This is a genomic window from Nitratireductor sp. CH_MIT9313-5, from assembly GCF_037029545.1.
Classification (GTDB): Bacteria; Pseudomonadota; Alphaproteobacteria; order Rhizobiales; family Rhizobiaceae; genus Chelativorans.
The window spans coordinates 287,616-516,834 of record NZ_JAYMER010000011.1 but is presented as its reverse complement, the minus strand read 5'-3'; the positions used below and the strand labels follow the sequence as shown (position 1 = coordinate 516,834).

General features: G+C 60.3%; 207 protein-coding genes, 5 tRNA genes, 1 pseudogene and 1 riboswitch (1 of these 214 running past the window's edge). Of the genes and pseudogenes, 118 read left to right on the top strand and 95 right to left on the bottom strand.

Annotation, left to right across the window (positions count from 1 at the left end):
• Positions 1–240: 240 nt before the first annotated feature.
• Together WA367_RS06470 and WA367_RS06465 are read right to left on the bottom strand one after the other, a co-directional pair.
• Positions 241–1,407 (bottom strand): hypothetical protein, encoded by a 1,167-nt coding sequence (locus WA367_RS06470; protein WP_336055955.1) that lies wholly within the window; start codon positions 1,405–1,407, stop codon positions 241–243.
• Positions 1,404–2,672 carry a hypothetical protein gene (locus WA367_RS06465; RefSeq protein ID WP_336055954.1) on the bottom strand — a complete coding sequence of 423 codons (1,269 nt, stop codon included), beginning with the start codon at positions 2,670–2,672 and terminating at the stop codon, positions 1,404–1,406. The genes WA367_RS06470 and WA367_RS06465 overlap by 4 nt, the downstream gene beginning before the upstream one ends.
• A gap of 1,353 nt (positions 2,673–4,025) precedes the next feature.
• On the opposite strand from WA367_RS06465, the gene mutL reads away from it, so the two are divergent.
• Both mutL and WA367_RS06455 read left to right on the top strand, forming a co-directional pair.
• Positions 4,026–5,888 carry a DNA mismatch repair endonuclease MutL gene (gene mutL / locus WA367_RS06460; protein WP_336055953.1) on the top strand — a complete coding sequence of 621 codons (1,863 nt, stop codon included), beginning with the start codon at positions 4,026–4,028 and terminating at the stop codon, positions 5,886–5,888.
• Between the two features lie 61 nt (positions 5,889–5,949).
• Entirely contained in the window at positions 5,950–6,180 is a 231-nt protein-coding gene (locus WA367_RS06455; protein WP_336055952.1) for a DUF2093 domain-containing protein, read from the top strand.
• Between the two features lie 7 nt (positions 6,181–6,187).
• Here WA367_RS06455 and lpxK read toward each other — a convergent pair whose 3' ends face one another.
• The 6 genes from lpxK to WA367_RS06425 form a co-directional block, all read right to left on the bottom strand.
• A complete protein-coding gene (gene lpxK / locus WA367_RS06450) occupies positions 6,188–7,231 on the bottom strand; it encodes a tetraacyldisaccharide 4'-kinase (protein WP_336055951.1) in 1,044 nt (347 codons plus the stop codon).
• The gene (waaA, locus tag WA367_RS06445) at positions 7,228–8,553 is read right to left on the bottom strand and encodes a lipid IV(A) 3-deoxy-D-manno-octulosonic acid transferase (RefSeq protein WP_336055950.1); all 1,326 of its coding nucleotides are present in this window, start codon (positions 8,551–8,553) and stop codon (positions 7,228–7,230) included. The genes lpxK and waaA overlap by 4 nt, the downstream gene beginning before the upstream one ends.
• On the bottom strand, positions 8,550–9,335 hold the full coding sequence (locus WA367_RS06440; RefSeq protein ID WP_442935548.1) for a lysophospholipid acyltransferase family protein: 786 nt from the start codon (positions 9,333–9,335) through the stop codon (positions 8,550–8,552). The genes waaA and WA367_RS06440 overlap by 4 nt, the downstream gene beginning before the upstream one ends.
• A 6-nt stretch (positions 9,336–9,341) precedes the next feature.
• Positions 9,342–9,593 carry a DUF4170 domain-containing protein gene (locus WA367_RS06435; RefSeq protein WP_336055949.1) on the bottom strand — a complete coding sequence of 84 codons (252 nt, stop codon included), beginning with the start codon at positions 9,591–9,593 and terminating at the stop codon, positions 9,342–9,344.
• Positions 9,594–9,697: 104 nt separating this feature from the next.
• Positions 9,698–10,507 (bottom strand): 3'(2'),5'-bisphosphate nucleotidase CysQ, encoded by an 810-nt coding sequence (locus WA367_RS06430; protein ID WP_336055948.1) that lies wholly within the window; start codon positions 10,505–10,507, stop codon positions 9,698–9,700.
• A complete protein-coding gene (locus tag WA367_RS06425) occupies positions 10,500–11,843 on the bottom strand; it encodes a TldD/PmbA family protein (RefSeq protein WP_336055947.1) in 1,344 nt (447 codons plus the stop codon). The genes WA367_RS06430 and WA367_RS06425 overlap by 8 nt, the downstream gene beginning before the upstream one ends.
• Before the next feature lie 196 nt (positions 11,844–12,039).
• On the opposite strand from WA367_RS06425, the gene WA367_RS06420 reads away from it, so the two are divergent.
• Positions 12,040–13,857: a monovalent cation:proton antiporter-2 (CPA2) family protein gene (locus WA367_RS06420; protein ID WP_336055946.1), complete on the top strand. Its 1,818-nt coding sequence runs from the start codon at positions 12,040–12,042 to the stop codon at positions 13,855–13,857.
• Here the strand turns inward: WA367_RS06420 and WA367_RS06415 are convergent, their stop codons facing one another.
• From WA367_RS06415 to WA367_RS06405, 3 genes are all read right to left on the bottom strand, one after another.
• Positions 13,858–14,718, bottom strand: coding sequence for a patatin-like phospholipase family protein (locus WA367_RS06415; protein WP_336055945.1), 861 nt, complete (start codon positions 14,716–14,718; stop codon positions 13,858–13,860). It abuts the gene before it with no gap.
• An 81-nt stretch (positions 14,719–14,799) separates the two neighbouring features.
• Positions 14,800–15,354 (bottom strand): 16S rRNA (guanine(966)-N(2))-methyltransferase RsmD, encoded by a 555-nt coding sequence (gene rsmD, locus WA367_RS06410; RefSeq protein WP_336056055.1) that lies wholly within the window; start codon positions 15,352–15,354, stop codon positions 14,800–14,802.
• 22 nt (positions 15,355–15,376) lie between these two features.
• Positions 15,377–16,990 (bottom strand): pseudouridine synthase, encoded by a 1,614-nt coding sequence (locus WA367_RS06405; protein ID WP_336055944.1) that lies wholly within the window; start codon positions 16,988–16,990, stop codon positions 15,377–15,379.
• A gap of 68 nt (positions 16,991–17,058) precedes the next feature.
• Here WA367_RS06405 and WA367_RS06400 point away from each other — a divergent pair, with 68 nt between their 5' ends.
• A complete protein-coding gene (locus tag WA367_RS06400) occupies positions 17,059–17,520 on the top strand; it encodes a nucleoside deaminase (RefSeq protein ID WP_336055943.1) in 462 nt (153 codons plus the stop codon).
• A 19-nt stretch (positions 17,521–17,539) separates the two neighbouring features.
• Here the strand turns inward: WA367_RS06400 and WA367_RS06395 are convergent, their stop codons facing one another.
• The 4 genes from WA367_RS06395 to WA367_RS06380 all read right to left on the bottom strand — a co-directional run bounded on the left by WA367_RS06395 (position 17,540) and on the right by WA367_RS06380 (position 23,527).
• Positions 17,540–18,178, bottom strand: coding sequence for a hypothetical protein (locus WA367_RS06395; protein ID WP_336055942.1), 639 nt, complete (start codon positions 18,176–18,178; stop codon positions 17,540–17,542).
• A gap of 163 nt (positions 18,179–18,341) precedes the next feature.
• The gene (gene ileS, locus WA367_RS06390; RefSeq protein ID WP_336055941.1) at positions 18,342–21,443 is read right to left on the bottom strand and encodes an isoleucine--tRNA ligase; all 3,102 of its coding nucleotides are present in this window, start codon (positions 21,441–21,443) and stop codon (positions 18,342–18,344) included.
• A gap of 223 nt (positions 21,444–21,666) precedes the next feature.
• Complete coding sequence (locus WA367_RS06385) at positions 21,667–22,659, bottom strand: bifunctional riboflavin kinase/FAD synthetase (RefSeq protein ID WP_336055940.1); 993 nt, start codon at positions 22,657–22,659, stop codon at positions 21,667–21,669.
• A 7-nt stretch (positions 22,660–22,666) separates the two neighbouring features.
• Positions 22,667–23,527 carry a TIGR01459 family HAD-type hydrolase gene (locus WA367_RS06380; protein ID WP_336055939.1) on the bottom strand — a complete coding sequence of 287 codons (861 nt, stop codon included), beginning with the start codon at positions 23,525–23,527 and terminating at the stop codon, positions 22,667–22,669.
• Positions 23,528–23,751: 224 nt separating this feature from the next.
• Between WA367_RS06380 and WA367_RS06375 the strand changes: the two genes are divergently transcribed.
• From WA367_RS06375 to hisG, 4 genes are all read left to right on the top strand, one after another.
• Positions 23,752–25,566, top strand: a complete 1,815-nt coding sequence (locus tag WA367_RS06375; RefSeq protein WP_336055938.1) for a pilus assembly protein — start codon at positions 23,752–23,754, stop codon at positions 25,564–25,566.
• Between the two features lie 111 nt (positions 25,567–25,677).
• Entirely contained in the window at positions 25,678–27,153 is a 1,476-nt protein-coding gene (gene hisS, locus WA367_RS06370; RefSeq protein ID WP_336055937.1) for a histidine--tRNA ligase, read from the top strand.
• A 261-nt stretch (positions 27,154–27,414) separates the two neighbouring features.
• Positions 27,415–28,536: an ATP phosphoribosyltransferase regulatory subunit gene (locus WA367_RS06365; protein WP_336055936.1), complete on the top strand. Its 1,122-nt coding sequence runs from the start codon at positions 27,415–27,417 to the stop codon at positions 28,534–28,536.
• Complete coding sequence (gene hisG / locus WA367_RS06360) at positions 28,533–29,231, top strand: ATP phosphoribosyltransferase (RefSeq protein WP_336055935.1); 699 nt, start codon at positions 28,533–28,535, stop codon at positions 29,229–29,231. The genes WA367_RS06365 and hisG overlap by 4 nt, the downstream gene beginning before the upstream one ends.
• Here the strand turns inward: hisG and WA367_RS06355 are convergent.
• The 3 genes from WA367_RS06355 to WA367_RS06345 form a co-directional block, all read right to left on the bottom strand.
• Positions 29,221–30,990, bottom strand: a complete 1,770-nt coding sequence (locus WA367_RS06355; protein ID WP_336055934.1) for a TRAP transporter permease — start codon at positions 30,988–30,990, stop codon at positions 29,221–29,223. The two genes, hisG and WA367_RS06355, sit on opposite strands and share 11 nt — an antisense overlap.
• Before the next feature lie 80 nt (positions 30,991–31,070).
• Entirely contained in the window at positions 31,071–32,033 is a 963-nt protein-coding gene (locus WA367_RS06350; protein WP_336055933.1) for a TAXI family TRAP transporter solute-binding subunit, read from the bottom strand.
• A gap of 89 nt (positions 32,034–32,122) precedes the next feature.
• Positions 32,123–33,367: a DNA recombination protein RmuC gene (locus WA367_RS06345; protein WP_336055932.1), complete on the bottom strand. Its 1,245-nt coding sequence runs from the start codon at positions 33,365–33,367 to the stop codon at positions 32,123–32,125.
• Positions 33,368–33,467: 100 nt separating this feature from the next.
• Between WA367_RS06345 and def the strand changes: the two genes are divergently transcribed.
• The 4 genes from def to truA are packed head-to-tail and all read left to right on the top strand — an operon-like array spanning position 33,468 to position 36,207.
• Positions 33,468–33,998, top strand: coding sequence for a peptide deformylase (gene def, locus WA367_RS06340; protein ID WP_336055931.1), 531 nt, complete (start codon positions 33,468–33,470; stop codon positions 33,996–33,998).
• A gap of 27 nt (positions 33,999–34,025) precedes the next feature.
• A complete protein-coding gene (fmt, locus tag WA367_RS06335; protein ID WP_336055930.1) occupies positions 34,026–34,961 on the top strand; it encodes a methionyl-tRNA formyltransferase in 936 nt (311 codons plus the stop codon).
• Positions 34,958–35,461, top strand: coding sequence for a GNAT family N-acetyltransferase (locus WA367_RS06330; protein WP_336055929.1), 504 nt, complete (start codon positions 34,958–34,960; stop codon positions 35,459–35,461). The genes fmt and WA367_RS06330 overlap by 4 nt, the downstream gene beginning before the upstream one ends.
• Positions 35,462–35,463: 2 nt before the next feature.
• Positions 35,464–36,207 (top strand): tRNA pseudouridine(38-40) synthase TruA, encoded by a 744-nt coding sequence (gene truA, locus WA367_RS06325; RefSeq protein WP_336055928.1) that lies wholly within the window; start codon positions 35,464–35,466, stop codon positions 36,205–36,207.
• A 1-nt stretch (position 36,208) separates the two neighbouring features.
• On the opposite strand, the gene WA367_RS06320 is transcribed toward truA, so the two are convergent.
• The 4 genes from WA367_RS06320 to dapD form a co-directional block, all read right to left on the bottom strand.
• Positions 36,209–36,793 carry a transporter gene (locus WA367_RS06320; protein ID WP_336055927.1) on the bottom strand — a complete coding sequence of 195 codons (585 nt, stop codon included), beginning with the start codon at positions 36,791–36,793 and terminating at the stop codon, positions 36,209–36,211.
• Position 36,794: 1 nt separating this feature from the next.
• Positions 36,795–37,982: a succinyl-diaminopimelate desuccinylase gene (dapE, locus tag WA367_RS06315; protein WP_336055926.1), complete on the bottom strand. Its 1,188-nt coding sequence runs from the start codon at positions 37,980–37,982 to the stop codon at positions 36,795–36,797.
• Between the two features lie 78 nt (positions 37,983–38,060).
• Complete coding sequence (locus WA367_RS06310; RefSeq protein WP_336055925.1) at positions 38,061–38,429, bottom strand: DUF805 domain-containing protein; 369 nt, start codon at positions 38,427–38,429, stop codon at positions 38,061–38,063.
• Positions 38,430–38,459: 30 nt separating this feature from the next.
• Complete coding sequence (dapD, locus tag WA367_RS06305) at positions 38,460–39,314, bottom strand: 2,3,4,5-tetrahydropyridine-2,6-dicarboxylate N-succinyltransferase (RefSeq protein WP_336055924.1); 855 nt, start codon at positions 39,312–39,314, stop codon at positions 38,460–38,462.
• A 132-nt stretch (positions 39,315–39,446) separates the two neighbouring features.
• Here dapD and WA367_RS06300 point away from each other — a divergent pair, with 132 nt between their 5' ends.
• The 3 genes from WA367_RS06300 to WA367_RS06290 all read left to right on the top strand — a co-directional run bounded on the left by WA367_RS06300 (position 39,447) and on the right by WA367_RS06290 (position 42,121).
• Entirely contained in the window at positions 39,447–40,307 is an 861-nt protein-coding gene (locus tag WA367_RS06300; RefSeq protein WP_336055923.1) for an LOG family protein, read from the top strand.
• Positions 40,308–40,812: 505 nt separating this feature from the next.
• Positions 40,813–41,790, top strand: a complete 978-nt coding sequence (locus WA367_RS06295; protein ID WP_336055922.1) for a DUF1775 domain-containing protein — start codon at positions 40,813–40,815, stop codon at positions 41,788–41,790.
• A 91-nt stretch (positions 41,791–41,881) separates the two neighbouring features.
• Complete coding sequence (locus WA367_RS06290; protein ID WP_336055921.1) at positions 41,882–42,121, top strand: hypothetical protein; 240 nt, start codon at positions 41,882–41,884, stop codon at positions 42,119–42,121.
• 35 nt (positions 42,122–42,156) lie between these two features.
• On the opposite strand, the gene WA367_RS06285 is transcribed toward WA367_RS06290, so the two are convergent.
• A complete protein-coding gene (locus WA367_RS06285; RefSeq protein ID WP_336055920.1) occupies positions 42,157–42,879 on the bottom strand; it encodes a pyrimidine 5'-nucleotidase in 723 nt (240 codons plus the stop codon).
• Between the two features lie 107 nt (positions 42,880–42,986).
• On the opposite strand from WA367_RS06285, the gene WA367_RS06280 reads away from it, so the two are divergent.
• Entirely contained in the window at positions 42,987–43,745 is a 759-nt protein-coding gene (locus WA367_RS06280) for a GGDEF domain-containing protein (protein WP_336055919.1), read from the top strand.
• A gap of 100 nt (positions 43,746–43,845) precedes the next feature.
• On the top strand, positions 43,846–44,748 hold the full coding sequence (locus WA367_RS06275; protein WP_336055918.1) for a DMT family transporter: 903 nt from the start codon (positions 43,846–43,848) through the stop codon (positions 44,746–44,748).
• A 2-nt stretch (positions 44,749–44,750) separates the two neighbouring features.
• Here the strand turns inward: WA367_RS06275 and argB are convergent, their stop codons facing one another.
• Positions 44,751–45,644: an acetylglutamate kinase gene (argB, locus tag WA367_RS06270; RefSeq protein ID WP_036482381.1), complete on the bottom strand. Its 894-nt coding sequence runs from the start codon at positions 45,642–45,644 to the stop codon at positions 44,751–44,753.
• Between the two features lie 137 nt (positions 45,645–45,781).
• Between argB and WA367_RS06265 the strand changes: the two genes are divergently transcribed.
• The 4 genes from WA367_RS06265 to msrB all read left to right on the top strand — a co-directional run bounded on the left by WA367_RS06265 (position 45,782) and on the right by msrB (position 48,385).
• Positions 45,782–46,321 carry a sigma-70 family RNA polymerase sigma factor gene (locus WA367_RS06265; RefSeq protein ID WP_336056054.1) on the top strand — a complete coding sequence of 180 codons (540 nt, stop codon included), beginning with the start codon at positions 45,782–45,784 and terminating at the stop codon, positions 46,319–46,321.
• Positions 46,318–47,052 carry an anti-sigma factor gene (locus tag WA367_RS06260; protein ID WP_336055917.1) on the top strand — a complete coding sequence of 245 codons (735 nt, stop codon included), beginning with the start codon at positions 46,318–46,320 and terminating at the stop codon, positions 47,050–47,052. Before WA367_RS06265 ends, WA367_RS06260 begins: the two co-directional genes overlap by 4 nt.
• A gap of 142 nt (positions 47,053–47,194) precedes the next feature.
• Positions 47,195–47,755: a fasciclin domain-containing protein gene (locus tag WA367_RS06255; protein ID WP_336055916.1), complete on the top strand. Its 561-nt coding sequence runs from the start codon at positions 47,195–47,197 to the stop codon at positions 47,753–47,755.
• A 192-nt stretch (positions 47,756–47,947) separates the two neighbouring features.
• On the top strand, positions 47,948–48,385 hold the full coding sequence (gene msrB / locus WA367_RS06250) for a peptide-methionine (R)-S-oxide reductase MsrB (protein WP_336056053.1): 438 nt from the start codon (positions 47,948–47,950) through the stop codon (positions 48,383–48,385).
• A gap of 69 nt (positions 48,386–48,454) precedes the next feature.
• Here msrB and WA367_RS06245 read toward each other — a convergent pair whose 3' ends face one another.
• A complete protein-coding gene (locus WA367_RS06245) occupies positions 48,455–49,093 on the bottom strand; it encodes a CatB-related O-acetyltransferase (RefSeq protein WP_336055915.1) in 639 nt (212 codons plus the stop codon).
• 188 nt (positions 49,094–49,281) lie between these two features.
• Positions 49,282–49,929 (bottom strand): ribosome biogenesis GTP-binding protein YihA/YsxC, encoded by a 648-nt coding sequence (yihA, locus tag WA367_RS06240; RefSeq protein ID WP_336056052.1) that lies wholly within the window; start codon positions 49,927–49,929, stop codon positions 49,282–49,284.
• 334 nt (positions 49,930–50,263) lie between these two features.
• On the opposite strand from yihA, the gene WA367_RS06235 reads away from it, so the two are divergent.
• On the top strand, positions 50,264–50,986 hold the full coding sequence (locus WA367_RS06235) for a helix-turn-helix transcriptional regulator (protein ID WP_336055914.1): 723 nt from the start codon (positions 50,264–50,266) through the stop codon (positions 50,984–50,986).
• A 64-nt stretch (positions 50,987–51,050) separates the two neighbouring features.
• On the opposite strand, the gene yidC is transcribed toward WA367_RS06235, so the two are convergent.
• The 7 genes from yidC to WA367_RS06200 form a co-directional block, all read right to left on the bottom strand.
• A complete protein-coding gene (yidC, locus tag WA367_RS06230) occupies positions 51,051–52,883 on the bottom strand; it encodes a membrane protein insertase YidC (protein WP_336055913.1) in 1,833 nt (610 codons plus the stop codon).
• Positions 52,873–53,247, bottom strand: a complete 375-nt coding sequence (gene rnpA, locus WA367_RS06225; RefSeq protein ID WP_336055912.1) for a ribonuclease P protein component — start codon at positions 53,245–53,247, stop codon at positions 52,873–52,875. The genes yidC and rnpA overlap by 11 nt, the downstream gene beginning before the upstream one ends.
• 23 nt (positions 53,248–53,270) lie before the next feature.
• A complete protein-coding gene (gene rpmH, locus WA367_RS06220; protein WP_036482406.1) occupies positions 53,271–53,405 on the bottom strand; it encodes a 50S ribosomal protein L34 in 135 nt (44 codons plus the stop codon).
• Positions 53,406–53,585: 180 nt separating this feature from the next.
• Positions 53,586–54,218, bottom strand: coding sequence for an FMN-binding negative transcriptional regulator (locus WA367_RS06215; RefSeq protein ID WP_336056051.1), 633 nt, complete (start codon positions 54,216–54,218; stop codon positions 53,586–53,588).
• A gap of 111 nt (positions 54,219–54,329) precedes the next feature.
• A complete protein-coding gene (locus tag WA367_RS06210; RefSeq protein ID WP_336055911.1) occupies positions 54,330–55,292 on the bottom strand; it encodes a DUF937 domain-containing protein in 963 nt (320 codons plus the stop codon).
• 128 nt (positions 55,293–55,420) lie between these two features.
• Positions 55,421–56,794 carry a glutamate--cysteine ligase gene (locus WA367_RS06205; RefSeq protein WP_336055910.1) on the bottom strand — a complete coding sequence of 458 codons (1,374 nt, stop codon included), beginning with the start codon at positions 56,792–56,794 and terminating at the stop codon, positions 55,421–55,423.
• An 83-nt stretch (positions 56,795–56,877) separates the two neighbouring features.
• Entirely contained in the window at positions 56,878–57,618 is a 741-nt protein-coding gene (locus WA367_RS06200; RefSeq protein ID WP_336055909.1) for a 16S rRNA (uracil(1498)-N(3))-methyltransferase, read from the bottom strand.
• Between the two features lie 893 nt (positions 57,619–58,511).
• On the opposite strand from WA367_RS06200, the gene WA367_RS06195 reads away from it, so the two are divergent.
• Entirely contained in the window at positions 58,512–58,643 is a 132-nt protein-coding gene (locus tag WA367_RS06195) for a hypothetical protein (protein ID WP_336055908.1), read from the top strand.
• A 55-nt stretch (positions 58,644–58,698) separates the two neighbouring features.
• Here WA367_RS06195 and WA367_RS06190 read toward each other — a convergent pair whose 3' ends face one another.
• Genes WA367_RS06190 through WA367_RS06170 form a run of 5 tightly spaced genes read right to left on the bottom strand, consistent with a single transcriptional unit; the run spans position 58,699 to position 63,149 of the window.
• Positions 58,699–59,448 (bottom strand): metallophosphoesterase, encoded by a 750-nt coding sequence (locus WA367_RS06190; protein WP_336055907.1) that lies wholly within the window; start codon positions 59,446–59,448, stop codon positions 58,699–58,701.
• Entirely contained in the window at positions 59,438–60,112 is a 675-nt protein-coding gene (locus tag WA367_RS06185; RefSeq protein ID WP_336055906.1) for a LutC/YkgG family protein, read from the bottom strand. Before WA367_RS06185 ends, WA367_RS06190 begins: the two co-directional genes overlap by 11 nt.
• Positions 60,109–61,545, bottom strand: coding sequence for a LutB/LldF family L-lactate oxidation iron-sulfur protein (locus tag WA367_RS06180; protein ID WP_336055905.1), 1,437 nt, complete (start codon positions 61,543–61,545; stop codon positions 60,109–60,111). The genes WA367_RS06185 and WA367_RS06180 overlap by 4 nt, the downstream gene beginning before the upstream one ends.
• Positions 61,545–62,309, bottom strand: a complete 765-nt coding sequence (locus tag WA367_RS06175; protein WP_336056050.1) for a (Fe-S)-binding protein — start codon at positions 62,307–62,309, stop codon at positions 61,545–61,547. The genes WA367_RS06180 and WA367_RS06175 overlap by 1 nt, the downstream gene beginning before the upstream one ends.
• 24 nt (positions 62,310–62,333) lie before the next feature.
• Entirely contained in the window at positions 62,334–63,149 is an 816-nt protein-coding gene (locus tag WA367_RS06170; protein ID WP_336055904.1) for a FadR/GntR family transcriptional regulator, read from the bottom strand.
• A 168-nt stretch (positions 63,150–63,317) separates the two neighbouring features.
• Here WA367_RS06170 and WA367_RS06165 point away from each other — a divergent pair, with 168 nt between their 5' ends.
• From WA367_RS06165 to glcF, 6 genes are read left to right on the top strand one after another with little or no spacing between them, the layout of a single operon-like run.
• Positions 63,318–64,814 carry an FAD-linked oxidase C-terminal domain-containing protein gene (locus WA367_RS06165; protein WP_336055903.1) on the top strand — a complete coding sequence of 499 codons (1,497 nt, stop codon included), beginning with the start codon at positions 63,318–63,320 and terminating at the stop codon, positions 64,812–64,814.
• A gap of 60 nt (positions 64,815–64,874) precedes the next feature.
• Positions 64,875–65,126, top strand: coding sequence for an AbrB/MazE/SpoVT family DNA-binding domain-containing protein (locus tag WA367_RS06160; RefSeq protein ID WP_036482433.1), 252 nt, complete (start codon positions 64,875–64,877; stop codon positions 65,124–65,126).
• On the top strand, positions 65,123–65,530 hold the full coding sequence (locus WA367_RS06155; RefSeq protein WP_336055902.1) for a type II toxin-antitoxin system VapC family toxin: 408 nt from the start codon (positions 65,123–65,125) through the stop codon (positions 65,528–65,530). The genes WA367_RS06160 and WA367_RS06155 overlap by 4 nt, the downstream gene beginning before the upstream one ends.
• The gene (locus WA367_RS06150) at positions 65,527–66,780 is read left to right on the top strand and encodes an FAD-binding protein (protein ID WP_336055901.1); all 1,254 of its coding nucleotides are present in this window, start codon (positions 65,527–65,529) and stop codon (positions 66,778–66,780) included. Before WA367_RS06155 ends, WA367_RS06150 begins: the two co-directional genes overlap by 4 nt.
• Positions 66,777–67,172 (top strand): DUF4870 family protein, encoded by a 396-nt coding sequence (locus WA367_RS06145; protein WP_336055900.1) that lies wholly within the window; start codon positions 66,777–66,779, stop codon positions 67,170–67,172. The genes WA367_RS06150 and WA367_RS06145 overlap by 4 nt, the downstream gene beginning before the upstream one ends.
• A 5-nt stretch (positions 67,173–67,177) precedes the next feature.
• Complete coding sequence (gene glcF, locus WA367_RS06140; RefSeq protein ID WP_336055899.1) at positions 67,178–68,479, top strand: glycolate oxidase subunit GlcF; 1,302 nt, start codon at positions 67,178–67,180, stop codon at positions 68,477–68,479.
• Between the two features lie 94 nt (positions 68,480–68,573).
• Here glcF and WA367_RS06135 read toward each other — a convergent pair whose 3' ends face one another.
• Positions 68,574–69,356: a L,D-transpeptidase gene (locus tag WA367_RS06135; RefSeq protein WP_336055898.1), complete on the bottom strand. Its 783-nt coding sequence runs from the start codon at positions 69,354–69,356 to the stop codon at positions 68,574–68,576.
• A gap of 232 nt (positions 69,357–69,588) precedes the next feature.
• Here WA367_RS06135 and WA367_RS06130 point away from each other — a divergent pair, with 232 nt between their 5' ends.
• The 14 genes from WA367_RS06130 to WA367_RS06065 all read left to right on the top strand — a co-directional run bounded on the left by WA367_RS06130 (position 69,589) and on the right by WA367_RS06065 (position 82,940).
• Positions 69,589–70,227: a DNA-3-methyladenine glycosylase I gene (locus WA367_RS06130; protein WP_336055897.1), complete on the top strand. Its 639-nt coding sequence runs from the start codon at positions 69,589–69,591 to the stop codon at positions 70,225–70,227.
• A 1,628-nt stretch (positions 70,228–71,855) separates the two neighbouring features.
• On the top strand, positions 71,856–72,152 hold the full coding sequence (gene groES / locus WA367_RS06125; RefSeq protein ID WP_036482449.1) for a co-chaperone GroES: 297 nt from the start codon (positions 71,856–71,858) through the stop codon (positions 72,150–72,152).
• Between the two features lie 61 nt (positions 72,153–72,213).
• Positions 72,214–73,857, top strand: a complete 1,644-nt coding sequence (gene groL / locus WA367_RS06120; RefSeq protein WP_336055896.1) for a chaperonin GroEL — start codon at positions 72,214–72,216, stop codon at positions 73,855–73,857.
• Between the two features lie 470 nt (positions 73,858–74,327).
• Positions 74,328–74,585, top strand: coding sequence for a hypothetical protein (locus WA367_RS06115; RefSeq protein WP_336055895.1), 258 nt, complete (start codon positions 74,328–74,330; stop codon positions 74,583–74,585).
• A 103-nt stretch (positions 74,586–74,688) separates the two neighbouring features.
• A complete protein-coding gene (locus WA367_RS06110; RefSeq protein ID WP_336055894.1) occupies positions 74,689–74,934 on the top strand; it encodes a hypothetical protein in 246 nt (81 codons plus the stop codon).
• A gap of 242 nt (positions 74,935–75,176) precedes the next feature.
• Positions 75,177–76,568: a class II fumarate hydratase gene (gene fumC / locus WA367_RS06105; protein WP_336055893.1), complete on the top strand. Its 1,392-nt coding sequence runs from the start codon at positions 75,177–75,179 to the stop codon at positions 76,566–76,568.
• A gap of 326 nt (positions 76,569–76,894) precedes the next feature.
• A complete protein-coding gene (locus WA367_RS06100; RefSeq protein ID WP_336055892.1) occupies positions 76,895–77,272 on the top strand; it encodes a DoxX family protein in 378 nt (125 codons plus the stop codon).
• 203 nt (positions 77,273–77,475) lie between these two features.
• On the top strand, positions 77,476–78,231 hold the full coding sequence (locus WA367_RS06095; RefSeq protein WP_336055891.1) for a TVP38/TMEM64 family protein: 756 nt from the start codon (positions 77,476–77,478) through the stop codon (positions 78,229–78,231).
• Positions 78,228–79,658, top strand: coding sequence for a dihydrolipoyl dehydrogenase family protein (locus WA367_RS06090; protein WP_336055890.1), 1,431 nt, complete (start codon positions 78,228–78,230; stop codon positions 79,656–79,658). Before WA367_RS06095 ends, WA367_RS06090 begins: the two co-directional genes overlap by 4 nt.
• 48 nt (positions 79,659–79,706) lie before the next feature.
• Positions 79,707–81,191, top strand: coding sequence for a HAMP domain-containing sensor histidine kinase (locus WA367_RS06085; RefSeq protein ID WP_336055889.1), 1,485 nt, complete (start codon positions 79,707–79,709; stop codon positions 81,189–81,191).
• Between the two features lie 147 nt (positions 81,192–81,338).
• Positions 81,339–81,415: transfer RNA gene (locus tag WA367_RS06080), tRNA-Arg, on the top strand.
• A gap of 175 nt (positions 81,416–81,590) precedes the next feature.
• Entirely contained in the window at positions 81,591–82,010 is a 420-nt protein-coding gene (locus WA367_RS06075) for a DUF6884 domain-containing protein (RefSeq protein ID WP_336055888.1), read from the top strand.
• Positions 82,003–82,647 (top strand): hypothetical protein, encoded by a 645-nt coding sequence (locus WA367_RS06070; RefSeq protein ID WP_336055887.1) that lies wholly within the window; start codon positions 82,003–82,005, stop codon positions 82,645–82,647. Before WA367_RS06075 ends, WA367_RS06070 begins: the two co-directional genes overlap by 8 nt.
• A 38-nt stretch (positions 82,648–82,685) precedes the next feature.
• Positions 82,686–82,940 carry a hypothetical protein gene (locus WA367_RS06065; protein WP_336055886.1) on the top strand — a complete coding sequence of 85 codons (255 nt, stop codon included), beginning with the start codon at positions 82,686–82,688 and terminating at the stop codon, positions 82,938–82,940.
• A gap of 92 nt (positions 82,941–83,032) precedes the next feature.
• Here the strand turns inward: WA367_RS06065 and WA367_RS06060 are convergent, their stop codons facing one another.
• Genes WA367_RS06060 through WA367_RS06050 form a run of 3 tightly spaced genes read right to left on the bottom strand, consistent with a single transcriptional unit; the run spans position 83,033 to position 87,889 of the window.
• Positions 83,033–84,235, bottom strand: coding sequence for an HlyD family type I secretion periplasmic adaptor subunit (locus WA367_RS06060; RefSeq protein ID WP_336055885.1), 1,203 nt, complete (start codon positions 84,233–84,235; stop codon positions 83,033–83,035).
• Entirely contained in the window at positions 84,228–86,405 is a 2,178-nt protein-coding gene (locus tag WA367_RS06055; protein ID WP_336055884.1) for a type I secretion system permease/ATPase, read from the bottom strand. Before WA367_RS06055 ends, WA367_RS06060 begins: the two co-directional genes overlap by 8 nt.
• Complete coding sequence (locus WA367_RS06050) at positions 86,402–87,889, bottom strand: TolC family protein (RefSeq protein ID WP_336055883.1); 1,488 nt, start codon at positions 87,887–87,889, stop codon at positions 86,402–86,404. The genes WA367_RS06055 and WA367_RS06050 overlap by 4 nt, the downstream gene beginning before the upstream one ends.
• A gap of 906 nt (positions 87,890–88,795) precedes the next feature.
• Between WA367_RS06050 and WA367_RS06045 the strand changes: the two genes are divergently transcribed.
• Entirely contained in the window at positions 88,796–90,310 is a 1,515-nt protein-coding gene (locus tag WA367_RS06045; protein ID WP_336055882.1) for a sensor histidine kinase, read from the top strand.
• A gap of 36 nt (positions 90,311–90,346) precedes the next feature.
• On the opposite strand, the gene WA367_RS06040 is transcribed toward WA367_RS06045, so the two are convergent.
• Both WA367_RS06040 and WA367_RS06035 read right to left on the bottom strand, forming a co-directional pair.
• Positions 90,347–91,141, bottom strand: a complete 795-nt coding sequence (locus tag WA367_RS06040) for a glycosyltransferase family 2 protein (protein ID WP_336055881.1) — start codon at positions 91,139–91,141, stop codon at positions 90,347–90,349.
• A gap of 133 nt (positions 91,142–91,274) precedes the next feature.
• Positions 91,275–91,349: transfer RNA gene (locus WA367_RS06035), tRNA-Thr, on the bottom strand.
• A gap of 125 nt (positions 91,350–91,474) precedes the next feature.
• Between WA367_RS06035 and WA367_RS06030 the strand changes: the two genes are divergently transcribed.
• From WA367_RS06030 to WA367_RS05985, 10 genes are all read left to right on the top strand, one after another.
• Positions 91,475–91,681 carry a hypothetical protein gene (locus tag WA367_RS06030; RefSeq protein ID WP_336055880.1) on the top strand — a complete coding sequence of 69 codons (207 nt, stop codon included), beginning with the start codon at positions 91,475–91,477 and terminating at the stop codon, positions 91,679–91,681.
• A gap of 110 nt (positions 91,682–91,791) precedes the next feature.
• Positions 91,792–93,081, top strand: coding sequence for a UDP-N-acetylglucosamine 1-carboxyvinyltransferase (gene murA, locus WA367_RS06025; protein WP_336055879.1), 1,290 nt, complete (start codon positions 91,792–91,794; stop codon positions 93,079–93,081).
• 73 nt (positions 93,082–93,154) lie between these two features.
• Entirely contained in the window at positions 93,155–93,595 is a 441-nt protein-coding gene (locus WA367_RS06020; RefSeq protein ID WP_336055878.1) for a DUF2948 family protein, read from the top strand.
• Between the two features lie 4 nt (positions 93,596–93,599).
• Entirely contained in the window at positions 93,600–94,898 is a 1,299-nt protein-coding gene (gene hisD, locus WA367_RS06015; protein WP_336055877.1) for a histidinol dehydrogenase, read from the top strand.
• Positions 94,899–94,910: 12 nt separating this feature from the next.
• The gene (locus WA367_RS06010; RefSeq protein ID WP_336055876.1) at positions 94,911–95,396 is read left to right on the top strand and encodes a UPF0262 family protein; all 486 of its coding nucleotides are present in this window, start codon (positions 94,911–94,913) and stop codon (positions 95,394–95,396) included.
• A gap of 5 nt (positions 95,397–95,401) precedes the next feature.
• Complete coding sequence (locus WA367_RS06005) at positions 95,402–95,920, top strand: arsenate-mycothiol transferase ArsC (RefSeq protein ID WP_336055875.1); 519 nt, start codon at positions 95,402–95,404, stop codon at positions 95,918–95,920.
• Between the two features lie 134 nt (positions 95,921–96,054).
• Positions 96,055–96,273, top strand: coding sequence for a translation initiation factor IF-1 (gene infA / locus WA367_RS06000; protein WP_036482630.1), 219 nt, complete (start codon positions 96,055–96,057; stop codon positions 96,271–96,273).
• Positions 96,274–96,295: 22 nt separating this feature from the next.
• Positions 96,296–96,943 carry a Maf-like protein gene (locus WA367_RS05995; RefSeq protein ID WP_336055874.1) on the top strand — a complete coding sequence of 216 codons (648 nt, stop codon included), beginning with the start codon at positions 96,296–96,298 and terminating at the stop codon, positions 96,941–96,943.
• Between the two features lie 61 nt (positions 96,944–97,004).
• Positions 97,005–97,193 carry a DNA gyrase inhibitor YacG gene (gene yacG / locus WA367_RS05990; RefSeq protein ID WP_336055873.1) on the top strand — a complete coding sequence of 63 codons (189 nt, stop codon included), beginning with the start codon at positions 97,005–97,007 and terminating at the stop codon, positions 97,191–97,193.
• 227 nt (positions 97,194–97,420) lie between these two features.
• Positions 97,421–98,236 carry a hypothetical protein gene (locus WA367_RS05985; RefSeq protein WP_336055872.1) on the top strand — a complete coding sequence of 272 codons (816 nt, stop codon included), beginning with the start codon at positions 97,421–97,423 and terminating at the stop codon, positions 98,234–98,236.
• A gap of 112 nt (positions 98,237–98,348) precedes the next feature.
• Here WA367_RS05985 and WA367_RS05980 read toward each other — a convergent pair whose 3' ends face one another.
• A complete protein-coding gene (locus tag WA367_RS05980) occupies positions 98,349–98,621 on the bottom strand; it encodes a DUF1127 domain-containing protein (RefSeq protein ID WP_336055871.1) in 273 nt (90 codons plus the stop codon).
• Positions 98,622–98,767: 146 nt separating this feature from the next.
• On the opposite strand from WA367_RS05980, the gene WA367_RS05975 reads away from it, so the two are divergent.
• Both WA367_RS05975 and xseA read left to right on the top strand, forming a co-directional pair.
• Complete coding sequence (locus WA367_RS05975; RefSeq protein ID WP_336055870.1) at positions 98,768–99,727, top strand: LysR substrate-binding domain-containing protein; 960 nt, start codon at positions 98,768–98,770, stop codon at positions 99,725–99,727.
• Between the two features lie 45 nt (positions 99,728–99,772).
• A complete protein-coding gene (gene xseA / locus WA367_RS05970; protein ID WP_336055869.1) occupies positions 99,773–101,461 on the top strand; it encodes an exodeoxyribonuclease VII large subunit in 1,689 nt (562 codons plus the stop codon).
• A 7-nt stretch (positions 101,462–101,468) separates the two neighbouring features.
• On the opposite strand, the gene WA367_RS05965 is transcribed toward xseA, so the two are convergent.
• On the bottom strand, positions 101,469–102,017 hold the full coding sequence (locus WA367_RS05965) for a DUF421 domain-containing protein (RefSeq protein ID WP_336055868.1): 549 nt from the start codon (positions 102,015–102,017) through the stop codon (positions 101,469–101,471).
• A 284-nt stretch (positions 102,018–102,301) separates the two neighbouring features.
• Here WA367_RS05965 and WA367_RS05960 point away from each other — a divergent pair, with 284 nt between their 5' ends.
• Positions 102,302–103,471, top strand: coding sequence for an efflux RND transporter periplasmic adaptor subunit (locus WA367_RS05960; protein WP_336055867.1), 1,170 nt, complete (start codon positions 102,302–102,304; stop codon positions 103,469–103,471).
• Complete coding sequence (locus tag WA367_RS05955) at positions 103,468–106,596, top strand: efflux RND transporter permease subunit (protein WP_336055866.1); 3,129 nt, start codon at positions 103,468–103,470, stop codon at positions 106,594–106,596. Before WA367_RS05960 ends, WA367_RS05955 begins: the two co-directional genes overlap by 4 nt.
• Before the next feature lie 49 nt (positions 106,597–106,645).
• Here the strand turns inward: WA367_RS05955 and WA367_RS05950 are convergent.
• A tRNA-His gene (locus WA367_RS05950) sits at positions 106,646–106,722 on the bottom strand.
• A gap of 520 nt (positions 106,723–107,242) precedes the next feature.
• On the opposite strand from WA367_RS05950, the gene WA367_RS05945 reads away from it, so the two are divergent.
• The 3 genes from WA367_RS05945 to WA367_RS05935 all read left to right on the top strand — a co-directional run bounded on the left by WA367_RS05945 (position 107,243) and on the right by WA367_RS05935 (position 114,408).
• Positions 107,243–111,418: a PAS domain S-box protein gene (locus WA367_RS05945; protein WP_336055865.1), complete on the top strand. Its 4,176-nt coding sequence runs from the start codon at positions 107,243–107,245 to the stop codon at positions 111,416–111,418.
• Positions 111,419–111,624: 206 nt separating this feature from the next.
• Positions 111,625–112,641, top strand: a complete 1,017-nt coding sequence (locus WA367_RS05940; protein ID WP_336056049.1) for a Fe(3+) ABC transporter substrate-binding protein — start codon at positions 111,625–111,627, stop codon at positions 112,639–112,641.
• Between the two features lie 72 nt (positions 112,642–112,713).
• Entirely contained in the window at positions 112,714–114,408 is a 1,695-nt protein-coding gene (locus tag WA367_RS05935) for an ABC transporter permease (RefSeq protein WP_336055864.1), read from the top strand.
• Between the two features lie 233 nt (positions 114,409–114,641).
• On the opposite strand, the gene WA367_RS05930 is transcribed toward WA367_RS05935, so the two are convergent.
• The gene (locus WA367_RS05930) at positions 114,642–116,543 is read right to left on the bottom strand and encodes an acetoacetate--CoA ligase (RefSeq protein ID WP_442935551.1); all 1,902 of its coding nucleotides are present in this window, start codon (positions 116,541–116,543) and stop codon (positions 114,642–114,644) included.
• A 339-nt stretch (positions 116,544–116,882) separates the two neighbouring features.
• On the opposite strand from WA367_RS05930, the gene WA367_RS05925 reads away from it, so the two are divergent.
• Entirely contained in the window at positions 116,883–118,700 is a 1,818-nt protein-coding gene (locus WA367_RS05925) for an AsmA family protein (RefSeq protein WP_336055862.1), read from the top strand.
• A gap of 11 nt (positions 118,701–118,711) precedes the next feature.
• On the opposite strand, the gene WA367_RS05920 is transcribed toward WA367_RS05925, so the two are convergent.
• The 5 genes from WA367_RS05920 to WA367_RS05900 all read right to left on the bottom strand — a co-directional run bounded on the left by WA367_RS05920 (position 118,712) and on the right by WA367_RS05900 (position 124,214).
• Positions 118,712–119,524 carry an ABC transporter permease gene (locus WA367_RS05920; protein WP_336055861.1) on the bottom strand — a complete coding sequence of 271 codons (813 nt, stop codon included), beginning with the start codon at positions 119,522–119,524 and terminating at the stop codon, positions 118,712–118,714.
• Positions 119,525–119,526: 2 nt separating this feature from the next.
• On the bottom strand, positions 119,527–120,438 hold the full coding sequence (locus tag WA367_RS05915) for an ABC transporter permease subunit (RefSeq protein ID WP_336055860.1): 912 nt from the start codon (positions 120,436–120,438) through the stop codon (positions 119,527–119,529).
• 3 nt (positions 120,439–120,441) lie between these two features.
• Positions 120,442–121,578, bottom strand: a complete 1,137-nt coding sequence (locus WA367_RS05910; protein WP_336055859.1) for an ABC transporter ATP-binding protein — start codon at positions 121,576–121,578, stop codon at positions 120,442–120,444.
• 62 nt (positions 121,579–121,640) lie between these two features.
• Positions 121,641–122,735: a polyamine ABC transporter substrate-binding protein gene (locus tag WA367_RS05905; RefSeq protein WP_336055858.1), complete on the bottom strand. Its 1,095-nt coding sequence runs from the start codon at positions 122,733–122,735 to the stop codon at positions 121,641–121,643.
• 126 nt (positions 122,736–122,861) lie between these two features.
• Complete coding sequence (locus WA367_RS05900; RefSeq protein WP_336055857.1) at positions 122,862–124,214, bottom strand: glutamine synthetase family protein; 1,353 nt, start codon at positions 124,212–124,214, stop codon at positions 122,862–122,864.
• Positions 124,215–124,479: 265 nt separating this feature from the next.
• On the opposite strand from WA367_RS05900, the gene WA367_RS05895 reads away from it, so the two are divergent.
• A complete protein-coding gene (locus WA367_RS05895; RefSeq protein ID WP_336055856.1) occupies positions 124,480–125,457 on the top strand; it encodes an NADPH:quinone reductase in 978 nt (325 codons plus the stop codon).
• A gap of 4 nt (positions 125,458–125,461) precedes the next feature.
• Here the strand turns inward: WA367_RS05895 and WA367_RS05890 are convergent, their stop codons facing one another.
• Positions 125,462–126,889, bottom strand: coding sequence for a helix-turn-helix domain-containing protein (locus WA367_RS05890; RefSeq protein WP_336055855.1), 1,428 nt, complete (start codon positions 126,887–126,889; stop codon positions 125,462–125,464).
• Between the two features lie 215 nt (positions 126,890–127,104).
• Here WA367_RS05890 and aceA point away from each other — a divergent pair, with 215 nt between their 5' ends.
• The 5 genes from aceA (at position 127,105) to WA367_RS05865 (ending at position 132,217) form a co-directional block, all read left to right on the top strand.
• Positions 127,105–128,391 (top strand): isocitrate lyase, encoded by a 1,287-nt coding sequence (gene aceA, locus WA367_RS05885; RefSeq protein ID WP_336055854.1) that lies wholly within the window; start codon positions 127,105–127,107, stop codon positions 128,389–128,391.
• A 28-nt stretch (positions 128,392–128,419) separates the two neighbouring features.
• Positions 128,420–128,668, top strand: coding sequence for an SMc00767 family acetate metabolism repressor (locus tag WA367_RS05880; protein WP_336055853.1), 249 nt, complete (start codon positions 128,420–128,422; stop codon positions 128,666–128,668).
• Positions 128,669–128,856: 188 nt separating this feature from the next.
• Positions 128,857–129,300, top strand: coding sequence for a hypothetical protein (locus WA367_RS05875; RefSeq protein WP_336055852.1), 444 nt, complete (start codon positions 128,857–128,859; stop codon positions 129,298–129,300).
• Positions 129,301–129,366: 66 nt separating this feature from the next.
• Complete coding sequence (locus WA367_RS05870; RefSeq protein ID WP_336055851.1) at positions 129,367–130,800, top strand: glutamine synthetase family protein; 1,434 nt, start codon at positions 129,367–129,369, stop codon at positions 130,798–130,800.
• A 130-nt stretch (positions 130,801–130,930) separates the two neighbouring features.
• Complete coding sequence (locus tag WA367_RS05865) at positions 130,931–132,217, top strand: NAD(P)/FAD-dependent oxidoreductase (RefSeq protein ID WP_336055850.1); 1,287 nt, start codon at positions 130,931–130,933, stop codon at positions 132,215–132,217.
• A 10-nt stretch (positions 132,218–132,227) separates the two neighbouring features.
• On the opposite strand, the gene WA367_RS05860 is transcribed toward WA367_RS05865, so the two are convergent.
• From WA367_RS05860 to WA367_RS05850, 3 genes are read right to left on the bottom strand one after another with little or no spacing between them, the layout of a single operon-like run.
• Positions 132,228–134,000 (bottom strand): SLC13 family permease, encoded by a 1,773-nt coding sequence (locus WA367_RS05860; protein ID WP_336055849.1) that lies wholly within the window; start codon positions 133,998–134,000, stop codon positions 132,228–132,230.
• Between the two features lie 49 nt (positions 134,001–134,049).
• Positions 134,050–134,799, bottom strand: a complete 750-nt coding sequence (locus WA367_RS05855) for an SDR family oxidoreductase (protein ID WP_336055848.1) — start codon at positions 134,797–134,799, stop codon at positions 134,050–134,052.
• A 24-nt stretch (positions 134,800–134,823) separates the two neighbouring features.
• Positions 134,824–136,299 carry an aldehyde dehydrogenase family protein gene (locus WA367_RS05850; protein WP_336055847.1) on the bottom strand — a complete coding sequence of 492 codons (1,476 nt, stop codon included), beginning with the start codon at positions 136,297–136,299 and terminating at the stop codon, positions 134,824–134,826.
• A gap of 181 nt (positions 136,300–136,480) precedes the next feature.
• Between WA367_RS05850 and zwf the strand changes: the two genes are divergently transcribed.
• From zwf to WA367_RS05830, 4 genes are all read left to right on the top strand, one after another.
• Positions 136,481–137,953, top strand: a complete 1,473-nt coding sequence (gene zwf / locus WA367_RS05845) for a glucose-6-phosphate dehydrogenase (RefSeq protein WP_336055846.1) — start codon at positions 136,481–136,483, stop codon at positions 137,951–137,953.
• A 2-nt stretch (positions 137,954–137,955) separates the two neighbouring features.
• Positions 137,956–138,672, top strand: coding sequence for a 6-phosphogluconolactonase (gene pgl, locus WA367_RS05840; RefSeq protein WP_336055845.1), 717 nt, complete (start codon positions 137,956–137,958; stop codon positions 138,670–138,672).
• Complete coding sequence (gene edd, locus WA367_RS05835) at positions 138,669–140,483, top strand: phosphogluconate dehydratase (RefSeq protein ID WP_336055844.1); 1,815 nt, start codon at positions 138,669–138,671, stop codon at positions 140,481–140,483. Before pgl ends, edd begins: the two co-directional genes overlap by 4 nt.
• An 81-nt stretch (positions 140,484–140,564) precedes the next feature.
• On the top strand, positions 140,565–141,860 hold the full coding sequence (locus WA367_RS05830) for a DUF2254 domain-containing protein (RefSeq protein ID WP_336055843.1): 1,296 nt from the start codon (positions 140,565–140,567) through the stop codon (positions 141,858–141,860).
• Between the two features lie 21 nt (positions 141,861–141,881).
• Here WA367_RS05830 and WA367_RS05825 read toward each other — a convergent pair whose 3' ends face one another.
• From WA367_RS05825 to WA367_RS05815, 3 genes are all read right to left on the bottom strand, one after another.
• Positions 141,882–142,850: a GlxA family transcriptional regulator gene (locus tag WA367_RS05825; protein ID WP_336055842.1), complete on the bottom strand. Its 969-nt coding sequence runs from the start codon at positions 142,848–142,850 to the stop codon at positions 141,882–141,884.
• A gap of 38 nt (positions 142,851–142,888) precedes the next feature.
• Positions 142,889–143,785 (bottom strand): bifunctional methylenetetrahydrofolate dehydrogenase/methenyltetrahydrofolate cyclohydrolase FolD, encoded by an 897-nt coding sequence (folD, locus tag WA367_RS05820; RefSeq protein ID WP_336055841.1) that lies wholly within the window; start codon positions 143,783–143,785, stop codon positions 142,889–142,891.
• Positions 143,786–143,929: 144 nt separating this feature from the next.
• Positions 143,930–145,972 (bottom strand): GumC family protein, encoded by a 2,043-nt coding sequence (locus WA367_RS05815; protein ID WP_336055840.1) that lies wholly within the window; start codon positions 145,970–145,972, stop codon positions 143,930–143,932.
• 126 nt (positions 145,973–146,098) lie between these two features.
• Between WA367_RS05815 and WA367_RS05810 the strand changes: the two genes are divergently transcribed.
• Positions 146,099–147,397, top strand: a complete 1,299-nt coding sequence (locus WA367_RS05810; protein ID WP_442935547.1) for a lipopolysaccharide biosynthesis protein — start codon at positions 146,099–146,101, stop codon at positions 147,395–147,397.
• An 11-nt stretch (positions 147,398–147,408) separates the two neighbouring features.
• Here WA367_RS05810 and WA367_RS05805 read toward each other — a convergent pair whose 3' ends face one another.
• Genes WA367_RS05805 through WA367_RS05795 form a run of 3 tightly spaced genes read right to left on the bottom strand, consistent with a single transcriptional unit; the run spans position 147,409 to position 150,244 of the window.
• The gene (locus tag WA367_RS05805) at positions 147,409–148,287 is read right to left on the bottom strand and encodes a DUF6492 family protein (protein ID WP_336055839.1); all 879 of its coding nucleotides are present in this window, start codon (positions 148,285–148,287) and stop codon (positions 147,409–147,411) included.
• Positions 148,284–149,072, bottom strand: a complete 789-nt coding sequence (locus WA367_RS05800) for a WecB/TagA/CpsF family glycosyltransferase (RefSeq protein ID WP_336055838.1) — start codon at positions 149,070–149,072, stop codon at positions 148,284–148,286. Before WA367_RS05800 ends, WA367_RS05805 begins: the two co-directional genes overlap by 4 nt.
• A complete protein-coding gene (locus WA367_RS05795) occupies positions 149,069–150,244 on the bottom strand; it encodes a glycosyltransferase family 4 protein (protein ID WP_336055837.1) in 1,176 nt (391 codons plus the stop codon). The genes WA367_RS05800 and WA367_RS05795 overlap by 4 nt, the downstream gene beginning before the upstream one ends.
• Positions 150,245–150,418: 174 nt before the next feature.
• Between WA367_RS05795 and WA367_RS05790 the strand changes: the two genes are divergently transcribed.
• The 3 genes from WA367_RS05790 (at position 150,419) to proC (ending at position 153,548) form a co-directional block, all read left to right on the top strand.
• The gene (locus tag WA367_RS05790; protein WP_336055836.1) at positions 150,419–151,411 is read left to right on the top strand and encodes a glycosyltransferase family 2 protein; all 993 of its coding nucleotides are present in this window, start codon (positions 150,419–150,421) and stop codon (positions 151,409–151,411) included.
• Positions 151,380–152,681 carry an O-antigen ligase family protein gene (locus WA367_RS05785; protein WP_336055835.1) on the top strand — a complete coding sequence of 434 codons (1,302 nt, stop codon included), beginning with the start codon at positions 151,380–151,382 and terminating at the stop codon, positions 152,679–152,681. Before WA367_RS05790 ends, WA367_RS05785 begins: the two co-directional genes overlap by 32 nt.
• Before the next feature lie 66 nt (positions 152,682–152,747).
• Positions 152,748–153,548, top strand: coding sequence for a pyrroline-5-carboxylate reductase (gene proC / locus WA367_RS05780; protein WP_336055834.1), 801 nt, complete (start codon positions 152,748–152,750; stop codon positions 153,546–153,548).
• A 3-nt stretch (positions 153,549–153,551) separates the two neighbouring features.
• Here proC and WA367_RS05775 read toward each other — a convergent pair whose 3' ends face one another.
• Complete coding sequence (locus tag WA367_RS05775; protein WP_336055833.1) at positions 153,552–154,022, bottom strand: Lrp/AsnC family transcriptional regulator; 471 nt, start codon at positions 154,020–154,022, stop codon at positions 153,552–153,554.
• 132 nt (positions 154,023–154,154) lie between these two features.
• On the opposite strand from WA367_RS05775, the gene WA367_RS05770 reads away from it, so the two are divergent.
• The 5 genes from WA367_RS05770 to WA367_RS05750 all read left to right on the top strand — a co-directional run bounded on the left by WA367_RS05770 (position 154,155) and on the right by WA367_RS05750 (position 160,556).
• The gene (locus WA367_RS05770; RefSeq protein WP_336055832.1) at positions 154,155–157,583 is read left to right on the top strand and encodes an indolepyruvate ferredoxin oxidoreductase family protein; all 3,429 of its coding nucleotides are present in this window, start codon (positions 154,155–154,157) and stop codon (positions 157,581–157,583) included.
• Between the two features lie 100 nt (positions 157,584–157,683).
• Complete coding sequence (locus WA367_RS05765; protein ID WP_336055831.1) at positions 157,684–158,700, top strand: ABC transporter substrate-binding protein; 1,017 nt, start codon at positions 157,684–157,686, stop codon at positions 158,698–158,700.
• Between the two features lie 52 nt (positions 158,701–158,752).
• Positions 158,753–159,520 carry an ABC transporter ATP-binding protein gene (locus WA367_RS05760; protein WP_336055830.1) on the top strand — a complete coding sequence of 256 codons (768 nt, stop codon included), beginning with the start codon at positions 158,753–158,755 and terminating at the stop codon, positions 159,518–159,520.
• Positions 159,513–160,346: an ABC transporter permease gene (locus tag WA367_RS05755; RefSeq protein WP_336055829.1), complete on the top strand. Its 834-nt coding sequence runs from the start codon at positions 159,513–159,515 to the stop codon at positions 160,344–160,346. Before WA367_RS05760 ends, WA367_RS05755 begins: the two co-directional genes overlap by 8 nt.
• Positions 160,347–160,480: 134 nt before the next feature.
• Positions 160,481–160,556: transfer RNA gene (locus WA367_RS05750), tRNA-Phe, on the top strand.
• 58 nt (positions 160,557–160,614) lie between these two features.
• On the opposite strand, the gene WA367_RS05745 is transcribed toward WA367_RS05750, so the two are convergent.
• The 6 genes and pseudogenes from WA367_RS05745 to WA367_RS05720 form a co-directional block, all read right to left on the bottom strand.
• Positions 160,615–160,929, bottom strand: coding sequence for a HigA family addiction module antitoxin (locus WA367_RS05745; protein ID WP_336055828.1), 315 nt, complete (start codon positions 160,927–160,929; stop codon positions 160,615–160,617).
• Positions 160,901–161,175, bottom strand: a pseudogene (locus tag WA367_RS05740) (type II toxin-antitoxin system RelE/ParE family toxin). Before WA367_RS05740 ends, WA367_RS05745 begins: the two are co-directional and overlap by 29 nt.
• A 53-nt stretch (positions 161,176–161,228) precedes the next feature.
• Positions 161,229–162,332 carry a Gfo/Idh/MocA family protein gene (locus WA367_RS05735; RefSeq protein ID WP_336055827.1) on the bottom strand — a complete coding sequence of 368 codons (1,104 nt, stop codon included), beginning with the start codon at positions 162,330–162,332 and terminating at the stop codon, positions 161,229–161,231.
• The gene (locus WA367_RS05730) at positions 162,329–163,723 is read right to left on the bottom strand and encodes an L-fucose/L-arabinose isomerase family protein (RefSeq protein ID WP_336055826.1); all 1,395 of its coding nucleotides are present in this window, start codon (positions 163,721–163,723) and stop codon (positions 162,329–162,331) included. Before WA367_RS05730 ends, WA367_RS05735 begins: the two co-directional genes overlap by 4 nt.
• Positions 163,716–164,750 carry a tagatose 1,6-diphosphate aldolase gene (locus WA367_RS05725; protein ID WP_336055825.1) on the bottom strand — a complete coding sequence of 345 codons (1,035 nt, stop codon included), beginning with the start codon at positions 164,748–164,750 and terminating at the stop codon, positions 163,716–163,718. Before WA367_RS05725 ends, WA367_RS05730 begins: the two co-directional genes overlap by 8 nt.
• Positions 164,751–164,788: 38 nt before the next feature.
• Entirely contained in the window at positions 164,789–165,694 is a 906-nt protein-coding gene (locus WA367_RS05720; RefSeq protein WP_336055824.1) for a PfkB family carbohydrate kinase, read from the bottom strand.
• 176 nt (positions 165,695–165,870) lie between these two features.
• On the opposite strand from WA367_RS05720, the gene WA367_RS05715 reads away from it, so the two are divergent.
• From WA367_RS05715 to dctP, 6 genes are all read left to right on the top strand, one after another.
• Positions 165,871–166,638, top strand: a complete 768-nt coding sequence (locus tag WA367_RS05715) for a GntR family transcriptional regulator (RefSeq protein WP_336055823.1) — start codon at positions 165,871–165,873, stop codon at positions 166,636–166,638.
• An 89-nt stretch (positions 166,639–166,727) separates the two neighbouring features.
• The gene (locus WA367_RS05710; protein WP_336055822.1) at positions 166,728–167,579 is read left to right on the top strand and encodes a hypothetical protein; all 852 of its coding nucleotides are present in this window, start codon (positions 166,728–166,730) and stop codon (positions 167,577–167,579) included.
• Positions 167,580–168,437, top strand: coding sequence for a ChbG/HpnK family deacetylase (locus tag WA367_RS05705; protein ID WP_336055821.1), 858 nt, complete (start codon positions 167,580–167,582; stop codon positions 168,435–168,437).
• Positions 168,425–169,069, top strand: a complete 645-nt coding sequence (locus WA367_RS05700) for a TRAP transporter small permease (protein ID WP_336055820.1) — start codon at positions 168,425–168,427, stop codon at positions 169,067–169,069. Before WA367_RS05705 ends, WA367_RS05700 begins: the two co-directional genes overlap by 13 nt.
• Positions 169,070–169,072: 3 nt before the next feature.
• Positions 169,073–170,434 carry a TRAP transporter large permease gene (locus tag WA367_RS05695; RefSeq protein ID WP_336055819.1) on the top strand — a complete coding sequence of 454 codons (1,362 nt, stop codon included), beginning with the start codon at positions 169,073–169,075 and terminating at the stop codon, positions 170,432–170,434.
• Between the two features lie 68 nt (positions 170,435–170,502).
• A complete protein-coding gene (gene dctP, locus WA367_RS05690) occupies positions 170,503–171,564 on the top strand; it encodes a TRAP transporter substrate-binding protein DctP (protein WP_336055818.1) in 1,062 nt (353 codons plus the stop codon).
• 81 nt (positions 171,565–171,645) lie between these two features.
• On the opposite strand, the gene WA367_RS05685 is transcribed toward dctP, so the two are convergent.
• The 8 genes from WA367_RS05685 to WA367_RS05650 form a co-directional block, all read right to left on the bottom strand.
• Positions 171,646–172,644, bottom strand: a complete 999-nt coding sequence (locus WA367_RS05685) for a YeiH family protein (protein ID WP_336055817.1) — start codon at positions 172,642–172,644, stop codon at positions 171,646–171,648.
• Between the two features lie 11 nt (positions 172,645–172,655).
• On the bottom strand, positions 172,656–173,657 hold the full coding sequence (locus WA367_RS05680) for an Ldh family oxidoreductase (protein WP_336056047.1): 1,002 nt from the start codon (positions 173,655–173,657) through the stop codon (positions 172,656–172,658).
• A 5-nt stretch (positions 173,658–173,662) separates the two neighbouring features.
• The gene (locus tag WA367_RS05675) at positions 173,663–174,595 is read right to left on the bottom strand and encodes a hydroxyacid dehydrogenase (RefSeq protein ID WP_336055816.1); all 933 of its coding nucleotides are present in this window, start codon (positions 174,593–174,595) and stop codon (positions 173,663–173,665) included.
• Positions 174,596–174,616: 21 nt separating this feature from the next.
• A complete protein-coding gene (locus WA367_RS05670; protein ID WP_336055815.1) occupies positions 174,617–175,090 on the bottom strand; it encodes a tripartite tricarboxylate transporter TctB family protein in 474 nt (157 codons plus the stop codon).
• Positions 175,087–176,607 (bottom strand): tripartite tricarboxylate transporter permease, encoded by a 1,521-nt coding sequence (locus tag WA367_RS05665; protein ID WP_336055814.1) that lies wholly within the window; start codon positions 176,605–176,607, stop codon positions 175,087–175,089. The genes WA367_RS05670 and WA367_RS05665 overlap by 4 nt, the downstream gene beginning before the upstream one ends.
• A gap of 63 nt (positions 176,608–176,670) precedes the next feature.
• Positions 176,671–177,618: a tripartite tricarboxylate transporter substrate binding protein gene (locus WA367_RS05660; RefSeq protein ID WP_336055813.1), complete on the bottom strand. Its 948-nt coding sequence runs from the start codon at positions 177,616–177,618 to the stop codon at positions 176,671–176,673.
• Between the two features lie 100 nt (positions 177,619–177,718).
• Positions 177,719–178,900, bottom strand: coding sequence for a UxaA family hydrolase (locus WA367_RS05655; protein ID WP_336055812.1), 1,182 nt, complete (start codon positions 178,898–178,900; stop codon positions 177,719–177,721).
• 18 nt (positions 178,901–178,918) lie between these two features.
• On the bottom strand, positions 178,919–179,206 hold the full coding sequence (locus WA367_RS05650; RefSeq protein WP_336055811.1) for a UxaA family hydrolase: 288 nt from the start codon (positions 179,204–179,206) through the stop codon (positions 178,919–178,921).
• 149 nt (positions 179,207–179,355) lie between these two features.
• Here WA367_RS05650 and WA367_RS05645 point away from each other — a divergent pair, with 149 nt between their 5' ends.
• Entirely contained in the window at positions 179,356–180,063 is a 708-nt protein-coding gene (locus tag WA367_RS05645; RefSeq protein ID WP_336055810.1) for a GntR family transcriptional regulator, read from the top strand.
• A 3-nt stretch (positions 180,064–180,066) separates the two neighbouring features.
• On the opposite strand, the gene WA367_RS05640 is transcribed toward WA367_RS05645, so the two are convergent.
• Positions 180,067–180,531, bottom strand: coding sequence for an Lrp/AsnC family transcriptional regulator (locus WA367_RS05640; RefSeq protein WP_336055809.1), 465 nt, complete (start codon positions 180,529–180,531; stop codon positions 180,067–180,069).
• 109 nt (positions 180,532–180,640) lie between these two features.
• On the opposite strand from WA367_RS05640, the gene WA367_RS05635 reads away from it, so the two are divergent.
• From WA367_RS05635 to WA367_RS05590, 10 genes are all read left to right on the top strand, one after another.
• The gene (locus WA367_RS05635; protein ID WP_336055808.1) at positions 180,641–182,104 is read left to right on the top strand and encodes an aminotransferase class V-fold PLP-dependent enzyme; all 1,464 of its coding nucleotides are present in this window, start codon (positions 180,641–180,643) and stop codon (positions 182,102–182,104) included.
• 28 nt (positions 182,105–182,132) lie between these two features.
• Positions 182,133–183,485, top strand: a complete 1,353-nt coding sequence (locus tag WA367_RS05630; RefSeq protein ID WP_336055807.1) for an MFS transporter — start codon at positions 182,133–182,135, stop codon at positions 183,483–183,485.
• Positions 183,486–183,565: 80 nt separating this feature from the next.
• Positions 183,566–185,065, top strand: a complete 1,500-nt coding sequence (locus WA367_RS05625; protein ID WP_336055806.1) for an NAD(P)/FAD-dependent oxidoreductase — start codon at positions 183,566–183,568, stop codon at positions 185,063–185,065.
• Between the two features lies 1 nt (position 185,066).
• Complete coding sequence (locus WA367_RS05620; RefSeq protein WP_336055805.1) at positions 185,067–185,573, top strand: CMD domain-containing protein; 507 nt, start codon at positions 185,067–185,069, stop codon at positions 185,571–185,573.
• The gene (locus tag WA367_RS05615; RefSeq protein ID WP_336055804.1) at positions 185,570–186,151 is read left to right on the top strand and encodes a peroxidase-related enzyme; all 582 of its coding nucleotides are present in this window, start codon (positions 185,570–185,572) and stop codon (positions 186,149–186,151) included. Before WA367_RS05620 ends, WA367_RS05615 begins: the two co-directional genes overlap by 4 nt.
• Positions 186,152–186,175: 24 nt before the next feature.
• Positions 186,176–187,282, top strand: coding sequence for an NAD/NADP octopine/nopaline dehydrogenase family protein (locus WA367_RS05610; RefSeq protein WP_336055803.1), 1,107 nt, complete (start codon positions 186,176–186,178; stop codon positions 187,280–187,282).
• Positions 187,283–187,352: 70 nt separating this feature from the next.
• Positions 187,353–188,462 carry an ABC transporter substrate-binding protein gene (locus WA367_RS05605; RefSeq protein WP_336055802.1) on the top strand — a complete coding sequence of 370 codons (1,110 nt, stop codon included), beginning with the start codon at positions 187,353–187,355 and terminating at the stop codon, positions 188,460–188,462.
• A gap of 107 nt (positions 188,463–188,569) precedes the next feature.
• Entirely contained in the window at positions 188,570–189,556 is a 987-nt protein-coding gene (locus tag WA367_RS05600; protein ID WP_336055801.1) for an ABC transporter permease, read from the top strand.
• A complete protein-coding gene (locus tag WA367_RS05595) occupies positions 189,553–190,338 on the top strand; it encodes an ABC transporter permease (protein WP_336055800.1) in 786 nt (261 codons plus the stop codon). The genes WA367_RS05600 and WA367_RS05595 overlap by 4 nt, the downstream gene beginning before the upstream one ends.
• A 1-nt stretch (position 190,339) precedes the next feature.
• Positions 190,340–191,419, top strand: coding sequence for an ABC transporter ATP-binding protein (locus WA367_RS05590; RefSeq protein ID WP_336055799.1), 1,080 nt, complete (start codon positions 190,340–190,342; stop codon positions 191,417–191,419).
• Positions 191,420–191,465: 46 nt separating this feature from the next.
• Here WA367_RS05590 and WA367_RS05585 read toward each other — a convergent pair whose 3' ends face one another.
• Genes WA367_RS05585 through WA367_RS05575 form a run of 3 tightly spaced genes read right to left on the bottom strand, consistent with a single transcriptional unit; the run spans position 191,466 to position 196,228 of the window.
• Positions 191,466–192,638: an osmoprotectant NAGGN system M42 family peptidase gene (locus tag WA367_RS05585; RefSeq protein ID WP_336055798.1), complete on the bottom strand. Its 1,173-nt coding sequence runs from the start codon at positions 192,636–192,638 to the stop codon at positions 191,466–191,468.
• Positions 192,639–192,641: 3 nt separating this feature from the next.
• A complete protein-coding gene (gene ngg, locus WA367_RS05580; RefSeq protein WP_336055797.1) occupies positions 192,642–194,450 on the bottom strand; it encodes an N-acetylglutaminylglutamine synthetase in 1,809 nt (602 codons plus the stop codon).
• Positions 194,450–196,228: an N-acetylglutaminylglutamine amidotransferase gene (locus tag WA367_RS05575; RefSeq protein ID WP_336055796.1), complete on the bottom strand. Its 1,779-nt coding sequence runs from the start codon at positions 196,226–196,228 to the stop codon at positions 194,450–194,452. Before WA367_RS05575 ends, ngg begins: the two co-directional genes overlap by 1 nt.
• Positions 196,229–196,507: 279 nt before the next feature.
• Here WA367_RS05575 and hemA point away from each other — a divergent pair, with 279 nt between their 5' ends.
• The gene (gene hemA / locus WA367_RS05570; RefSeq protein WP_336055795.1) at positions 196,508–197,785 is read left to right on the top strand and encodes a 5-aminolevulinate synthase; all 1,278 of its coding nucleotides are present in this window, start codon (positions 196,508–196,510) and stop codon (positions 197,783–197,785) included.
• On the opposite strand, the gene WA367_RS05565 is transcribed toward hemA, so the two are convergent.
• Together WA367_RS05565 and mscL are read right to left on the bottom strand one after the other, a co-directional pair.
• The gene (locus WA367_RS05565) at positions 197,782–198,948 is read right to left on the bottom strand and encodes a pyridoxal phosphate-dependent aminotransferase (RefSeq protein WP_336055794.1); all 1,167 of its coding nucleotides are present in this window, start codon (positions 198,946–198,948) and stop codon (positions 197,782–197,784) included. The genes hemA and WA367_RS05565 overlap by 4 nt on opposite strands.
• A 15-nt stretch (positions 198,949–198,963) precedes the next feature.
• Positions 198,964–199,392, bottom strand: a complete 429-nt coding sequence (gene mscL, locus WA367_RS05560; RefSeq protein ID WP_336055793.1) for a large conductance mechanosensitive channel protein MscL — start codon at positions 199,390–199,392, stop codon at positions 198,964–198,966.
• 147 nt (positions 199,393–199,539) lie between these two features.
• Here mscL and WA367_RS05555 point away from each other — a divergent pair, with 147 nt between their 5' ends.
• Positions 199,540–203,022 (top strand): hybrid sensor histidine kinase/response regulator, encoded by a 3,483-nt coding sequence (locus WA367_RS05555; RefSeq protein ID WP_336055792.1) that lies wholly within the window; start codon positions 199,540–199,542, stop codon positions 203,020–203,022.
• 3 nt (positions 203,023–203,025) lie between these two features.
• Here WA367_RS05555 and WA367_RS05550 read toward each other — a convergent pair whose 3' ends face one another.
• Positions 203,026–203,682 (bottom strand): response regulator transcription factor, encoded by a 657-nt coding sequence (locus tag WA367_RS05550; protein WP_336055791.1) that lies wholly within the window; start codon positions 203,680–203,682, stop codon positions 203,026–203,028.
• Positions 203,683–203,882: 200 nt separating this feature from the next.
• Here WA367_RS05550 and WA367_RS05545 point away from each other — a divergent pair, with 200 nt between their 5' ends.
• Positions 203,883–204,716, top strand: a complete 834-nt coding sequence (locus tag WA367_RS05545; protein ID WP_336055790.1) for a thioesterase family protein — start codon at positions 203,883–203,885, stop codon at positions 204,714–204,716.
• A 10-nt stretch (positions 204,717–204,726) separates the two neighbouring features.
• Here WA367_RS05545 and WA367_RS05540 read toward each other — a convergent pair whose 3' ends face one another.
• Positions 204,727–205,179, bottom strand: a complete 453-nt coding sequence (locus tag WA367_RS05540; protein ID WP_336055789.1) for a hypothetical protein — start codon at positions 205,177–205,179, stop codon at positions 204,727–204,729.
• Between the two features lie 113 nt (positions 205,180–205,292).
• On the opposite strand from WA367_RS05540, the gene WA367_RS05535 reads away from it, so the two are divergent.
• Positions 205,293–205,640 (top strand): DUF952 domain-containing protein, encoded by a 348-nt coding sequence (locus WA367_RS05535; protein WP_336055788.1) that lies wholly within the window; start codon positions 205,293–205,295, stop codon positions 205,638–205,640.
• Positions 205,637–206,731, top strand: coding sequence for a quinone-dependent dihydroorotate dehydrogenase (locus tag WA367_RS05530; protein WP_336055787.1), 1,095 nt, complete (start codon positions 205,637–205,639; stop codon positions 206,729–206,731). The genes WA367_RS05535 and WA367_RS05530 overlap by 4 nt, the downstream gene beginning before the upstream one ends.
• 3 nt (positions 206,732–206,734) lie before the next feature.
• Here the strand turns inward: WA367_RS05530 and WA367_RS05525 are convergent, their stop codons facing one another.
• Together WA367_RS05525 and WA367_RS05520 are read right to left on the bottom strand one after the other, a co-directional pair.
• Positions 206,735–208,036, bottom strand: coding sequence for an MATE family efflux transporter (locus tag WA367_RS05525; RefSeq protein ID WP_336055786.1), 1,302 nt, complete (start codon positions 208,034–208,036; stop codon positions 206,735–206,737).
• Positions 208,037–208,161: 125 nt separating this feature from the next.
• On the bottom strand, positions 208,162–208,425 hold the full coding sequence (locus tag WA367_RS05520) for a DUF6460 domain-containing protein (RefSeq protein ID WP_336055785.1): 264 nt from the start codon (positions 208,423–208,425) through the stop codon (positions 208,162–208,164).
• Positions 208,426–208,629: 204 nt separating this feature from the next.
• Between WA367_RS05520 and WA367_RS05515 the strand changes: the two genes are divergently transcribed.
• The 3 genes from WA367_RS05515 (at position 208,630) to WA367_RS05505 (ending at position 210,583) form a co-directional block, all read left to right on the top strand.
• Complete coding sequence (locus WA367_RS05515) at positions 208,630–209,247, top strand: 2-hydroxychromene-2-carboxylate isomerase (RefSeq protein WP_336055784.1); 618 nt, start codon at positions 208,630–208,632, stop codon at positions 209,245–209,247.
• Positions 209,248–209,351: 104 nt separating this feature from the next.
• A complete protein-coding gene (locus WA367_RS05510) occupies positions 209,352–210,005 on the top strand; it encodes a S24 family peptidase (RefSeq protein ID WP_336055783.1) in 654 nt (217 codons plus the stop codon).
• On the top strand, positions 209,972–210,583 hold the full coding sequence (locus WA367_RS05505; RefSeq protein WP_336055782.1) for a thermonuclease family protein: 612 nt from the start codon (positions 209,972–209,974) through the stop codon (positions 210,581–210,583). The genes WA367_RS05510 and WA367_RS05505 overlap by 34 nt, the downstream gene beginning before the upstream one ends.
• A gap of 35 nt (positions 210,584–210,618) precedes the next feature.
• Here WA367_RS05505 and WA367_RS05500 read toward each other — a convergent pair whose 3' ends face one another.
• Positions 210,619–212,271, bottom strand: coding sequence for a lysine--tRNA ligase (locus tag WA367_RS05500; protein ID WP_336055781.1), 1,653 nt, complete (start codon positions 212,269–212,271; stop codon positions 210,619–210,621).
• 142 nt (positions 212,272–212,413) lie between these two features.
• Here WA367_RS05500 and WA367_RS05495 point away from each other — a divergent pair, with 142 nt between their 5' ends.
• Positions 212,414–212,830, top strand: coding sequence for a tellurite resistance TerB family protein (locus WA367_RS05495; protein WP_336055780.1), 417 nt, complete (start codon positions 212,414–212,416; stop codon positions 212,828–212,830).
• Between the two features lie 56 nt (positions 212,831–212,886).
• On the top strand, positions 212,887–213,717 hold the full coding sequence (locus WA367_RS05490; RefSeq protein WP_336055779.1) for a sterol desaturase family protein: 831 nt from the start codon (positions 212,887–212,889) through the stop codon (positions 213,715–213,717).
• 4 nt (positions 213,718–213,721) lie between these two features.
• On the opposite strand, the gene WA367_RS05485 is transcribed toward WA367_RS05490, so the two are convergent.
• Positions 213,722–214,549 carry a transporter substrate-binding domain-containing protein gene (locus WA367_RS05485; protein ID WP_336055778.1) on the bottom strand — a complete coding sequence of 276 codons (828 nt, stop codon included), beginning with the start codon at positions 214,547–214,549 and terminating at the stop codon, positions 213,722–213,724.
• A 438-nt stretch (positions 214,550–214,987) separates the two neighbouring features.
• Here WA367_RS05485 and WA367_RS05480 point away from each other — a divergent pair, with 438 nt between their 5' ends.
• Positions 214,988–216,856, top strand: a complete 1,869-nt coding sequence (locus WA367_RS05480; protein ID WP_336055777.1) for a glycosyltransferase family 2 protein — start codon at positions 214,988–214,990, stop codon at positions 216,854–216,856.
• Here WA367_RS05480 and ppk2 read toward each other — a convergent pair.
• Complete coding sequence (gene ppk2, locus WA367_RS05475) at positions 216,778–217,668, bottom strand: polyphosphate kinase 2 (protein WP_336055776.1); 891 nt, start codon at positions 217,666–217,668, stop codon at positions 216,778–216,780. The genes WA367_RS05480 and ppk2 overlap by 79 nt on opposite strands.
• Before the next feature lie 110 nt (positions 217,669–217,778).
• Between ppk2 and phoR the strand changes: the two genes are divergently transcribed.
• Positions 217,779–219,038, top strand: coding sequence for a phosphate regulon sensor histidine kinase PhoR (gene phoR, locus WA367_RS05470; RefSeq protein ID WP_336055775.1), 1,260 nt, complete (start codon positions 217,779–217,781; stop codon positions 219,036–219,038).
• Positions 219,039–219,163: 125 nt separating this feature from the next.
• A complete protein-coding gene (gene phoU, locus WA367_RS05465; RefSeq protein WP_336055774.1) occupies positions 219,164–219,892 on the top strand; it encodes a phosphate signaling complex protein PhoU in 729 nt (242 codons plus the stop codon).
• 151 nt (positions 219,893–220,043) lie between these two features.
• Here the strand turns inward: phoU and WA367_RS05460 are convergent, their stop codons facing one another.
• Positions 220,044–220,577 carry a GcrA family cell cycle regulator gene (locus WA367_RS05460; protein WP_336055773.1) on the bottom strand — a complete coding sequence of 178 codons (534 nt, stop codon included), beginning with the start codon at positions 220,575–220,577 and terminating at the stop codon, positions 220,044–220,046.
• A 384-nt stretch (positions 220,578–220,961) separates the two neighbouring features.
• On the opposite strand from WA367_RS05460, the gene WA367_RS05455 reads away from it, so the two are divergent.
• The 3 genes from WA367_RS05455 to WA367_RS05445 are packed head-to-tail and all read left to right on the top strand — an operon-like array spanning position 220,962 to position 224,124.
• Positions 220,962–222,155, top strand: coding sequence for an aspartate aminotransferase family protein (locus WA367_RS05455; RefSeq protein WP_336055772.1), 1,194 nt, complete (start codon positions 220,962–220,964; stop codon positions 222,153–222,155).
• 5 nt (positions 222,156–222,160) lie between these two features.
• Entirely contained in the window at positions 222,161–223,078 is a 918-nt protein-coding gene (gene argF / locus WA367_RS05450) for an ornithine carbamoyltransferase (RefSeq protein ID WP_336055771.1), read from the top strand.
• Between the two features lie 59 nt (positions 223,079–223,137).
• Positions 223,138–224,124: an Hsp33 family molecular chaperone gene (locus tag WA367_RS05445; protein ID WP_336055770.1), complete on the top strand. Its 987-nt coding sequence runs from the start codon at positions 223,138–223,140 to the stop codon at positions 224,122–224,124.
• Between the two features lie 3 nt (positions 224,125–224,127).
• Here the strand turns inward: WA367_RS05445 and apaG are convergent, their stop codons facing one another.
• Entirely contained in the window at positions 224,128–224,520 is a 393-nt protein-coding gene (apaG, locus tag WA367_RS05440) for a Co2+/Mg2+ efflux protein ApaG (RefSeq protein WP_336055769.1), read from the bottom strand.
• Positions 224,521–224,650: 130 nt separating this feature from the next.
• On the opposite strand from apaG, the gene WA367_RS05435 reads away from it, so the two are divergent.
• Positions 224,651–225,256 (top strand): CDP-alcohol phosphatidyltransferase family protein, encoded by a 606-nt coding sequence (locus tag WA367_RS05435; protein WP_336055768.1) that lies wholly within the window; start codon positions 224,651–224,653, stop codon positions 225,254–225,256.
• A 2-nt stretch (positions 225,257–225,258) separates the two neighbouring features.
• Here WA367_RS05435 and WA367_RS05430 read toward each other — a convergent pair whose 3' ends face one another.
• Entirely contained in the window at positions 225,259–226,449 is a 1,191-nt protein-coding gene (locus WA367_RS05430) for an O-succinylhomoserine sulfhydrylase (RefSeq protein WP_336055767.1), read from the bottom strand.
• A 48-nt stretch (positions 226,450–226,497) separates the two neighbouring features.
• Positions 226,498–226,575, bottom strand: a riboswitch (SAM riboswitch).
• An 82-nt stretch (positions 226,576–226,657) separates the two neighbouring features.
• Between WA367_RS05430 and WA367_RS05425 the strand changes: the two genes are divergently transcribed.
• Complete coding sequence (locus tag WA367_RS05425; protein ID WP_336055766.1) at positions 226,658–227,749, top strand: 2'-deoxycytidine 5'-triphosphate deaminase; 1,092 nt, start codon at positions 226,658–226,660, stop codon at positions 227,747–227,749.
• Here WA367_RS05425 and WA367_RS05420 read toward each other — a convergent pair.
• Positions 227,746–228,534, bottom strand: a complete 789-nt coding sequence (locus WA367_RS05420) for an ion transporter (RefSeq protein ID WP_336055765.1) — start codon at positions 228,532–228,534, stop codon at positions 227,746–227,748. The genes WA367_RS05425 and WA367_RS05420 overlap by 4 nt on opposite strands.
• Positions 228,535–228,668: 134 nt before the next feature.
• On the opposite strand from WA367_RS05420, the gene WA367_RS05415 reads away from it, so the two are divergent.
• A tRNA-Gly gene (locus WA367_RS05415) sits at positions 228,669–228,742 on the top strand.
• A 196-nt stretch (positions 228,743–228,938) separates the two neighbouring features.
• A protein-coding gene (gene queF / locus WA367_RS05410) for a preQ(1) synthase (RefSeq protein WP_336055764.1) crosses the window boundary here: on the top strand, positions 228,939–229,219 show its 5' portion. The gene runs 187 nt beyond the window's last position; the window shows 281 of its 468 coding nt (coding positions 1–281); the start codon lies at positions 228,939–228,941; the stop codon falls past the right edge of the window.

Sequence of the window (229,219 nt, the reverse complement as noted above, 5' to 3'; positions counted from 1 at the left end):
CCCCCCCCCCCCCCCCCCCCCCCCCCCCCCCCCCCCCCCCCCCCCCCCCCCCCCCCCCCCCCCCCCCCCCCCCCCCCCCCCCCCAAAGGCAACTGTGACCTGACAGAAAGCGGTCATTAGGGTTAAGCCAAGCCCAGCCTCAGACCCCCTCATACCATAGCACTTCAACCAACCGCCAAGTCTCACCTCACAGGACCACTTTGCAACGATTACGAAAAATCGAGCTCTACTGAGCCGTCACTACCCGCTAGTTTCGTCCTCTGACTTCGGTTGGTCGAATAGTGGGCCGATGTCTTCAACGACCGCACTTTCGATAGATTTTCCAACTTGCTTTGCCGCCACAGACGACACCCAACCCTCAGCAACGCTAGACCTATCAATCCCTGAGAAATCGAGGAGGACACCAAGAAATGATTTTTCCTCTGCTGGCAGATCATCGAAACCCAGAAGGTCAGCGCTAAACGCGCGGAGCTCTAGAGACCTTGCAAGCCGAAACAACCCGTCCGATTTAAGATTCTTCAAGATATGGTCAGCAATAATTTCTGCCGGAATTTTGGAAAAGTCCAATTTTATTGCTTGCGAAACAGACTGAGCGACCGCGCTACCGTTTGGTGCATATCGTTCAATAAGTGCCGTAGCGATTCTCACCTTTTCCAAGCCCCGACTCTCATCCTCTTCACCGTATCGAATGACGTTCAGCATCGTTCTCCGGCGTTCATCGGCTGACTTGAATGACACTTTGGTAAGCGAGAAATCGAGCGCGATCGCAGAAATAGAAGCAGCAACATAAAGCAGACGCAAATTGACTTCTGCACCGTTTGATTTTGGGTGACAGAATACCAGTGCATCCGCAAATCCGGCGACATGCTCTAACGCTCTGTTTACCGTGCCGCCTCCGAAACGATCAATAAGCGCAGCCTTTAAGTCACCGTACGCGTTCTGTGTTTCCTTGGTGCGTCGAGACTTGTCGAAGTCTCTAATCTTAGTCAGCATCTCTTCTTCAGAAATTCTATTAGGCAGCAATACTCTGTCGCTGTCGGCCATTCGTTTGATATCGGCCCCATCCAAGACCGAGAGGCCCAGGCGCCTTGACATTTCCTTAAGCAAAGGCCTTGTGTCGGTTGTGGCAATGTATGCACCCTCGACTTCTAGCAGTTCGTAGAGTCCCTTTGTCCAGAAAAGACGCTCAACGGCCTTGGGCTTTGTTTTGGACTTGGCGTCCACGATTTGTCGCCTCCGAGACGACCCGGTCGGTCGCTCATATAGCCAAATGTCAACATCGGTCAGATCATCTCCATCAATGCGCAAAGGCACACCGCGTACCGCGTATACGCCCGCACGGATAAAATATGCCCGAAGCAACTCCTCCAGTTCATATCCTTTTTTGCCGTTCTTAGCGGTCATCATAGCCCCCTTCCGCCACGAAGGGCGCTGAGGATGTCCTGCGTTTGACGCCTGCTTGGCTTGGACTGACGTTTTCGCAAGGATTCCCTTGCCTTCTCCGGCGCTAAGTATCCCGACATAGGCGCATTTGGGAGGCCTCTAATGGTTTCCGCGTTGGCATCACCGCGGCGGAGAACCTCAAGTGCCAATTGGCCGATTTCGATCTTTAGCAGTTTCATGCTGAACATCCCGCTACGGGCCGGAATCAGTTTGACAACTCTATTCTGTTCAAGCACGCGATAGTCAGCACCAATCGCGGTTGCCGGTCCAATTGTTCTGCCGCTGATGAGTGCGCCCAATATCCAGTCCACGCTTTGAATCCGACCCTGCGAAGATGGACGCAGGTTCATGCCATACGCCAAGGCAGAGACAAGCGACTTCGCCATATCAAAACTGTCATCGATTAGGGGGTTAACGAACTTATGGAATGCGCCGGGCAGAGTGATGAAGGCGTGTTCACCTTCTTCATTTGAGACAGTATTGACCTCCAAAACTCCGGCCGCTTTTAGTTTCTCAAATAGCGGCGTTCCAAGCCGCGTCTCAATGGTCGTCGCCATTAGGCATCCCGAAGTATTGAGCATCTCTGTTACTTCGGTCAATTTTGTTTGTTCTGCGCTGCTAAGCGAGCTTAATACGGTTGCCGACTTAGTCACGCTGTCGCGCTTGAAGAGGTTTCCGTTGAATAGAAGGGTATTGGATGGGTCATCCCCTTCAGCGTCAACAAAGCCAATTTCACTGGCGCGCCTCAGGAAGTCAGCCGCATCGGCGCTTTTCATCTTGTAGGTGTCGCCAACGAATTCTTGCGCCTCTGAGAACAGCACGGGTGATCTGGATGCAAGTTCACCAATTTCAACGGCGGCAATTTCTCTGGACGTGGGGGACGCATCGTCGAAAATGTCCGAAGCATGCCCAAGCACACCTCTGGTGTTGATGCCCAACACCTGCACTTCATCTGATGATGTATCGATCAGTCTCCTACCTTGCAGCAACTTAAGATAGTGAGGCAATTCGGTTCTGACGTTTAGATTTGCCGATTTCGCAATTGCCTCAACTTCAGCCTTTTTCAAATTGTCTTCTTCGGCTGCACCCAAGCGCATGAGCAATTCAGCGGCTTTGCCGGACTCATCCAAAATGGAATACTCAGCAGGAGCTGCCACATCCATAGAAATTTTTCTGGCATGGTGGACAATCCATGCGCCTTTAGTCTCTTTATCTGAACTCGAAGTCATTTTTCCGCTCGTTACAGTTACGCCATTGCATGGTGTAATAGGGAGCCCTGCAACCTACTATAGAAGCACTGATCACCGAAACCAACGTCCGCAAAGCCGGATGCGAGCGCAGCATAGCGACAATCTGTGAAGGGCTGTTGTGGGCCGGAATCGTCAGCGCATCCAGGGTCGACGAATGTCGGCAAAGGCCAGCCGGAGAAAGCAAGACGACGTCCTCTTACGGCCCCATCCCAATACGCTCCCGCCAAGCTTCCAGCCAACATCACAGCACCACCACAGAAAATATCCCCCCAATTTTATCCCCGCCCTGAAAGCCTCACCTATCATCCCCCCATCGCCCTTGTCGGGAACCGGGTCCGGAGCCGGGGATCAGGAAGGGCGGCGGCAGCCTCCCCCTTGGGCATCGGTGGCTCAAGGCTTGTGAGGGCCCGCGACAGGCCGGCGGCCGGTCTCATGACCGGTTGCGGAGAAACCGCTAGGGCGAGACCCGCCCGAGTGATCGGCCAATTGTCGGGACAGCGGCCGGACGGGCGGCTTGAGGGTCGCATTACTACTTAAGACGCGCGACGCTTTGGCCGCCCGTCTTCCCGAACCTGTTCACACCCCGGCGGCGAAACCGTGCGGGAGCGGAGGCATGCCCCATGGAAAGCCGATTGAGCCCGCATCTTGAGCCACGCTACTGCGGAAGCCGGAGGGTGTCCGGGACCCATTGGAAGAACATGCAGGGCGCGGCCCGGGTCTCGCTCCCGCGCCAGCGGCAGCCGGTCCCGCTTTTCCATGAGGAGTTCGCGCAGCACCCCCCTCTGGTCTGCCGACCATCTCCCCCTCAAGGGGGGGAGATCACGCGGAGATATGGATGCGCCAATCGCCAGGGGCTCAGGAAGAGCGCGAACATCGCCGCGAATGATCTCCCCCCTTGTGGGGGGTGAAGAGCGTTTGGCCAGCGGCCAAGGAAAAGCCAACCACTTGGCTTTTCCAGCGATGAACGCGCGAAGCCGTAGCGGAGCGCAGCCTGGCAAGGCAGAGGGGGGGCTGCGCCGTTACTGGAGGAAGAACACGCCGCCCGCCCTTCATCCGCGCGCGTGGAGAGGAGGTGAAGATGACGGACGGGCGGTAAGCGTGCCGAATGAAATGAAGCAATCCCCCCTCGCTCGTCATCCTCGGGCCCGACCTGAGGATCCATGCCGCTCGACCAAACCCCGTCCGCAAGGTCACGGAATGGATCCCCGGATCAGGTCCGGGGATGACGAAGGTGGAAGGGTCGGCGTGGAGAAAACGTCATCCCCAGATGCATACGCCAAACCACCCACCCCGCCCTTCTCCCCATCCCCGAATCCGCCTAAAATCGCTGCCATGACCACAGCCCCCCGCACCATTCGCCAGTTGACCGAGACCGTGATCAATCAGATCGCCGCTGGCGAGGTGATCGAGCGGCCGGCGAGCGTGGTCAAGGAGCTGGTGGAAAACGCGCTGGATGCCGGCGCGACGCGCGTGGAGATCGCCACCGCCGGCGGGGGTCTGTCGCTGTTGCGGGTCATTGATGATGGTCACGGCATCCCGCCCGACGAAATACCGCTGGCCGTTTCGCGCCACTGCACCTCCAAGCTGTCGGACGATATTCACGCGATCCACTCGCTGGGTTTTCGTGGCGAGGCGCTGCCCTCCATCGGGTCGGTGTCGCGGCTGACGCTGCGCTCGCGTACGGCTGAGGCGGATTCGGCCAATGAGATCACGGTGGATGGCGGCAAGGTCGGTCCCGTGCGCCCGGTTGCGGCCAATCGCGGCACGACGGTGGAAGTGCGCGACCTTTTTTACGCCACGCCTGCGCGGCTGAAATTCATGAAGAGCGAGCGGGCGGAATCGAGCGCGATCACGGATGTGATCAAGCGCATCGCACTTGCCTATCCCGATGTGCGTTTTTCGCTCACCGGCACGGACCGGTCCTCGACGGAGTTCGCGGCAGTCGCGCCTGATGGTGACGGGCTCCTGCAGCGCATCGCGCAGGTTCTGGGAAAGGAATTTCCCGAAAACGCAATTCCAATCGATGCGGAGCGCGAGGGCATCGCGCTGTCGGGCTATGTCTCGATCCCGTCCTTCTCGCGCGGCAATGCGCTCAACCAGTTCGCTTATGTGAATGGTCGCCCCGTGCGCGACAAGCTGATCGCGGGAGCCATACGCGGGGCCTATATGGATGCGCTGCCGCGCGACCGGCATGCGGTTACCGCCCTCTTCCTCACACTTGATCCGGAACTGGTTGACGTGAATGTGCATCCCGCCAAGGCCGATGTGCGCTTTCGCGATCCCGGCCTGGTGCGCGGGCTGATCGTGGGTGCGATCCGCCATGCGCTGGAAATGAGCGGCATGCGGGCGGCGACAACGGGTGCCTCGGCCATGATGGACAAGTTCCTGCGCGCGGAAGCACCTGCTTCCCACTCGCCGGCTGCCTACCGTCACGACTACACCGCTCGCCCGGGCGAGCCCTGGCGCGCGGAGACCTCGCCAAGCCGTCCGCTTGAAGCCGTAACACCCGTTGCTGCCGGTTTTGCGGAACCACGGCAGGCGACATTCGAAAGCGCGGTGACGCCAAGTGCCGATGCGCGCGCAGCGACAATCGAACCCGAACCGGAAGCGCTGAAGCATCCGCTGGGTGCGGCACGCGCGCAGGTGCATGAGAACTATATCATCGCACAGAGCGAGGACGCGCTTGTCATCGTTGACCAGCACGCGGCGCATGAGCGGCTCGTCTATGAGGCGCTGAAGCAGGCCATCCATTCGCGCCCCCTGCCCTCGCAGATGCTGCTTCTGCCGGAGATCGTCGATCTGCCGGAAGAAGATGCCGAGCGCCTTGATGCGCATTCGGCGTTCCTCTCCAAGCTCGGCCTGGGGCTCGAGCGCTTTGGTCCCGGTGCCGTGGCGGTGCGTGAGACGCCTGCCATGCTGGGCGAGGTTGATGTGCACAAGCTCGTGCGTGATCTTGCCGATGAGATCGCCGAAAGCGACACGGCCGAGACGCTGAAAGAGCGCATCGACCATATCGCCGCCACCATGGCCTGTCATGGCTCGGTGCGTTCCGGGCGGCGGTTGCGGGCGGAGGAAATGAACGCCCTTCTGCGCCAGATGGAAGCCACACCCGGCTCCGGCACGTGCAATCACGGGCGGCCGACCTATATCGAGTTGAAGCTTGCGGATATCGAGCGACTTTTCGCGCGCCGCTGAGCCGGGTTGATTTCCAGCCGATTTTGTGGCGCAAGAAGAGCGAAAAACGAGGCGTATCGACATGAACAGGTTTGAAGGTCCCGGCGCGCGCGAGGCGCGCATCCGCTACCTCGACGGCGATTTCCAGGTCCTGAGCCCAGGCGGCTTCGTGCGTTGCGCGGTGACCGGCGACCCGATCTCGATCGAGGAGCTGAAATATTGGAGCGTCGAGCGCCAGGAAGCCTATGTCAACGCGCAGACATCGCTTGCGCGCGAGATCGAGATGAACCCGGAGCTGCGCAAGCGCGGCTGATCCACGTTCAGCTTCCGCGCTGCTTCAATTTTCGCTGGCGTGCCGCATTCATTGTCTCGCGTATGATCGCGGCCGGTGTTTCATTGGTTTCGAACCGCGCTTCTACCGGCAGGACGCGGAGTTTCGCGGCAAATTCGCGAGCATCGGCAGTACCGCTGGTCAGGCGCACCATGTCCTTTTCGGTGGTCACAAGCTCGGCCCCGTGTTCCCCGGCCAGTTCTTCCAGATCCGCAAAATCTTCATGAGAGAAGGCGTGGTGATCGGGAAAGTCCCGGGTCGCGACGACTTCGGCTCCCAGCTCTTCCAGCGTGCGATAGAATTTCTGCGGATTGCCAATGCCCGCGAACGCGGCCACACGTCTGCCGACGAGGTCATGACCCTCAAGGGGGCGGATATGCGCGGCTGCGACCGGACGGCCAGCGCGAGAGGCGCGGCGCACGACACGGGCGGCACCATCGCCCTCGCCGATCGTCAGGATCGCTGTGGCAAAGCGGAGCTGTTCGACAAGCGGTGCACGCATCGGCCCACCGGGAATGACATGGCCGTTGCCAAGACCGCGGCGGGCATCGACCACGATCAATGCGTAATCCATGTGGATGCGCGCGCTCTGGAAGCCATCATCCATTATGATGAAGTTGCATCCTTCCTGCAGAAGACGCATCGCACCGGCAAGGCGATCGGGTGTGACAACCACGGGTGCATGCCGTGCCAGAAGCAGCGGCTCGTCGCCCACATGGCGCGCCGTGTCGTGTTCAAGGTCCACGAAATGCGGAGCCGAGAAACTTCCGCCAAAGCCCCTGGACAGGAAACCGGGTTTAAGATTCTGGCGCTTGGCTTCATGTGCAAGCGCGATACAGACCGGTGTCTTTCCCTCACCGCCCACCGTGAGATTGCCGACACACAACACCGGCGCCATGACCTCCTGACGCGGCGCCTTGCGCATTCGCCAAGAGGCGACGGCACCGTAGGCAAGGGAGAAAGGCGCAAGCGCCCAGGCGCGCCAATCGGGCTTTTCCCACCAGAACGGAGGGGCTTCGCTTCCCGTACTCACCGCATCTCGTCCCTGTGATTGCCTTCCAGGCGAGCTTGCAGAATCAGCGGGTGGATATAGGGCTCCAGCGCTGTCAGCGTACGGGTGAGCGCGCCGGACATCTCCGCCACAGTCGTGTGGCCCGCTGCCATCATGCCCTTGCGCTTTTCCTCATTGTTGAGAAGGAAGTTGACCGCCCCAGCCAGCATCTGTCCGTCGCGCACCAGACGCGCACCACCGCCATTGATGAGCTTGCGATAACTGTCGCGGAAATTCTGGACATTGCAGCCGGAAAGAACAGCCGTATCCAGCATGGCCGGTTCAAGCGGGTTCTGCCCGCCTTCTCCGGTCAGGGAGCGACCGACAAAGGCGATCTCCGTCAAACGGAGGTACAGACCCATTTCGCCAATAGTATCGCCAAGTAGAATATCCGTATCAGGCCCTATCCTCTCGCCGCCCGTGCGGGTGGCAATCTTGAGGCCCAGTTCCCGAAGCTCTTCCTTGACCGCTTCACCGCGTTCGGGATGGCGTGGCACAACGATGCTCAAGAGGCCGGGATGGCGACGCTTGAGTTTCAGATGCACCTCGCCTGCAATCTTCTCCTCGCCATCATGGGTCGAGACGGCGGCCCAGGTCGGACGGTGGCCGATCGCTGCGCGCATCTGGCTCAGAGCGACATCGTCAACCGGTGGCAGGGCCGTGTCCACCTTCAGGTTGCCGGATACCGTTACAGGTCGAGAGCCAAGCTTGCTGAAGCGCTCGCCGTCGACCTCCGACTGCGCGACGACGTGGGAAAGGTTCTCAAAAAGCGCCTCTGCCAGATAAGGTCGCTTGCGCCAGTTCTCGAACGATCGATCCGACATGCGCCCATTGACCAGCACCTGAGGAATGCGCCGTGCGCCGAGCTCCAGAATGGTCATCGGCCAAATCTCGGATTCGGCCATGATCGCCAGGTCCGGACGCCAATGGTTGAGAAACCGGCTTATGGCAGGCTTCAGGTCGAGCGGCACATACTGATGAATGACCCGATCACCCAATCGCTCGGAAGCGACCGAGGCCGAGGTTACTGTTCCGGTGGTAAGAACGATATTGATGCCGCCGGAAAGCAGGTGCTCGATCAGGCCAAGTACCGCAACAGTTTCGCCTACGCTGGCAGCGTGTACCCAGATCAACGGTCCATGCGGGCGCGGGCGGCTTGGCCGGCCATAGCGCTCATGTCTACGCGCACGATCTTCCTTGCCCTTGTTGACCCGCCAGCCGATATAACCGCCAATAAGCGGATAGGCGGCAGCCCCCGCCAGCCGGTAGGTGGCTAGTATCGCACGGGCCCAGACTTCACTCATCCGGCGTCTACAAGCTGGTAGGCCTTGGCGGTCGCTTCATTGAGCGATGCCGTAACCTCCTGCCGCTTGGCCTCCATGGCCTCGTCATCGGCGTCCGCAGACACAAAGATCGGCTCACCAAGCACAACCGCACGTCGGCCGAAAGGCAGATTGATGGTTGTCTTGTCCCAGGTTTTCTCCAGCACCTTGCGGCGGCTGGTGGCGATTGCGACGGGGACGATGGGGCGGCCCGACAGGCGTGCAAGGGTCACGATGCCAAGCCCGGCCTGACGGGGCGTGCCATGCGGGATATCCGCGATCATCGCAACATTGCAACCCTGATCGATGGTTCGCTTGAGCTGGATGAGCGCACGCGCTCCACCCTTCTTGGCGCTGTGGACGCCCGCGCGACCACCGGACCCACGCACGGTCTCGAAGCCAAGTTTCTCGGCCACCAGCGCATTCAGCTCCGCATCCGCACTCTTGGAAAAGAGGGCAACCAGCCGGTGCTTGCGTGGATTGATCGACGGCCCGAGTATGTGCTGCCCGTGCCAGAGCGCGGCAATGGCCGGCGAGAACTCGGCGATTGCCGGTTCGACATCAGCAGACCCCTTGACCGGCGGATTGGTCCAGGCGACGAAACGGATGGCCTGCGCCATGATGGAGGCAATAACCTGCTTGACCACCCGCGAACGCGCGAGTGGCTTGCGGATGCGTCGCCATAGCGTTTTCATGGGGCGCACGCGCGGCGTATCCTGCCCAACCTTCATGACCGGCGCAGCCGCCGGGGCCTCTTCTTGCATGCGTGTTCAGCCTTTGTCGATCGTTCCACTGTCGGGATCGAGCAGGCGATGCAGATGCACTATGAAATAGCGCATATGTGCGTTGTCCACTGTCTCCTGGGCCTTGGCACGCCAGGCTTTCTCGGCCGACTTGTAGTCGCCGTAGATGCCCACGATATCCAGCCCATCCAGGTCGCGGAAAGTCGCGCCCTTCAATGATTCAAGTTCGCCACCGAAAACCAGGTGGAGCAACTGCTTGTTTTCTTTTTCCTCAGCCATGGCACCCATCATACCTTTTTTCGGATAAGATTATGGCAATCCGCGAATATTCGTGGGGCTCATGTAGATGAATTCACTGGTTTTTGAAAGCGTGCGCGACGATTTCACGTCTTCGGGGCCTCATTGCGCGCAACATGTGCAAGTGCCTCGACCATGTCGTCCAGAAATGCCCCGCTGCCGGCGGCCAGTGCTTCCAGCTTGTGTGATGGCCCCGCATAGCGGGGCCTTCTGCCATTGCCATCCCGCACCTCGCCTCCTGCTTCGGAAAGCATGAGATCCGCTGCGGCAAGATCCCAGTCATGGGCGTTCGGCTTCACGAAGGTCGCGTCCATCGTGCCCCGCGCTACAAGTGCGATCCTGTAGGCCAGCGACGGCACATAGGGATGCGCGTCTATCAACTCGCGCGCTTCTTCCGGCAGGGCCCGGATCATCGGGTTTGGCCCACCCACGACCAGGCGGTCGCTGCGGCTGCGCACCGTCATGCGCCTGCCGTTCACAAAGGAGCCTTCGCCCAAAGCTGCCGTGAAGTGCTCCTTCTTCGCCGGACATTCAAGCACGCCCGCAATGGTGCGGCCATTCTCGACAATGCCGATGCTGACACACCATACATCACGCCCGTCGATATAGGCGCGTGTCCCGTCGATCGGGTCCACCACGAAGGTACGCGGTGCCTTCAGCCGTTCAAGATCATCGGCTGTTTCCTCCGACAGCCAACCATAGTCAGGCCGCGCGCGGCTAAGCACCTCGCGCAGAAACTTGTCCACGGCGAAGTCGGCCTCGCTGACGGGCGAGGTGCCACCCTTCATCCACACTTCCGGGTTCTGCCCGAAATAGCGCATGGCGATTTCACCGGCCTCACGCGCGGCCTGCGAGATCAGTTCCAGATCCTTTGTGGCGGGGATGTTGTCACTCACCTGCAAGGGTCATGCTTTCAATCATGATGGTTGGGGCGGCTACACCGTAATTACGATCAAGATCGCTTGCCGGCTGCATCGAAAGGAACATGTCCTTCAGGTTCGAGGCAATTGTCACCTCAGATACGGGATAAGCCAGCTCGCCATTCTCGATCCAGAAACCTGCGGCGCCGCGGCTATACTCTCCGGTGACCAGGTTGACGCCCTGACCGAACACCTCTGTCACGTAGAAACCGTTCTTTACATTGGCGATCATGTCTTCGGGCGCCATGGTGCCGGGCTCGAGGGCAAAATTGGTCGCGGACGGGTTGACCGAGGTGCCACCGCGCGAGCCGCGACCATTCGTCTGAAGACCCAGCTCGCGTGCGACGGAGGAGGAAAGAAGCCAGTGCGCAAGCACACCGTCTTCCACCATTACCAGTTTCTCGCCCAAAACACCCTCGCCGTCGAAGGGGCGCGAAGACTGGCCGCGCTTGCGCAGCGGGTCATCGGTGATGGTGATTGCGTCTGAGGCGATCTTCTTGCCCATCATGTCGCGCAGGAAGCTGGTCTTGCGGGCAACCGACGCACCATTGATCGCACCTGCCAGATGACCTGCCAAGCCGCGCGCCACGCGCGGGTCGTAGATCACCGGATAGCGACCGGTCGGCACCTTGCGCGCGCCAGTGCGGCGGGCGGCACGCTCGCCTGCGCGTCGGCCGATTTCTTCGGCAGAATCAAGATCGGCAAAGTGCAGGCGCGAGGAGAAGTCATAATCGCGCTCCATGCCCGTGCCTTCGCCAGCAATGACGCTGACAGAGCGGGAAAAGCGGCTGGCTGTATAGTGGCCGACAAAGCCTTCGGAGGTAGCCAGCACAAGACCGCCGGAGCCCGCACTTGCACCGGCACCAGACGAGTTGGTTACGCCGGGGACCGCCAGAGCTGCCTCTTCGGCTGCCAGGGCATCTTCCAGCAGGCGCTCGGGCGAAACCTGCGTGTCGTCGTAGAGATCAAGATCCGGAAAATCGGCAGCCAGCCGATCCTTCTCCACGAGCCCCTGATAGGGGTCGTCGGGAGATACACGTGCCATGGCGACCGCGCGCTCTGCCAGCATGGTCGGGTCCGAATGAACCGTTGCACCGACGCTGGCGACCTTCCGGCCCACGAATACACGAAGCGACATGTCGTCGCTTTCAGCCGATTCGGTTCCCTCGACCTTGCCAAGGCGCACCGATACGCCGTGGGAGCGGGAGCGCACGACAACGGCATCCGCCGCATCAGCGCCAGCCTTTCGCGCTGCTTCCACCAGTGCCTGAACACGGTCGAGAAGCTGTTTCTGGTTCGCGTCGTCAGCCATTTGCAACCCAATATCTTTCGCAGCCGAGGGATGGAGTGCGTCTGCGGTGCAGACCTGAAATGCGCGAGAAGCGCGGGACAGATTGAAACCTTCCATTTATGGTTCAATGCCGGCAAGCGCAATGCTCGCCTGATGAAGGAACCGTCGCAGCTCGTCGCGGTTCCGCTGATGCGACGATGAAAAAGCGAAGGGTTCAATGGAAGACGCAAGCCACAGCCTGACCTATTGGGAACCCCTTCTGCTGCTTGTCGGCGCGGTGATTGGTGCCACCTTGTTCAAGCGATTGGGCTTGGGAACGATCCTTGGTTATCTGTTGGCTGGCGTGGCCATTGGCCCCGTGGCGCGGCTGATTTCGGACGGAGAGGAGCTGCTGCATGTTGCCGAACTCGGTGTCGTGCTCCTGCTGTTCATCATCGGCCTTGAGCTCAACCCATCGCGTCTGTGGGCCATGCGTCGCCACATATTCGGTTTAGGCTTTGCTCAGGTTTTCCTCAGCGGCGCGGTCATCGCTCTTTTGGCGGCGATTGGCCTCGGCCTGTCCTTCCAGTCATCGATGATCATCGGCTTCGGCCTAGCCCTGTCATCAACGGCCGTGGCTGTTCAATCCATGGAAGAGCGTGGCGTGTTGAACCAGCGATACGGCCAGACCGCATTCTCGATACTTCTCTTCCAGGACATATCGATCGCGCCACTGCTTGCTCTGGTGCCTCTCCTTTCGCCGGGCGGCGAAGGGGTTGAGGCGATGAGCCTCGCAAGCTTCGGCATTGCCATTCTTGCTGTTGCCGCGCTTATCCTTTGCGGGCGCTACCTGCTCAACCCGATGTTCCGGCTGATCGCAAGCTCCGGCGCAAGAGAGGTGATGATCGCGGCTGCATTGCTTGTGGTGCTGGGCTCAGCCTCGCTGCTTCAGGTCGCGGGACTTTCCATGGCGCTGGGAGCGTTCATTGCAGGCGTGCTGCTTGCCGACAGTTCGTTCCGACACGAGCTTAGCGCGAATATCGAACCCTTCCGCGGCGTGCTGCTTGGCCTGTTCTTCATGGCAGTCGGGCTATCGCTCGACCTCAATGTCGTGATCGAAAACTGGCTGATCATTCTCATCGCAGTACCCACACTCATCGCCACGAAAGGTGCAATCCTCTATGGATTGTGCCGCGTATTCGGAAGCAGCCACGATGACGCCGCGCGGGTTGCAGGTCAGCTCCCGCAGGGCGGAGAGTTCGGCTTCGTGCTTTTCACTGCCGCATCTTCGGCACTGATATTCTCCAGAGAAACCGCGTCACTTCTCATCGCGATCGTCACGATCTCCATGGCTCTCACCCCCTTGAGTGTCGCGCTGGGCGAGCGCCTCGTCGGGGAGGAAGATCCAGACGAGATGGAAGAGGATTTCGCTGGAGCCGGTGCAGACGTGATGATGATCGGCTTCTCCCGCTTCGGGCAAATCGTATCCCAGATACTGCTTGCCGGCGGCAGTGACGTGACCATTATCGACCATTCGGCAGCGCGTGTGCGGCTGGCGGAGCGCTTTGGCTTTCACATCTATTATGGTGATGGACGCAGGCGCGAGGTTCTGGAAGCGGCAGGCATTCGAGATGCGAAACTGGTAGCGGTCTGCACCAATGGGCGCGCTTCGACGGATGCGATCGTGGACCTCATCAAGGCGGAATATCCGCATGTGAAGCTTTATGTGCGCTCCTACGACCGCGCGCACACATTGTGGCTTCGCCAGCGCGATGTGGATTACGAGATTCGCGAAACGCTGGAGTCTGCCCTGCGGTTTGGCCAGGAATCGCTCGAGGCGCTTGGAACGGACACGCAGACAGCCGAGGCCATTATGGAAGATGTGCGCAAGCGTGACGAGGATCGTCTTTCCATACAGGCCGTGGAAGGTCTGACTGCGGGCAATGAAAAAATGCACACGAAGCCGGTTCTGCCCGAGCCGCTGATCAAACCGCAACGCGAAAGCCGCATCCTGAACCCGCAGGAAGAGGAGACGGCAGAAAAGCAGGCGGACTGATCAGGCGCCGTGTTTTGCAGCCGCGGTGAAGGCCGCGTCTATCGCGCGCTTCAGTTCCTCTTTCAGTCCTGCCGTTTCCTCCATGATCGCGTTGATCTTGAGGAAATCCAGCACGCGGAAGCGGGAAACCGGCGGACGCAGCAGGATGTCGGGTCTGCGGCTTTCCAGCTTCATTGCGATGATCGACTGCATCATGAGCTGTGTGGCGCCGAACATCATCTCGACGGTGGTCGGCACCTTGGCGCTCGTCTTGCTTGGTGCGCCGACAACATCAATCGCAATGACCAGATCGGCCTTGCCTTCTAGAATATCGAAGGGCACGGGATTGTAGATGCCGCCATCGATCAACAGGCGGCCATTACGCTCCACGGGGCAGAATATCGCGGGCAGTGCCGCCGAGGCTGCGAGGCTGGAGACCAGATCGCCCTCGGAGAGAACCGCAAGGCAGTGGCCGTAATAGTCGGTTGCCGTGACGTGAAGCGGTATCTTCAGCTCCTGAAACGTCTCTGGGATCGCTTCGGGAAGAAAGGCGCCGACCACGCGGGGCGCGTTGAACTGGCCAAGACGCAGGCCGCTCTCCATCATCTCGGAGAAGGTCGCCGGGCGGGATCGCCAGACGCGGGCAAGCACTTCCGCGCGTCGTGACAGGATGGAGCGGGCATGCTCCTCAATATCCTTGCCCGACAGGCCGGATGCCATGCCAGCGCCCATAATCGCGCCGATGGAGGAACCTGAAATCGCGGTCGGGCGAAGGCCCAGTTCGTCCAATGCCTGGATCGCGTGAATATGCGCCAGCCCGCGCGCGCCACCGCCACCAAGAGCCAATGCGATGCTGGGTGTGCTTCCGACCTTGTCCGTCACGCGACCAATCCTGCTTCGTTTCCTGCCCGGATTATCTAGTGCAGGAAGATTAACACGTCCTGTTCGCCTCCGGTCGTCAGCTCAGCCAAGTCCGCAGAAGGCGAGCGTGGTACCGGAATAGTCACGCCGTTCATGCAGAACGAAGCCTTCCGGCGGCTGGAAAGGCGTATCCGCCCCTTCTTCCACCACGATGAGGCAACCTTGCGTCAGCCAGCCGCCGTCGCGGGCAGCCGCCAGCGCCTGTTCGCCATAGCCCTTGCCATAGGGCGGGTCGGCGAAGACGAGATCGAATGGCTGTATCGTTCCCGCAGGTCCGAGACGGGTGGCGTCGCGGCGAAAGATCTTGGCCACGCCCTGCAGGCCGAGGGCCTCGATATTTTCGCGGATGATGGCGCGCGAGGAGACGGCTTCCTCCACAAAAAGCGCATGGTTCGCGCCGCGTGAGATCGCTTCGATGCCCAGCGCGCCGGTTCCCGCGAAGAGATCGAGTACGCGCGTGCCCTCAAGGCTTTCCGGATAGCCGTGCTGGAGGATGTTGAACAACGCCTCGCGTGCGCGGTCGGTTGTCGGTCTGACAGCCCTGTCAGCCGGAGAGACGAGCCGCCGGCCCTTGAGCCTGCCCCCTACGATGCGCATCATCCGCTGCCCCTATTTTCGTTCAATCCCGGTCGCGCCTGCGGCCTGCACCTGCGGGCCTTCCCTTGAAGCCGGGATTGCCGTCCTGCTTCTTCGCGAAAGACGGCTTGTCCTTGCCGAAGCCTGGCTTGCCATCCGGCTTTCCGCGCTGGGAGCGTTCTGTCTGACGCTTTGGGCGGGCTTCCGCCGCTTCCATTTCTTCCTTTTTCTTCTTGCCTACGGGACGGGCACCCGGTGCCATCCAGACATTCGAAGAGCGGCTACGCGGCGTATAGGCCTCGGTCTTTTTGGGGCCGCGGGTTTTCTCGCCGCGTGGTTCTCCATCGCGCGGGTTGCGGCCGGGTTTGGTCTGCAGGCGGTCGCGCAATTCCTCGCGGCGCTCTTCGCGTGCCTTCTTGCGGTTGAACGGCTTGCGAGCGTCATCGCGATCAGATGCGGGCTGCTCCACGCGTGGCTTGCGCTCCGCCTTCACCGGCTTGTTCGAGAAAGGCGTGGCGATTGGCGCATCGAGATTGGCACCGGCTTCTTCCAGAAGCCGCTCGCCAAGCTGATCGCGCAGCATCTTGCCCTTGATTTCCTGAACCGCACCTTCGGGAAGAGCGCCCAACTGGAAGGGACCATAAGAAACGCGGATGAGGCGTGTCACCTCGAGGCCGATGGCGCCGAGTACGTTCTTCACTTCGCGGTTCTTGCCTTCGCGCAGACCAACGGTCAGCCAGGCATTGGAACCCTGCTCGCGGTCGAGCGTGGCCTCGATGGCCCCGTAGAAGACGCCATCCACCGCTATACCATCGGCAAGACCTGCAAGCGCGGTCGTGTCCACCTTGCCATGGACGCGCACACGGTAGCGGCGCAGCCAGCCGGTGGCAGGCAGTTCGAGAATGCGCTTCAACCCGCCATCATTGGTCAGAAGGATCAGACCCTCGGTGTTGATGTCGAGGCGACCGACAGTCATCAGACGCGGCAGGCCAGCGGGGAGGATGTCGAACAGGGTGCGCCGGCCCTCGGGGTCGTGGCTCGTCGTCACCACGCCGGAGGGTTTGTGGAACAGGAAGAGGCGTGTGCGCTCAATCGCCGGCAGCGGGTTCCCGTCAACCTCGATGCGATCGCGATCGGTTACGGTGAAGGCTGGCGTTTCGAGCACCTTGCCGTTGACGCTCACACGTCCGGCAGTGATCATATCCTCGGCCTCACGGCGCGAAGCCACACCGGCGCGCGCGAGACGCTTGGCGATACGTTCTGCCTCGCCGGCCTTGGCTGACACGCTGAGTGACGCTGCATCACCCGCAGCCTGTTCCGCGCGCTCGCGCTTGCCCGGACGCGGCGGGTTCTTTTTCCAATCGCGCTTCGGTTTGTCACTCCCGGCGCCGCGCGCGCCCTTGGGGCGGTCGCCATGAGGCCGGTCGCCAAAGGTCCGCTCACGCTTGGGTCCATCGCCTCCCGGACGGTCAGATCTCGGTCGCTCGTCCTGGCGCGCCTCGTCCCTGGCGCCCTTTGAGGCTGACTTGAAGCGGGGCTTGTCGCCATCTCGCTTCTTGAAGTCACCGCCCTTGAAGCCTTCGCGCTTGCCACCTGGTTTGCCTTCGGGCTTTCCGCTCTTGCGCGGACGGTCTTTGTCGTTTCTGTCGTTCTTCATTGTGGCCTTTGCCTTTCGAGGCGGCTAGGTATCAAGTCGTCTTGCGGCTTGCGAGTGAAAAATTGAGCATGTTACGCCCCGATCAACGCCAAAGCCCCATGGAAATCGCTCTTGCGGAAGCGCACGCTGCGGCTTCTCGCGGCGAAGTTCCGGTCGGTGCTGTCATCATGCGCGAGGGCCGGATCATCGCACGTGCAGGCAACCGTACGCGCGAACTCAACGACCCCACCGCTCATGCGGAGATACTCGCCATCCGCGCCGCCTGCAATGCACTTGATGCTGAGAGGCTGAATGATGCGGATCTTTATGTGACGCTGGAGCCTTGTGCCATGTGCGCAGGAGCGATTTCCTTTGCCCGCATCCGGCGGCTCTATTTCGCAGCCAGCGACCCCAAGGGCGGCGGTGTGCGCCATGGCGGCCGCTTCTTTTCGCAGCCGACCTGCCATCATGCACCTGAGATCTATGACGGCATAAACGAGAGCGAGGCGGCTGAACTGTTGACCTCGTTCTTCCGGCAGAGGCGCGACTGAACCGCCTCCGCCGTCATCATTACATCCAGGGGATGAGACGGCGCAGACCACCCGTGTTTTCGGCTGTTGCCTTGCGGCGCTTGCGCTCCTTCTTGGCTTCATCCTCGCCAAGATCGCCAACGGGAGCCGTGTCGGACGGCTGGCGATAATCAACCGGTGGCTCGCTCAGATAGCGGCGCGTGTTCGGGCTGCCCTGGCGAGCCATTGCCTTGCGGCGCTCGATTTCAGCCTTCTGCTCGGCGCGAGACAGCGGAGAGACGGCAGGGCCGACCTTGTCGTCGCTGTAATTCACATCGCGCACGATGTTCGGGCGGTAGAACTGATTGTTCTGATTTTCCGTTGCCTCGGCGCGAATGCGCGCCAGACGCTCTTCAGGCGATTCCGGCCAGGCCGGATTGGCTTCTGCAACATCGTCCTGCGGTGGCGGCAGCACTTCCGTTGAAGGCGGCTTCACGATGCCCGGGCGCGGTGCGTAGGAGATATTCTGCTTGTCCTTGGGCGCCAGCGACAGAGCACCTGTCACATCTTCCAGAAGCTGCTGCTCTGCAGGCGTGCCCGTGCCATAGGTGGTGCCACCACAGCCGGCCAGCGCCAGCAGTGAGACAAGGCCGAGACCAGCGCCGATACGGCCGATCTGCATTTCGCCGCGAAGTTTCATCAGGTCGAACTCCTGTCAGGGCGGATAGCGCAATGCTGACCCCTCGCCCGTTACTCAAGCGCCACGTGTATAGAGCATAGCTTATGGCAAAAAAACGTCCCGCCGCTCTTTTTACAGAAGCGGCGGGAGCGAAGCAACGGGCGCGTTAAGGCGATTGACTCGACTAAAGACGGCCCAACGCCTTCAGTTCACGCAGTGCTTCGGCGTCGCGGGCAGACACGTCCGGGAATTCCGGATCGGTACCCACGTCATCCGTGTAGCGCCAGGAACGGGCACATTTCTGACCGCTGGCGCGGCGGAACACGACCGCTACATCCTTTACATCTTCGGAGACGAACGCATCGGCAGGTGCAGCGTCATCCCGGATTTCAATGCCGGAGGTGATGCAGATTTCGGCCATGTCGCGGTCGGCGATGGCTTCGCGCAGGCTGGCATCCGTCACGTGGACAATGGGGGATGCTTCGAGCGAAGAGCCGATGACCTTGTCCTTGCGCTGGATTTCAAGCGCGCCGGTAACGGCGCGTCGAACCTGGCGGATCTTGCGCCATTTCGCGGCAAGCGCCTCATCCTTCCAATCCGAGGGCACGGTCGGGAACTGCTCCAGATGCACCGATTCACGCTCCGGATAACGCTCAAGCCATGCCTCTTCAGTGGTGAACGGCAGCACCGGGGCAAGCCATGTTACCAGACAGTCGAACAGCTTGCGCACCACCTGAAGCGAAGCCTTGCGGCGGGTGCTGGAGGGCGCGTCGCAGTAAAGTGCGTCCTTGCGGATATCGAAATAGAAGGCCGACAATTCGATGACCATGAAGTCGAGCAACTGACGCACGACGCGCTTGAAATCGAAATTGTCGTAGCCTGCGCGCACCACTTCATCGAGTTCGGCAAGGCGATGGAGCATCAGGCGCTCAAGCTCCGGCATCTCGGCCACCGGAACATCCTCGCCTTCGTCATGAGCCAACGTGCCGAGCATCCAGCGCACGGTGTTTCGGAGCTTGCGGTAGGCATCGACATTGGTCTGGATCACGTTCTTGCCGAGACGCTGATCTTCCCAGTAATCGGTGGTGGCCACCCACAGGCGCAGGATATCAGCACCCGACTGGTTGATGATCTCCTGCGGGACCACCGTATTGCCAAGCGACTTCGACATCTTGCGGCCGTCCTCGGCCATGGTGAAGCCGTGGGTGATGACCGTGTCGTAAGGCGCGCGGCCACGTGTGCCGCAGCTTTCCAGAAGCGAGGAGTGGAACCAGCCGCGATGCTGGTCGGAGCCTTCGAGATAGACGTCAGCCGGCCATTTCAGGTCCGGCCGGTCTTCCAGCGTGAAGGTGTGCGTGGAGCCGGAATCAAACCAGACATCAAGGATGTCCATGACCTGGGTCCACTTGTCCTTGTCGTCGCGGCCTTCAAGGAAGCGATCCTTGGCACCATCGGCGAACCACGCATCAGCGCCTTCGGCCTCGAAGGCTTCCAGAATGCGCTTGTTGACGGTCTCGTCCTGCAGGATGTTGCCGTCTTCATCGGCAAAGACACAGATCGGCACACCCCATGCGCGCTGGCGCGAAAGCACCCAGTCCGGACGATCCTCGATCATGGCGCGCAGACGCGACTGGCCGGCGGAGGGCACGAAGCGTGTCGTGTCGATGGCCTTCAGCGCGCGGTTCCGAAGCGTGTCCGGCTGATTTGCGCTCACGGCCGCACGCTCGCCCTGCTCGCTGGCCTCCGCGTGGGCGGGCGAGACTTCGCCCGGCGTCCGGTCGGACGCTCGGTCCTGCTGCGCAAGACCGTAACCGCCAAGCTCCTTGTCCATATAGACAAACCACTGCGGCGTATTGCGGAAGATGACCGGCTTCTTGGACCGCCAGGAATGCGGGTAGGAGTGCTTCAGCCGTCCGCGCGCAAAGAGCATGTTGCGCTCGATCAGGGCCTCGATCACGGCCTTGTTGGCGTCGCCCTTCTTGCCCTTGTCGTCGATCACCCGTGCCGGACCACCCTCACGGTCCGGACCGAAGCCCGGCGCGTCCTTGGTGTAGTAGCCCGCATCATCGACGGGGAAGGGAATGGTCGGGTCGATGCCGCGCGCTTCGAGTTCAGCACGACCGTCCATCCAGGCGTCAAAGTCTTCACGACCATGGCTGGGTGCGGTGTGCACGAAACCGGTACCGGCGTCGTCCGTCACGTGATCGCCTGCCAGAAGCGGCACGGTGAACTCATAGCCACCGCCGAGGCCTTTCAGCGGATGGTGAGCAGTCATATGCTTAAAGGTTCGCGCAGGCACATCGAACAAGCGTGACGCAGTTACCTTGGCTTTCGCAAAGCACTCCTCAGCAAGTGCGTCGGCAAAAATGAGCTTTTCACCGGCTTGAGGACCGAAGTCGTTTTCAGCCTCGGTGATCTCATACAGTCCGTAGGAAATACGGGTAGAATATGCGATTGCTCGATTGCCGGGGATCGTCCAAGGCGTTGTCGTCCATATAACGATAAACGCTTCACGCAGCGCTGTTTGTTTTTTAACAACCTCGTCCGTGAGCTCCGTAAGCTCAGGATCTTCAGGAGAAACCCAAGCTGCCTCTGAATAGATGGCGTTCGCCACCGGGAACTTCACCCAGATCATGTCGCTCTCGACATCCTGATACTCCACCTCGGCCTCAGCCAAAGCCGTGCGCTCGACGACCGACCACATGACCGGCTTCGAGCCGCGATAGAGCTGGCCGGACATGGCGAATTTCAGAAGCTCGCCGGCGATGCGGGCTTCCGCATGGTAGTCCATGGTGAGATAGGGCTTTTCGAAGTCGCCCACGACACCGAGGCGCTGGAACTCCTCCGACTGGATCTTAATCCAGTGGCTGGCAAATTCTCGGCATTCCTTGCGGAACTCGTTGACCGGCACTTCGTCCTTGTTCTTTCCCTTGGCGCGGTACTGTTCCTCGATCTTCCACTCGATCGGCAGGCCGTGGCAGTCCCAGCCCGGCACATAATTGGCATCATAACCGCGCATCTGGAAGGAGCGGGTGATGATGTCCTTCAGTGTCTTGTTGAGCGCGTGGCCGATATGGATATTGCCGTTTGCATAGGGTGGGCCGTCATGGAGGACGAATTTCTCACGTCCCTTCGCGTCTTCGCGAAGGCGCTTGTAGAGGTCCATCTCCCCCCAGCGCGCGACGATCTCCGGCTCCTTCTTGGGCAGGCCCGCGCGCATCGGGAAATCGGTCTGTGGCAGATTGAGGGTCTTTGAGTAATCGAGCTTTTCGGACGTGTCGGTCATGGTCTCGCCGTGAGAATGCGAAGGCAGATGAGCCTCGCCTGTGCCAGTCTCGCAGGCCGCCATCAGCCTGCGCGCGCAAATCCCGGACCTTCCGCAGCCCTCAGGCCGCCGGGAAGGCCGGGCCAATAATTCGTATGAAATTCGTCTTGTGGCCGGCGCGTATGGTCATGGCCCGCGCTTTTAGCCGAGGCTTGACCAAGAATAAAGCCTTGATTGCCACGCTTCAGCTCCGCTCGAACGCGATTTGCAGATCAAGAGGCGATAGCGGCTCAACCTTCTGCAGGATGGCGCGCGCAGTCTCCTCGTCCCGCTTCATCTGCTCGGTCAGTGCTTCGAGCCCGTCAAATTTCTCCTCGCCCCGCTGGAATGCGAAAAGCGAGACGGCGCAGGTTTCGCCGTAAAGGTCATCCTCGAAGTCGAAGAGATAGGTTTCCAGAAGCGGCGCGCCGTCTTCATCCACGGTCGGGCGGCGGCCGAAATTGGCGACACCGTCGTATAGGCTGCCATCTGCCCGGCGGAAGCGAACGGCGTAGATGCCGTGGGCAAGATCACTTGCCGGCGACAAGGCCATGTTGGCGGTCGGAAAACCGAGCGTGCGGCCAAGCTGCTTGCCACCAATGATCTCCGCCTCCACCGTAAAGCGATAGCCCAGGAGCCCGTTGGCTTCCGGCAATTCTCCCTGCCGCAACAGTTCGCGGATGCGGCTGGAAGAGATAGTGTTGCCGCCTTCATCGCCGAAAGCGTCGACGACAGTTACGCCAAAACCATTCGCCTCTCCGGCTCGGCCAAGCGTTTCAGGCGTGCCGCCGCGCGCCTTGCCGTAGTGGAAGTCGAAACCGGTGACGACATGCCCTGCTCCAAGGCCCTCCACCAGAACACGCTCGACAAATTGCTCCGCCGTCAGACCGGAAAAGCTCGCGTCGAACGCCTGCTCGACAACTGCATTAAAGCCAAGGGCTTGCAGGAGATGCGCCTTCGCCGGTGCCGGCGTCAGCCTGAACAGTGGCCGGTCCGGCTGGAAGAATGCGCGCGGATGCGGCTCGAAGGTGAGCACGATTGCAGGTCTTCCCTCGCGACGGGCGATCTCCAGAGCTCTTTCCAGCACCGCCTGATGGCCGCGATGCACGCCGTCGAAATTGCCGATGGCAATGACCCCGCCGCGCAAAGGTCGCGGCAGTTTGTCATAAGCGGTGATGCGTTCAATCCGCGCGCCCACGCCGCACCTATTTCAGCCGGTGAATGCTGGCGACGGGATGCAGCGCGTGCTTGTCGAAAAACGCCGCCAGCTTTGCCTTGTCGGGAGCGCCATCGACATTGTAGTCGGCGCCGTGGATACCGGCAGTGACGAAAAGAACGTCAATGCCCGCATTCACTCCGCCCTTCACGTCAGTCAGAACGCCATCACCGATGGCCAGAGCCTCCGAGCGGTCGAAGGTTGTGCCCGCCAGCTCGCCTGCCGCCTGCATGGCCGCTTCGTAGATCGGAGCGAAGGGCTTGCCCGCGATCAGCGTGCGGCCGCCCAACAGACCGTATTCGCGCGCCAGGGCGCCGGCGCAATAGACCAGCTTGTCACCACGCTCCACCACAATGTCCGGATTGGCGCAGATGAAGGGCAGATTGCGCGCGCGCAGGCGCTGCAGAATTTCCGCATAATCCTCCGGGCCTTCGCTCTCATCGTCTTCCAGACCGGTGCAGACGACGCCCGCAGCCTCGAATTCTTCCACGAGTTCCACATCCAGCCCGTCATAAAGCAGCGTGTCGCGCTCCGGCCCAAGGTGGAAGATGCGGCGCGGGCCTTCTTCGATCAGCTTGCGGGTCACGTCGCCGGAGGTGACGACCTTGTCCCAGGCATCATCGCGCACACCAAGGCGCTCAAGCTGCTCGATTACCAGCGGGTGGGGCCGCGGGGCATTGGTGATGAGGATCACCTTCTTACCGGCTGCGCGCATGCGCGCCAATGCATCCACGGCGTCAGGAAAGGCAGACACACCGTTGTGCACGACACCCCAGACATCGGAAAGAATGACCTTGTAGGGCTCGGCAATCTCTTCCAGACGGTCGATCATGTTCACGGGGTCGGCCATCGGTTCTCCATCAGGTGATCGGTCTTCGGTTCGGGCTGGACGGCAACAGGCATTAGCCCATGGGCCCTTTCATGTCACCCATCTTCACGGCTTGCCCGATATGAGCAATCGCAGCCTGCGCTTTAACCATTCATCCACCAGCAGGCGAACTTCTCCAGCGCGATTAACCACTTCCTATAAGAGAAGGTTGATCTTTCAGGGCAACGTTATTGGGGGTTAATGCCATGTTGCTCAAATTCCTGCGGGACGAGCGCGGAAACTACGCGATGCTGACAGCCATCGCCATGGTTCCCATCATGGGGTGTCTTGCGCTTGCCATCGACTATACCGAGGCCAGCCGCCAGAGGCAGGCAACGCTCAATGCGCTTGATGCGGCAGGTATTGCGACAGCGGTCGAGATTTCCAGAGGTGTAAGCGACGAGGAGGCGGAGCAGTTCGCGAAAGACTTCTTCGTCGCCAATCTTGGCCCGGTGAAGCCCGAAAACACTGAACTGGATGTCGACTTGCCGGACATGACCACCGGTGGCGGAACGCTGGTGCTGACGGCAGACCTCAAATACAAGCCTTATTTCTACCCGGCGTTTCAGGCGCTGCGCAAAGCTTCTGGCTCCGGTGAAACCGATATGGCTTTCAGCGCGCGCAGCGAAATTCAGCTCAAGAACACCATCGAAGTGGCCCTTGTCCTCGATAATTCGGGCTCCATGGACTACAAGGGTTCGGGTTCGGGCAAGAAGCGCATCGACCTCCTCAAAGATGCTGCAAAGGAGCTTGTCAGCACGCTTTCCCAGCAGGCCGGTTCGATGAAGCAGATCAATGCGCCTGTTCAATTCGGCGTGGTGCCGTTCGCCGCATCCGTGAATGTAGGGACTAAGTACAAGAACGCATCCTGGATGGATACCGAGGGCCGCTCTTCCATTCATCATGAGAATTTCGACTGGTCGGACATGTCCAGCGGCAACAAGCAGGTCGTGAAAGAAAGCGGTGTTTGGAAGAAGAAGGGCAAGGGTTGGCCGAAAAGCGAGCAGAACACCACAGTCAGCCGGTTCACTCTTTTTGATGCCACCACAATACACAGCTGGGCAGGCTGCGTTGAAATCCGCCCGGGCGACTATGGCCTGAATGATGCGGTTCCGACATCTGCAAATCCTGACACGCTCTTCGTGCCGATGTTTGCTCCCGACGAGACTGATGAGACCTGGTATTCGCGTCCGGCAAACAACAACTGGTGGAAAGACTACGACTACAGCAGCGAGATCGACGACCAGGCGCGGATGAAGAAGTATTTCGATCCGACCAAGGCGCGTCTTGATACAAGCGCCATCGGCCCGGGCAAGGGACCGAATCTTTCCTGCACAACGAAGCCCATCACGCCACTGACCGATGTCGCCACCAAAGAGGGGCTGAAGACCATCGAAGACGCGATTGACGACATGCAGGCAGGCGGTGCAACCAATGTTCCCGACGGTCTCGCGTGGGGTTGGCGCGTTGTTTCCGGACCGGAGCCTTTCAAGGCACGTCCAGAAACGGAGCGCGGAAATGACAAGGTGGTTATCGTGCTCACCGATGGCGCCAACACCTATTACCGTCCGGATTCGATAACTGCACAGCCCTATTCAGGGTCCTATTACCGCTATGGCGGCAATGACCTGGCCAACAATCGCTCGGTTTACTCAAGCTTCGGCTATGCACGCAACAAGGACGGCAAGAGCCGCATCTTCGAGAACACGTCGGTCAACAAGAGCGACTTTTCCAATTCCAACTACACCAAAGCCATGAATGACAAGATGGCGGAGGTGTGCCGGAATGCGAAGACGGATGGCAATATCATCATCATGGCTGTCGCGCTTGACCTTGATGAGAAGGACAAGACCGACAAGGCGCAGATCGACGGCCTGAAAGACTGCGTTTCCACATCGCGCTTCCGCACCGATGGCAATGGCAATGCCGCCAAGCTGTTCTGGAATGCGACGGGGGCGAACCTTTCGGAGAAGTTCAAGGAAATTGCCGACGAGCTCTCCAATCTGCGCATCGTCAGCTAGGAACCCATGCGCGGCAGGCAGAAGGCTTGCCGCCCTCACCCTTATCGGTTAGACCAGCCGCGCCCTTTCCCGGGCGCGGTTTTTCACATTTTCAGGCGGAATTTCGAGATCATGGCGAACAAGGCAAGCAAGGTTAAGGCACGGCTCCCGCGCGGCTTTGTCGACCGCCATCCAGCCGATATTCGCGCCGTCAACGAGATGGTCGAGAAGATCCGCGTCGTCTATGAGCGCTACGGCTTCGACCCGATCGAAACGCCGCTGATGGAATATACCGACACGCTCGGCAAGTTCCTGCCCGATCAGGACCGGCCAAATGAAGGCGTGTTCTCCATCCAGGACGACGACGAGCAGTGGATGAGCCTGCGCTACGACCTGACCGCGCCGCTGGCGCGCCATGTCGCGGAAAATTTCAACGAGATCCAGCTTCCCTACCGCACCTATCGCGCGGGCTGGGTGTTCCGCAACGAGAAGCCCGGCCCGGGCCGCTTCCGCCAGTTCATGCAATTCGATGCCGATACTGTCGGCGCGCCCTCTGTCGCGGCAGATGCCGAAATGTGCATGATGATGGCCGATGTCATGGAAGCGCTCGGCATTGCGCGCGGCGACTATGTCATCCGCGTCAACAACCGCAAGGTGCTTGACGGCGTGATGGAAGCCATCGGCGTTACGGATGAAGCGCAAAAGCTGACCGTGCTGCGCGCGATTGATAAATTGGACAAGTTTCCGGTTGAGGAGATCGTGTTGCTGCTCGGGCCCGGCCGATGGGACGGCGGCAAGGAAGGTGAAGGCGACTTCACGCCGGGTGCGGGACTGGATGCGGGCAAGGCACAGATCGTCCTCGACTATGTTGCGGGCAAGAACAGCTCCATCGAAAGTGATTTGTTCAAGGCTGGCCTAGCAGAACTGGGCGAGATCGAGAACCTTGTCCGCGCTGCCGGTTATGAAAAAGACCGCATCCTCATTGACCCCTCCGTCGTGCGCGGCCTCGAATACTACACCGGCCCGGTCTTCGAAGCCGAACTCACCGCAGAAATCCCCAATGAGAAGGGCGAGATCGTTCGCTTCGGCTCGGTGGGTGGTGGTGGCCGTTATGACGGGCTTGTCTCGCGCTTCCGCGGGCAACCTGTTCCGGCAACCGGCTTTTCCATCGGAGTTTCGCGCCTGATGACGGCGCTGAAGAACCTTGGAAAGCTTGGTCAGGACGAGGTTCTGGCCCCCGTGCTCGTTACCGTCATGGATGGCGACATGGAGGCCATGGCTAAATATCAGGCCTTCACGCAGAAGCTGCGCAATGCCGGCATCCGCGCCGAGATGTATCAGGGCAACTGGAAGAAATTCGGCAACCAGCTCAAATATGCAGACCGCCGCGGCAGCCCGCTGGCCATCATCCAGGGTGCTGATGAGCGCGCGGAAGGCGTGGTGCAGATCAAGGATCTGATCGAGGGCAAGAAGCTGTCCGCCGAGATCGAAAGCAACGAGGAATGGCGCGCGAGCCGTCCGGCGCAGTTTTCTGTCAAGGAAGACGAGTTGGTGGAGGCGGTTGCCCGCGTGCTTGAGGAGCAGCGGCAGGAACGGGATGGGGTTTGAGGTGAGCGGCTTGCAATACCCCCCTCTGCCCTGCCGGGCATCTCCCCCACAAGGGGGGAGATTGGCTGCGCTTGAGGTGAGAGCCAGGATCACCCCCCTCTGTCCTACCGGACATCTCCCCCTCAAGGGGGGAGATTGGCTGCGTTTGAGTGCAGCACCAATCCTGAAACCAGTCGCGCGACAGCGAAGCTGTGTGATCTCCCCCCTTGAGGGGGAGATGCCTGGCAAGGCAGAGGGGGGTGCTGTACGCACCGGCATCTCATGACCCACCGCTACCCCACCTTCGCCAATGACATTCTCGCACTGTTTGCCGAGCGCGAGGCGCAGCTTGCGGATATTGGCATTATCCAGCCGGCCGACCCCTTTCTCGACATGGCGGGGGAGGATCTGCGTCGGCGCATTTTCCTGACGGAAAGCGAGACGGGCGAAACGCTTTGCCTGCGGCCGGAATTCACCATTCCGGTTTGCCGTGACCACATTGCAGCGCGGGCGAAGACGCCGCAGCGCTATGCCTATCTGGGCGAAGTGTTCCGTCAGCGCCGACAAGGTGGTGCAGAGTTCTTTCAGGCGGGTATCGAGGATCTGGGCTCGGACAACCGTCCGCAAGCCGATGCGCGTTCGCTGGCCGACGCTCATGCGCTTCTGGAGCGGTTGCTTCCGGGCCGTGCTCTTGCCGTGACCATGGGCGACCAGGCGCTTTTCGAGGCGGTGCTTTCCGCGCTTGGACTTCCATCGGGCTGGCAGAAGCGGCTGGCGCGTGCCTTCGGGGCGCCGGGGCTCCTGAAGGCAACACTCGATGAACTTACCAATCCGCCCAATGGCGGCAGCCTGCCTGCCGATCTCGCCGAACTGGTTGCCAGGGGTGAGCGAAGTGCGCTTGTGGCCCAGGTAACAGAGCGCATGGAGGCTGCGGGTCTTTCGCCATCTGCCGGTCGCACGCCGCAGGAAATCGCCGAGCGTCTGATCGAGAAGGCAGCACTTGAGCGCGTACGGCTTTCCAACGATGCGGTCGCTGCATTGCGCAAATTCCTAGCGCTAAAAGTGCCGCTCTCAGAAGCCATCGCGAGGTTGGAAGCGTTTGCGGGTGAAGCCGGTCTTGTGCTTGATGAAGCGCTTGCCGGATTTTCCGCGCGTCAGAGGGAGATCGAGGCAGCCGGTCTCGGCGCTGCCCGTATTACCTATGATGCCTCCTTCGGTCGTCCGCTTGACTATTATACCGGCTTCATCTTCGAGATCACGGTTGAGGGTGAGAGACAGCCGCTTGTCGGTGGCGGGCGCTATGACCGGCTTCTGACGCTGCTTGGCGCGCCCTTCCCCATTCCCGGCATTGGCTTCTCGGCATGGCTGGACCGCATCGAGACCCTGCGGGAGCGCGCATCATGAGCATTACACTCGCCCTGCCCTCCAAGGGACGCCTCAAGGACAAGACGATCGAGCAGCTTGCCGCTGCGGGTTTTCATGTGAAGCTGCCTGAAAATGACCGGCGCTATCAGGCTTCGATGGAAGGTCGTCCGGAGATCGAGGTCGCGTTTCTGTCGGCTTCCGAAATCGCACGCGAGCTCGACAAGGGCAGCATTGATCTGGGCGTAACCGGCGAAGACCTCGTTCGCGAAACCATTCCCGACTGGGAAGCCAAGGCAGAGATTGCCGCCCGGCTCGGCTTCGGCCATGCCGATGTGGTGGTCGCCGTGCCCGATGTGTGGTTTGACGTCGAGACCATGGCCGATCTTGACGATGTGGCCGCCGATTTTCGCCATCGTCACGGTCGTCGTCTGCGCATTGCCACGAAATATTGGCGCCTGACGCAGCAGTTCTTTTCCCAGAAGCACGGCATCCAGGTCTATCGCATCGTGGAAAGCCTCGGTGCCACCGAAGGCGCGCCGGCGGCGGGGTCTGCCGATATCATTGTCGATATCACCTCGACCGGCTCGACGCTGACCGCCAACCATCTGAAAGTGCTGGAAGACGGCGTTATTCTGCGCTCTGAAGCGTGCCTGGTGAAAGCCAAGAGAGCACGCGACGAGCACGACGCGGCGCTGGTGGCCTCCATCTGCGACGCGATCAATTCTAAAGGCTGAGTGGCACGAAAAGTACGATTAGCCCGCCCGCCACCAGTCCGGTGCGTGTTGCCACGCTGAATCGCGCGATGAGCCCGTAGGAGATCATTCCCAGCGCCAGCGCCACCTTTGCGCCGGCAAACAGTGCGGCCAACGGTGCCGTGGCCGATGCCAGCAGCATCGGGTTGGCGATCATGGCCGGAGGTATCAGATAGAGCCCGACGCCCAGCGCCATTGCCGTGAAGGCGACCTTCAGCCAATCCTCGTCGACCATGCCCGCAGCAATGAAAACAGCACCACAGACGGGCGGCGTGATGGTGGACAGAAGCGCGAACCAGAAGACGAAGAGATGCGCCTCCAGCGGCTCCAGCCCAAGCTGTGTCAGCGCGGGGCCAGCCACGGACACGCAGATGACATAGGCGGCGGTTGTCGGCACTTCCATGCCAAGGATCAGGCATGCAATCGCCGTCAAAAGCAGAGATGGCCACAACATGCCCCCTGCGCCCGACAGGATGAGCGAGGTAATCTTGACGCCAAGGCCCGTGATCGAAAGCACGCCGATGACAATGGAAGCGCACAGAATGATGGAAGCGATAAGCGCGACCTGACGTGCGGCGGTGATCAGCGCGGTTTCGAAACGGAGCAGAGCCTCACGTGCAGAAAAACGCAGCGCACCATTGAAGAAAAGCAGCACTGCTCCTGCCAGGATGGCAAGGCTTGCGGCATATTGCGGCGTGACGCCCGCCACGAACATGCCCCAGAGCAGGACCGTGAACGGCACGAGGAAGAAGGCCGAAGTGATGATCACATCGCGCAGTGCGGGAGCCTGATCCGCTGGCAGGCCCTCAAGCTTGTAGCGGGTGTTGAATGCGTTCACCCCGATCCACACCGCGAAGAAATAGAGGATTGCCGGCAGGATGGCTGCGGCCATGACGGCGGTGTAAGGCGTGCTTGTAAGCTCCACCATCACGAAGGCGCCAGCCCCCATGAGCGGCGGCATGATCTGGCCACCGGAGGATGCTACGGCCTCGACGGCACCCGCCAGCCGCTTCGGGTAGCCAAGCTTGACCATGGCGGGAATGGTGATCGCACCAGTGGAGGCGACATTGGCAGAAGCGGAACCGGAGATCGATCCGAACAGCGCTGATGAAATGACGGAAACCTTGGCTGCCCCACCTTTCAGGCGGCCAGCCGCGGCTGCAGCGACATTCATGAAGCCCTGCCCCGCCTCCCCCGCATTAAGCACGGCTCCGAAGATCACGAAGATTGAGACGGTCGAAACCGAGATGCCTGTAAGGCTGCCCCAAATGCCGCCTTCGGCGATGGTAAGCGTGCCGAGAAAGGATGTGAGTGGGGTTCCCGAATGGCCGAATTCGCCGGGAATATGCTGCCCGAAAAGGCCATAGAGCAACATGATGGCGGCAACGATGGGCAAGGCCCAGCCGATAGCGCGACGCGCGGTTTCCAGAACCACGAGCAACAGGATTGCCGCAATGGCAATCTGAAAAGGACCTTCGAGAAAACCATATTGGTCACCGAGGCTGTTCTGGTTCAGCGCGACCCACAGACTTGCAGTGATGCCAGCAAGAGCAAGCGCAACGCCCGAGATGCGTTTCAGCCACCCCATTTCCTGCGGCACGAAAACGAGCACCCAGGGCAGGATCAGCGCCATATGCAGCGGCCGGCTTACAAGGTTCGGCACGAGCCCGGAAAAGACCAGCGCGAGATGATAGGCGACGAGCAGGCCTGCTAGGGCGGCCAGGGCGATGCGCTTGGTCATGGCAATGCTTTTGTCTGAAAGGCTGAAAACAAGGAGCAACCGCCGCACCCTGAAATCAGGTGCGGCGGCAGGTGGCGGTTTTACTTCTGGGCGTCGCTCAGTTCCACGCCTGCTTCTTCATAGTAGCGTACAGCACCGGGATGCAGCTTGCCGGTGATGTTGGCCATCAGCGCCGTGTCAACACCGTTCCACCAGGGTGCGTTGCCGCCCATGGCTTCCTTCTGCTCCCAGAAGGTCTTGGTGAGCTGATAGGCCGTGTCGTCATCCATGGCCGTTGTCGTGTAGGCCACCACCGGGAGCGAAGTGGTGACGATGTCCTCGTCCTGACCGCTATAGGTACCGGCGGGAATCGTGATCTTCGTGCGCTTGGTCTCTGCAATCTGCTCTTCAGTCAGTGAAAGCACGTCAACGCCAATGCTGGCTGCAGCCTCGATCACGTTCGGTGCAGGCCAGGAGCCGGCCGTGACGAAAGCATCGATCTGTCCGTTCTTGAGGGCGGCCACCGCATTGGAAAGCTCAGCGTCGGCAATCTCGACCTGATCCTTGATGCCAAAGAGTTCGAGATATTTCTCGCCTTCGCTCGCACCGAAGGAGCCCTTGCCGAGCAGAACCGTCTTGCCGGCCAGATCCTCGATTTTGCTGGCCCCAGCACTCTCGGCGACCACGAAGTGCATCGTGAGCGAGGGGATTGGGAAGAGCGCGCGGATTTCAGCAAACTTGTCGCTGCCCTTGCCCTCGAAAGGACCGGACGCGTTCTGTGCAGCACCCACCAATGCCGGTGGGGTCGTGAAGACATAGTCTGCGCCACGCGCGCGCACTTCCATGACATTCTGGACCGAACCCTGGCTTTCCTCGACGGTGACGCTGAACTCGCCATCGGTGCCCTTCTTTAGGGCTTCGGCGATCTCGACCGCCATCTGGTAATAGGAGGAACCGGCCTTTGCCGACTTGTAGGTGATGCGGGTTTCCGCGCTCGCACCTGAAAGCGCCACCGCAGTGAACGCCGCGACGGCACATGCCGTTTTCAGTGCAGACTTGAACATTTTGTTTCCTCCCAAAGAGCACTCACGAAATGAAGTGTCTCATTGGCAGGAAAACTGCCGGTGTTTCAACTCACTTTGCCGCGAAGCGGCTATTCTTCCACCACCCGCAGGCGCAGGGAGCCCTGGCCGGGCGGTGCAAGACGCTGTTCGCCACCATCCGCTGACGTTTTTGCGGCTTCCGCCGGTCCAAGCTCCAGCGCCTCGATCTTTTCGCCCCGCTTGGTGATCTTGTCGGTGGAGGTCAGGATCTGGTCGATGTCACGGCTGGCCTGGCCAAAATGGGTCTGCAGCTTGCGCACCCGGTCATCAAGCCGTGTCACATCCTGCATCAGCTTGACCACCTCGGCCTGGATCAGATGTGCCTGCTCGCGCATGCGCGCGTCTTTCAGCACGGCCTGGATCACCTGTATCGACAGCATCAGGAGCGATGGCGAAACAATGACTACACGGGCGCGGTGGGCCTTCTGCACCAGTGCCTCGAAATTCTCGTGGATCTCGGCGAAGATGGATTCAGAGGGCACGAACATGAAGGCCGTGTCCTGCGTCTCGCCCGGCAGCAGATATTTCTCCGAGATCGCCTTGACATGCACATCGAGATCCCGGCGGAAGCTTTGCTCGGCCACGCGCTTTGCATCGGGTCCGCTCTCTCCCTCGGATGCCGCGCGGATGGCGTTCCAGCTTTCCAGCGGGAACTTCGCGTCGATGACCAGTGACGGGGCATCGTTCGGCATCTTCACCAGACAGTCGGGCCGCGTATTGTTCGAGAGCGTCGCCTGAAACTCATAGGCGCCAGGGGGCAGACCATCGGCGATGATGGCTTCCATGCGCGACTGGCCGAACGCACCGCGTGTCTGCTTGTTGGACAGGATGTTTTGAAGCTGCACCACCTGACCGGCAAGCGACTGGATGTTGTTCTGGGCCGTGTCGATGACGGCGAGGCGCTCCTGCAACTTTGCCAGGTTCTCGTGCGTGGATTTCGTCTGCTCGGTGATCGAGTGACCCAGCCGCGTCGTCATGCCGTCCATGCGCTCGGACAGCGCCTTGGTCAGCTCGGCCTGTCTGGATCCGAAAACTTCCGCGATCGTGCCCATGCGCCCCTGCAGCTCGGTCTGCGCGCGGGTGAGTTCGGCCATGCGCTGTTCGGCCTCGCGCGCCCGCTGCGCGGCTTCGGCGGCGGCCACCGCACGCGCCCGTGCAGAGCGCCACAAAAGCACCATCAGGAAGACGAAAAGCACAAGCAGCATGAGCCCCGCCCCCGCCACCAGCTGGCCGAGCGTGAAGGTGGAGGAACCGAACTGCGCTACGGGCGCATTAAAGATCTGAGCAATGTCCATTCAGGCAGCTTATGCGATTCGTGATAACCACATAAGACCAAAAGGTGAACAAGCCCGCATCCTTGTTGACGGGCAAGCGCCGAGCCATTACCTGACGCGCATGACAATTCGACCGCTCGTAATTCTGCCCGACCCCATCCTGCGCGAGGTTTCCAAACCTGTTGAACGCGTGGATGACGAGGTGCGCAAATTCGCCGACGACATGCTTGCCACCATGTATGATGCGCCGGGTATCGGCCTTGCCGCCATCCAGGTGGGCGAGCCGCGCCGCATGCTTGTTCTTGACGTGGCCGAGAAGGACGAGGAGCCCGCGCCGCGCATCATCATCAATCCGGAGATCCTCGAGCGCTCGGACGCGATGAATGTGCATGAGGAAGGCTGCCTCTCCATTCCCGATTACTATGCGGAAGTGGAGCGCCCGGCCGAAGTGACCGTGCGCTACATCGACGAACAGGGTCGCGAGCAGATGTTGAAGGCTGACGGGCTGCTCGCTACCTGCCTGCAGCACGAGATCGACCATCTCAATGGCGTGCTCTTCATCGACTATCTGTCGAAGCTGAAGCGCGACATGGTGGTGCGCAAGTTCAAGAAACTCGCCAAGGACCGTCCGCCAAGCCGCATGGTGGGCTGACCAACCGTCTGACGGGAGCAGCCGCCAATGGGCCTTCGCCTCATATTCATGGGTACGCCGGACTTTTCGGTCGCCACGCTTGATGCGCTAGTGGAAGCCGGTCATGAGATTGCTGCGGTGTATACCCAGCCACCACGTCCTGCGGGCCGCCGTGGTCTGGAGCTTACCCCCTCGCCCGTGCACAAGCGTGCCGAAGCGCTTGGCATCGACGTGCGCACGCCGAAGAGCCTGAAAAGCGAGGAAGAACAGCAAGCCTTTCGTGATCTGAAGGCCGACGCCGCGGTCGTCGTCGCCTATGGACTTCTTCTGCCGAAAGCCATTCTCGAAGGCACGCGCCTTGGCGCCTATAACGGTCATGCCTCACTCCTGCCCCGCTGGCGCGGTGCCGCTCCAATCCAGCGCGCCATCATGGCGGGAGACGCCGAGACCGGAATGATGATCATGCGCATGGATGAAGGACTTGATACCGGCCCTGTCGCCATGACCGAGCGGGTCGAGATCAAGCCGAACATGACGGCCGGTGAACTTCATGACCGCCTTCGCGATGTGGGCGCAGCACTCATGGTGCGTGCGATGGCAGCACTTGAGCACGGTGCGCTGGAGCTTGTGCCCCAGGCCGAAGATGGCGTGACCTATGCAAAGAAGATCGACAAGCAGGAAACGCGCATCGACTGGTCGAAGCCTGCACAGGAAGTGCACGACCATATTCGCGGGCTTTCGCCCTTTCCCGGCGCCTGGTGCGAGATGCCGCTTGGCGGCAAGCTGGAGCGCGTCAAGGTACTGGAAAGCCGTGTGACAGATGCTTCGGCACCGGCTGGCACCTGGCTTGGCGGTGGCCTCGTGATCGCCTGCAGGACAGGTGCCGTGGAGCTGACGGAGGTTCAGCGGGCGGGCGCAAAGCGTGCTTCGGCGGAGGATTTCCTGCGCGGCGCAAAGCTTGAAGACGGAGCCATTCTGCCATGAGTGCTGTCATTCTTCGTGCAGTCGAGGCTACCGACCATGAGGCCGTGGATGCACTTCTGCGTCGTGCCTTTGAAGGCGGTGCGGAAGCGGAGCTGACGAACAAGCTGCGTCAGGACAGTGACGTCGTTCTTGAGCTCGTCGCGGAGCGCGATGGCATGGTACGCGGGCATGTCCTGTTTTCGCGCCTGAAGGTAGAGGCATCCGACGGGACATATGACGCAGTGGCTCTGGCTCCGGTCGCCGTAGACCCGGATCATCAGCGCGAGGGCATCGGTGCCGCGCTCATCGAGGAAGCTCATCTGCGGCTTGAACGAGAGGGCGAGTGCCTCAGCGTGGTGCTGGGCGATCCCGCCTATTACGGGCGTTTCGGTTATTCGCACGAGCGAGCAGCCGGTTTCGATAGCGATTATCAGTGCGAGGCTCTTCAGGCGCGAGCTTCGGGTGAAGCGCCGCTTGCCGGACGCCTGATCTATCCGCGCGCATTCCGGGGTCTTGGCTGAGCATGGCGCGCTATCGCATCGACGTGGAGTATGACGGCACGCCTTATTCCGGCTGGCAGCGGCAGGCGAACCAGCACACGGTGCAGGCGGCCATCGAGCAGGCCATCAGGAAATTTTGCGGCGAAGAAATCTCGCTGAAGGCTGCCGGACGTACCGATGCCGGCGTGCATGCAACGGGCCAGGTCTCGCATTTCGATCTGTCTAAAGACTGGGCGGCGAACACGGTCGGCAATGCCATCAATGCACATCTGGCACTGGCTGATGAGCGTGTCGCGATTCTTAATTGCACGCAGGTAGGTGAGGATTTCGACTCGCGCTTTTCGGCCAAGGCGCGGCACTATCTCTACCGCATCATCAACAGGCGCGCGCCCATTGCCATCGAGCGCGGTCGGGCCTGGCACATATCGCGCAAGCTTGATGTGGATGCCATGCATGAGGCCGCACAGCGGCTTCTCGGCACCCATGACTTCACCACCTTCCGCGCGGCCCAGTGCCAGGCTAAAAGCCCCATCAAGACGCTCGACCGGCTCGACGTTTCGCGTGACGGTGTCGTCATTGAAGTTCGCGCTTCCGCGCGCTCCTTCCTGCACAATCAGGTGCGCTCGCTCGTGGGTTCGCTTGTAAAAGTGGGGGACGGAAGCTGGAACGCGGATGATCTGGTGGCCGCGCTCGAAGCGAAGAAGCGTTCGGCCTGCGGTCCCGTGGCACCGGCCGACGGGCTCTATCTCATCCAGGTCGACTACTAGGTCAGTAGTCGGGCACAAGCCCCAACATCTCCTGCAGCCAGATCAACAGCGTGATGGCGCCCATCAGCATGGCGAAAAAGAACGCGGTGCCAATTGCGGCACCCCGGTCGATGACCACCACCGTCATGCGCCAGGAGAAGAACAGGCTCAGGAAGAAAACGAAAATGGAAACCATCTCGGCAAGCCCGGCCTCGGGCATCATCAGCCGCATGAGGACGGCTGGCAGCATGGCCCAGGCAAAGATCACCGAGGCCCAGTTGGACGCGACGACATAGGGCACGAAACGCTGCGCCAGCCCGATATGGCGGGCAAGCAGCGCCAGAATTACCAGCGGCAGGAGCCAGGCACCCATCTCGGCCAGAAACAGGCGAAAGACCAGCGCAGGGCGTTCGCCGTAACCGGTGGCGGCCAGTTCGCCTGCATAGGAGACCCAGCCAAGCGCCAGCGGCGGCAGGGCAAGGAGGATGGCGCGGAAGGAGTTCCAGAAGCCATCTGCGGTAAGGTCCAGCAGCTTCAGCCCGTCTGCGCGGCCCAACATCAAACGCCAGACACCGGCAAGCGAGTGCTGAACATCACCAGCCGGCATATCAGCCGAACCAGTCCTGAATGAAACGCTCATAGATCCGCGTGAGCGTCTCCAGATCCGATACCGGCACGCGCTCATCCACCATATGCATGGTCTGGCCAACAAGGCCGAACTCGACCACCGGACAATAGTCCTTGATGAAGCGGGCATCGGACGTGCCGCCGGAGGTGGAAAGCTTCGGGCGTTCCCCAGTGACCGCCTCGACGGATGCCGAAAGAGTTTCGATCAGCTTTTCGTCGCGTGTGAGGAAAACCGGGCTGACCCGGCCAATCCACTCGACCTCATAATCCACCGGAGCTTCCAGCCCGCGTTCGGCACAATCATGCTCGGCAGCTTCATCGAGCCGGTTGTGGATTTCTTCCTGCAGGCTTTCTGCAGTCCAGGTGTCGTTGAAGCGGATATTGAAGGCGAGGCTTGCCTTGGCCGGTATGACATTTACCGCAGGATTGCCGACATCCACGGTCGTGATTTCGAGATTGGAGGGCTGAAACTCGTCGGTGCCTTCGTCGAAGATGTGCGCGATCAGCCCCTGCCCCAGCGCCAGGATGCCAGGCACGGGATTGTCTGCCAGATGCGGATAGGCAACATGGCCCTGTCGGCCTGTCACCGTGACCCGTCCCGACATGGAGCCGCGGCGACCGATCTTGATCATGTCGCCGAGCTTTTCGGGATTGGTGGGTTCACCCACAATGGCCGCGTCCCAGCTTTCGCCGCGTTCGCGTGCCCATTCCAGAAGCTTCACCGTACCGTTGATCGCCGGGCCTTCCTCGTCGCCGGTAATCAGCAGCGACGCGCGGCCCTTGAGCGGACCGTTCTTCTCAACATGCCGGGCAAGGGCTGCCACGAAGCAGGCGATGCCGCCCTTCATGTCCACCGCGCCCCGGCCATACATCACGCCATCTGCAATTTCTGCGGCAAAGGGCGGGAATTTCCACTGGTCCGGATCGCCGACTGGCACAACGTCCGTATGTCCGGCAAACATGAGGTGCGGGCCGTCCTCTCCGATTGTAGCGTAGAGATTGGCGATATCCGGCGTGTTCTCATCGCTGAAGACGGGCTTTTCGCTTTTGGCGCCGAGGGGCTCCAACATTTGGGCAAGCGTGTCCAGCGCCCCGGCATCTTCGGGCGTAACCGAAGGGCAGCGGATGAGGTCGGCGAGGTTCTTTGCGGGATCTGTGGGAAGTGTCATGGAACAAGCCATATTCCAAAGCCTTCGCGCTGTCACCACGCGCGATCCACCTGCAGCAATGCGTGAAGGTCAGCTGGCTCAGGCCGGAGCGTTGGTGCGCGTACCGTAGCGGTTCGCCCCTTCATCGCCCGGCCAGAGGCACAAGGCGATGAAGGTGATGATGGATACCATCGGAATAAACAGCGCGACCGTGAAGATCCCGGGCTTGCCGAAGTCGTGAAGCCGCTTCACGCCCAATGCCACGGACGACCAGACCGAAAGGAAGAACAGCGCCCAGAAGAGCATGGCCCAAATGTCGGTCGCCCCCCCTGCCTGCTCTGCCACGGTGAACCGGTAGAGGGCGAAAGCCTGGAAGACCGCCCAAAGCAGGCCGGCGAGGAAGAATGCCATACGGCTGATCCGGCCGGAAAAACCGAAAAATAGCCATGTCAGGTCATTTCTGCCCATGCGTTCTTCCTCTTGTGGTCGTGCAGCCGATCAGTCGCGCAGCAGTTCGTTGATCGAAGTCTTGGAGCGTGTCTTTTCATCAACGCGCTTAACGATCACGGCGCAGTAAAGGTTCGGGCCAGGCTCACCATTGCCCATCGGCTTGCCGGGCATGGTGCCGGCAACGACGACCGAGTAGGGTGGCACTTCGCCATAGAAGATTTCGCCCGTGGTGCGATCGACGATCTTGGTGGACTTGCCGATATAGACGCCCATGCCAAGAACTGCACCTTCGCGGATGATGCAGCCTTCAACCACTTCCGAACGAGCGCCGATGAAGCAGTGGTCCTCGATGATGGTCGGACCGGCCTGCATCGGCTCCAGAACACCGCCAATGCCGACACCACCGGAAAGATGCACATTCTCGCCGATCTGCGCACAGGAGCCGACGGTGGCCCAGGTATCGACCATGGTGCCCTTGCCGACATAGGCGCCGAGATTGACGAAGGAGGGCATCAGAACGACGCCGGGTGCAATATAGGCCGAGCGGCGAACCACGCAATTGGGAACGGCGCGGAAACCGGCATCCTGAAACGCATTGGCATCCCAGCCGTCGAACTTGGAGGGCACCTTGTCCCACCAGGTGCTGTCGCCGGGGCCGCCCTTGATGACTTCCATCGGGTTGAGGCGGAAGGACAAGAGGACGGCCTTTTTCAGCCACTGATTGACCTTCCAGTCGCCATTGTCCTGACGTTCGGCAACGCGTGCCTTGCCAGAGTCGAGAAGCAGGAGCGACTCTTCAACCGCGTCGCGGATCTCGCCGCGCGTATCCGTGCTGATACCGTCGCGCGCCTCGAAGGCGTCTTCTATGATCTTCTCGAGTGCGGCGACATCTGTGCTCGGCATACTTGCGGCTCCATTTAACAAGCTGATAAGGGCTCGGGCCATAGTCTTTTCATCGACACCCGAAGGCCGCGCGGAAACTATGCGAAGCAAGGATGGGGGTCAATCACAGGATGCGCGACGGGGCCGCGCCAAATGCCGGAGATCGACGATTTGACCGACCGCGAAGACAATAATGGCTGGACGCCGCTTCCTCATTCCGATGAAGACCTGAAGCGTGCGCGCAGCGTGCCCGACACCCCGCAGACGCGCTCCGACACCTATCGCCTTGCCTGGGATGACGAAGACTTCATGACCCAGCGCGAGCTGCGCCCGGTGCGTCTGCAGCTCGAATTGCTCAAACCGGAGATGGTTTTGGCCGAGCGTGGCATCCGTTCCACGGTGATCCTGTTCGGCGGCGCACGCCTGCCCGAACCGGGCGGCGATGCGTGGGCTGCGAAGAACGAGGTTCAGAAGGAAAACCTCACAAAGCTCAGCCGCTATTATGATGAGGCACGCAATTTTGCCCGCCTCTGCTCGGAACAGTCGGCGAAGTCCTATTACCGCGAATATGTGGTGGTCACCGGTGGTGGTCCCGGCGTGATGGAAGCCGGCAATCGCGGCGCAGCGGATTGCGGCGCGCCCTCCATCGGCCTCAACATCGTGCTGCCGCATGAGCAGGCCCCGAACCTTTATGTCACGCCGGAGCTTTGCTTCAACTTCCACTACTTCGCCATCCGCAAGATGCATTTCATGATGCGGGCGAAGGCCGTTGCGGTGTTTCCCGGTGGTTTCGGCACGATGGACGAGCTTTTCGAGACGCTGACACTCATCCAGACCGGTCGCATGGAGCGTGTTCCCGTGCTGCTCTTCGGAAAGGCCTTCTGGGAAGGTGCCATCGATATCGGCTTCCTGGCCGAACAAGGCACAATCTCGCCTGAAGACGACAAGCTGATAACCTTTGTGGACACGGCCGAAGAGGCCTGGAACGCGATTGCTACGTTCTATGAACTTTGAGTTGAGCGGTGCGTCATTCTAACCGTCGCGCCGCATAACGGTTCAGGCTAGAAGCAGTCCCATGAAGACCCGGGCAAAAGCGCAAAGCTGGTTCAACCAGCTTCGACGTGACCGCGCATTGTTCGCGGTAGCGGGGTTTTTTGCGCTTTTTCTCTCGGCGCTTCAGCCGGCCGTCGCGGCGGCCAACGAGCCTTACCGCGACCTCATGGTCATCTGCCACCCGCTGGGTGATGTCGGTCCACTTTTGCAGGGACAGGAGCCAGACTGTCCGCTTTGCCCCACCGGTCATTTGTGCGGAAAGTCGCTGGTCGCCATTGATCGGCAGACGCTGCCGGGAGCTACTTTCAGACAGTCGGCGACGAGATCTCTCTTCGCCGAGGTAACAGCGCCGCAGTCGCGCTTTGATGCAACACCTCCGCCTATAAGAGGGCCCCCTTTCCCTTCGTGATGCTCATGCAGCCTGCGGGCTGTCATTCCATTTGACATCATCTGAAAGGGCATTTCGATGCACCGTAATCTCATCGCCGCAGCCGCGGCCTGCACCACCGCGTTCATCGCCACCACCTCTGCCTTCGCTCACGTTTCGCTCGTCGAGCGGGAAGCTGCTCCCGGCAGTTTCAAAGCCGTTCTTGCCATTCCGCACGGTTGCGAGGGCGAAGCGACCAATGTGGTGGAAGTCCGCATTCCCGAAGGCTTTGTCAGCGTCAAACCGATGCCGAAGGCAGGCTGGACCATCACCATGGAGAATGGTGACTACGAGAAGACCTACACCGTCCACGGCCATGAAATTTCCTCGGGTGTGAAGGTCGTCAAATGGGAAGGTGGCACGCTTGAAGATGCGCATTATGACGAGTTTGTCCTGAGAGGTAGCGTTGCCGGTGAACCCGGCACGGTCCTGTATTTCGACACGGTCCAGCATTGCGCTTCCGGCACGGAAGAATGGGTGCAGCATCCGGCAGAAGGTCAGGACCCGCATGAGCTGGAAGGTCCAGCACCATCACTGACCATCGTCGCGGGCAATGACAGCCATGCTCATCACGGTCACGGTGCGCCTGGTGCCGAAGCCGGGCTTTCGGCGGGCTCCATCAGCATCGAGGAGCCGTGGGCGCGCGCAATGCTGCCGGGCCAGCCCGCCGGTGGCGCATGGATCAACCTGACAAATATCGGCGAGGAGGATGATCGCCTGATCTCCCTGTCTTCGCCTGTAGCCGAGAAGGTCGAGGTGCATATGATGGAAGTTGTGAATGACGTGATGACCATGCGTCCGCTTGAAGATGCACTCGTCGTAACTGCGGGCGAGACCGTGAAGATGGATCCAGGCGGTTTGCATCTGATGTTCATGAAGGTCACGGAGCCCTTCAAGGAAGGCGAGAGCGTTCCGCTCACGCTCGAATTCGAGAAGGCGGGCAAGGTCGAACTGGAACTGCCGGTGAAGCCTGCCAATTACGGTCGCGGATCTGGTGGCCACGACCACAAGCACTGACGATCAAGTCCGGTCGGGCGCCCTGCCCGGCCGGAACGCTTGTGCCTTGGGTGCGTTCTTACTCCATCCCCCCGGACAATGGAGTTGCACCATGGCCAACAGCACACCAGACGACGAAATGATGGACAGCCAGCAGTCAAAGGATCTCGGACACGCCACCAAGTCTCAGCCCGAGCAGGCAAAGGACGCGGAGAAGGAAACCGATCTGAACCAGATTGAAGATGATGCGCGCGCAAACGGCGGCATCGGCTCCGAGACTATCGGCGAGCGCGATAGTGAAACGCGCAGAAATCTGGAGGAAGCGGCTGCGAAAAACGATCGCAACCACTGATCCTCAGAACCACACCCCGTTGAAGCGGGATCTTGTCAGGACGCGGTCTTTGCCGCGTCCTTTTTCATGATGGTCTGGAGGAAGTCCGTCAGATTGTCGGTGACGAAATCGACATCGTCCTTCTCATCCGGATCGGATTCCCAGATCTCGGAAAAATCCGGCTCGAAATTGCGCGGCACGATCAGCACGGTGGTCATGCCGAGCTTCTTGGGCACGCGCAGATTGCGCGCCAGATCCTCGAACATCACGGCGTTGGGCCCGGCGATCTCGTGCAGTTCCACGAAGCGGTCATAGGTCTTTTGCGCAGGCTTCGGCGTCAGGTCTGCTGCGACAATATCGAAGATGTCTTCGAAATGGTCGAGAATGCCGAGCTGTGCTGCCGTTCTTTCCGCGTGTCCGCGATCACCATTGGTGAAAATGAACTTGCGGCCGGGCAGCGCCTTGATTGCCTCGCCCAGCTCGGGATCCGGCTTGAGCCATGAATAGTCGATGTCGTGGACGACGCGCAGGAAATCATCCGGATCGACATTGAAGCGTTCGATCAGGCCGTTCAGCGTGGTGCCGTGGTCGCGGTAAAGATCCTTCTGCAGCTTGCGCGCCTCGTCAGGCGGCATTTTCAAAAGCTCCGCCACATAGGCGGTCATCTTCTTGTCGATCTGCGAAAAGAGATTGCTGTGGTGTGGATAAAGTGTGTTGTCGAGGTCGAACACCCAGTCTGTGACATGGGCGAAACGCTGGGGATCGGGGTGATTTGTCATGATCGACCTTATGGCAGTTCAGGCCGAGCGTTTCAAATTTTACCGAAACCGTAAAGGATAGAGCAAAAACAATATGCCAAGCTGCCTGTTCATTTCGGGGAGCGGCAATGAAGCAGGTTTGGCTACAGTCAATAGCTGTGACGCTGATGGCGATCATAGGATCACTGCTGGTGTGCTGGAGCGTGTTGGCTTTCGAGGGCAAACCGCTGGAGGGCGAGGTCCTGCTTCTCAGTGTCCTGAGCCCGGTGCTTCTGGGCTTTCCGATTGTCTTTTTCCTCCTTTACCAGAAGCGCAAGGTGCGCCTTGCGCATCAGCAGCTCAGCGCTGCGCATGACGAGCTGGCCGCCGTCCATCGCAGACTGGCAGAAAAGGCAAGGCGGGACGATCTGACCGGACTGCTCAACCGGGGTGCATTCGTCTCAGCCATCGAGGCGACGCGCGGGCACAAGGCGCGTGGTTGCCTGCTTGTCGTGGATGCAGACAATTTCAAGCAGATCAATGACCGCTTCGGGCATCTGGCAGGCGACGAAACCCTGCGGCGCATCTCGGGCGCGATACGCGAGAATGTGCGCCGGTCGGATTTTCAAGGCCGGCTGGGTGGTGAGGAATTCGGCATATTTCTGTGCGGGGCCGATCTGGCAAATGCCTATATCATTGCCGAACGGCTGCGTATGGCTGTTGAAAAGATCGCCTTCGCCCCACAGGGCAAGGATGTGCTGCGCATAACGGTCAGCATCGGCATCGCGGAAGCTCCAACGCTTGCCAACTTCCCCGAGATCATGGCGAAGGCAGACAAGCGCCTTTACGAGGCCAAGGAACGCGGCCGTAATCTTGTCGTCATGCCTGCCGAGCGCGACGCAGCCTGACAACCGATCAACGGTACCGGTTTTCGCCTGAAGGGCTTGCGCCAAACGCTGCCTACATGATCTAGCCTGTGGTCGATCTCACCAACCGGTCGGCATTTCCATGGAACTCTGGATCCCCATCACGATAGGCGCTGCCTTTCTGCAGAATCTGCGATCTGTCGGACAGAAGCATCTGAAAGGCGTGATGGGATCGACAGGCGCTACTTTCGTGCGCTTCGGCTTCGGTCTGCCCTTCGCCGCCCTGTTCGTGCTGGTTTTGAACCAGGTTTACGCATTGCCGCTGCCTCGGCTAAGCGCCGATTTCGCGCTCTGGGTGATCGTTGGCGGACTCTCCCAGATCGGCGCGCAGTTCCTGCTCGTGTATCTGTTCTCGTTCAGAAACTTCGCCGTGGGAACAGCCTATTCCCGCACCGAACCGGCGCAGGCGGCCTTGTTCGGGCTGATCTTTCTGGGCGAGCTTGCAAGTCCTGGCGCTTTCGCCGCCATCGCGATAACGGTGATCGGCGTGATGCTCATTTCTATTGCGCATGTGCCGATGAGCTGGCGAAATCTGGGAGCGTCGGTCGTCAGCCGCACCGCTCTCATTGGCCTCGCCTCAGGTACGCTATTCGGCATTGCAGCCGTCGCCTATCGCGCAGCTTCCCTGTCGCTCGGCGGGCCGACTTTCATGATGCAGGCGGCAACCACCCTGCTCTCTACCATCACCTTCCAGACTGTCATCATGCTTGTCTGGATGCTGTGGAAGGATCGGAGTGAGCTCGCCCGCATCCGTCAGGCCTGGAGGCCGTCGCTGTTTGTCGGCTTTGTAGGAGCCACCGCCTCGCTTGGCTGGTTCGCAGCGATGACGCTTCAGCAGGCAGCCGTGGTGAAGGCGCTGGCGCAGGTGGAGATGATCTTCACCTTTGCCTCAACCGTCTTCTTCTTCCGCGAAAAGATCAATGCGACGGAGATCGCCGGCTGCGCACTCATCGTCGCCGGCATTCTCCTGCTTGTCCTGATTTAAGCTTACGGCACGATCAGCGTGCCGGCACCATGCTCGGTGAAAAGCTCAAGCAGCACCGCATGAGCCGTCTTGCCATTGAGGATGACAACACCCTCAACACCGCGCTCGATGGCTTCGATGCAGGTTTCGACCTTGGGAATCATGCCGCCGGAGATCGTGCCGTCCTTGATGAGCGCGCGCGCTTCGGCAACGGTCAGTTCGTCGATCAGGTTCTTGTCCTTGTCGAGAACGCCCGGAACGTCGGTCAGGAAAAGCAGGCGCGAGGCCTGAACCGCGCCGGCAATGGCACCGGCAAAAGTATCGGCATTGATGTTATAGGTGTGGCCGTCTCGCCCTGGTGCGACGGGTGCAATCACCGGGATCATCTCCGAGCGAGCAAGCAGATCAAGCAGTGTGCGGTCGACTTCCACCGGCTCGCCGACAAAGCCGAGATCGAGAACACGCTCGATATTGGAATCGGGATCGGTGACTGTCTTGCGCGCCTTTTCGGCGAAGACCATGTTGCCGTCCTTGCCACAAAGGCCGATGGCCCACTCACCTTCGGAATTGATGAGCGCCACGATCTCCTTGTTGATCGATCCGGCGAGAACCATCTCCACGATTTCAACAGTGGAGCGGTCGGTAACGCGCAGGCCGTTCTCGAATTTGGACTCAATGCCCATCTTCTGGAGCATCTTGCCGATCTGCGGGCCGCCGCCATGAACGACGATCGGGTTGACGCCGGATTGCTTCAGTAGCGCTATGTCGCGGGCAAAGGCACGGCCGAGCTCGGCATCGCCCATGGCGTGGCCGCCATATTTGAGCACCACGGTCTTGTTCTCGTAGCGCTGCATGAAGGGAAGGGCTGCTGAAAGGATGCGGGCCTGTGCCTCTGCTGTGCCCGTTGTTTCCGACATGCTGCGCTCCCTTTTGGCCTCTGGCTGAAAATCGCCACGTCTCTTAGCCTATTCCCGCGCAGTGGCAAATGGCGCATTCGCACTCATATTGAGTGCCAGCATTGTCAAAAGCAGGAAAGCTTCTATCTTTGCCGCTCATGGGGCCAGATGAGATCACCAAATTGCTTGCCAGAACCGCGCTGCGAGACCGCAATGCGTTTGATCGGCTCTATCGTCTCACGAGTGCGAAACTTTTCGGAGTGTGTCTGCGTGTCTTGAAAGACAGGGCAGAAGCTGAAGAGGCATTGCAGGAAATCTATATCAAGATCTGGCACAAGGCAGACCGTTTCACCGCTAACGACTTGAGCCCCATCACCTGGCTTGTCGCTGTGGCGCGCAACCACTGTATTGACCGGTTGCGGGCACGCAAGAAGGGCAACCGCCCGCTGGACGAGGCTGCCGAAATTGCCGATGCCGCTCCAGGGCCGGAGGCGCAGGCGGCGGCACGGGGGGAGCGTCGACGTATTGACGGTTGCCTCGATGAGCTTGAAGCTGATCGCGCGCTTGCGGTCCGTGGTGCCTATCTCGACGGCGACAGCTATGTCGAGCTTGCTGAGCGCTTCTCGGTACCGCTCAACACGATGCGCACATGGCTGCGGCGCAGCCTGATGAAACTGAAGGATTGTTTGGAAGCATGAGCGAGCAGGACAACATGCCAGGCCACGAAGGGGGGGACGACATGGTCGCCGCCGAATTCGTGCTGGGCGCGTTGGACGAGCGCGAGCGTGCTGCCATCGCCCGACGCATCGAGCAGGAGCCGGAATTCGCGCGGCTGGTGGACGAATGGGAAGAGCGGCTGGAAGGCCTCGGGCGCGAGTTCGCGCCTGTCGAACCGCCGCCGCAGATCGCTGCCTCGATCAACCGCCGGCTCTTCGATGCTGCCCCCCAGGACGCAAAAGGCTCCTCCGCAGGAGGCTGGTTCGGGCGCTTGTGGAACAATGCAGCAGCCTGGCGTGCCGTGGCGCTGGCTTCCGTCTTCGCCTTTGCCGCAGTCTCCTTCTACAGCCTGGCACCGCGGGAGAATGCCGGTGAAGAGGCACGTTATGTCTCCTCGCTCGCACCCACCCAAAGTGACGTGCATTACTTCGTCGTCTATGACGCACGCGACGGCAATGTCCGCCTTTCACACGTCACCGGCGCGCGCCCCGAAGGTCGAGATTTCGAATTATGGGTAATCGAAGACGGCGCTCCGCGCTCGCTGGGCGTGATCCCGGAGGGTCAACGCGTGCGAATGGCAGTGGCCGAGCGCTTCAGTGGAGAAATCGCGGGTGATGCGGTTTTCGCCATCACGACAGAACCGCAGGGCGGTTCTCCCAGCGGCGCACCGACCGGGCCAGTTGTTGCCCAAGGTGATATCAACGCGATCTGATTTTTATTCTCCATTAATTTCAGTCACTTGAATACTTTCTGCCTCTTTCTACGATTTTTTCTGAAACTCTTGTCTGCAGGCTTTCGTGGCTACCCCTGCCTTCCCGAGAGGAAGGAACAGATCAATCCAGGGAGTACACGACATGAACAAGTTCACCTCTTCCATGCTCGCCGGCGCTGTTGCCGTTGCCGCACTCACCGGTGCCAGCTTTGCTGCTGACAACCCGATGGTTGGCGGGGCGGAAATGTATGCCGACAAGAACATTGTTGAAAACGCAGTCAATTCGCAGGATCACACGACGCTTGTTGCTGCAGTGAAAGCTGCCGGTCTTGTCGAGACGCTTTCCGGTGAAGGTCCGTTCACCGTCTTTGCTCCGACCAATGCCGCTTTCGAAGCCCTGCCGGAAGGCACGGTCGAGACGCTGCTGAAGCCGGAAAACAAGGATCAGCTCACCAAGATTCTTACCTGTCATGTTGTGGGCACCGAAGCCATGTCCGATGCCATCGGCAAGATGATCGCCGATGACAATGGCAACCATCCGGTCAAAACGCTCGGTGGTTGTGAGCTGTCTGCCAAGATGGATGGCGACAAGATTACGCTGACCGACGAGAACGGCAATGTTGCTACCGTGACCATCGCCGATGTCGACCAGTCAAATGGCGTGATCCACGTCATCGACGCCGTGCTTCTGCCCAAGCAGTAATCTTCGAGCGCGCCGTGATGGGCCGCCCCTTTCGTTTCCTCACGAGTTCCATCACGGCGCCTTGATTTGCGCTTGTAATCGCACCGCCACTAGTCTGCAGCCAAAGCAAAAAGGAGCCGCGTGATGACACGCCGGAAATTTCTTCTCGGATCGACCGGAACACTGGCAGCCCTTGCAGCCGGAGGCAGCTTCATGCGCGACCTCTTGGCAGGACCTGCGCTGGCGGCGGAAGGCGAGTTCGAGATCACCAAGACACCGGAAGAATGGCGCGCGATCCTGACCAAGGAGCAATTTGCCGTTCTTCGCGAAGAAGCGACAGAGCGCGCCTTCACCAGCCCGCTCAATGATGAGAAGCGTGCCGGACTGTTTCACTGTGCAGGCTGCGATCTGCCGCTTTATTCATCTGAAGCCAAATATGATTCAGGCACCGGCTGGCCGAGCTTCTACGAAGCGCTGCCGAATGCCATTGGCACGAAGGAAGACAAATCCTTCTTCATGACCCGCACCGAATGCCACTGCCGCCGCTGCGGCGGGCATCAGGGCCATATCTTCGATGATGGTCCACCACCTACAGGCAAGCGCCACTGCATCAATGGCGTGGCTTTGAAATTCGTACCCGAAGCCGCCTGACTTTCTCTCCAGTGCAATTGACCCGGGCAGAAATGTCCGGGTCTTTTTTGCATGAAGCTCCCTTCGCCTTCAGACGGCCTGCTCCAGCTTCGCGATGTCTCTCCCGCGGATGGCGTCCAGATTCCGCGTGATCTTTTCCTGCGGCCAGTTCCACCAGGCGATGTCCTGCAGCCGCGCCACCGTTTCCTTATCGAAGCGCTGGCGGATGACGCGGGCGGGATTCCCAACGGCGATGGAAAAGGGCGGGATGTCGCTTGCGACAACGGCATATGCGCCAATTATGGCACCATCGCCTATTGTCACGCCGGGCATGATGCGCGCCTGCGTGCCGATCCACACGTCGTGCCCTACCACCGTGTCGCCCCGCGAAGCGGCGTTGTAGGCGGCAGGGTCGAAACCTTCTTCCCAGCCATTGCCGAAGATGTTGAAGGGATAGGTCGAGAAGCCATCCATCAGATGGTTGGCGCTGCTCATGATGAACCGGACACCATGCGCGATTGCCACGAAGCGGCCGATGATCAGGCGGTCGCCCAGAAACTCATAGTGATAGAGAACATTGCGCTCCTCGAAACGCTCCGCACCGTTGGGGTCGTCATAGTAGGAGAAATCGCCCACTTGGATATTCGGGCGCGTGATGAAATTTTTCAGAAAAACGGCTCGGGGAAAACCGGCCATCGGATAGAGGCAGGAAGGATCGGGTCCGTGCATCGGACACCTCCATGATCTTGTCGAAGGGATGGTTTCGAAGCGACTGCATCCGTCCTGCCTTTAAATGGCATGACCGCCGGACCTTTGCGGGCCTTCGGGTGCGTCTATCCGGTCCCTTCTAGTGGATCACGTGCCTTCTCTCCTCTGTCGATAGCCTTCTATCAGGTTTCAGCCTGCAGGAACACCAGTCAGCTCTGGATCGCCTGGATGATATGTTCGCGCAACTCTTCCAGCCCTTCGCCCTTCTCGGAAGAAGTGGCGGTCAGTGCCGGAAAGGAAGCGGGGCGCTTGGCTATCTTCTTGGCGGTCTCTTCCTGCAGCTTGACCACCGCCGGCGGCTTGATCTTGTCAGCCTTGGTCAACACTACCTGATAGGACACCGCTGCCTTGTCGAGCAGGTCCATCACCTCCTCGTCATTCTTCTTGATGCCGTGGCGGGAGTCGATCAGAAGATAGACGCGCTTGAGCGTCACGCGACCGCGCAGATAGTCGAAGACGAGCTTCGTCCATGCATCCACCTGCGCCTTTGGTGCCTTGGCGAAGCCGTAGCCCGGCATGTCGACAATGGCCATCGGAGGAAGATCGCCGGGCTCACCGCTATAACCATCGGGCACGAAGTAGTTCAGCTCCTGCGTACGACCGGGCGTGTTGGATGTGCGCGCAAGCCCCTTCTTCGACACAAGCGCATTGATCAGCGAGGACTTGCCGACATTGGAGCGGCCCGCGAAGGCAATCTCCGGCGGCCCTTCCGGCGGCAGGAACTTCATGGATGGTACGCCGCGAATGAAGATCCACGGACGCGTGAACAAGCGCGCGTGAATTCCCTCCGACTTCATCGCCTCGGGGCGGCCTTCTGCCTTGTCGCTTGCCACTTTCATCTCCGCTTCATCACTTCACTAACAGCCCATCGGGTTTGACGGTCGGATTGTCAACTCCATGAGTGCAGAATGAGGATGCATGGGAGGTCTGCTCAGGCCAATCCCTTGCCCACCAGGCATGCAGAGGGAACGCCTCGCCTTGTTTGTCGGCCATCTGCTCGCCCGAAAGCGTCAAGCCCCCGTGCATGCGGTTCATAATCTTTATGGATTATTTGTATTCGTTAGTTAGAATACCCACGCGAAACAGGAGATCACTACACCAGAACAATCTGGTTGGCGTGATATTTGGCAAATGCTTCAGCAGAACTGTGAAGAATTTGCGTGGAATCTTTCCAGACTTTCCTCAGCCGACGAGATCTGGGCGGCCAGTTGCGACTATTTTGCCGAACAGGGTTTCGACGGGGTTTTTTACGCAGACATTGCCGGTCCGGCCCAGAATATCCGCACGAATATCGATGCCTCCTGGATGGAGGCGGAGAATGATCCCGATTATGCGAAGCGCGATCCCTTCTTTCGCCACGCCTGCAATGACGCCAGCGTCAAGCCGACGGGCGCATTGTTCCTGAGCGAACATCCCTATCTGGATGATGACGAGCGACGCTTTATCATGAATGCCGGCGAGAGCGGGCTTCGTGCGGGGCTGGCGCTTCCCGTGCGCCTGCGCGATCAGAACGGCTTGTGCGGCTGGCACGTGCTTTCAAGCCACGGACGTGCGCTCGTGGATCAACACCGCCGCCATGGCCTGGCGCAGCTGCGCTTTGCCGCACTTTTCAGCCATACGCAGATGCAGCAGCTGCGCGTGCATCCCAAAAGGGACTGCCCCCTCTCCGGTCGCGAAGTCGAATGTCTGCAATGGCTGGCAAGCGGCCTGCGCACCAAGGAAATCGCCCGCAAGACCGATCTCAGTCCGGCCACCGTAGAGTTTCACCTGCGCAATGCCCGCTTCAAGCTTGGCGCCACCACGCGCGAACATGCCTTGGCCATCGCGCTGCGCGACCGCCACATCTCGCTCTGATCATCCAGAGTAACGAAGCCCCGAGCATTGCGCGGGGCTTCATTGGATTGGTATGGAAGCAGCCTTACTCGGCTGGTTTCGGCTTTTTCTTGAACATGCCTGTCAGATTGTCCCAGAGCTCGATCTTGGCGCCCTGGCGCTTCATGATCACGCCCTGCTGGATGATCGAGAGCAGGTTGTTCCATGCCCAGTAGATCACGAGACCCGCCGGGAAGGTTGCCAGCATGAAGGTGAAGATCACCGGCATCCAGTTGAAGATCATGGCCTGCGTCGGGTCCGGCGGCGTCGGGTTCATGCGCATCTGCAGGAACATGGTGATGCCCATGATGATCGGCCAGACGCCGATAAGCAGGAATGCCGGGACGTCATAGGGCAGCAGACCGAACAGGTTGAAGATCGAGGTCGGGTCCGGTGCGGACAGGTCCTGGATCCAGCCAAAGAACGGCGCATGGCGCATCTCGATGGTGACGTAGAGCACCTTGTAGAGCGCGAAGAAGACCGGGATCTGGATCAGGATCGGCCAGCAGCCGGCAACCGGATTGATCTTCTCCTTCTTGTACAGCTCCATCATCGCCTGCTGCTGCTTCATCTTGTCATCCGCATATTTCTCGCGGATTTCCATCATGGCAGGCTGGACCTTCTTCATGTTCGCCATGGACTTGTAGGACTTGTTGGCGAGCGGGAAGAAGATGAGCTTTACGACAACCGTCGTGGCGAGGATGGCCACACCGAAATTGCCCAGCAGCTTGAAGAGGAAGTCGATGAGATAGAACATCGGCTTGGTGATGAAGTAGAACCAGCCCCAGTCGATCATCAGTTCGAACTGGCGGATATTCTTGTTCGCTTCATACCCTTCAATGACATTCACTTCCTTCGCGCCAGCGAAGATCATCGTCTCCACGGTGGAGCTGGCGCCGGGCGCCACGGAGATCGGATCGGACAGGAAGTCTGCCTGATAGCGGGCGCGGCCATCACCGAAATAGGAGTAGCGCGGCTGGAAGCTGCGGCCAGCCTCAGGGACCATCGCAACCGCCCAGTATTTGTCGGTGATGCCAAGCCAACCGTCCTCGGACTTGCCGGGGGTGATCTGGCGTTCTTCCTCGGCTTCCGAGTAGTCAATCTCGCGAAGACCATCCTCACCGGTCACACCGACAAGGCCCTCATGCAGGATGTAGATGCCCGAGGTTTCCGGCTCGCCGAAGCGGGTGGTACGGCCATAAGAGCGCAGCTCTACCGGTGCGCTGCCGGCATTCTCGATGCTGTCGGAGACGGTGAAGAGGTAGTTGTTGTCAACCGAGATCGTGCGGCGGAAGGTGACATTGCTGTCGTTGGTGTAGCTCAGGACAACAGGATTGCCGGGCGACAAAACAGCACCGTTCTCAACCTGCCACTGCGTGTCGGGGCCTGGTCCCTCACCTGCCGACGAACCGACATAGCCGGTCTCGACATAGTAGCCATTGGCGAGGCGGCCGGGATTGAGCAGGGTGACGATCGGAGAATCCTTCTCCACCGTCACACGATAATCCTTCAGGCGCAGATCGTCGATGCGGGCGCCAGTCAGGTTGATCGAACCAACCAGGCGGGGCGTGTCGATCTTGACGCGCTGACCCTGCGCCAGGGCATCATCACGAGAGGCAGGTGCGGCTGCCGCGCTGTCTGCACCTGGAATGGAAGCGGCATCGCTGCCAGTCTGGGCAGTGGGAATGTCGCTGCCTGCTGCGGTTCCCTCACCTGCCTGTCCGGCACTCTGATTTGCCGTTCCGGCATTCTGCTGCGCTTCGATCTGTGCAGCTTCACGCTGCGCCTCGATGCGGGGGTTCATGTAGAACACCTGCCAGACCACGAGGATGAGGATCGACAGGGCGATCGTGATGAGGAAATTGCGATTATTGTCCATGAGGGGTCCTTGAAGGCTGCCGCTTCGCCCGCATGCGACGGGACAGCTCATCTTTCAGCACGTCGAAAGCTACGCTCAAAATCTCGGGTCGCCCGACAACCACGTAATCGGTACCTGGTGCCATGTCCCGAACGGCGTGAAGCCGGGCGGCTTCGCGGATACGCCTGCGGATGCGATTGCGCTCAACCGCGTTGCCGCTCTTCTTCGTCACCGTAATGCCCAATCGCGGCGGGTCTTGGTCGCCACGATCCAGCACTTCAAGAAGAAAAAGGCGGCCACGCCGCTTTTCGCCACGGCGTACCGCCAGAAACTCGGCGCGCTTCTTCAAGCGCGCGGGATGACCTGCGGGCGCCCGGCCAGTCAATGTCCCGGCCCCCGCGCGTCAGATCAGGCGGAAAGACGCTTGCGACCGCGTGCGCGGCGAGCGGCAATTACGCGACGGCCGCCAGAGGTGGCCATACGTGCACGGAAACCGTGGCGACGCTTGCGAACAAGCTTGGAGGGCTGATAAGTGCGCTTCATTTATTTTAATACCGCGGAGTGCGGCCCTTCTTCATTCTGTCATGTATTGAACAGGAGCGTTACAGCCATCGACACGTCGTTGCGCGCCGGTTCACAAGGCCGAACGTGGCGCGCTTATAGGGTCAGATCGGTTTTGAGTCAATGAAACTGCGCGTGTGAGCAATTAGCTTCCCAAACAGCTCAGGCCTCTTCCACCTTTATCATTTCAGACATCGCTCGTTCAGACGGCAAATCACTCTTGGCCAAGCCCAACGCCACCCCGGCGCGATCCTCGGCGCTGCGGTTCTGGCTCATCTTGTGTTTGCCTTCGATGATACGGATCGGCATTCGCAGTCCGACAATGCCACGAAGCTGCCCCTTGAGAAATTTTTCAGGTGCATCTGAAACACCCCACTCGTCTGCCCGCCCGGCCTCATGGTGTCGCGTCAGGCGATCGACGACATCGTGAAGCCGCGCCTCATCATCGAAGAACTCGACCGACCCACGCGCCTGAACAGTGGTGTAGTTCCAGGTTGGCACGACCTTTCCGTGGGCCTTCTTGGATGCATACCAGGAAGGTGTCACATAGGCGTCGGGACCCATGAAGATGGCCAAGGCTTCAACTGAGGCCACATCCTGCCATTGCGGATTAGCACGCGCCACATGACCGTAGAGCGTACCATACGCTCCCTCTTGCGGATCAAGAAAGAGTGGAAGCGGGCTGGCATGAGTTCCTGCTTCCCCCACCGTCACCAGATTGGCCAATCGTGCTGCACGCATCCAGTCATGGAGGACACCCAGTTCTTCTTCACGAAAGGCCGGAGGACAGTACATCATGGCGCGGCTCCTAAAGGTGCGGTTTCGCAACGGCTTAGCCAATGCAGCGCGAAGCCGCCATGCGCCAGCGACCGGAAGCGCCTGCACCAAAGCATTGCGCCAGAAGAGTCAGCGCCGGTTCATGCCCTGTTTGAACTGGTCGAAAATGTTCTCCATGCTACGCTCATATTCGCCCGAGCTGTCGCCCTTGGGCTTGCGCCCGGGCTCGAACATCTCGCCAAAGAGGTCGCCCCACGGATTGCCCGATGATCGGGGCTGAGTTGGCTGGGGCGCGGACGGCTGCGCATCGGGTGCGGCCGAGGGCGATGCAGTGCCCCGCCCCTGGCGCACGAAATCGTTGAAGATGTCGCCCAGGGGATTGTTGCCGCGCGGGGCCTGCTCTCGCGTGGCTGTTTCCTCGCCCTTGCGACCGCCGCCGAGGAAATCCTCGAACATCTGGCCGAGCGGGTTGTCCGTGCCGCCACGCGCGCTGCCCGAGGGCGCTGCACGTCCCGCCGCACCGCCGATCAGGTCCTCCAGCATCTTGCCGAAGGGGTTGTTCGATGCGCTGCTGCCAGAGGGAGCGCTGCCGGACTGCTGATGGCGCATCACTTCCTTCATGATCTCGCCCAGCATTCCTCCACTTCCCGAGGCGCGCGCCTGCGGTACCTGGCCTGCAGACTGCTTGAAGAGCCCGCCCATGATCATGGAAGCAAGGGCCGGCAACATCTGCTTGAGCGTCGACTGGTCAATGCCCGTGAACTGCGAGGCCTGCGCGGTGACCGCGCGGCTGACATCCTTGGAGCCGAAGAGATGCCCTAGTATGCCATTGCCTTCGCTGCGCCCTTCGGGAGAAGCGGCATAGCCTGCATCCTCAAAATACCGGGCGTGTTTTCCACTTGAGAGTGCAGCGAGAAATCCGCTCATCCCGCCGGGATCGGACGCGTTGCGCTTGAGACCCTGGCTGAAGGCAGGAAGCAATGCTTCCATGGCTTCTTCGGTCTTATCGCGCGGCAGATTGAACTGGCGCGAAAGCTCATCAAGCGCGTGACCGTTCTGCGCGTTCTTCAGCAAGTCAAACAATGGCAACATCACGTATTTCTCCTTCACGCGCCCCTAGAGCGCCGAACCTAAAGAGAAATTGTGACGGTTCCCAGAAGTTGCAGCTTCTTCCACAAGGCAAGCCTTAACGGGAGGTTAACCGCTGCGGCTCTCGACCATCAATAGGCCTGCTCGAGGAAGATCGGCTCGATCGAACCACCCCAGCGGGTGTGGAAGGCCTTGACCATTTCCTCCGCACTGGTGGTGCCGCGTGCGACGACTTCGTCCAGCGGATCGAGAAAACCTGCTTCGTCATAGCCTTCCGAGTTGAGCAAGGCGCGCGCATTAAGCCCGCCACGCGCGATCTTCAGCACCTCGCGAGCGATATCGCGCATTTCGTGATTGCCGACCTGAGTAGCCAAAGCCTTTTCTGGAACGGCATCGCGCTGCGCGGCCACATCCTCGAAGGTCCAGTCAGCCGTCAGGTCATCTGCCGCCGACAATGCCGCGTCGTCATAGAGTAACCCCACCCAGAATGCGGGCAGTGCGCAAATGCGCCGCCACGGGCCGCCATCGGCTCCACGCATCTCGATAAAACGCTTCAGACGAACATCGGGGAAGAGCGTGGACAGATGGTTTGCCCAATCGCCCATGGTGGGCATGCCGTTTATCACCTCGTTGCGAAGCGCGCCTTCCATGAACTGGCGGAAGGTGACATGCGTGCAGTCGTGATAGCGTCCATTGCGGATGACGAAATACATCGGCACATCGAGCGCCCAGTCGACATAATCGGCAAAGCCGAAATCTTCCGAAAACACGAAAGGCAACAGGCCTGAACGCTGATTGTCGGTGTCGCGCCAGATATCGCCGCGCCAGCTTTTCAGGCCATTGACCTTGCCATCGGTGAAGGGCGAATTGGCGAAGAGTGCAGTGGAGAGCGGCTGAAGTTTCTGCGCCACGCGCATCTTGCGGCGCATGTCGGCCTCGGACGAAAAGTCGAGATTCACCTGGATCGTGCAGGTGCGATACATCATGTCCAGCCCCTTGGTGCCGACCTTCGGCATATAGGCGGTCATGATGTCGTAGCGCGATTTGGGCATCTTTGGTGTTTCAGACAGGCGCCATTTCGGGCTGCCGCCAAGGCCAAGGAAGCGGATGCCAAGCGGTTCGGCGATCTCGCGCAGCTGCGAGAGATGCACATTGCCTTCACGACATGTCTGGTGGATCGTTTCCAATGGCGCACCGGACAGTTCGAACTGCCCGCCTGGCTCAAGCGAAATCGCGCCCTGTCCTGTCGGTTCGACCAACCCGATGATGCGGCCGTCATCCATGATGGGGTTCCAGCCGAGCGTCTTCTGCATGCCTTCCAGCAGGGCACGAATACCGCGTGAACCCTCGTAAGGGACCGGGCGGTTGCCGTCGATATAGAAGGGGAACTTCTCGTGTTCGGTGCCGATGCGCCACTTGTCACGGGGCTTCGAGCCCTCAGCGAGATAGGCGACCAGCTGGTCCATGCTTTCGATCTGCCGGTCGTCGGTCGTATCGCGCGCCATTCAATTTACCTCCAGCCCGCTGGCTTCGCGCCTGCATGTCGAATGCCTGCTCTGCAATCAAGCAAAAAGTTTTGAGCCTTGGTTCAAGAATTCCAGTCGCCGATAACGGCCTGCACCAATGCGAGTGCGGCGACGGCGGCCGTGTCTGCACGCAGGATGCGGGGGCCCAGAGGGATCGCCGTGACGTAATCGGCGGCATACAGCATCTTGCGTTCGCTCTCGGAGAAACCGCCCTCCGGCCCGACCAGAAGTGCAGTTTTTCCGCCTTTCAGGCGTTCCAGCGCCGTGATCGGATTATTGTCGGGCGCGGCCTCGTCGCAGAAGATGAGCTGGCGGTTCTCGTCCCAGTTCTCCAGCATCTTCTCCAGCTTCACGGGTTCTTCAACATGCGGAACAGAGAGGATGCCGCACTGCTCTGCGGCCTCGATCACATTTGCCTGAAGACGGTCGATCCCCAGCTTCGGGACCTGCGTGTGCTGGGTGATGACAGGCAGCAACCTGCCTGCCCCCATCTCCACGGCCTTTTGCACCAGATAGTCCAAACGCCCCTTCTTGAGGGGCGCAAAGCAATAGAGAAGATCGCTCGGCGGCGTTTGCGGGCGGGTCTGTTCGACCAGCGCAAGCTCGACCTTCTTCTTCGCAACCGCTTCGATGCGACCGCGCCACTCGCCGTCCCGACCATTGAACAACAGGATCTCGCCGCCTTCGCGCATGCGCAGGACATTGGCGACATAATGCGCCTGGTCGGTCGCAAGCAGTATCCGAGCCCCCTCGCCCAGATCCGCTTCCACAAAAAGGCGCTGCATCTTGTAATTCGCTCGCATGGTGCCTGCTTATACCGCCTTGGCAGGGCGTCAAGTCTGCGCTGTGGGGTGCCAGATTGGCTGAAACCCGCTCCTCAAGGCGGATACCGTCGCTGCAGGGGTGATCACGCGTTGCGCTTCCCCAACTTTCGACACCGGCACGCCCTCCCGATAACCTTCGAAAGTCCATTCAAGGAGCGAAGGACCCCGCTTGGCGTAGGGCACCCCTGAAAATTCGATTATCACGCCATCGGGGAGATCGTGAACCATATTCCGGTTAACTAGTCCGTTTGTAGCTGATCGGGCTCTGGTTGCGTGAAGGATGTGATCCATTTGCGGCGCCGAAACGTGGCTTTCGCCTTGGCCACTCGCGAAAGCTCGGGCGAATGACGAGGCTGCTTCCCGCCTGCAGTAGAAGCAAGGGCGATGGCCTGCGGACAACGCAGTTACTTCATCCAGAAAGAATATCTCGGTCCACCCGGCCCCGCCGCTGCGCCCGTTGAAGCCCATCACGTCACGCCTGCGCCCCTGAAAATCACAGGTGCAGATGATCCAGGCCCTGGTCGTCCAGCGCCGGTTAAGCAAGCGGCGCGTTTGCGGATCATGGATCACGCCCCGATTTCCGGTGAACATGCCGCGGGCCTGAACCGCATGTAGCACACCGTATGGATCTGCACGGTTCTGCAGCACCATTGTTTCGTTCCCCGAAGGAATCCGTTGCGGCGATGCCACAGGCGGAAATTTCATTGTTAATGAAGTCTAAAGCCACTTGCGCGATTGAAGAAACTCGCCTTATTGGCGCCTCACCACAAGATTCACTAAACCATAACGTGAATTGAGTCGGCTGTTGGAACAATTTCGTAACAAACGAATATTAGCTTTCAGAATGAAACAGTGAAACCGAGATGAGCTTCATGCGTGCCACGATTATTTCCGCCATGTTCCTGACTGCCATGTTCGCAAGCGGCGCTGGCATCTATGCAGCCACCGCTTCGGACGTTTACGAGACGACAGACGGCTACGGCATCTCCAGCTTCCGCCGCTAACTAGTGGCGGGAGGCCTGGAACGGCCTTCCCGTATCGGCAGCCCGCAGAGGCTGCTCAGGAAAGCGCCACCTCGAGGAGGCGCTTTCTTTTTCCCTCGAACATCATCGCACTCAGAAGCCCGCCCTTCCACGCTCCCGTGTCGAGATTGACGCGGTTTGCATGGATGTCAGCGCGCCGCACCGGCGTGTGCCCATGGATGATCACCTTGGGGAACAACCCCAGATGGTTCTGGAACTCCTGCCTGATCCACATCAGATCATGCGGCACTTGCCGGTCCAGCGGCAGTTCCGGCCGGATGCCTGCGTGGCAGAAGAAGTAATCCCCATAGGTGAAGCTAAGCGGCAGATCGCGCATGAATGCGATGTGAGCCTGTGGAATCGCTTTGAGCAGTGAATCACGCGTCTGACGCATTTCATCCGGCGGCGCATCCGCCTGCAGGCTCACACCATATGAGGCGGCCGTCGTCTCCCCGCCATTGTTGACGAACAGGTTGTCGAGCGTCTTCCCGGCCAGAAAATCCAACAAGCCCTGGTCGTGATTGCCGGCCAAGGCTTGCACGCGCGATTCTTCGGCTGTGGTGCGTGCCAGGAAATCGAGCACCTGCGCTTCCTGTCCGCCGCGGTCGATATAGTCACCGAGATAAATGATACGCCAGTCGTTCGGGCGATCACGCTCGATCTCGTCCATGATGCGCGCATGCATTTCGGCCATCAGGTCGAAACGCCCGTGAATGTCGCCAATGGCGTAGAGGCGCAGGCCTTCCGGCGCTGCAGCCTCATCGAATGATATGCCTTCAGATGTCATCCACCACGATGATGTGCAGCGCACGCGGGCCATGGGCACCCAGCAACAGCTTCTGCTCGATATCGCCCGAGCGTGAAGGGCCGGTGATCATGTTTACCGTGCGCGGCATCACCCCTGCTCCGAATTTCTGACGCAGGCTTGCGAAAGCGCTCTCCAGATCGGGAGCAATCTCGCTCGCCTTCACGATGACGATATGGTGCTCGGGCAGGAAATTGACAGTGGTGGGGTTGTCGGAGCCGGAATGCAGGATCAGCGTTCCGGTCTCTGCAATGCCTGCGAAAGCATGGCTGACGCCGACCTCATCTTCCGGATCGGCGGGCCCGCGCTTCACATCCAGTGAGCGTACCTTGTCCCATGGCAACCTCTCAAGGCGGTTGTCCGCACCCATGCGGATGCTTGGAGCGAGGTTCTTGGAGCGCAGATAGTCGGCCACGGCCCGCGGAATGCTTTCCTGTCTACGCACACGCTGCACGGAGGCCGAAACCTTCTCCGCCATCTGACAGAAAAGCGCGGTGCGCTTGCGCCCTTCAAGATGCCCGCGCGCGGGAATGACGCCGTCGGGATGCTGGCTCAATCTTGCAGCCACCGCCGCGCGGCGCGCGCCACTGTCTCCGCCGCCAATCTGCGTGCGGAGCTTGTTCAAAATTGCATTGCGCCCGCTCATGCGGCACCTCCCTGCTTTGCCGCTTCGCGGTCGCGCCATTGCTGCATGAAAGTTCTGCTTTCAGGCGCCGGCATCTCGCGGTGGCGCGTCCAGCCGCCGGCGAAGGGCAGCCAGGAGAAACGCCGCTTCGTGCCTCCCATCAGTGAAAGCACCGGAATGGCAAGGGATGCTCCCAGCCGGTAGAGCTTGGGATGGCGAGCGAAAAAGGCCCAGCCTTTCAGGCCGTAGCGCTGGGTTGCAGGATTGAGCCGCCGCGAGAACTCACGCTCGCGCCAATGGCGCATCATGCGCGGCAGCGGAATGCGCATGGGGCAGACTTCCTCACAACGCCCGCAGAAGGTCGAGGCATTTGGCAGGTGCCCGCTCTTGTCGACACCGACCAGCGAGGGTGTCAGCACCGCGCCCATGGGGCCGGGATAGACCCAACCATAAGCATGGCCGCCAACGGAGTGATAGACAGGGCAATGGTTCATGCAGGCGCCACAGCGGATGCAGCGCAACATGTCCTGAAACTCCGTGCCCAGCATGGAGGAGCGGCCATTGTCCAGCAGGATGACGTGATATTCCTCCGGCCCATCCGGATCCCCCTCGCGGCGCGGGCCGGTGGAGAGCGTGGTGTAGACGCTCATGTCCTGACCCGTGGCGGAACGTGCAAGCACGCGCAGGATCTGGCTCACATCGTCCAGCGTCGGAACCACCTTCTCGATGGAGGCAACGACGATATGCACCTTTGGCAGGGTCTGGGTCAGATCGCCATTGCCCTCATTGGTAACAATGATGGAGGTGCCGGTCTCCGCGACCAGAAAATTTGCGCCGGTGATGCCCACATCGGCAGCGAAATATTCCGACCGCAGCACGCGACGTGCTTCTGCCAATAGCGATTCAGGCTCGGAAAGATCACGTGCCACCGGCAGGTGATCGTGCACGCGGCGGAAGTCGCTTTCCACCTGCTCCTTGTTCAGATGCACGGCGGGCGCAATAATATGGCTTGGCCGCTCCCCACGAAGCTGGATGATGTATTCGCCGAGGTCGGTCTCGACCGGGCGAATGCCCTGCTCCTCGAAGAAATCGTTGAGGCCGATTTCCTCGGTGATCATCGACTTGCCCTTGGTAACCGTGCGGGCATTCACGCTGCGGCAGATGTTCAGAATCGCCTGACGCGCATCCTCAGCGGTTTCGGCCCAGTGGACCTTGCCGCCAACCTCCTCCACCTTCTTTTCATAGGCTTCGAGATAGAGGTCGAGATGGGCCAGCGTGTGGTCCTTGATCTCGCGTGCAGAATCGCGAAGCGCGTCAAACTCCGGCAAGGCATCGATGGCTTTGAGGCGCTTGTCGATGAAGCCTGCGCGCACATTGCCGAGCGCCTTTTGCAGCTGCGCGTCGGCCAGTGCGCCCCTGGCATTTTCCTTGAACTCAGGTGACTTGATTTCCATCAGTTCCTGCCCCCGCCAATGGCCGGCTTGTCGTCCATGCCGGCCAGCACTTCGGCCACGTGCCGCACCTTGATGTCGCTGCCCTCGCGCTGCAGCTTGCCGGCCATGTTCATCAGACAACCCAGATCACCCGCCAACAGCGTCTCGGCACCGGAAGCCTTGATGTTGGCGCTCTTCTCCGAAACGATCTTGTTGGAGATGTCGGGATATTTGACGCAGAAGGTGCCGCCGAAACCGCAGCACACATCGCTGTCGCGCATTTCCCTAAGCTTCAACCCTTTCACCGAATCCAGAAGCTTGCGCGGCTGTTCGCGGATCTTCAGCTCACGCAGGCCCGAACAGGAATCGTGATAGGTCACGCTGCCCGCATGGGAAGCATCCACCGTATCGACGCCCAGAACATCGACGAGGAAGCTCATCAGTTCGTGCACCTTGGCCGAAAAGGCCTCGGCGCGTTCGGCCATGGGCGAATCCTTCAACAGCTCCGGGTAATGCTTCTTGAGCATGCCCGCGCAGGAGCCCGAAGGCGCGACCACATAATCGTAATCCTCGAACGCCTTGATCGTGTTTTCGGCAATCGCCGCCGCATCCGCGCGATCTCCGGAATTGAAGGCCGGCTGCCCGCAGCAGGTCTGCGCCATGGGTACGTCCACGTCACACCCGGCATCTTCCAGAAGCTTTACCGAAGCAAAGCCGACGGTCGGGCGAAACAGATCCACCAGACAGGTGACGAAAAGGCCGATGCGGGGTTTTTCATTGGTCATGTCGGTCAAGAAATTTCCTGCTTGCTATTCGGCCACGCCGGGCCGCCTTGGCTTGGAATTGCGTGAACTTGTTTCGGTGCGCTGGCGCAAACGCAGGGCGGATACCCGCTCCCATTCGCCGGTGCGCTCGGCTTCGGCGCTTGCACGCTCGACGAACGCAATATGATCGATCGCCGCCTTGCGTGCCTCTTCCGGCTTGCCGTCCCGGATTGCCTCGAAGATCGCGACATGCTGGGCAAGGAGCCGGTCACGCGCGCCCGGCAGATCGAACACTTTCGAGCGATTGTAGAAAACGCCTTCGGCCAGAAGGCGGTAGCAGGAGCGCATCGTGTGCAGCAGCACGAAGTTATGCGCGGCTTCGACCACTGCATTGTGGAACTCGGCGTCGATTTCCACCTGCTCTGCGAAATCCCCATGCTCATGGGCGTGGTGCATGCGCTGGATGACATCCTCCAGCAGCGCCTTGTCAGCCGGTGTTGCCCTGCGGGCAGCAAGCTCTGCCGCCACCGCCTCAACCTCGCGTCGATATTCCAAATAGTCGGCGGTAGCCTTCGGGTGCGTCGCAATAAGCTGGCGCATGGGATCGGCAAACACTTCGCCAACGATATTGGCAACGAATGTGCCACCGCCGGGGCGCGTGGCAAGAAGTCCGCGCGCTTCCAGCGCCTTTAGCGCATCACGCAGAATGGGGCGCGACACTTCCATATCCGCGGCCAGTTCCCGCTCGGCCGGCAACCGGTCACCATCGCGCAGTACCCCCTCCAGGATGAGCGCCTCGATCTGGCGCGCAACCTCGTCGGCTGTTCGCGAATGCTCTATGGCTGTGAATATGGTGGTCACGGCTGCTTCGTCTGATTGTTCGCGCAGAACTTATGGCTGCTCGCCCCTTGCGGTCAAGTTAACTTGCCGCGATTGCCGGAGATCGATGCGAAATTCGCTTGTACGCATACTTGGCTTGAAAGGCACTCATATCTCCGGTAACATTATTTTACCAATCGGAGCTCTTGGATGACCAGCCTGACCATGCCGGCGGCAGATGCCGCGACATTGAAGCGCCGCGAGGAGATCGTGCACGACATGCGCGTGATCTGCCCGGGCGAAGGCGTTGTCGACACGGTCAACGAGATGCGTGCCTTCGAAAGCGACGGGCTGACGGCTTACCGCCAACTCCCGCTGGTGGTGGTGCTGCCGGAAAACACGCGGCAGGTCTCCCGCATCCTGAAATATTGTCACGAGCGCAATATCCGCGTGGTCCCGCGCGGCTCGGGCACATCCTTGTCTGGCGGCGCGTTGCCGCTTGAAGATGCTGTGCTTCTGGTAATGAGCCGCTTCAACCGCATTCTCGATATCGATCTTGCCAACCGCGCTGTGGTCGCACAGCCCGGCGTTACCAATCTGGGCATTACCCATGCGGTCGAGGAGGAGGGCTTCTATTACGCGCCCGACCCGTCATCGCAGATCGCGTGCTCCATCGGCGGCAATGTGGCGGAGAATTCCGGTGGCGTTCACTGCCTCAAATACGGGCTCACGGCCAACAATGTGCTGGGCGTCGAAATGGTCCTGATGAATGGCGACATCATCCGGCTTGGCGGCAAGCATCTGGATGCCGAAGGTTATGACATGCTGGGGCTGATGACAGGCTCCGAAGGCCTGCTCGGCGTCGTCACGGAGGTCACCGTGCGCGTCCTGAAAAAGCCGGAGACGGCACGTGCAATGCTGATCGGATTTCCATCGAGCGAAGAAGCCGGGCAATGCGTGGCCGACATCATCGGTGCGGGCATCATTCCCGGCGGCATGGAGATGATGGATCGCCCTGCCATTCACGCGGCGGAAGACTTCGTGCAGGCCGGTTATCCGCTGGATGTCGAGGCGCTTCTGATCGTCGAGCTGGACGGTCCGATGGCCGAGGTCGATCATCTCATCGAGCGGGTCGAGGCTATCGCCCGCAACAATGGTGCCACCACCAGCCGCGTTTCACACTCTGAAGAGGAACGCGCGAATTTCTGGGCTGGACGCAAGGCCGCCTTCCCGGCCGTCGGGCGCATCTCGCCGGACTATTACTGCATGGACGGCACGATCCCCCGCAAGGAGCTGCCGCGCGTTCTGGCAGGCATGCGCGAACTTTCCGAAAAATACGGGTTGCGGGTCGCCAATGTCTTCCATGCGGGCGACGGCAATCTTCACCCGCTCATTCTCTATGACGCCAACAAGCCGGGTGAACTGGAGCGCGCGGAGGATTTTGGCGCGGACATTCTGCGCCTTTGTGTTGAAGTGGGCGGCGTGCTTACCGGCGAGCATGGCGTGGGCGTGGAGAAGCGCGATCTCATGCCCGAAATGTTCAACGAGATCGACCTCAAGCAGCAGATCCGCGTGAAATGCGCCTTCGACCCCAACCACCTTTTGAATCCCGGCAAGGTCTTCCCACAACTCCACCGCTGCGCCGAACTCGGACGCATGCATATCCATCGCGGCCAGGTGCCGTTTCCGGAACTTGAGAGGTTTTGATTTGGAGGTAAGGCATAACTGCCTTACATTTGGATCAGAACATCGGAAAGGCGCAGAGCGATGACGACATTAACGGTGACAGCCAAGGGCCAGGTGACGCTGAAGAAGGACCTTCTGCAGCATCTGGGCGTAAAGCCCGGCCAGAAGATCGAGGTAAGCGCCCTGCCCGACGGGCGGCTGACGATACAGGCGGCTGCGAGGAAAGGAAGCTGGGAAGACGCTTTCGGCTGCCTCGCGGGCAAGACGGATAAGGTCGCCACGATCGAGGAAATGAATGAAGCCATCGCCAAAGGCTGGGCGGGGCTTCTGTGAGGGTTACCGCTGATACAAACCTGCTGGTTCGCCTTGTGACCAGGGATGATGAAGCTCAGGCGCAAACGGCCTATCGCCTTCTTTCCACCGCAGAGCGGGTGGTTATCACATTGCCAAGTCTGTGCGAGATGGTCTGGGTGCTGCGCAGCATCTACCGCTTCAGCAACCAGGAATGCGCCACAGCGGTCCGCACCGTCACTGACCCGCCAAATGTGGTGCACGATGTCTCTGCCGTCGAAGCCGGAATACACTTGCTCGACGCCGGTGGTGACTTCGCGGATGCCGCCATTGCACGAAGCGGCATTGATCAGGGCGGCGATATCTTCATCAGCTTCGACCGCGAAGCGGTCGCACAGCTCAACAGCTTCGGCCTTCCCGCCCGCGACGCAAGCGAGATTGCATGACCCGATTTACTCCCACCACTGCTGACGACGTACTCTCCACCGTTCAGTGGGCGCTTGCCGAGGAGGCGCGGCTTGAGGTCGTGGGTCATGGCTCGAAGCGGGCCATTGGCCATATGGTTGATGCCGAACATCAGATTGATCTGTCCAGCCTCACCGGCATCACGCTCTACGAGCCGGAAGAGCTGGTTCTTTCCGCGCGCGCCGGCACACCCGTGGCGGAGATCGAGGCGCTTTTGGCCGAGCATAGTCAGCGGCTGGATTTCGAACCCATGGACTATGGCCCGCTTCTGGGCGGTGAGGCTGGGCGCGGGACGATAGGTGGCTTGTTGGCGACGAACCTCGCCGGTCCACGCCGCCTGAAAGCCGGCTCCGCGCGTGACCACGTGCTTGGCATTCAAGCCGTCTCCGGACGTGGCGAAGCGTTCAAGTCGGGTGGACGCGTGGTGAAAAACGTTACCGGCTATGATCTGTCGAAGGGGCTTGCCGGCTCCTGGGGCACGCTGGCCGTCGTGACTGATGTCACCTTCAAGGTTCTGCCGGCGACGGAAACAGAAAAGACACTGCTGCTGACCGGTCTTGACGATGCCGCGGCCACGACAGCCATGGCAGAGGCCATGGGTTCAAGCGGCGAGGTCTCCGGCGCCGCACATTTGCCGGAAGGGGTGAAGGGCAGTTTCATCGGCGGGGCGCTGCCGGGCGCGGCAACAGTTCTGCGCGTGGAAGGGTTCGGCCCATCGGTCGATTACCGCATAGATCTACTTGCGCGCCTGTTGAAGCCCTTGGGCGCAGCTGAGGTTCTCGACGCGGAACAAAGTCGGACGCTATGGCGTGAAATCCGCGATGTGAAACCGTTCAGCGACGGCTCTGAAGCCCCTGTCTGGCGTGTATCAGTCGCACCCACCGTCGGGCATCAGCTGGTGGATGCTTTCCGCCGGGCTGCGGGTGCCAATGCGTATTACGATTGGCAGGGCGGGCTCGTCTGGATGCGCATGGAAGCCGACCCGGAGGCCGAGATCCTGCGCAAGCTGATCGACCATATGGGCGGCGGCCATGCAACGCTGATACGCGCCTCGGAAAAGCTGCGGGCAGCCACGCCGGTCTTCCTTCCCCAACCGGCGGCGCTCGCCGCCCTTTCGGCCCGACTGAAAGAGCAATTCGACCCGAAGAACATCCTCAATTTTGGCAGGATGGTCTCAACCGCCGAGGGTGCTAAAGTCGCCGATGTATCTCTCACCGGAGGACCATCATGAGCGACATCAACAATCCCAATCCGTCACCTGAGCGGGCACCAGAACGCAAGACCGACCGCTGGCTTGAGCCGGGACCCACCAATATCCAGGTCATCTATATCCTTTATCTCGTCAGCTTCGTCATCGGCATTACCGCGCTAATCGGCATCGTGCTGGCCTATATGAACCGCGGCAAGGCGGAAGGCTGGGTGGAAAGCCATTATATCTGGGCCATCCGCACCTTCTGGATCGGCCTCCTCTTCGGCTTCATCTCGATGATCCTCATGATGGTGGGCATCGGTTTCCTGTTGATGTTCGCCGTCGCTGTCTGGGCCGTCATTCGCATCGTCATCGGCCTCAAAGCCGTCTCCAACAACGAGCCCATCGCCAATCCGCAAAGCTGGATGTTGTAACCTTCATGCAGACCAACTTCACGGCCGAGCAGCTGGCCGATCCCGCCACAGCCGAGTCCGAGCAGATCCTGCGCAAATGCGTGCATTGCGGGTTCTGCACCGCCACCTGCCCCACCTATGTGGAGCTTGGCAACGAGCTGGATAGCCCGCGCGGGCGCATCTATCTCATCAAGGACATGCTGGAGAATGGCCGACCAGCCGACCGTGAAGTTGTCACACATATCGACCGGTGCCTTTCATGCCTGTCCTGCATGACCACCTGCCCTTCAGGCGTGAACTACATGCACCTGGTCGATCATGCGCGGGTCCATATTGAGAAGACCTATCGCCGCCCGTTGCATGAGCGGATGATCCGCACGCTTCTGGCGAAGACATTGCCCTATCCGGGCCGTTTCCGCGCCTCGCTCAAACTGGCAAGACTGGGCAAGCCCTTCGCACCCCTTTTCCGTGCCATACCCGGCCTCAAGTCGCTTGCGGCCATGTTGACGCTTGCGCCCGACAGCGTGCCACCGGCATCACAAGTCCCAGCACATGGTGCTCATGAGCCAATGAGCGGGACACGCGGACGCGTTGCACTTCTGTCCGGTTGCGCGCAGTCCGTACTCGATCCGGAAATCAATGCGGCAACCATTCGCCTTCTGACGCGGCTTGGGTACGAAACCGTCGTGCCTGCTGGCGAAGGCTGCTGCGGAGCGCTGGTGCATCACATGGGTCGGGAGGACGAGGCGCTCGCTTTCGCCCGCAACAATGTCGATGTGTGGCTGCGCGAAATCGAACGCGGTGGCCTCGACGCCATCATCATCACGACTTCGGGCTGCGGCACGACAATCAAGGACTACGGTCACATGCTGCGACTTGATCCCGATTATGCGGCGAAGGCTGCGCGCGTCTCGGCCCTTGCAAAGGATGTCAGCGAGTTTCTCGATACTGTGGAGCTTCCCGAGCCGGAGCATGTGAGCGATCTGAAGGTGACCTATCACTCGGCATGCTCCATGCAACATGGTCAGCGCATCCGTCGCCAGCCAAAGGCACTCCTCGCCAAGGCGGGCTTTATCGTACGCGAACCGCGCGAGGGCCATTTGTGCTGCGGGTCGGCGGGCACATACAATATCATGCAGCCGGAGATTTCCGCGCGCCTGCGCCGTCGCAAGGTGAAAAATATCGAGGCGACGAAGCCCAATGTCATCGCCACCGGCAATATCGGCTGCATCACGCAGATCGCCGGCGGAACCGACACACCCATCCTGCACACGGTGCAGCTGCTCGACTGGGCCTTTGGGGGACCAAAGCCGGAAGCGCTTGGCTGAGACAGCAAAAAGGCAGCGTCTCCCTCAAGACGCTGCCTTTCAACAAGCCTGCTGCGCTTTTACAGCGCGCAAGGCCTGCCCCCGCCTGCGGTTGCTACAGTACCACGACCTTGGTACCGACCGATACACGATTGTACAGGTCCATCACATCTTCGTTGCGCATGCGGATGCAGCCTGAAGAAACAGCCTGCCCGATCGACCAGGGCGCATTGGTGCCGTGGATTCGATAGAGCGTCGAACCAAGATAGAGGGCACGTGCGCCAAGCGGGTTGGCGGGACCGCCCTTCATGTGGACCGGAAGGATGCGGCCCTTCTTCTTCTCACGCGCAATCATCTCTGCTGGCGGACGCCAGTCGGGCCATTCGCGCTTGCGCGTGATCTTCTCGGTGCCGCGCCACTCGAAGCCTTCCTTGCCAACACCAACGCCATAGCGACGCGCCTTGCCTCCGGCCTCGACGAGGTAAAGGAACCGGTTTGCCGTATCGACCACCACCGTTCCGGGTCCGTGCGGTCCGCTGTATTCCACCACCTGTGGCAGATAGATCGGATCGATCTGCGGCTTCTGTTTTGCCGGAGGACGGGCAGCGAGTGCCGCCTGTTGCTGCGGGCGAACCTGCTGCGGCTGCACGACTTGGCGCTGCTGTCGGTAAACGGGTTGTGCCTGGCGATATTGCGGCTGTGCCTGGCGCACAACGCGCTGGCGCTGATATTGGCGCGGCTGGACACGCTGAGCCTGGCGAAGCTGCAGCACCCAGGGAGCCGACAGATCTGGGCTCACCATCACCGGCGGCGGCTCGACATAGCGTGTCTGCGCACCCGCACCACCCGCGCCCAGCAGCGCGGCAGCTGTTACTGCAGCAGCAAGAAATCGTTTCATGCTCGTGTCATCCCTGTTCGCTCCGGCACCGGCCAGAGACATTGCGGATCCGGCCCGGAACCTGCGAAAGGTGCCAGCCTTGTCAGGATGCTGCATCAGTGACAGCGAGCGAATGGTGAATCCATTTTCATAAAATGCCACCATCGCGCGACTCGCTGCAGATGTGGTTACTGCCGGGTTTTTGCAGAAGGTGAATCCGCGGTTAATTCGCGGCCGGATGGGGACATGTGTGATGAAAGACGAGAAAACCGGGCTGCTCGAAGGCCCCGATGGAAAGATACGCTGTTTCTGGCACGGCAATCTCCCCGACTATCTGGCCTATCACGATCACGAATGGGGTCGGCCGGTCACCGATGATCACCGCCTGTTTGAAAAGATCTGCCTTGAAGGATTTCAGTCAGGCCTGTCCTGGCTCACCATCCTGCGCAAGCGCGAGAATTTCCGCGAGGCATTCGAGGGTTTCGAGTTCGAGCGCGTGGCGAGGTTCACGGAAGATGATGTGGAGCGTCTTCTCACCAATGCCGGCATCGTGCGTCACGGCGGCAAGATCCGCTCCACCATCAACAATGCAAAGCGCGCGGTGGAGTTGGCAGAAATGGAAGGCTCGCTCGCGGCCTATTTCTGGCGGCACGAACCACCTGCCGATGAGCGCCCTGCCGTCATGGATTTCGCGACACTGCGCACGAACCCTACGACCAAACACTCGACCGCGCTTTCCAAGGACCTGAAGAAGCGCGGCTGGAGCTTTGTCGGTCCCACCACCGTCTACGCCTTCATGCAGGCCATGGGCCTCGTAAACGACCACCTCGCTGGCTGCTGCATGCGCGAGGACGTGGAGCAGGAACGGCAGGCATTGGTGCGGCCGGGGTGAAGGGAGTGGGTGGGTGACGGTGAATGGGGAATGGTGAATGGTGGCGCCCCTTCACGCCCCCCTCTGTCCTGCCGGACATCTCCCCCACGGGTGGGGAGATTGGCTGGCATGGATGGTCTCGCTTATCCATCCGGATGTGGCGCCGACATGGCCGCGAGTGATCTCCCCCCATGTGGGGGAGATGTCCGGCAGGACAGAGGGGGGCGCGCAGGGGCGGGAACCTTCAAGCCGAGTGCCCACACCCCATCATCACCACGCCCGCGGAACCGCGTCTGGTCATTGTCAAAGAACCGGGAAGACGGGCGGCCACAGTGACGCCAGTCTGAGTTTTATATTTGCGACCCTGAGGCCGCCCGTCCGGCCGCTGTCCCGCTGTTGGTCGGTCACTCCGGCCCCGCTTGTTGGCCCCGGCTGCACCTTCTTCAGGTGGTCTTTGCCGGGCAAGCGCTGCCCTCGCGGCTTCTCCGCAGCTTTCGCATCGTCTGTCACCCGATGCTACCGGCCGCCGACCTGTCGCGGGCCCTCACATGCTCCGGGTACCGAACCCGAAGGGGAGGCTGCCGCCGCCCTCCCCGCCTGCCCGGTGCGCATCCGGGTTCCCGTGAGGGCGATAGCTGGAGTGTAGTGCGGGTGGCGATGGCGGGGATGGAATGGGTGAATGGTGAGTAATGAATAGCGAATTGGGAGGGCCATCATCAGCGTCGTCATTCCATGGCTTGACCGTGGGATTCAGGGCTTTGCGGGGGATGAAGGGTTCTGGAGGCGGAGATGGAGTGCGTGCTGGGGCGGTCGGGTTTTATCCTCGCCGTTCCGGCATGGATCCTCGGCACAAGGCCGAGAATGACGGCGGTCTGGTAGGTGCTCGTTCGTGATGTGGATAGGATTGCGCCCTTGCGCCCCCCCTCTGTCCTGCCGGACATCTCCCCCTCAAGGGGGGAGATTGGCTGGCATGAATGTCTCGCTTATCCTCCGAGATGGGGGTGCTGACATGGCCGCGAGTGATCTCCACCCTTGTGGGGGGTGAGTAGCGGTTGACCGCAGGTCAAGACAAAGCCAACGATTTGGCTTTGTCAACGCCCGAACGTGCGGAGCGCAGCCTGGCAAGGCAGAGGGGGGGGCGATCTTGGGATAAACCGCAAAGTAAAAGCGCCCCCGTCATCCCGGCCGAGCGCAGCGAGAGCCGGGACCTATTGAGGGACGCGGCCGGTTTCCGCAGAAGGGGCAGGTGGTTCTGGTAGGTGCATCAGCGAGGACCGGGCCGCGGTCTGCGATCATCTGCCAATGGGTCCCGGATAGCCTTCGGCTTCCGGGATGACGGGGTGGAAAATGGGCGCTGCTCCAGGTTCGTGATCCTATGGCTTGTCCATAGGATCTGCGGTCTGCTCAACTTGCTCAGCACAGGCGTGCTTCTTTGCGGCAGATCCTCGGCACAAGGCCGAGGATGACGGCAGTTGGTATGTGCCTGAATGACCCAAGTAGAAAAATCGCGCTCACGAATTCTTGACTCGGAGCCGGGGCGATATTATCTCCGTCGCCGTTAGCACTCTCCACAGGTGAGTGCTAACACACCTCGGGCGACCGGGTGGAGTTCAAACCTGTTTCATCATCGAAATCAAGGGTTCAGGATAATGGCCAAGACGAATTTTCGCCCGCTTCATGACCGTGTAGTCGTCCGCCGGGTCGAATCCGAAGAGAAGACGGCTGGTGGCATCATCATCCCAGACACCGCGAAGGAAAAGCCGCAGGAAGGCGAAGTCATCGCTGTTGGCAATGGCGCACGTGACGAGACCGGCAAGGTTGTTCCGCTGGACGTCAAGGAAGGCGACCGCGTTCTCTTCGGCAAGTGGTCCGGCACTGAAGTCAAGCTCAATGGTGAGGACCTCCTCATCATGAAAGAGTCCGACATCATGGGCGTCGTCGGCTAATCAGCCGCCCCATCGAACCAAACGGAAACGGCTTCACGAAGCCCTTAGGAGCTAGAGAAACATGGCTGCAAAAGAAGTAAAATTCTCCCGCGACGCGCGTGAGCGCATGCTGCGCGGCGTCAACATCCTCGCAGACGCAGTAAAGGTTACGCTCGGCCCGAAAGGCCGCAACGTTGTCCTCGACAAGTCCTTCGGCGCACCGCGCATCACCAAGGACGGCGTCTCCGTCGCCAAGGAAATCGAGCTTGAAGACAAGTTCGAGAACATGGGCGCACAGATGGTGCGCGAGGTCGCTTCCAAGACCAACGACATCGCTGGTGACGGCACGACCACCGCAACCGTTCTGGCCCAGGCCATCGTTCAGGAAGGTGCCAAGGCTGTTGCTGCCGGCATGAACCCGATGGACCTCAAGCGCGGCATCGACAAGGCTGTTGACGATGTTGTTGCCTACCTGACCAAGGCTGCCAAGGACATCAACACCTCTGACGAAGTTGCCCAGGTCGGCACGATTTCCGCCAATGGCGAGAAATCCATCGGCCAGATGATTGCCGACGCGATGCAGAAAGTCGGCAATGAGGGCGTTATCACCGTCGAGGAAGCCAAGACCGCCGAGACCGAGCTCGAGGTCGTCGAAGGCATGCAGTTCGACCGTGGCTACCTGTCGCCTTACTTCGTGACCAATCCGGAAAAGATGGTTGCAGAGCTCGAGGATGCATACATCCTTCTCCACGAGAAGAAGCTCTCCAACCTGCAGGCCATGCTGCCGGTTCTGGAATCGGTTGTTCAGTCTTCCAAGCCGCTCGTCATCATTGCTGAAGACGTCGAAGGCGAAGCTCTTGCAACGCTCGTCGTCAACAAGCTGCGCGGCGGCCTGAAGATTGCTGCTGTCAAGGCTCCGGGCTTCGGCGACCGCCGCAAGGCCATGCTGGAAGACATCGCGATCCTCACCGGTGGCCAGGTCATCTCCGAAGATCTCGGCATCAAGCTCGAGAATGTCACGCTCGACATGCTCGGCCGCGCCAAGAAGGTCTCCATCACCAAGGAGAACACCACCATCGTTGATGGTGCTGGCCAGAAGGCAGAGATCGAAGGTCGCGTTGCACAGATCAAGCAGCAGATCGAAGAGACCTCTTCCGACTATGACCGCGAGAAGCTGCAGGAGCGCCTTGCAAAGCTGGCAGGCGGCGTTGCCGTGATCCGCGTCGGTGGTTCCACCGAAGTGGAAGTGAAGGAGCGCAAGGACCGCGTCGACGACGCTCTGAACGCAACCCGCGCTGCTGTCGAGGAAGGCATCGTTCCTGGCGGTGGCACGGCTCTGCTGCGCGCTTCCGTCCAGATCAGCGCAACGGGCGAAAACCCGGATCAGGAAGCTGGCATCAACATCGTTCGCCGCGCCGTTCAGGCTCCGGCTCGCCAGATCGTCACCAATGCCGGTGAAGAAGCTTCCATCGTGGTTGGCAAGATCCTCGAGAACTCCGAGGTTACCTTCGGCTACAACGCTCAGACCGGCGAATATGGCGACATGATCAAGATGGGCATCGTCGATCCGATGAAGGTCGTACGCACCGCCCTGCAGGATGCAGCTTCGGTCGCAGGCCTGCTGATCACCACCGAAGCCATGGTCGCAGAACTTCCGAAGAAGGAAGGCGGCGCAGCTGCTCCCGACATGGGCGGCATGGGTGGCATGGGCGGCATGGGCTTCTAAGCCAGCCTCCATTCCGACTTATCAGAAGGGCGTCCCTCGGGGCGCCCTTTTCTTTTGTGCGTATCTGACCGCTTACCTCCCGCACCGTCTCTGGCGAGGCATCGAATCCAGCTGTCGGATGTGCAGGATCCGCGCAAAAGAGCTGCATTAAAAATTCTTCATGCTCCTCCGGGCACTTGCAACTTTACGTGAGAGTGCCAAATCAAGCGTCTACCATGAAATTTTTGAAAGAATGGGGCTTGTCACACGCCCTTCACTGAGATGTTATAGTCAATAAACACAAGGGTTTAGCCTTCCCATAGGTCAAGCTCCTGACAACGATGTGTCAGGGATCAATTTAAAGGCCTGCTTTAGACGACATATCGTTCACCATCCGCGGCATTTAAGGTGCCGGCTCAACTTCGTACATCCCGGTTGTTCAACGAGCGACGTTCCTCCCAAGACGCCGCCACAACAATCGGAGTATGAAAATGCGTAATATCCTTATCCTCACCGCAGTCGCTTCCACCCTGGCCGTTTCCGGCGCTTCCGCTGCTTCCCTGGACTTCTACAGCAGCGAGCAGAACGAAGCTCCTGTCTACAACACCGAAGCTGCTTACGGCGTTTCCAATGAGACCACCGCATCGGTCGGCACTCGCAATGTCACTGCCGGCTTCTCCGCCGCTCAGGGCTTTGCCGTCAGCGACTCCAACGACCGCACCGCACCGTCCTTCGTGATCGAGCGCTAATCGCTCAATCACCAGGCACTACTCCGAAGAGGGCGGCACCTAGAGGCCGCCCTTCTTCCCCCTCCCCTCCAGTTCCCCATTCAAAGAAGAGAGAGTGCAGAACATGCGTAAGCTCATCATTGCGACCGCCATTGCCTCCACCTTCGCCGTCGGCAGCGCATCTGCCTTCGACATTCGCATGACCGTTCAGGACAATTTCCCAGGAACCCAGTACAATCAGACCGGCGTTTCCCAGGAGACGACAGGCTCGATCAAGGCGCGAAAGAAGGCCGGTTTCTCGGCTGCCCAGGGCTTCTCGGTCAGCGATTCCGACGACCGTCAGGTGCCGAGCTTCGTCCAGACGCGCTGAAGCGGTTGAAGAAAAATATGTTTCGAGAAAAGGGTGGTCCCGCGGGGCCGCCCTTTCTTGTTGTTGAAGCATGCAAGCCTGCGGTTTCAATCGGTTGGAAGATGCTGGAGCCATTGCAAAAGGAATGAGCACAGGCCATTAAACCCGCGCGGAATATCTGACCCGCGCAGCCGCTTTCCCGAGGGGACAATCCCGACCCGAAACTTCGAAGTGGCGCGCTCAACGCAGTGGAGCTTGTTCGCATGGCGAAAACACGTACCGAGACCGACACATTTGGCCCGCTCGAAGTGGATGCAACCCGCTATTGGGGTGCGCAGACGCAGCGCTCGCTCAGCAATTTCAAGATCGGCACCGAGAAGATGCCCGTTCCGCTGGTGCGCGCGCTCGGCATCGTCAAGCAGGCGGCTGCGGAAGTGAATATCGCGCTCGGCAAGCTTGATCCGAAGATCGGCGAGGCCATGGTTGCGGCTGCAAAGGAAGTGGTCGAAGGCAAGCATGACGAGCACTTCCCGCTTTCAGTCTGGCAGACGGGCTCGGGCACGCAGTCCAACATGAACACAAACGAGGTGATCTCGAACCGCGCCATCGAGATCCTTGGCGGCGAGATGGGCTCCAAGAAGCCGGTTCACCCCAATGACCATGTGAATATGGGCCAGTCGTCCAACGACACCTTCCCCACCGCCATGCATATCGCGGCGGCGCGCGAGGCTTCTGCCGAGCTTCTGCCTGCCCTTGAATATCTGACCGATGCGCTGGACGAGAAGGCGAAGGCCTTCGACAAGATCGTGAAGATCGGTCGCACGCATACGCAGGATGCGACACCACTGACGCTCGGCCAGGAGTTTTCCGGTTATGTTGCGGCGCTGAAGCTTTCGGCCAAGCGCATCGAGCATGCGATGGGCGATGTCTATGCGCTGGCCCAGGGCGGCACTGCTGTCGGCACCGGCCTCAATGCGCCGATCGGCTTTGACAAGAAGTTTGCCGACAAGGTTGCAGAGATCACGGGCCTGCCCTTCCGCACGGCGGAAAACAAGTTTGAGGCTCTTGCCAGCCACGGCGCGCTGAACGCATTCCATGGGGCGCTGAATGCACTTGCTGCCGATCTCTTCAAGATCGCCAACGATATCCGCTTTCTGGGTTCGGGTCCGCGATCGGGCCTCGGTGAACTGAAGCTGCCGGAGAACGAGCCGGGCTCCTCCATCATGCCAGGCAAGGTGAACCCGACCCAGGCGGAGGCGCTGACCATGGTGGCAACGCAGGTGATGGGCAACCAGACCACGGTTTCCGTTGCTTCAAGCCAAGGCCATTTCGAGTTGAACGTCTTCAAGCCGGTCGTCGCCAATGCCGTTCTGCAGTCGATCCGCATTCTGACCGACGCCATGCGTTCCTTCGCGGACAATTGCGTAAAGGGCATCGAGGCGGATGAGGAGCGCATCGCCGACCTGATGAAGCGCTCGCTCATGCTGGTGACCGCACTCGCCCCGGCCATCGGCTATGACAATGCGGCTGCGATTGCCAAGGCAGCACACAAGAACGGCACGACGCTGCGCGAGGAAGCGCTGAAGAGCGGTCATGTCTCGGAAGAGGATTATGATCGTCTGGTGCGGCCGGAGCTGATGATCGCGCCGAAGTAAAAACGGAAGCGCCCACTCCGAAACTCAAGGAGTGGGCGCGCACCGGGGGAGGAAGGGAACACGCGCCGGACGGGACAAGGGTGGGTGCCATTCCCATGGCCAGGCGGGAAACCGGAAAAACCTAACCTGTGCCCTGTACCGCCACGTCCGGTTGACACGGCGCGTGCTCTTGCCTTCCAAATGCCGGCACCCTTTTGATGGTTCCCAGCTTTTTGGAACATCATCATTTTTTAGACGACAGTTCGTTCACTGCAGCGCGTATTTTCACCATCAGTGCGGACCTGTATTTCACTGCACCACTTTCCAATTTCAAAGGATTACCAGACATGCAGACCAATCTCCTTGCCCTTGTCGGGCGGATTCTTCTCGCGCTCATCTTTGTGGTTTCAGGTTTCGGCAAGATCACCAATATCGGTGGCACTGCCGGGTATTTCGGCAGCATCGGTCTGCCGTTGCCGATCGTTACGGCGTGGCTTGTGGCATTGCTGGAGCTGCTTGGCGGCCTTGCTATCGTCTTCGGCTTCAAGACCCGCATCGCGGCACTTGCCCTTGCAGCCTTTTCCATCGCTTCAGGGATGATCGCGCATTTCGACCTGGCCGACCAGATGCAGACGATCATGCTCATGAAGAACACCGCCATGGCCGGGGGATTGCTTCTGCTGGCAGCCTATGGCCCCGGCTCCTGGTCGCTCGACCGGCGCTGATCCCCGCGACCAGCAGAACGTGCAAGAGGCCTGCCTTCAAGCGGGCCTTTTTCATTTCTGACATGGGCTTCACGGCCAGTTGAAGGACTGCAAGCACAAGCTCAATTGGGAGTGAGAGCAGGCGTCAACTCATTGCCCCGCATGCCGATAGGGTCCATGTAGACAACCAGGAGCACGCACTGCTCGCGATCCAGAGGCAAGGCATGACGATGACAGTCAAGAACACACAAGGCGGGCAGATACGTAGCCTCACGCGCTTTCTGCCGCTTGCCCTTGTGGTGGCACTGCTGATTGCCGCCTATGCGCTCGGTCTTCACGAATATCTCAGCCTCTCGGCCTTGAGCGAAAGCCGTGACGGCCTGAAAGAGCTGGTGGCAAACCATCCGCTGCTGACAGCCTTCGTGTTCTTTCTGCTTTATGCCGCAGCCGTGGCTCTTTCCTTCCCCGCAGCCTCGGCGATGACGGTCGCGGCGGGATTTCTGTTTGGGTGGGTCTATGGCGGCCTGATCGTCCTCATGGCTGCAACACTTGGGGCCACCCTGATCTTCCTTGCTGCGCGCTCCGCCTTTCGCGACAGTTTGCGCGCGAAGCTTGGCGGGGTGGCGAACAAGCTTGCTTCCGGTTTTGAGGAAGGCGCGTTCGAGTATCTGCTGATCCTGCGCCTGGCACCGGTCGTGCCCTTTTGGGTCGTGAATATCGCGCCCGCATTCTTCGATGTGCGGCTGAAGACCTATGTCACGGCCACCGCCCTGGGCATCCTGCCCGGCACCTTTGCCTTCGCCTATCTTGGCCGGGGGCTGGACAGCGTGCTGATCTCGGCTTCGGCCAGCGGCGAGACGCTTTCGGTTGGAGACCTCGTGACCCCGCAAATTACCATCGCCTTTGCAGCGCTTGCCGCGGTCGCAGCGCTGTCCGTGGTGGTCAAGAAAATGCGCAAGCCCCAGGAAGGCACCCGATGAATGATAAAGTTCTGACGCCCGATATCTGCGTTATCGGCGCCGGCTCCGGCGGACTGACGGTCGCTGCCGCGGCAGCCCAGTTCGGCGTCTCCGTGGTGCTGATCGAGCGTCACAAGATGGGCGGCGACTGCCTGAACTATGGCTGCGTGCCTTCCAAGGCGCTGCTGGCTGCAGGCAAGCACGCCCATGCGATGCGCCATGGTTCGATCTACGGCATCGGCAATGCCGCGCCCGACGTGGATTTTGCGGCTGTGATGGAACATGTGCATGGCGTGATCGGCGCCATTGCGCCCAATGACTCCGTCGAGCGTTTCACCGCGCTTGGCGTGCAGGTGATCCAGGAAGAAGCGCGATTTGTCGATGAGCGCACGGTGCAGGCGGGCAACCACACGATCCGCGCGCGCCGCTTTGTCATCGCCACCGGTTCCTCGCCCATGGTGCCGCCCATCGAGGGGCTGGATGAGGTCGAGTATTTTACCAATGAAACCATCTTCTCCCGCACCACCCTTCCCGAGCATCTGATCATCGCCGGCGGCGGGCCGATCGGGCTTGAGATGGCACAGGCCCACCGCAGGCTTGGCGCGCAGGTGACGGTGGTGGAAGCCGACAAGGCACTTGGCAAGGACGACCCGGAAATGGCGCGCCTGCTGATCGACCGGCTGAAGGGTGAAGGCATCGATATCCGCGAGCAGACCAAAGTCGCGCGGCTTGAGAAGCTGGATGAAGGCCAGATTCGCGTCTATGTTTCAGGCAGGCAAGGCGAAACGGCGATCGACGGCAGCACGCTTCTTGTCGCGACCGGCAGACGCCCTAATCTGCAGGCGCTCGATCTCGAAAAAGCCGGTGTTGAGCATGACCGCTCCGGCGTGAAGGTCAACGACAAGCTGCGCTCCACCAACTCACGCATCTATGCCATTGGCGATGCCGCGGGCGGCCTGCAGTTCACCCATGTCGCGAACTACCATGCGGGCCTTGTCATCCGCGCGATCCTCTTCCGCCTGCCCGCGCGTGAAAAGCGCCACATATTGCCATGGGTCACCTATACGGACCCGGAGCTGGCCCATATCGGCCTGACCGAGGACCAGGCGCGCAATGAGGGCAAGCTCAACAAGGTGCTGCGCTGGCCTTTCGCGGAGAATGACCGCGCGCAGGCTGAACGCAAGACCACCGGCCTCATCAAGATCGTGACGGGCAAGGGCGGGCGCATCATCGGCGTGACCATTCTGGGTGCGGGTGCAGGCGAGATGATGAATATGTGGGCGCTTGCCGTCGCCAAGGGGCTGAAGGTTTCGGACATCACCGGCTATGTCGCGCCCTATCCCACATTGTCGGAAGTCGGCAAACGCGCCGCGGTATCCTATTATGCCGACAAGACCGAAAGCCCTGTGGTGCGTGGACTGATCCGGTTTCTGCGGCTATTTGGGTGAAGGAACGGCAGTGATGATCGCGCTGCCGGATATGGCAGGGTGAAGCTCATGGCTTTTCAATCCACGCATGAAGACGATGCGACAGGCGCACCCGACACGCCTGCCGTGCCGCTGACGCGTGGTCTTTCGCTCAAGCTGCTGGTGCTGACCGTCATCTTCGTGATGGTCGCGGAAGTGCTGATCTTCATTCCCTCGGTTGCCAATTTCGGCCAGCAATGGATGGGACAGCGCCTGCGCACGGTGGCCGCCGTGGGTGTCGTTCTGCTGCGCGGCGAAGCCGACAGTCTGACGCGCGAGGCCAGCAACGACATTCTGATGGCGACGGGCGCCAAGGCCATTGCCGTGCGCGAGGAAGGTGTCGCCCGGCTGCTTGTCGTCAGCCAGATGCCGCCGGAAGTCGACATGCATGTGGATCTCGATGCCGTTGGCCCTGTGGATGCAATCGGCCAGGCTTTTTCCACGCTGTTTTTCGGCGGCAACCGCATGATCCGCGTTTTCGGCGATGTGGGCGAAGGCGGGCGGGAGTTCGAGGTCATCATGCCCGATGCGCCCCTGCGTAGCGCCATGTTGACCTATGCGCGCAATGTGGGCCTGCTTTCGCTTCTCATCTCCATCTTCACCGCCACACTTGTATTTGCCGCCATCAACCGCGTGATGATCCGCCCCATACGCGCCATGACGCGCTCGATGCTTGCCTTCGGACAGGCGCCCGACGACCCTTCGCGCGTGATCCGCCCGGAGAACCGCGACGACGAGATCGGCATTGCAGAGCGGGAGCTTGCGCAGATGCAGCGCACGCTTCTCAACACGCTTGGCGAGCGCAAGCGGCTGGCTGATCTGGGCCTTGCCGTCTCCAAGATCAATCACGACATGCGCAACATGCTGGCTTCGGCCCACCTGATTTCCGACAGGCTTGCGACCATCGAGGACCCGACCGTGCAGTCGCTGACGCCGCGGCTTTTACGCACGCTTGACCGCGCGGTCTCCTATTCGGAAGGCGTGCTGGCCTATGGGCGCACCCAGGAAGAGCCGCCGCGCCTGCGCCGGGTGCGCCTGCGCGCGCTTGTCGATGACGTGCTGGCCACCCTGCCCGTGGAAGCCGATGGCGAAATCGCGCTTGAGAATCAGGTCGAGCCGGACTTGGAAATCCGCGCCGACCCCGACCAGCTTTTCCGGGTGCTTGCCAATCTCAGCCGCAATGCCGTGCAGGCCATGGGTGCGGACAGCGACAGCGCCACCGTGCGTGCGCTTTCAATTGCCAGCCAGTATCGGCCGGGAATGGTGACAATCCTTGTCAGCGACACGGGCCCTGGCCTGCCGACCCGCGCACGCAAGAACCTCTTCGCTGCCTTCAAGGGTGCTGCGAAAAGCGGTGGGACCGGGCTAGGTCTGGCCATCGCGCACGAACTCGTGCGCGCCCATGGCGGTACGCTTGAGCTTGTGGAAAGCATTCCCGGCAGCACCGTCTTCGCCATCGAACTGCCGACAGGCGATGCGGAAATCTTAGCCACAGGCGCGCTTGCGGCCAAGTGAGACGGCGCTAAATTCCGCACTGCAAAAAACCATGTGAGCGAATTCAGAAAATTGTCACATCAGTGCTTGCTTTTGCCGTTTTCCCTCGTTAGGAAAGCGCCATTGATCGCTGGCGAGACCAGCCGATCCGCTGCCCAGGCAGTAAGCGCGCCCGTAGCTCAGCTGGATAGAGCACCAGACTACGAATCTGGGGGTCAGAGGTTCGAATCCTTTCGGGCGCGCCATTTTGTTTCATAGGCACAACTCCCTGACATGCTGGTCGTTCTCCGCAGTTGCGCGGGGCCTACGCATCTTGTCACGCTGAAATCTTGTTGTTGTGGACAGGCATTCAATACAACTAGCACCCGCCTATAAGCAATGATACAATCCTTGATTGTATTTTGATCTATGATGGCTTTGATGACCCCACAGATCGTGTTGATCTCATGCGTGAAGCAGAAGCGCGATCTACCCTGCAAGGCGGGGGAGATGTATACCAGCGCCTTGTTTTCGAAGATGATGCGATACGCACAGTCACTCAACCCGAAAGCGCTCTACATCCTTTCCGCGAAGTACGGGCTTCTCGATGTCGACGAGGTGATCGAGCCCTATGAGAAGACGCTCAACAACATGAAAATAGAAGAGCGGCGTAGTTGGGCAGACATCGTGCTGACGTCCCTCGCCGATCGTTGCGACATCGTATCGGACCACTTCGTTGTCTTGGCAGGACAACGGTATCGGGAGTTCCTGGTGCCGAGGCTCAGCCATACCTCGATACCTTTGAAGGGTTTACCCTTGGGGATGCAGCTCAAGTGGCTCGAGGAGAAAGCCCGTGTCTGAAGTCTGTGCAACGCTTCACCGACTGGCGAACGGATTGCCACGGATAATGGCTTCAAACGGTGCCAACAGCATACCTGCGAACGGGATTTACCTGGTTTTCGAGGCGGGTGAAACAAGCCACGGCGCCAGCAGGATCGTGCGTGTCGGAACCCATACAGGCAACAACAATCTCAGGAAACGGATTTTTGAGCACGTCGAGAAACCGAACAAGGACCGCAGCATCTTTCGCAAACATATTGGCCGCTGCATCTTGGCAGGCGATCCTTTCCTGCAACAGTGGAATCTCGATCTCACATCGCGAAAGAACAAAGAGAATTACGCACACGAGATCGATGCGGTCAGACAGAAGGCCGTGGAAGCCCAAGTCACGGAGTACATCAGCGGAAAACTCGAATTCGTCGTTATTCCGGTTGAAGACAAAGCTGAACGCCTCACCCATGAAAAGGCGATACTGTCGACCATCGCCTCGTGCGAAAAATGCAGACCTTCTCCAAATTGGCTTGGCCTGAAGCACCCTTCAGAGGCAGTGCGCAGCGGCCTTTGGAATATACAAGGCTATGGTAGTAGCATTTTAACGCTGCCGGACGTCGAGCGCATCGCAAGCCTGCTTTCGCCCCGCCCCATAATTTCCCCATAACGCCCCCGCCAGGCAAATCTCCACGCTCGTGTTCTTGCGTGTTTCAGCCGCGTTGGAATTTTCTTGCGCGAGATATTGCTTTGCCTATTAAACCTTTGACTGACAAAACCATCATGCTGAGAATCCTCGATGATTTTGCGGGGCTTGGCATTTGTGAAGAACAGCTTGATGAAGCGCTTGTGCGGCATGGGCCGGTGGACCTTGATCTGCTGGCGGAGTGCAAGCGGGAGCATCCCTATTTTGCGCCGCGTCGGGAGCAGCCGGGCTGGTTCTTTCTGGAAGCGGCGGAATAGCTTTTTTCGACTGCAGCCTCATCAAGATGAAAAACCGCCGGGCGACCGGCGGTTTTTTTTGCGGCTTGAACTGGCGGTTTGTGGCGGTGGTTTTAGCGCTCGCTCAAGGCGAGCTGGCCCTGCATCAGCGGCTTGACCAGATATTCCAGCACCGTCTTTTCGCCGGTCTGGATGTTCACTTCCGCGATCATGCCGGGCTTGATCGGCAGCGGGCCGTCGGGGCCTTCAAGGGCGGCTTTCTCGGTCAGCACCCGCACGCGGTAATAAGGTTCGGCGTCGCGCCGGGTTTCGTCAATGATGGTATCGGCGCTGATGAAGACGAGTTCGCCTTCGAGCGCGCCGTATTTGGTGTAGTCATAGGCGGTGATGTGCACCGATGCCGGGAGGCCGGGATAGAGGAAGGCGACGTCCGAGGGGCGGATTTCGGCTTCCACATAGAGCTGGTCGTCAAGCGGCACGATTTCCATGATGGTCTCGCCCGCCTTCACCACGCCGCCTTTCGTGGTAACTGCCAAATCCTTCACGATGCCGCGGACAGGCGAACGCAGGACGGTGCGGGTGAGCGCGTCTTCCTTTTGTGCAAGCTGCTGGTTTAGCGAGGCGAGTTCGGCGGATTTGCGTGCAATCTCGTCATTGATCTCCTGGAAATAGGCGTTCTCCACCTCGTCAAGCTGGCCGCGCAGATCAGCAACCTCGCGCTCCAGCCTGATAGCCTCGACCCGGCTTGCAGCACCCCGCGCCACCAGCGGCTTTACCAGAGCAAGCTGGCTTTGTGACAGGGCAAGGCGCTCGGTCAGGGACTGAACCGCCTCGTTGAACTTGCGGCGCCGCGAGATGAATAGATCCCGCTCGATACCGACCAGCACCTCCTGCGCCAACACATCCTCGTCGAAGGTGACGGTGTTTGCCTGGGCAAGTTCGGCCTGCAGGCGCGACAGGCTGGCACGAAGGGCAAGCGTCTGGCCCTGCAGGTCCTGAAAGGCTGAGCGGAAGCTGGTGTCTTCCAGCACGGCCAGCACCTGACCTGCATTCACCTCCTCGCCTTCCATCACCTCGATGGAGCGCAAAATGCCGCCTTCAAGGGACTGGATGATCTGTCCGCGGCTCAAGGGTGCGACCTTGCCGGGGCCGCGGGTGACTTCCTCCAGCGGCGCAAAAGCCGCCCAGGCGAAGAAGACGGCAAGCGAGAGCGCAATGAGGCGCAGTGCCGTGCGGTGGGTGCCGGCCTCTTCAAGGAAGCTCGATTCAGCCTTCATCCAGACCGGAGCCGTTTCGACCGCGGAAGTATCACTCATCGCTCTTGCCCTTGTTTCCCGAAAGTGCAGCCAGCACGCCTTCAAGCGGTCCTGCGGCTGCGGGTTTGCCGTGATTCATCACCACCGCGCGCTCCACCAGCGCCAGAACCGGCTGGCGGTGGGTGGCAACGACCAGCGTGCGGCCTTCAAGCCAACCGCGCATGCGGTGAATGACGCGTGTTTCAAGCGCGTGGTCCATCGCGGCCGTGGGCTCGTCCAGAAGCACGATGCGTGGATCGCGCAGCCACAGCCGGGCAAGGCCGATGGACTGGCGCTGCCCGCCCGAGACGCCCGAGCCGCCCTCGCCTATCGGACGGTCAAGGCCAAGCGGATGCTCGCGCACGAGACTTTCAGCGCCGACAAATTCGAGCGCTTCAATCAGCTCTTCGTCTTCGCGGTCTTCCAGCCCGAGATTGAGGTTCTCGCGCAAAGTGCCGAAGAAGAGGCGCACATCCTGTTGGAGATAGGCGATGGCGCGGCGCAGATCGACCGGATCGATCTGGCGGATATCGGTGCCGTCCACCAGCATACGCCCGCCTGCGGGGTGATAGAGACCGGCGAGCATCTTCAACAATGTCGATTTGCCGGAACCATTGGTGCCCAGAATGGCCGTGGCCGAACCCGGCTCGAAGGAGAGCGCGGGCACCTGCAAGGCTGCCTCGCTGTGCTCGTCATAGCGGAAGGCGACATCTTCAAGCTGAAAGCCACCTTTAAGCCTTGGGCGGTGGACGAATTTGCGCTCACGTGGCCGATCCACCGGCGCTGCCATGATTGCGCCGATGCCCGACAGTGCGACTCGCATCTGCTGCCAGCGACCCAGAATGCCGGATAGCTGGGTCAGCGGGGCGATGGCGCGCGACGACAGGATCGTGCAGGCGAGCAGTCCACCGACCGTCATCTCACCGGAATGGATCTGGTAGACGGCCACGACCGTGACCATCACATAGGCCGCCTGCTGCACGCCCACTGCGCTGAATTGCAGGGTGTTGGTGAGGCGGCGCATCTTGGCGGAATTAACGGCAAGGAGTGCTGTATATTCCTCCCAAAGGCGCTGAAAGCGACCTTCGGCACTGATGGATTTGACTGTTTCGGCACCCGTCATGGCCTCGACCAGAAGGCCGTTGCGGATGGAGCCTTCCTTCATGTTGAGGCGGGAATATTTCTCCAGCGGCCACTGGGCGATGACGCCCGGCAGCACGATCAGGGGGATCGCAGCGAGAAGCACATAAGCGACCGGCCCCCCGATCAACCAGATGATGCCGACAAACAGGATGACGAAGGGAATGTCGCTGATCGCGCCGATCGTGGTGGAGGTGAAGAACTCACGCACGGAATCGAATTCGCGCACCTGATTGACGAAGGAGCCGGTGGATTTGGGCCTGACCTCCAGCCGCATGCCGAGTGCGCGCTCGAAGATGTGGGAGGACAGGCGCACGTCGAGCCGCTTGCCTGCCACATCCATCAGCTGTGCCCGGGCGATGCGGGTTATCGCCTCCAGCACGATGGCGATGCCCACGCCGATGGTCAGCACCCACAGGGTTGCGAAAGCCTGATTGGGGATGACCCGGTCGAAGACCTGGCGCGAAAAGAGCGCTGCGCCAAGTGCGAGGAAATTGGCAAGCGCTGCAGCGGCGGCAACTTCAAAAAAGCTCATCTTCAGACGAGCGACCTGGCTCCAGAACCAGTGCCTGCCGGCCGAAATGTTGAAATCGTCGGCGCGGCTGTCGCTGCGCGTGACAGGTGCTGCGAAGATGACCGGACCGGCCATGATCTTCTGCAGTTCGTCAAGCTTCACCTCGTGCTGGCGCGCCTCCATTTCGGGCATGATGATCTTGCCCTTCTCGCCCTCAATGGAGGTGAGAAGACAGGTGGTGCCATCCACGCGCACGATGAGAACCGGCAACAGGGCCTTGTCGATGGTGGAAAGTGTCACGCCGCTGCGCACACGCACCGAAAGGTCGGCCCGCGCGGCTGCGCGCGGAAGAACGCCCAGCGTCAACTTGCCATCGGTCAGCGGCAGGCCGGCAGTCAGCTCGCCGGACGTCGCCGGGCGATTGTAGAGACGGCACAGGACATGCAGTCCATCAAGCAAGGTGTCGCGTGATTTCGGTGCCCCGTCCTTGCGGGTGGCAGCAGACAGAAGGGTCGTGATTTCCGGTGCAAAACTCATCGCGTCTGCTCCCCTGGGTTAAGTCCGAGTGTCGGAAGAAGCTGACCGAGGGCGCCGGCAGCGGTATATTCGAGGTCGAGGATGTCGTAGCGGGCAATCACGCGGCTGCGCTCAAGGCGCACGATGTCGGCCTGTACCGTCACCAGATCCACCAGCGTACGCTCACCGATCTTGAACTGCTCCTCGTAAAGCGCGCGAAGCTCCTGCGCCTCTTCAAGCTGGATGCCGTAAATGCGCTGCTGATTCGCAAGCGTGGGGGCACGGTCACGAAGGGCACGCAACTGCGCGGTCGCCTCACGCTTCTCCGCCTCTGCAGTCCAGCGGGCGGTTTCGGCGGCCATGCCTGCTGCATCAACGCGTTTGAGATTGCTCAGACCCGTAATGCTTGGCCCGGTAACGCGCAGACCCACGCCTGCCTTGTCCGAGCTTGCCCCTTCGGTCGCGCCGTAGACGGCTTCGGCGCTCAGCCGTGGAAGCAGCTCCGCCTTGGCAAGCTTCACGCTTTGCCTGGCTTCCGCCTCGCGCTCCAGCGCGGCCTGCACTGCCGGAGCATGTGCAACGAGTGCCTCGATATCCGTATCGTTGGTGACCGTGAGGCCAAGGCGGGGAACGCGGACCGAAGAGCGGCTCTCCATTCCGATTTGCGTGCGATAGATGCTGCGAGCATCGCGCAATGCGCCATGTGCCTCCTCCAGCTCGGAGCGGGCTCCACCAAGACGAACCGCCGCCAGACGCGCCTCGGTTTCGTCCACGACACCTCCTTCGGATCGCACGGTCGCCAGATCCAGAAAGCGCTCATGCACGGTGACGTTTCTTTGCGCCACCTCCACGAGCTCCGCGTGGCGCTGCACATTGATCTGCGCGCGTGCGGCATCGAGCGCCGCCTGCTCTTCTGCGGCACGCAGCGCGGCAATCGCTGCCCTTTTTGCGGCATCCGCACCGGTAATTCCGGCGCGGGTGTGCCCCCAGTCGAACAATGGCTGGGAGAGGGTCACCTCATAATCATAGTCGCTGCGCGTGCCCATGCCGGCAGAACTGTTGAGGGTGGGGAAATAGGCTTGCCGTGCGATCTCGGCATTGATGCCGGCGCCCGCGAGCTCGGAGATGCGTGCGCGCACCTGCGGGTTTATCGAAAGTGCCTGCCTAATGGCCTGCGTGAACTCTTGAGATGTGGCGGAGAAAGTTGGGCGGCGGGTCGTGCCAACTGTGACCGGGTCTGTCGCTGGCCCGGCGTTGGCACTCTGGTTCGCCTTCTCCAGCGGCTCCGGCACGTATAGATCCGGGGAAAGCGTCTCGACCTTCGGCTTGCCCACAGGCCGGCTTGCATCGAGCTCGTCAAGAATTCCGGGCTTGTCTCCAAGCGCGGGGAACGATGCCCCGCAGGATGAAAGCAATAGCGCCGAAGCGCTCAAGAGCAAGGTGCGCAAAGGAATTGAAAGGTCAATCCGCGCGAAGGTCTGCCCTCTTGAAATCACATGTGACACAGATCGCTCTCCGGTTCAGGATGCCCCCCGGATGCGCAGTTCAACGCCTGATGGTCCCCGCTCAGGCGGAAACCGGGCCAGGTCGTGAGGAATGAGTGCGCTTGCGGATGAAACGAGCCGGTCGACAGGTCATTTGAGCGGGCAAGGGCGAAATAATACCGTTCAGCACGGCAGCTCTCCAAATTCATTCATCAAAATGAGACTGTTACGCGCCGTCGAAAAAATCGGCGCGGTACGTGTACGGCTACTGCCCGAAAAGGGCCAACAGGTACCAGCCACCCGATGGCGATGTGGCTCAAGGAAATCACCTGCACTTCAAGATCTAGAATACACGTTAAAGTTTATCAACCGTCTCTTTACGAAAACTTTCACACGCTTAGCAGCAGAGTATGATCCTCCCGAAAAATTTTCGATAAAATGCGCCTTTATCACTGTATTGCTATTCGCCCATAAAGCATGAGCCTGCGTAAAACAGCCTTACAACGAACGCAGAGAACACAACTCAGCGTTACAAGCATCACCGGCTCCAGCTGCCACCACACAAGCTGAAGCCGATCCACCAGGGGCATTCACCAACATGCCTCAACAAGTTTCGCAGAAGGCAGATGCATAACTGCCTGACGCGTCCGCCAAGTCGACCCTCCCGCCCCCCGGGTCGACTTAGCCCAAAGCCTCGTTTGCTACGTGTTTCGACGCTAGCAGGCGAGGCTTTGGGACCCTTTCGGGCCCACCTCACAATCTGCAATTCCCACGGGCAATTTCTACGCGGCCCGGCAACCGGGATGCGACATACCAGAAATGCACATCCCATTGGCAGGAAATTGTTAGGCACAACAATCGTTTACGCACTCGACAATGAGCCGGTCGCGCGGTAGCGGTCATTGTCATCACGATTGGGCGGGGCCTATGGAGCATCTGGGAAGTCTCTTAGAACGCGCGCTTGATGCAGTCGTCGGCATGGATGCCGAAGGCAGGGTGACGGCATGGAATGCTGCGGCTGAAGAGATGTTTGGCTGGAGCCGGGTTGATGCCATCGGGCGCATGATGGGCGAACTGATCGTGCCGCCGCAACATCGCCAGGCGCATGCCCATGGGCTGCAGCACTATCTGGACACCGGCGAAGGGCCGGTTCTGGAAAAGCGCATCCGCATTACCGCCATGCATCGCGCGGGCAAGGAGTTTCCCGTCGAACTGTCCATCTTCGCCATGGGCGAGCGGGGGCCCGATCAGGTTTTCTACGGTTTTCTGCGAAGCCGGGAGGCCGAGGAAGAGCATGCTCGCGAGCAGGAACTTCGAGCCAGGGAAGCCGAAACGCTCATGAAGATCGGCCAGAAGCTGATCCAGGATGTGCCGCTGGCGGAATTTGCGCGCTACTGCCTCTTAGAAGTCTGCTCCATCGCCGGACTTGATGCGGGTCATCTTTACCTGGTTCGGGGGCGGGGCTCAGCGCAAACACTGGTTTCCTCGGGCATCTGGCATCTGCAGGACGAACGTTTCCGACCTGTTATCGACATTACCGCCAAGACAAGGCTGAAGATCGGTGAGGGCCTTCCCGGGAAAGCATGGGAACAGCGCGACCTTGTCGCACTGGAAAACCTGGTCGGAGAAGCGGCGTTTGTCCGCCGCAAGGTATTCGGCGATGTCGGGCTTACACGCGCGGTCGCCATTCCAGTGGAGCACGGCTCGGAGGTTCACGCGGTCATCGAATTTTTTGGTACTGCCGATTCCCGTATCGACGACGCCTTTCTGCGCATGCTCAAGACCGTTGGCAGCCAGATCGGAGCCGCTATCCAGGCAAAGGAAAGCGCGGAGCACCGCGAAACCTTGCGCCGGGAGATGGTGCACCGGATGGGCAACAGCCTCATGGTGCTCTCATCCATTTATCGCAGCTGCTCGCGTCGTGCGGCAACGAAGGAAGAACTGGACCAGGCATTTCTTGGCCGGGTGGATGCCATGGGCAGGGCTAACCGGCGAGCGATCATGGAAGCGCAGCAAGGCGCCTCATTGCAGGAACTGGTCAATGATACGATGGGCATTTTCCCCGACCGGGACTTCATTGAGGTCGATGTCCCAGACGTCCAGTTCTATGGCGAACAGGTGATGCCGATTTCGCTGGTCCTGAACGAGCTTGCCACCAATGCGTTGAAGTATGGACAACTGGGCAGCGGCAGCACGCTTGCCATTTCGGGCTCGTTTGATGAGCGGACAGGCGAACTGGACCTGAAGTGGGAGGAGCGGCTGGACGATGAAGCCCCACCGATCAGTGTTCCCAAGGAGCTCAACGAGGGATTCGGCAGCCAACTTATCCGAATAATGGTTGAAAGCCGAATGGGTGGCACATTCGAGCGCAACCTCGACCAACGCGGGTTCCGGTTCCGAATGCGTGTACCAGCGGTGGCGTTGGACCAGACACGACAGTAGGCCGTTGGACCGGACCTGAACAGAGCGCGCGACGCATCACCCTTCCGGGTCTGTGCGTGGGGCCAGCCAGTGCTTCCATTCGGTCTGGAATGCGTAGCTGCCATCAAGCAGTGAAGAGGCAAGACCGCCCCATCCGCATAGGAAATAGCGCCGCAGCAGGTATGACCGGAGAAAATACTCAAGAGGTGAAGTCGCCATCTTGATTGGCATGGCCTTTTTTCCGCGGGCCAGGCGCTGACGGACTTTAAGGGACGAATAGACGATCTGCTTTTCGGCGTGGCGCTCAGGCGTCATCCAGGCATTGTGGAGGATATAGCCGGACTTCAGCAGGCCGGGGGTCTCTTTAAGAATGACGCTCTCATGGATGGTCTGGGACAGGTCGAACACGCCTTTCCGCCGATCGAACAGGCGCAAAATGCGTGTGTGGGCGACCCATGGATGAGCGTGGCCATAGCCGGCCACCCATTCCCGCCGAAGAAGGTTATAACCCGAACATTCCGGAGTACCCTTCAACAGCCCTACAATAGCTTCGCCCAGCGCCTCGTCGATTTCCTCGTCGGCATCCAGACTCAGGCACCAGTCATTGCGACACTGATCCAGGGCATACTGCTTTTGTGCGGCGTAGCCCGGCCAGTCACGCCTTAAAAGACGAACTGGCAGCCCCTCCGCTTCGAGCCTCGCTATTATCTCACAGGTCTCATCTGTCGAACCGGAATCGACCACCACGATTTCGTCAAATGCGGCTACCGAGCGAATGCACCGTTCAATGGTGGCTTCCGCATCGCGGCAGATGACGAAGGCTGAGGCAGGAATTCGATTGCTGGAAGGCATGTAGGACGCGCTTTGAACCATGATGCGCGCAAACTATGCAAAAAAGAACCCAATGTCAGCGGCAGCCAAACGTGCGGCGGATGAATTTGAGCAACCACAGAGCAAAAAGAGGTAGATTTTTTTCGGAGAGTTCTGGTGCTGCCGGAGAGATTTGAACTCTCGACCTCTCCCTTACCAAGGGAGTGCTCTACCCCTGAGCTACGGCAGCGCCTCGAAGTCGGCGGGGTTCTGCCATATCGTTTCGCGAAGCGCAAGCGGTTCATTGCAATGAATTGCGAAGTTGGGAAATCTTCTTTTTAACGCATTGCTGGGATCATCCTGAAGAAGGGAGACATGAAGGCTGTCATGAGCGGAAACAAGAGCGCAAACCAGGCGGAACAGGACCCGCGCAAGAGACGGTTGGCGGAGGAGTTGCGTGCCAATCTCGCACGACGCAAGGCGCAGGCGCGTTCCCGGCGTGCAGGTGCAGCCGACGAGCGCGACGAGGGAATCAGTGCTGCACGCGCGAAACCATCTTCAACAGCCGATGAAAAGGGCTGATGGGGAGAAGTGACGCATTTTCTTGAACGCGGGCCGCGCTTGCTCTAGACCGGTCTGCCACACCAGAACCCCAGAAGCCGGGACATGATAGACCCGGGAAAGAGAACTCAATGGATCGCATTCGCATAAGGGGGGGCAACACCCTTAATGGCACCATTCCGGTGTCCGGCGCGAAGAACGCGGCGCTGCCGCTGATGATCGCATCGCTTTTGACCGATGACACGCTGACGCTTGAGAATGTGCCACATCTGGCCGATGTCGAGCAGCTTATCCGCATTCTCGGCAATCACGGTACGGACTATATGGTCAATGGCCGCCGCGAGAACCAGGACAAGGGCTACTCGCGCACGATCCACTTTACCGCGCGCAGCATTGTCGACACGACCGCCCCTTACGAGCTTGTCTCGAAAATGCGTGCGAGCTTCTGGGTGATCGGGCCGCTTCTGGCACGCATGGGTGAAGCGAAGGTTTCGCTGCCAGGCGGTTGCGCCATCGGTACGCGTCCGGTCGATCTCTTCATCGAGGGCCTGAGAGCGCTCGGCGCGAATATCGAGATCGAGGGCGGCTATGCGCACGCAACTGCGCCGAAGGGGCTGATCGGGGCACGATACGAATTCCCGAAGGTTTCTGTCGGTGCGACGCATGTGCTGATGATGGCCGCCGCGCTTGCCAAGGGTGACACCACTCTCGAGAACGCGGCACGCGAGCCGGAAGTGGTGAACCTGGCGGAGTGCCTGAATGCCATGGGCGCGAAGATCTCCGGTGCCGGCACCTCCACCATCACGATCGAAGGCGTGACCTCGCTTTCGGGCGCGCGCCACCGCATCATTCCTGACCGCATCGAGACGGGCACCTATGCCATGGCTGTTGCCATGACAGGTGGTGACGTTCTTCTGGAAGGTGCACGGCCGGATTTGCTGGAATCCGCTCTTGAAACACTTGAGCGCACCGGCACGGAGATCACCCGGACCAATACCGGCATTCGCGTGCGTCGCAATGGTGCGGGCATCCAGGCCGTTGATGTGGAGACAGACCCCTTCCCCGGCTTTCCGACCGATCTTCAGGCCCAGTTCATGGCGCTGATGACCAAAGCCAAGGGCCAGTCGCGCATTACCGAGACGATCTTCGAAAACCGCTTCATGCATGTGCAGGAGCTGGCACGCCTCGGTGCGCGCATCTCGCTCTCCGGCCAGACGGCCATTGTGGAAGGTGTGGAGCGGCTGAAGGGTGCACCCGTTATGGCGACGGATCTGCGCGCGTCGGTCTCGCTGGTGATTGCGGGCCTCGTTGCCGAAGGCGAAACCGAGGTCAATCGCGTTTATCACCTGGATCGCGGCTTCGAGCGCCTGGAGGAAAAGCTTTCGGGCTGCGGTGCCGAGATCGAGCGTATCACAGGCTAGACCGTCTGATATTTTACCTTATCTTCCGGGCGGAATACTGCCCGGAACCTGCCGAACATGAAAGTTGAGGGTCATGGAATCATTGAAACTGATCGCGCTTGATGAAGAGGATCTTTCGGTGATTTCAGCCCATGTGCAGGATGCGGTCCTGAAGGTGAGCGATATCCGCTATCTGAAAAAGGAAAAGCGGTTCGCGCTGCAGATGAACCGCTTCGCCTGGGAGAAGGACAAGCCCGGGCTCTTTCGTCGTACACCGCATGAAAGACGCCTCTCCTTCCTGCATTTCGACCGGGTTCTGGCCGTGCGTGCCTTTGGTATATCGCAGGCGAAATCCGAGGATGTTCTGTCGCTTCTGACGATCGGCTTTGCCGAAGACGAAGCGCCGGCCGGCACGATCGAGCTGATCTTCTCCGGTGATGCGGCCATACAGCTTGATGTGGAATGCATCGAGGCACGGCTTGCCGACAGTGCTGCGGCATGGTCCACCCAATCGCGCCCCAACCACGGAGCGTGAGCCGATGCCGATCAAGCTGAAGACATCAGACGCGGATTTCGAAACGCGTTTTGCAGAGTTTCTCACCACCAAGCGCGAAGTCTCGCAGGAGGTGGATGACAAGGTGCGCGAGATCATCGCCGATGTGCGCCGCCGTGGCGACGAGGCGGTCATTGAGCTGACGCGCAAATTCGACCGTTTTGACCTTGATGCGTCGGAGTTGCGGATCACCTCGGAAGAGATCGCGCAGGCCTATGACAAGGCGGACCCTGAAACCGTCGAGGCCTTGAGGCTAGCGCGCGAGCGCATCGAGGCGCATCACCGCCGCCAGGTACCCGAAGACAAGCGCTATACGGACAAGATTGGTGCTGAACTCGGCTGGCGCTGGACCGCAATTTCGGCAGTCGGGCTTTATGTGCCGGGCGGAATGGCAAGCTATCCCTCTTCAGTGCTCATGAATGCGGTGCCTGCCCGCGTTGCCGGTGTCGAGCGGATTGCGATGGTTGTTCCCACGCCCGATGGTGCGCTCAATCCGCTGGTGCTTGTGGCAGCCGACATTGCCGGCGTGGATGAAATCTACCGCATCGGCGGGGCGCAGGCCGTGGCCGCTCTTGCCTATGGCACGGGCACGATCGCGCCGGTGGACAAGATAGTGGGCCCGGGCAACGCCTTTGTGGCTGCCGCGAAGCGACAGGTCTTCGGCAAGGTGGGCATCGACATGATTGCGGGGCCGTCCGAGGTGCTTGTCGTGGCTGACGCGAACAACGATCCTGACTGGATTGCCGCCGATCTTCTGGCGCAGGCCGAACATGATCAGGCCGCGCAGTCGATCCTCATCGCCGATGACGAAAACTTTGCGGCAAGCGTTGAAGAGGCGGTGGAACGCCAGCTCAGCCAACTGTCGCGCGAAGAGATCGCACGGCCAAGCTGGAAGGATTTCGGCGCCACGATCCTCGTGAACACGATCGAGGAAGCGCTGCCACTGATCGACCGCATAGCGCCGGAGCATCTTGAACTGGCGCTTGATGATGATGCGGGCGAAGCGCTGCTGCAGCGCATTCAGCATGCGGGCGCAGTCTTTCTTGGTCGGCACACGCCGGAAGTCATCGGCGACTATGTGGGCGGTTCAAACCATGTATTGCCGACCGCGCGTTCGGCGCGTTTCTCCTCCGGGCTTTCGGTGCATGATTTCGTCAAGCGCATGTCGATCCTGAAGCTTGGACCAGAGCAGCTTCGCGAACTCGGGCCGGCGGCGATTTCCATCGCACAGTCCGAAGGGCTGGACGGCCATGCCCGTTCGGTTTCGATCCGCCTCAATCTGTGAGAAGGACGCATCATGGGCGAGAATGCATCCGATACCGCGCGTCTGGTCGATGTCGAGCTGGACGAGACGGTCGGACGCGCTGCCCCTGATATCGAGCATGAGCGCGCGGTCGCAATTTTCGACCTTGTGGAAGAGAACTCCTTCAGGCCGGTGGGTGATGAGGGCGAAGGCCCCTACAAGCTGCGCATCTCGCTGGTGGATGCGCGACTGGTATTCGCCATCAGCCGCGAGAGTGGCGAAGACGTCGTCACCCATATTCTCTCGCTGACGCCGTTCAAGAAGATCGTGAAGGACTATTTCATGATCTGTGAGAGCTATTACGAGGCCATCCGCTCCGCTACGCCGCGGCAGATCGAGGCTATCGATATGGGCAGGCGCGGGTTGCACAATGAAGGTTCGCAGCTTCTGAAAGACCGTCTCGACGGGAAGATAGAGGTGGATTTCGACACCGCCCGCCGTCTCTTCACGCTCGTCTGCGTGCTTCACTGGCGAGGATAGCAGCGATGACCGTGGAGGAGGACGCGGGCGAAAAGAAGGAATCCGGAGGGAACGAAGCGCGCAAACCGGCACCCTCATCGCCGCCACGCCTGCCCGGCTCCATCCTGTTTCTGTGCAGCATGAACAGTATCCGCTCGCCCATGGCGGAAGTGATCGCGCGCAAGCTGCTTCCGCCCAGCGTCTATATCGCCTCTGCTGGCGTGCGGCCCGGCGCGCGCGATCCGTTCGTGGATGCCGTGCTTGAGGAAGTCGGCTTGGGCTTGGGTGATCACCAACCCCATTCCATGGACGAGCTGGAAGACGATTACTTCGACCTCATCGTCACACTGGCACCGGAAGCCCATCATCAGGCGCTTGAATTGACACGCTCCCATTCTGTGGAGGTGGAATATTGGCCCACGCTTGATCCATCCGTGGTGGATGGCCGCCGCGAACAGATACTGGCCGCCTACCGGGATGTGCGCGAAAGCCTAGCACAGCGCATTGGAAACCGCTTTGGAACCGCCTTGCCGCCAGCATCTTAACAAGCGTGTTCACAAATGGGGGGAGATGGAGTAGGTTCCGCGCGACTTTGCGGGGTCGCGGGGCTGATCGGCTGGTCAAACAGCTTTATTCTCCTGTCTTGAGACCTCCACTCATCCATCAAAGAAGGTATCGGATGCCGAAAGAAGACATTCTCGAATTTCCTGGTGTTGTCACCGAATTGCTGCCGAACGCCATGTTCCGCGTGAAGCTGGAAAACGAGCACGAGATCATCGCCCACACCGCTGGCCGCATGCGCAAGAACCGCATTCGCGTTCTGACCGGTGACAAGGTGCTGGTCGAGATGACGCCCTATGACCTGACCAAGGGTCGTATCACCTACCGCTTCAAGTAGTTCCGGCGCGAGTGCCGCTGCAATGAGTGCCAGGAAGAAACTTGTTCTTGCTTCGGCTTCGCCGCGGCGCGTGGAACTGCTCCAGCAGGCCGGCATCGAACCCGACCGGCTTTTGCCTGCCAATATCGACGAAACACCCATCAAGGCCGAGCATCCGCGCTCGCTTGCCAAAAGGCTGTCGCGTGCCAAGGCCGAAAAAGCCATGGAGCGGCTGCGCAAGGATGGTGAGGCGGCGGTCTCGTTCCTGCTGGCAGCCGATACGGTCGTTTCGGTGGGGCGGCGCATTCTGCCGAAGGCGGAAACGCTGGACGATGCATCAAACTGCCTGCGGCTCTTGTCGGGACGATCGCACCGGGTGTTCACCGGCATCTGCGTGTTCACGCCCGAGGGCAAACTGCGCCAGCGGCTGGTGGAAAGCCGCGTGCGCTTCAAGCGTCTTTCAAAGCAGGAGCTTGAGCACTATCTTGCAAGCGGCGAGTGGCGCGGCAAGGCGGGTGGCTATGCCATTCAAGGCATTGCAGGCAGCTTTGTCGTTAAGCTGGTCGGCTCCTATACGAATGTTGTCGGACTGCCGCTTTACGAGACAACCGCTCTGTTGGGCGGCGAAGGTTTCGACGTTTCGCCACGCTGGTTGCAGCAGGCGGATGAAGACGCGCTGCCGGAAAGCTAGAGCTTCCGGCTGACTTGCTTAAGCGGTGACCTTTTACAGTTTTCAATCACGAGGGCCTGTCATGGCAGATACGCAAAAGGTGACCCCACTGCGTCCACGTCGCGCATGCCCGGAATGTGGCCAGCCTTCGGCGCGTGAGACCTACCCCTTCTGCTCCAAGCGCTGCAAGGATGTCGACCTCAATCGATGGCTGAATGGCGCCTATACAATCCCCGGCCCTACTGTCGATGATGCGGACGAGCAGGAGTGAGTTACAAAGCGTCTGATCTGTTGATTAGAATGCAATCTAAGCTCCTCATTATATTCTAATTTCTCTCTCATAGATTGCATTCTGCCCACGATATTTCGGGCAGAGAGTAAGTAAACGGGCGGGCAGGCTTACGCGAGCAAGGCTTGTGGCTGCACCTGTGACCGCCCCTCCCCTCGCCCGCATGACCCGCCCCGCTCATATCGCTTGTGATTTGAGAGGATTGCGTCATGCGTAGAGTTTTCATTCTAACGGCCTCTGTTGCGGCCATTATATTGATCAGCGGCTGCGAGAAATCCCAAGTTACCGGGCAGAACATCGCCTCGGGAAAGCAGGATCGGCTGGTTGCCAGGGCAAATGAGAATGCACCCGGCCTCGCCGAACTGCTTGGCGATGCCAAGCTTCTGGCAAGCGATTATGCCGAGAAGGCCGGAGCGACAGCCACGCAGATCTACGATATCTTGAAGAACAAGACCGCAGAGGCCATGGTGCCGCTGGACGACATTCTCGACAATGCTGCCGTGACATGGACGGAAGCGAAAGAAGCTTTCACGCGTAGCTGGAGCAACCTTTCGGAGGCCACGGAAGCGCCGGGCTATGGCATTGCCGGTGCGAGCCTGGACCAGACTTCAGAAAAACTGAAAAAATACACTGACAGGCTCACAAACCCGAAGCCTCTGGTCTCCGACACCGCGATGAAAAAGCTGTACGAGGCGGGCGACTATACGCCCGGTCGCTTTCACGGCGAGGCAACGGATGCTGCAAGCAAGGCCATCACAGAAGCTCTACGGCCGGGTCTTGATGCAGCGGGAGATGGCACCAACCTGGCAAAAAAGGCACTGGAAGCGGTACATGATCCTGAAGCGGCTGTGGGGGAAGCCCTGGAAGCCATGAAGGAAAAGGGGGCGGACATGGCCGTCGATGCAGCAGAGACAGTGGCGAAGGAAGCAGCCCGCAAGATCATTCCGCTGCCAAGTGCCATGACCGACAAGGCGGTTGAAGCCGGTGCCGGCGCGCTGCGTGACATGATCGGCGTCGGCAAATGAGGCTGGCTCAACATGAAAAAGGCCCGGCTCGCGGACGAGCCGGGCAAAAGGCAGGCAAACCGGGGGGAGACCGGTGTGATGGGAGTGATGCCTGCTTGGAAAAGCCAGGTGTTCAGACGCGCCGGCGGATCGTTCTTGAAGCCGCAGAGGCGCGCCTAGCCTGAAGCTCGATTGTCGGGTCTCGCATGGGCGTGTATCCGCGAAGCCGGTCAATGTCGCAGCGCTGAAGCCCGATATCAGCGAGTTGCCAATCTTCCAGTTCATCCAGGCTTGCGACGGCGCGACGGCCAAGCCAGGCGCGATAAGCAGCGCCCAGCGCCTGCGTGACGCGCTTGAGGCTCACACCCCTTGGCTGTCTTGCGCGTATTGCTCCCGACATGTTCATCGCTCTGCTCCACAACATGAAGGCGCCAGCGCGTCCTCATGGGCGCCTCTGCCTTCGTTTCGATGGGTTGAAGATGTCACCGGGCGATTGATTAGTCGAACGAATGTTTCTAATGTTTTGCATCAACATTCCTGATGGACTGATCCATGGCCGCCCCTCTTGATCTCGACCAACTCGCCACATTTCTCGCCATTGCCGACACTGGCAGCTTCACGCGGGCTGCAGAACAGGTGCACCGCACACAGTCTGCGGTTTCCATGCAGATGCGCAGGCTTGAGGAGCGGGTCGGCAAGACGCTTTTCGAGAAGAGCGGCCGCAGCAATCGGCTGACCGAAGATGGCGAACGGCTACTGCTCTATGCACGCCGGATGATGCGGCTGAACCGCGAAACGCTTGCAGCCTTCGACGAGGAAAGTCTTGAGGGCAGTGTGCGGATCGGCATGCCTGATGATTATGCCGAACCTTTCCTGCCGGAGATCATGGCGCGCTTTACCCGGTCCAATCCGCGGGTGGAGCTGTCGGTCCTGTGCGAACCCACGTCCAACCTGATGCAACATGTGCGGCAGGGGACCGTCGATCTCGCGCTGCTGACCGATGACGTTTCGGCAGAGGTGATCCGGCGCGAGCCGCTTCTTTGGGTGACATCAGCCAACCACGCCACCCATGAGCGCGATCCGCTGCCGCTTGCCGTTGGCCGCCCCACCTGCACCTGGCGACGGCATGCCTATGAGGCGCTGGATGCGATGGGGCGGGAGTACCGCACCCTTTTCACGAGCTATTCGGTCACCGTCATCACGGCTGCCGTTCTCTCCGGCACAGCAGTTGCCGTATTGCCCGAATGCGCGCTTCGGCCTGGTATGCGTGTGCTGAACGAGCGAGACGGTTTTCAGCCATTGCCGGATTGCTGCATCGGCCTCGTGCGCGGGCACAACGGAGACACCGACATTGTCGAAGCGCTCCTGCGGCATGTGGTCGAGTGCCTGGACAATATTTCAGCGCCTGCGGCCCTGAATGGCGACGGTACGCCATTCGACTTCGAAACGCTCAGCCACAGGCATCGCAATGGAAAGCGGCTGCGCCCGGCGCATCTGTTGCCGGGCTGGTGACATTGCGCACTTGACCTTGAGGGGTGGGATCGACCAAATCACCTCATGAGCAGCCTTACCCCTTCGGACACCCGCAGCAATGTTGCCGAATATTCGGTCAGCGAAGTCTCCATCGCGCTCAAGCGCACCGTGGAAGACCAGTTCGGCCATGTGCGTGTGCGCGGTGAAGTCTCCGGCTATCGCGGCCCACACGCTTCCGGCCATTGCTATTTCTCGCTGAAGGACGAGCGGTCACGGCTTGAGGCCGTGATCTGGAAAGGTGTCTTCGGGAAGCTGAAATTCAAGCCGCAGGAAGGGCTGGAGATCGTCGCAACAGGCAAGCTGACGACCTATCCCGGCTCATCCAAATACCAGATCGTGATCGAGAGCGTGGAGCCTGCGGGTGCCGGCGCATTGATGGCGCTTCTGGAGGAACGCAAGCGCAAGCTGGCAGCGGAAGGCCTGTTTGCCGATGAGCGCAAACGCCCGCTGCCCTTCATGCCAAAGGTCATCGGCGTCGTCACCTCGCCGACCGGTGCTGTCATCCGCGATATCATTCACCGGATCACGGACCGTTTTCCCGTTCATGTGGTGGTCTGGCCGGTGCGCGTGCAGGGCGAGACCACGGGTGCGGAAGTCTCTGCTGCCGTTGCGGGGTTTAACCGGGTTGATTTCACATCCGGATTTCCGCGACCCGATGTCATCATCGTGGCGCGCGGTGGTGGCAGTCTCGAAGACCTCTGGGGCTTCAATGACGAGGAGGTCGTGCGCGCGGTTGCGGCTTCAGAAATTCCCGTCATCTCTGCGGTGGGCCACGAAACCGACTGGACGCTGATCGATCTCGTCGCTGACCGGCGAGCACCAACGCCCACGGGTGCTGCCGAAATGGCCGTGCCGGTGAAGGCCGAGCTCGAAGCCGGGCTGGCGCGACTTTCCGCGCGTTTGAAGGCTGCGGTCACACGCGACCTTGATCGTCGGCGACAGGCCAGCCGTGCGCTGGCGCGTGCCCTGCCCTCGCCGGACCAGCTTTTCGCGCTTTCGCGCCGCCGTTTCGATGAGGCTGCGGGTCGGCTTGAACGCGGCCTGAGTGCGTCTACACGCGCAAAGCGGCTGCGCCATGACAGCCTGCGCCTTTCGCTTTCCATGCTGGAGCGACGGCTTGGTGATGCGCGTCGGCGCAACGGCGATTGCGCGTCACGCCTCGACAGCGCGTTTCAGAACAGCTTGCGCGCCAAGCGCACCCGCAGATCGGCGGTGCGTCTGTCGCTGGCTCCGCTGAACCAGAGAATCGCCGATGCTCGCCGGCGTCATGTCGAATGCTCCAATCGCCTGCCCGTACTCTTCCTCAACGATTTGAAGGCGAAACGCACCCGCCTTGACCGGGATGCTGCACGGGTCACGCCACGGCACTCTCTCCTGCGCCTGCAGAATGCCGGAGAACGGCTTGAGCGGGCGACGGAGCGGCTTGACCGCGCCATGGGACAGCGGCTTGAAACTGCACGTAACCGTTCACAACAGGTCATGCGCCTGGCCGACACGCTTTCCTACAAGAGCGTTCTTGAGCGCGGTTTTGCGCTGGTGCGCGATGGATCGGGCACTCCCATCAAGCGGGCAGCACAACTCAAGCCCGGACAGGAAGTGGCCCTGGAGTTTGCCGATGGCCGCGCTGGCGCGGTCGCGACCGGTGGATCGGCACCCGCACCGCAGAAAAAAGCTGCACCGAAGCCGCCGGGAAGCCAGGGCAGCCTCTTCTAGCGGGTCTTTATGCTGCAGGCGCATCAGGTGATGACTGGCGCGGGCCGCCATTCTGCTGCGGCAGATTTTGCGGGGCGGCCCCCGTCAGGACGCTGATCGTCCCGTCGCTTTCCAGCACCACGCCTTCAACTTCCGAAATGCTGGATGCACCGCCTGCACGGATGGCGCTGTCGACCTCTTCCTGCGTGATGCGCTGATGCTTCATGGTGGTGAGGCAATATTCACCCTTGCGGACAAGTAGTGCCGGCTCAGACCGGACCATGCGCGCAAAGCCGTGGGAGCGCACGGAGAAAAAGGTCACGAGATACTGCATCGTGATGAGAAGGAGCAGCGCGACAGCGCCTTCGGCCAGTGCCACGCTTTCCTGAAGCAGAATGGCAGACAGTGTCGAGCCGAGAGCGACGGTAACGACGAGATCGAAGGCATTGAGTTTTGCCAGCGTGCGCTTGCCCGAAATGCGCAGAAACATGACGAGCGACGCATAGGCCAGAATGCCGACAATGATCGTTCGCACGATCCCCTGCCAATCCTGAAAGATCATGTTTTCGAGGTTCATGGGCATCTCCGCGGGCGCAATTGGGCTTCCTCAACGCAACCAATGCGGGGCGAAGCGGTTCCCTTGTCAGCAGTATCCGGAGCGCCTTCCTGTCTCCGCTTCCAACAAGAACGCCCTCCTGCCGCCCTGGGAAGTTGGCCGCAATTGCTGGCATTGTCTTCATCGAAGATTAGGCTCTTCATGCGACTGTGCGGCATTCCACAGCCGTCCGGCGGGAACGGTCTTCGAAATGCTGCCGCAATGACCGGTAGAAACGCAGATCGACAATGACCACCGGAGCTTCCATGGCTGAATCTGTCAGTGACACCCAACCCCAGCGCCTCGAATTCGATGCCGATCGCGGATCGTCGCGCTCGCGCTGGATCGCATTGGGGCTGATCGCGGCTCTCGTCATGTGGATGGGGAGCGGCTTTGTGTTTCCCGCTCCGGAGGCTCCACCCGAAACCCGCGCCGAGCCCAAACCCGTTTCCGTGGCAACCCGCAAATCGGTGGCCGAGCCGGTGCCGCAGATATTCGTGGCGGAAGGTCAGGCACTGCCGGACCGCGACACGGCCATCCGCGCCGAGACCGGTGGCGAGATCGCGGAGGTTCTGGTCGACAAGGGTACAATGCTGGAGGCCGGGGAGGTTATCGGGCGCTTTGTCCTGGCCGAACGCGAGGCACAGCTTGAGACGGCGCGCGAGGAACTCAGCCGTACGCAGCGTGAACTCAACAACGCCAACACGCTTCTTGAAAAGGGTGTGGCAACGGTGGACCGTGTGCGCCAGGCACAGGCAGCTGTTGCCGCTGCAAGAGCCCAGGTTGCAAGCGCCGAAGAGGCTGTCGAGAACACGGTCATCCGCGCTCCCTTCGCGGGCCGGCTGGAAGAATTGCAGATCGACACCGGCGAATATGTGGCGGCGGGAAGTGATGTCGCGCGCATCGTGGACAATACGCCGCTTACGGTGGCGATACAGGTGCCCCAGCAGGCGGTGCGCGATATCAAGCCCGGTCTGAAAGCCGAAGTGCAGTTCATCACGGGCGAAACGGCGGAAGGCGAAGTGGTGTTTGTCGGCAGCAGCGCCAATGCCGAAACGCGCACTTTCCGGACCGAGATCAGCGTGCCCAACAGCGACGGCAGCATCGCCGCAGGCATCAGCGCCGAAATCCGCATCCCCACCGGCGAAGTTGTCGCTCACTTCATCTCGCCCGCCATCCTGTCGCTAGGTACCGACGGCACGCTCGGCCTGAAGACCGTGACCGAGGACAACCGCGTGGAATTTCACGAGGTGGAGATCGTACGGGCCGAGACGGACGGTCTTTGGGTGCGCGGACTGCCCGAGGAGGTGGAACTGATCACCGTTGGCCAGGGCTTCGTCAACGAAGGCGAGGAAGTGGCTCCAAGAGCAGCCGATGCGCTTGATATCGAGAGTGTTCAGACAGCGCAGCCGCAGGATGCGGAGACTGCCGAATGAACGGCCTGATCGATGCCGCCTTTTCGCGTGCCCGGGTTGTCGCGCTGACGCTGGTGCTTATCCTGGCAACGGGTGCCTTCGCCTATATGGCGATCCCGAAGGAAAGCTCGCCGGAAGTGCCCATTCCGACCATCTATGTGGTGACGACACTCTCGGGCATTTCGCCGGAAGACTCGGAGAGGCTGCTGGTTGAGCCGCTGGAGACGGAACTTGCATCCATTTCCGGCCTGAAGGAGATGCAGGGCAGTGCCGGCGAAGGCTATGCGTCCGTGACGCTTGAATTCGAGCCGGGCTTTGATTCCGAGGAAGCGCTCGACAAGGTGCGTGAGGCGGTGGACCGTGCGCGCACCGAACTCCCCGAAGACGCGACCGAGCCAAGCGTGAACGAGGTCAATACTGCGCTCTTTCCGATCCTGACGGCCATCCTTTCCGGTCCGGTGCCGGAACGTACGCTTAATGCGCTGGCAGATGATCTGGAAAAGCGGATAGAGGGTGTGGACGGTGTTCTGGAAGTGGATGTGGGTGGTGCGCGCACCGAGCTTCTGGAAGTGCTGATCGATCCGACCGTTTTCCAGACCTATAACATCTCCTTCGACGAGCTCATCAACCAGATCAACCGTAACAACCGCCTGATTGCAGCGGGTGCCATCGAGACCGGTGCCGGACGGCTTGTGCTCAAGGTGCCGGGGCTGATCGAGGATCTGCAGGATGTCATGGAGCTGCCGGTCAAGGTACGCGGCGATACGGTGGTTACCTTCGCAGATGTCGCCACAGTGCGGCGCAGCTTCGAGGACCCGTCGAGCTTTGCCCGCATCAATGGACAGCCCGCACTTGCGCTTGAGGTGAAGAAGCGCTCGGGCGCCAATATCATCGATACTGTTGCACGGGTTCGTGCAGCAATCGAGGAGGAGGCTTCCAACTGGCCCGATACGGTGCGCATCGACTACATGCAGGATGAAAGCGAGCAGGTGAAAACCATGCTCGGCGATCTGGAGTCCAATGTGATCGCCGCAATCGTTCTGGTGATGATCGTCATCGTGTGGGCTCTCGGGCTTCGCTCCTCCATTCTGGTGGGGCTGGCCATTCCCGGCTCGTTTTTGAGCGGTGTGGCTGCATTGTGGGCGATGGGCTACACGATGAATATCGTCGTGCTTTTCTCGCTCATCCTCGTGGTCGGCATGCTTGTCGACGGTGCGATCGTGACGACCGAGCTTGCCGACCGCAAGCTGCAGGAAGGGCAGAGCCCGAAAGCGGCTTATGCCTTCGCAGCCAAGCGAATGGCCTGGCCGATCATCGCCTCTACTGCCACGACGCTGAGCGTGTTCTTCCCGCTTCTGTTCTGGTCGGGTGTCGTGGGCGAGTTCATGAAATTCCTGCCGATTACTGTCATCCTGACGCTTGGTGCATCGCTTGCCATGGCGCTTGTGTTCATCCCCGTGATGGGCGGCATCATTGGCAGGCGCCAGCCGCAATCTGCGGCGCAGAAGGCGCAACTCTATCATGCCGAAATCGGTGATCCGCGCCACATGAAAGGCGCTGCTGGACTTTACGTGCGGGTGCTGGAGTGGGCCATTCTGCGCCCCGGCACCACGCTGCTTCTGGCTATTGCCATGCTTCTGGCGGCATTCAGCACCTATTCCAGCTTTGGCCGTGGCCTGACTTTCTTTCCCGAAGTCGAGCCGGACTTCGCGCAGGTGCAAATCCGGGCTCGCGACAATTTCTCCATCTATGAGCGCGACGCGCTGGTCTCCCAGGTGGAAGAGCGGCTGATGAATTACGACGAGGTGCGCAGCGTCTATGCCCGCTCCATGTCCTCCAACCGCTCCGACGAGGAAGTGATCGGCACGATCCAGCTTGAGCTTGTCGAATGGGACGAACGACGCACGGCAGCCGAAATCTCCGAGCAGATACGCGAGGAGATGGCTGCCATTCCCGGCATTGATGTTCAGGTGCAGACACAGTCGGGCGGCCCCACCGCGGGCAAGCCCGTGAAGCTTGAACTGCGCTCGCGCGACCGCGATGCGCAAGAGCTTGCGTTCGAGGCAGTGCGCGAAGCCATGGCGCGGATCGGGGGTTTCACCGACATCACCGACAGCCGCCCCCTGCCCGGCGTCGAATGGCGGCTGAATGTCGATCGCTCGGAGGCGGCTCGTTTCGGAGCCGATGTCAGCCTGCTGGGTCAGGCGGTTCAATTGCTGACGCAAGGCATTACCGTTGCCGATTACCGGCCTGACGACGCGGAAGGTGCTGTGGATATTCGCGTCCGCTTCCCGCCGGGCGAGCGAACGCTGGAAGAACTCTCCAATCTCCGCGTTCCCACGCAGGTCGGGCTGATCCCGGTCGGCAATTTCGTACAGTCTGAACCGGCTCCGCGCACCGGCACCATCAAGCGCATCGACCAGCAGCGGGTGATCACCATCGAATCGGATGTCGCTCCGGACGTTCTGGTGAATGACCAGGTCCTGAAACTGCGCGCTGCCCTGCAGCAGATGGATCTTCCCGACAATGTGACCTGGTCATTCGCCGGTGAGGCGGAGGACCAGCAGGACGCGATGATCTTCCTGATCGGCGCCTTCATCACGGCCATCGGCCTGATGTTCGCGATCCTGGTGACGCAGTTCAACAGCTTCTACCAGGCGCTTGTCGTCATGTCGGCGATCATCTTCTCGGTCGCCGGTGTGCTGCTTGGCCTTCTTGTGACTGGCCGCCCCTTTGGCGTGGTCATGGGAGGCATCGGCGTTATCGCACTGGCCGGCATTGTCGTGAACAACAACATCGTGCTCATCGACACCTTCAACGATCTGAAAAAGACCGGCATGGCACCGCTTGAGGCTGCCCTTCGCACAGGTGCCCAACGTCTGCGCCCGGTGGTGCTTACATCGCTGACGACCGCCCTTGGCCTGATGCCGATGGTAATCGGGCTCAATATCGACTTCGCCAATCGCAGCATCGTCCACGGCGCGCCCAGCACCCAGTGGTGGACGGAACTTTCGAGTGCGATTGCCGGTGGCCTTGCGGTTGCGACCGTTCTGACGCTGGTGGTGACGCCTGCAATGCTGATGCTGCGGGAGCGCCGGAAGCCGAGCACGCGCAAGAACCAGCTCGCTGAAGCAGCTGCGGAATAAAGCGTCCCCCGATGGGGCGCGTCACCATATGATGTGGAAATGGCTGGAATGGTACGGTTGGGTGGATTCGAACCACCGACCTCAGGAGCCACAATCCTGCGCTCTAACCAACTGAGCTACAACCGCATGCGTCTCGTGTGACTGCGCTGGGGTCAATACGAGCAATCGGCGTCTTTTTCAAGAGCCATAGGCGACTAATTCTCATCTGCCGCACGATAGTCCTGAAAAAAGAAAAGACCGGGGGGAGGAGCCCGGTCTTTTCAGGTTTGGGACCGGCGGGAGGAGGAGGAGGAGGGCCGGCCCGAAACTCTGGCGCGTATATAGTTATGCCGATTTCCATTGTCGCCGCGACGGAGTGTCTCAGGGGGCAAAAATCTCCAAGCGGCGACCTTGACCTGCATCGGGAAGATATCCGCACCTTGCGCGTGACAACATCGGGATGGAGAGGCAACGAAAATGCGGAAAATCGAGTTTCAGGCACAAACGGCTCGAATATCAGCGCGGAATGATTAAAGTTTTACAGATTAACCACGGGAGGGGAATGCCGTGTATGCAAGCTTGAGGCTTGTGGACGCTGCCCGGCCTTCGCCTTATTAACGACCGGTTAATTCTGTTATACTCAAGCGGATGTAACGGTTCGGTATTTATGGCTTCGGCGACCTATTCCTTTCTGGATATTGCAGTACTCGACGAGGTGCGACAGCGACTTGTGGCCGGGCAGTCGCTGGCGATACTGCTGCCGGATCTTTCCGAAATACTGTGGGCCAATGCCGGGGGCGCGAAGCTTTTCGGCCATGCTGACATAGAGGCCGCAATTGGTGGACAGCCGAAGCTGGCCGCCACTGCACTTCGTCAAATGCGAGCTGCCGCCGGTCATCCCGGAGCCGGCCAGACGCGCCCTGTCGCCATGCGCGTGACGCGCGGCCTGAAGAGCGCAATCCTCCAGCTTGAAGTCACGGGAATCGCCCTGCCTGACGGCGAACTGGCGCTGCTTTTCTCGCAGGAACATGAAGGGGTGAGCGAAAGCGCGATTGCACGCGATCTCGTTTCGGGCTTCAGCGAACCGGGCCACTTCGCAGCAGTTCTCGATGATAGTGGAGCGGTGATAGAAGCCTCGGCTGATTTCGATGCGCTCGGTCTTCCGCGGGAAATGCTTGGCAAGATCATGGACGAGGTTCGTGATGAAGACGACCGCCTGGTCAAGCGTCGACTTGCCGGCAGTTCGGGCCTTTATCCCGCAGGCTTGGCACGCATCAGCGATACACCGCTACGCGGGCTTCTGCTGGTCGTGGATGATGGCACACCACTCCCCGCGCCTCAGCCCATTGTTGAGGCAGAAGCGCCCACAGAGGGCAGCGAGGCGGAAGCACCGGCCACGATTGTGGAAGCCGCATCCGGCTCTGGCACTTCCAACACTGATGCTCCCGTCGCCGAGGACAGCACCGAGCACAACGCAGTCCCGGACGAAGCGGAAACACGGGGTGAAGGTTCAGCCGCGCATTCTGGTGGTGACAAGGAAAATGAGCTTGAAGCTCCTGCGGCCACCTCACCTGCCTCGCGACAACCCTCGGAAGAACAGCGGGTGCGCCGTTCCGTCCGATTTGCCTGGCGCACGGATGAGGAAGGACGCTTCTCCGCCATATCCGATGAGTTCAGGCAGGCCGTTGGCGAGGCTGCCGGCGATGTGATCGGCCGGCGGTTCCGCGATGTGTCCAATGCGTTCGGACTTGATAACGACGGCTCCATCGCCCGCCTTCTGGAGCGCCGCGACACGTGGTCGGGGCGTACGGTGCTTTGGCCCATGGCCGGAACCGCACTGAAAATTCCGGTCGATCTTGCTGCCCTGCCGGTCTATGGCCGCGGGCGCGTGTTCGAGGGGTTCCGCGGATTTGGCATCGCGCGTCTTGCCGAAGCGGTTGAAGACCCCGAAGCCATAGGGCTGGTGCTGGTTCCCGGCGAGAGACCGGAGGCAGCACCCCTACCGACTCCAACGCAGGATGAGCCGGCTTCCCGTGAAGAGCAGCCTTCACCAATAACGGGAGACAGTCAGCTCGGAACTGAAACCGAGATCATTGACAGCGATGCGCCGGGCGATGATCCGTTTCAGGGTGAGAAACCTGTCCTGGAAAGTGCGACACAGCCCGTGCAAACCACGGATGACAAGGTTGTTCGCATCGCCGATGCCAATCTGACGCCACGCGAGGGCGGCCTTTCGCCCAGCGAACGCACCGCTTTTCGCGAGATTGGCGAACGGTTGCGCAAGGCCAATGCCGCACTGATCGAGCGTGAGAAAAAACGCGCCGAGGAGAAGGCTGCTCAGGAGAGCGTCGACGCCGGGAGTATCGCGCCAGTGGAGCGCGGCGAGGACGGCTCAGGCGCAGAGGCGGAAACCGGCTCGGATACGGCTTTCGCGGATGATACCGCTGATCCACGTGCAAGCGACGCTTCTGTCGCGGAAGAGACAGAGCAGACCGCGCCAGCAGGTGAAGAGCCTGTGGAAACCGCAGGCAATATCGAAACGCCTGCCGCAGAAATCTCCGCCGATGAAGCAGCCGAGCCGGTAAGGCGGCGGGTGGTCTTCCTCAACCCCATTGATGAGGAAGAGCCGGAGGAAGCGCCGGAGACAGTTCAGGCCGAAGAGGTAACGTCTGCCGAGGCTGCAGATGAAGCGCCAGCGAGCCCCGGCGAAGAGATCGAGGACTGGTATTTCGAAGCGGATACGCCGGATGCCGAAGAGCATGTGGCTGCCGCGGACGAACCGGTGGCAGTTGAGCCTGTAGAGGATGACGCGGAGCAGGATGAGGCCTCATCGGACAATGTACTGCCCTTCATCAGTGAGCCGCAAACCGCTGAAACTGACGCTGAAACCCCGCCTTCCGAGGCCCTGAGCGACAGCAGCGATCTTGCAGCCGAAGAGGATGAGGCGGAAGGGCAAAGCGAGGAATTCGCAGCGCCTCCAGCGACCGAAGAAGATGACGCCGGGCCTGAACATGACGAAGACGCTGCCGATGTCGCGGCTGCTTCAGCCGAGGGTGAACTCCACGAACCCGACCTCGAGCACGACGGCGAAGCTGTGCCGCACTTGTTGCAGGACGATGACGCCGAGGAGGCCGTCGGCGCGGTCGGGAGCGACGAGGAAGCCGCCACGCCGCCGGAGGTTACGGTATCCGGTGAGAATGACGCTTCTTCCGGCGAGCATGCAGAGGATGAAGCCGCCACTTCGCCTCGCTCGAACGGTGTTGAAGACGCCGAAGTGACACCGCTTGTGCCGCAGCCGCCAAAGTCCGAGCCTGCGGCCATCGTAACCTATCTGCCGTCTGCCTATGCGCATGTGGCGCGATCCGTCGAGCCTGCACGCGGCAGTGACATTGCCTTGCTGCAGGGACTGCCTCTGGCCATTCTGGTGCATTCGGGCGAGCGTCTGCACTTTGCCAATCGTGAGTTCCTGAAGCTTACCGGTTATGCTGATCTGGCCGAACTTGAGGCGAAAGGCGGGCTGGAAGCGCTGTTCGGCGACACGCATGAAAGTGCGGTGCCCGGTGAAGAACATCACGCAATGGCGCTGCGCCATGCGGATGGCTCGGAAGAGCCCGTCGAAGCGCATTTGCAATCCATCACATGGCAGGGTCGCAAGGCACTGGCACTGGCCATCTGGCCGATCCGGCCGGCGCGTAACGCCCCCTCGCCTGAGCGGATTGCGGAGCTGGAAGCCCGGCTGGAAGAAATGCGGGCCATTGTCGATACCGCGACCGATGGCATCTGTGTCATCGCCAATGACGGCACGATCCGCTCCATCAACCGCCCGGCCGAGGCGCTGTTCGGTTTTGATGCAGAGAATGTCACGGGCAAGCCATTTACCTCGCTGTTTGCCATCGAAAGCCAGCGGCAGGTGAAGGATTATCTCACCGCGATTTCGGGAAATGGCGTTGCAAGCGTTCTCAATGACGGGCGGCAGGTGATCGGGCGCGAGGCGCAGGGTCGCTTCATCCCGCTTTTCATCAATATCGGACGTCTGCCCAATCAGAGCGGTTATTGCGCGGTGCTGCGCGACATAACGCATTGGAAGCGTACCGAGGACGAGTTGAACCGCGCCAAGGCGCAGGCTGAACAGGCCTCTTCCCAGAAGAGCGAGTTTCTTGCGCGCGTCAGCCACGAGATCCGCACGCCGCTCAACGCAATCATCGGCTTTTCGGAACTGATGATCGACGAGAAGTTCGGTACGATCGGCAATGATCGCTATCGGGATTATCTGCGCGACATCAATCGCTCCGGCAATCACGTGCTTGATCTGGTCAATGACCTGCTCGACATTTCCAAGATCGAGGCCGGTCAGCAGGACATGCATTACGAGCCGGTGTCACTGAACGAGACACTGGGCCAGATCGTGGCCATGATGCAGCCGCAGGCGAACAGCGACCGCGTTATCATCCGTTCCAGCTTCTCCTCGCGCCTGCCCGATGTGATCGCGGATTCGCGCAGCGTGCGTCAGATTGCGATCAATCTGCTTTCCAACGCCGTGCGCTATACACCGGCGGGTGGTCAGGTGATCGTGTCCACCGCCTATAGCCACGACGGCTCCGTGGCGCTGCGGGTGCGTGACACGGGCGTTGGCATGACGGGTGCGGAGATCGAGGAGGCACTGAAGCCCTTCAAGCAAATCAACTCGCTGAAGCGCAAACGTGGAGAGGGTACCGGCCTTGGGCTGCCGCTGACACGCGCCATGACCGAAGCCAACCGGGCAAAGTTCTCCATCACTTCTACTCCCGGTGAGGGAACCTTGGTGGAGATCATCTTCCCACCCGCACGCGTATTGGCCGATTGACGGGCAGGCGCGCCGTGTGGGCGCGCCACTTTAGAATCTTTCTAATTTAACAATTTCAATCACTTAAAACTTGACCCACAAAGTCATATAAGCGATAGCAGGCGCGTCGCCGCCGATGTGGCGAAACAGTCATCACCCCGGGAACTTGAACCCGCCGGAGAGGAGTAATTTTCATGCGCAAGCTTCCACAGACATTTGTTGCGGGCATGATCGCCATGGGCGTTGCAAGCAGCGCCGGCCTGAATGCCGCACAGGCAGAAGGCACGGTCAATGTCTATTCGTACCGTCAGCCTTTCCTGATCCAGCCGCTGCTGGATGCCTTTACTGAGAAAACCGGCATCGACACCGAGGTGCTGTTCCTGGACAAGGGCCTGGAAGACCGCATCGCTGCCGAAGGCGAGAATTCGCCCGCCGACGTGATCCTGACGGTCGATATCGGTCGCCTCATCAATGTCGAGGAGAAGGGCATTACCCAGACCGTCGATAGCGAGACCATCAACGAGAACATTCCGGCCGAATTCCGTGATCCGGAAGGTCAGTGGTTCGGCCTGACGACCCGCGGCCGCGTTGTCTACGCTTCCAAGGATCGCGTCGAGCAGGACACGATCACCTATGAAGAGCTTGCTGACCCGAAGTGGAAGGGCAAGATCTGCCTGCGCAGTGGCCAGCACATGTACAATATCGCGCTTTTCGCCTCCATGATCGCCCATCACGGCGAGGAGAAGGCTGAAGAGTGGATGAAGGGCCTGAAGGCCAATCTCGCCCGCAAGCCGAACGGCAATGACCGCGCACAGGCACAGGGCATCTATTCGGGCGAGTGCGATCTTGGCATCGGCAACACCTACTATGTCGGCAAGATGCTGACGAATGAGGAAGAGCCGGAGCAGAAGGAATGGGCGAACGCCATCAAGGTTCTGTTCCCGAATTCAGAAGAGCGCGGCACCCATGTGAACATCTCCGGCATGGCCATGGCCAAGCATGCGCCGAACCGTGAAAACGCGCTCAAGCTGATGGAATTCCTGGCAAGTGCCGAGGCACAGTCCATTTATGCGGAAGAGAACTTCGAGTATCCGGTACTGCCGGGTGCGGAAGTTTCCGAGATGGTCAAGTCCTTCGGCGAGATCAAGCCGGACAGCCTTCCGCTCGAGGAAATCGCCAAGCACCGCAAGGCGGCTTCCGAAATGGTTGATCGCGTCGGCCTTGATGAAGGTCCGGAAAGCTGATCGACTGACACAAGAAGTTCTTGCGCCGGGCCCTTTGGGCCCGGTTTGCATGTCAGCAGGTGTTTCCATGAGATGAACAGCCTGATCGTGAACAATCCGCGCCTGCCGCGGCTCTCCACCCTGCCCCGACGGCGCCAAGGCCGTGCGGGGCTTGTTGCTGCGGGACTGATCGCGCTCGTGGTCATGCTGCCGATTGCCACGGTCATTGCTGTGGCACTCGCATCAAGCGGCGATGACTGGCCGCATCTGCTGCAATATGTACTGCCCAAGGCGCTCTCGACGACCTTCATCCTTCTGCTGATGGTCGGTATCGGCACCAGCATTGTCGGCGTCGCGACAGCCTGGTTCGTTGTTGCCTATGACTTTCCGCTGCGCCGCTTCATGTCCTGGGCCCTGGTCCTGCCGCTTGCGGTTCCGCCCTATCTGGCGGCTTACGCCCATGCGGAATTCTTCCACTTCGTGGGCCCCGTTCAAGGGGCTATCCGCGATCTCTTCGGCTTTACCCGGCCATCGGATTACTGGTTTCCGGATATTCGCTCCACTTGGGGCGCAGCACTCGTGCTCACCTCGGTTACCTATCCTTATGTCTACCTGACGACCCGTGTGGTGTTCCTGATGCAGGGACGCAATATCGCTGATGTGGCGCGCACGCTTGGCGCGGGCTCTTCCCGCGTCTTCTGGCGGGTGCTTCTGCCTGTTGCCCGTCCTGCCATTGCGGCAGGTGTTGCGCTGGTCCTGATGGAAACGCTCAATGATTTCGGCGCGGTTCAGCATCTGGGCGTCAACACGCTCACTTTCGCGGTCTATTCGACATGGCTCAATCGCGGCAGTCTGGAGGGTGCTGCACAGATAGCTCTGGTGATGCTCGTCTTCGTGATTTTCATGATCGTCATGGAGCAAGGCGCGCGCCACCGGCAGCGCTTCCACAGCGCACGCGCTACACAGATCAAGTCCCGCCCGCCCCGGCACAGGCTTGGCGGATGGGGCAGCGCGGGGGCGATCCTCGCCACAGGCCTTCCCCTCGCCTTCGGCTTCGGCGTTCCGCTCTACATATTCATCGACTACGCCTCGAAGCGTCTTCACCAGTTTGCGGAGCCAAGACTTGCCGAGGCGTTCCTGACGACGGTGGTAACCTCCTCGGCAACGGCATTCCTCGCGGTGGGGGCTGCGATGGCGCTCATCTTCTCGCTACGGATGCGCCGTTCGCGCTGGACGCTTGCCATCACCCGCGTGGCCACTGCGGGCTATGCAATGCCGGGGACGATCCTGGCGCTGGGCCTGCTCCTGTCCCTGGCGCGCTTTGACAATGCGCTTGACGGGTTCCTGCGCGCGCAGGTGGGCATTTCCAGCGGGCTGCTTCTGTCGGGTACGGCTTTTGCCGTGGTTCTTGGTTGCGCAATACGCTTTCTTGCACTTGCGGAAGGTGCCGTGCAGTCGGGGCTGGCGAAGCTCCCGCCCAATATTGACGAAGCCGCGCGCAGCCTCGGCAAGACCGCAACGGGCAGCGCCCTCACGGTATTGTTGCCACTGGCGCGTCCGGCCATCGCGACCGCCGCCATTCTCGTTTTCGTGGATACGGCGAAGGAGCTTTCGGCGACCATCCTGCTGCGGCCTTTCGGCTTCAACACGCTTGCCACGCATGTCTATGAAAACGCCTCGCGGGGCGCGGTGGAAGAAGGTGCAGTGGCTGCGCTCATGATTGTGCTTACTGCGATGGTTCCCGTCATCCTGCTTTCAGGAAGATTGATGCAGGACAAGGACGCCTGAACCCCGGATAAAGAAAACGCCCCTGACCTGCAGGGGCGCGAAAATAACGGGGTAATGCTGTCAAAACTCAAAACCTGTGGCCGACCGGATCAGGGGTCGGGAGCTCCATCAAGTTGTCCACGATCATTGACTTGATACCCTAACTCCACCTTGCCGGAACAGTGAATATTTTACCTTTTGGTCAGATGTCTGAAGTCTCGGTAAATATTCGGCGCAAGGTTTTGTTAACCCCGTCACTGCTGCAACTGAGGCAGATCGCGGTAAAGCTCAAGCGCTTCCGGGTTGGCCAGTGCTTCCTTGTTCTTCACCTCGCGCCCGTGAACCACATCGCGCACCGCAAGTTCGGTGATCTTGCCTGACTTGGTGCGCGGGATATCGTCAATGGCGATGATGCGCGCGGGCACGTGCCGTGGGCTGGCGCCAGTACGGATGCGGGTACGGATCGCCTTTTCCAGCGCCTCGTCAAGCACGACGCCTTCTGCAAGGCGCACGAACAGCACGACACGCACGTCATCCTCCCAATCCTGCCCGATGCAGATCGCCTCGAGCACTTCGGGCATCTGTTCGACCTGGTTGTAGATCTCGGCCGTGCCGATCCGCACACCACCCGGATTGAGCGTGGCATCGGAGCGGCCGTGGATGATGAGCCCACCATGCTCGGTCCATTCGGCAAAGTCGCCATGGCACCAGACATTGGGGAACCGGTCAAAATAGGCCGCGTGGTATTTTGCACCATCGGAATCGTTCCAGAAGCCGATTGGCATGGAGGGGAATGGCCTGGTGCAGACAAGCTCGCCCTTGCCCGCGCGCAGCGGCTTGCCGTCGTCATCCCAGACATCAACGGCCATGCCCAGACCGGCGGCCTGTATTTCGCCCGTCCAGACCGGCAGCACCGGCACGCCCAGCACGAAACAGGAGACGATATCCGTACCCCCGGAAATGGAAGCGAGATGGATGTCTTCCTTGATGCCCTCATAGACAAAGCGGAAATTTTCCGGTGCAAGAGGCGAGCCGGTGGAGGACATGGTTCTGAGCTTGTTCAAATCGTGGCTATGCTTCGGTGTCAGCTCAGCCTTGCGCACGGCATCGATGAACTTTGCCGAAGTACCGAAATAGGTCATGCCCTCAGCCTCGGCGAAATCGAAGAGCACATTGCCGTCGGGCGCGAAGGGCGAGCCGTCATAGAGGAGCAGCGTTGCTCCGGAGGCGAGCCCGGTCACCAGCCAGTTCCACATCATCCAGCCGCAGGTGGTGAAGTAGAAGAAGCGGTCCCCATCGCGGATATCCGCATGGAGGCGATGCTCCTTCACATGCTGCAGAAGTGTCCCGCCCGCCGAATGCACGATGCATTTGGGAATGCCGGTCGTGCCGGACGAAAAGAGGATATAGAGCGGGTGATCGAAGGGCAGGCGCTCGAATGCGACCGGCTTTTCCTCATACTCGTCCAGCGCCGCAGTGAACGGGCTTGCACGCTCAATGCCTTGCGCACTCTCTTCCGCGCTGCCCAGATAGTCGACAATGAGCGCACGACGCACGGATGGCAGTTCAGCCAGAATCTGGCTCGTCTTGTCGGCCGTCTCGAAGGCCTTGCCGTTATACCAGTAGCCATCCGGCGCGATGAAGATCACCGGCTCGATCTGGCCGAACCGGTCGAGGACGCCGCGCACACCGAAATCGGGTGAGCATGATGACCAGATCGCCCCGATAGAAGCCGCCGCCAGCATTGCGGCCACCGTTTCGGGCATGTTGGGCATCATCGCGGCAATGCGATCACCCTTTTTCACGCCCTCGGCCAAGAACAGTTGCTGCAGGCGTGAGACGAGCGCGTGCAGATCGTCCCAGCTCAGGCGGCGCTCCACCTTGTCCTCACCGCGAAAGACCAGCGCATCATCGCTGCCCTTCTTGCGCAACAGGTTCTCGGCGAAGTTCAACCGCGCTTCGGGAAAGAAGCGTGCGCCGGGCATGCGGTCCCTGTCGGCCAGAACCACAGCACCCTTATCGCCCAGAAGGCCGCAATAATCCCAGATGAGTGACCAGAAGGCTTCAGGCTGTTCCACCGACCAGCCGTGAAGTTGCTCATAGGTGGTGATGTCCTGCCTGGCGGTTGATGCTGCCCTGGCCATGAATTCGGTCATGGCGGATGAAGCGACACGGTCCTGAGAGGGGGCCCAAAGAGGCTTTGACGACTGCATAAAACTCCTCCGCACAATCTGCCTGTCCCGCTTATGCCGTGCAGTGCATATGGATGCAATCAGCAGCGATGTGCGCTCCAAGCAACGCGGATGTGCCTGTAAGCGGTGCAAAAGCGGGCGCGTGCGCAAGCGGTTCCTTCACATCTGTGACATGTTGCAATAAACCGTTTACCGAACCGCAAGATGCGAAGCGGCATTATCGCGCATCTACGGCCAAATCGGGCGACGTCCCTCGCGCCGGAAACTTTCAGGGCTGCAGGGCTTACGAACAGGGAAACGCGCGTGTCACTGGCAAGAAAAGCTGCGTGGTCATCCGGCATTGTCGCCGTCATTGCGCTTTTGCTGATGATCGGGCTGCCGCTGATCGCCTCCACCCAGATCGTGCGCGACGGTATCGCCAATCAGATGAGTGCGTGGAGCGGCTATCGCGTGCGCCTTGATGACAGCCCGGACATTGAGGTCTGGCCTACCTTCCGTGCCGTGCTCAACGATGTGACCCTTCTGGACTGGAACACGCGCGATCCGCAGCCCGTGATCGAGGCGAGCCGTGTCGAGGTGGAACTTTCAGCCCTTGCCGCCCTACGCGGCGAGGTCGTCTTTACCCGTATGCGCTTCATCCGCCCGCTTGTGCGTCTGCATGGCGATGCGCGCGGCTTCCACCTGCCCTCCCCGCGGGATTGGGGACGGCTGGCCCGCTCGGTCGAACAGGCCGAAGAAGCCATCGCGCAGACCGGCGAAAGCCCCACAGCAAGCCAGCTGCCCGACGATCCGCTGGGCGCAATCGAATTTGTCGAGGGCCGGGTGATCGGGTCGCAGGATGGTCAGACCCACGAGCTGGTCAGCTCGCTTTCCGGCACCCTTGATTGGCCTGCACTGAACAGACAGGCCTCGCTTAACGCCAAGGGCATCTGGCGTGGTGAGGCCGTGCAGGCGCAGGTTTCAACCGCGCAGCCCCTTCTGCTTCTGGCAGGCAGCAGCGCACCGCTTGATCTGACGGTGAAATCCTCACCGCTGAACCTCTCCTTCAAGGGCTCGGCCAATCTGGCGGGCATCGACTTTTTCGACGGTGACCTATCCGCCTCGACGCCGTCTCTCGGGCGATTGATGGAATGGATGCAAGGGGTGCCTGCAGGCGCGAACCGTGTCGGACCCGTCTCGATTGCCGCACGCATGACGGGCCATAATGACCGGCTGAAATTCGAGAATGCCGCACTGACAGTGGATGAAAGCACCGCAAAGGGTCTGCTCGAAATCGCTTTCGAGGACGGGGACCCGAGCATCAGCGGGACGCTTGCATTCGACCGGTTGAACCTGCGCAGCACGCTCAGCACATTTGGTGCGAGCCATGTCGCCGCCGCCGCGAAGGATCGGCAGGGGACCGTGGATCAGCGGATCAATGTGGATATGCGCTTTTCCGTCGCCAATGCCACCTATGGCTCGGTTGCGCTTTCCAATGTTGCCGCGGCAGCCAAATCTCGCGATGGGCTGGCCACATTCGACATTTCGGATGCGAGCGCTTTCGGAGGGTCGCTCCAAATGGGGCTGCGGGTCGACCGCACGGGCGCTTTCGACACACTGGAGGTCAGTTTTGCCGGCGATCAGGTGGATATGGCGGAGCTGGCACGGACGCTGGAGCTGAAAACCCTTCTGCCACGGGCTCGTGGCACGTTTTCGGTTTCCCTTAAAGGTACGGGGAAAACACTGGACGACATATTGGCATCAGCGGATGGCACGATCTCGGCTGATTTCGGCAAGGGAGAGCTTCCGGGCATCCATCTGCCAAGCTTCATGCGCCTGTCCGAGCGGGGCGATTTCTTCGCTCTTTCCGAGATAGCGGAAGGGTCACTTCCCGTGGACACCGCACGCCTCAAGGCGACGGTGCGCCGTGGCGTGGCCGAAATCGAGACCGCCGAAGCGCGTTCTCCGTCACATGTGCTTCAACTGGACGGCCTTGTGCCTTTTGCCGGACGAGGCCTTGCGCTCTACGGAACACTGGCGAGCGAAGGGACACCCGAGGCAGCGCCGCTGATGTTCTTTGTCGGCGGCTCCTGGGGCTCCCCCTTCATAGCGGCATTCAACCCCGACGCACCGCGCCAATAGGCTGAACATCATCAGGCATAGGCTGCTTCGTCACGACGGCGCAGCACCTCGCGGCGCTTGTTGACGAGGGAGGCTGCAATCACGCCCACGGTCACTATACCGATGAGAATGGTACAGATGGCGTTGATTTCCGGCGTCACGCCCAGCCGCACCTGGCTGTAAATCTTCATCGGCAGGGTTGTCGCGCCAGGGCCGGAGGTGAAGCTGGCGATGACCAGGTCATCCAGCGACAGAGTGAATGCCAGCATCCAGCCTGAGACGACGGCCGGCATGATGACGGGCAGCGTTACCTGGAAGAAGGCGCGTGTGGGTGTTGCGCCAAGATCGAGGGCAGCCTCTTCCAGAGACCGGTCAAAGGAGACGAGACGCGACTGCACCACCACCGCGACAAAGCACATGGAAAAGGTGATGTGCGCGATGGTCACGGTGGCAAATCCGCGGTCGAAATTGATCGCCACGAAGAGCAGCAGAAGCGAGAGGCCGGTGATGACTTCAGGCATGACCAGCGGCGCGAACACCATGCCGGAAAACAGGATGCGTCCGCGAAACCGGGTGTAGCGGGTGAGCGCAAGGGCGGCCATGGTGCCGAGAACGGTGGCGACGCTGGCCGAAAGCAGCGCCACGCGCGCCGTCACCCAGGCGGCATCCATCAGACCCTGATTGGAGAAAAGCTGCACATACCATTTGGTCGAGAAACCGGCCCAGACAGTGACCAGTCGCGACTCGTTGAACGAGAAAATTATCAACAGCACGATGGGCAAGTAGAGAAAGGCGAAGCCAAGCACCAAAGCGGCAATGTTGAAGCGTCCCCAGGTACCGGCCATTGTCAGGCTCCTCTTTCCTGCGATCGCGCCTGTGCACGCTGGAAGAACATGATGGGCACGACAAGGATCATGAGAAGCACGATTGCCACGGCAGAGGAGACAGGCCAGTCGCGATTGGCGAAGAACTCGTTCCACAAGGTCTTGCCGATCATGAGCGTGCGTGAACCACCAAGCAGATCCGGGATCACGAATTCACCCACTGCCGGAATGAAGACGAGCATGCAGCCCGCAACCACACCCGGCAGAGACAGCGGGAACGTGATCTTCCAGAAGGAACTCAAGGGCGGGCAACCGAGATCCTGCGCGGCCTCGATCAGCGAGTGATCCATCTTCTCAAGCGTCGCATAGAGCGGCAGCACCATGAATGGCAGGTAGGAATAGACAATGCCGATATAGATCGCGGTGGAGGTGTTCAGGATCACAAGCGGCTGGTCGATGATGCCGATGAACAGAAGGAACTGGTTGAGCAGACCTTCGGTCTTCAGGATGCCGATCCAGGCATAGACCCGGATCAGAAAGCTGGTCCAGAAGGGCAGGATGACAAGCATCAGCAAAACGGGCCGTATGTTTTCCGGCGCGCGCGCCATGGCATAGGCCATCGGATAGCCGACCAGAAGCGTCAGCACCGTCGAAACGCCCGCGATCCAGAGGCTCGACAGATAGGAATTGATGTAGAGCGCGTCCTCGGTCAGCCAGAGATAGTTCGAGAACGACATCTCGCTCAAGCCCGCCCAAAGCCCGCTCAGCCCCTCCGAGAGATCGAAAGTGGGCGTATAGGGCGGCATGGCAATCGCCGGCTGCGACAGCGATATCTTGAAGACGATGAAGAAGGGAACAAGGAAGAATATCAGCAGCCACAGATAGGGAACTGCGATCACGATGCGGTTGAGGACGGCGTTAGCAAGTCCCTTCATGAGCTAGCGCACCAGCACGACGCCGGCATCGGCGGGGAAGGACACGAAGGCACGGTCATGCCATGTCAGCGGATCTTCCAGCCGTCGCAGGCTGTTGACACTTGAGGCTTTCACGATACGCCCGTCGTCGAGCTTGACGTTGTAAATGGTCATGTCACCCAGATAGGCGATGTCCCAGACCTCCCCTTCGAGCACATTGTCTGCATCCGGTCGCTTGCTGGAGATGCGGATCTTTTCCGGGCGCACCGCCAGCCAGGCCGTGTTGCCCTCGAGGTCGGCAGGCGCATGACTGGAAACGAAGCGCGCGCCAGCCTCATCCGTCAGCGTTACCCCCTCGCCTCCATTCGAGGCGACCTTGCCTTCGAACATGTTGATGGAGCCGACGAAATCGGCCACGAAACGCGAGGCTGGAGCTTCGTAGATTTCCGGCGGGGTGGCGACCTGCAACACCTGCCCCTTGTCCATGATGGCGATGCGATCGGCCATGGTCATGGCCTCTTCCTGATCATGTGTGACCACGATGAAGGTGAGACCGAGATCCTGTTGGAGATCGACCAGCTCGAACTGGGTTTCCTCACGCAGCTTCTTGTCCAGCGCGCCCAGCGGCTCGTCGAGCAGAAGCACTTTCGGACGTTTGGCAAGCGAACGGGCGAGCGCCACGCGCTGACGCTGGCCGCCGGAAAGCTGATACGGCTTGCGCTTGGCGAACTGCTCAAGCTTCACCAGTTTGAGCATCTGCGCCACGCGCTCGGCGATCTGCGGCTTTGGCATCCCGTCCTGCTTAAGGCCAAAGGCAATATTGGCCTCCACGCTCATATGCGGGAAGAGCGCGTAAGACTGGAACATCATGTTGACCGGACGCTTGTAGGGCGGAATGCCGGCCATATCCTGCCCATCAAGCAGAATGCGGCCTTCCGAGGGCTGCTCGAAGCCGCCCAGCATGCGCAACAGGGTGGACTTGCCGCAGCCCGAGGCGCCCAGTAGCGCAAAGAATTCGCGCTCGTAGATGTCGAGGGAAAGATTGTCGACCGCAGTGAAATCGCCAAACCGCTTGGTCACATTCTCGAAGCGGATATAGGGTTTCGCATTCTCATCCGCCCATGGCGCAAAGGTTCTGCGCGTGCTTCCAAGTGATGTCATTCACTGCCCCGTCACAAGCCGAAATGTGAGGGCGGGACTGATAGCCCCGCCCGTTCTGTCCATTACTGACCGGTTGTCACCTTCGTCCAGGTGCGCGTGATCAGTCGCTGCTCACGCGGGTCCGGCGGGGTGGTGGTGAAGAGCTTGGCCATGACATCTTCCGGCGGATAGACAGCCGGATCGCCGATCACTTCCTCATCCAGAAGCTCCTGCGAGGCCTTGTTGCCATTGGCGTAGTAGACATAATTGGTCGCCTTGGCGATCACGTCCGGGCGCATGATATAATTGATGAATTCATGCGCTTCTTCCACATGCTGGGCGTCTGCGGGAATGGCCATCTGGTCAAACCACATCTGCGCACCTTCCTGTGGGATCGAATATTTGACCACGACGCCCTGATCCGCCTCCGCGGCACGGTCACGCGCCTGGAAGACGTCGCCCGACCAGCCGACGGCAAGGCAGATGTCTCCATTGGCCAGCGCGTTGATATATTCGGAGGAGTGGAACTTGCGGATATGCGGGCGGATGGCCAGAAGCGCCTCTTCCGCCTTTGCAATCGACTCCGGATCGCGCGCATCGGGATCTTCCCCCAGATAGTTCAGGGCGGCGGGGATCATTTCCGCTGGTGCGTTGAGCATGTGCACACCGCAATCGGCAAGCTTCTCGAGCTTCTCTGGGTCAAAGACGACGTCCCAGCTGTCGATCGTGTCGGTGCCGAGACGTTCCTCCACCATCTTGGCATTGTAGCCGATGCCAGTGGTGCCCCACATATAGTTCACCGAATACTCGTTGCCCGGATCGTACTTCTCCGTACGCTCCGCGATCATATCCCACATATTGTCGATATTGGTCAGCTTGGACTTGTCCAGCTTCTGGAACACCCCGGCCTGGATCTGACGCGCGAGGAAGGTGCCGGTCGGTACGACGACATCATAGCCGGTACCGCCTGCAAGCAGCTTGGTTTCGAGAATCTCGTTGGAATCGAAGACGTCGTACTGGACCTTGATGCCGGTCTCTTCGGTGAAGGCTTCAAGGATCGACTCGTCGATATAGTCCGACCAGTTGTAGACATTCACGACACGGTCCTGCGCCTGAGCGGACAGGGCAAATGTCGCTGCGATTGCAGATACGGCGGACAGCAGAGCAGCTTTTCTCATGGTCTCGTCTTTACTCCCAGTGGCGGTGTTCCAGTTGACGCTTCTTGTTCCAATTAGCGCGCTTTTTTCAAAAGCCTATTGCCGTTTTTGCAGTGCGACAAGCGGGAAATTCCCGCCCATCGAAGCCTAAAGATAGGTTGTCCGCTCCAGCGGCGTTATCTCGCCCCAAAAGGCGATGATCTCCGCGCGCTTGAGGTCGCGATAGACCTTGGCGAGAAGAGGCCCAAGCGCTCGATCGACGAATTTCGAACGCATGGTGAGTTGCAGGGCATCATCCATGTCGTCGGGCAGTTCCGGCCCCGCCTCCGGATCATCATAGGCATTGCCCTCGACCATGGGCGGCGGACGCAGATTGCCTTCGATCCCCTCGATCATGCCCTGGATGACAGCGCACATGACCAGGTAGGGGTTGGCGTCCGCCCCGGCGATGCGATGTTCCACGCGGCGGTTCTCCTCGGTGGATACCGGGATGCGCAGGGCGACCGATCGGTTGTTCTCCGCCCAGACGGCCCGGGTCGGTGCGTAGGAGCCAGGCGTGATACGGCGAAAGCCGTTCCATGTGTTGATGAAGAGCAGTAGTGATTCCGGCATGGTGTTGAGGAGACCGGCGACGGCCGCCTCCAGTTTCCGCCGACCGTCGTCGCCTGCAAAGATGTTGTTGCCATCCGCATCGCACATGGACGCATGCACATGCATGCCGTTGCCGGCATATTCCAGGAATGGCTTGGCCATGAAGGTGGCCATCAGCCCCTTGGCGCGCGCGCAGCCCATGACAATGCGGCGGAGGATGATGACGTCATCGCAGGCGCGCAGCGGGTCCGCGCGGTGCTTGAGATTGACTTCGAACTGGCCGGGAGCCGCTTCCTTGATGATCGTGTCGATCGGCAGATTGTGCGCGTCAGCCGCATCGCGGATCATGTCGAACAGTTCCTGGTGCTCGGCAAGGTCGTCCAGACCATACATGCGCAGCCGGTCCGGCCCCGCCATCGCACCGACGGGTGCGGGCATGCCATCGTCCCAATCCGTATCGGGCTCGAGCAGGTAGAATTCAAGTTCAAAGGCGACAGTCGGATAGAAGCCCTTGGCGTTGACCTCTGCCACCTTCTGCTTCAGCACCTGCCGAGCATCGGCCATGAAGGGCTCGCCCTCAGGCGTAAAGGTCTGCAGCAGCACCTGTGCGGTCTTGCGCTTGGCCCATGGCACGATGGCCAGGGAGCCGCGCGTGGCGCGGCAATAGCCGTCCTGATCACCGGTTTCGATATGCAGGCCGGTCTCCTCAACCTCTCTGCCCCAGACATCAAGCCCATGGAGTGACATGGGGAAGTTGATGCCTTCCATGTACGCCTTTTTCAGGCTGTCGGCGGGGGACCACTTGCCACGAATGATACCGTTGGGGTCCACCAAAAGAAATTCGACGGCCTCAAGATCGGGATGTTCGGCCACGAAGGCGGTGTATTCCGCTTCGTGCTCCGGAGTCATGAAGTCGTATTCCTGTTCGGCTGGAGGAGTGGCGGGGGCGGAGCTTCCGCTGCCCGAACCACCATTTGCTGCACCCGATAGGGGCCGCCCGGTCTCGCTGTGGCGCAATTTGTCCCTGCTTGTTGGTTGATCGTGAAGCAAGCCTGCTCTGCTTCGCATTCACCTGTCAATGGCGAAGGCATGGCTTAAATACGAACTTGTTGAGTAACGTGATGGCAAATGTCCCTGCACCATGATCCGGCGGGGAATGACGAAGGGGACTGAAATGAAAGCAGCATGGTACGAGCGAAACGGCCCTGCAGCACGCGTGCTGGAAGTTGGCGACATGCCGGCCCCGAAACCCGGCCCTGGCGAGGTGCGTGTGCGGATGCATGCTTCGGGCGTCAATCCTTCAGATGTCAAAGGCCGTAAAGGCCGTGAGCCCATCGCGCCGCGCATCATTCCGCACAGTGATGGCGCAGGCGAGATCGATCTGGTTGGTGATGGGGTTAATCACGCACGTGTCGGTGAACGCGTCTGGATCTGGAACGGGCAATGGCGCAGGCCCTTTGGCACGGCCGCCGAGTATATCGTCGTGCCGCAGGAGCAGGCGGTGGCGCTACCCAAACAGGTCGACTATGCGGCCGGTGCGTGCTTCGGCATTCCGGCCCTGACTGCCAGCCATGCGGTGAATCTTCACGGCGAGATCGGCGGAAAGACCATCCTGGTCACTGGCGCAGGCTCGTCTGTCGGCCACTACGCCGTCCAATTCGCCAAGGCCAAGGGCGCACGCGTCATCGGAACGGCCTCCGCCGGGAGGGCTGATCTCGCGCGGCAGGCGGGTGCGGACTTCGTCATCGATTACAAGACGAAGGACGTGACCAAGGTTGTGAAAGACCTGACCAATGGCAAGGGCGCGCATGGCATTATCGACATGGATTTTTCTTCCACTGCCAAGCTCATAGCCAATGGCGCCATCGCCCCCCATGGCAAGACGGTCTGCTATGGCTCTAATGTGCATGGCGATGTGCAGATTTCGTTTCCGACCATGCTTTGGAACAGCCTCTCGCTGCAGGTCTTCCTCGTCTACGAATTGCTGTCGCAGGAACGTGAGGCTGCCATTGCGCAACTCAATCGCGAGATTGCGGCGGGGCATCTGAAACATGCGATCGGCAAGCGCTTTCGGCTGGACGAGATCGTTGCCGCGCATGAAGCGGTGGAGAGCGGTGAAGTTGATGGGAATGTGGTGATCGACATCAGCTGATGTCTCACTGGAAATCATAGGCGGAGAAACCGGTCACGGCTTCATCAAGCCCGATCGGTCTTGTCAGCGGCGGCTCGGCGCGGGAGAGACAACCGGTGCGTTCGCACAGGCGACAGGCCGGACCGATTGGGAGCGCGGCCACATCCTTTGACACCAGCAGGGATGGGCGATAGGCGAGCTTATCACCATGCTCCAGATCGCATCCAAGCAGGATTGCGGTGCGGCGCGGACGCTCGTGATAGGCTGTTGCCGGACCATCCACAGTTCGCGCAATTGTGGCAAACAGTCCGCCATCGGGCATCTCCGCCGCTTCGACGAGCACACGCCCTGGTTCCGCGAAGCAGGCGTGATGGCCAAGCTTGGGGCAGGCGCCGCCAAAACGGTCATGCGGGAAACCTTCCGCCCCGATCCGGCGCAGGCGATTGCCCGCGTGATCGATCTCCATCAGGAAGAACGGGATGGCGGAGTTACCGGGACGCGCCAGCGTCACGAGGCGTGTTGCCGCCTGCTCGAAGGAAACCGAGAACCGCGAGGCCAGCACCGCCACATCATATCTTGCACGCCCGGCCTGGGTGAGAAATGGCTGATAGGGCATCATCAGGGCCAGCGCCGCATAGCGCGCCATCTCGAAGCGGGCGAGCCTGCGTGCCTCATCGGTGCCAAGCTTCAACTCCTCGACGCTGCGATCAATAGCGACCTGCATGCGAATGAGCGCAGCTTCCATGGCAATCTCGCGCAACTGGTCTGCCGCTGACAGACGCTCCGAAATGAATAGGCGCTGGGAGTGACGGTCGTAGCGCCTACGCCAGTTCGGCATTGTTGCCGCAGGGAGTACGCGCACCGAAATCCCCTGCTCGCTGCGCAACCAGGTCTTGAGAGCGGAGGCGAGCCCTTCCTTCATGTCGAGCAGTTTCAGAAAGGCTTCCGCCTCTTCCTCGATCTGGGGGAAATGATACGGCCTGCGCTCGATCGCCTCGCGGATCTCGTCCACCGGCAACCGCTTTGCCGTAAGTGCCGTTGCGCGCCCTTCGCTGGCAAGCATCTGCGACAGGTCGCTCAACCGATCCGCCTGCTCCCGATAGGCGCGATAGAGCTTCACGAGCGCCAGCGCCGCATTGGGTGCGGTCTCAACCGTTTCCGCCAGTTCGTGCATGCCCGGCATCTCGCCTGACAAGAGAGGATCGGCAAAAACCTCCTTCAATTCGGCAAGCGATGTCGCGTTCTCGCCCTGCAGCTCTTCCGGATTGATGCGATAGACCGAGGCAAGCTTGAGCAGGAGCTGGACCGTGAGCGGACGCTGATTGCGCTCGATCAGGTTCAGATAAGACGGGGAAATGCCAAGTCCCTCGGCCATTGCGGTCTGGCTCAGCCCCTTGGCCGTGCGGATGCGCCTGATACGCGCTCCGGCAAAAATCTTCTGGCTGGCCGCCATTTTACATCCCTTTACAGCGCCGTTCGGCTTGATCCTTACATTTTACAACTTTTACATTTTTACTTCGGCAATCTGTCGAAAGCAATACAAATCAACGGTATTTATTGCCTATAAATCCGGTTTATGCTCACCAACACGCTCTGGTTCAGCATAAGAATTGTGAAAACCCGCAAAGAGCGGCAGGGAAATTTACGCTTTTTACAACGGAGGTTCCAATGAGCGAATTCGACAGTCTGATCCAGAACGCACCCGCTGGCCGCTATGAGGGCATTTCGCGCCCCTATACGGCTGAGGACGTGAAGCGGCTGCGTGGCTCGGTCGAGATTCGCTACACGCTGGCGGAGAAGGGTGCCGAGCGGCTCTGGAAGCTCATCCACGAGGAAGATTTCGTTAACGCTCTTGGTGCGCTTTCGGGCAACCAGGCCATGCAGATGGTTCGTGCTGGCCTTAAGGCCATCTATCTGTCGGGCTGGCAGGTTGCTGCCGACGCCAATACCGCATCTGCCATGTATCCGGACCAGTCGCTCTATCCTGCAAATGCCGGACCGGAGCTTGCCAAGCGCATCAACAAGACGCTGCAGCGCGCCGACCAGATCGAGACTGCCGAGGGCAACCGCTCGGTCGAGACGTGGTTCGCGCCGATTGTTGCCGATGCCGAAGCCGGTTTCGGCGGACCGCTCAACGCCTTCGAGATCATGAAGGCCTATATCGAGGCGGGTGCGGCTGGCGTTCACTTCGAGGACCAGCTTGCCTCGGAAAAGAAATGCGGCCACCTGGGCGGCAAGGTTCTGATCCCGACGTCGGCCCATATCCGCAACCTGACCGCAGCACGCCTGGCTGCAGACGTCATGGGCACATCGACCCTGGTCATTGCGCGCACGGATGCGGAAGCCGCGAAGCTGCTCACTTCTGACATTGACGAGCGTGATCGCCCGTTCGTCGACTATGAGCGCGAGCGCACCGCCGAGGGCTTCTATCATGTGCGCAACGGTCTTGATGCCTGTATCGCGCGCGCCAATGCCTATGCGCCCTATTGCGACCTCATCTGGTGCGAGACGTCCAAGCCGGATCTCGAACAGGCGCGTCGCTTCGCCGAGGGCGTGCATAAGGAGCATCCGGGCAAGCTGCTTGCCTACAATTGCTCGCCTTCCTTCAACTGGAAGAAGAACCTGGACGACGCGACCATTGCCAGGTTCCAGCGCGAGCTTGGCGCCATGGGCTACAAGTTCCAGTTCATCACGCTGGCGGGCTTCCACCAGCTCAATTACGGCATGTTCGAGCTGGCGCGTGGCTACAAGGACAGGCAGATGGCAGCCTATTCCGAGTTGCAGGAAGCGGAATTTGCCTCCGAGGCCAATGGCTACACCGCGACCAAACACCAGCGCGAAGTCGGCACCGGTTACTTCGACGCCGTCTCCATGGCCATTACCGGCGGCCAGTCTTCGACCACCGCAATGGGCGAATCAACTGAAACTGCACAATTTCGCCCCGCAGCGGAATAACGGCACAGCCTGACGAAAGGAGCCAGTCATGAAGCCGAATACCCGAGTTAAGGAACGCGCGGAAGAACAGGCAACAACCATGAATGCCGATCAGCAGGCAATGGTGCGCATGGTCGCCAACGACCTGCACCGGCTGAACCAGTCGGTCATGAAGGCGGTTGAGGCGGGTGTGTCGGTGGAACTGGTGCGCTCGGCACGTCACCATGGCCAAGGCAATTGGGGCGACCTGCTTGTTCCGGTGATCGTCACGAACGGGCTAGCCGCAGCAGCGGAATAGTCGGCGCGTAAACTCCCCTGCCCCACTGGCCCCGCATCGCGAGATGCGGGGCCTTTTTATCACTGTCACAGTTACGCATTACAACTGTTTACCCGCATAGTTATGCGGGTTGACAACTTTCGATATCGGTACACTATGCAGACCTTGATTCAACCGGGCATTGAACGACCGGCGAACTGGTTTCAGACATGCAGAAGCGATCTTGGGATACGGCAGTTTCACGGGAAGCTGCCGATATGGGTGGGAAATCGAAAAATGAAGCCGGCAAAAATGTACTGATCGTATCCTCCTCCCCGGTAAACAGGATCGTAATCGCCCGATCACTGGAGCGCTTGCTTCTTCGTTCTGATGCGAGTGCGCCGGACCAGGCTATCTCCCTGCTTGACCGAACCAATCCGTGGCTTGTCATCGTTGACGAGCAAGGGAGTGAGAGCATCCTTGAGGATATTCTTCACCGTATCGCGCATCGCAAGCGGGCTTCGCAGGATCGCACGACGCCCCTGGCGCTGATGATCGCGCGCAGCAATGAGGCGAAGGCCCAGGCCTCGCAGCTTTTTGATGCGGTTCTGGTTCGTCCGGTAACGCCGGACGTGCTTCTTCCTGCAGTGGAGCGCCTGACTCGCACGGCGTGAGTGCCCCCTTTCTTCGCGAATGGCCGGTGCTATACTGCTGCCATTCGAAGCACTCATTGGTGATTGATGCTGGACAAGAAAAAAGACGGCCGCTCCGCCGGCAAAGGCGGGCGGGTTCGCACGCCGGCATTCGTGAAAAATCTGCGCGGGGTTCGCGACTGGAAGGAAGCCAGTGGATGGCTGGACTGGCGCGGCATCGAGGATATCGAATGCATCACGCCTGACCAGGCCGGCGTTGCGCGCGGCAAGATGATGCCGTCGAAGAAATTCACCTCCAACACGTCGCTGGCGCTGCCTTCAGCAGTCTTCATGACCACGATCTCCGGCGCCTATCCGGAAGATGGCGGCGGTTTTGTCTATCCGCAGGATGACGGTGACCTGAAGCTGGTGCCGGACCTCTCGACGCTTTGCGTCGTGCCTTGGGAGAGCGACCCGACCGCGCAGGTGATCTGTGACCTCGTACGCCAGGACGGTCAGCTGGTCGAGTTCACCCCGCGCAACGTGCTGCGCCGCGTGCTTGATGTTTATGAAGAGCATGGGCTCAAGCCGATCGTGGCGCCCGAGATCGAATTCTACCTCGTTCACAAGAACCCCGATCCCGACTATCCGCTGACACCGCCGGTCGGCCGCACCGGTCGACCCATTGGCGGCGGACAGGGTTACTCCATCGCCGGCGTCAACGAGTTCGACGAACTGATCGACGACATCTATCACTTCTCCGAAAGCCAGGGGCTGGAGATCGACACGCTGATCCATGAGGAAGGTGCTGGCCAGCTTGAGATCAATCTGCGTCACGGCGACCCGATCGTGCTGGCCGACCAGGTTTTCATGTTCAAGCGCACGATCCGCGAGGCAGCGCTGAAGCATGACATCTATGCCACCTTCATGGCCAAGCCGATTGCCGACCAGCCGGGCTCAGCCATGCATATCCACCAATCCATCGTGGATGCCAAGACCGGCGCCAACGTCTTCTCCGACGAGAAAGGCGAGGAGACGGACACGTTCCGCCATTTCATCGGCGGTTTGCAGCGACACATTCCGAATGCGCTCATCATGTTGGCGCCTTACGTGAATTCCTATCGGCGACTGACGCAGGGCACCTCTGTGCCGGTCAACACGCGCTGGGGCTATGACAACCGCACCACGGCGTTCCGTGTGCCCCGCTCCGATCCGGCTGCACGGCGCGTGGAGAACCGCATCCCGTCATCAGATGCCAATCCGTATCTAGCGCTGGCCTGCTCGCTTGCCTGCGGCCTTGTCGGCATTCTGGACAAGATCGAGCCAGACGCCCCGGCCGGAACCGCAGTCAATCAGGACGAGATCGAACTGCCGCGCGGCCTGCTTGAGGCCGTGGCCCTGTTCGAAGCGGACGACCCGTTGCGCCGCATCCTTGGCGACAGCTTCGTCACAACCTACGCCGCCATCAAGAAGGCCGAATTCGAGACCTTCATGCGCGTGATCAGCCCGTGGGAGCGGGAGTATCTGTTGTTGAATGTGTGAATGGTGAATGGTGAGGCAACGATGACCTAGCTTGCCTGTCAAGCAAAGCGGGAAGATTTGCGGCACCCTTCGCGCCTTCTTCCTATTTACAATTCACGATTCTCCATTCACCACCCATCCCGAGCCATCCATGCCCTACCAATCCCCAATCTCCCCCGGCATTTCCTGGTACGAATCCACCGTCGGCGAGCGGCCGGAATATGGGCGGCTGGATGGTGATGCGCGTTGTGATGTCGTGGTCATTGGCGGCGGATTCACGGGCGTTTCTGCCGCGGTTCATCTGGCCAAGGCCGGTGTGAATGTCATTCTCATCGAAGCGCATCGCATTGGCGATGGTGCCTCGGGTCGCAATGGCGGGCAGATGGGCACGGGCCAGCGTGCCTGGCCGGAAGAGCTGGAGGAAGAGCTCGGCTTCACCCGTGCCAAGGCGCTTTTCGATCTCGCTGAAGAGGCAAAGCATCATCTGCTGGACTTTGCCGAAACCAACGGCATCGAGATCGACTACATGCCAGGCCAGATCTCGGTCGCGCACAAGAAGCGCTACCTGAAAGACTATCGCGCCCATGCAGAGATCATGGCGACGCGCTTCGGCTATCCGCATGTCAGCTATATCGACGGCGATGAGGCGGCATCGCTCTTAGGTTCACGCCGCTACCATGGCGGAGTGCGCGACACTGGTACCGGGCATATCCATCCGATGAAGCTTGTCGTGGGCAGCGCGCGCATTGCGGCTGAAGCCGGTGCGCGGCTTTGCGAAAAGACGCCTGCAACGAGAATCGTTTCCGAAGCCGGGAAGGTACGCGTCAGCACCCCAAACGGGACCATAACCGCCGACAAATGCCTGATGGCCACCAATGCCTATGGCAAGGATCTGGAGCCGAAGACGGCTGCGCATCTCATGCCGATCGGGTCCTTCATTGCCGCAACCGAGCCGCTTGGCGAGGACAGCGACGTTCTTCCCGGCCGAGAAGCGGTGGACGACTCGCGCTTCGTGGTCCGTTATTTCCGCCGCACCAAGGATGGGCGCCTGCTTTTTGGTGGGCGGGAGGCTTATTCGCAGTCAACACCTGCCGCGATCGAAGAATTGCTGCGTCGGCAGATCGCAGAGGTCTATCCGCAGCTTGACGGGGTGAAAATCACCCATGCCTGGGGCGGCTATGTGGGCATCACCATGCCGCGCAAGCCCTTCGTGCGCGAGGTCATGCCCAATGTGATATCCGCCGGTGGCTATTCCGGCCATGGCGTGATGCTCTCCAACTTCACCGGCAAGCTTTACGCGGAAGCTGTCAGCGGCAATCGCGACCGGTTGAAATTGCTTGAAGAATTGAAGATCCCGTCATTCCCGGGCGGCTCGATGCTCCGCCCGGCCCTGCTTTTTCTCGCGCTCAACTGGTACGCGCTGCGCGACCGGATTTGACAGCCGCCTCCTACAACGGCCAGAAAATCAGGATCACGGGCACCGCCACGGCGATGATGAGGATTTCCAGCGGCAGGCCCATGCGCCAGTAGTCGCCGAAGCGGTAGCCGCCGGGGCCCATGATGATGGTGTTGTTCTTGTGGCCGATGGGCGTGAGGAAAGCGCAGGAGGCGGCAACCGCGACACCCATGAGGAACGGGTCAGGCGAAACATTCAGCGATTGCGCGATGGACAGGCCGACCGGCGCGGCCACGAGAGCGGTGGCGACATTGTTCAGGAAGTCCGACAGGGTCATGGTCACGATCATCAGAAGCGTGAGGATTGCCCAGGCCGGCAGCGCGCCTGTGAGCGACAGGACGGCTTCGGCGATAAGCTGCGTGCCGCCGGATGTTTCAAGCGCGAGGCCCAGCGGGATGAGCGAGGCGAGCAGCACGATGACGGGCCATTCCACCGCCTCGTAGACTTCGCGCGCGCTGACAATATTGAAGAGCGCGTAGATGCCGACAACTGCTGCCAGCGCGACTGCCAGAGGCACGAAACCGGCGACAGCCGTGCCTACGGCTGCAGCGAAGATGCCGATGGCGAAAAGCGCCTTTGAACGCTGGATCACATTGTGGCTCTTTTCGGCCAGCGGGAGGACGCCGAGCCATTCGGCTGCGTCGTTGACGCGGCTTTCGGGGCCGAGCAGCAGCACGACGTCGCCGGGCTTGATGGTGAGCTTGCGCACGCGCTCGCGGAAACGGCGGCCCTGGCGAGAGACACCAAGCAGTGTCACGCCGCGACGGTAGAGCAGGCGCAAATCCATTGCGGTGCGACCAACCATGCGCGCATTGTCGGGGACGATGGCTTCCACCAGCGTGAGCGACTTTCCGCGCAACCCGCCATGATCTTCGGAGCCTGGCGTGTCGAGATCGGCAGCCCCGATAAAGGCTTCAATCGACTTGGGATCGCCCTCGAGCACGATATGATCGCTCTTGCGGATCTCCTCGCCTGCCGCGAAGCCGCGCAGGCGTTTGCCGTTGCGCACCAGGCCCAGAATGGTGATGTCGTGCTCGTCTGCGAGCGGGAAGAGGTCGCTTGGCGTCTTGCCGATGCTTTTCGATTTTTCGCTCACACCGGCTTCGGCAACGAACAGACCCGTATCTCCGCCCTCGCCCACCGTTGCGCGTGTGGCGCTTTCCGGGATCAGGCGCCAGCCGATGGTTGTGACAAAGGCGATGCCAACAAGCGCGCAGACAAGACCCACCGGCGAGAAGTCGAACATGGAGAAGGGCTCGCCAAGTGCGCGGTCGCGGAACTGTGCGATGACGATATTGGGCGGGGTGCCGATCAGCGTGATCATGCCGCCGAGGATCGTTGCAAAGGAGAGCGGCATCAGCGTCTGCGACACCGGGCGCTTGGCCTTTTCCGCCGCCTCGATGTCGAGCGACATCAGCATGACGAGGGCCGCGACATTGTTGATGATGGCGGACATTGCGGCGCCAACAACGGACATGATGCCGATATGGGTGGAAAGCGAGCGTCCGGCTGAGATCACAAAACGAGCGACAAGTTCGACCGCACCCGCATTCATCATGGCGCGCGAGACGATCAGCACCAGCGCGATGATGATGACGGCCTCGTGGCCGAAACCTTCAAATGCATGTTCGGCGGGGATAACCCCGCCGATGACTGCAATGACCAGAGCAGCAAATGCCACCAGATCGTAACGGATACGCCCCCAGACGAGAAAGGCAAATACGAAGCCCAGAAGCGTGAAAAGGAAGATCTGCTCGTAAGTCATGAGGGGCAAAGTCCGTCGAACTGAAAAGGTTCAAAGCCCCTCGCAACTATCAGATGCAGCGGCCTCCATCTACCTCGAGCGCAACACCGGTGATGAATTCGGCTTCGTCGGAGGCAAGCCACAGGGCAGCGTTGGCGATGTCGAGCGGCGTCGACAGGCGGCCAAGCGGCACGGAAGCGCGAAACTGGGCGCGTTTTTCAGGCGTATCCTCGCCCATGAACTGCGCCAGCATGCCGGTCTCGCCAGCCACCGGGCAGAGGCAGTTGACGCGAATATTCTTCGGCGCAAGCTCCACAGCCATGGATTTGGTTGCGGTGATGGCCCAGCCCTTGGAGGCGTTGTACCAGGTCAGCCCAGGACGCGGGCGAAGCCCTGCCGTCGAGGCAGTGGTGATGATGGAACCGCCGCCCTGCTTTTCCATGATTGGCACCACCACGAGTGCTGCGTGATAGATCGCCTTCATGTTGACGGCGGTGATCAGGTCGAACGTGTTCTCGTCCACATCCAGCATGCTGCCATTGGTGTGGGTATAGCCGGCATTGTTGACCATGATGTCGATGCGGCCGAACTTTTCCATTGCTGTGTCGGCCATGTGCTGAACGTCTTCCTTGCGGGAGACGTCCGCCTTTACGGGAACAGCCGCTTCGCCGATCTCACCGGCAACACGTTCTGCACCCTTGATGTTGAGATCGGCGACGATGACCTTCGCGCCTTCCTCGGCAAAGCGCTTGGCCATGCCCTCACCGAAACCGGAAGCCGCTCCGGTGATGATGGCGGTCTTGCCTTCCAGACGAGCCATGAATGGATCCTTCTTTTTCTGTTCTTATCCGTGATTGAAGACGATGGTCTTGGTGGCCGACATGTCGAAGAGGGCCTCAAAGCCCTTCTCGCGCCCGTGGCCGGACTTGCCGAAGCCGCCAAAGGGCAGCTCGATGCCGCCGCCTGCACCATAGCCATTGACGAAGACCTGCCCGGCACGCACGCGCTTGGCGACGCGGTGCTGGCGCGCGCCGTTGGCGGTCCAGATGCCAGCAACGAGGCCATAGTCCGTGCTGTTAGCGAGGCGAATGGCATCCGCCTCATCCTCGAAGCTGAAGAGTGACAGGACGGGGCCGAACACTTCTTCGCGGGCGATCTCCATTTCGGGATCGACCGCGCCGAAAAGCACCGGCGCGTGGTAGTAGCCGCCTTCGGGGGCATCAGCAGCGATCGAGCCGCGAGCCAGAACCTTGGCACCGGCCTTCTCAGCCGCTTCCACCATGACTGCTACCTTTGCCTGCTGGTTGCGATTGACCAGCGGGCCGAGATCGAGATCGGCATGATGTGGACCGGCCACCAGCTTTGCGAAACGTTCGGCCAATGCATCGGCCACGCGATCATAGATCGGCTTCTCGATCAGGATGCGGCTGCCGGCCGAGCAGGTCTGGCCGCCATTCTGGATGATCGCGTTGACCAGCACGGGAAGTGCCGCCTCGATATCGGCATCGGCGAAGACGATCTGGGGCGACTTGCCGCCAAGCTCCATCGTCACGCCGCGATTGTTCGTTGCGGCTGCCTGCTGGATCGCGGTACCCGTACCCGGCGAACCGGTGAAGGTGACATAGTCGACCAGCGGATGGGCGGACAGTGCCGCACCTGCATCGCGGCCATAGCCGGTCACGACGTTGAAGACGCCTTCGGGAAAACCTGCTTCCAAAGCCAGTTCAGCGATGCGGATGGTGGTCAGCGAAGCATCCTCCGCAGGCTTCACCACCAGCGTATTGCCCATGGCAAGCGCTGCACCGGCAACACGAGCCAGGATCTGCAGCGGATAGTTCCACGGGATGATGCCCGCAACCACACCATGCGGCTCGCGCGTCGTCAGTGCAGTGTAACCATCGAGGAAGGGGATTGTGTCGCCGTGAACCTTGTCGGCAGCTCCGCCATAGAATTCGTAATAGCGCATGGTGGCGGTGACATCGGCACGGCCCTGGCGGACCGGCTTGCCCGTGTCGCGCGATTCAAGTGCTGCGAGCTCCTCGAAATTCTCTTCGACCAGCTTGCCGAGACGCGTGATGAGACGACCACGTTCAACCGCCGGCATGCGGCTCCATGGACCTTCGTGGAAGGCCTTGTGTGCCGAGCGCACCGCGCGGTCCACATCAGCCTCTCCCGATGCAGGAATGGATGCGAAGACCTCGCCATCCGATGGTGAAGCGACGTCGATCCGCTCGCCCGAAAGCGCATCAACCGACTTTCCGTCGATGAGCTGCATGAAGGCGCGGTCCTGCGCCACCGTGGTGGAAAAATGACTACCCATATTCTTGTCCTCCGGCTTGCCTTGTAACGAGGCCGGCCTATCCTGCCTTGGGCCAAGTGAGAAACCTTCGCCACACCAGGTGTCAAGCCACACCAAGGCTCACAACGGTAAGGGGTGGCTTTTCTAAATCGATTAGATTAAACAGCAGACATTCGAGCCGAGATCATTTTGCGGAGCGCACATGACCAGCCAGACAATTCCCGTCGAACCCTTTGATCTCGTCGTTTTCGGCGCTACCGGCGATCTTGCTGAACGCAAGCTTCTGCCTGCGCTCTACCAGCGCCAGCGCGCCGGGCAGTTCACGGACCCGACACGCATCATCGGCTCCTCGCGCAGTGCCCATACCACCGAGGAATATCGCGACATCGCGCGCCAGGCATTGAAGGAACATGTCGCTGCGACAGATCTCGATGAAAGAGAGCTGGAGCGGTTTCTGGAACGCTTGAGCTATATCCCGGCAAACGCGCGCAGCGGCGAGGGTTTCGAGGATCTAAAGGCAGCCATCGGCGAAAGCAACACCATCCGGGCGTTCTATCTGGCAGTCGCACCGGGACTGTTCGGCGACATTGTCCAACAGATCGACCAGCACGGCCTCGCAACACCGACCTCGCGCATCATCGTCGAGAAGCCGATCGGACGCAGTCTGGAGACGGCGCGCGAGGTGAATGCGACCATCGGCAAGGTGTTCGACGAGCAGCGCATCTTCCGTATCGACCATTATCTCGGCAAGGAGACGGTGCAGAACCTGATGGCGCTGCGCTTTGCGAATGCACTCTACGAGCCCCTGTGGAACTCGGCCCATATTGACCATGTCCAGATCACGGTGGCGGAGTCGGTCGGGCTGGAAGGCCGCGCGGACTATTACGACAAGGCAGGCGCGCTGCGTGACATGGTGCAGAACCACATCCTCCAGCTTCTTTGCCTTGTGGCCATGGAAGCACCGGCTTCCATGGATGCCGATGCTGTTCGCGACGAGAAGCTGAAGGTTCTGCGCGCATTACGCCCCATCACCGCGCACAATGCCGAGAAGTTCACAGTGCGGGGTCAGTATCGCGCAGGTGCTTCCGCAGGCGGTGCGGTCAAGGGATATGCCGAAGAGCTCTCCAGCGGCCAGAGCGACACGGAGACCTTTGTTGCACTGAAGGCCGAAATCGGGAACTGGCGTTGGGCGGGCGTGCCTTTCTATCTGCGTACCGGCAAACGCCTGGCGGCACGTGTTTCGGAAATCGTCATCCAGTTCAAACCGGTCCCCCATTCGATCTTCGAGGAAGGTGCGGGCAAGGCGGTCGCCAACCAGCTTGTCATCCGTCTTCAACCCGACGAGGGCGTGAAGCAATGGATCATGATCAAGGATCCGGGCCCCGGCGGCATGCGTCTGCGCCATGTGCCGCTCGACATGAGCTTTGCGGAGTCCTTCGATGTGCGCAATCCGGATGCCTATGAGCGGTTGATCATGGATGTGATCCGCGGCAACCAGACGCTGTTCATGCGTCGCGACGAGGTGGAAGCGGCGTGGCGCTGGATCGACCCGATCGTGTCTGCCTGGGAAGACGGTGCGCAAGCCGTGCAGGCCTATACGGCTGGAACCTGGGGGCCGTCAGGCTCCATTGCGCTTATCGAACGCGACGGCCGCACCTGGCATGAGAGCGTCTGACGATGGCTGAAGTGAAATGGCATGAATTCGCCTCGGCCCAGCCGCTGGCCGAGGCCCTTGCCGAGACCGTGGCGAACCGTCTGCGCGAAGCGATTGAAGCGCGCGGGGCCGCTGTCATCGCCGTCTCCGGCGGCTCAACCCCGCCACCCTTTTTCAATGCGCTTTCACGCAAGGAACTCGACTGGTCAAAGGTGACCGTGACGCTGGTGGACGAGCGCTTTGTACCGCCCTCCTCCGAGCGCTCCAATGCGCGGCTGGTTGCCCATCACCTCTTGCAGAACGAAGCCGCACAGGCCGCATTCATCCCGCTCTATCGCGAATGCGACGAGATCCGGGACGCTGCAGCGCAGGCCAATGCGGCCGTATCAGCATTGTCAAAGATCGATGTGGTCGTTCTGGGCATGGGAACGGACAAGCATACCGCTTCGTTCTTCCCCGATGCAGGCAATATTCGCGACATCCTCGAGCAGGAGGACGGCGACAGCGTGCTGTGCGTAGAAGCGCCCTCGGCCGGTGAACCGCGCCTGACACTTTCGGTACCACGCGTCATCGGCGCACCTTTCGTGGCGCTGCATATCGAGGGCATCGACAAGAAGGATGCCTTTAATGACGCAATCGCTCAGCAGGAAGGTACGCTCTCTCCCATCCGCGCGGTGACCGAACGTCTCGGAAAAGCACTGCATGTCTATTGGGCTCCCAAACAGGACAAGACGCCATGACTGCGACGAAAGGCATTGAAGCCGTTACCGAACGCATTCGCGAACGCTCCCGCGCGCTTCGCGAAGCCTATCTGGAACGCGTGGATGAGGCCGCTTCGAAAGGGCCGCACCGCTCGGTCCTGTCCTGCGGCAATCTCGCTCACGGATTTGCCGCCTGCGCGCCAGGCGACAAGGCGGCTCTTGCGGGCGATGAGGTGCCCAATCTGGGCATCATTACCTCCTACAACGACATGCTCTCGGCCCATCAGCCGTTTGAGGACTACCCCAAGCTCATCAAGCAGGCGGCCCACGAGGCGGGTGGCGTGGCACAGGTGGCGGGTGGCGTTCCGGCCATGTGTGACGGCGTCACGCAAGGCCAGCCCGGCATGGAGCTTTCGCTGTTCTCGCGCGATGTGATCGCCATGGCGACAGCGGTCGGCCTTTCGCACAACATGTTTGATGCTGCCGTCTATCTCGGCATTTGCGACAAGATCGTCCCCGGTCTGACCATTGCCGCCTTCACCTTCGGGCATATTCCGGCGATCTTCATACCCGCGGGTCCGATGACCACGGGCCTGCCCAATGACGAGAAGGCGCGGGTGCGCCAGCTTTATGCCGAGGGGAAGGTGGGGCGCGAGGAGCTTCTTGAGGCGGAATCGAAGTCCTACCACGGTCCAGGCACCTGCACCTTCTACGGCACGGCCAATTCGAACCAAATGCTCATGGAGATCATGGGCCTGCATATTCCCGGCGCTTCCTTCGTCAATCCAAACACGCCGTTGCGCGAGGCGCTGACGCGCGAGGCGGTGAAACGTGCGCTTTCGATCACCGGACTTGGCAACGAGTTTACGCCTGTCGGGCGCATGATCGACGAGAAATCTATCGTGAACGCGGTGGTCGGGCTCAACGCCACCGGTGGCTCCACCAATCATACGATGCATCTGGTGGCCATGGCTCGTGCGGCCGGCATCCAGATCACCTGGGAAGACATTTCGGACATTTCCGATCAGGTGCCGCTTCTGGCGCGCGTTTATCCCAACGGGCTGGCGGATGTGAACCACTTCCATGCAGCAGGCGGCCTCGGTTTCCTGATCCGCGAACTTCTCGATGCGGGTCTTCTGCATGAGGATGTACGCACCGTATGGGGCGATGGTCTTCGCGCTTACGCGATCGAGCCGAAGCTTGGCGAGGACGGGTCCGTCGTACGCGAGCCTGCGCCCGCCAAGAGCGGCAACGAGAAGGTGCTTGCGCCCTTTTCGAAGGCCTTCCAGCCCACCGGCGGTCTGCGCGTGCTGCGCGGCAATATGGGCAAGGCGATCATCAAGACGTCGGCAGTGAAGCCGGAAAAGCGCGTCGTCGAGGCACCTGCCATCGTCTTCCATGCGCAGGAAGAACTGCAGGCAGCCTTCAAGGCTGGTGAGCTTGATCGCGATTTCATCGCCATCATCCGCTTCCAGGGACCGAAGGCGAATGGCATGCCCGAGCTCCACAAACTGACGCCGGTGCTGGGACTTCTGCAGGATCGCGGATACCATGTGGCACTGGTGACCGACGGGCGCATGTCAGGCGCTTCGGGCAAGGTTCCTGCAGCGATCCATGTCACCCCGGAAGCATTGGATGGCGGCCCCATCGGGCGTGTCCAGACAGGCGACATGGTGCGCCTCGACGCCGAAGCGGGAACGCTTCAGATCCTGGTCGACAAGGCGGAGTTTGATGCCCGCCCACTCGCAGAAGCCGACCTCACCGCCAACAGCTTCGGCATGGGACGCGAGCTTTTCGGCGGCTTCCGCCAACTGGCTTCCAGAGCCGATGAGGGTGCCGCGGTCTTCTAGGGCCGCAGGCGCTTTCACGCGGCGTTAGCATCTTCCGGAACCAGCACCGCCCTTTGCGTGTTTTCCTTGAAGGGAGCGGTCATGGGCACATTCTGGGTACTTTTCAGACGCGTGGTGCGGGCATTGTGGTTCTTGCCCGCCATGTTTTCCGTCGCAGCACTTGTTGTTGTCTCGGCAGCGATACTTGTGTCCAGCTGGTTTCCTTTCGATGTCGAAGTGGAGAAGCTGCCCTTCACGATCTCCGCAGATGCGGTGGAGAGTATTCTCACCATTGTCGCGTCCAGCATGCTGGCCGTCGCGGTCTTCGCACTTTCCACACTCGTGGCGCTTCTCAACAATGTTTCGCAGAACGCGACGCCGCGCGCTGTCCCGTTGATCGTGGCGGACAGGGCGGCACAGACGGCCATCTCGATCTTCATCGGGGCGTTTCTGTTCTCGGTCGTCGGAATTATCGGGCTGTCCGCTGGCATCTATACGGAGCTGGGGCGGATCATCCTTTTCTCCTCCAGCATCTTTGTCGTCCTGATCGTGGTGTGGGCGCTTCTGCGCTGGATCAGCGAGATCTCCCGCATCGGCCGCGTCGAGGAGACCGTGGAGCGTGCCGAGAAGGCAACATGGGCGGCATTGAAGCGCATGGGGCGCGCGGGCCAGTTCGGCTGCAAGGCGAGGCGTACCATACCGGCGGATGCGAAGGCCCTGAATTGCAACGAGATCGGCTATCTCCAACATTTCGATCCGGCTGCGCTGCAAAGCCTTGCCTGCGAGCATGATCTGGAAATCCACCTGCCAATACGCCCCGGGGCCTATGTCGACAGCCAGACACCGCTTGCCTGGGTGGAGGGAGAGGCAGACGAGGCCTGCATGAGCGACCTTCGCCGCGCCTTCCTTGTCGGCAGCCGCCGGACATTCGAATATGATCCGGGCTTTGGGCTTATCGTTCTTGGCGAGATCGCACAACGCGCACTTTCCCCATCACTGAACGACCCGAAGACCGCCATTCATGTTGCCACCGTTCAGACGCGGCTCTTGAGCGGCTGGGAGACAAAGCGTGACGCTTTGGCCGAAGCCCAACAACATGACCGCGTAAGTCTGATGCCGCTCGATGACGCGCAGATGTTGCGTGATGCCTTTGACGGGCTCATCACCGACGGTGCGGAGTCGCGCGAGGTAATCAATGTTGTCCTGCGCAGCCTTCACACACTGCAGAAGACCGCACCGCAGCGCCTTGGCGGTCCGGCGAAGCAACTTGCAGCCGAGTTGCTGGAGCGAAGCTTTGACACGCTCGCACACGAGGCGGATATCGAAGCTGTGCGAGAGACTGCCGTGTCCTATGGTTTCGGACATGCGCAGATTGCGGGCAGCGAAGCCACGCACTGAAGCCTCGACACAGACGAAGGGTCAGCTGACCTTGCTGCGACGCTCTTCGCTGGGTGGGCGTCCAAACTGCAAGCGGTAACTCTGCGCGAAATAGGAGTGGGATGAGAAGCCGGTTGCGAGCGCGACGCTCAGAATCGGCATATTCGTCTGTCGCAGCAATTCACGCGCGCGCTCCAGCCGCAGTCGCATGTAATAGCGGCTCGGTGTGACGTTGAGATGGCGCAGGAACAGCCGCTCCACCTGCCGGACGGAGAGATTGGCCGCCTTGGCGAGCTGCGCGGCGGAAAAGGGCTCGTCCAGATTATCGGCCATCAGCTCGACGATCTTCTTCAGCTTTTCCGACTTGCCCGCCAGCTCGCTTTCCGGCCCCGTGCGCTGGCGGTCGCCTTGCGAGCGGATGCGCTCATGCTGCACCTGGTTTGCCACCGCTGTTGCGAGGGTAGAGCCGAAATCGGCGCGGACGATCTCAAGCATCAGGTCGATGGAGGTGCTGGCGCCTGCGCAGGTGTAGCGGTTGCGATCGATCTCATAGACATTGTTGGTGCATTCAATGTCGGGAAAGCGCTCCTGAAAGCTTGCCCTGTTCTCCCAGTGGATCGTGCAGCGATAGCCATCGAGCTGCCCGGCTTCGGCCAGGAGATATGTGCCCGCTGCAAGCGCGCCGAGCCCCCTGCCCTGACGGCCCCAGCCGCGCAGTGCCGCAAGAACCTTGCTCTTTCCCGGAAACTCCGTTGTCAGACCGACACAGGTGAACAGGATATCCTGCGCCGGCAGATCTGCGACGGCATAGTCGACCTTGAGCGCCAGTCCGTTTGACGCCATCACGGTCACGCCATCGGCAGAGGCCGTGGTCCAGCTGTAGTATTCGCGCTCAAGCAAGCGGTTCGCCGTGCGCACCACATCGATGGCGGCGGCAAGCGAGAGCATGGAAAACTTGTCGACCAGCAGAAACGCGAATGGCCGCCCTGCAGGCGTTGTGTCCTTCAACATGAGCACACCATGGCAGTGTCAGATGGTTTCGCCAAGTCTCACAGGCTTGGGGCTGGCAGGCCAGCCGCCCGGCAGGCCGAGGCGAGGGTGTTGGCCATGAGCATGGCGATGGTCATAGGCCCCACACCACCGGGCACCGGCGTGATTGCTCCGGCTGTCTTCTCGGCTTCCGCGAAAGCAACATCGCCGACAAGGCGGGTCTTGCCCTCACCGCGCTCCGGCGCGTCCACGCGGTTGATGCCGACATCGATCACGGTCGCGCCGGGCTTGATCCAGTCACCACGCACCATTTCAGGCCGTCCAACGGCAGCGACGAGGATGTCGGCACTGCGGGCGATTTCGGGCAGATCGGCGGTACGGCTATGGGCAATGGTGACGGTTGCATTGGCGGCCAGAAGCAGGCTTGCCATCGGTTTGCCGACGATGTTCGAGCGACCGATGACAACCGCGTTCTTGCCCGACAGATCGCGGCCCAATTCACGCTCGATCATCAGCATCGCACCGGCAGGCGTGCAGGGCACGAAGGCCTTGGCAGCGCTGCCCGTCGCAACCATGCCGACATTCATGTAGTGGAAGCCGTCGACATCCTTCTCCGGCGCGATGGCCTGAATGACGCGGTCAGGATCAATCTGGGCGGGCAGCGGAAGCTGCACCAGAATGCCGTGGATCGCGGGATCGTCATTCAGCCGCGCGATGAGCTCCAGCAGCTCGTTTTCGGGGGTGTCTGCGGCAAGATCATGCTGCACGGAGTGAAAGCCGCACTCCTTCGCCCGTTTCGACTTGGCACCCACATAGACCTGACTTGCCGGGTCCTCACCGACCAGGACGACAGCCAGTCCCGGCACTATGCCATCTTCTGCCAGTTTGCGGGCGTGAGCAGCAACCTTCTCGGTTGTCTCTGCCGCCAGAGCCTTTCCGTCGATGATGCGCGCCATGGTCGTTCCCCTTCGCTCCACCGGAGCGTGTGCAAGCTCAAGACCCGCTCCATGGAGTGCGTTTAGGCAGCTATGTCCGGCAAGGCAATGCTTTGTTGGCGCAGGGGCGACTTTCCCCAGCCTTTGAGCCGGAAGTCCCGGGAGCTACCGATAGGCGGCACGCTTTGCAGCAAGCATGTCCATCTCCATACGCAGTGCACGCAGCTCCTCACGCAGGTGATGAACCTGCTCATCAACCAGTTCATCCTGCTCACTTCCCATGCCGGAATCATACCGCTCGGGATGGTGAAAGCCGCTATCGAACTGTGCCCTTGGGGCAGGCGCATAGGCCTCGCGGCCACCATAGCTGCCGCCGCGCGCAGTGGCGCCTTCTTCCCGGGAGTAAATCGGCTCACGATAGCGCGTACGCGGTGGCGGCTCATCGTAGCCGGGAGCAGGCTGATCGGGCCGCGCGGAGCGGTTGCGCATATTTTCGCGCAGGCTGGTCCATGCACCCCAAAGCGCACCCAGCGCGACACCTGCCATGAAGCCAAGCAATGCGCCTGCCATCGCGATGGTCTTGCGCGTGGGTGGTTCGGAGAGAAGCGGTGCATAGGCCGGCGAGATGACGCTGACATTGGAGGTGTTCAGATCACGCTGTTCGCCAGTCTCGCGAGCGCGCAGCAGGAAGGCTTCATAAACCGAGCGGCGGGCCGCAGCCTCGCGCTCCAGTTCACGCAGTTTCACCTGTTCGGTTTCAAGGTCGCCCTTCTGCACCTTCAACTGGGCGAGACGGGCTGCGAGGCTCTGTTCCAGCTCAACCGCGCGCTTCAGTTCCACCTGCATGGAAGCGGTAACACGGCGCAGTTCGCGCGCCATGGCGTCGCGAACGCCCGCAAGCTGGGCCTGAATGGCCTGATTGTCGGGATGGCGGGGCCCAAGGCGAATGCTGGCGCGGTCTGCCTGCTGCTTGAGCGCGGTATACTGGCTTAGCAGTTCCGTCATGACAGGTGATGCCACCTGCTCGGGCAATGCGCCACCAAGCACGTCCTCGACACCCAGTTCGCGCGCGGTGCTTACACGGGTGTTGAGTTCGGCAGTGCGCGCGCGCGCCGTGCCCAACTGGTCGTTCAGCTTCAGGATCTCGTCTTCGGAAATGAGGCGACCCTGCGCGTCGATGATGTCGTTCTGTGCCTTGAAGTCTGCCACGGCCTGTTCGGCACGGGCCACTTCCTCACGCAGTTCATCCAGCCGGTCGGTGATCTCGGTCGTTGCGCGCTCGGCCGTTTGCGACTGCATGTTGCCCGCCGTCTCCATATAGACCTCGGCAACAGTCGATGCGATTTCGACGGATTTGTCCGGATCATGGGTCGTCGCGCCGATATAGATGATGAAAGTGCGGGAAGAGCGGCCAACCGAAAGCTTCTCTGCAAGATTGCTCACGGCAAGCGCGCGGCGCTTTTCAGCGCCTGCAGAGGTCAGCTCGCTCTGCAGGCCCAACAATGACTTCAGAAGGCTGCCACTGCCCTGTCCATTGAACTCGGGGTCTTCGTCAAGTGCGAGCCGGTCCACGACCGCGTTGAGAACGGTTCCGGACCTGATGATGCTGACCTGATTTTCGATCAAGGCCAGGGTTGCATCCGAGGGCAGACCGTCGCGCGTCAGTTCACGCTCGACCAGTTGGAGATTGCGCGGGTCAAAGAGAAGCTCGGTCGAAGCGTAATATTCCTTCGGCGTCGAAAGCGCGACCAATACGCCGAGCACGCCGCCGATTATGGTTGTCAGGACGATCAGCCAGCGCGCTGCAATGACACCTGAAATCACCCGCATGGGATCGATAATCGGGCGCCAATACTGATCTTGCTGGTCTCTCTCATAGCCGGTTTCGGTGGGGGCGGGTTTGCCGCGCCGGGTAGGATAGTCATTCTCCTGGCCCTCGCGCGGGGCGGGTTTTGCGCCCTCTTTCATGCGCTGCCAAAATCCCTTTCGTGGCGGAACTCCTGCATGATCGGTGGCTTGGTGGCGGTGGCGCGGGTCGGATGCGGCATCATCATATGGTGCGCGATAGCGCGCGCTGTCATCCGCTCCGGCGCGCTGGCGCATCTCGCTTCCCGCCGACAGTAATGAGTTGGAGCGACGCGGCTCGCGCATCTGCGCCTCCCCGCCTCTCATTCTGCGCTTGCCCGCACCTGAGGATGTATCGAACATTTAATTCCGCCCGTACCCAAGCAGGCCGCGAAAGCCTGCGCTTATGTTAAGGCAAGCTAAATGCTCACGGGTAACAAAGAGTTAATTGCAGCAAGCCGAATACCACAACCAACCGGACATTAAGTTTTGCATGCTAGCGGTCCCGGTGAACAAGCATGGGGCACGGCAATCAGACCGCTTCAACTCATCGCAGAGAAGGCACATCTGCTGCGCGATTATTTCAAGGCCATCAGCGGCTCAGCGGGAAGGCTTGTCTTCTCGCTGGCCTATTTCGTGCTTCTGGCAAACGCGCTTTCCATCGCGGAATTCGGCCTGTTTGCAACAGCATCTGCGGCAGGCGTGGTGCTTTCTCGCATCCTGGGTTTCGGCTTCATCGCGCCGCTTTATCGGATAGCGACGGTCAAGCCCCGGCTACTGGGCGCCTATACGGCCGGTTTTCTTGGCTTGAGCTTATTGTCTCTGCCTGTTCTTGCCGCCGCATCATGGATCATGCACCGCGTGTTTTTTGCCAGCGACATGGCCCTTGGCATCTTTGCTTTGATCATTGCGTCGGAAGCGCTTTTGTGGCGCCCGACCGAAGCGGTCATCATCGTCAATAACGGCCTCAACAGGTTTGGTCGCGGGGCGTTCCTCACGATCATGGGAACCGCGATCCGCTGTGGTGCAGCCATCGCCTTCGCCTTTGCCGCCGAGAAGACTTTGGCACAGTGGGCCTATTATTATCTCGCAGCGAACGGGTTGTCGCTTCTGATCGCTGCGAGCTTTTTCTATCCCTGGAAGCGGTTGCAGTTCACGCCGAAGCTCTACGGACGCCGTCTGCCGGATGCGCTCTATGTGTCGGCTGCCGAAATCCTGTTCTATCTGCAGATGGAACTGGACAAGCTTCTGGTTCTGGCACTTGGAAACCCGCAGCTTGCGGGCATCTATGCGATTATCATGCGGCTCGTAGATCTCACGGCCATCCCCATCCGCACCTTCTCCATGCTGCTGGTGCAGAAAATGATGCAGATGCCCGACATGCTCAAGCGCTACGCCATCCGCTTCGGAATAGAAGGTGCCATCTTTGCCGTCTCGACGGCAGGCCTTCTGGGACTGGCGATCATCCTGCATTTCTATCCGCGCCTGCTTGGCGACAATGTCGCCGAAGCAGCGCCGCTGGTGATGCTGGCGCTGGCCATTCCGGGAATGCGCAATCTGGTCGAATATCAGGCCGAACTTCTGTTTGCGCGCGGGCAGACCGCGTGGCGGGCGGTCAATCTCGTCCTGATCGGGGCACTGAAGGCTGCAGCACTTGCGTTGATACTGGCGCTTTACGATGCACCGCGCGAGATCGTGCTGTCACTGAACTGGGCGTTTCTCGCGCTGTATCTTCTGTCGCTGGCGCTCACCACCATGGCTCTCGCGCGCCCGCCCAAGCGTGTCTAGGGTTCAGGGCCCTAGCGAAACAGGCGGCGCAAGGTGTGGAGATCTGTTCCGGTAAAGGACTGGATGCCGATGGCGACCTGCCGGGGAGACATGGAAGCCGCAAACTGCTCCAGTCCCTCTTCATCAAGGCTGGGACCATCCCAATAGACCTGACAAAGCGATTCCTCGGCATGGAAATGCCCCGCGCCTTGCAGCACCTCATCAACGTAACGACCATAGAGGATGCATTCGGAGAATTTACGGTCGTGCGCTACCGCCTGCACCCATGACGTCGCGTGGCGGGACTCGATATGGCGGATCATGGAGAGAACCGTATCGCGCCGCCATGCGATGACGGTGGAGATGTAGTCGTGCGCAGGGACCGGTTGAGCGGGCAGCCCAAGCGTCTTACCCGCATTGGCTGACCAGACCAGGTGATCGCCATCTTTCGGCAAGGCATCATCGCGCCGGTAGAGCCTCAGCGCACCGCCATGCCAGAACTGCGACAGGTTAAAATCTTTCAGGAACAGGACATCGGAATCGCAATAGGCGATTGTTTCTTGGGGGACATAAGCGGCGATGGCGATGCGGCGAAGCTGCTGTACATGCCAGCCACGCAAGGGTGGAAGCCTCGTGCTCACCCATATGCGGCGGCGGAAGAAGCTTGTAGGATCCGGCAGATCGTGAAGCCAAGCGGGGAGGATGTCGCGTTCATCAATCACTTCACGATGTGGGCCTTCCAGCACCTTGAAGCGGGCAGCGTCGCGACCGGAAACCAACAGATAATGCTTGTCCATGCCGGTAACGTGACGATCGATGGATTCGCAAAGCAGCCGACAGCGATCAAGATCGGGTCCATAGCTTGGAGTTGCGATGGCCGCGCCAGCCTGTGGTTCAATGCCTGCGGTCATGCAGCACCTGCCCGGCGCGAAAACTTCTGGCGCAAGACACGCAGCAGGAAGAGCGGGTTGCCCAGAATGTAGCGCCGCCAGAGACGCTTCGGCTCAAGCACGAGGCGATAGAGCCATTCGAGGCGAAGGCGGCGCACCCAGGAGGGCGCACGCGGAATGTCTTCGCTCAGGAAGTCGATAAGCGCACCAATGCCGAATGCAAGCGTGCAATGGCTTGGATTGAGTTTCTCCGCGATCCAGAATTCCTGCCGCGGCACCCCCATACCAACCAGAAGCACATCAGGTCGTGCGTCGGCAAGATCGGAAAGCAGTTCGCTCTCCTCAGCCTTTGAAAAGAAGCCGTGATGGCGGAAGACGATTTCATGCCTGGGAAAGCGCGTTTCCAGATTTACCGCAGCCGCCGCACTGCGCTCTTCGGTCGTGCCGATCAGGCCAATGCGCAAGGGTGATTGCGTGTCAGCGAGGAGCGCGGGCACGAAATCCGTGCCATTGAGATTTGCCGGAAATGGTTGGCCGTAGAGTATGCGTGCCGCAAGATCGACGCCGATGCCGTCTGCCAGAATGGTGAACCTTTCCAGCGTCTGGCGGAAGGTGTTATTGGCGCAGGCCAGATTGGCATTGTGTGCATTGAGAAACGAGATGCGCGTGAATTGCCGCTTGGTTACCGCTTCCTGCAGGGTGTGGATCGCTTCATCCCGGCTTAGAACACGCACCTGATTGCCCAGAATGTCGAAATGTTCCGGCGGAATTCGCACGTCCATCGCTACCTGCCCGATCTGGCTCATGCCGCGGCTCCAAGCTGGACATCACGCAAGGCGGCAAGACCCTTGGCAAGTTCGGCGTCCAGCCGCCTGATCTGGTCTCGGTGAAAGTCGCGGCCATCGACGAGGGGAAGCGGTTTCGAAGCGGCCTCCAGAAGGGCATTGGCGAAGCTTTTCGGCTCATCGGCGCGAATGCAATTGTGCGGAATGCTGGCAATGCCGCGCAGGGAATGGGTGGTCGCAACCGCAGGCAGCCCCAGCTCGAATGTCTCGATGGTCTTCAGCTGAACGCCTGTCCCGGCGCGGCTGATGAGCGGAACAAGCTTCGCCGCCGACACGAATTCTTGCGCATCCGGCACGCGGCCGTCGAAGGTGACCGCAGGATAGGCTTTGGCCATACCTTCAGGCGCGCGTCCACCGATATGAATGTCCAGCTTTCCATCCAGCAGCGGAACGACTTCATCCAGAAACCAGCGCAGACCGATCATATTCGGCGCCCATGTCCAGGTGCCGAGCAGTGCCGCATCATAGAGAGGCTTGCGCGTCTTCAGCGGCGAAGGCGGCACCGCACGGGTGACAAGCGGAAGTGCGGCCGAGCGTTCGGGTGCAGCAACACCCAGCTTCTCGCGATCATCCTCGGCGAAGGTGAAGACAAAACGGGCGCGCTCGCACAGCCGTGCCTCCAGATCACGCAGCAGGCGCGCCTCGCGCTGAAAGAGGTAGCGGGTAAAGAAGCTGTCTGCGGCTTTAGCATTCTCATGCGCCGAGACATGCTCGACATTGTGCGCGATGTAGAGATAGGGCCAGCGCGTGAGGAGCTTTTCAAAAGCACCGGCAAACTGCACCGAATTCAGGATGATGCCATCGATCGGGCCAAGCTTGCCCAAAGCCGCCTCGACTGTATCTGGCGTCACCGAGCGCAACTTGGCGCTGGCAAAGGTCAGGCGCTTGCGCATGGCGGTGGCGAGCCAGGACAGTTTCTGCCCGGTGGAGGCTCCGTCGGTTGTCACATCTACCGCATCCAGAACCACGGTTCTTTCCGGCTCAAGGGCCTGCTTGCCCGGCCAGACAAAGCCGAGGATCGAAACCCGGACGCCTGCGCGCTCCAACGCGTCCAAAACCGCAGCATTGGCGATTTCGTAGCCGGTCTCCGGTGCTCCGCAGGGCACGAGCGATGTGGCGAAAACTAGATGCATCAGGCTCCCCTTTGAGCGTTTCGACCTATCAGAAACGCGTGAAGTGATGATTAAGGCGGGCGATATAGCCGCCCCTCCATCAGTGATGCGCGCAAAGGTAGCGAAGGTGTTTAACGCCGCCTTAATGGCAGGGGCGTAAAAGCGGGTCACAAGCCAAGGGCGGGGACAACACGCATGACGACTGCGCAGACCGGTGCATCAGTGGAGATCTTTGCGCGCGCGCCCGTGGTGCATGCGCCGGAGATCGTGGTGACCGTGCCTACCTTCCGGCGGCCGGAGCAGGTTCTCGACACGCTGCGATCTCTTGTTCAACAGCGCACCAAACGTCCATTTGCCGTGATCGTCATGGAAAACGAGACGACCGAGGGCGCCGGTGCCAAGGCTGCGGCTGCGATGTTTCAGGATGGCAGCTTGCAGGGCCTGGTCATTCTTGCTCATGAGCGCGGAAACTGCTGCGCCTACAATGCGGGCTTCGTGACAGCCCTTGAAGAATTTCCCTCTGCACGCGCAATCGCCATCATTGATGATGACGAGCTTGCCGATCCCGACTGGCTGGAGGAGATGGCTGCCTGCGCGGATCGGTTGGATGCGGATATTGTCGGCGGCCCGCAAGTTCCGGTTTTCGCAGAGGCGGAACATGAAGCATGGCGCACCCATCCCGTATTTTCGCCACCCTATGAGGAGACGCGAAAGGTTGATGCGCTTTATTCCTCCGGCAATCTCTTCATTCGGCGGCGGGTGCTTGAAGCCATGCCGCGGCCCTATCTGGACCTGAAGTTCAACTTTCTGGGTGGCGGCGATTCCGATTTTTTGAGCCGCGCGCGACAGAAGGGCTTTCAGCTGGCTTGGTGTGCGGAAGCGGTGGTTCGGGAAACCGTGCCCGCCCGGCGGCTGGAGGCGGACTGGATCCGCGCGCGATCGCTGCGCAACGGCGTGATCTCCACTTTGGTCGAGAAGAAGAAGCGGGCGGGCGAAACTGCAGGCAATATGAAGGTTTTCGCCAAAAGCCTGGCGCTGCTTGGCCTTTCACCCTTGCGTGGCTTGCGCCGGTTTGTAGCCACGCGCTCCTGCTCCATCGGCATGTATCCGGTCTATGTCGGCCTGGGGCGCGTCATGGCAGAATTCGGCTATATGAATGAGCAGTATCGCGAACCCGAGAAGAACTGATCTGGCGCAGGCGCGTGCACAGCAGGTCACGGCACAGATTGCGACGGTGATCGCCTGCATCATCCTGACACTTGCGCTTGTTTCCTTCCGGCCATTCCAGCCTTCGGGTCCTGAAGGCGAAAGCGGCGGCGACATCCTGAACCAGCTTGGCTATGGCAGCCTGGGCGCTCTTGCACTTGCCGGAATGGCGATGCTGGCCAATCGCCGGGCATTGTCGGCGCTGCTCAGTCCATGGTGGCTTCTGCTTGTCGGTTTCGTAGCCCTTGCCGTTACCAATGCACTAGATCCGGCGAGTTCAATGCGCTCGGCGGCATTCACGATCATTGGCGTCATCGCGATGTGTGCGGTACTGGTGCTCCCTCGCAATGTGGATGCGTTCTCGCGCGTGCTGGCTACCGCTTCCTTCGTGGTGCTGGGGATGAGCTATTACGGCATCCTCTTCAAATCGGGAATCGCAATTCACGGCGGAGATGGCTTCGAGCCGCAACATGCAGGCCTTTGGCGCGGGAGCTTTTCACACAAGAACATCGCCGCTCCCGTTATGGCATGTATCAGCCTTGCCGGCCTCTATCTGTTTAGGCGCGGCTGGAGAATGGTCGGTGCGGTGGTGCTGGTCGGCGCACTGTTCTTCATGACCCAAACCGGCTCCAAAACCACCCTCGGGACAGTCCCGCTTGCAATCATCATGGTGATGCTTCCAGGCATGATCGGCATGCGGTCAATTGCACCCATTGCCGTGGTGACTGCGGTTGTCGTGCTTGCGCTTGGGACTTTGGGCACGGTTTTCATCGAGCCTTTGCGGGAGTTGCGCGAGGCGATCAGCCCGGAGCTCACCTTTACGGGACGCACCGCGCTATGGGCATTCATGGGCGAGCATATCGCCCAGCGCCCCTTGACCGGCTATGGCTTCGCGAGCTTCTGGGGTACCGAGCATGTGCTGCTTGCCGACCTGCCCTTTGATCGTGAATGGGACATTCGCGGCATCGTGCATGGTCACCATGGCTATCTGGACCTGGCGATCATCATGGGGCTTCCGGCACTGGCTGTTGCCATAATCGCCTTTATCGTGGCTCCCATTCGCGACTATGTCCGCACGCCGCTTCTGCGCGAAAACGTGCTGATGTCGGAATTCTTCCTCATGGTCCTGACCTTCACGCTGATGAATGCCTTTCTGGAGAGCTTCTTCTTTAGGCGCGCCGATCCGGTGTGGCTCTTCTTCGTGCTTGCCGTCTTCGGCCTGAGATTGGTGGCACGGTTCCCAATCCGCTAGTCCTGCGGTTCCCCCGCACCGCGGCATCGTGTAGACGCGAAGGCAGTGGAGAAATGGGAGCGTATCATGGGCAAGTCAGTCATTCTCGTGGGTTGCGGCAATATGGGCTACGCCATGCTGAAAGGCTGGATTGCCTCGGGCAAACTCGCGCCGCAGGATGTAAGCGTGGTGGAGCCAACCGATCCGCTTCGCGAACGCGCGGCGGCACTCGGGGTCAATGCCGTTGCAAGCGCAGACAGTTTGGCGGCTGGCGATGTCATCATCTTCGCGGTGAAACCACAGGTCATGGACAAGGTCGTTCCTGCCTATGCCCGTTTCCACGGCGCAACTTTTGTCAGCGTGGCGGCAGGCACCGGAATTTCCACCTTTACCGGCATTCTTGGTTCGTCGAGCGCAGTCATCCGTTGCATGCCGAACACGCCGGCTGCCATCGGCAAGGGCGTGATGGTTGTCTTTGCCAATGAGAATGTGAAGGCTGAGGCGCTCGAATTCGTCAATGCGCTGCTTTCGGCGAGCGGCGAAGTGACCATGATCGACCGCGAAGAATTGATGGATGCAGTTACAGCCGTTTCCGGCTCGGGACCTGCCTATATCTTTCACTTCATCGAATGTCTTACATCGGCAGGCGTGAAGGCCGGCCTTCCGGATGAAAAGGCCAAGCTTCTGGCGATGCAGACGGTTTGGGGTGCGGCTTGCCTCGCCAAGGAAAGCGGCGAAGAGCCCGGCCTCCTTCGCGAACAGGTGACAAGTCCCAATGGCACAACAGCTGCCGCGCTCTCCGTATTCATGGATCAACAGAAGCTGGAAAAGCTTGTCACCGATGCGGTCGAGGCCGCAAGAAAGCGGTCGGTCGAGCTCGGCGGCTAGTCTTTACTCGGTTTCCACGGGAACAGGACTGTGGGACTTAATGTCCTTAAGCACGAGATTTGTCCGCACATTTGCAATGCCTGGCAGGCGGAAGAGAAAGTCTTCCAGGAAGCGGTTATAGGCAGCAAGGTCGCGACACAAAACGCGCAAGTGATAGTCCGCTTCACCGGTCGTGGAATAGCAGTCGAGCACCTCGCGACGCCTGCGCACCTCGGCAATGAAGGTGTCGACGTGGCGGTGATCGTGTCGGGTCAGTGTCACATGCACGATGGCCTGAAAATTCAGCCCTGCATGTGCGGCATTGATCACGGCTGAATAGCGGGCGACAAGACCGCTTTCCTCCAGAGCCTTTACCCGTCGCCAGCAGGCGGAGAGTGACATGCCGACACGATCCGCAAGCTCCTGATTGGACATGCGGCAGTTTTCCTGAAGCGCATCCATAATGCGGCGATCCTGTTCACTCAGCTTCATCATTTCGGTGATTTCTTTCACTTTGCGAGCGTTCTTAGAGAAGAAATACCACAAATTGCCAACAACAGGCCAATTCTGGAAAATCCTCCCACCTGAACGGCGCTACCATGCCCGGTAATGCGAGTGGAGGAGCCTATGACCGTACATCAAAAGATGGGCGGGCTTTCGCGTTACCGGTTGGAGGACCGTTACGATCAGCAGTCAGGCCGTGTCTTCATGACCGGCACGCAGGCGCTCGTGCGCGTCGTGCTGGATCAGGCGCGGCGCGACAGGGCGCGCGGGCTGAAAACCGCGGGCTTCGTGTCCGGCTATCGCGGATCGCCGCTGGGCGCGTTTGATCTTGAGCTGTGGCGCGCGAAGAGACGGCTGGAGGCCGCACGCATCGAGTTTCTGCCTGCGGTCAATGAAGACCTTGCCGCCACCGCGGTTCTGGGCAGCCAGCAGGTCGAGACAAACCCCAAGCGCGAGGTCGAAGGCGTTTTCGGCCTCTGGTATGGCAAGGGGCCCGGTGTCGACCGTTCCGGCGACGCGCTGAAACACGGCAATGCCTATGGCTCATCGCCTCATGGGGGCGTTCTGGTCGTTGCGGGAGACGATCATGGTTGCGTCTCTTCCTCCATGCCGCATCAATCCGATGTCGCCTTCATGAGCTGGTTCATGCCAGTCCTGAACCCGGCAAGCATTGGCGAGTATCTGTCCTTCGGCGAATATGGATACGCGCTGTCGCGCTTTTCCGGCATGTGGGTCGGCTTCAAGGCGATCTCGGAAACTGTCGAGTCCGCGGCCTCCATCGAGCTGCCTGGAGACCGTAATTTCGTGGCACCGGATTTCACGCCGCCTCCGGGAGGGCTACACTATCGTTGGCCGGACCTGCCCGGACCGCAGATAGAAGAACGGATGGAGGCGAAGAAGCATGCGGTTTTCGCCTTTGCCGAAGCCAATCCGATAGACCGACACATCTATGACGTGAAGCATGCGCGCTTCGGCATCGTCACCACCGGCAAGGGGCATCTCGACCTGATGGAGGCGCTGCGCCTCCTGGGCATCGGCGAGGCCGAGTGCCGCGAACTTGGCATCGACATCTACAAGGTCGGCATGGTCTGGCCGCTGGCCAGGCGGGATGCGCTGGACTTCGTGCGCGACAAGGAAGAAGTGCTCGTCATCGAGGAAAAGCGCGGCATCATCGAAAGCCAGTTCAAGGAATATTTCTACGATTGGCCAGGCCACAAGCCCCGCGCCATGGTCGGCAAGCGGGACGAGAATGGCGAGCGTCTGGTGCCGTGGACCGGAGAGCTTTCGCCGCGCCTGCTCGTCCCCATCGTGGCACGCCGGCTTGAGGGAATTTTCCCCGGGCGCGGCTTCATGGAGCGTGCGCGGCAGATAGCCGATGCACAGCCGATCAAGCTGCAAGTCGAAGGCGCAGTCCGTACACCCTATTTCTGCTCCGGCTGCCCTCACAACACATCGACCAAGGTGCCGGAAGGATCGCAGGCGCTCGCAGGCATCGGCTGCCACTTCATGGCAAGCTGGATGGACCGCGAAACCTCGTCGCTCATCCAGATGGGAGGCGAAGGCGTGAACTGGGCGGCCTCGTCCCGCTTCACCGGTCGCAACCACATCTTCCAGAATCTGGGCGAAGGCACCTGGTACCATTCCGGCTCAATGGCAGTGCGGCAGGCCATTGCAGCGGGCGCCAACATGACCTTCAAGATCCTCTACAATGATGCCGTCGCCATGACCGGAGGTCAGCCGGTCGACGGGCCGGTGAGCGTGCATGCGATAGCCCATATGAGCCGTGCTGAAGGCGTGGAGCGTATTGCGCTTGTCTCCGATGATCCCGACAAGTTTTCTGCCGGCGACTTTCCTGCCGGCACGACTATTCACCACCGCCGCGAGATGGACGCGGTGCAGCGAGAACTGCGCGAGGTGAAGGGTGTTTCAATACTGATCTACGAGCAGACCTGCGCGACCGAAAAGCGCAGGCGTCGCAAGCGCGGCACCATGGAAGACCCAAAAAGATTCGTGGTCATCAACGAACTGGTCTGCGAGGGTTGCGGCGACTGTTCGGTGGAATCGAATTGTCTTTCAGTGGAACCGGTCGAAACGGACTTCGGGCGCAAGCGGCAGATCAACCAATCCTCCTGCAACAAGGATTTCTCCTGCCTCAACGGCTTCTGCCCGAGTTTCGTGACGGTGGAAGGCGCCACACGCAAAAAGAAGACAGGTCTGGAGTTGGACCTTACCCGTCTCGCGTCTGATTTGCCCGAACCGGCTCTTCCCAGCCTGAACAAGCCATTCGACCTGCTGATCACCGGCGTCGGTGGTACCGGCGTGGTGACCGTCGGAGCACTTGTCACCATGGCCGCGCATCTTGAGGGCAAGGGTTCCAGCGTTCTGGATTTCACCGGTTTCGCACAAAAATTCGGTCCGGTTCTCTCCTATGTGCGTGTTGGACAGACACCCGAGGCGATCAATCAGGTGCGTATCGATGCGCGCGCAGCGGATGCACTGATCGGCTGCGACATCGTCGTTTCTTCCTCGCCAAAGGCATCAGCCGCCTATCGCGAGGGCATGCGTGCGGCCATCAATCTTGCGGAAATGCCGACAGGTGACATCGTATTGCGGCGCGACGCGAGCCTTTCCATCGACAAGCGTCTTGCAGCTATCGCACAGGTGACCGGCGAGAACGGCCTTGGCGCAGTCAATGCCAATCGCCTGTCCGAGAAGATGATGGGCGACAGTGTCTTTGCCAATGTCATGATGCTCGGTTTTGCCTGGCAGATGGGACTGGTGCCGGTTTCGCTGACCGCGTTGTCGCAGGCAATCGAGCTGAACGGAGTGGCCATCGAGGCCAATCACCGCGCATTCCTGATTGGGCGCATCGCGTATTCCGATCCGGGGGCGTTGCGGGCGATCCTCGAACCACGGCAGGCGCCTGAGACTCTTGATCAGCTTATCATGAAACGGGAAGCATTCCTCACCGACTACCAGAATGCAGCCTATGCCGCGCGCTATCGACGAACCGTCGACGCGGTTCGGGCGCGGGAAGCGCGGGTGGGGACCCGGGGCGTTACGGAAGCGGTTGCGCGCGCGCTCTTCAAGCTGATGACCTACAAGGACGAATTCGAAGTTGCCCGGCTGCACACCCAGACGGGATTTTCCACTCGTCTCGGCGATATGTTCGAAGGTGACTATCGCATCGTACATCACATGGCGCCGCCCCTGCTCAACGGGGAACGCGACGCGCGCGGGCGACCGCGCAAACGGGCTTTCGGCCCCTGGTTCCGCGTACCGCTTCATGTCCTTGCAAAAATGAAGGGCCTGCGCGGCACTGCATTTGATCCCTTTGGCTATACCCATGAACGCAAGTTGGAGCGTGAACTGATCGATTGGTACGAGGCTCTCGTGACCGCGCTTCTGCCGAAATTGTCTTCCGACACTCAGCTCGAAATGTGCGAAATTTTCGCGGCCCCACTCGACATTCGAGGCTATGGCCCGGTCAAGGAGGAGGCTGCGAAACGGGTTCGTTCGGATATGGAGGTGCGCAAGGCACGGCTGTTATAGAGCAACTTTCGAAGCGTCTGTACCAAACCATTTTTCCTTGCCCGTGCATTCACCCTGTGCAAAGTGCCTTGCAAAACTGGCAACACAGGGAGGATGACCTATGCCTAAAATCACCCGGAGGCTTTTCGGCGCGTTGGCGCTTTCGACAGCAGCAGCATTTGCGCTGCCAGCAAATGCCGCCGACAAGATCAATGTCGGTATCCTTTCGCTGACCTCGCATTCGCCCAGCATCATTGCCGAGGCAAAGGGTTATTTCGACGAGCAGGAGCTTGATGTCGAATTTGTTTCCTTTCAGGCAGCACAGCCCATGGCAGTTGCCATTGCATCGGGTGATGTCGATTTCGGCATGACGGCCATCTCCGGGGGGTTGCTCAGCCTTGCCGACAAGGGGGTGGTGAAGATCATCGGCGGCGCGCTGCAGGAAACACCTGATGTCGAAGGTCAAAAGATCCTGGCCTCCAAGGCCGCGCATGACGACGGTGTGAAGACACCGGCTGATCTGAAGGGACGCAGCTTCGGCATCACCACCACAGGTTCGTCCTTCCACTACATGGCGCACAAGATCGCCGACAAGGAGGGCTTCGATCGCTCCGAGATCAAGGTAAAGCCCCTGCAGAAGGTGCCGGCCGTGATTGCCTCGCTCAAGAGTGGGCAGATCGACGCCTGGTCGATCGTGCCGAATATCGCCGGCGCCCTGACCAGGGGCCCGGAAGTGGTCGAGATCGGCAAGGTTTCCGATTACATCGACAACTATCAGGTGACGACGGTCTTCACCTCCACCTCGAATGTGGAAGAGAAGCCGGAACTGGTGAAGCGCTTTCTCGCTGCCCTCTCGAAGGGCATTGCCGACTATAATGCCGCTCTCGTCGACAAGAGCATGAGCGAGGAAGAGACTGCAGAGATCGTCAAGGCGATCCACCAATATGTCTATTCCGACCAGCCTATCGAAAAGGCAGATCCGCGCATTCGCGCCGGCGCCATGCGCATCAATGAAGGTGCAGCTCTTTCCATGGCCAGTGTCGAGGACCAGCTTGAATGGTTCAAGTCGGAAGGCCTCGCGCCCGAAGGCGTGACAATGGAAAAGCTGGTCGATACCAGCTTCGTCGAGACCCGCTAACATCATCGGGCGCAGCCTTGGCCGCTGCGCCCGTCTACTTCCTGGAAATGCCATGCAGCTCATCGCCCGCAACATCACGCACCGCTATGGCGGACGGCTGGTGCTGGAAGACATCTCCTTTTCAATAGGTGAAGGCGAGATCGTCTGCGTCGTCGGGCCTTCGGGCTGCGGGAAATCCACGCTGCTGCGCATTCTCGGCGGATTGGAAAAAGCCGATGAGGGCGAGGCTCTGGTAGCCGGCGAAGCGCCCGAAGGCTCACTGAACCCGCTGACATACATCTTTCAGGATTTCGCCCTTTTGCCCTGGCGCAGCGTGCGCGGCAATGTGAGCCTGGTTCTGGAAGATCACGGTATTCGCGGCGCACGCGCCGACGAGATCATCGACGATGTCCTGTTTCGCACCAATCTCTCCGATTTCAGGGATGCCTTGCCCCGCCAGCTTTCCGGCGGCATGAAGCAGCGCGTGGCGATTGCCCGGGCGCTTGCCGTCAAACCCGCCATCATGCTGATGGACGAGCCGCTTTCCGCGCTGGACAGCCAGACGCGCGAACTCCTGATGGATGACCTTGTCAGCCTTTGGAGCCGCGAGCCTTTCTCGGCCTGCTATGTCACCCATAATCTCAATGAGGCCGTGAGGCTTGGCACGCGCATCGTGGTCCTGTCACGCCGGCCCGGGCGCATCCGCGAGATTGTCGAGATCGACATGCCCATCAATGAGCGCGCCGAGCGACTTGTCGAACTGGAAAAACTTCAACGCCATGTCTGGGAGATCATGCGCGAGGAAGCACGTGAAGCGGACCGGGAGATTGCCAATGTCTGATCAGACCGCAACCACGGCCATCAACGCTAATGCGCAGAAGGACCTGCGACCGGTGCCCTTCCGCGGCGGGGGCTTTCGCCATCGCAAGCTTGGCCCTGTCGCACCAATCGTGTTTCTCGCCATCCTTCTCGTCTGGGAACTTGGTTCGCGCTCGGGCTTCATCAGCCAGATCGCGCTGCCCGCACCATCGGCTGCACTGGCGGCCCTTGGTGATCTCATCTCCACGGGCATGCTGTGGAAGCATCTTGGCGCGAGCCTTTACCGCCTTCTGGTCGGCTGGGCTTTCGGCAGCCTGCTGGGCATTGCCGTGGGCCTCCTGATCGGGCTTTTCTCGCTTGCGCGCGCAGGCCTGCTGCCGCTCGTTTCCGCGCTCTTCCCGATCCCGAAGATCGCGCTTCTGCCGCTCTTCATCATCTGGTTTGGCATCGGCGAAGGCTCCAAGGTCGCGACCATCCTGTTCGGCACCTTCTTCCCGACCGTCATCGCCACCTATGGCGGGGTGGACAATGTGGACCGCAATCTGATCCGCATGGGCCAGTCCTTCGGCATGAGCTGGCTTTCCATCGTGCGCAAGATCATAATTCCGGGTGCCATGCCCGCCATCCTGTCAGGCGCGCGCATTTCCGCCTCCATTGCCATTGTCCTGCTGGTCGCGGCCGAGATGATCGGCGCGGAATTCGGCATCGGCGCCTATATCCTGATGGCAGGCGCGCTCTTTGCCCTCGACCAGCTGATCGCGGGCGTGGCTATCCTCTCGATATTGGGTCTGAGCATCGCCTGGCTGATCGGAAAAGCCGAGCAACGCCTGCTTGCCTGGCGCAACTGAGCCGGCGCAGAAAAATAAAATCGGGAGAGTGCAAAATTTCCCCGATCGGGGCGCTGGACAGACAAAATTCTCGTGCTATAACCCACGCGCCTCAGGCGGAAACCAACACCGCCCCGCGACACTCGCGCAGGCAAGCCCGGATAGCTCAGTTGGTAGAGCAGCGGATTGAAAATCCGCGTGTCGGTGGTTCGAATCCGCCTCCGGGCACCATTTTTTCTGATAACAAGCCGGTTTAGCGCTGCTTGATACAGTTCGCGCTTCTACGCGCTCAAGCAGCGCGCGGTTCTATGGTCGAAAGATCGACCTCAATTTCCCTGCGCCGCTCCAGCAGGTCGAAGTCAGCCTGAAGCCCCAGGAAGAATCCTTCCGAGACACCAAAATAGCGCGCCAAACGCAGGTCGGTGTCAGCGGTAATGGCACGCTTGCCCAGCACGATCTCGTTGATCCGCCGTGGCGGCACATGGACCGCTCGGGCGAGCGCGTTCTGGCTAATGCCCATCGGCTTTAGAAACTCCTCAAGCAGAATTTCTCCGGGATGCGGATTGGGCAGCAGATCAGTCATGATAGTCGACGATTTCGACATTGCTTGGTCCTCCGTCTTGCCACATGAAGCAGATGCGCCACTGGTCGTTGATCCGGATGCTGTGCTGGCCTTTGCGCCCCCCCTTCAATGCTTCCAGGCGGTTTCCGGCGGCACGCGCAAATCTTGCAAAACGCGCGCCTGATTAAGCATGCGCAGCGCTACTGCCTGTATGTCAGACGGCAGTTTGCGACTTCGCTGCCCCTACCAGACCAGTTCCGTTTCGGCATCAGCGAAGTCCTGGTTCAAGATTCATCTTAACGGGAAGCGTTATATAACGCAACACGTTACAGATTGCAGTCTCACCCCAGCCAGTTCCAGCAACCCAGTTCCACCGGCCTTTTCTCCGCAATCGATTGCTGTGCAGCCAGCCCCATGGCGACTGCTTTCAGCCCGTCTTCCAGGCTGACTTCCGGTGCGCCGCCTTCGCGGACCAGGCGGTTGAAGCCTAGATGCTGGAAATAGGTGGAGCCGTGGTGGTCGCCTTGGGCGAGGATCTTGGGGTCTACCTTCATGACCTCGATCTGCTCCTTGCGGGCAGCGCGATCGGCCACGACATATTCGGCATGTTTGATCTGGCCATCGGGCTCGAAGCGGCCGGGGCCCGGCACGCGCGCCTCCAGCAGCGAGGTGGAGCCGATGGCGCTGACGCGTTCCTGGAAGTGCGAGCCTTCTGCGAACATGCACAGTTCCAGCATAGCGCTGACGCCATTGGCGAATTCTATGGTCGTGAAACTGTGGTCAAGAACATCGGGCACGCGCCCGTCATAGGCCTCGTCAAGATGATTGATCGCCTGCCCGCCAATGGCATGGATGCGCACGGGCTCCGACTTGATCATCAGGCGCATCAGATCGAAGAAATGGCAGCATTTTTCCACCAGCGTGCCGCCGGAGGAGATGTTGAAGCGGTTCCAGTTTCCGACCTTCTGCAGGAATGGGAAGCGGCGCTCGGTAATGGAAACCATGGCAAGCTTGCCGGCCCTGCCCGCTTCCAGATCCTCCAGCAGACGGGTGACGCCCGGCATGTAGCGATACTCCATCGCCACCCAGATCGGTGTCTGGAAGCGCGCGGCCTTTTCCATGATGCGCTGCGCTTCTTCCCAGTCCTTCACCACCGGTTTCTCGATGAGGATCGGGCGCCCCTGCTCGATAAGCGCGTCAAGAATGATCGCATGGGTGTGGTTGGGAGAGGCGACAAGAAATGCATCGGCATCATTGTGCTTGAGCAGCTCGCGGAAGTCGCCGAACAGCGCCACCTCGTTTGGCACGAGAGAGGCCGCAGCCGCACGCATGGAAGCGTCGGGCTCGGCGATCGCGGTGATCTGCGCACCCTCGACGAGGTTCAGATTGCGGATATGCTCCTGGCCCATCATGCCGGAGCCGATGATTGCATATTTGACGGTCATTGGGTGAGATCCAGAACAGGCAGACCGAGTTTATGCGCCACATGTTCGAGCGCTGCACGATGGTCGCCATAGACGAGGGCGATATGGTGTTCGAGGCCCGCTGAAAGCAGTTTGTCACGCATGTCGGCCGCGGGCCGATCAAGCCGCAGAACGCCGGATGTGCCGGCAAAGGAAGGCGGCGCCTCCTCCATCTCGCCACCGGCGATCACCATGAACTGCTCGCCCCCCGCCTGGCTGATGCGCGCCAGCGTGACCCGACCAGCCTTGAGGGAAAATTGGAATAGCAGCGGCATGCGGCGGTTGGAGTGGATGGTGGCGGATATCGGTTCGGCCGCACTCGCCATGGAAGCCGGAGCCTGCCCGCAATGCCACAGCACCGTCGTGTCGCTCTCATCATCCATATCGACAATGTCGGCAAGAAAGGCCGGAGCATCGGCTATTGCCTGCAGAAGATAGGAACTGATCGCGCCGTAAACATCCGCCTCGCAGGCGCATGGGGTGCGCTTCTCGCCCATCATGGAAACCGGCCCGCAGACCGCTCCGCCATATTCAGTGAAGGTTTCGGGCCAGCAGCGGATGGCGAAAGCGTCGAACCGGCCTTCCGCCTTCAGTTGATCGAGGGCATTGCGCAGACGCAGGGACCGGTCGAGTTCTGCCTGATCGACCTCATCCAGACCGGCGACAGTGCCAAGGCTCTCGCGCGTTCGCCGAACATCGCTGTCAGCCACCGCACGTGCCTGATCGAAGAGATGCGACAGCGCGATGGGCTCCACGCTGACTCCGGCAAGTTCGGTGAGGCGCGTGGTGTCATAGGCGCAGGTGTCGAAGCCTGCAGGATGTTCGCCGATGCGCCCGATGCGCATGCCGCGCAGCGCCGCCGCAGCTTTGGCGCCGGCCTCCGAAGCTTCCGCCTGTGCGGCGCGCAGCGCAGGCTTTGTGAGCGGAGCTGACTTCAGCCATTCTGCCACGCGCGTCTCGACGCGTGCGTCATCCGCAGAGAGATAGAGCGGGACGAATGCCCTCTCGCGCAAACCAAGCGCGTGGGCTGCCAGATTCAAGCCGCAAAAGGCGTTGAGGCGCAGGCGCCCGCCGGTGCGCGGCTCCGGCAAGGCCCAGATGTGTAACGGGCGGTCGAAGCGTTCGGCGATCATGCAGATCGCTTCGGCATCGGTGAATGTGGACTGGATAATGATAACGCCATCGGCAGCCACATTGCCCTGCGCCTCGATCTCCGCGGCAACGGAGGCGTTGTCGAACAGGATATCGCCGGAACCGGCAAGGTTGACGCCGCAATTGCGCAGAGCCTTGATCGCAGCAGCGGAACAGGCACGCGCATATTCCACGTCGAAGGTGGGGCGTCCGAGAACAAAGAGCCTGTAGGTCCTAGCCATTGCCGAACCCCGCATAGGCTGCGCGGAAACCGGCGTCGGCCGGCTCTACCGTTTTCTGAGCGCGGTGGAGCGGGTGCTCCTGCCAGGGTGTTGCCGCCCCGTCGGTCAGCCTGTTGATCTCCTGCATGTAGTCTACCGCTTCACCGCGCAGGCCCTGCTCGATTGCGGTCCAATCGGGGAAAGCCTTAAAGGCTTCCAGCCAGATGGCACGGCCGGCGAGATAGCCGGATGCCCCGGCGGCATAGGCGTGCTTCAGGATCGTCTTGAATTCCGGCTTTCCCGCACCGGCAGACAGCATGACCCAGGGGCGACCAGCGAGGCGTCCCATTTCGTCGAAAAGCGACTGGATCTGTTTCTCGTCTCCGTCCAGATCACCGGCAGCAACGGGACTTTCCAGCTTGAAGACATCGACGCCGTAGTCCGGCTTGGCGAATTCCTCGACGCTTTGAAGCACATGATCGGCACGCTTGGTGCGCATCTCGACATAGTCGCGGGTCTGCTCGGCATCACTGGCCAAAGGATAGACCAGAAGCTCGAAGAGGAAGGGGATGTCGTAACGCGCGCAGGCCTCCCCAATGCGCTTGGTAAAGTCCTGCTGCGCACGGCAGATATCGGCATCGGCATCCGGACGATACCAGGCCAGCACCTTGACCGCATCGCCACCGGCGCGCTTGATCTTCTCCACCGACCAGTTGTCGATTTCCGATGAAAGGCGACCACCGGGTTCTTCCCTGAAGACCGAATCTTCAAGGGTCAGGATCAGTCCCTTGCGCGGGTCCATGATGTCGATGGCGCCGGGATAGGCATAATGAGGATCGAGCAGCATTGCCGTGGATTCGCCCTGCAGCGTCTCGACGAGCAGGCGCTTGAAGCGGGCGACATCCTCATAGGGCGCTTCGCTCGTGCCGCGTGCCTTGGCTATCGGATTCTTGATGGGCGGACGCTGGTCGACCGCCGTCATCTTGAATCGCCCGGCGCCATCGGCCATACGCCGCATGCCCCACAATTTGCCAGCCGAAAGGCTCATGCATTCCTCCCTGTCGCGGCCAGGCCGCATTGATTTCGTCAGATGGGCGCGCCGCCGCCGGTCATCATTGCGAGCGTTTCCTCGCGGCCCGGCAGAGCATCCGGCCCCGTGCCATTGCGGCATTTGAGAGCAGCGGCTGCATTGGCGAAGCGCACGGCTTCGAAAACGGAACGTTGTTCCGCAAGACCCAGCGTGAAGGCGCCGTGCCAGACATCGCCTGCGCCAAGTGTGTCCACCGCGCGTATGGCGAAGGCTGCAACATGTGAGACCGCCCCCTGGTCGAGATAGATCACGCCTTTCTCGCCATGGGTGACACCCGCCCAGGCATCGTAGCGGCTGGCGCAGTATTTGAGGCCGGAAACCACATCCTCCTCGCCTGAAAAACTTCGCAGGCCTTGCGTGGAGAACGCTATATGCGTGGCGCCTGCCATTGCGCCATCAAGTGCTTCGAGGTCGCTTTCGGCATCAACGACAGCGGGAATACCGCGCTTGCGGGCGAGTGCGACCAGCTTTTCAGCTCCCTCGGGCCAGCGCGGATCGACCAGCACCGCATCCACCCCATCAAGTTGTTTCTCACTTAGCATGCTCGCGGTCACGGCAAGCCCTTCCCCGCGGAAGTTGACGATCTGGCGTTCGCCATCCTCGTCCACATAGACGGAGGAAACGGGAGCAACGGCACCCGGCCTGATGACCGAGGGTGACCAGTCCACTCCAGCCTTTTCCAGCTCTGCCATGATTGTGTGTGAATTGGCGTCATCACCCAGCCTTGCACAGAGGCTGGCCGAACCGCCCAGCCTGCGCACGGCAAGTGCCGCGATCGTGGCAGGACCACCAATCTGGGTACGATAGGCGTCGGCCCGGTATTTCTCCCCTTCGCGCGGAAATGCGCCGAGGTGAAACACGTGGTCGAGCACGGCCATGCCGAGGGTTAGTACGCGTGCCAATGCAGAACTCTTCTAGATGTTTTGTTTGATCAAGCGATCAACTCAAAAATTCCTATATAAGAATTTTAGATCCTATACAAGACTTCATTCGGTCCTGTTTTACCGTCGGCTTCTGGCTTGCCGCGCGTGGACGCGCTATAGACATTTCTCTGTTATAGAAGACTGGCAGCCGCTCCATGCCCGATGGTCCCGACGTCAAAGCCCTTGCACAGCGCGCTAAAGCAGCGGCCGGTGTGGAGCTGGGTTTCACCCCGCTCTATCTGCAAGTGCGCCAGAAGATGCTGGACAAGATCATCGCCGGCACATGGCCTCCGGGAACCGCACTCCCCTCCGAGCAGCAGCTTGCGCTCCAGATGGGCGTTTCCCAAGGCACCCTGCGCAAGGCGCTGGATGCACTGGTCGCTGACCGCGTGATTGTCAGGCATCAGGGACGCGGCACTTTCGTGGCCGAACATGATCAGCGGCGAACCCTCTTCCAGTTTTTCAAAATCGCGAGCGACGAAGACGGCAGGCTGTCGCCGGAAACGCTTTTTTGTCAGGTAGTTGAGCGCAATGGGTCAGCAGAGGAGCGCGCCAAACTCGCGATCAGCGGCAGAAAGGTTTGGCATATTCATCGCCACCGCGCACTGAAAGGCAGGGTTGTTCTGGTTGAAGATATCGTCGTCGATCACGCACGCTTCCCCCTGCTCGACACCAAGGTGCCGCTGCCCAACAATATCTATGAACTTTACGAGCGTCAGTTCGGAGTGACCGTTGCCAAGGCGGGAGAGCGCCTGAAGGCGGTGTCGGCGGATGACCGACAGGCAGCGCTTCTTGGCTGCGAGGAAGGATCACCGCTTCTGTTGATCGAGCGCACTGCCCAGGCGCTCGACGGCACGCCGATCGAATTTCGGCTGACCCGCTGCCTCACCGAAGGCTTCCATTACTCAAGCGATCTAAAATGAATGCATGAATTTGCTGCCGCGACACGGATTGACGAAATTCATATATAAGAGTTATAAGAATTTCACCCACGCGAGAGGAGGAGAACGCGTTGCGGGATTATGAAGGTGTTGATGCTGCCACGCTTGCAGCGCTGCGCGCCGGTGAGGACGAGCTTTCGGCTGCGGCAGGATCGCGGCTGACTGTACATGCCGACGCCGACGCTCTGCGAGAGGCGATGGCTGACCAACTGTATGCAGACATAACGGGCGCTCTTGAAACGGGTGGTCGCTGCAACATCATCATCCCCGTCGGGCCGGTCGGGCAATACGAGCTTCTGGCCGAGCGCTGCCTGCGCGAGCGCACTTCGCTTGCAGAAGTGACTTTCATCCTCATGGACGAGTATCTGACGCTCGACAATCGCTGGATCGACGAAAGCGATCCGTTGAGCTTTCGCGCGCATATGAAGCGCAACCTGCTTGATCTTCTGCCTGAGGACATGCGCCCGCGGTTGATCGTTCCCGATCCGGAAAACCTTTCTGCAATACCGCGTCACATCGAGGAGCATGGGCTGGATTTCACCTATGCCGGTGTCGGCATCACCGGGCATCTGGCGTTCAACGACCCTATCCCCGACTTTGCAAATGCGGATGATTTTGCTGCGCTCCCGACACGCATCGTGCAACTGAGCGAACAGACGCGCCTGATCAACTCGGTCACCGCTGCCCGCGGCAATATCCAGCGCATTCCGCATATGGCGGTCACCGTAGGCATGAAGGAGATCCTTGCTGCCACCAGACTGCGCGTATGGATGAACCGCCCCTGGCAAGGTGCCGCAATCCGGCGCATGCTGCTTGGACCGCAGACACCAGACTTTCCCGCCTCGCTTGTTCAGCGGCACCCGGATTTCAGCGTGGCTGCTACACGGGAAGTTCTGGCACTTCCCGAGCCGGGGCTACGATAGATGCCGGGTGAGAAGACATTCCTTCCCCATCTCGACGATTTAGGCGCGACGGCCGGTTCTGTTGTGGCCTGGAAAGCACTGCGTGCGGCCGGAACGGTAACAAGCGCATCGGTGATGGTGCCCTGCCCCTATTATCCCATGGCGGTTGAGGATTTTCACACGGACCCCGAACAGGATCTGGGCATCCATATCACGCTGACTTCCGAGTGGAGCCGCTATCGCTGGCGCCCGCTGATCGGGAACAGGGGCGGGCTGTGCGATGCCGACGGCTTCTTCCACAAGCGCCCTCAGGACGTTCTCGCACACGCGGACCCGCAGGCGGTGGAAGATGAGATGGAAGCGCAAATCGAGCGTGCGCTGCAGGACGGCATCCGCCTCACACATATCGACGCGCATATGGGAACCGCATTCCTCAACCCTTTCATGGAGGGGCTCTGGCGGCTGGCCGAGCGCTTCAAGCTCGCGCTGCCGTTCTGCCGTGACAGCGCTGCGCTCTTCAAGGCTGTTCGGGCGGAAGATGCGGATCTCGGCCTCTACCGGGAACTGACCGCTCAGGCGGTGTCCAACGGCGGTGTGGTCTTCGACACGTTTCAGATCGGGTTCACGCCCGAGGGCGTGCCGGCAGAGACATTTTTCAGCGCCATGGTCGAGCAGGCACCTTCGGGCCTGCACTGGCTGGCGCTTCATGCGAATGCACCGGATGACACTGCCCATTTCGCGCCGCATATGGTTTGGCCGCGCACTGCGGAACATGCCTTGTTCTCCGCTCCCGAAAGCCGCAAAATCTTTGACGGTTGTACTCTGGTGAACTGGCACGCCCTCGAGCTAAAGCGTGGAGCGTGTGCATGCGCCTGCTGATCAGTCTCATTTCCCGCATCAACCGGATCATGTCGGAGACCGGGGTCGCTTTGGCCTGCATCTTCCTCGTATTGATGACGGCTGCGGTTATCCTGCAGGTCATCAGCCGCGAGATGCGCGCGCCCATCGGTTGGACGGAAGAGGTGGCACTTGCCTCAATGGTGTGGGTGTCGTTCCTGGTCGGGCCATGGGCCTATCGCCACCACCAGTTCACGCGCATTGATGTTGCGGTGGAGATGATGGCTCCGCGCAGCCGCACCATCCTCAACATATTGATCCATCTCTTCGAGGCTGCGCTGCTTTTGGGCGCGATTTACTACAGCTGGCGCTTCTTTTCGGGCGGCAACAGCCTGCTTCCGCAGACGACACGGCTCGTACGCGGCATCGCCACGCCTTTCATCGGCGCGGAGGCTGCCGGTGCGATCACCGTGAAGAACAAATATGTCTATTTCATCCTTCCGGCCGGCTTCACCGGGCTTCTCATGATCGCACTGGAACATCTGCTGCGCTCCTTCCGCTCGCTGGTGACGGGTGAGGAAGAGCATCGCAATTTCGATCTGGATGGCGCTGCCCGCACGCCTGAGGCGGATGCGGGCGATTCACGGCCCGACCAAACCGGCAGGGAGGGCTGAAGCATGGGCGGCTTTGCAGTTGCATTAAAGGGCCTGGCGGTCTTCTGGGGCTTCCTGATCCTGCTCGCCATCGGCGTTCCGGTCTTCTACGCAATGATCGGCGCGGGCGTTTTCCAGCTCTGGCAGATCGATCGCATGGCCTTTCTGGGCATGCAGGTGAACCGGGTCTATTCCGGCATATCATCCTTCCCCATCATGGCCGTGCCGTTCTTCATCCTGGCTGGCGAGATCATGAATTCGGGGATGGTGACGCGGGCGCTGGTGGACTTTTCCCGCGCCATGCTGGGCCATATTCGCGGGGGCTTGGCCCATGTGAACATCGCGGCCAGCGTGCTCTTTGCCGGATTGTCGGGCTCGGCCGTGGCCGACACTTCCGCGCTGGGCTCAATGCTGATCCCGGCGATGGAAAAGAACGGCTATTCGCGCAAATTTGCAGCCGCAATCACGGCTGCCAGTTCGGTCATCGGGCCGGTTATCCCGCCATCGGGCCTGATGGTGCTCTACGCATTTGTCATGAATGTTGACGTCGCGCGCATGTTTCTGGGCGGCATCATCCCCGGCCTGATGCTGGCGGGCTCGCTGATGGTCGTGACCGCCTTCATGGCCAAGCGATATGATTTCCCTGTCGCCAATGAGCGCATGGCATGGCGCCAGCGTGGCCGGGCGGGACTGCGCGCCTTTTTCCCGCTGCTGACCCCTGTCATTCTTCTGGGCGGCATCTTGTCGGGCTATTTCACGCCTACCGAAGCGGCGGCTGTCGCTGTTGCATATGCACTGTTCCTCAATGTGGCAGTCAAGATCGCGCACCGCCTGGGTCTGCTCGAGGAAGACGGCTTCGGGCTTCGCGCATTCGTCAATATTCTGCGCCGCACAGCCATCCAGTCAGGTGTGGTGCTGCTTCTGGTCGGCGTGGCCACCGGCTTCAGCCAGATCGTGGCGATTGCAGGCGTTCCTGCCACGCTGACAAACATGATGCTGACCGTTTCGGACAACATCATCGTCTTCCTTTTGATGGTGAACATCTTCCTGTTCATCGTCGGCATGGTGCTTGATGCGGGGCCAGCGATCCTGATCCTCGGGCCGATCCTCGCACCGGCTGCGGCTGCCTACGGCATGGACCCGGTGCACTTCGCCGTCATGATGTGCCTCAATGTCACGGTGGGTCTGGCGACACCGCCCATGGGGCTGGTGCTGTTCGTCGCGACATCGATTTCCGGTGCGCGTTTTGCCGACATCGTGCGCGCGATCATCCCGTTCCTGATCGCCGAGATCCTGGTCATCCTGCTGGTCGCCTATGTGCCGATCTTCACGCTTGGCCTGCCCTGGCTCTGGGACAATTGGGGCACCCTGTTTTCCGGCGGCTGATCGCTTCCGGCAATGACTTTACAAGAGCGCTGCCAAGGCGCCTTTTCAAACAACCGAAGGAGGAAGAGATGAAGTTTCTCAAACATGCACTCGCCGCATCCGCACTGGCGCTCGGGCTTGCCAGTGGCGCATCCGCACAGGAGGAGCCGGAGTTCAAGCTGGTAACACCGCTTGCGACTGGTGAAGACAATTACAACTACCAGGCCATGCAAGCCTTCCGGAACCATGTGTTCAACAAGTCGAATGGCCGCGTGGACATCGAGATCTATACCGGCGGCACGCTTTGTGCTTCCGGCCGCGAATGTTTCGAAGGCATGCAGGCCGGGCTCGTGGACATCTACCAGTCGAATTTCGGTGAGCCGGGCAATCTGTGGCCTGCCTTTGCCGGTCTCGACCTGCCCTATATGCTGCGCGACGACCAGGTTGCCGAATGCGTCTTCGACAACGAAGAATTCATGGCAAGCCTGCGCAAGGGCATGATGGAGCAGACAGGCAATATCCGCCTGATGGTCATCTCCAACTCCGGCGGCTGGCGCAATTTTGCCACCACGAACAAGCCGATCCTCAAGCCCGAGGACGTGAAGGGCATGAAGCTGCGCACGATCCCCGCGGAAATCCAGCAGGAGCTGGTACGCCAGCTTGGCGGCGCACCGACCGGTATCTCATGGCCCGAGGTCTACACCTCTCTTGCGACCGGTGTCGTGGAAGGCACGAAGAACGGAATCACCGATATCGTGACCATGAATTTCCACGAGCATCTCAAGCACATCACGCTGGACGGGCACGCCTATATGGGCGGAACCTGGTTCATCAACAATGACAAGTTCATGGCCATGGACGAGGATCTGCGCAAGATCGTGTTCGAGGGCTTCGAGGTCATCGAGCAATATCTGCGCGCCTACCCGAAATACCACGACGTGAAGTCCTTCAAGGCCTTCACCGATGCAGGCGGCACGATCCACAGCCTGACCAACGAGGAAAAGGCAGCCTTCCGCGAGGCGGCGAGCGGCATGGAAGAGTGGTTCACCAGCCAGGATCCTGCCAATCAGGAATTCCTCGACAACTACAAGGCCGCCATCGCCCAGTGTGAGGCCGATGTCGATGCAAAACTACAGGCGGTGGTTCAGTAAGCCCCGGCTTTCAGCGCGCAAGAAAAACCCCCGGCAGTGAGAACTGCCGGGGGTTTTTCGTTCCAGGAAAATGCATGTCCGTCAGACATAGCCAACGGCAAGGATCGCGAGGACCATCAGGAAGAGCGTGATAGCGACGACCACGCTCACGTGACCGGCTCCCAGTGCGAACATATCCTTGAGTGCCGTGCGGGCGCCAAGTGCTGCAATGGCAGTGATCAGCATCCAGCGCGATGCTTCCGAGAGGAAGTCAGCCACCACTCCTGGCAGGAGGCCGAAGCTGTTGGCTGCTGCGAGGGCTGCGAAAAGCAGGACGAAGCCTGGCAGGGTCACACGCCCGCGCCCTCCCTCACCGCGCATGGAAAAGAGCATGATGGCGATGATGACGACCGGCAACAGGGCAACACGCAGTAGCTTGACCAGCGTGGCAATGTCGCCCGCGGTATCGGACACCGCATAACCTGCACCGACAACCTGCGCCACGTCGTGAATGGTGGCACCTATCATGATGCCGATGGCGCGTTCGTCGAAGCCCAGAGCCGTGAAGAGAATAGGATAGGCGATCATGGCCACGGTCGAAAGGCCCGTCACGGCAATGACCGTGAAGAGCGTGTTCTGTTCGCGATCCGATCGCTCCGGCAATACGGCCGAGATGGCGAGTGCTGCAGATGCACCGCAAATTGCAACCGCACCGCCGGTCAGAAGGCCGAAGGTCCAGTGGCGCCGGAAGAGTTTGGCCATTAGGAGCCCGCAACCGATCGTGAGCACCACGCTCATCAGCACCAGGAGCACGGGCCTGGGACCGAGCGTCATCATCTGCTCGAAGGTGATGCGTGCACCAAGAAGACCCACGCCCAGACGCAGAAGCGACTTCGAGGCGAACTCTATGCCTGCCACGGCGCGGCCTTCCTCCGACATGAAGTGAAATGCCATGCCTAGAAGAAGCGCGAACAGCATGACGGGCGCGCCGTAATGCTCCGACAGAAAATTCGCCGCCAGCGCCAGCACGAGGGCGAACATGAGTCCCGGCATGTACCGCTTCAACGTATCGAAACGGTCCGGGCTCTTGAGCGTTGTCATGAGTGTCATCTTCAGCTTGTGGCTTCAGCGCGTCCCAGCGCTTCGATCTGTTGTAGAAGCGCGTCATCGACTTCGATGCCGTTTGCTTCAAGTGTGGCGGACAAAGCCTGCCGTCTGCGGCCGGGCAAGCGTGCTCCATCCATGCCTTCTATCGCTTCGGCGAGCACGGAGAAGCGCACCAGCGCATGATCGCCGAAGGCGGCGGGGTCGATGGCGATGATGATCTGCCCTGTTCCGGGCGCCTGTCCATCGGCATCGAAGAACGAGGTTGCTTCGTAGCCATAGTTGGCGCCGGTGAGACCAGCGCACAGGAGCTCCACCATGATCGCGAGAGCCGTACCCTTGGCGTCGCCCATGGGCACCATGGTGCCTTTCATGGCCGCACTTGGGTCGGTGGTCGGATTGCCGTCGGCGTCAAGTGCCCATCCTTCAGGAATGGGCTTTCCCTGCTGTTCGGCAGCCATGATCTTGCCGCGCGCGACCTTCGACAGGGAAATGTCGACGACGACCGGTTCGCCATCTGGCAGCGGAGCGGCAAAGGCTATCGGGTCGGTGCCGAAGAGCGGTTTCTTTCCACCCCAGGGCGCGATGGCCGCAGGAGCATTGGCGAATAGCAGACCAATCAGCCCCTTCTGCGCAAGCGCCTCGACGGTGAGGCCCGCCACGCCGCAATGGTGGGAGCGGTGAATACCGGCCATGGCAATGCCGTTGGCCCTGGCCGCTGCGGGAAGCCATTCCAACGCCTTCTCGATCGCCGGATATGCAAAACCGTTTGCAGCATCGATCCTGAGTGCACCGGGGCGCATCTCCTGTGCGCTGGGCTCCGCCGTGCCGTCGACCTTGCCCGACAGTGCCTGCGCGCAATAGGAGGGCATACGCCTCAGCCCATGACCGGCCTGGCCTGCAAGCTCGGCGCCCAGCAGCGCGCGCGCCACTGCTTGTGCGTTTGCATGCGACGTGCGGCAGCGCTCCAGCGTGGATATGACGAGGTCGGTGACCTGCTGTGGAGTCATGGTGCTCACTGCGAGCCTCCCAGATGTTCCAAGACTTTTTTTGCAGTAAGCGCACTTACACGCACATTGGATTCGGCGGTAACGCCAGCGATGTGCGGCGTTAGAACCAGATTCTCCAAATCAGCGAATTTTTGGCCGGAAGTTGCGGAAAGTGGCTCTTCCTCGAAAACATCGAGTGCTGCGCCTGCCAATTGGCCGTTGCGCAGCGCGTCGGCCAAAGCCTGTTCATCAACCACACCGCCGCGGGCCGCATTGATGAGGACCGCCTCATTCTTCATGCCAGCCAGAGCCTTGGCATCGATCATGTGGCGCGTCTTGGGCGTCAGTGGCGTGTGAAGACTGATGACGTCCGCTTCGCCGAGCAATTGCGGCAGATCGCGCTTCTGCGCGAGCTTCCAAGCTGCATCACCTTCGTCGAGGAACGGATCGAAGGCGATGACCTTCATGCCGAGCGCATCGGCCCTGCGCGCCACTTCGCGCGCGATTGCGCCGAAGCCGACCAGCCCCATCACCTTGCCGGAAATCTCGCGACCGATCAGCCGCGAACGCGGCCATTTGCCGTCGCTGACTTCCGAAGTCGACAGATAAGCCTCGCGCATCAACATTAAGGCGGTGGTGATGACATATTCGGCAACCGCCAGATCGTTGGCACCGGTCGCCGGATAAACCGCGATATCGCGACCTTTACACGCTTCGAGATCGATATTGTCGAGACCGACGCCAAGTCGCCCCACGCATTCCAGCTTCTGTGCTGCGCCCAGCAGGTCGCCGCGCACCTGCGTGCGGTTGCGCACGATTAGCGCGCGCGCATCCTGCAGCTTCTCCGCCAGCTCCTGCGGACGGTCGACAAGGTCGGGGTCATAGAGTGTCTCATAACGAGCACGCAGTGTCTCGACGGCGTCTTCGTCCATGAATTCGGAAATGACGATCTCAGGCATGCAATATCCGTGACTGTTCGATCAAAAGAAAATGCCGCGCGGCATGGGGATATGAAGAAGCTTGCTCATCAGCAGGTAGAACGAGACCACCATGCCAAGGACAGCGCCCAGATAGAGGGCGAGGCGCTGCGCCGGGATGCGCTCGAAAAGGCCGGTGAACATCAGGATCACGCAGGCAGTCAGGCTGGTGACAAACATGCCGACCAGCGGGAAGAGCAGCGCCCAGCCGATCATGACCGCAAGAAGCGTCAGGCGGCGGGCCAGGCCCTCCGCCTGCTCGCTCGCGCTGGAAGTGGCCTCCACCGCCTCCCCGCGATAGCCGCGCAACGCGGCTACCACATAAATGGCGGAGAGGATCGCGAGGGCTGCGCCCACGGTGCGCGGAAACATGGCAGCCATTCGCGACATTTCGAAGCTCATGGCGAAGACGCCGGCGCCGATGAAGAAGAAGAAGAGCGAACCGATCACTCCACCGATATCACGATCAGACGTCATGGATGTGCTTCCTTCCCCTTGGTTTTGCGCTGACGCAGGTTCCTGAACAGAGGCAGTCCGAGCGTAATGACGATCAGAGCGAAGATTGCCCAACTGATGGGGCGGTCGAACAGAAGCTGACCACCGAAATTGCCGCGTGCACCGCCGATCATGTAGGCGCGCATGAAGCCCTGTTCGGCAATCTGGCCCAGAACCAGCCCGAGCACGATGGGTGACGGTCCGAAGCCCGCCAGGCTCAGAAGCCAGCCGAGAGCACCCATCGACACCATGACGAGCACGTCATGCGGGTTGGAGTGGATGGCGAAGCTGCCGACAACCGTCATGAAGGCGATAAGCGGGACGAGCAGCGCCTTGGGCGTGTTCACGATGAACCGGTAAGCATAGCGTCCGATGAGCAGGCCCACCGGCAGCATCATGACTGTCGCAATCAGCAGGCCCAGCATGAAGATGTAGACGATGCCGCTTTGCTGGGTGAAAAGCTCCGGTCCCGTGCGGATGCCCTGCACCAGTAGCGCGCCGAGGATGACCGCATCAGGTGGAGTGCCGGGGATGCCCAGCACCAGTGTCGGAATAAAGCCGCCGCCAACAGTGGCGTTGTTTGCACTTTCAGTCGCCAGCAGGCCACCCGGTTCGCCCGTGCCGAAGCGTTCCGGATGTCGGCTGGCGCGGCGAGCTTCGGAATAGGATACAAGCGAGGCGATCGAGCCGCCGGCACCCGGCAGAATGCCGACCACCGTGCCGATGACCGAGGATCGGAAGAGGTTGAAGGCGTTGGTCGCGCAGTGGCCGAGCGCTTCGAAGAAGCGGAAGCCCCGGCCCAAGGGTGCGGGCTCAAGATGGCGGTCGGGGCGCGCAACCATGTCGATCAGGACGGGAATGCAGTAGAGCCCGATCAGCGCCGACACGATGTCGATGCCGCCCAGAAGTCCGGATATGCCGAAGGTCATGCGCACATCGCCGCCGACCACAGCCACGCCGATCATGGACAGGATGAGGCCGAAGGCACCACCGATCAGGCCTTTGAGAACATTGCCGGTGGAGAGGCTTGCAATGAGGGTGAGCCCGAGAATGGCGAGCCAGAAATATTCGCTGGACTGAAAGGCGAGCGCGATATTGGCCAGTAGCGGCGACAGCGTCATGAGCGCGATTGCGCCGATCACGCCGCCAATCACGCTGGCCAGGGTGGCAAGCGTCATGGCGAGGTCACCATCGCCGCGCTTTGCCATCGGAAAACCGTCGAAGGTTGTTGCGATCGCAGACGGTGTGCCGGGTGTGTTCACCAGAATGGCAGCATAGGCACCACCGTAAATGGCGCCGGTATAGATCGCTCCGAGCATGATGAGGCCGGATGCGGGATCCATTGCGAAGGTGAAAGGCACCAAGACGGCAATTGCCATGGTGGCGGACAGGCCCGGCAACGCACCGATGACCGTTCCAAGCACCACGCCCAGAAGCGCGAGCAACAGGTTGAACGGGCTTATCGCCTGGGCAAGAACCGAACCGATATCAAAGGCCAATGGAAGCTCCCTCGGGAAGAATGGAAGCTGGCGGCGAAAATGGGTTCCGCCGCCAGGACCGTATTACTGCAGCGAACCCAGTTTGCGGGCCGTGTCCTCATAGACCTTCTGGCGCTCGGCCATGAAGGCATCCATCTCGCTGTAGGGCACGTTCAGCATCGCAAATCCTGCATCTTCCATCTCCTTGATGAATTCAGGATCCGCGTTGATCTTGCCGATGATATCGGAAAGCTGCTGGCGCACTTCCTCGGGTGTCGACTTCGGCACCGCGATGCCGCGATAGGCACCGCCGACCATGTCGATCCCCAGCTCCTTGAAGGTCGGCACGTCGGGGAAGAGCGGGTGACGCTCGTCCTGAGCAACGGCCAGCATGCGCACCTTGTCGCCCTGCCCTGCTGCCACAGTCGTGTAGCCCCACAGCAGTTCTACCTCGCCGCCGAGCAGGCCGGGGATGGTCGCGCCCGTGCCGGTATAGGGGATGTAGGTCATTTCCGCGCCGGTGAGATCGGCAAAGCGCTGATGCGCGATATGGTTTGCCGTGTTGGTCGCCACGCCACCAACCGTCAGCGCGCCTGGGTTTTCCTTCGACGCGTCGATGACATCCTGAACCGTCTTGAACTCGCTGTCTGCGCGCACGAGCAGGGCGTCAGGCGTGAAATGGAACATGTATATATTCGTCAGATCCTCGGTCTTGTAACCGGGGTTCTGGAGAAGCGGCTGCAGGATGATATGCGGCAGGTTGGTACCCATGATCGTGTAGCCGTCGCCCGGCTGATCATTGAGCACCGACCAGGCCTGCGCACCACCGGCACCGGCCTGATACTGGATGATGAGATCTTCGCCCGTGATTTTCTTGAAGTAGGGCTGCTGCAGACGGGCGGAGATATCGCTCTCACCACCTGCATTGAACGGGATGATGTAGTTCACCGGCTTGTCCGGAAAAGCCTGCGCGGCTCCGGCTGTCATGGCGAAAGCAGCGGCGGCTGCCAGAAGTGTCAGTCTTTTCAGCATTGGTATCCTCCCAGATTGGCTGAAAAAGTTTGGCCTGCCTCCCGCCCCTCCTGCGGTGACAGACCGGAAGAAGCCCCGCACAAGGCGGGGCTTGCAAGCATCAGGCGCTACGGTAGAGCTTGGTCATCGAGAATTCGCGATGCCCAAGAGCTTCTGCTGCCGTGTTGCGCCCATTGGCGGTGCGCAGGATCATCTCGATCAGCGCATCACCGGCCTCGTCGATGGTCTGCTCGCGGCGCAGAATGCCCGAAACATCCACATCGATATGTTCACTCATGGTTCGCACCGTGCGCGGATTGGCAGTGATCTTGATGACTGGCACGATGGGATTGCCGACCACATTGCCCTGGCCCGTCGGGAAGGTGTGGATCACGGCACCACCGGCAGCCATCAGCGTCACACATTCGGCGGCAGCCGACGAGCTGTCCATGAAGTAGAGGCCATTGCCCGATTTCGGCATTTCAGCCGGTTCGAGAATGTCGATATATTTCGAGGTGCGGCCGATCTTTTCCAGATTGCCAAGCGCCTTTTCCTCGATCGTGGTCAGGCCGCCGAGAATGTTGCCCTTGGTCGGCTGGCTGTCGGAAAGGTCGTCGGTCTGGTGGGCGAAGATGACCTCGTCCTGATAGGCCTTCCACATCTTGTACCAGCGCTCGCCAACTTCCTTGTTGATCGCGCGCTCCTTGCAGATGTGTTCCGCACCGGTGATCTCCGAAGTTTCGCCGAAGAAGCCGGTGATGCCTTCGGGCAGGAGCTTGTCATACATGTTGCCGACGGTCGGGCAAGAACCAAGGCCGGTGGTGGTGTCGCTCTCACCGCATTTGGTGGAGACCCACAGTTCGGAGATGTTGCACTCCTCACGCTGCATTTCGGTAGCCTTGTGGACGAAGTCCTTGGCAGCCCAGCTTGCCGCGCGGATCGTCTCGAAATCGCCCTTTTGCTCAATCGAGAACTCGGCAACTTCCTTGCCCGTTTCACGGATGCCATCGGCAATGCGCTTGGTCCAGCCCGGCTCGATGCCAATTACGACGACCGAATGAACATTCGGGTTGGCGCCGGTGCCGATGATCGTGCGGAAGTGAAGCTCAAGGTCCTCGCCAAACTGCAGGCGGCCATAGGCATGAGGGATCGCCAGCGTGCCCTTCACGTTGTTTGCGACCGCCTCGCAGGCTGCGTTTGAAATGTCATCGACGGGCAGGATCACCACGTGATTGCGCACGCCAACGCGGCCGTTTTCACGGCGATAGCCCTTGAAGGTGAGGTTGGAGTATTTCGAAGCCATTTTGTTGTCCTCCCCGCCTTACCAGCGCTTGGTCTTCAGATTGTGGGTGTGGACGTGGCCGCCCTTTTTCACGCTGGCGACGAATTTGCCGATATCCTCGCCATACTTGATGGCCGTATCGCCCTCGTTCAGATCGGTCAGCGCAACCTTGTGGCCGATCGGCACATCGTCATGCACTTCCATCTCGAAGCTGGAATTGTCGTGGGTGACCACACAAAGCATCTTGGTGCCGGCCTTCAGGCCTTCGACGACGACAACGCCAACATTGTCCTTCTTTTCGTGAACCAACAGGTGGGGAACCGTCACAAATGATCTCCTCTCGCGATATGCCCGTTTCTCAGACTTATGTCTTATATAAGATATAAGCTAGAAGACGCTGGCCTTGTCAAGCCACTTGCGCTAAGGAATGTGTCTGGGGCAATCACTGACGAATTCTGGCCCCTCACGAGAGACGAATGGAATACAAGCCGCTCTACACGCAGATCCGCGATCAACTGGTGCGACGCCTGGTCGAGGGGGAATGGTCGCCAGGGATGCTCATTCCCAGCGAAATGGAGCTCGCCCGACAGATGGGCGTGAGCCAGGGCACAGTGCGTAAAGCGCTTGATACGATGACGGCGGAAAATCTGCTGATCCGGCGGCAGGGCAAAGGGACTTTCGTGGCGCAGCCCGAAGATTCGCGCATCCTGTTCCAGTTCTTCCGACTTGTGCCTGACGACGGCCAGCCGGTCTTCCCGCGAAGCGAGGTCCTGTCCCGCGAAGCCTCCAAGGCTTCGGAAGAAGAAGCTGCGGCACTGGGCATCGACGCAGGCGATCCCGTTTGGCGCATAGAGCGCCTGAGGCATTTGGCGGAAGAGCGGGTTCTAGTGGAAACGATCGTTCTGCCGACCGAACGCTTTCCGGATTTTCCGGAGGCTCAAGACATGCCGAACAACATCTATCAGCTGTTCTCGGCCCGCTGGCGCATCACGATTGCGCAGGCAGAGGAGCGGATTAAGGCCGTGGCGGCATCAGGTGCTGATGCGAAGCTTCTCGGTTGCGCCGAAAACTGGCCGCTGCTGCGCATCCATCGCGTGGCGAAAGATCTTGAGAACAAGCCGGTAGAGCTGCGGGTCTCTCGCTGCCTGACTGACAACATTCACTACTCGGTCAATCTGCGTTGACGCTCAGATGGGGAGCGGACGCCGCTCCTCGATCGCTTCCATCGCGAAATAGGACGTTACCGATTCCAGTTCCACTTTCTGGATCAGGCGCTGATAGACGGAATCGTAGCTCGCCATGTCTTCGGTGACGATCCGCAGCATGTAGTCGTAGTCACCGCCGATACGGTAGAAATCGACCACTTCGGGTATGCTGGAGACGTGCTTGCGGAAGGTCTGCAGCCAGCTTGCCGAGTGATGACGGGTCTTTACCATCACGAAGACCACAAGCCCCAGACCCAACCGCGCGCGGTCGAGCCGCAGCGTGCGCCCGAGGATGATCCCCTTCTCCTCCAGGATGCGCAGCCGACGCCAGCAGGCGTTTTGCGACAACCCTACCCTGTCGGCCAGATCGCGCTGCGACAGCGAGGAATCCCGCTGCAGGGTGCGAATGATCTTGATGTCAAATTGATCGAGTTCTTGGCGCTTCATTGGGTCATATGACAACAATAACATGCAAACAGCAAACGTAATTGTGATTTTGAACGCTTTGGATTGTGTGACCGTACCATTACATAGTTTTTGAAATGGACGTCATTTGATGCAGCACGGAGCGCTGAAAAGATTCGCGCAATCTCTTGAAGGAAGCGACCTTCCGGCGCGACTGGCCGCAGGGCTGATTGGCGAGGGCATCCTGATTGAGGGACCCGTCGGTCCCCGCCCCTTGATCTATGCCGATTTCGTAGCCTCGGGTCGCGCGCTGTCGCAGGTCGAAGACTTCATCCGCGCGGAGGTCTTGCCCTTCTACGCCAACAGCCACACCGAAGCGTCCTGGTGCGGACAGTACTCGACGCGTCTCAGGGAAGAGGCACGGCAGGTCATTCGCAACGCCGTGAATGCCTGTGATGCGTCCAGCGTCATCTTCTGCGGCTCCGGAGCGACAACGGGCGTCAACAAGCTGGTGAAGCTTCTGCAGGTGGAAGAACGGCTGCGCGACGGGCAGAAAGTTGTGATCTTCACCGGCCCCTATGAGCACCACTCCAACATTCTGCCCTGGAGGGAAACCGGAGCCGAGATCGTCTGCATAGACGAAGCCAGCACCGGCGGACCGGACATGAATGCACTTGCGCGTGCTCTTTCGGCCCATTGCGACGCGGATCTGAAGATCGGCGCATTCTCGGCAGCCTCCAATGTCACCGGCATCATCGTGGACACCGACGCTGTCACGCGGCTTCTCAAGTCGCACGGCGCCTGCGCCATCTGGGACTATGCAGGCGGCGCTCCCTATCTGCCGATGGATATGAAGCCCGGTACAGACCATGCCAAGGACGCCATCGTCTTCTCGCCGCACAAATTTCCCGGTGGACCGGGTGCAACAGGTGTACTGGTCGTACGCGACGCGATCGCACAGACTGCAAAACCCACAGCGCCAGGTGGTGGTTCTGTCACCTTCGTTTCGCCGTGGGACCACGATTACTCCACCTGCCTTGCAACGCGGGAGGAAGCAGGCACGCCGAATGTCGTAGGCGATGTGCGCGCAGCAATGAGCCTGATCGTGAAGCAAGCGCTTGGACAGGACTATATCGACCGAAGGGATGCGGATCTGCGCAGCCGCGCTCTCAGCGCCTTCAGACAAAATTCGGCGCTGGAACTGCTTGGAAACCTTGATGCGCCAGCGCTTCCCATCTTCTCCTTCCGGGTGAAGGCTAAGGACGGTGGCTATGTGCACCACCAGCTTTTCACCCGCATGTTGAGTGACTACTATGGAATCCAGGTTCGCGGCGGCTGCGCCTGCGCGGGGCCTTATGCCCACAAGCTTCTGGACATTGATGAGCAGAAATCGCGGCAGCTCCATGCGGATATCCGCGCGGGCCGTGAGATGGAGAAGCCCGGCTGGGTCAGGCTGAATTTCAGCTACCTCCTGAGCGATGCACGTGCCGACGAGATCATTGCCGCGGTGAACGAACTTTCTTTGGAAGCCGAACGCTTTGCCCGGTTTTACGACTTTGACCCGCTGACCGCCCGCTTTACACACAAGGCCCAACCGGAGCGGCTGGCCGGATAAACCAATCAGCGGCCAGAAAGGAGACTTGATGCTGGCCATATTGCGCAATCGACAGTTCAGACGGCTCTTTTCCGCCCAGCTTCTTTCGCTCGGCGGCATCGGCCTGATGACCGTCGGCCTGGCGCTACTGGCCTATGACATGAGCGGCGGCGATGCAGGCATCGTTTTAGGCACGCTGCTTGCGATCAAGATGATCGCCTATGTCGGCTTCGCGCCATTGGCGAGTGCACTTTTTGACCGGATGCCGACGCGGCGACTGCTGGTTGCGCTGGATGTCCTTCGCTTTGGCCTGGTGCTTTTCCTGCCCTTCGTCACAGCGGTCTGGCAACTTTACGTCATCATCTTTTTCTTCCAGCTTTGCTCGGCTGCTTTCACGCCAGCCTATCAAAGCGTCATTCCCGATATTCTGCCGGAGGAGAAGGACTACACGTCCGCGCTATCGCTTTCCCGCCTGGCCTATGACATGGAATCTCTCCTCAGCCCCTTGATCGCAGGCCTGCTTCTCGGCTTCGTGGATAACAGGCTGCTTTTCATCGGAACCGCAGTGGGTCTGCTCGGCTCTGCCGGCTTCGTGCTTGCCAGCGGCTATCGGGGCAATCGCGATGCCGGGGAGGCCACGCCCTTCTTCCAGCGCCTGACCCGCGGCTTCAACATCTATGTTCGCACGCCGCGGCTGGTGGCGCTCTTCGCGCTTGGGCTGGCCGTGTCCTTTGTCGGCGCCTGGATCATCGTCAACACCGTTTTGGTTGCCCGCGAGATGCTTGGCGGAACGCAGCAGACCTATACACTGCTTCTCGCCGCATACGGGCTTGGGTCAATGGCCACTGCAATTACCATGCGCAGCCTTATAGATCGCATCGGTGCGCGCAGTGCGATGGTGGGCGGTGGCGGGCTCTTGAGCGTCATCCCATTCGCGCTTCTGCTTCAGCCGGGACTCGCAGGCACACTTGTCATCTGGTTGGCACTTGGCTGTGCGACATCCCTTGTCTTGACCCCCGGCGGGCTCCTTCTGAAACGATCATCGCACAGCAAGGACCGCCCCGCCCTGTTCGCCGCACAGTTCTCCATCTCCCATGCTGGCTGGCTGGTAACCTACCCTCTGGCTGGATATCTGGGCGCATCTCTCGGCCTGGAACACTCCTTCGCCGTTATGGCAGCCGGTGCATTCGCCGCGACACTTGCCGCCTGGTTTATCTGGCCGCAGCCAGACGAGCTTGAACGCTGGCATACCCATGAAGCCGTCGAACACGATCATGCATATCCGCATGATGCAGAACACCAGATTGAAGAAGGAAGCTCTCCTCGACACCATCGCCACAAGCCGCTTCGGCACAAGCATGTCTTCGTCATCGACGAACATCATCCGAGCTGGAACATGTGAGGTAAATTATTCCAATTGTCTTGGGGATTGCACTGTTTCGTAACTTTTCTAATCATAACAGCGGATGAAAATAGGCTGAAATGACCAGAACCGATAACACCCATAGTCCGGAAGGCTTGGACGCGCTGGAAGCGCGGCTGAAGCAGGATCTCGAATATCTATGCCTTCCCGCCGCAAACTGGGTGCCGGAGCACCATCACGAGGGTGAAAAGGTGCATGACGTGGTGGTGGTCGGCGGCGGCATGTGCGGTCTGGTGGCGTGGTTCGCGCTGTGGAGCGGCGGCATCCGGAATCTGCGCATTCTGGACAAGAACCCTGCAGGTCTCGAAGGGCCATGGCTGAATTATGCACGCATGGAAACGCTGCGCTCGCCGAAGCAGCTGACCGGCCCTGCCTATGGACAGGCATCCCTCACCTTCCGTGCCTGGTTCACCGCCCAGTTCGGTGAAGCGGAATGGGAGAGACTGGACAAGATCCCGCGACCGATGTGGATGGAATATCTCGTCTGGTACCGAAAGGTTCTCGACATCCCTGTCGAGAACGAGGTCGAGGTAACTTCCATTACGCGGGAAGGGCCCTATCTGCGCCTTCAGCTTTCGGGAGCGGGGGCAACACAATCTTCCATGCTCACCCGCCGCTATGTCATGGCCACCGGTCGTGACGGCACCGGGCATCCAAACATTCCGGGCTTTGTTGACGGGGTGCCCAGGCATCTATGGGCGCATTCGTCCGACGATATCGAATTTGCCGGCCTGAAGGACAAGCGCGTCGTCGTGATCGGTGTGGGTGCCTCGGCCGTAGACAATTCGGCCGAAGCGCTTGAAGCTGGCGCGAAAGAAGTGCGCCACCTGATCCGGCGCAAGGAAATGCCAACCATCAACAAGATGATGGGCATCGGTTCCTTCGGCTTCACCTGCGGCTATGCGCAGCTTCCCGATGAATGGCGCTGGCGCTTCATGCAATACTCGTTCGCCACCCAGACGCCCTCACCCAGGGGCTCGACGCTTCGCGTCAGCCGACACGACAACGCCTATTTCCACTTTGGCCAAGGCATTGAACGGGTCTGGAACGAGGGTGACGAGGTGGTCATCCGCACGACAGCGGGCAAGACCGTACGCACCGACTTCCTTATCCTTGGAACCGGCTTCACGGTTGATCCCCTGGCGCGTGCCGAACTCGGCGATGCGTCCGCCAATGTTCTCTTGTGGCGCGACCGGTACACGCCTCCGGCAAACGAGGAAAATCGCGACTTGGCGAATTTCCCCTATCTGGCAGCGGATTTCACCTTTCAGGAGCGCGAGGCGGGGAAGACCCCGTTCCTCACTCAGATCCACTGCTTCAACTATGGCGCGGCTGCGAGCCTGGGGAAGGTGTCGGGCGACATTCCCGGCATCAGTGAAGGTGCTTCGTGGCTTGCCCGTGCAATCGCCGCCACGCTCTATGGCCAGGATGTGGAGACGCATTGGCAGGGGATGCTCGACTATTCCAAGCCGGAGCTTCTGGGTGACGAGTGGGAGGCCAGCGAACTGGAAGATCAAGAACAGGCGGCGCCAATGGTGGCTGCAAGCGGCGGGAATTGAGATGAGCGAAATTTCACTGAACGACGTGGTCATTGCGCAGGCGGGCATCGAGCCCGGCACGCCTGTCCATCGCGCCCTGGAGGGGCGTGCTGATGTGATGGAGATGACGCAGGCCACACATGATGCAGCACTCAAGCCCAATGATCCGGGCGGTCTGTCTCATGCACTTCGTGCGGCACTGGCTGCCCGCATTGCGCGCCTGAATGGTGATGAAGCGCTGGCCGAGCACTATGACGGCCTTGTCGAAGATGCGGGTGCCACGGAAGAGATCACCGATATTGCCGATCCTCGTGCGCCTGCACCATCCGATGGATGGCTGGCGGCAGTGGTTGCCTATACCGACCTGGTCGCGGCACGCCCACGGGACACGCAGGCAGGTGACATCGAGGCGCTGAAGGCGGCTGGCGTAAGCGATGCGGACATCGTGCGCCTGTCGGAGCTCAATGCCTTTCTGGCCTACCAGATACGCGTGATTGCCGGACTGAAGCTTATGCGGGGGGCGAAATGAGCGAGACCATCCACGAATTCACCACGACCATTCCGCACTGGCAGCCACGCGTGAAGCCGATCAAGCTCGACGAGGCAACGCCCGAACAGCTTGACGCGCTGAAGGTCACGCCGTCCAACACCAAGGTGTCGGACTATGTTCTCGTGCTCGCCAATGATGTCGAGACGCTGAAGGTTCGCACCCCACTCTTCAACGCGATCATGTATAATCGCGGAGGCATGAGCCGGGCAGAGCGCGAAATCGGCGCGACGGCGGCATCGGTGGTCAATCGCTGTGTTTATTGCGCAGCCGTGCATGCCAGCCGCTACAACCAGCTTGCCAAGGATGAAGAGGTGATGAAACGCATCTTCGCCGATGGCGAAGATGCCGATCTCGACCCACGACAAAGCGCCATTCTGCGCTTCGCGACACGGCTGTCCAAAGCGCCCAGCGAAGCATCCGAGAGCGACATGCAGGCGCTTCGCGAGGCGGGATTGAACGACGAGGAAATCCTCGACCTCATCCTGTCCGCCTCCCTTTTCGGCTGGGCGAACAGGCTGATGCACACACTGGGCGACCCGGTCGCCAAACAAGACTGAAACGAATTCGGGGGCGAATAGAGCGTGACGCAGGAAAGCAAGACAGTAGGCATTGCAGGCGCCGGAGCCATCGCATTCGGTGCGGCATGCCTTCTGGAAACGAATGGCCACAAGCCGGTGTTGTGGTCGCCATCCGGAGAGCGCACCAAGGCTCTTGCCGAAGGGCAGCCACTTGTCGCCAGCGGCGCACTGGAAGGCGAATTTCGCCCGGCCGTCGCGCAATCAGCACAGGATCTGGCAGCGCGCAGCGATGTGATCATGGTTGCTCTTCCCGCCTATGGACACCGCGCGGTTTTCGATGCGCTGGCGCCCCATCTGCGCGAAGGTCAGACGGTCATCATTTCCTCGCACGCCTCCTTCGGGGCGCTATATCTTGCGAAACTTCTGGCGCAGCGCGGCGTGACGCTTCCGATCATCGCCTGGGGTACGACGGTGACGACGGGGCGTCAGCCCTCGCCGACCCAAGCCAGCGTCAACACGGTGCGCAAGAAAGTGGACATGAGTGCCGTACCCGTGAGCGCCGTTGAGGAAGGCCACGCCCTTTGCACCCAGCTTTTCGGCGACCGCTTCGTCATCCGCGACGGGCTCCTGGCGATCGCCCTTTCAAATCTGAACCCGCAGAACCATCTGGGCATTGCGCTTGGCAACATGACCCGCATGGAACATGGCGAGGCCTGGAATCAGGGCCTGAACACCACGCCCAATGTCGGGCGCCTGCTTGAGGCGCTGGACCGCGAGCGCATTGCGATTGCCGACAGCCTCGGCCTCTCCGTCCGAAACATCCATCAGCATTTCAGCCTGTCCTTCCACGTGCCGGAAGGACCGGTCTCCGACCAGAACATGCAGATGTACAAGGATGGACGCATCGGCAATGGACCGACCACAGCCGACTCCCGCTATGTCACGGAAGACGCGCCCTACGGGCTATGGGCCACAGTCAAACTCGGCGAACTGACGGGAAAGGAAGCGCGTCTTCATCGCGCCGGCGTGGACATCCTGTCAGCCATGTATGGCCGTGATTTCGCTGGCGAAAACGATCTCCTCAACGCACTTGATTTCAATGATCTCAGCCTTGAGGACCTGCAGATGCTGTGTGAGCGCGGCTATGAGCGCGCGACCGCAGCAGTCTGAAGCAAAGGTGCCCGCAAGAGCCCCGAATAGAAAAACAAACCGAACCTGAACCAGAGAGAAGGAACGAGAAATGAAAAAGCTCATCACGAACCGCAGAACATTCATCAAGTCGAGTGCGGCTGGTGCTGCCATCCTGGCCGCTCCGGCCTATCTGCGCTCCACCGCCGCCCGCGCTTCCGGCACGGTCAATGTCTGGACCTATGCGAATTTCATCCCGGATGACTTCAAGGCCGAGTTCGAGAAGGAAACCGGTATCAAGGTGAATGTCCGCCTTGTCGATGACCAGGGCAAGCAGTTCAACCTTCTGGCCGCAGAAGCGCCGAATCCGACCGCGGACATCGTGACCGTTGCGGGTCACCGCTTCCTGCAGTTCATCGAGTCCGACCTGCTGTCACCGCTCGACACGGATCGCCTCTCCAACTGGGGCAACATCAACCCGATCTATTCGGAAAGCGACTGGTCCACGATCAATGGCAACAAGTGGGGCGCGCCGATCCTCTCGGGTGCCGAGGTTCTGGCCTACAACACCGAAGTCGTCTCCGAAGACGAGGTGAAGAGCTGGGACGTCATGTTCGCAGACAAGTACAAGGGCCAGACCGCCTACATCATCCAGGACATGATGTCAGTGATGATGCTCTATCTCGGCTATGACGGTAACATGGTCGAGTATATGGACGACCCGGAGAAGGCAGCCCAGATCGTCAAGGAAACACGCGATCTCCTGATCGAGAACAAGGACATGGTCCGCAAGTTCTACGATTCCGGTGCCGAAGTTCAGCAGATGTTCGTCAATCAGGACATCGTGCTCGCTCACGCCTGGAACGGCCCGATCGCCTCGCTCATCGCCGACGGTTTCCCGGTCGCCATGACCATTCCGAAGGAAGGCTCCTACGGCTTCGTCTACACGCTGAACGTGACGAACAACGGCCCGAACACGGATAATGCCTACAAGCTGCTTGATGCGCTTCTGGCAAAGCCTGAGATCGGCGCGCAGATGACCAAGGCCTCCGGCTTCATCTCCACCTACAAGGGTGCGGACCAGCATCTGACCGAGCTGGAGCGCAAGGCTTCCTCCTTTACCGAAGAGGAACTTGCCGGTCTTCAGTTCTTCCGCGCCGAAGCCAATGACATGAAGTACAAGCTTCTTGATCCGGCTGTTGAAGAGATCAAGGCCGCCTGAGGCTGAGTTGATCCGGCAGGCGGCCTGACGCCGCCTGCCACCTTCGCCTTTTGATGTTCATCTACCCGACCGACCTTCGCGCGGGCGGGCAGGCTGCAAGTGATAAGATGGCCCACGCCGATACCGATCGGGCGGACACGCCCTTGCCTCCCACGGCACGCGAGAAGCGCAGCATGTGGGGCGCCCTGATGAATAACGGCCTGTACAAGGGCGTTACAGATGTCCTCTTCAAGACGCCGAGGCGGCAGTTTCTACTGCTCGCCAGCTTCCCGCTCTTCTGGGTCTTCTTTGCCCATCTCGGACCCATCATCGAGATGTTCTATATCAGCTTCCTCGACTCCTACCCGCCGGCTGCGGGTTATGAGCCACAGCTGACCCTGGCCAACTGGAGCCGCTTCTTCGAAGAACGCATCTTCATGATCCCGTTCTTCCGCACGCTGGGCTTCGCCTTCACGCTGACATTCGTCACGCTACTGATCACCTATCCGGTGGCCTATTTCCTGGCCAAGCATGTAAAACGCAAGAACCAGCTCCTGTTCCTGCTTTTGCTGCTCATCCCGTTCTGGGTTGGCGAGATCGTGCGCACCTATGCGATCATGATCCTGCTTGGCAATAATGGTGCGGTGAACCTGCTCCTGAAGTCGATCGGGCTGATCGATCGGCCGATCCCCTTCATGTATACGAGCTTCTCGCTCGGCGTGGGCATCATCTATCTGACAGCGCTTTACATGCTGCTGCCGCTATATTCGGCGCTTGAGAAGATCCCCGACAACTATCTGGAAGCCGCTGCCGATCTTGGTGCGGGCTCATGGACACGCTTCCGTCGCGTGACCTTGCCTCTGTCGCGCGAAGGCATCGCGTCGGGCTGCACGCTCGTCTTCCTGATCTCCACGGGCTACTACGCCACCCCGGTTCTGCTTGGCGGACCGAACACCACCGTCTTTGCCGAAAGCATTGCAGGCTTCTTCCATGTGGCTGGCGATGAATGGCCGACGGGCGCCGCCTTCTCCGCAATCATGCTGATCACCACGCTTTCGCTTACTGGCGTCTTCCTGAAGCTGATGGGCCGCGACGGGAAAGGACTGATGAAATGACCCGCCATACACGCATCTTGATGTCGGTCATCTATTGGGCCTTCGTCGTCTATCTCTTCGTGCCGCTGGTCCTGATGGTCGTTATGGGCTTCAAGGATTCAAAGTTCATCGGCTTCCCGATCCGGGCCTGGACCATGGAGTGGTATACGGGTGTCTTCCAGGATGGGCAGGTGCTCGGCGTCTTCGCCTTCTCCATGGCGATTGCGCTTGCCTCAACCTTCCTGTCGCTCGTCATTGGAACCTGGGTTGCGGCTTTCCTGGGTCCCAACAATTTCCGTGGCAAGCTGATCGTTTTTGCGGTGACCTGCCTGCCGGCGGTCATTCCCGGCATCATCTCGGCCATCTCGCTTCGCATCTTTGCCCGGTTCCTTTCCATCGAACCCGGCATGATGGCGATCATTCTTGGTCACACGGTGCACAATGTGCCGTTTGTGGCGCTCGTGGTGATGGCACGGCTGGCAACACTGCCGAAGAGCCAGATCGAGGCCGCACAGGACCTGGGCGCAGACAGCATGGTTGCCTTTTTCCGCATCACGCTTCCCTATCTGAAGCCGGCGCTGATCGGGGCGGGCATTTTCTGCATGCTCCTGTCCTTCGACGACTTCGTGCGTGCCTTCTTCCTTGGCGGCTACGAGCCGACGCTTCCCGTCCTCATCTTCGCGAAGCTGCGCTCGGGCATGTCGCCGGAGATCAACGCCATCTCGACAATCGTACTGATCCTCACCGCGGTGCTGGGCCTGTGGGCCGAGCGCTCGATGCGGCGCATGAACAAGGGAGCCTGACATGGCTGACACAATCGTTCACATCGATAATGTGACCAAGCGCTTCGGCAATGTGGTGGCGGTCGACCATCTGGACATGAAGATCGTGGCCGGCGAGTTCGTCACCTTCCTGGGGCCGTCAGGCTGCGGCAAGTCCACGACGCTGCGCATGCTTGGCGGGTTCGAGACGCCGACCGAGGGCCGCATCATCCTGGGCGGTGAAGACGTGACGCGTCAGCCGCCAAACCGCCGTGACGTGAACATGGTGTTCCAGGACTATGCGCTCTTCCCGCACATGACCGTGGCGCAAAATGTCGCCTTCGGGCCGGAGCTGAAAGGCAAGTCGCGCCCGGAGATTGAAAAGCGAACGGCGGAGCTTCTGGACTTCCTGCAGCTTTCGGCGCTTGGCGATCGCACGCCCGACCAGCTTTCCGGTGGTCAGCGCCAGCGTGTGGCCTTGGCCCGCGCACTTGCACCAGATCCGAAGCTGCTGCTGCTCGACGAGCCGCTTGGCGCGCTTGATGCAAAGCTGCGCGCGCAGGTGCAGGTGGAGCTCAAGGACATCCAGAAGCGCACCGGCAAGACCTTCTTCTTCGTCACCCATGACCAGGACGAGGCGCTGACCATGTCGGACCGCATCGTGGTCATGAATGCAGGTCGCGTCGAGCAATCGGGCACGCCGGAAGACCTCTATTTCCGCCCGCAAAGCCGCTTCGTGGCAGAGTTCATCGGCGAGACCAATCTCGTGGAAGGCACTGTTCGCGGCAGCGAGGGTGAGACCGTGGCCATGGACTGGAACGGCATCACGGTGGCAGGCTCGGCCCACGGCGCAAAACCCGCTTCGGGCGCGCAGGTCAGTGCATCGCTTCGCCTGGAAAGCGTGCGCTGCCACGCGGTCAAGCCAGCCGAACCCAATGCGATCGAGGGCAAGGTGGTCAGCCGCCTTTTCAAGGGCAGCCGTACCGCTCTGGATATCCGCGTGGGCGACAAGCCGGATGCGGTACTGAAAGCCTATCTGGATTCCGGCGAGGCTGAACGTCTGGGCGGCGAGAATATTTGGATCAGCTTCCCGCCGGAGCGACTTTCAGTGCTCAGCGGATGACCTGATCGAGCCGGCCAAGTGCCGGCTCTTTCATTTCCACGGTCACTCAGTCCTTCAGGGCCGAGAGCGGCTCGGGCAGCTTGCGCCGCTTCTTTGGCTGTTCTGCCGGATCGGTCGGCTGCTCGGTGAAGCCTTCAAGGTCGGAGACTTCGGAGACGTCGCGCTCGATCTCCAATGGGCTGACGACATAGGCCGTGGTCAGTTCCGCCACGGATCGAAGTGCATGGGTGTGGATACGCTCATAGCCATGAGAGGCGTCGATGCCGAAGGCGATAAGTGCCGTGCGCACATCGTGCCCGGCTTCGATAGCGGAAGCGGAATCGGAACGGTAATAGCGGAAGATGTCCTTCTGGTAGCGAATATCTTCCTCGCGGCAGATCTCCACCAGCTTCTTTGTCAGGTGGTAATCGAAGGGGCCTGCCATGTCGGCCATACCAATGGTCACGCCGAATTCCGAGGAGTTCTGCCCCGGCGCCGTGGTGCCGTTATCGATGGTTACCATTGAGGCGATTTCGGGAGTGACGATGGAGGCCGCGCCGACCCCGACTTCTTCCGCGATGGTGAACAGCCAGTGGGTGTCGACAGGCAGCGTGACGTCGCTGTCCATGATGCTTTTCAGTGAAGCCAGAGCAATGGCCACACCGGCCTTGTCGTCCAGATGGCGGGAGACGATGAAGCCGTTATCAAGAAATTCCGGCTGCGGATCGATAGCGACGACGTCGCCGACATCGATACCGAGGCTCAGTGTGTCGGCGCGGGTCCAGCACATGGCGTCCACCCGCATTTCCACATGCTGCCAGCCCACGGGCGCGGTATCGACTTCGTCATTATAGGTGTGACCGGACGCCTTGAGCGGCAGGATCGTGCCACGATAGCTGCCCTTCTCGGTGTAGATCGTGGCGCGCGCACCTTCTGCGAAACGTGCCGACCAGTGGCCGATGGCAACGAGTTCCAGTCGGCCATTGTCCTTCACCATCTTCACCTGCGCGCCGAGCGTGTCCAGATGGGTGATTATTGCCCGTGCACCTTCGCGACGGCCGCCGCGCACCACGGCCCGAATGGCACCGCGGCGGGTCAATTCCGGTTCAAGACCGAGGCTTTCCAGCTCCTCGGTGACATGGCGCACGATCGTGTCCGTGTAGCCCGTGGGGCTATCGATGGACAGAAGCGCCTTCAACTGGCCCAGCAGGTAATCGACGTCGATCTTCAGTCGCGACAAGTGCTACTCCCTTGAGCCGAGCGCCTGTTTCGCAAAACGCGCACCGGAGCGCGGAAAGAGAAGGTCGACAAAGCGTTCGGCGGTTGGTTGTGGTTCGTGATTGGCGAGACCCGGCCGCTCATTGCCTTCGATGAAAACATATTCGGGCTCGCTTGGCGACCGCACCATGAGATCGATCCCCACAACAGGAATGTCGATGGCGCGGGCCGCGCGACATGCCGCATCCACCAGTTCGGGATGCACAATGGCCGTGACATCATGGATGGAGCCGCCGGTGTGGAGATTGGCCGCCTTGCGCACCGTAATCTCCCGCCCCTTTTCAGGCACGTCCTCGAGTTTCAGGTCTGCGGCAGCAAGGCAGCGCCTTGTCTCATCATCAATGGGGATGCGGCTCTCGCCACCGGTTGCAGCTTCACGGCGGCGGGACTGACGTTTGATCAGATCCTCGATGGTGCTGCGGCCGTCACCCACGACGCAGGGCGCGCGGCGAACGGCCGCTGCAACGAGCTTGTAGTCGATGACGACAAGGCGCAGGTCCTCGCCTTCGAAGCATTCTTCCAGAAGAACGCGGTCGCAGATCTCGCGCGCCTCGCGGATGGCGCTTTCCACTTCTTCAATCGTCTGGAGGCCCACCGAAACACCCCGCCCCTGCTCTCCACGCGCAGGCTTGACGACGAGCTTGCCATGCTTTTCCAGGAATTCCTGAAGCTCCTCGCGGCTGCAGTCCGCATCACGCTGTTCGGGCACCTTGATCCCGGCCTTCTGCACCACGCGCCGCGTGACGGCCTTGTCGTCGCAGATCGACATGGCAATGGCTGAAGTCAGTTCCGACAGGCTCTCGCGGCAATGAATCGAGCGCCCGCCGAATGACAGACGGAAGAAGCCGCCTTCCGCATCGGTGACATCCACGGCCACACCACGGCGATGCGCCTCGTCCACGATCAGGCGTGCATAGGGGTTCAGCCGGTCGAAATCGGCAGGTGGATGGGTGAACAGCTTTTCATTTATCGGGTTCTTGCGCTTGACCGCGAAGACCGGAACGCGCTGGAAACCGAGCTTCTCATAAAGCGCGATCGCCTGCTCGTTATCATGCATGACCGACAGGTCCATGAAGGCGGCGCCACGGGCGGCAAAATGCTCCGCGAGGCGACGCACCAGCATTTCCCCGACGCCGGGATGGGGCGTTTGCGGATCGACGGCCAAGCACCAGAGGGACGAGCCGTTCTGCGGGTCGTTGAAGACGCGACGGTGATCGATGCCGGTGACGGTGCCGACAATCTCGCCGGTCTGCTCATCCTCGGCCACGAAATAGGTGATGGCGCGGCTGTCGCGTTTGGACCAGAAGAAATCGGGCCTCACCGTCACCATGCCGCGGCTTTGATAGATGTTGTTGACTCCCTGGGCATCCACTTCCGAGGTCAGGCGCCGGATGAAATAGCCCTGCGTCTGACGACGCCCGGGACGGTATGTTGACAGATCCAGCCGATAGGTGTGCGACGGATCGAGGAACAATTCCTGAGGCGCCAGCGCCAGAAGCACATGCGGGTCGCGGATATAGAAGGCGATGTCGCGCCGGTCGGGACCTTCCGCGCTGAGACTTTTGGCGATGTCGTCATTGGTCTTGAAGGTCTGAGCAAAGATGAGCCTGCCCCAGCCGAGATCAAGGGCGACATTCTCGCCGGGCTCCGGCTGGTGATCATCCGTGCGGCCGATGGCCGGCTTCATGGAATCGGTGCGCATGCGCTGCAGGCGATAACCGGCGGCCTTGTCCTTGCGCCGGTTCTGGTGAGACTGGCCCTCCTTGCGCGACATCATCCCACTCCATGCGTCTGCAGCCAAAGCTCAAGCAGGCCGACCTGCCAAAGCTCGGAACCGCGCAGCGGCGTGATGTGCTCGGACGGTGCGGCATAGAGCCGGTCCAGATAATCCTGCCTGAACAGACCACGCTCGCGTGCGGCCTGCGAGCTCAATGCATCGCGGACCATGTCGCGATAGGGTCCATCGACATATTTGAGTTGCGGGACCGGGAAATAGCCCTTCTTGCGGTCGATGACCTCGGACGGGATGATCTGGCGGGCGACATCCTTCAGGACACCCTTGCCGCCATGCTTCAGCTTTTCTTCCGGCGGCACGCGGGCGGCGAGTTCTACAAGTTCATGGTCAAGGAAGGGCACGCGCGCTTCCAGACCCCAGGCCATGGTCATGTTGTCGACCCGTTTCACCGGATCGTCCACCAGCATGACTTCCGAATCCAGGCGAAGTGCGGCGTCAACCGGCGTGTCGGCACCTGCGCGCGTCAATTGATACTCGACAAGCGAACGACTGACATCGGCCTCCTCCATCCATTCGGGCGAAAGCTGGGTGGCGAGCGTGGCGTGGTCGCGGTCGAAGAAGACCTTTGCATAGTCCCCGACCACATCATTGGAGTCCATGAGCGGCGGATACCAATGATAGCCGCCGAAGATCTCGTCCGCCCCCTGCCCGGACTGCACGACCTTGATGTGCTTGGAGACTTCCTTGGACAGGAGATAGAAGCCGACATTGTCATACGAGACCATCGGCTCCGACATGGCAGCGAAGGTGCCCGGCAGTGCATCCATCAGCTCGCTGGAGGGCACGAAAATCTGGTGATGCTGCGTGCCGTAGCGTTCCGCGATAAGATCGGAATAGAGGAATTCGTCGCCCTTCTCGCCATTGGCTTCCTCGAAGCCGACGGAGAAGGTCATCAGGCCGGTCTGGCCTGCTTCGGCAAGCAGGCCGACGATGAGGCTGGAATCCACGCCACCCGACAGAAGGACGCCGACCGGCACATCGGCGACCATGCGCCGCTTCACCGCAAGGCGCAGTGCGTCAAGTACGCGGTCGCGCCATTCATCGGCGGAGAGGCTGGAAAGCGAGCTATCGCGCGCGAAGGGCGGGTCCCAATAGACGCGTTGGCGACTTTGGCCATCGGGCTCGATAACGCGGATCGTTGCTGGTGGTAGCTTTCGCACGCCATTGAGGATCGTGTGCGGCGGCGGGACGACTGCATGAAAGGTCATGTAGTGATGCAGCGCCACGCGGTCGATCGACGTATCGACGTCACCGCGCGCCACCAGTGCGGGGAGCGTGGAGGCGAAAGCGATCTTGCCCGGCGTCTCCGCGAGATAAAGCGGCTTGATGCCAAAGCGGTCGCGCGCCATGACGATGCGCCCGCTATCGCGCTCATGAAGCACGAAGGCAAACATGCCGTGAAAGCGCTCGACGCATTCCTCGCCCCAGGCGTGCCAGGCCTTCAGGATCACTTCCGTGTCGCCGGTAGAGAAGAAGCGATAGCCCTTGCCTTCAAGTTCGGCGCGCAATTCGGGATAGTTGTAGATGCAGCCATTGAAGGTGATGGTCAGGCCCAGTTCGGGGTCTTCCATCGGCTGGCGCGCTTTCTCGGAAAGATCGATGATCTTCAGGCGACGGTGGCCAAAGGCTGTATTGCCTCTCAGAACAACGCCTGCACCATCGGGGCCGCGCGGCGCCAGGCAATCCATCATCTTGTTCAGGGTTACAGGCGATGGCTGAGTGCCATCAAATCTCAACTCTCCGCAGATTCCGCACATGAGAAGCGGCCAATGCCTCCGTAATAAAAATCTTCGTGTTCCCTGAACGTCTTCAAGGGCTACGGGTTCAACATAAGAGTGTCAAATTGCTGCGGGGTAGTAAAACTCTTGCATGTTGCGCCTTTATGGCGTTCAACATGCGCGCCCGAGGCGCCCTTTTTTGAGCGGACAATCGTCACAGCCAAACTGTTATGACCGTGGCATTTTGACCAATCCCCGGCGCATGGACGCAGGCAGTGCCGCGCATTATGATCGCGCGCGCAACCCAGGAAAGGCATTATGGATTATCAGCGGTTCTTTTCCCAGGCGATCGACCAGCTTCATGCCGAACAGCGTTATCGCGTTTTCGCCGATCTGGAGCGCATAGCGGGCGCGTTTCCACGCGCAATCTGGCGTGCCAATGGGCAGGCGCGGGAAATCACCGTGTGGTGCTCCAATGACTATCTGGGCATGGGTCAGCACGAAACAGTGGTCAAGGCCATGCAGGAAGCTGCAGGCCGCATGGGTGCGGGTGCCGGCGGCACGCGCAACATCTCTGGCACGAACCACCCGCTGGTGGAACTGGAGCAGGAGCTTGCCGACCTTCATGGCAAGGAAGCGGCCCTGGTCTTCACATCCGGCTTCGTGTCGAACGAGGCTTCCATTTCGACCATTGCTCGCCTGCTGCCGGATTGCCTGATCCTGTCGGATGAACTCAACCACGCTTCCATGATCGAGGGCGTGCGCCGTTCGAAGGCAGACAAGAAAGTCTTCCGCCACAACGATCTCGACCATCTCGAAAGCCTGCTCAAAGCGGCTGACCCCGCACGTGCCAAACTGATCGTGTTCGAATCCGTCTATTCGATGGATGGCGACATTGCGCCGATCGCCGAGATCGCCGACCTCGCCGACAAGTACAACGCCATGACCTATATCGACGAGGTTCATGCGGTCGGCATGTATGGCGCGCATGGCGGCGGCATCACCGAGCGCGAAGGTCTTGCGCATCGCATCGATGTCATCGAGGGTACGCTTGCCAAGGCGTTCGGCGTTATTGGTGGCTACATCACCGGCTCCGCTGCCGTGATCGATTCAGTGCGGTCCTATGCGCCGGGCTTCATCTTCACGACCGCGCTGCCACCGGCCATCGCCAGTGCCGCGGCTGCTTCGATCCGCCATCTGAAGAATTCGAGCGTTGAGCGCGAAGGTCAGCAGCGTCAGGCACAGCGTACCAAGGATGTGCTGGGCGCTGCAGGTCTGCCGGTCATGCCGTCCGAGACGCATATCGTGCCGGTGCATGTGGGTGACCCGGATCTGTGCAAGAAGGCCAGCGACCATCTGCTTGAGAAGCACGGCATCTACATCCAGCCGATCAACTATCCGACAGTTCCACGCGGCACCGAGCGCCTGCGCATCACGCCGACGCCGCTGCACTCGGACGAATTGATCGACGGACTGAAGGATGCGCTTCTTGAAACCTGGGAGGCCGTTGGCATTCCCTTTACAGAGCGGCGCACGGAAACGGTCGCCTCCAGCGAGCGCATTGTGCCGCTGGTCGTTTCGAAATCCGGCGGCTAACGCGCCTTGATCCAGCCCGCGATCCGCTCAGCCGCCTCCACGATCTGGTCGAGGCGGCGGTTGAAGCACAGGCGGAAGAAGCCCTGCCCTTCCGGACCGAATGCTGTGCCGGGGGCAAGGCCAATGCCCGTACTATCAACAAGATCGATGGCACCCTCATGGGCGTTTGCAACGCCATCCACCGCAAAGAACAGATAGAAGGCGCCCGGCGGCGGCGACAGACGCACCCGCCCGGTTTCCAGAAGCGTGGTGCAGAGCAGATCACGAGCTTTCCTTGCGCGCTCGACCTGCTCACTGATAAAGCCGTCGCCTTCATCAAGTGCGGCGATGGCGCCGCGCTGCATGAATTCGGCCACGCCTGAAGTGGAATATTGCACCAGATTGTCAAAGGTCGGCTTCAGCGAGGGATTCACCCTGATCCAGCCGACGCGCCATCCGGTCATGGCCCAGTTCTTCGAGAATGAATTGACGTAGATGATGCGATCTTCATCATCGGCAATGTCGAAGAAGGAAGGTGCGCGTCCACCTTCGTAGTAGAAGCGGGTGTAGATCTCGTCGGCGATGATCCATAGCCCGTGACGGCGGGCCAGATCCAGTAATGCCTGAAGCGTTTCGCGATCTGCCCTCCAGCCCGTGGGATTGGCGGGCGTGTTGACGAAAATGGCTTTCGTCTTCGAGCCTATTGCCGCTTCAACCTGGTCGAGATCGAGGCTCCAGCCATTGTCCGAAAACGAGAGGCTGACCGGCACCGGCCTGCCGCCCGCGACACCGAAGGCAGCGGGGAAGTTTGGCCAGGCGGGTGAGAAGTAGATGATCTCGTCACCTGCTCCACCCACGGCCTGAATGGCAAGCTGGATGGCCTGCATGCTGCCACCGGTGACGATGAATTCACCGGGTTCGCATGACTTGTTGAAGGTGCGCTGATGATAGCGCGACAGTGCTTCCAGCAAGGGCGGAATTCCGCCCTGCCAGGTGTAGAAGGTGTGACCTTCCTGCAGGCTGGCAGCGGCGGCATTGGTGATGAAATCGGGCGTTTGCCGGTCGCCTTCACCAACCCAAAGGGGGATCAGGCCTTGCCTGCCGCGGGCATGATCGGCAACGGCAATGATGCCGCTTGCCGGTACCGAACGCGCCTCAGGGCGCAGCGCATCAACAAGCGGCATGATTTCACGCTCCGTTCAGGGCTTCATCTTCTGGGTGGCGAGAAGATCACGAATTTCGGTGAGGAGCTGGACATCCTGCGGCGGTGCCTCCGGCTCGGCCGGCGTCTCGGCTTCCTTGCGGCGCAGATTGTTCACACCCTTGACCATCAGGAAGATGATCCAGGCCAGGATCAGAAAGTTCACGACCACAGTAATGAAATTGCCATAGGCGAAGACCGCACCCTGCTCGCGCGCTGCTTCAAGGGTGGTGGCGGTAACCTCGCTGCTCAATGGGACGAAATAGTCCGAAAAGTCGAAGCCGCCGAAAATCGCGCCCACGAGTGGCATGATGACATCATCGGTCAGCGACTTCACGATCAAGCCGAACGCGCCACCAATAATGACACCGACCGCGAGGTCCATCACATTGCCACGGGCAATGAATTCCTTGAATTCCTTGAGCATGAAGCCCCCCTTATCTGAAGATCGCTCGGCGCAATCAATACGCGAGTGCATGGATCAAGCTACAGGTAAAGACCTCTTAGCTTAAGGAATTATTGCGCAAGCGTGGTCCCCGTGCTTCCCTCCAAGGAAAAGTGGGGAGGTTAGCGCTTGCAAGGCTGGGTCGTAGCAATTGTTGCTGTCGCCTATGTGACGCTTCTGTTCGTCATCGCCAGCCTTGGCGATCGGCGGGCATCGCGTGCGGCACCTGCATCGCGACCCTATATCTACGCCTTGAGCCTGGCCATTTATTGCACGTCCTGGACGTTCTTCGGTTCAGTCGGCCTCGCATCCGAACGTGCATTCGAATTTCTCGCCATCTATATCGGCCCGGTGCTGGTTTTCCTGTTCGGCGGTGCGCTTCTCAAGCGCATCATCAGGCTGGCAAAAAGCGAGAAGATCACCTCGATCGCCGACTTTCTGGCCGCGCGTTACGGCAAGAGTTTTGTCGTTGCCTCGGTTGCCACGCTCATCGCGACCTTCGGCACCATTCCCTATATCGCGCTGCAGCTCAAGGCGATCTCCGATTCCGTCAGCCTGATGGTGATGCATTACAACGGGACGGATGCGACGACCGATTTGGTCATAGGCGATCTGTCACTGATCGTGGCGCTCTTGCTGGCATTGTTTGCGGTGCTGTTCGGCACCCGTCATGCGGATGCGACGGAGCACCAGAACGGCCTTGTGCTTGCTGTCGCGGTGGAATCCATCGTCAAGCTTGCGGCCTTTCTTGCGGTCGGTATTGCGATCACCTTTTTCTTCTTCGGCGGCCCGCTGGATCTGGCGGACACGGTGGCGCGTACACCGCAGGTCGCCCAAGCCTTCACCTCACCCACTTCGCTTGCAACATGGCTGGTCATGACGGCCCTTTCGGCCTCGGCGATCATCATGCTGCCGCGCCAGTTCTATGTGACCATCGTTGAAAACAAGGGTCCGGAGGAGCTGAAGACGGCAAGTTGGCTCTTCCCGCTCTATCTCGTCACGATCAACATCTTCGTCATTCCCATCGCATTTGCGGGTCTAACGCTGGTGGGCAGCCGCACCAATTCTGACCTCTACGTGCTCGCCATCCCCCTGCTTCAGGGGCACGATCTTCTGGCGATGATCGCCTTTGTCGGCGGGTTGTCGGCTGCAACGGCGATGGTGATCGTTGCCAGTGTGGCGCTGTCGATCATGATCTCGAATGACCTTGTCATCCCAATCTTTCTGCGCCGCCTCCTGCACTCCGATGGCCGGGACAATGAGGACTGGTCGGCAATCATCCTGAATATCCGCAGGGCGGCCATCTTCATCATCCTGTTCGTGGCGTTTCTCTATTATCGCGAGACGACCAACAACACCCGGCTCGCTGCTATCGGCCTCATCTCTTTCGCGGCAATCGCACAATTCGCGCCGTCCTTTTTTGGCGGTCTTTTCTGGCGCGGGGCCAATGCCCGCGGAGCGATTCTCGGCATGAGCGCAGGCTTCCTCGTCTGGGGCTACACGCTGCTCTTCCCCTCACTTGCACCGGCGGGAACAAGCATCATCGTGAGCGGTCCGTGGGGGATCGAAGCGCTTAGGCCGCAAGGGCTGTTTGGAACGGTCGCCGAACCGCTCAACCACGGTGTGATGTGGAGCCTTGCAGTCAACACGCTGCTCTTCGTCCTTGGGTCGCTGTCCCGTGCAGCTTCGCCGCTCGAGCGTATCCAGGCTTCGCTCTTCGTGCCACGCGACGCTGCTCCCATGCCCAGCCTTCGGCGCTTCCGCACCGCAGTCACCGTGAACGACCTGAAAGATACCATTTCGCGCTATCTTGGCGTAGAGCGCACCGAACGGTCCTTCCTGACCTTCGAGGAAGAGCAAGGGGTCACGCTTAACGGCAACAGCCCTGCGGATATCTCGCTGGTGCGCTTTTCCGAACAGCTTCTGGCCAGTGCCGTCGGCTCCTCTTCTGCGCGGCTTATTCTCTCGCTGCTGCTGCAGCGCAATGACGGCACGACGCGCGACGCGATGCGGCTTCTGGATGATGCCTCCATGGCGCTGCAGCACAATCGCGATCTATTGCAGACCGCGCTCGACCAGATGGAAGAAGGCATAACCGTCTTTGACCGCGACTTCCGCCTGACCTGCTGGAACCGCCAGTTCCGGATGCTTTTCGGCCTGCCTGACAGCATGGGACAGGTGGGCGTATCGCTCGGGCAGATTGTCAGCCACCTGATCGAGCGCGGAGACCTGGGGCGCGATGCGGAGAGCATCACGCTGGAACAGTTGGCAGATAATCGATCCCCCTGGCAGCTCAAACTGAAGAATAGCGGGCGCATCCTCGAGATCCGCTCCAACCCCATGCCCGATGGGGGCATTGTTGCGACCTATACGGACATCACCGCACGCGTGGAGGCAGATGCGGCGCTGAAGCGCGCCAATGAAACACTGGAGCAACGTGTTGCCAGCCGAACCGCAGAGTTGATGAAGGTCAATGAAGAGCTTGCGCAGGCGCAAATGCTGGCGGAAGAAGCAAATCTGAGCAAAACACGCTTCCTGGCCGGGGCTGGGCATGACATTCTTCAGCCACTCAATGCCGCCCGCCTTTATTGCGCGCCGCTGCGCGAGAAGGTGGCGGATATAGACACGAGCGGGCTGATCGATCGCATAGAGTCCTCACTGGATTCGGTCGAGACGATCCTTGGTGCCGTGCTCGATATTTCGCGCCTCGACACCGGCGCGATGCAGCCGAGCGAAACCGTGTTCCAACTCGACAAGCTTCTGCGCCAGATCGAAACCGACTTTCAGCCTCTGGCGGAAGAAAAGGGCCTGGAACTGACGATTGTCGAAAGCAGCCTTACCGTCGCAACCGACCGCAATCTTCTGCGCCGCCTGCTGCAGAACCTTGTGTCCAATGCGGTGAAATACACGCGAAGCGGCCGCATTCTTGTTGGTGCGCGCAGGCGCGCCGGGTTGGTCGAAATTCAGATATGGGACACGGGCATCGGAATTGCCGAAGGAGAGCTTCAGACAGTGTTCCGGGAATTCACACGGCTTGATGACGGCATGCGCGAGGCGCAGGGGCTGGGACTTGGCCTGTCCATCGTGGATCGGATCGCCCGCGTATTAAGGCTCGAATTGCAGCTGCAATCGCAACCGGGAAGCGGGACGCGGTTTTCCGTGATCCTGCCCGTCAGCACGCGCGCCCTCACCCCCGGTCGTGAACGCCCGCCGCTGATACCGGTCCGCCAGGCCATGCTGGAAGGGCTGAACATCCTGTGCATCGACAACGACACGCAGATTCTTGAAGGCATGCGTATGATGCTGGAAGGCTGGGGCTGCCGCGTGCAGACCATGAAGGGGCTGGAAGGCCACGAGAGTGAGTATCCAGAGGCTCCGGACTTCCTCTTCGCTGACTACCATCTCGACCGGGGCAATGGCCTCGATGCAATCACGAAGCTGCGCAAGGCGTGGAACGAGGATGTGCCGGCGGTTCTGATTACCGCCGATCGCAGCCGCGAGGTGAGGCAGGCGGCCACGGCCATGGATGTGGCGATCGTGCAGAAGCCGGTCAAACCGGCGGCGCTGCGCGCGCTCCTGATGCGCTATCGCCCGTCACAAGCTGCCGAGTGAAGGTCAGACATCCTCCGACAGTGGCTCGGTGCCGATGCGTGAAAGCAGGATGACCGCCTGCGTGCGGCTGTCCACATTCAGCTTTTGCAAAACCGCCGAGACATGCGCCTTCACTGTCGCTTCCGAGACATTCAGCTCATAGGCGATCTGCTTGTTCAGCAGGCCTTCGGCAAGCATGGCGAGAACGCGGGTCTGTTGCGGCGTGAGTGTCTGGATGCGCTGGATGAGGTCGGATATTTCGGGATCGGCCTCCTCGCCCAATTCCAGGTCGTCAGGCGCATGAAGTCCGCCCTCCAACACCGTCTTCACCGCATCCTTGATGCTGTCCATGCGCGAGGACTTGGAGATAAAACCTGAAGCACCAAGGTCGAGAGCCCGGCGGATCGTCTGAGGGTCGTCATAGGCGGAAACTACCACGATCGGAACTGCTGGATTGAGCCCTCGCAGCGCCACCAGACCGGAGAGACCGCTTGCGCCTGGCATGGCCAGATCAAGCAGAACAAGGTCGATATTCTCTTCCTCGCCGACCAACGCCTTCACGCCTTCGAAATCTTCGGCTTCAAGGATTTCACAGTGCGCGTCGAAGCTCGTGAGCGCCTGCTGCAACGCGCCACGGAAAAGCGGATGGTCGTCAGCGACGACAAAGCGGTAACCCGTCAAATCATTCCTCCCCGGTGGCCTGACGCAGCTTTTGACGCTTTCCGCAGACCGCCTCCGATTATGCGGGCTGGCCGCATCTTTTCAAGATACAAGCCGCCAAACGAGGGTCAGAAGAAGATCGTGATCGGTGCAGACCCACAACGGACTGGATTTCGTGACAGCTTGATGTCAGCCTGTCTGTGGTCAGAGGAGGAAGAGGCGTGCAGAACAGCATCGAAACGCATCGCTCTTTCGTAAACACATGGGAGTGTGACGAGAACGCGCATATGAATGTGCAGTTCTACCTCAAGCGCTTCGACGAGGCAGCGGTGTTTTTCCGGCTCGCACTGGGCGGCAAGCCTGTTGCTGGTCCACCCATGGACCGGCATGTGCGCTACCATGCGGAACTGCATGCGGGGGCGACGACGCTTGTCCACTCCGCGGTAATTTCAGATGGCGCACTGAAGGGTCGGCTGGTGCATTATCTTGTCGATGCCGAAACCGCCAAGCTATGCGCCTCAGCCATCGACATGGCGCCCTATCCGCCGACCGATCACGTCGTTGAAGAGAAGAACATACCGGCTGCCCTTCCCCGCAGTTCACCCGCAGACAAACTGGAGCCCCGCACGCCGGATGCGATCCTGAAGGCAGCGGGGGGGCGTACCAACAGCTCGATCGTTCGCGCCAGTGAGTGCGAAAGTGACGGGCGCCTCTGCGAACAGGGATATGTGGCGCGCATTTCGGACGCGGCACCACATGGCTGGGCCCTGGCGGGCGTGACATCAGACTGGCTGCGCGAACGCAATCTGGGCCGGGTTGCCGTGGAGATGAAGATCTCCCGCCACAGCCATGCACGCGCCGGAGATGCGCTTCAGATATTCACCACCGTTTCAGGCTCCGGCAGCAAGACACTCACCCTGCATCACGATATTGTCGATGTCCTGAGCGGTCGCGCGGTTGCCTCGGCACAGGTCGTGGCGTTGATCGTCGACCTTTCCACCCGCAAGGCCATTGCGCTGCCCGAACAGGCGCGCATGCACCTTACGCGAGCTTGAACAATGTGCCTCAGGTGCGTGATGGGTCTTCACCATCTTCCGGTTCGCTTGGTGCCGGATCAGGCGTCTCCTTTTCCGCGTCAAGATCTTTCACAATGCCGATGAAACGCTGGAAGAAGCGCTCCATCATGCCAAGGGTCTGATCGAATTCTTCTTCGCTGGGAAGGCCTGCACCCGGCCTGGCTTCGGCCTCAAGCTTCTCTACCCGCTTTTCCAGGTCATTCAGACGATCTTGGAGCGAGGGCCCTTCTGCAGTATCGGATGTTGGCGTGCAGGTAAGCCGTCCGTCCTGCTCCCGGCACAGGCTCATCTCACCGGTGCGGGTGTCCATCCTCACATACCCATCGTCCGTTCTCTCGAGGCGAAAACGCTCTTCCTGCGCGTTTGCTGGCAACTGGCCGAACATGGCGGCACCGCCCGCAACCGCCATCACCCAAAGGGCAGCATTAGTCTTAGTCGTCATGGTGCAACTCCTTGAGCGCGTGGCGCTGATTTTCTGTGCGCGCACGCCGTGCAGAAACTTCAGTGGTGGTGGGAAAGCTTTCCACACCGTCATATTCCGATTATAGCGCGCGCATGGCACACTTCATTTACAAGATTTGCCCGCGCGCGATGTGGGTTGAAGCACAAAAATCAGGCGTCTTTGAGGGCGCCCCCGTCGATCTGCAGGATGGCTATATCCATTTCTCGACCGCCGAGCAGGTTCGCGAGACCGCAGCCAAGCATTTTGCCGGACAAGATGACCTGCTTTTGATCAGCGTGGACGGTGAACGGCTGGGCGATGCCCTGAAATACGAGGTTTCCAGAGGCGGCAAGGAATTTCCGCATCTCTACGCGCCGCTCGACTTGTCTGCCGTTGTCGAGACCATGCCGCTGCCTCTTGGAGATGACGGCCAGCATCAATTTCCGGAGGGGCTGAAATGAGACGCCTTGTCGATCGCATTACCCGGCCCTTTCTCTTCTCGCTGGACCCGGAACAGGCCCATGGGCTTGCCATCAAGGCTCTGGAAACGGGGCTGACGCCTCCGGCGCCCAAAAGAGATACGCCGCGCCTGCGCACCGAGATCGCCGGGCTTGCATTCCCGAACCCGCTCGGAATGGCAGCCGGTTTCGACAAGAATGCGCAGGTGCCGGATGCATTGCTGCGGCTTGGCTTCGGCTTCGTGGAATGCGGCACGGTTACGCCACGACCGCAAGCGGGCAATGACAAGCCACGCATCTTCCGCCTTGTCGAAGACCGCGCCGTGATTAATAGGCTCGGCTTCAACAATGAGGGACTTGAAGCGGCGAAAGCGCGGCTGGAGCGGCGCACCGGCAGAGGCGGCATTGTCGGCATCAATATCGGCACCAACAAGGATGCGAGCGACCGCATTGCAGCCTATGAGCAAGGCGTGCATGCCTTCGCCCGCCTTGCCTCCTATCTGACGATCAACATCTCCTCGCCAAACACCGCAGGCCTGCGCGATCTGCAGGGGAAGGAGAGCCTTGGCCTTCTGCTCTCACGGGTCTGTAGCGCGCGTGATGCAGCGGCTCAAAATGGCGCCGGTCACACGCCGCTTTTCCTCAAGATCGCGCCTGATCTGGATGAGCAGGCGATGGAAGACATTGCCACTGAACTGGCGGGTAGCGGAATCGACGGCCTGATCGTATCGAACACCACCCTGTCGCGCTCGGGTCTTGCAAGTGCGAATAGCAGCGAGACCGGCGGCATGTCGGGTGAACCGCTGTTCGAGCGCTCCACGATCGTGCTTGCGCGGATGCGCCGTCTGGTCGGGCCCAGACTCCCGATCATCGGCGTGGGCGGTGTCCATTGTGCTGAAACGGCGCTTGAGAAGATCAAGGCGGGCGCTGATCTGGTGCAGCTCTACACCGGCATGATCTATGAAGGTGCCAGCCTGCCAGCACGTATCGTCAAAGGTCTGGACGAGGCCGTGGCGAGGGCCGGTGTCCCCAATGTGGCCGAGCTCAGGGACAGTCATCTCGACAATTGGGCAGACAAGCGTCTGCCTGATTGAGCATCAAGCGAAATTCTGCCGCATGCGGTGCGGCAGAATTGCTGCCAGACTTAATCCGCGCACGATCAGCCAGATATGCATGGCCGCCCAAAGGCCTGCATTGCCGAAGGCTTCTCCCAAAACAAACAGCGCGACGACATAAAGCCCGAGCGACAGCAGCATCATGTTGCGCATGTCGCGCGACCATGTGGCACCGATGAAGACACCGTCCATCTGGAAAGCCAGCACACCACTGATAGCGACGAAGGCGGCATAGGGAAGATATTCCAGGGCCAGGGCGCGCACTTGCGGAGCTGTCGTCAGCAGATGCACGAGATCCTGTCCGAAGGCGATGGTGAGTGCCGTCGCAGCAATGGCAAGCGCAAAGCCCCAGATGCCAGTGAGGAGCAGCACGCGGCTAAAGGCCGGTCTGTTGCGCCCGCCGACAGCCCGGCCCGCAAGCTGTTCGGCTGCGGTGGCGAAGCCGTCCAGGAAATAGCCGGCGAAGAGGATGAAGTTCAAAAGGACCGCATTTGCGGCCAGGGTCACAGTGCCATATTGCGCGCCCTGCCGGGTGAAAAGCGCATAGGCGGCCAGCAGCGTGAAGGAGCGCACCATGATGTCGCCATTGAGGGACAGAAGGCGCAGGATCGAGCCGATATTAAAGACCTCGCGGCGGGCCGGGCGCTGATCACCCCTCACGCGTCGCGACACGATGGCCAGTCCCACAATGGCAGCAATGCTTTCTCCGCCCACCGTGCCCCAGGCAACCCCTTCGATGCCCCAGCCAAGGTGGAGGCCAAGCCATAGCGACAGCGATATGTTGGCGCCATTGAGAAGAAGCTGGAGACCCAGGCCCAATGTCCCTTCACCACGCCCCAAGACATAGCCGAGCAAAGTGAAATTGATCAGCGTCATCGGAGCGGCCAGCATGCGGATTGCGATATAGATGTGCATCGCATCCACGACCGCCTTTTCGGGCGAGATGAACCATGCGCCAGCAGCAGCTATGGCAGGGGAAGCCAGGATCAGCAGCAGGCCTGCGGTGACGGCCAAGGTGAGCGCGCGCAGCAGCGTTGCCTGCTCCTCACGCGTGTTTCCGCGTCCGAAAGCCTGTGCGACGAGGCCGGTGGTCCCAGAACGCAGCGAGTTGAGCGTGTTGAACACCACGTCGAAAACGATGGCACCGGCCGCAAGTCCGCCCAATAGTGCAGCATCGCCGAACTGACCGACAATGGCAGTGTCTACAAGGCCAAGAAGAGGGGTGGTCAGATAGGCCAGCGTCATCGGCACGGCGATTGCCAGCACCTGCCGGTTCGTCACCATGAAATGCTTCTGCTCTGGCTGGCCTGTTGCGTCCAATATCGCCCCCGCACTGCTTCAAGCAGAGGCAATGCCAGCCGCAGCCTGCAGCCGCAAGGGCACAGCCGCGTTTCTTGGTGCGGCCAGCCCTATCGGCGGAAGCTCAGGATACGCAATATGATGAAGGCCGGCACCACGATGACCGCGCCAAGCACGATGTAACCGGCAAGATTGCCGAGTGCGTCAAAGCCCATGTTCCAGACATGGAGAACCATGTCGCGCAGGCTGTACCAGACATCCCAGGGCGACCAGTGGAACACGCTCATGATGAAACCGACGATGAAGGAGACGACAAGCAGCTTCACCAATATCCGCAAGGGGCTGTCGCCCAAAAAGCGTGTCAGTGCCGACATTGTCTCTTCCTTCTGATCTCAGCTTGTGCAGATAGTCGTTCTCAAGGCAGGCTGCAAGAAGCCTTGGACTGGGGCCGTCTGCCACAGGTTCCACCATTCCGGCGTTATAGCGAAATCTGGATCGTTGTTTCGACACGGGAACAAGGCTTGCGGAAATGCACACTCCAGATAGTGTGTATTGCGAACTAAGCGCGGATTATCCCGATGTCAGCGATCGATTATTATTTCACCTCGGCCTCACCCTTCTCCTATCTCGGGCACCAGCCCTTGCGTGCGGTAGCGCGCAAGCACGGCGTGGAAATCAATGTGAAGCCTGTCAACCTGCCCGGGATCTGGCAGGTTTCCGGCGCGCTTCCGCCAGCGCAGCGCCCGCCCGTGCGCCAGCGCCTGCGACTGGTCGAGTTGCAGCGCATCGCGGACTACAGGGGCATGCCCATCAATGTGAAGCCGAAGCATTGGCCGGTCGATCCCGCACTTGCCGACCGGTCTGTCATCGCCCTGCAGCAATTGGGGGGCGACCCGCTCAGCTATATGGAGCGCATCTTTGCCGCGCTGTGGGCGAATGATGAGGATATCGCCGACGAACAGGTGCTTGCGAAATATCTCGCGCGCGAAGGGTTTGACGCTGAAGCCGTGCTCCAGGCTGCACGCCAGCCCGAGGCCGCAGAAATACGCGAGCAGAACACGAACGAAGCCATCTCAGCCGATGCAGTGGGTGTGCCAACCTATGTGCTCAATGGCGAAGCCTTTTTCGGTCAGGACCGCGTCGAATATCTCGACCATGCCCTGGCGAAAGGCCGTGCTCCGTTTACCGCAGGTTAACCGCTTCTGGCTGCGGTTTTGCGCAGGGTGGACAGGCGGGCCTGGAGGGGTCTAGAACAGTTCGGCAGGCATTTTTTCCTGTCGACAGCCAAGGGGAGGACGACGTGCTTTCGCACGAGCAAGTCTGGGCGGCCATCGACGCGCTGGCAGCGCGCAACGCTCTTTCGCCATCTGGCCTCGCGCGCAAAGCCGGTCTGGATTCCACTGCCTTCAACCGCTCCAAGCGCTGCTCTGCCGATGGCAGACCGCGCTGGCCATCGACCGAGTCTCTTGCAAAGGTCATGCAGGCAACCGGCGCATCGCTCGATGATTTCATTGCACTCGTCAAAGGCGCGCCCTGTGAGGGTCCTGGACAGTATCCCATGCCGGCAGCATCCGTGCCACTGATCGGCTTCGCGCAAGCGGGAGCCGGCGGCTTTTTCGATGATGCCGGTTTTCCTGCCGGTGAAGGCTGGGAACATGTGGAGCTTCCCGTCCAGAATTTGCGTCGGGGTGCTTATGCGCTGCAGGTGCAGGGCGATTCCATGCTGCCGCTTTATCGCGATGGCGACACACTCATCGTGGAACCGGAAGCCACCATTCACAAGGGTGATCGCGTTGTGGTCAAGACGCTTGACGGGGAGGTTATGGCCAAGGTTCTGATGCGTCAGACAAGCCGTGAAATCGAGCTGCACTCCATCAATGCTGAACACCCGAACCGGGTGTTCAAGCGCTCGGAGGTTGAATGGATCGCAAGGATCGTCTGGGCAAGCCAGTAAGACTGCTCGTTCTGGCAGCCATTCTGGCGGGCATTCCTGCACCGCCTCTCGCAGTCGCGCAGGAAAAACGCGTTCGTATCATCGATCCATCCGTAGCCGCTCCTCCACCTGTTGCACCCCATGAGCTCGAACGGGTTGAGCCGCGCCCACCCCTGAGCCCACTGGCGCATGAACCGGAACCAAAGCCGGTCGAACGTCAACAACGCTTCTTCAAGCCTGTCGCGACCGCAGCAGGCCATATCCGCGCGCAGGATCAGGAGTTCGCGCTTTCAGGCATAAGGGTGGTTTCACCGGAGGCGATCTGTGACGGACCCGGAGGCGCCTGGCCGTGCGGGCGCCATGCGCGCACCGCGTTTCGCATGTGGTTGCGCGGACGTGCGCTTGATTGCGAGCTGGACGAGAACGAAGCCGGAGATGCGGCGGAGCGCACGGCTCGTTGTCTGGTGGGCGATACCGATCCCGCGGAATGGCTGGTTCGGCATGGGTGGGCACGCGCTGCGCCCGGCAGCCCTTATGAAGCGGTGGAGAAGGATGCACGTTCTTTAAGGCGCGGCATCCATGGTCAGGGACCCGACTAGGGCCAGAGCAGGTGCCCCGGCCCAACGGGATTTCGCTACTCGGCGACGAGCTCGCCCTGCAGCGCGGATGCGATCAGTTCGCGCGTCTTGCCGATGCCGTATAGGGCGACAAAGGAGCCGAAGCGTGGTCCACGCTCCTGCCCCAGAAGCACCTGATAGATCATCTGGAAAAACGCCACCGAAACGCCCGGACCGCCGGTCGGGCTCTTCTTCTTGTGGTCCTGGTAACGTTCGATATCGCGCGCCACATCGAGAGCCGCGTTCTGGATTGCCTCGCCATCGGCATCTGCGGGCAGGCTCCCCAAAGCTTCCGACAGCTTCTCAAGTGCATCGCGTTCCACATCATCGGGCGCGCGATAGTCCTTCTTCACGAAGTCGCGGAAATACTGGATCGCGTAACCGACAAGCTGGTCGAGATGTGGATGCGTCTGTGGCGTCACGCCAGGGGCATAGTTGGAGATGAAGCCCCACATGACATCCGGGTTCTCGGGGTTGGAGGCGGTTGCCAGATTGAGCAGCAGCGAGAACGGCACCGGCAGGTCCTTCTCCGGCGGATTGCCGCTGTGGATGTGCCAGACAGGGTTGTTGAGGCGCTGGGACCAGTCCTGCCGCTGATAGGCGGCAAGATGGGCGTAATACTCGTCCACCGCGCGCGGGATCACGTCGAAGTAAAGCTTTTTCGCCGTCCGCGGCTTCTGGAACATATAGAGCGCGAGACTTTCGGTCGGAGCGTAGGTGAGCCACTCATCGATCGTCAGGCCGTTGCCCTTCGACTTGGAGATCTTCTGCCCCTTGTCGTCCAGGAACAGCTCGTAGATGAAGTGCTCGGGCGCCTTGCCACCAAGGATCACGCAAATGCGGTCATAGAGCGCGGCGTTGGGGCCGTGGTCCTTGCCAAACATCTCGAAATCAACGCCGAGGGCTGCCCAGCGCATGCCGAAATCCGGCTTCCACTGCATCTTCACATTTCCGCCGGTGATCGGCAGCGTGATCTCCTTACCGTCCTCGTCATCGAAAGTGATCGTGCCGGCCTTGGCGTCCACATTCTTCATCGGGACATAAAGTACACGGCCAGTTTCGGGGTGGATGGGAAGGAACGGGCTATAGGTCGCCTGGCGCTCTTCACCCAGCGTCGGCAGCATGGCCGCCATGATCGCGTCATACTTTTCCGCCGCGTTCAACAGCGCGTCGTCGAACTTGCCGGATTTGTAATAGTCGGTGGCGCTGGCAAAATCGTATTCGAAGCCGAAGGTGTCGAGGAAGCGGCGCAGCATGGCGTTGTTATGATCGCCAAAGCTCTTATGCTCGCTGCCAAACGGGTTCGGCACGGCGGTCAGCGGCTTGTGCAGATGGGGCTTGAGCGCTTCCGGGTCCGGCACATTGTCCGGGATCTTGCGCATGCCATCCATGTCATCGGAGAAGCACAGGAGCCGGGTCTTCACCTTGCCTTCGGTGAGAATGTGAAAGGCATGGCGTACCATGGTCGTGCGCGCGACCTCGCCAAAAGTACCGATATGCGGGAGGCCCGAGGGGCCGTATCCCGTCTCGAACAGGACGACGTCGGGAAAGTCGCGGCCCTCGTAACGTTTGACGATTTTGCGCGCTTCCTCGAAGGGCCAGGCTTTGCCTTTCTCCGCCGCGTCCAGAAGTTCGGGCGCGAGGTTCAGCGTCGATGCGTCAATCGTCATTTCTCATGTCCATTCGGGTAGGAAAAATCCAACGGCTGTGGGCTTAAGCTTGCCGCGGGGAGAGGTCAATCGACTCTGCGTTTTTTCATTGCGGTCCGTGCTGCCCGTTCCTACCTTGCATTTGCACAACAGAGGATTTCAGATGCTTCAACGCCCGAGCCTGCACGAGGCCCTCATTCACCTGATGGTCGTCGTGTCAGCCAGCGACCGCAACATGACCGATGCAGAACTCTCGCGCATCGGTCAGATGATCCAGACATTGCCGGTCTTCGCTGACTTCGATCAGGACCGCATCATCGAAGTGGCGGGGGAATGTCAGCAGATCCTGCAGAATGATGACGGCCTCGACAGCATTCTCAACGAAGTGCGCGACGTGGTGCCGGCATCGCTCTACGACACAGCCTATGCGCTGGCGGTGGAGGTTGCGGCCGCCGACCTGCATGTCGAGCGCGAAGAGAAGCGCATGCTGCAGCTTATCCGAAACCGCCTGCGCCTCGATCCACTGATCGCCGCGGCCATCGAACGGGCAGCACAGGCACGCCATCGTCGCCCCGTGTGACGTGTCTCACCAGCATGTGACTGGCTTGAGAGCGACCGGTCGGGGATGAAAGACGCATGATTGATTTCCTCACATCGGAAGCCGGTATCCGGCTTGGCGCCTTCATCGCGATCTTCACGGCCATGGCCGCTTTCGAGCTCTGGTCGCCCCGTCTCGAGCGCGACGAGATGATTGGCGCGCTCAAGACGCGCCGCTGGTTCACCAACCTTTCCGTCCTTCTCATCTCGTCAATCATCCTGCGGGTGGTGTTTCCCGCGGCGGCCGTGGGTGCGGCATTGGCCGCGGAGACGCGGGGCATCGGTTTGTTCAACATGCTTCCCCTGCCTGCGCTCGCCGCCGGCATCATTTCGTTCGTGATACTGGATTTCGCGATCTGGCTGGAACATCTGGCCAGCCACAAGATCCCGCTGTTCTGGCGGTTTCACCGCATGCACCATGCCGATACCGGATTTGACGTGACTACGGGCCTGCGCTTTCACCCGGTCGAGATCCTCGTCTCAATGCTCTGGAAGGCGCTTGTGGTCATTGCGCTTGGTGCGCCGGTGCTCTCCGTTCTGATTTTCGAAATCGTCCTGAACGGCACCTCGATGTTCAATCACTCCAATGTGGACCTGCCGCGACCGCTGGATCGCGTGCTGCGTCGATTTATCGTAACGCCTGACATGCACCGGGTGCATCATTCCTCGACGCCAGAGGAAACCGACACGAATTACGGTTTCAACTTCTCTTTCTGGGATCGTATCTTCCGCACCTATCTCGCCCAGCCGGCCGCCGGGCATCAGGCTATGGAGATCGGGCTCAAGGAATATCGCGGCGCGGTCGCAAGCGGGCTCATCTGGTGCCTCGCCCTTCCCTTCCGCAAGCTTTACCGACGCCGCTCAGGCTGAACGCTCAATAGAAGCCCACGGGGAAATAACGCAGATAGAGCTCTTCGAAGCGGCCATTGGCCTCGATCGTCTGGAGAGCATGGTCAAGGGCCGCCTTGAGTTCATGCGCATCTGGCGGTAGCGCTATGGCGAGGCCGTGGCCCAGAAATTCCGGCGCGAAATAGCTCTCGCCAACAAATGCGCAGCACGCATCGTCCGGTTGATCGGCCAGCCAGAAGGAAAGCCGCATGCCGTCACCGAATACAGCATCCAATACACCCTTCTGCAGATCGCCCATCAGCCAGCTGTCACGGCTATAGGTCACGGGCTGCATCCGGGGAAACCAGCTTCTGAGCATCCGCTCGTGAGCAGATCCTGCAATGACGCCGACGCGGCCTTCTGCCCTGCCGCCGGGCTCGAACGGTTCGCCGGATCGCCCGACAAAGCGGGCGGGAAAGCTCAGATAGGGTCTTGAGAACAGGAGCTCAGTGCGGCTCTGGGCGGTAATCGCCACGCCCGCCAGGATAGCCTCCCCTTCCCCGTCGGCCAGTGCGGGGCGGAGCTCATCCCATGGCAGTGCCTGGATCTGGCACCGGTTCTCCATGTCCAGCACTTCGCAAAGCGCACGTGCCAGGTCGACATGAAATCCCGTCAGCCGCCCTTCCTGGTCCAGAAAGTTGAAGGGGAAGAAATCGGTCGTCGTGAGGAAGCGCAGTCTGCGAATGTTGTTCGTGTCGGGTTTTGCCAGGCGCTGACGCTGGTCCCAGACGCGCGGAATGTTCACGTCGTCAGCGCGTGCGGTCAGTGGCACCACCAGCGTAACCAGAAGCAGCAACAGGGTAAGGGTGCGCAAGCAAAACCTCTTCGCAAAATCTCCCTGCTCATAACGCAAGGTGCCAGCCAGAGAAAGCTGCAGGCAGAAAATACACGCGAGCATTGACTCACTATATATTTATGCACATTGTAGTTGTCGGCAGTTCCTATCTGCCGGGGTTGTATGGTGTTTGGGGGTAGGCATGCGTACTGAACCAAGAGCGATCGTCGATCTGCGGCAGGATACGGGACGCCCGCGAGAACCTCTTCAGCACAGACAATTTTAGCCAAAAGCTTACCGCCATTCGGGCTTCGTCCCGCTCAAGCTGATTGGACTGGCTTCATGTTCATCGAACGGTTCATTCCGGGCGCAGGTAATCCTTTGCGTCTACACGTCCCTCCTGCAACGATCCGCCGAGGCAGACACAAACGCAACTATCGACCGAGCCCCGCACAAGAGTGGCAGCCGGTCCTCGATATGCTGGGGATCGAACATGGTGAGGCTTTGGCCATAGAGGCACGCGCGCGGATGTCCGGGCTTACCTTTCAGGCCGAACTGCTTGCCTCGGGGCGTGTATACGAAGACCAACTGTTCCGCGCGCTCGCACGCTGGCTGGGTCTTGGCTTCGAACCCTCAATCAAGCCGCACAATCTCATCCTCCAGGAGGATGGGTGCCTTGAGGCACTTCAACAGACCGATGGCGTGCGTCAGGCGGCAGCCTATGATGGAGAGGGGAACACAGTGCTCCTCATTGCACCTCATGGGCTGGACCTCACCGGCATGCGAGGCTTTCTCGAGCGGTATGAACGCTTGCGCCACAGATTGCGGATCATTCCGCCGTCGGCCTTGCGCAGTGCCATGAAAGCCCGCTCTGCCAAGGCAATCGCCCGCATTGCCGTGAACTCCCTTCATGATCGCCTGCCGAAATTTTCTGCAAGAACCGTGGTCAATGCCTGGCAGGGTGCCTTGATCGGTGCCATTGCTGTGGCATTACCCTCAAGCTTGGTTCTCTGGCCGTCATCGACCTTGCTGAGCCTTCACATCATGCTGTCGGCTTTCTTCTTCTCCTGCATCCTTTTGCGCTTCTTCGCCGGACTGGAGGCGCGCAGGACAGTTCGGGAGCCTGAACTGTCATCTCACACCCCGGAGGATTTGCCGGTCTATACGGTACTTGTTGCGCTATATCGCGAAGCCGATGTCGTCCCGCAGCTTCTGATGGCGCTCAACCGGCTGGTATGGCCGCGGGGGAAGCTGGAGATCAAGCTGGTCTGCGAAGCGGATGATCATGAAACGCTGGAGGCCCTGCGTGCGCATCAGCTCCACCCCCATGTGGAGATTGTCGAGGTGCCGGATATCGGACCTCGGACGAAGCCCAAGGCACTCTCTTATGCACTACCCTTAAGCCGTGGAGATCTGGTGGTTCTATTCGACGCCGAAGACAGACCACACCCCTTCCAGCTCATGGAAGCCTGGCAGACATTCAACAAGAGCGATGACCGGCTTGCCTGCCTTCAGGCTCCGCTTTCGATCAGCAATGGCTCGGACAGCTGGATATCCTCCATGTTCGCCTTCGAATATTCGGCACTCTTCTCCGGCCTTCTGCCGTGGCTGGCGCGACGTGGCTATGTGATGCCACTGGGCGGCACCTCAAACCACTTTCGGCGCGACGCGCTTGAAGAGGTTGGCGGTTGGGACCCTTATAATGTCACGGAAGATGCCGATCTGGGTATGCGCCTGCGCCGGTTTGGCTATCGCAGCGGAACGCTGACCTATCCGACGCTTGAAGACGCGCCAACCGACTTCAAGACATGGCTGCCGCAGCGCACACGTTGGTTCAAGGGCTGGGCGCAGACATGGCTCGTCCATATGCGCAATCCGCGAGAGCTCTATCGTGAATTGGGTTTCGGCAGTTTTCTCATGATGCAGATCATGGTGTCCGGCATGCTGGTTTCGGCCCTTGCCTATGCCATTTTCACGCTGACGGCACTTTTCCTGGCGGGTTTTCACCTGAGCGGCGGCGAACTCACCCGTCAGCAATATGTGCTGCTTGGCCTGGATCTCATGAATGTGGTGCTTGGGCATGCAGCATTCATCGCGCTTGGCTGGTGGACCCTGCCGCGCCAGAAGCGCATCAGCCTCGCGCGACACGCGATCAACACGCCGCGCTACTGGTTCATCATGTCAGTCGCGGCCTGGCGCGCGATCTGGCAGCTGTGTCGGCGCCCTCACCTGTGGGAGAAGACACCGCACAAACCGCACAAGGGAACTCACTTCAAGAAGTCGAGCCCATTGCCGATGATCTTGTCGTCTTCCTTGCCGATGCCGTCCATGTCGCGGCCGTCATAATCGATGGAAAGAAGGATACGGCGGATGACCGCGATGCGCGCACGACGCTTGTCGTTCGCCTTCACGATGGTCCAGGGCGCATGGGCGGTGTGGGTGCGCTCGAGCATGATATCGCGATAGCGAGTGTAATCATCCCACTTGAACATGCCCTGGATGTCGATGGGCGAAAATTTCCAGTATTTCAATCGGCTGTGCCGGCGGTCGTGGAAGCGTTCAAGCTGGGTGATCTGCCCTATATTGAGCCAGAACTTGAACAGGCTGATGCCGTCATTGACGATGGCCTCCTCGAAATTCGGGACCTCCTCAAGGAAACGCTCATGCTGGTCGGGCGTGCAGAAGCCCATGACGGGCTCGACCACACCGCGATTATACCAGGACCGGTCAAAGGTGACGAACTCGCCAGAGGTCGGGAAATGAGCAACATAGCGCTGGAAATACCACTGGCCCATTTCTGTTTCGCTCGGCTTTGGCAACGCCACATTGCGCGCGGTACGCGGATTCATATAGGCGCGGATGCGTGAGATGGTGCCGCCCTTGCCAGCGGCATCGCGTCCCTCGAACAGAGCCATTATGCGGTGGCCGGATTTCTTTTGCCAGGCTTGCAGCTTCACCAGCTCCAGCTGCAGGTCCTCCAGTTGCTTTTCGTATTTCTTCTTCCCCATCCGGTCTTCGTAAGGGTAGCCGCCGTCGGTCAGGGCATTGTCCTCGATCCAGTCGGGAAGCTTCGGATCATCAATATCGAAAACCCGCTCCTTCCCATCGACCTTGAGTTTTACCGGCTCGGCCAGATCCTTATCCAAAGGCACGTTCATAAAAGCGTTTCCTCTTGCAGCTAACAGCAGGCACCCGAATTGCCACTCGACCCCTGGCGCATGCTATTGAGTGGGTTCCTAAACGTCCAGAGCGCGAAAAAAGCTGTCCGATGAAGAAGACTGAAGAGAAGAAAACGGTTCTGGGCGACACCGCCCCCGGTGTCCGCCTGCCCGTGGCGGCGGCTCTGGCGCTCATCACGCTGATCGGTGTCGATCTCTTTCATGGCGGCAACGGTCTGGTCGCGCTTGGGGCGGCCTGTGCGTTTCTGGTGGGCCTGTGGCTTGCCAATGCCGAAGCCAAACGCGAGGTGAAGGCGGAGCTGGAAGAAAAGCCCAAACAGGCCATCGACCGCCTGACCGCACCGCAGTTGGGCGCAGCGGTGTACGATCCCCTCTACATCGTGAATGAAGCGCGCGAGGTTGCCTTCGCAAACGACGCGGCGCAGGAAGCCTTCGGCTCGGTAGCAATGGGGGCTTCGCTGCAGTTGAAATTCCGCGCGCCGGAAGTGCAGGAATTGCTGGATCGCCTGGTGTCGAGCAATCAGCCGCAACGGCTCGATTACCTTGAGCGTGTTCCCGTAGAGCGCGCCTACCGCATCCATGCCGCGCCCATCGGAGAAGGCACAGGGCTTTTTATTTTGCTCTTTCGCGACCAGAGCGAGACGCGCCGCATCGAGAAGATGCGCTCCGACTTCATCGCCAATGCAAGCCATGAGCTGCGAACGCCGCTTGCTTCGGTCTCAGGCTTCATCGAAACACTGCGCGGACCGGCGCGGGAAGACGCGAAAGCACGCGATCACTTCCTGTCCATCATGCATGAGCAGACCAGCCGCATGGCGCGGCTGATCGATGACCTGCTCTCACTTTCGCGCCTGGAGATGAAGCCATTCTCCAAACCGTCCGAACAGGTTGAACTCAATCGCCTCGTCTCCGGTGTGGTGGATTCGCTGAACCACATCGCCGCGGAAAACAATGTGACGATCGAACTCGACATGCCGCAGGATCCGCTGCGCATCAGCGGCAACAAGGACGAGCTGGTGCAGGTTTTCCAGAACCTGATCGAGAATGCCTGCAAATACGGCTCGGATGGCGAGCGCGTCATTGTCAAAGGTCAGGCATTTGGCCACGGTGCCGGGTGCAGCATCACTGTGCGCGATTTCGGTCCCGGCATTCCGCAGGAGCATATTCCCCGCCTGACCGAGCGCTTCTATCGCGTGGATGTGGAAACCAGCCGTGCGCAGAAGGGAACCGGACTGGGACTGGCCATCGTCAAGCATATCCTGTCACGGCATGACGCGCGTCTGTCCATCCGCTCCAAGGTGGGTGAAGGATCGAGTTTCACCGTCAGCTTTCCCGGAGGCGAAAAGTGATACAACTATACACATAGGCATTCGCGAAAGCTCAGATGCAGGTTTCTTTTAACCGTCATTAAGATCGCGTATTCGTCTTCTTTCGCGAAACGAGCTGCCCAAGCCACCAGGGAGTGACCCGACCTATGACGAGCCAGCACATCATGCGCTCCTTTGACGAGGAACTGCGCTATCTGACCAACCAGATCGGCGCCATGGGTGGCTATTCCGAGCGCATGGTGGCGGAGGCTGTTTCCGCTCTTGTCGGAGGTGACGTGGATCTGGCTCGCAAGGTGGTGGCCGATGACGAATATCTCGATCTTCGCGAACGTGAAATCGGCGAGAAAGCCGTTGTGGTCATCGCAAAGCGCCAGCCCATGGCAGGTGATCTGCGCGAGATCGTCGGCGCCATACGCATCGCATCGGACCTGGAACGCATTGGCGATCTTGGCAAAAACATAGCGAAACGCGTGGTGGCAGTGACGGAGAGCCGGCAGCCGATGCGCCTGTTTCGCGGCCTCTCTTCCCTCTCGGACCTTGCGCTGACGCAGTTGAAGGACGTTCTCGACGCCTATGCATCGCGCTCGGCAGATAAGATCGGCTCGGTCCGCGACCGCGATGAAGAGATCGATGCCATGTACACATCGCTCTTCCGCGAGCTTCTCGTCTACATGATGGAAGATCCACGCAACATCACGGCCTGTACGCATCTCCTGTTCTGCGCCAAGAACATCGAACGCATCGGCGACCACGCCACCAATATCGCCGAGACCGTGCACCACATCATCACGGGCACCCAGCTTGCACCGGAGCGGCCGAAGGTCGATCTCAGCCACAAGGTGACGGCGCCGACTGACGACGGCCAGTCCGCCTGACACGTCGGGCTGCCATTTTTTTCACGAGGACAAGCTTGTTCGCCGGGACGAGAACCTCGTCATCACAGCCCTTGGAGCCACTCTGCTCCGGCGGGGCCGCTACCGGCCCCACATGAGGCAGGCACATCATGCCTGCCTGTACTTTCCACTGTCAGCGCGCGCGGCGGCGTTCGGAAGCGGGCTGGTAAGCCAGCTTGGAGTGGTAGCAGCAATAGGGACCGTTTTCGCCGGTATCATTGCCGCAGAAGTTGAAGTCTTCGGAAAGCGGATCGCCATTGGGCCATTTGCAGGTGCGTTCACTGAGCTGAACGAGCTTCAGCTTACGCGACATCGGAATGACCACGTCCTCGACAGGACGGGTGTCCTGATAGGCGATGGCATCTTCCTGGAATTCAACCTGCAGCGCGGTTGCACCTACCGTGGTGGTCACGGTGCGGCTCTGGGTCCGCGTGGTCGAACGGCTGCTGCGGCTCGCGCTTGCTGTGGAAGCGGCTGCTGCCGGTGCCTTTTTCTGGCGGGCATTGTTGCTGGTGGCGCGTCCACGGCTGGAAAGCTTGAGGCGGTGCACCTTGCCGATGACGGCGTTCCGGCTCACGCCGCCCAGCTGAGCTGCGATCTGGCTGGCGCTCAGCCCCTCAGCCCATAGCTTCTTCAGCATTTCGACGCGTTCGTCTGTCCAGTTCATCGGGACACGCTCCTTTTCAGGCGTACGGAATCCCTCCAGGCTCCCACTCGGCATGTCAGCCGAGAGGACACCAGATCTATACAGGTAAGGTGGTCCGCCGCACGATATGTAGTCGTTACTCCTGCAAACTACCGTACCGGTTGACTCCGTGACAAGAGTCGGCAGTGCCCTCGCGAATCTTTTCCCCAACTTGCCGAATCAGTGAGTCATATTTGTCACGGTTAATTTTCCCTTACCGCCTTAACCGCGTCCCAACCGGTTGCGTTGACTTCGCTTCCCAAAAAACGGATATAAAGCCATGTGCCGCCCCCGGGGGCGGCTTTTTGGTTTCATCAGACCGGCGGGCATGGTCCATCCGGTCGGGGGCAGTTCCGGAGCACATGCATGAGCGAGTCTGCGCTCTACAATACCTATGCAAGGATCCCGCTTTCATTTGAGCGCGGTGAAGGATCGTGGCTGATACAGGAAGACGGCACGCGCTACCTGGACTTCGCAGCCGGCATTGCGGTCAACTCGCTGGGACACGCGCATCCGCACATGGTTGCGGCGCTTGTCGGTCAGGCAGGCCGCCTGTGGCACATCTCCAACCTCTATGAGATTCCCGGACAGGACCGCCTGGGCCGTCGCCTGTGCGATGCAAGCTTTGCGGACAAGGCCTTTTTCACCAATTCGGGTGCCGAGGCGCTGGAATGTGCGATCAAGACCGCGCGACGCTATCACCATGCCAAAGGTGACGAGAACCGCTTTCGCATTCTCACTTTTGAAGGCGCTTTCCACGGGCGCACGCTGGCAACGATCGCGGCCGGCGGACAGAAGAAATACATTGAGGGCTTCGGCCCCAAGGTCGAAGGCTTCGATCAGGTGCCGTTTGGCGACCTGAAAGCAACAGAGGCGGCCATAACACCGGAAACGGCCGCCATTCTGGTTGAGCCTATCCAGGGTGAAGGCGGCATTCGCGTGCTGCCCAACGAGACACTGCGCGGATTGCGTGAGCTCTGCGACAAGCACGGCATCCTTTTGCTGCTCGACGAGGTGCAGTCCGGCATCGGCCGTACGGGGCGCCTTTTTGCGCATGAATGGGCTGGCATCACGCCGGACGTAGTTGCGGTCGCCAAGGGCATTGGCGGCGGCTTCCCCATGGGCGTATGCCTGGCCACGGAAGATGCCGCCAGCGGCATGGTGCCCGGTGTACACGGCACAACTTTCGGCGGCAATCCGCTCGCCATGGCCGTCGGCAATGCCGTTCTCGACATTGTTCTTGAAGACGGCTTTCTGGACAAGGTCTCGCAGAAGGGCCTGCTTTTGAAACAGAAGCTGGCCGCACTCGCCGATACCTATCCGCAGGTCGTGGAAGAGGTGCGCGGCAATGGCCTCATGCTCGGCTTCAAGTGCAAGCTGCCCAATCTCCAGGTTCTGGGTGCAATGCGTGATGAGAAGCTGCTTGCAGTGCCTGCAGGCGAGAATGTTCTTCGCCTTCTGCCGCCGCTTACTATCTCCGACGAGGAGATTGATGATGCGGTTGCGCGGATGGAAACTGCCTTCCAGACCCTCTCCGAAAATTCCAGCCAGGGAGACTAACGGCCATGACAAATCCGCGGCACTTCCTCGATCTGTCCGCCGTTTCGGCCCAAGATTTGCGCGGCATCATTGATGATGCACGCACACGCAAGGACGCGCTGAAGGCAGGCAATGCAGACAAGCCGCTCAGCGGCAAGGTTCTGGCAATGATCTTCGACAAACCCTCCACGCGCACCCGCGTCTCGTTTGATGTGGGCATGCGCCAGCTTGGCGGCGAAACGCTGATGCTGACTGGCACGGAGATGCAGCTTGGCCGTTCCGAGACGATTGCCGATACGGCCAAGGTTCTCTCGCGCTATGTGGATGCCATCATGATCCGCACGACCGAGCATGACCGCCTGCTGGAACTTGCGGAGAATGCGACGGTCCCGGTCATCAATGGCCTTACAGACGATACGCATCCCTGCCAGATCATGGCGGATGTCCTGACCTATGAAGAGCACCGCGGCAATGTGAAGGATCGGCTGTTTGCCTGGACTGGTGACGGCAACAATGTCCTCCACTCGCTGGTGGAGGCTTCGGCCCGTTTTGGCTTCCGCCTCAACATCGCCACCCCCTCTGGAAGCGAGCCTGACAATCGCTATATAGATTGGGCGCGTGAAAGCGGCGGTCGCGTCGAGTTGATGCATTCTGCCGAGGATGCGGTCAGCGGAGCGGATTGCGTGGTGACGGATACCTGGGTGTCCATGAACCAGGAACACCGCGCCCGCGGACATAATGTCTTCATGCCCTATCAGGTGAATGAGGCGCTCATGGCCAAGGCGGCCGATGACGCACTCTTCATGCACTGCCTGCCTGCACATCGTGGGGAGGAAGTGACCGATGAGGTGATTGACGGCCCGCATTCGGTGGTGTTCGACGAGGCGGAAAACCGGCTGCATGCGCAAAAGGCGGTTCTGGCATGGTGCCTGCAGGCGGGCTGAGCCCCAGGCATGAGCCCGACCGTCTCGCGCATTGAGTTAAAGACAAAAGGCTTGCGACCGTGAACCAGAACGACCTCAAGCTCGGGCAATTCGGATTTGCCGGAGACGACCATGTGGTGCCATTCGATGTCGAGACGCTGGATGTGCGCGGCCGCGCCGTGCAGATCGGGCCGATGCTCGACCAGATCCTGTCGCGCCATGAATATCCCGAGCCCGTTGGACGTCTTCTTGCCGAAGTAATCGTGCTGACGGTTCTGCTGGGTAGCTCGCTCAAGTTTTCCGGCAAGTTCATCGTCCAAACCCGCACCGATGGCCCGGTGGACATGCTCGTCGCCGATTATACGACACCGGGCTCCGTCCGCGCCTATGCCCGCTTCGACGAAGAGCGGCTGAAAGAAGCTGAAGAAAAGGGTGAGACAACACCAGAGCGGCTTCTGGGCGTCGGCATCCTTGCGCTGACCGTGGACCAGGGCGCGCATATGCAGCGCTACCAGGGCATCGTACAGCTTGACGGCTCGGACCTTGAATCCGTTGCACGCACCTATTTCCGCCAGTCGGAACAGATCCCGACCGAGGTGAAGATGGGCGTCGCGCGTATTGTCATGCCCGGTGAAGGCGGGCAGCAGCACTGGCGTGCGGGCGGGCTTCTCCTGCAATTCACGCCAACTTCTCCCGAACGGAGCCGCATGAGCGACATTTCCGGCGGCGACGGGGATGAAGAAAATACCGGCGACGGACAGCCCGACGACAATGCCTGGCAGGAAGCGCTTGCTCTTGCCGGTACCATCGAACCCGGCGAGCTTGTCGATCCCAGTGTTGGTGTGGAGCGTCTGCTTTACCGTCTGTTCCACGAACAGGGCGTGCGTGCCTATGACGGCACGGATGTGATTGATGACTGCTCCTGTTCGCGGGAGAAAATCCGCGGCATTCTCGACGGGTTTACGGCCGAAGAGATCGAGCAGAGCACGGAGGATGGCGAGATCCACGTCAATTGCGAATTCTGCTCCAAGTCCTACAGCTTCGATGCGAAGGACTTTGACGAGTAGCGCTTAGTTCAGCTGCGCCTCGCTGCCGGGAATATCGAGCGAGAAGGCAGGAATGTCGACTTCGAAGAAGTCCCCGCCTGCCTCCCGCATCGTATAGCGTCCGACCATGATGCCGGAATCCGCGTTTAGCGGGCAGCCTGAGGTATATTCGTAGGATTCGCCGGGTTTCAACACCGGCTTTTCACCGACAACGCCCTCACCTTCCACTTCCTGTACACGCCCCAGCCCGTCCGTGATGTGCCAGTAGCGGGCAAGGAGTTGCACCGTCGTCTCGCCGTGGTTGATTATGCAGATATGGTAGGCCCAGACGAAACGTCCCTCATCCGGGTCGGATTGCTCTGGGAGAAAGAAGGGGCGCACGCGCACCTCTATCTCTCGCGTGGTGGCTTTATACATAGGCCGCACTCTTCAGATCGGCTTCAGGCGGGCAGACCGGCCGCTTCACGCAAGGTGACGCCTTTGTGACCCTTCGTCCTCAGCCAATCGGTTATAGATCGAGAATGTTCCAAATCTTCAGGCATCACAGATGATCGACGGCATCGCCAGACGCGGACTGGACCCTTTGCTGCAGGCTGCGGCAGGCACGATTGCACGCTCGCGCGTTTCTGCCAATGCCATCACCTGGAGCGCCTTTGTCATCGGCATGGGCGCTGCCGTCGCAATCTATTACGGCCAGTTTATCACAGCTTTGCTGCTCATTCTTCTAAGCCGATTGGGCGATGGGCTGGATGGGGCGGTGGCGCGCATCAATGGCAAGACGGACCTCGGCGGCTATCTCGATATCGTTCTGGACTTCGTCTTCTACGGCGCGATCCCACTCGCCTTCATCCTGCACAACCCGGCATCCAATGCCGTTCCGGGTGCGGTGCTGCTCTTTGCCTTTTACGGGAATGGCGCGAGTTTTCTCGCCTACTCCATCATGGCGGAGAAGCGGAAGATGAGTGGTGAGGCGCGTGGTGAGAAAAGCTTCTTCTTCACCACAGGGCTGGCAGAAGCCGGCGAAACGCTGATCGCCTTCAGCCTTGCCTGTCTCATGCCGCAATGGTTTGCGGCCATCGCCTATGTCTTTGCGGCGATGACCATCTACACCACGGTATCGCGCATCATCCTTGCCATGCGCGAACTGCGCTAGGATCAAGCCGCGTTCAGCGCCTGCGTGATGTCGCGGATCAGGTCGTCGCTGTCTTCCAGCCCCATGGAAAGTCTCAGCGTGCCTGCGCCGATACCGGCCTCGGCCTGGGCTTCGGTGGACAGGTTCTTGTGCGTGGTCGTGGCGGGATGAGTGACCAGGCTCTTCGCATCACCAAGATTGTTGGAAATCGCGATGATCGACAGAGCATTCTCGAAGGCGAATGCAGCTTCCTTGCCACCCTTCAGATCGAAGCAGACAAGAGTGGAGCCGCCTTTCATCTGTCGCGCAATGATATCGGCCTGCGGGTGGTCCTTACGGCCCGGATAGACCACGCGCGAAACCTTCTCATGCTCTGCGAGAAAATCGGCAACCTTGCCGGCGGTCTCCGTCTGTTGCCGCACACGCAGCGGCAGCGTCTCGAGACCCTTGAGCAGCGTCCAGGCGTTGAAGGGCGAGAGGCTGGGGCCGGTATGACGGAAATAGTCATGCAGGTTCTCGTCGATCCATTCCTTGTCGGACAGCACGATGCCGCCCAGACAGCGCCCCTGCCCGTCAATATGCTTGGTAGCGGAATAGACGACGACATGCGCACCAAGTTCAAGCGGCTTCTGTTGGAGCGGTGTGGCGAAGACATTGTCGACCACCAGACGCGCGCCGGCGCTCTCGGCCAGCTTGGCGATGGCTGCAATGTCGCAAACTTCAAGCGTCGGGTTTGTCGGGCTTTCCAGGAAGAAGAGCTTCGTGTTGGGACGAACGGCCTCTTCCCAGGCCTTCATGTCCTTGCCGTCTACCAGTGTGATCTCAATGCCGTAACGCGGCATCAGCGTCTCCACCACCCAACGGCAGGAGCCGAACAGTGCACGGGCGGAAACGACATGATCACCGGCCTTGAGCGAACACAGAAGCGCTGCCGAAACGGCCGCCATTCCGGAGGCCATTGAGCGGGCATCTTCCGCGCCTTCCAGCGCGCACATACGCTTTTCGAACATGTCCACAGTGGGATTGGCGTAGCGCGAGTAGATGAAGCCCGGCTCTTCTCCCTTGAAGCGTGCCTCGGCGGCTTCCGCGCTTTCATAGATGAAGCCCTGCGTCAGATAGAGTGCTTCCGACGTCTCGCCGAACTGCGAGCGCTGCGTGCCACCATGAACCAGTGCGGTCTGCGGCTTCCATTCATTGGAGAAATCGTTCGTCATCTTTTCTGCCCATACAAAAACCGGCTGCGAAGGCGCACGCCGGTTTGAAAGTCATCGGGCGCGGCCTTTTAGCGACTTCTTTTACGTGGCTGCAAGCCGACCGGCCAAATCACCACGGGATAAGGTGTCTTTAGAGGCCCCAGCGTCTTGCGTCAATCGCCCGTCTCGGTAAACGTCTCCGGTCAGTATTGACCCGAGGGGACCTGGCTTGAGCGTTACCGGCATCCTGCCCGACCGAGAGATTTCCGGCTTGTTTGATGCGGGCCGTCTGGCATCCGCCCGGCCTCTCGATCCCGACCAGATCCAGCCTGCAAGCCTCGATCTGCGGCTGGGCGAAACCGCCTACCGGGTGCGCGCGAGCTTCCTGCCAGGGCCCGGATCGCTAGTTTCCGAAAAGCTTGATCGGCTGACGCTCCACGAATTCTCGCTGGCTGAAGGAGCGGTACTGGAAACGGGCTGCGTCTATATCGTTCCGTTGATGGAGACGCTGGCGCTGCCGGCCGATGTTTCGGCGTCAGCCAATCCGAAAAGCTCCACGGGGCGCCTCGACATTTTCACGCGCGTTCTCACGGACAATGGCGTCGAATTCGACAAGATCGCGGCGGGCTATAATGGTCCGCTTTATCTTGAGGTCAGCCCGCGCACCTTTCCCATTCTTGCGCGCGCAGGCTCCCGCCTTTCCCAGATCCGCTTCCGGCGCGGCCATTCGCTGCTGGACGAGACCGCGCTTTCGGTTCTTCACGAAGCGCAGACGCTTGTGGCCTCCGACGAGCCGAACATTTCCAATGGCGGCATCGCGCTTTCGATCGATCTTGCCGGTGGCGAAAACGGCCTCGTCGGCTACCGTGCAAAGCATCATACGGGCTTGGTCGATGTGGACCGCAAGGGTGCCTTCAAGGTCTCGGATTTCTGGGAGCCGCTTTACAATCACGGCGCGGCGGAACTGGTGCTGGATCCGGACGAGTTCTACATCCTCGTCTCCCGCGAAGCGGTGCATGTGCCACCGGCCTATGCCGCCGAGATGACGCCTTTCGACCCGCTGGTGGGCGAATTCCGTGTGCATTATGCCGGTTTCTTCGATCCCGGCTTCGGGCATACCGCAGCCGGTGGAACAGGCAGCCGCGCGGTTCTGGAAGTGCGCAGCCACGAAGTGCCGTTCATTCTCGATCACGGACAGATTGTCGGTCGCCTCGTCTACGAGAAGATGGCGGCCAAGCCGGATGCGCTTTACGGCGCGGACCTCAAATCGAACTATCAGGGTCAGGCGCTGAAGCTCTCCAAGCACTTCACCGCAGGCTAGCTCCGCTCCTCCACGCGCAGCGCCTTCACCTCTTCCCGCAGAGCCCTGATCTCCGTCAGGATCAGCTCCTGCTCATGCTGCAGAGCCGAGCGCTCCGCCGTGGCCGCTGCATCATGCTCCTCCTGCATCGCCGATACGATGATACCGATGAAGAGATTGAGCACCGTGAAGGTGGTGCAGACAATGAAGGGAATGAAGAACAGCCACGCCCAGGGAAAGACCTCCATCACCGGGCGCACGATCCCCATGGACCAGCTCTCCAAAGTCATGATCTGGAACAGCGAATAGCCGGAGCGTCCGATCGTGCCGAACCAATCGGGAAAGGATGGCCCGAACATCTTTGTCGCCATTACCGCAAAGACGTAATAGACCAGCGACAGAAGCAGCATGATCGAACCCATGCCGGGAAGTGCCGCCACGAGCCCGCCGACCACGCGCTTGAGCGAGGGCACCATGCTCACGAGACGAAGCACGCGCAGGATGCGCAGCGCACGCAGGACCGAGAAATTCGCCGTGGCAGGCACAAGCGCAATCCCCACCACGAACAGATCAAAAATACGCCAGGGATCGTTGAAGAAGCGACCGCGGTAGACAAAAATTTTTGCGGCTAGTTCGGCGACGAAGATGGCGAGAATGACCTTGTCGATCACCATCAGGAGCGGCCCGAACGCTTCCATGGCCCGCTGCGATGTTTCAAGCCCGAGCGTGATCGCATTCACGATGATCAGCGCGGTGATTGCGGTTTCGAACTTGCGGGATTCCAGAAGTGTCTTCAGCGATTGCACTTGAACAGGGCCCTTCGTCTTGATGTCGAGCGCACAGTTGATGTCTCATGCGCGCTTCGTCAAGAAGCAGCCGCGGCCAAATGAATTGCCGCTTGACAGAAAGCCCACCTCTACGACAAATCATGAGCCTTCAGGCGGGTGTAGCTCAATGGTAGAGCAGCAGCTTCCCAAGCTGACGACGAGGGTTCGATTCCCTTCACCCGCTCCAAATTCCTGAATATTTGAAGGACTTTCGTCCGGGCCTTGCCTAGCGGCACCTTTACCTGAAGGCCATCTCATTATACACGGCCCGCAGGTTTAACAGCCCCGGTCGCAGCCTACCCGGTCAAAACAAGGACTATAGGATCAATGTCGTGCATTCTGCACGTTGGCTGATCGGTGGCCTCATATGAAGGCACCAGAACTTGTCAAAAGACGACATCTATACCGGCCTCACGCAGTTGGGGCAGAAAACTGACATCCCCGACGATCCGGAAAAAGCCATTCTCGAGCGAGTCCCCAACCCGCAAGCGAACGTTCGCTATGCGGTTAGGTTCACGGCCCCGGAATTCACCTCGCTTTGCCCAATGACCGGCCAGCCGGATTTCGCTCATCTGGTCATCGACTATGTGCCCGGGGCGTGGCTTGTGGAAAGCAAGTCGCTCAAGCTTTACCTGACCTCGTTCCGCAATCATGGCGCGTTCCA

Bases quoted from the DNA above. Each gene is read 5' to 3' on its own strand.
- zwf (WP_336055846.1), top strand. From the start codon at position 136,481: ATGACCAGCCAGACAATTCCCGTCGAACCCTTTGATCTCGTCGTTTTC.
- WA367_RS06185 (WP_336055906.1), bottom strand. From the start codon at position 60,112: ATGAGCGGGCGCAATGCAATTTTGAACAAGCTCCGCACGCAGATTGGC.
- glcF (WP_336055899.1), top strand. From the start codon at position 67,178: ATGCAGACCAACTTCACGGCCGAGCAGCTGGCCGATCCCGCCACAGCC.
- WA367_RS05785 (WP_336055835.1), top strand. From the start codon at position 151,380: ATGAGCAGTATCGCGAACCCGAGAAGAACTGATCTGGCGCAGGCGCGT.
- WA367_RS05435 (WP_336055768.1), top strand. From the start codon at position 224,651: ATGATCGACGGCATCGCCAGACGCGGACTGGACCCTTTGCTGCAGGCT.
- WA367_RS06040 (WP_336055881.1), bottom strand. From the start codon at position 91,141: ATGCCTTCCAGCAATCGAATTCCTGCCTCAGCCTTCGTCATCTGCCGC.
- WA367_RS05620 (WP_336055805.1), top strand. From the start codon at position 185,067: ATGAGCGAAATTTCACTGAACGACGTGGTCATTGCGCAGGCGGGCATC.
- WA367_RS05825 (WP_336055842.1), bottom strand. From the start codon at position 142,850: ATGTTGAAGGACACAACGCCTGCAGGGCGGCCATTCGCGTTTCTGCTG.
- WA367_RS06260 (WP_336055917.1), top strand. From the start codon at position 46,318: ATGAGCGAGCAGGACAACATGCCAGGCCACGAAGGGGGGGACGACATG.
- truA (WP_336055928.1), top strand. From the start codon at position 35,464: ATGGCGCGCTATCGCATCGACGTGGAGTATGACGGCACGCCTTATTCC.
- WA367_RS06160 (WP_036482433.1), top strand. From the start codon at position 64,875: ATGACGACATTAACGGTGACAGCCAAGGGCCAGGTGACGCTGAAGAAG.
- waaA (WP_336055950.1), bottom strand. From the start codon at position 8,553: ATGAGTGAAGTCTGGGCCCGTGCGATACTAGCCACCTACCGGCTGGCG.
- infA (WP_036482630.1), top strand. From the start codon at position 96,055: ATGCCGAAAGAAGACATTCTCGAATTTCCTGGTGTTGTCACCGAATTG.
- WA367_RS05600 (WP_336055801.1), top strand. From the start codon at position 188,570: ATGGCCCACGCCGATACCGATCGGGCGGACACGCCCTTGCCTCCCACG.
- WA367_RS06405 (WP_336055944.1), bottom strand. From the start codon at position 16,990: ATGAAGAACGACAGAAACGACAAAGACCGTCCGCGCAAGAGCGGAAAG.
- WA367_RS06380 (WP_336055939.1), bottom strand. From the start codon at position 23,527: ATGGCCGACCCCGTGAACATGATCGACCGTCTGGAAGAGATTGCCGAG.
- WA367_RS06095 (WP_336055891.1), top strand. From the start codon at position 77,476: ATGACGATGACAGTCAAGAACACACAAGGCGGGCAGATACGTAGCCTC.
- WA367_RS05495 (WP_336055780.1), top strand. From the start codon at position 212,414: ATGCTTCAACGCCCGAGCCTGCACGAGGCCCTCATTCACCTGATGGTC.
- WA367_RS05800 (WP_336055838.1), bottom strand. From the start codon at position 149,072: ATGAGCCAGATCGGGCAGGTAGCGATGGACGTGCGAATTCCGCCGGAA.
- WA367_RS06345 (WP_336055932.1), bottom strand. From the start codon at position 33,367: ATGGACATTGCTCAGATCTTTAATGCGCCCGTAGCGCAGTTCGGTTCC.
- WA367_RS06010 (WP_336055876.1), top strand. From the start codon at position 94,911: ATGGGCGAGAATGCATCCGATACCGCGCGTCTGGTCGATGTCGAGCTG.
- WA367_RS05795 (WP_336055837.1), bottom strand. From the start codon at position 150,244: ATGCATCTAGTTTTCGCCACATCGCTCGTGCCCTGCGGAGCACCGGAG.
- WA367_RS05455 (WP_336055772.1), top strand. From the start codon at position 220,962: ATGAGCGAGTCTGCGCTCTACAATACCTATGCAAGGATCCCGCTTTCA.
- WA367_RS06085 (WP_336055889.1), top strand. From the start codon at position 79,707: ATGGCTTTTCAATCCACGCATGAAGACGATGCGACAGGCGCACCCGAC.
- hisS (WP_336055937.1), top strand. From the start codon at position 25,678: ATGGCGAACAAGGCAAGCAAGGTTAAGGCACGGCTCCCGCGCGGCTTT.
- WA367_RS06265 (WP_336056054.1), top strand. From the start codon at position 45,782: ATGGGGCCAGATGAGATCACCAAATTGCTTGCCAGAACCGCGCTGCGA.
- mscL (WP_336055793.1), bottom strand. From the start codon at position 199,392: ATGCTCAAGGAATTCAAGGAATTCATTGCCCGTGGCAATGTGATGGAC.
- phoR (WP_336055775.1), top strand. From the start codon at position 217,779: ATGAAGAAGACTGAAGAGAAGAAAACGGTTCTGGGCGACACCGCCCCC.
- phoU (WP_336055774.1), top strand. From the start codon at position 219,164: ATGACGAGCCAGCACATCATGCGCTCCTTTGACGAGGAACTGCGCTAT.
- WA367_RS05900 (WP_336055857.1), bottom strand. From the start codon at position 124,214: ATGACTCCGGAGCACGAAGCGGAATACACCGCCTTCGTGGCCGAACAT.
- WA367_RS06365 (WP_336055936.1), top strand. From the start codon at position 27,415: ATGACCCACCGCTACCCCACCTTCGCCAATGACATTCTCGCACTGTTT.
- WA367_RS06375 (WP_336055938.1), top strand. From the start codon at position 23,752: ATGTTGCTCAAATTCCTGCGGGACGAGCGCGGAAACTACGCGATGCTG.
- WA367_RS06350 (WP_336055933.1), bottom strand. From the start codon at position 32,033: ATGTTCAAGTCTGCACTGAAAACGGCATGTGCCGTCGCGGCGTTCACT.
- WA367_RS05500 (WP_336055781.1), bottom strand. From the start codon at position 212,271: ATGACGATTGACGCATCGACGCTGAACCTCGCGCCCGAACTTCTGGAC.
- WA367_RS05725 (WP_336055825.1), bottom strand. From the start codon at position 164,750: ATGAGCCTTTCGGCTGGCAAATTGTGGGGCATGCGGCGTATGGCCGAT.
- WA367_RS05930 (WP_442935551.1), bottom strand. From the start codon at position 116,543: ATGACCGAATTCATGGCCAGGGCAGCATCAACCGCCAGGCAGGACATC.
- WA367_RS06435 (WP_336055949.1), bottom strand. From the start codon at position 9,593: ATGGCTGAGGAAAAAGAAAACAAGCAGTTGCTCCACCTGGTTTTCGGT.
- WA367_RS06145 (WP_336055900.1), top strand. From the start codon at position 66,777: ATGAGCGACATCAACAATCCCAATCCGTCACCTGAGCGGGCACCAGAA.
- yihA (WP_336056052.1), bottom strand. From the start codon at position 49,929: ATGAAGTCGGAGGGAATTCACGCGCGCTTGTTCACGCGTCCGTGGATC.
- WA367_RS05615 (WP_336055804.1), top strand. From the start codon at position 185,570: ATGAGCGAGACCATCCACGAATTCACCACGACCATTCCGCACTGGCAG.
- aceA (WP_336055854.1), top strand. From the start codon at position 127,105: ATGAGCGAATTCGACAGTCTGATCCAGAACGCACCCGCTGGCCGCTAT.
- rpmH (WP_036482406.1), bottom strand. From the start codon at position 53,405: ATGAAGCGCACTTATCAGCCCTCCAAGCTTGTTCGCAAGCGTCGCCAC.
- WA367_RS05480 (WP_336055777.1), top strand. From the start codon at position 214,988: ATGCTGGGGATCGAACATGGTGAGGCTTTGGCCATAGAGGCACGCGCG.
- WA367_RS05965 (WP_336055868.1), bottom strand. From the start codon at position 102,017: ATGAACCTCGAAAACATGATCTTTCAGGATTGGCAGGGGATCGTGCGA.
- WA367_RS05805 (WP_336055839.1), bottom strand. From the start codon at position 148,287: ATGACCGCAGGCATTGAACCACAGGCTGGCGCGGCCATCGCAACTCCA.
- WA367_RS06330 (WP_336055929.1), top strand. From the start codon at position 34,958: ATGAGTGCTGTCATTCTTCGTGCAGTCGAGGCTACCGACCATGAGGCC.
- WA367_RS06110 (WP_336055894.1), top strand. From the start codon at position 74,689: ATGCGTAAGCTCATCATTGCGACCGCCATTGCCTCCACCTTCGCCGTC.
- yacG (WP_336055873.1), top strand. From the start codon at position 97,005: ATGGCAGATACGCAAAAGGTGACCCCACTGCGTCCACGTCGCGCATGC.
- WA367_RS06005 (WP_336055875.1), top strand. From the start codon at position 95,402: ATGACCGTGGAGGAGGACGCGGGCGAAAAGAAGGAATCCGGAGGGAAC.
- WA367_RS06180 (WP_336055905.1), bottom strand. From the start codon at position 61,545: ATGGAAATCAAGTCACCTGAGTTCAAGGAAAATGCCAGGGGCGCACTG.
- WA367_RS05860 (WP_336055849.1), bottom strand. From the start codon at position 134,000: ATGACTTACGAGCAGATCTTCCTTTTCACGCTTCTGGGCTTCGTATTT.
- WA367_RS05680 (WP_336056047.1), bottom strand. From the start codon at position 173,657: ATGACTCCACAGCAGGTCACCGACCTCGTCATATCCACGCTGGAGCGC.
- WA367_RS06150 (WP_336055901.1), top strand. From the start codon at position 65,527: ATGACCCGATTTACTCCCACCACTGCTGACGACGTACTCTCCACCGTT.
- hemA (WP_336055795.1), top strand. From the start codon at position 196,508: ATGGATTATCAGCGGTTCTTTTCCCAGGCGATCGACCAGCTTCATGCC.
- WA367_RS06455 (WP_336055952.1), top strand. From the start codon at position 5,950: ATGAACAGGTTTGAAGGTCCCGGCGCGCGCGAGGCGCGCATCCGCTAC.
- WA367_RS06465 (WP_336055954.1), bottom strand. From the start codon at position 2,672: ATGACTTCGAGTTCAGATAAAGAGACTAAAGGCGCATGGATTGTCCAC.
- WA367_RS06090 (WP_336055890.1), top strand. From the start codon at position 78,228: ATGAATGATAAAGTTCTGACGCCCGATATCTGCGTTATCGGCGCCGGC.
- WA367_RS05705 (WP_336055821.1), top strand. From the start codon at position 167,580: ATGCCGGGTGAGAAGACATTCCTTCCCCATCTCGACGATTTAGGCGCG.
- edd (WP_336055844.1), top strand. From the start codon at position 138,669: ATGACTGCGACGAAAGGCATTGAAGCCGTTACCGAACGCATTCGCGAA.
- WA367_RS05855 (WP_336055848.1), bottom strand. From the start codon at position 134,799: ATGGCTCGTCTGGAAGGCAAGACCGCCATCATCACCGGAGCGGCTTCC.
- WA367_RS06075 (WP_336055888.1), top strand. From the start codon at position 81,591: ATGACCCCACAGATCGTGTTGATCTCATGCGTGAAGCAGAAGCGCGAT.
- WA367_RS06295 (WP_336055922.1), top strand. From the start codon at position 40,813: ATGCACCGTAATCTCATCGCCGCAGCCGCGGCCTGCACCACCGCGTTC.
- mutL (WP_336055953.1), top strand. From the start codon at position 4,026: ATGACCACAGCCCCCCGCACCATTCGCCAGTTGACCGAGACCGTGATC.
- hisG (WP_336055935.1), top strand. From the start codon at position 28,533: ATGAGCATTACACTCGCCCTGCCCTCCAAGGGACGCCTCAAGGACAAG.
- WA367_RS06175 (WP_336056050.1), bottom strand. From the start codon at position 62,309: ATGACCAATGAAAAACCCCGCATCGGCCTTTTCGTCACCTGTCTGGTG.
- WA367_RS05515 (WP_336055784.1), top strand. From the start codon at position 208,630: ATGTCAGCGATCGATTATTATTTCACCTCGGCCTCACCCTTCTCCTAT.
- WA367_RS05595 (WP_336055800.1), top strand. From the start codon at position 189,553: ATGACCCGCCATACACGCATCTTGATGTCGGTCATCTATTGGGCCTTC.
- WA367_RS05540 (WP_336055789.1), bottom strand. From the start codon at position 205,179: ATGACGACTAAGACTAATGCTGCCCTTTGGGTGATGGCGGTTGCGGGC.
- dctP (WP_336055818.1), top strand. From the start codon at position 170,503: ATGAAGTTTCTCAAACATGCACTCGCCGCATCCGCACTGGCGCTCGGG.
- WA367_RS05535 (WP_336055788.1), top strand. From the start codon at position 205,293: ATGGCACACTTCATTTACAAGATTTGCCCGCGCGCGATGTGGGTTGAA.
- msrB (WP_336056053.1), top strand. From the start codon at position 47,948: ATGCGCGACCTCTTGGCAGGACCTGCGCTGGCGGCGGAAGGCGAGTTC.
- apaG (WP_336055769.1), bottom strand. From the start codon at position 224,520: ATGTATAAAGCCACCACGCGAGAGATAGAGGTGCGCGTGCGCCCCTTC.
- fumC (WP_336055893.1), top strand. From the start codon at position 75,177: ATGGCGAAAACACGTACCGAGACCGACACATTTGGCCCGCTCGAAGTG.
- ngg (WP_336055797.1), bottom strand. From the start codon at position 194,450: ATGTCGCGCAAGGAGGGCCAGTCTCACCAGAACCGGCGCAAGGACAAG.
- WA367_RS06030 (WP_336055880.1), top strand. From the start codon at position 91,475: ATGAAGGCTGTCATGAGCGGAAACAAGAGCGCAAACCAGGCGGAACAG.
- folD (WP_336055841.1), bottom strand. From the start codon at position 143,785: ATGGCGCGCATCATCGACGGAAAGGCTCTGGCGGCAGAGACAACCGAG.
- groES (WP_036482449.1), top strand. From the start codon at position 71,856: ATGGCCAAGACGAATTTTCGCCCGCTTCATGACCGTGTAGTCGTCCGC.
- WA367_RS05995 (WP_336055874.1), top strand. From the start codon at position 96,296: ATGAGTGCCAGGAAGAAACTTGTTCTTGCTTCGGCTTCGCCGCGGCGC.
- WA367_RS05870 (WP_336055851.1), top strand. From the start codon at position 129,367: ATGCTGGACAAGAAAAAAGACGGCCGCTCCGCCGGCAAAGGCGGGCGG.
- WA367_RS06470 (WP_336055955.1), bottom strand. From the start codon at position 1,407: ATGATGACCGCTAAGAACGGCAAAAAAGGATATGAACTGGAGGAGTTG.
- proC (WP_336055834.1), top strand. From the start codon at position 152,748: ATGGGCAAGTCAGTCATTCTCGTGGGTTGCGGCAATATGGGCTACGCC.
- WA367_RS05940 (WP_336056049.1), top strand. From the start codon at position 111,625: ATGATCGCCATGGGCGTTGCAAGCAGCGCCGGCCTGAATGCCGCACAG.
- WA367_RS06205 (WP_336055910.1), bottom strand. From the start codon at position 56,794: ATGGCGCGCGATACGACCGACGACCGGCAGATCGAAAGCATGGACCAG.
- WA367_RS05915 (WP_336055860.1), bottom strand. From the start codon at position 120,438: ATGAAGGGACTTGCTAACGCCGTCCTCAACCGCATCGTGATCGCAGTT.
- WA367_RS05700 (WP_336055820.1), top strand. From the start codon at position 168,425: ATGCGCCTGCTGATCAGTCTCATTTCCCGCATCAACCGGATCATGTCG.
- WA367_RS05635 (WP_336055808.1), top strand. From the start codon at position 180,641: ATGCAGCACGGAGCGCTGAAAAGATTCGCGCAATCTCTTGAAGGAAGC.
- WA367_RS05775 (WP_336055833.1), bottom strand. From the start codon at position 154,022: ATGATGAAGCTGAGTGAACAGGATCGCCGCATTATGGATGCGCTTCAG.
- WA367_RS05735 (WP_336055827.1), bottom strand. From the start codon at position 162,332: ATGACCGTCAAATATGCAATCATCGGCTCCGGCATGATGGGCCAGGAG.
- WA367_RS05525 (WP_336055786.1), bottom strand. From the start codon at position 208,036: ATGGTGACGAACCGGCAGGTGCTGGCAATCGCCGTGCCGATGACGCTG.
- WA367_RS06245 (WP_336055915.1), bottom strand. From the start codon at position 49,093: ATGCACGGACCCGATCCTTCCTGCCTCTATCCGATGGCCGGTTTTCCC.
- WA367_RS05490 (WP_336055779.1), top strand. From the start codon at position 212,887: ATGATTGATTTCCTCACATCGGAAGCCGGTATCCGGCTTGGCGCCTTC.
- WA367_RS05460 (WP_336055773.1), bottom strand. From the start codon at position 220,577: ATGAACTGGACAGACGAACGCGTCGAAATGCTGAAGAAGCTATGGGCT.
- WA367_RS06285 (WP_336055920.1), bottom strand. From the start codon at position 42,879: ATGACAAATCACCCCGATCCCCAGCGTTTCGCCCATGTCACAGACTGG.
- WA367_RS06115 (WP_336055895.1), top strand. From the start codon at position 74,328: ATGCGTAATATCCTTATCCTCACCGCAGTCGCTTCCACCCTGGCCGTT.
- WA367_RS06130 (WP_336055897.1), top strand. From the start codon at position 69,589: ATGAAAGACGAGAAAACCGGGCTGCTCGAAGGCCCCGATGGAAAGATA.
- WA367_RS05730 (WP_336055826.1), bottom strand. From the start codon at position 163,723: ATGGCTAGGACCTACAGGCTCTTTGTTCTCGGACGCCCCACCTTCGAC.
- WA367_RS05890 (WP_336055855.1), bottom strand. From the start codon at position 126,889: ATGGCGGCCAGCCAGAAGATTTTTGCCGGAGCGCGTATCAGGCGCATC.
- WA367_RS05670 (WP_336055815.1), bottom strand. From the start codon at position 175,090: ATGACGTCTGATCGTGATATCGGTGGAGTGATCGGTTCGCTCTTCTTC.
- WA367_RS05850 (WP_336055847.1), bottom strand. From the start codon at position 136,299: ATGGGTAGTCATTTTTCCACCACGGTGGCGCAGGACCGCGCCTTCATG.
- WA367_RS05960 (WP_336055867.1), top strand. From the start codon at position 102,302: ATGGCTGAATCTGTCAGTGACACCCAACCCCAGCGCCTCGAATTCGAT.
- WA367_RS05980 (WP_336055871.1), bottom strand. From the start codon at position 98,621: ATGAACATGTCGGGAGCAATACGCGCAAGACAGCCAAGGGGTGTGAGC.
- WA367_RS05815 (WP_336055840.1), bottom strand. From the start codon at position 145,972: ATGTTCGATACATCCTCAGGTGCGGGCAAGCGCAGAATGAGAGGCGGG.
- WA367_RS06440 (WP_442935548.1), bottom strand. From the start codon at position 9,335: ATGCAAGAAGAGGCCCCGGCGGCTGCGCCGGTCATGAAGGTTGGGCAG.
- WA367_RS06200 (WP_336055909.1), bottom strand. From the start codon at position 57,618: ATGCGAGCGAATTACAAGATGCAGCGCCTTTTTGTGGAAGCGGATCTG.
- WA367_RS05565 (WP_336055794.1), bottom strand. From the start codon at position 198,948: ATGCCGCTTGTTGATGCGCTGCGCCCTGAGGCGCGTTCGGTACCGGCA.
- WA367_RS06135 (WP_336055898.1), bottom strand. From the start codon at position 69,356: ATGAAACGATTTCTTGCTGCTGCAGTAACAGCTGCCGCGCTGCTGGGC.
- groL (WP_336055896.1), top strand. From the start codon at position 72,214: ATGGCTGCAAAAGAAGTAAAATTCTCCCGCGACGCGCGTGAGCGCATG.
- WA367_RS05675 (WP_336055816.1), bottom strand. From the start codon at position 174,595: ATGCCTGAGATCGTCATTTCCGAATTCATGGACGAAGACGCCGTCGAG.
- WA367_RS05935 (WP_336055864.1), top strand. From the start codon at position 112,714: ATGAACAGCCTGATCGTGAACAATCCGCGCCTGCCGCGGCTCTCCACC.
- rsmD (WP_336056055.1), bottom strand. From the start codon at position 15,354: ATGCGCATCGTAGGGGGCAGGCTCAAGGGCCGGCGGCTCGTCTCTCCG.
- WA367_RS06060 (WP_336055885.1), bottom strand. From the start codon at position 84,235: ATGAGTGATACTTCCGCGGTCGAAACGGCTCCGGTCTGGATGAAGGCT.
- WA367_RS05905 (WP_336055858.1), bottom strand. From the start codon at position 122,735: ATGAGAAAAGCTGCTCTGCTGTCCGCCGTATCTGCAATCGCAGCGACA.
- ileS (WP_336055941.1), bottom strand. From the start codon at position 21,443: ATGACCGACACGTCCGAAAAGCTCGATTACTCAAAGACCCTCAATCTG.
- WA367_RS06355 (WP_336055934.1), bottom strand. From the start codon at position 30,990: ATGACCAAGCGCATCGCCCTGGCCGCCCTAGCAGGCCTGCTCGTCGCC.
- WA367_RS06275 (WP_336055918.1), top strand. From the start codon at position 43,846: ATGGAACTCTGGATCCCCATCACGATAGGCGCTGCCTTTCTGCAGAAT.
- WA367_RS05985 (WP_336055872.1), top strand. From the start codon at position 97,421: ATGCGTAGAGTTTTCATTCTAACGGCCTCTGTTGCGGCCATTATATTG.
- WA367_RS05755 (WP_336055829.1), top strand. From the start codon at position 159,513: ATGTCTGATCAGACCGCAACCACGGCCATCAACGCTAATGCGCAGAAG.
- WA367_RS05630 (WP_336055807.1), top strand. From the start codon at position 182,133: ATGCTGGCCATATTGCGCAATCGACAGTTCAGACGGCTCTTTTCCGCC.
- WA367_RS06420 (WP_336055946.1), top strand. From the start codon at position 12,040: ATGGAAGACGCAAGCCACAGCCTGACCTATTGGGAACCCCTTCTGCTG.
- WA367_RS05945 (WP_336055865.1), top strand. From the start codon at position 107,243: ATGGCTTCGGCGACCTATTCCTTTCTGGATATTGCAGTACTCGACGAG.
- WA367_RS05875 (WP_336055852.1), top strand. From the start codon at position 128,857: ATGCAGAAGCGATCTTGGGATACGGCAGTTTCACGGGAAGCTGCCGAT.
- WA367_RS05655 (WP_336055812.1), bottom strand. From the start codon at position 178,900: ATGGCTTCGAAATACTCCAACCTCACCTTCAAGGGCTATCGCCGTGAA.
- WA367_RS06195 (WP_336055908.1), top strand. From the start codon at position 58,512: ATGCGTGCCACGATTATTTCCGCCATGTTCCTGACTGCCATGTTCGCA.
- WA367_RS06290 (WP_336055921.1), top strand. From the start codon at position 41,882: ATGGCCAACAGCACACCAGACGACGAAATGATGGACAGCCAGCAGTCA.
- WA367_RS05765 (WP_336055831.1), top strand. From the start codon at position 157,684: ATGCCTAAAATCACCCGGAGGCTTTTCGGCGCGTTGGCGCTTTCGACA.
- WA367_RS05605 (WP_336055802.1), top strand. From the start codon at position 187,353: ATGAAAAAGCTCATCACGAACCGCAGAACATTCATCAAGTCGAGTGCG.
- WA367_RS05920 (WP_336055861.1), bottom strand. From the start codon at position 119,524: ATGGCCGGTACCTGGGGACGCTTCAACATTGCCGCTTTGGTGCTTGGC.
- WA367_RS05790 (WP_336055836.1), top strand. From the start codon at position 150,419: ATGACGACTGCGCAGACCGGTGCATCAGTGGAGATCTTTGCGCGCGCG.
- WA367_RS05745 (WP_336055828.1), bottom strand. From the start codon at position 160,929: ATGTCGAAATCGTCGACTATCATGACTGATCTGCTGCCCAATCCGCAT.
- yidC (WP_336055913.1), bottom strand. From the start codon at position 52,883: ATGGACAATAATCGCAATTTCCTCATCACGATCGCCCTGTCGATCCTC.
- WA367_RS06210 (WP_336055911.1), bottom strand. From the start codon at position 55,292: ATGTTGCCATTGTTTGACTTGCTGAAGAACGCGCAGAACGGTCACGCG.
- WA367_RS05590 (WP_336055799.1), top strand. From the start codon at position 190,340: ATGGCTGACACAATCGTTCACATCGATAATGTGACCAAGCGCTTCGGC.
- WA367_RS06165 (WP_336055903.1), top strand. From the start codon at position 63,318: ATGACCAGCCTGACCATGCCGGCGGCAGATGCCGCGACATTGAAGCGC.
- WA367_RS05575 (WP_336055796.1), bottom strand. From the start codon at position 196,228: ATGTGCGGAATCTGCGGAGAGTTGAGATTTGATGGCACTCAGCCATCG.
- WA367_RS06255 (WP_336055916.1), top strand. From the start codon at position 47,195: ATGAACAAGTTCACCTCTTCCATGCTCGCCGGCGCTGTTGCCGTTGCC.
- hisD (WP_336055877.1), top strand. From the start codon at position 93,600: ATGCCGATCAAGCTGAAGACATCAGACGCGGATTTCGAAACGCGTTTT.
- WA367_RS06425 (WP_336055947.1), bottom strand. From the start codon at position 11,843: ATGGCTGACGACGCGAACCAGAAACAGCTTCTCGACCGTGTTCAGGCA.
- WA367_RS05865 (WP_336055850.1), top strand. From the start codon at position 130,931: ATGCCCTACCAATCCCCAATCTCCCCCGGCATTTCCTGGTACGAATCC.
- WA367_RS05695 (WP_336055819.1), top strand. From the start codon at position 169,073: ATGGGCGGCTTTGCAGTTGCATTAAAGGGCCTGGCGGTCTTCTGGGGC.
- WA367_RS06395 (WP_336055942.1), bottom strand. From the start codon at position 18,178: ATGAAACTTCGCGGCGAAATGCAGATCGGCCGTATCGGCGCTGGTCTC.
- WA367_RS05520 (WP_336055785.1), bottom strand. From the start codon at position 208,425: ATGTCGGCACTGACACGCTTTTTGGGCGACAGCCCCTTGCGGATATTG.
- ppk2 (WP_336055776.1), bottom strand. From the start codon at position 217,668: ATGAACGTGCCTTTGGATAAGGATCTGGCCGAGCCGGTAAAACTCAAG.
- WA367_RS05955 (WP_336055866.1), top strand. From the start codon at position 103,468: ATGAACGGCCTGATCGATGCCGCCTTTTCGCGTGCCCGGGTTGTCGCG.
- WA367_RS05640 (WP_336055809.1), bottom strand. From the start codon at position 180,531: ATGAAGCGCCAAGAACTCGATCAATTTGACATCAAGATCATTCGCACC.
- WA367_RS06020 (WP_336055878.1), top strand. From the start codon at position 93,155: ATGGAATCATTGAAACTGATCGCGCTTGATGAAGAGGATCTTTCGGTG.
- WA367_RS06280 (WP_336055919.1), top strand. From the start codon at position 42,987: ATGAAGCAGGTTTGGCTACAGTCAATAGCTGTGACGCTGATGGCGATC.
- WA367_RS05505 (WP_336055782.1), top strand. From the start codon at position 209,972: ATGGATCGCAAGGATCGTCTGGGCAAGCCAGTAAGACTGCTCGTTCTG.
- WA367_RS05625 (WP_336055806.1), top strand. From the start codon at position 183,566: ATGACCAGAACCGATAACACCCATAGTCCGGAAGGCTTGGACGCGCTG.
- WA367_RS06190 (WP_336055907.1), bottom strand. From the start codon at position 59,448: ATGACATCTGAAGGCATATCATTCGATGAGGCTGCAGCGCCGGAAGGC.
- WA367_RS05830 (WP_336055843.1), top strand. From the start codon at position 140,565: ATGGGCACATTCTGGGTACTTTTCAGACGCGTGGTGCGGGCATTGTGG.
- xseA (WP_336055869.1), top strand. From the start codon at position 99,773: ATGAGCAGCCTTACCCCTTCGGACACCCGCAGCAATGTTGCCGAATAT.
- WA367_RS05895 (WP_336055856.1), top strand. From the start codon at position 124,480: ATGAAAGCAGCATGGTACGAGCGAAACGGCCCTGCAGCACGCGTGCTG.
- dapE (WP_336055926.1), bottom strand. From the start codon at position 37,982: ATGACACTTCCCACAGATCCCGCAAAGAACCTCGCCGACCTCATCCGC.
- WA367_RS05685 (WP_336055817.1), bottom strand. From the start codon at position 172,644: ATGACAACGCTCAAGAGCCCGGACCGTTTCGATACGTTGAAGCGGTAC.
- pgl (WP_336055845.1), top strand. From the start codon at position 137,956: ATGGCTGAAGTGAAATGGCATGAATTCGCCTCGGCCCAGCCGCTGGCC.
- WA367_RS06055 (WP_336055884.1), bottom strand. From the start codon at position 86,405: ATGAGTTTTGCACCGGAAATCACGACCCTTCTGTCTGCTGCCACCCGC.
- WA367_RS05645 (WP_336055810.1), top strand. From the start codon at position 179,356: ATGGAATACAAGCCGCTCTACACGCAGATCCGCGATCAACTGGTGCGA.
- WA367_RS05910 (WP_336055859.1), bottom strand. From the start codon at position 121,578: ATGACATCACTTGGAAGCACGCGCAGAACCTTTGCGCCATGGGCGGAT.
- WA367_RS06400 (WP_336055943.1), top strand. From the start codon at position 17,059: ATGTTACGCCCCGATCAACGCCAAAGCCCCATGGAAATCGCTCTTGCG.
- WA367_RS06310 (WP_336055925.1), bottom strand. From the start codon at position 38,429: ATGGGCAGAAATGACCTGACATGGCTATTTTTCGGTTTTTCCGGCCGG.
- WA367_RS05770 (WP_336055832.1), top strand. From the start codon at position 154,155: ATGACCGTACATCAAAAGATGGGCGGGCTTTCGCGTTACCGGTTGGAG.
- WA367_RS05530 (WP_336055787.1), top strand. From the start codon at position 205,637: ATGAGACGCCTTGTCGATCGCATTACCCGGCCCTTTCTCTTCTCGCTG.
- WA367_RS05660 (WP_336055813.1), bottom strand. From the start codon at position 177,618: ATGCTGAAAAGACTGACACTTCTGGCAGCCGCCGCTGCTTTCGCCATG.
- def (WP_336055931.1), top strand. From the start codon at position 33,468: ATGACAATTCGACCGCTCGTAATTCTGCCCGACCCCATCCTGCGCGAG.
- murA (WP_336055879.1), top strand. From the start codon at position 91,792: ATGGATCGCATTCGCATAAGGGGGGGCAACACCCTTAATGGCACCATT.
- argF (WP_336055771.1), top strand. From the start codon at position 222,161: ATGACAAATCCGCGGCACTTCCTCGATCTGTCCGCCGTTTCGGCCCAA.
- WA367_RS06045 (WP_336055882.1), top strand. From the start codon at position 88,796: ATGGAGCATCTGGGAAGTCTCTTAGAACGCGCGCTTGATGCAGTCGTC.
- argB (WP_036482381.1), bottom strand. From the start codon at position 45,644: ATGTCGGAAACAACGGGCACAGCAGAGGCACAGGCCCGCATCCTTTCA.
- WA367_RS05430 (WP_336055767.1), bottom strand. From the start codon at position 226,449: ATGACGAACGATTTCTCCAATGAATGGAAGCCGCAGACCGCACTGGTT.
- WA367_RS06320 (WP_336055927.1), bottom strand. From the start codon at position 36,793: ATGCCGGCTGGTGATGTTCAGCACTCGCTTGCCGGTGTCTGGCGTTTG.
- dapD (WP_336055924.1), bottom strand. From the start codon at position 39,314: ATGCCGAGCACAGATGTCGCCGCACTCGAGAAGATCATAGAAGACGCC.
- WA367_RS05760 (WP_336055830.1), top strand. From the start codon at position 158,753: ATGCAGCTCATCGCCCGCAACATCACGCACCGCTATGGCGGACGGCTG.
- fmt (WP_336055930.1), top strand. From the start codon at position 34,026: ATGGGCCTTCGCCTCATATTCATGGGTACGCCGGACTTTTCGGTCGCC.
- WA367_RS06300 (WP_336055923.1), top strand. From the start codon at position 39,447: ATGCCGGAGATCGACGATTTGACCGACCGCGAAGACAATAATGGCTGG.
- WA367_RS06215 (WP_336056051.1), bottom strand. From the start codon at position 54,218: ATGTACTGTCCTCCGGCCTTTCGTGAAGAAGAACTGGGTGTCCTCCAT.
- WA367_RS05880 (WP_336055853.1), top strand. From the start codon at position 128,420: ATGAAGCCGAATACCCGAGTTAAGGAACGCGCGGAAGAACAGGCAACA.
- WA367_RS06235 (WP_336055914.1), top strand. From the start codon at position 50,264: ATGCTTCAGCAGAACTGTGAAGAATTTGCGTGGAATCTTTCCAGACTT.
- WA367_RS06100 (WP_336055892.1), top strand. From the start codon at position 76,895: ATGCAGACCAATCTCCTTGCCCTTGTCGGGCGGATTCTTCTCGCGCTC.
- WA367_RS05715 (WP_336055823.1), top strand. From the start codon at position 165,871: ATGCCCGATGGTCCCGACGTCAAAGCCCTTGCACAGCGCGCTAAAGCA.
- WA367_RS05975 (WP_336055870.1), top strand. From the start codon at position 98,768: ATGGCCGCCCCTCTTGATCTCGACCAACTCGCCACATTTCTCGCCATT.